The organism is Virgibacillus kimchii, assembly GCF_055379185.1.
Genome location: NZ_AP043951.1, coordinates 3,054,130 through 3,270,000, shown reverse-complemented (window position 1 = coordinate 3,270,000; position 215,871 = coordinate 3,054,130). Strand labels below are relative to the sequence as shown.

The following is a 215,871-nucleotide window of genomic DNA, read 5'->3' as shown; positions in this document are numbered from 1 at the left end:
CATCACTCACGCGGCGTTGCACCGTCAGACTTTCGTCCATTGCGGATGATTCCCTACTGCTGCCTCCCGTAGGAGTCTGGGCCGTGTCTCAGTCCCAGTGTGGCCGATCACCCTCTCAGGTCGGCTACGCATCGTCGCCTTGGTAAGCTTTTACCTCACCAACTAGCTAATGCGCCGCGGGCCCATCTGTGAGCGGCAGCCAAAGGCCGCCTTTCAACTTCCCTTCATGCAAAGAAAAGTATTATCCGGTATTAGCCCCGGTTTCCCGGGGTTATCCCAGTCTCTCAGGCAGGTTGCCCACGTGTTACTCACCCGTCCGCCGCTCGATCCACAAGCGTCACCCCCGAAGGGGATCTGCCTGCTTCACGCGCTCGACTTGCATGTATTAGGCACGCCGCCAGCGTTCGTCCTGAGCCAAGATCAAACTCTCCATAAAAGTTTGAATGTATTGGACACCAATCCACTACCTTCTCTTAGCTTCAAAAATTGATACAGGGTTAACTAGTCTTCCTCAGCCAGACTTTCGTCCGACCTCCAACTGCTTTCCTGACATCTGTTTACATACTGGTTGTTTTGTTCAGTTTTCAAAGAGCAAATTTTTGGATGCCACTTATTTCGTGACAATATTTAATTATATCACCTTGAGCGACTTACGTCAATATGTTTTTTTGGTTAACATTTACCTGCTCAAATTGGCGACTTTTTAAATATAACACGCCAGGAATTTAAAGTCAAATGTTTTTTGTTCTTTTCATTCCTCAAGTTGCTGAAATAAAAGCCAACGATCACTTATTGACTTGGCTTGTTAAGGCAACGATATTTAATTTACCATGTTTACATCTTAAAATCAAGTTCATTTTAATAAAAAATATTGGTGATTTTTTACTTTCCTTATATATAGTTGTTTTTTCTATTTTTTCAACGCATGTGGTTTCATAAGAGTAAATAAAAAACCAGCCGGCAATAACTATTGCAGCTGGCTTTTTATTGTTAACGGCTCCGCATTTGCGGGAATAAGAGTACATCACGAATAGATGGTGAATTTGTTAAAAGCATGACCAGACGGTCAATACCAATACCAAGTCCGCCGGTCGGCGGCATTCCGTATTCCAATGCTTCAAGGAAATCTTCATCCATCAGATGTGCTTCGTCGTTTCCTTCAGCACGCTCTTTCACCTGCGCTTCAAAGCGTTCACGCTGATCTATTGGGTCATTTAACTCACTGAATGCGTTGGCATGCTCTCGGCCTACAATAAACAATTCAAAACGATCTGTAAAACGTTCATCTTCTTTGTTCTTTTTCGCCAATGGAGAGATCTCTACAGGATGACCATATATAAAGGTCGGCTGGATAAGTGTATCTTCCACTTTCTGTTCGAAAAATTCATTGACAATATGACCAAATGTCATGGTATCCGTTACAGCTACATCATGCTCTTTAGCAAGACTGTGTGCTTCTTCGTCGCTCATCTGCTTCCAGAAGTCCACACCGGTTTCATTTTTAATGGCATCCACTATATGGAGCCTTGTCCATTTTGGCTCAAGATCAATCTCCTCGTCGTTATATTTAATCTTCGCAGTTCCATGAACCTCTTTGGCAATATGAGCAATAAGGTTTTCCGTTAATTCCATAATATCTTTGTAGTCTGCGTACGCTTCATATAACTCAATCATCGTAAATTCAGGGTTATGCCTTGTTGATACCCCTTCATTCCGAAATACACGTCCAATTTCATATACTTTTTCAAGACCGCCTACAATAAGACGTTTTAGATGTAGCTCTATGGCAATCCGCATATATAGCTGAATATCAAGCGCATTATGATGTGTTTCAAATGGACGGGCAGCAGCACCTCCCGGGATGCTGTGCATCATTGGGGTTTCTACCTCCAAAAATCCTTGTCCATCCAAATAACGGCGCATCGACTGCAAAATTTTGCTTCGTAATACGAACGTATCCTTGCTCTCCATGTTTGTAATTAAATCCAAATACCGCTGGCGGTAACGTTGCTCGATGTCCTTCAGACCATGGTATTTTTCCGGTAGTGGACGGAGTGCTTTTGTCAGCAGCTGGATATCTGTAGCTTTTACGGATAATTCCCCGACATTTGTTTTAAACATCACCCCGGTCACGCCGACTATATCACCCAGATCCATAGACTGAAATACTTCATATTCGGCTTCACCAACTGTATCCTTACGAACATAAAGCTGAATTTGTCCGCTCAGATCCTGGATATGAGCAAAGCCCGCCTTTCCTTTTCCGCGTTTTGTCATCATTCTGCCTGCAATGGTTACCTGCTCCTGTTTTTCTTCCAGTTCTTCTTTGGAAAATTGTTCATATGCCTCTTTTAATTCCTCCGACAAATGGGTCCGCTCAAATTTTCCGCCAAATGGGTCCATCCCCTGTTCGCGAAGTGCCTGCATTTTATCGCGCCGTACCTGCATATGTTCATTTAATTCTTCTGACACGTCTGATCACTCCAGTCGATTAATAAGTATCAAGAGCCTTTTAAATAAAAGACTTGCGTTGCTTATCCATTAGTAAGTATATAGGAAAATGGTTCTGTCTTCATGTTTCCGAATTAATTTTATTCAATGATGTTACTTTAACTCCATATATTATAGAGATTATTCCCCTCTCTCGTCAATGTTTGTTGAAGTACAGCTGTTTTATAACCGCGTTTCTTCTCTCCATGCCTTTTTACTTCTATATACAATGATTGGCTTAAAACTGTCTCCAGCCAACCGTTCCCATAATAAATTTAATTCACTATCCCGGCAGAAGACTACAATTCCAACATTCATATAAAAAATCCACCGGCAATGCTACCAGCAGATTTCTTCATAAAACATATTTTAGAGCTTTAGTATAAACATATAGGCTATTATTTACAAGGCTGCATCTAAAAAAAATTGGGCTCCGCAACGGGGCTTCATCTATGGGGAAGATTGCGGCCTCCATCCTCCACATTTTCTGCCATTGCACCATGAGAGTGATCCTCTATTAATAGTAATTCTTCCTTGGAAACAGTAAGCAAAAAAGCAATTTGATCCAGCAATTCATCCGGCGCCTCTTTTGTTCCACGTTCTACTGCTCCAATAAAAGATAGAGAAACATCCAGTTTTTTTGCAAAATTCGCTTGCGTATAGCCTTTTAACTTTCGAAATGCCTTTATTCTTCTTCCGATGCGTTTTGAGTCCATATCATTACATCCTTTATGTCAGATCTTGGAAGTTCACTTAATAATTCTTCAGCATTGCGTTCCTTATTGGGTATGATACAGGCCGGTGCAATTTCGTGTAGAGGAACGAGTACAAAAGCACGTTCGTGCATTCTTGGATGCGGGATAATCAACCTTTCCCCATTTATAATTTCATTATTATAAAGTAAAATGTCAAGGTCAATCGTGCGGGGACCAAACCGGATGGTCCGTTTTCTCCCGAGCTCTTTTTCGATATACTGACAGAATTCCAGCAGTTGCAGGGGGGAAAGTTCTGTTTTCAATTGAATAACCATATTTAAAAAACTAGCCTGGTCCGTATAGCCTACAGGGGCCGTCTCATAGATGGAAGATTGCTGTTGAATCGTTACATGGTCATTTTTCAAATAACGTAAAGCATCTTTTAAGTAGTTTTCTCTTGGTTCGATATTGGTTCCCAAAGCAATGTATGCAGTATTCATACGTCTTTCTCCCTATAGATTTCCACCGCAACAGATTGATAATTCCCTGGAATTGGGGGGTCCGGCTTAACTACCTTTACATTGCAGGCATTCAGCAGGGAAAAATGAGCAAAAAGTTTTTCCGCAATGGTTTCGGCCACAGCTTCTATAAGGTTCTTTGCCTCTCCCGTCACCACTTCTTCGATAATCTCATAGGCCTCGCCGTAGTGAATCGATGCTTCCATGTCATCCGTACTGCCCGCCTTTTTTAAGTCGGCATGCAGTTCAACATCTACGTAAAAACGCTGGCCGAGCTTGTTTTCTTCAGGCAATAACCCGTGATAGCCATAAAATTGTAAGTTATTCAGCAGAATTTTGTCCATTTGACACTCCTCTTTCTGCTCTCAGCATAGCATCCATCATTTTTGTCAGTTGCACTGTCATTTCCACATTGTGCACCCGAACGATATGAACACCTTTGGATACGCCGAGGCAGGTTGTTGCCCCCGTGCCTGTATCCCGGTCTTCGGGGGTGTCTATATCCAGCGTGCTGCCAATAAACCTTTTGCGGGAAGTACCAAGCAAGAGCGGAAGTTCATATGCACGAAAAGCTTCCAGATGATTCATCGCAATGAGATTATGTTCCTTTGTTTTCGCAAAACCAATCCCGGGATCCAATATGATATTTCCCCTGGGGACACCGGCGGAAAGTGCAATATCTATACTCTCCTGCAGATCATCCTTCATATCTTCTATTAAATCCTTGTAATCCATGTTTGTTCGATTATGCATTAGAATAATTGGCACATTAAAATCTGCCGCAACTTTGGCAATTTCCGGCTCGCGCTTGGCCCCCCAGACGTCATTAATAATTTCCGCACCTGCTTTCAGTGCCTGTTTTGCGGTTTCCGCTTTATATGTATCAATCGAAATGGGAATTTTCACTTCTTTTTTAACTGCTTCAATCATGGGGACTACCCGCCTGATTTCCTCCTCCCCGGAAACAGGGTCATGATCCGGCCTTGTGGACTCTCCTCCTATATCAATAATATCTGCACCTTGTTTTTCCAGTTTTTTCGCCTGTGCAACAGCTTTTTCGAGGGAATCATAACTCCCCCCGTCAGAGAAAGAATCCGGTGTAACATTTAAGATTCCCATAATATATGTACGGTCCGTTAAGTCATAAATTTTCTTCTTTGTTTTTAATTTCATTATTGGTAACCTTCCTCAACAACAATGCTGTCTTTAGCTTAACACAGCCTGTTCCAAAAGGGCAATTGCCAAAATATTTGCTGCAGAAAACATCACAAAATAAAGATCACCGGTGCGTCCTTGGGGGATGGCGCACCGGCTTTATGTTAAATTTCAGCCAAGTCACTCGTCTTTTATCGATGAACAGGGTTGAAAAATTATTAAAAATAGACTCCATACGACGCCACTGAGTACTTGACTGAAAAATAACCACGTACATCATACAACGGTGATTTGTCCTGCAATCAACCGCCCTTCCTACAAATCATCAAAGCCATTCAGATCACTTGTTTTCGTATATTGCCTTGATTTTTGCTCAAAAAAATCGGTTTTTGTTTCATCAAAGTTATCGGCATACGCCCGGATCCACTTCATCGGGTTTTCCGTATATGGAGGGTAAATTTCACTTAACCCCATCATCCTTAGCATTTTATTGGCGCGGTATTTGATATAGCCGGCCATTTCATCCAGATCGATTCCTGAGATCCCCTCGAGCACATATCCGGACCATTCGATTTCAAGTTCCACCGATTCCCTGAACTGGCTGTAAACCCAATCGGTAAAGCTTGCCGTGTTCAGTTCCGGGTTCTCATGTAATGCTGCCCGAAACAACTCCGATATAAAACGTCCGTGCTCCAGCTCATCCCGGTTGATATAGCTGATCATCGTGGAAGTTCCGACCATTTTATTCTGTCTGGCAAGATGGTAAAAAAACGCAAATCCAGAATAGAAAAACATGCCTTCCAGAAGTGAAGTATACACACAGGTTTTCAGGATGTTTTCCATCGTCGGTTCCTCAACAAAAACATTGTAATGGTCCATGATCGCTTTATTTCTTTTCAAAAGTACCGGATCCGTGCGTCCAAGCTGAAAGGATTCGTTTTGTTCATCTAGAGACACTACTGAAGACAGGACATAGGAATAGCTTTCATTATGAACAGCCTCCTGTTGGGCAATCACCGCCATAATCGACTGGACAGATGGATCGGACGAATAAAGCGAAAGCAGGAGCGCGGTCCTCGTTTGCGGTGCATCCAATGTGGATAAAAGACCGATGATTTTTAAATACGTATCCCGCTCTTCTTCCGATAATGCCGCAAACTGGCGCAAGTCATCGGACATATTGATTTCATCCGCCTGCCAGTAGTTGCCGATGAGCCGCTTATACATTTTATACCAGTGCGGGTAGGCGATATCATTCCAATTCAATATACCGCTTGATTTTCCGCCAAAAAGTGCAGTGGATTTATTCGGATTCATCGGTTCCAGTGTTTTTGCTTTTTCAAGTATGACTTTTGACATCGTGAAGCACTCCTTCCAGCCAGTTTTCCACTACGGGCTCCTGGGATCCCCGTGGTGACTGTTCAATTTTCAGGCCGTTCCATTTGCTTTCGTAAAAGGCAGCCAGCTTATCTACAGCACGGCAATAAAGATCATCCCCGCCAAACTGGGTATCACCGGTACCGAATACTGCCACATTTTCCGGTTTATAGCCTATTTCCAGGACAAATTCTTTTACTTCTTCTGGAGTGGCGCCCAATTCCCATGTAAATGTCCCGAGGAAAATAAGGTCATAGCGGGAAGCATCCACCGGAGGGTCAATCCCTATCCGGTGCATCTCAACGGCCATCCCATCCGTTTTCAGTCCTTTTTCAATCATTTCCGCTGTTTCCTTTGTATTTCCGCTGTACGATAAATAAGCAATTAAACTTCTCAACTTTCACACCACACACATTCTTCGACATCATTGGCTGTGGAACGGACATAATATGTTGTTTTCAGCCCTTCCCGCCATGCCTGCAGATGCAGGTTCAAAAGCACCGATGCTTTAATCGTGTTCGGCACGTATATATTAAATGAAATGCTTTGATCCACATGTTTCTGCCTGGCTGCATTCTGCCTTACGGACCAGCGCTGATCCAGAATATAGGCGGACCTGCGGTAAACACCATACGTGTGATGGTCCAGATCCGGTGCGGTTACGGCAATTTTAAAATCCTTTTTTTCTTCAAAGTAAAACGGTTTGAAGACCGGATCAATACTTGCAGTAGAACCTGCAATCATGGATGTGGATGAATTCGGTGCCACAGCCATCAGATATCCATTGCGGATACCGTGCTTTCCCACATTGCCTTTTAGTTCATTCCACTTGTCATCATGATAGCCCTTATTATTAAAATAACTTCCTGTCTGCCATTTACTGCCCGGAAATGCCGGATAAGATCCTTTCTCCCTGCTGAGCTCCATGCTTGCTTTAATGGTAAGATATGCAATTTTTTCATACAGTTCATCTGCATAGTCAACAGCTTCTTCCGACTCCCAGCTAATATTCTTCTTTGCCAGCAAATGATGCCACCCAAAGGTTCCAAGCCCGATCGCACGATATTTCCGGTTTGTCAGCTGCGTCTGCTTCAGCGGCAATGTATTAATATCAATTACATTATCCAGCATCCGGACCTGTATCCGGATCAGTCTTTCCAGCACATTTTCAGGTACCGCACGCCCAAGATTAATGGAACTGAGATTGCACACAACATAATCTCCCGGCTTGTATTTTTTCACAATCGTCCCGTCTGATTCCGTAAATTCCTCAAGAAATTCAGTCGGTGACTGGTTTTGAGTAATTTCCGTACATAAATTGGAACAATAAATCATCCCGTTATGCGGATTGTTATTTTGCCGGTTTACCTCATCCCGGTAAAACATAAAAGGTGTACCTGATTCAAGCTGCGACTTCATGATCCGCTTCATAATATCAATGGCCGGCACCACCCGTTTGGTCAGCTCATCAGAAGCCACGCACTTCAAATACCGGTCACGCCAGGACCCCGCCCCTTTATCTTCATCAAAAAAATCTTCCAGCGAATAGCCCATGACCTCGCGCACTTCATGAGGGTCAAATAAATACCAGTCCCCGCGCTTTTCCACTTGCTCCATAAAATAATCCGGCAGACAGACGCCTGTGAAAATATCGTGGGCCCGTCTTCGTTCATCTCCGTTATTAAGTTTTAAATCTAAAAATGCTTCAATGTCTCTGTGCCATATATCCAAGTAAACGGCGATCGCTCCTTTTCTCGTACCGAGCTGATCTACGCTGACTGCCGTATTGTTCAGCTGCTTAATCCACGGAACAACACCGCTGGACATGTTTTTATATCCTTTTATGGAGCTGCCGCGTCCGCGTATCTTTCCCATATATACACCAATTCCGCCGCCGTTTTTGGAAAGCTTGGCAATGTCCGTGTTACTGTCATATATGGACTGCAGGCTGTCGTCCACTGTATCGATAAAACAGCTGGACAGCTGTCCATGCGTTTTGCCGGCGTTTGTCAGCGTTGGTGTTGCCACAGTCATATATAAATTGCTCAATGCCCAGTAAGCTTCCGCCACAAACTCACGCCGCCGTGTGACGTCCTCATCCTGCATCAGGTGCATCGCAATAATCAGCCAGCGTTCCTGCGGGAGTTCATAGATATTTTTATCATGATCGGTCGCAAGATACCTCGTGGCAAGTGTATACAGGCCAAGATAGTTAAATAGCAGATCCCGCTCCGGTTCAATAATTGAGGCAAAATAATCCATTTCCTGCCGGGTGTATTTATTCAGCAGCTGATCGGTATAAATACCTTTATGAGTAAGTGTTTCAATTAATGGGTAAAGATCGCCATACCGCCTGCTGGAATTATAGTCCCTGTTTGCCGCAGCCTGTGTGTATAATGTGTGTAAATATAGGCGGCTTGCAACAAATGTCCATTCGGGACTCGCTTCATCAATATTTTCCAGTGCCCGTTTAATTAATTGATCGCTGTTATATGGTTTCCCTTGAAACTCTTCCAATAATTTATCCGTATCTACATTTAACCCCGCTGCAGCTTCATCAATTAATCGTTTCAGTTCGTCTTCCGCTGTTACAATCATGTTTCTTCCTCCCTCATCATAATGTCCTTCGTGAAAACAAAAAACCGCTCACCCCGGGGGTAAACGGCTGTAAAACGACAGAAAACCAGAAACACGTTCCATCGTTTCACTATCGCTTACCCCGAGGATACGAAACTCATCAAGCTATGGCAGGTCTCCTGACTCGTGCTTCACTCCTACTGGGGCCCTTCCCATACCGAGACCGTAAAGCCTGCAGGTATAGTGGTTTACCCGTTCGTCCACACTTACAGTTGCGGGGACAGTTCCGGATTTTCACCGGATTCCCTATTAAGACTAAGATGTCACCTTAGCTTGCGAACACTATATATAGTGTTTTATTCAATTTTCATTAATATATATTGTATTTACTAGACTATCATAGTAGATTTCTTTATGCAATTCATTTGATGGTAAAGTTTGGAGTTTGCAAAAGATTATCGCTTTTGGGGCAGACATTAAAGCTTTTGATACATCATTGGAGCGGTTTTCGGCCTTTCGATGGATCATGGAGGGAGGCTATCATACACGATTGCTATGCGTTTACCTCTTACATGTATCTGAGTAGCACTTTATCATATAAGACAGGAGCTGTTTTCAACACTCCATGTATCTGAGTAGCTTCCTATCATACAAGATCAGCGCTAGTTTCAACGTGCCATGCATCTGAGTAGCACTCTATCATACACGACCGGAGTTGTTTTCGACCTTCCATGTACTTGAAAAGCTTCAACTGAGAGCTTTAGACCGTTCTTTCCTTTTTCATCCATCAGCTATACGGCTGTTCCCTCCCGTTTTATATTTCTTCCAAAAATACAAGGAGCCCCGCTCTCCAGCTGCAACGCTTAAATCCGATTGGAGATATTAAACGTTTTAAAAATAATAAAAAGGTATACGAACGCAAAGAAGCATTCGTATACCATATTATATGCTGAATTATTTTAATGCTTAAATTTATTCTTCCTCAAACTGATAGAGCGGTGTAGATAAATATCTTTCTCCATTATCAGGAATGACCGCAAGCACTTTTTTTCCTTTTCCGAGCTCCTGGGCAACTCTTTGCGCTGCTGCCACCGCTGCTCCTGCGGAAATTCCGCCAAGGATACCGTTTGTTGTGGCTACTTTACGGGAAGCCTCAAATGCTTCTTCGTTTTTAATTTGAATAACGTCATCATACAGATCTGTATCCAGTACATCCGGTACAAACCCGGCTCCGATGCCCTGAATTTTATGCGGTCCCGGTGACCCTCCGGACAATACAGGGGAGTCTGTCGGTTCTACAGCATACAATTTCACATTATCGAAGTGCTCTTTAAGTACCTTACCTGCACCTGTAATGGTTCCCCCTGTGCCAATTCCGGAAATAAACGCGTCGATGCCTTCACTCATTTGTTTGACGATCTCCTGTCCCGTCGTACGGGAATGCACTTCAGGATTTGCTTCGTTACTGAATTGCTGTGGCATAAAATAACCATGCTCTGCCTTCAGCTCTTCTGCCTTTTTAATAGCACCTTTCATTGCCTCTGCACCCGGGGTTAAGACAAGTTCAGCACCATACGCACGCAATAAATTACGGCGCTCTTTACTCATCGTATCCGGCATAACCAGTACAGTTTTATACCCTTTTGCCGCAGCAACCATGGCAAGGCCAATCCCGGTATTTCCACTTGTTGGCTCAATAATGGTATCTCCCGGCTTTAATGCTCCTTCTTTTTCCGCCGCTTCCACCATGGCAAGGGCAATACGGTCTTTTACAGAACTTGCAGGGTTCATAAATTCCAGCTTCAAATAAATTTCCGCACTATCTTCATCCGTCATTCTGTTCAGCTTCACAATGGGTGTTTCCCCAATGAGGCCGGTAATATTATCAGCAACTCTCATTTAACTTCCTCCAATTCCTATCAGCTTTGTATGATTTAATATTACTGTATGCTTTTCACAGGAAAATGTCAATAAATTAACTCTCATTCTTATTCGTAAATCCATTCTATCTCCATATCATCCCATAAGGAATCTGCGGAAAGGGATTGTTCCAGTTCATGCAATCCAAGTTCATTTTCCACATAAGGCTTCATTTCTTCATACGAAAATTCAATGGATGGAAGGGAACGATGAAGATAAATGATGGCTATTCCCTGGCCGGCAGCGAAAGGGTCACTGTATGTGTTTTTTTCCATTTCATCAGCAACTTCTTCATAGCCATCCGGCATGAATTGACTTGATGTATAGATAAAGCCAAGATAGCCCCCTTCTGTATTTGTTTCCTCATCAATAGAGTATTCCTGTGCCAATAAATCAAAGGAGGCCCCCTGTTCCAGTTCATCGATTACTTTCCCGGCCGTGTCAAAATCCTCTACAATAATATGGGAAAGCTGTAAAGAAGCAGTAAAATCGTACTGATTTTGATACGTATTGTAATGCTGCTCTACCTCTTCTTCAGGTATATCAACATCTTCTGTCAGCAAAAATTCGAGTTGATACCGGTATTCAATATCATCCCGCCAGCTCTCTTTCTCCGCTTCAAGCTCCTTTTCCGGCATAATACCCTGCATGGCGGTAATCATGGATATTTCCCGCTCCACTATTTTATCATCCACTTCGATACCTTGTTCTGCAGCCAGCTGTCTGACGATTTCTCTATCAATCATTGATTTTAATTCTCGTTCCCCATGCTGTTCTCTAAGCTTTGCCATCCAATCCTGATAGGAAATCTCTTCTCCATTGACGGAAGCTATTGCCTCCTCTGCACTTTTCACCTGGTCCTCACCATCAAAAACCATTGCCTCATCTTCGCTGCTGTCCCAAAGAAACAATGTGGAAATATTTGTTATTACCAATACAATGATGATGCCAAGCAACAGTTTTTTGGACATCGTTTCATGCTCCCCCTGTAGTTTGTAGCCTTTTTAAGCTTTCTACTGTTGTTTCAGCAATGTCAGCTCTTCCTCGGTAAAGTGATATTTCTGATTACAAAAATGACAGGTTGCTTCAGCTCCATGATCTTCATCAATCATTTGCTGGATCTCTTCATTTCCCAGACCAACTATAGCCCTTTCCACCCGTTCCTTGGAACATTTACAACGGAATTCCACCGGCAGGGTTTCCAGCAACTTTACCTCTTCTTCCCCTAATAAAACTTCCAGGATCTGCTGCGGTGTCTTCCCCTCCTGTACGAGTGAGGAAATGGCAGGAAAAGACTGGATCTGTTCCTCCAATTGTTCAATCATGTCTTCCCCGGCTCCCGGCATTACCTGTATAATAAACCCTCCTGCTGCGAGGATGGAATGATCCGGGTTCACTAAAACACCTGCCGCTACTGCAGAAGGGATCTGCTCAGAGTTTGCAAAATAATACGTAAAGTCTTCACTGATTTCCCCGGAAATAATCGGAACTTCCCCAGTGAAAAAGTCCTTTAAACCAACATCCTTCGTCACGCTTAGCTTCCCCTCTGTTCCAACTGCACGGGCTACATCCAATTTGCCCTTATTATTTAAATCAAAATCCACATGCGGATTTTTCACATAACCGCGAATTTCTCCTTCTGCGTTCCCATCCGCGATAATGGCACCTACCGGCCCATTTCCTTCGACTTTTACAGTGATCGTATCCTCGCCCTTCAGCATGGCACCCATCATCGTTGTAATAGTCATCGTTCTTCCCAATGCGGCAGAAGCTGTTGCCCATGTATCATGTCTTTTTTGCGCTTCCTTCACGAGTTCGGTGGAAGAAATAGCATAGGCCCTTACCTTTCCGTCATAAGCAGTAGCTTTTACCAGATAATCCTTCAATGAGATCGCTCCTTTATGTTGTGTAAATCTATTATGTGGAATGTAATTACTTTTCACGCTGATTTTGGTGGTAGATGAGATGTAACCCTTTCAATGTTAAATCAGGATCCACATGCTGAATCATGGTCGATTCATCGGCAATTAATGGTGCTAACCCTCCCGTGGCGATCACCGTAGCTTCATTACTCACAGAATCCTGAATTCGTTTTACAATTCCGTCCACCTGTGCCACATATCCGTAAAAAACACCTGATGTCATTGCCTCTACCGTCGAGGAGCCAATCACCTGCTCAGGTGCCTGAATTTCGATTTTCGGCAACTTTGAAGCTTTACTGTATAAAGCCTCCATCGATATGCTGATCCCGGGTGAAATAACGCCTCCTACGTATTCTTTCTTCTCATTAATATAACAAAAGGTGGTGGCAGTACCAAAATCAATAATGATAAGTGGAACATCATATTCGTCAATCGCACCAATCGCATTTACAATGCGGTCTGCTCCAATTTCTTTTGGATTGGGATATTTCATCTTCAACGCCGAACGAACAGATGCCTGTCCAATAATCATTGGCTCCATATTAAAATAATCCCTGCTCATCTTTTCCAGGGAAAACATGATGGGAGGAACAACAGATGAGATTATTACCCCTGTTATATCCGATAATGATAAACCTTTATGTTCAAACAGCGATTTAATCAGTATACCAAATTCATCTTCTGTTTTATATCGGTCTGTTTTAATACGCCAGTCATGCTTTAATTCATTACTATCAAATACCCCTAAGACAGTATTCGTATTCCCCACATCCAGAACAAATAACATATAGTGTAACGCACCTTTCCACGCCGGTATAACTCGTTTTTTTGCAAAGTACTATAGTCACCGATCTCTGATCAGCTTTTATTTTTTTAATATACCACACTTTTATGGAGATGAGAAAGAATAGAAACGAGGTGATGACATTCTTTTGATCATAGTAAATGAAAAACACGACTTCCCTTTTATTATTGCCTGGTTTTACTTTTTCATCAAAGGTTGTTATTCAAAACGCAGGCTGTGACAATAAAAAAGTCAGCACCCCAGATGCAGGGTGCTGATCCATTGCCTTTTTTAACCACGTTTAATTCTTTTTGTTTTCGTCATCCTCGGAAGGCTTGTTATCCGTCATAATGGCATCTTCTTCAGATTTCTTTAAGTCCTCCGATACATCTTCAGAATCCGTTTTTTCTGTTCGTTTTTCTTCTTCTTTTTCTTTCGCCTCTTCATATGATTCAGGTTCTTCTTCATCCTTGGATTTAATGTTAACTTTTACATCTTCTGTTTCGTCAACTTCCGGTTCCGGCAAGACGCCATCTTCAAACAATCCTTTAATTTGTTTTGCATCCAAGGTTTCCACTTCAAGCAATGTCTTCGCAACAAGTTCAAGTTTATCTTTATTCTCGGTAAGAATTGTTTTCGCCCGGTCATAACAGTAATTAATGAAGTTTTGCATTTCCTGATCAATTTCATGGGCAATAGCATCACTGTAACTCTGTTCATTGCCGATATCCCGGCCAAGGAACACTTCTCCACCACCGCTTGTAAATTGCAGCGGACCAATCTTATCACTCATACCATATTCGGTAATCATTTTACGGGCAATACTGGTGGCACGCTGGAAGTCATTATGAGCGCCGGTACTTACTTCGCCGAAGATAATTTCTTCTGCAACACGGCCGCCCAACAGTCCGGTGATTTTATCAAATAGTTCCGGCTTGGTCATAAAGTAACGGTCTTCTCTTGGAAGCATGACAGCATAACCGCCTGCCTGCCCCCTCGGCACAATGGTTACTTTATGCACCATATCGGCGTCATCCAGCACCATACCGATAATGGTATGTCCACTTTCATGGTATGCGACAATATTTCGTTCTTTTTCGGATATAACCCTGCTTTTTTTCGCCGGACCGGCAATAACCCGGTCAATCGCTTCATCCACATCAATCATGGAAATGGCTTCACGATCAGATCTGGCAGCAACAAGTGCTGCTTCATTTAACAGGTTCTCCAGGTCAGCACCTGAGAATCCCGGAGTCCGCATGGCAATGATTTTCAGATCAACACTGTCATCAAGCGGTTTATTTCTTGCATGTACCTTCAATACTTCCTGACGTCCTTTTACATCCGGGCGATCTACCATAATTTGACGGTCAAAACGTCCGGGACGCAGGAGTGCAGGGTCAAGAATATCTGCACGGTTAGTTGCAGCGATAATGATGATACCTTCATTGGCACCAAATCCATCCATTTCCACAAGCAACTGGTTCAATGTCTGTTCACGTTCATCATGGCCACCGCCCAGACCGGCACCACGCTGTCTTCCCACCGCATCAATCTCATCAATGAAAATAATACACGGTGCATTCTTTTTCGCATTCTCAAACAAGTCTCTTACACGTGAAGCACCAACACCGACGAACATTTCCACGAAGTCAGAACCACTGATGGAGAAGAATGGTGTACCTGCTTCACCTGCAACGGCACGGGCAAGTAGCGTCTTACCAGTTCCCGGAGGTCCTACAAGCAATACCCCCTTAGGAATACGAGCACCAACTGCAGAGAATTTGCGCGGATCTTTCAGGAAGTCAACAACCTCAACAAGTTCCTGCTTCTCTTCGTCCGCACCTGCCACATCTTTGAAACGCACTTTCTTCTTATCTTCTGTATACATTTTAGCTTTACTTTTACCAAAGTTCATGACACGGCCACCGCCGCCTCCACCTTGGGCCTGGCTAAGAATGAACAGGAAGAATAAACCGATAATTAAAAACGGAATCATCGTAGTTAAAAAGGTAACCCATGCACTCGGCTGATCCTCTTCTTCTACAAATAGTACGCTTTGTTCATTTGCCTGTTCTGTCACTGCTGAAATAATATCTGTATTATCCGGAACCTGCGCTACAAAATATGTACCGTCATTCAGGTTACCGGTATAACGCATAATGCCATTTGCCGGCTGCATCGTCATTTCTTCGATGTTGCCCGCATTTAATTCATTCATAAATTCTTGCAGATTTAACTGTTCCTGTTGTTCATTCTGTCCATTAAATACTCCTATAACGCCAATAATGACAAAAAATATGAGTACCCAGAATAACACGTTCCGAAATATCCGGTTCATTACTTACCTCCTCCCAAGCTGGGGAAAAACTACATAATATCGTATCATATGAAAAAGTTAGAATACAACTATTTACACCTTAAAAAAAGGGCATGTTTTCCAGTAGTTGTTATAACTTAACTTAAGCTGAATAAATGGTAAAACCGGGCAACTTTTTGCAGCAGAGGAATAACTTTCTTATCTGCATACAGCAAAACATGAAAGCCATGATTAGCCCCGAGTTTATTCCCGGCAAAAGAACTTACTTTTCCTCGTCACTGTATATTTCCGGCTTAAGCACACCGATAAATGGAAGGTTACGGTATTTTTCCTGATAATCCAGTCCATAACCGACAACAAATTCATTTGGCACTTCAAATCCCACCACGTCAGCCTTAATAGCGGCTGATCTGCCTGAAGGCTTGTCCAATAAAGTGACAATTTTTATCGACTTCGCTTTCCGATATTTAAACAAATCAACGAGATAGCTTAACGTCAACCCGCTGTCAATAATATCCTCAATAATTAGGAGATCACGGCCCTCTACTTTTGTATCGAGGTCCTTTACTATTTTAACTTCCCCGGATGAACGGGTACTATCCCCATAGCTTGAGACATCCATAAAATCCATCTCGAGTGGAATCTCTGTATACCGGAGAATATCTGACATAAAAGGCATGGCACCTTTTAATACGCCAATAGCAAGCGGGAACTTCCCATCATATTCTTTTGTCAGCTGACGACCGAGCTCTTTGCATTTGTTTGCAATTTCCTCTTCTGATATTAATATTTCTTTAATATCATTTTGCATATTAAACCTCCTGAAAAGCTTGTTCATAATGTATTTTTAAATAAGGAGCTTCTCCTGTTTCGCCGGCTGGCTGTCCCTTTTTCAAGCCGATCAGCCATAAAATATTCCCATGGTCATCGGTGACAACCGGCCATACATCCCGTTCTCTGGCCGGGATTTTTGCATCGATAAAAATATCCTTCAGCTTTTTACTTCCGTTCAAGCCTTTCCATGTCATCTTATCCCCAGGTTTTCGGGTCCGAACATGGATCGGCAATGCAATCCGTTCCAGGGAACATATAAATGTATTTTCCATCATTTCCTCATTCTTCTCAATCATTTCAGTACGGATGCTTGTGCCATCCGGCAAGGAAATAACCCCGGGAATATCCAGAGTGAAGTGAAAAGACCTATCTTGAGGAAAGGAATTCGCGAAGTAAAATATAAGCTTGTCATACGATTTTTCCAACTTTAGCTGTGAAGGAAAATCAATGTGGATATTGCTTTTTCCACTGTGCAGCAGTGTAAAAAAATATTCCTCATGTATGTAGGACAAATCCTTGGGCAATTGTACATACAGATAGTTTAATATTAGATGATACGTTCTTCTTTGTAAAGCATATGGGTATGTATTAAATTCATTAACTGAAACAGAAGCTTTCTTCTCTGCAGCATCATAGTTTACGACATTCTTTTCCATTTCAGCTGCCTGTTTTTGTAAATAAATTTCATCTGTCTGCAGCGTGTTGCTCAAGTGCTGTACTGTAGTATGTATATTAGGATTTTTTTCTTTTATTAATGGAAGGATGTATTTTCTTATATAATTTCTTGTGTAAACCGGTTCTTCATTGGATGGGTCAAATCTTGGCGAAATGTTCTCCCTTTTGCAGTAAGCAAGAATCTCTTCCCTGCTGACAGCAAGAAGGGGACGAATGATAAAACCTTCCGCAAATTTTCTTTTTACCGGTATCCCTTTAAAAGCAGTCGAGTCAGCAGCACGCATCATTTCCATCAGCATCGTTTCCACCTGATCATCTCCATGATGGCCCAGTGCAAGATAATCCGCATGATGTGCTTTCATTTGCTCCAGGAAAAAGTCGTATCTCATTTCCCTGGCGGCGAGCTGGGTGCCCATCTGTTTCTCCTTTTTATATTCCGGTACGTTTAAGAACGTGCTCACACATGGAATTTCCCAGTCCTTACATTTTCCTTCCACATAAAGTACATCTTCCTCAGATTCATCCTGTCTCAAAGCGTGATTAATCGTAACAGCGATCACCCGCAGCTTCCACTCTTCTCTGAGGGATGCCATAAAATGAAGAAGTGCCATAGAATCAGGACCGCCGGAAACGCCAACCAGTACAGTACTGTTTTTCTCCAATAATTGATGTTTCTCCATAAATGCCAATAATTTATTTCTCATATGCTCGCCTTCCCACGCTTTATTATGATCAGCCCTTTTTTATTGTACCGTCACAGCAGAAGGGAAAACAAGTAGTAGCCAACAGCAATTGCGGTAATACCGGAAATCTCTATAAAGAAGTGTGACAAACTTTCCTTCCCCCGGTTTTTCCGCAGGCCGGAACGTTTTTGGGCTCGATAAAAGATGAGCATTAATTCTTTCTTCATTTCCGCACTTGAGCGATATTTGCCCTGCAATGCTTTTTGCAACGGGATCTTATAAGGCCTTAAAGGTTTGACCTCATGCAGTTTTTTAAGTAAGGTTTTCTCCGGTTCTGTTCCTTTATCAAACCGCTTCGGATAATAAATGTGCAAAAATATCATCACGAAGGCAAACAGATCGTAACTCGGCTCTGCTTTTCTAGAACCCATTTTCCAGTAGCCCCGATCATAAAATTCCGTATACTCTTTGATCGCCCGCCCGATTTGGGTCGTACCGCCGACATCTATCCATCGCACCCTTGGAGGTGCATGCAGAACGAGCAGATTTTCCGTTTTCAAATCACCAAAAACCCAGCCGGTGGAATGCAGCCGTTCCAGGTCATCTAAGAGCTGCAGCATGAAAACACCGAGCCACTCACTCCCGTTTCGGCTGATAAAAGAAGACAATGGCTCACCATGCAAATATTCCATGACATAGAAAGTGTAGGCAGTACCAAATGGGGAAACCCAATCATCCACGTCCAATAAAGAAGGTCCAAGACGATTCCCCTGGACCTTACCGAGTGACTTTAATACATTTACTTCCATTGTCATCGAGGTGCGGTTATCACTGATCTTCAGTGCTTTTTTCTTTCCGTTTGCCTCACATAAATAAACGCTGCCTATAGCTCCTTCCCCTAACTTTTTCTTAATCAGGTAGCTTTGTCCATGCCACTTACCGGTTAGCTTGACCCCCGGTCTTATTTCTGCATTATGCTTCTTCTTCCATGCCCCGTTCATTCTCATCCCTCAAATTCCTCATCAGGCTCTTCCTGCCAAATTGATAAATGGCTTCCCGAATGGCCGGACCTGTCGGTGTGATACCACCACTTGTCAGCCCCGGGAAAACGGTGGATACGTCATCCAGCTTCGGGGACCAGTCAAAGACTTTTTCCATATCCTTCTGCTTCCCGGGGAAACGGAAAATGGAAAAGCGATTTCTGCCAATCCGTGCATTTAAACTGATGGATAAATCAATTAATGCCTCTTTCACTGTAGGAAGCTTATCCGTCATACTGGCACTCGTATCAATTAACACAAGCACTTCCAAGTCACAGGTTTCCCCCATATCTTCAACAACTTCCATAATTTCGCCGCGCTTTTCCGGTTCCATTTCTTCCAGAGACTTGTCCGGCCCAAGGATCTGCTTCAGTTCCTTATTTACAAAACCCTGCAGCGTTTGTGTCATCGCCTGTTTCGTAACCATTTGAACGGTTTGGGAAAGAGATTTTTTATATACGAGCTGGCTTACACCTCCACCGGATAATGCGATATCTTCCACTTCCTGCAGCCCATCCGACTGTTCTGAAACATCGTCTTCCAATATGCCAATCACATTGACTGTAATTCCCTGTTCATATGCCAAAGCTGCTGTGGCAGAAGGATCTTCCCCTTTATTGGAACATCCATCTGTTATCAGCAGAATTTGCTTTAATGTGCCTTTCTTCAACCCAATCTGCCTCCTCCTGAGAATTTTATTAACAGCATCGCCGAAAATAAATCGATGTATACATGGAGGCCAGTTGGGCACTTTGGATTTTATGGTGTTTCGCTATGGAGGCGCTTTCTCTCGTAATGTCACTTTCACTTTTTTATCTAGATGACACACCATTGGGAGTGCAAGCTATGGTACTTCATCTTGCCTTGTGCATCAAATGACACACCATTGGGAGGACCTATGATGCTTCATTTTGCTCTTTGCCCCAAATGACACACCATTGGGGGGGTGCTATGATGCCTCATCTGGCTCTTTGCCTCAAATGACACACCATTGGGAGGCGCTATGGTAGCTCATCTTGCTCTTTGTTCCAAATGACACACCATGGAGGCGACCTATGGCACTTCATCTTGCTCTTTGCCCCAAATGACACACCATTGGGAGGACCTATGATGCTTCATCTTGCCCTTTGCTTCAAATGACATGAATCGGTTACACTTAGTTAGACAAAAACTTTAAGGTCATATAAACTGAATTCAATAATTAGTCGGAGGAGAATCAGTTTATGACCAAAAGACCAAGAAGGACATTTTCAAAGGAGTTTAAAGAACAAATCGTTCAGTTACATGCTTCAGGTAAACCAAGAGCCGAGATTATCAGAGAATACGAGCTGACGCCATCTGCCTTTGATAAATGGGTTCTCCAACATAACACAACTGGATCTTTTGAAGAAAAAGACAATCGTACTCCTGAACAAGAAGAATTAATCAAGTTACGTAAAGAGAACCAAAGGCTTGCCATGGAAAATGATATTTTAAAGCAAGCCGCGCTGATCATGGGACGAAAGTAGATGTGATTCGTAATAATCGACACAAATACTCGGTATCAGCAATGTGCGAAGTCCTGCAAATTCCTAGAAGCACGTACTATTATGAAGCGAAAGAACGTGACACAAAAGAAGAAGAAGAACTAACAAAATTAATTGTAGAAATCTTCCATAAAAACAGACGAGTCTATGGCCAACGGAAAATCAAAGAGAAACTACAAAAGAAAGGCTGGCAAGTCTCTCGCCGTCGGATCGGCAGAATTATGAAAGCTAAAGGACTTGTTTCTAAGTATACAGTTGCCCAATTCAAGCCCCAAAAATCAACCGTAAATGAATCTGACGTGGGAAATGTATTAAACCGTGAGTTTGATCAAAAGCAAGCTCTGAAAGTAGTTGTAAGTGATTTGACATACGTTCGCGTGCAACAAAAATGGCATTATATTTGTGTACTCGTTGATTTACATAACCGTGAAATCATTGGTCACAGTGCTGGTCCAAATAAAGATGCAAGGTTAGTTCAACGTGCTTTTTCGACAGTGCCTTACAACTTAACCAACCTTGAACTGTTTCATACGGATCGAGGCAGTGAGTTTAAGAATCAATTAATTGATGAGGCATTAGCTACATTTAATATCGACAGATCATTAAGCAGTAAAGGTACACCATATGACAACGCAGTAGCAGAGGCAACCTTTAAATCTATTAAAACAGAGTTCGTCAATGGAGCGGTTTTCTCAAGTCAAGAAGAGTTAGATCTTGAATTGTTTGATTACGTCAATTGGTTTAATAACATTCGCATGCACGAGTCACTAGACTATTTAACGCCAAGAGAGTACAAGCTACAGCATCCGTTAGAACAGACTGCTATCTAACACCAATGCGTCCACTTTACTTGGAGAGGCGGGCGTGATAGCCTTTTTGGCTAGCCAGCCGGGTTTTAAATTGGCTGGCTTCCTGGCAAGAAAATCATGCCCGCAGAGGCTCCAAGTCAAGTGAGAAACTGATACAACTATTTTCATTAAAGAGCATTTTATTTAACACCATAAAAAGTTTATATTCCTTAATAAATTTGTTTAGTTTAGTGTTGACATTCCAACACACCATTGGGAGGACCTATGATGCCTCATCTGGCTCTTTGCTCCAAATGACACACCATGGAGGCGACCTATGGTACTTCATTTTGCTCTTTGTTCCAAATGACACACCATTGGGAGGACCTATGATGCTTTATTTTGCTCTTTGCTTCAAATGACACACCATTGGGAGGACCTATGATGCTTCATTTTGCTCTTTGCCCCAAATGACACACCATGGAGGGGACCTATGGCACTTCATCTTGCTCTTTGTTCCAAATGACACACCATGGAGGGGACCTATGGCACTTCATCTTGCTCTTTGCCCCAAATAACACACCTTTGATAGGTGCTATGTTACCTCATTCTTTCACTGAGCTTACGTACCGGTGCTCCTCTGACTGCACTTTGAAATAATTTATTCCCCCAACGACTCTCCTCCACTCTACTGCGCCTCTTTCCGGTACATTGGCACCGCCGCCCATTCCGGGGTGTTTTTCTTTATTTTCGTGACCACCACGGTCATATCATCTTCAATTTCACCGGAGCGCGTCCGGATAACTTCCTCCAGCAGCAGGTCTGCTATTTCCTGCGGGTCATCCGTTTCCATCTCCCGGATCTTCCGTTTCAGCCAAATGTCGGTATTTTCCACATGCTTCGGTCCGTCAAAAATTCCGTCACTCATCATAATCAGTACATCCTCGTGCCTCAACTGCTCACTGACGATATCCACATCGAATTCCTGAATAATTCCCATTGGCAAATTACTGGCCTCAACGGGCAGCAGCTGGTTTCCCCGTTTAATAAAGCTTGGTGTCGAGCCGATCTTTAAAAACCTTACATAAGCATTATTTAAATCAATAACAGCAAGGTCCAGTGTGGCAAACATTTCATCTGTCGTCCGTAAGGCAAGAATGGAGTTAATTGATTTTATAGCGACCTTTTCCGGGATGCCTGTCTGCAGAATCTGCTGCAGGAGCCGTAAAGTTTCCACACTTTCCTCTTTGGCCCGTTTTCCATTGCCCATACCATCACTGATCGCCATGGCAAACTTGCCTGCACCGAGTTCAATTGTCGTATAGCTGTCTCCGGAAATTAACCCTCCACCTTTCGCAGCATTGGCAGCACCTGTCTCCACGATAAATTCCTTTGCTGATCCAAATGCCAAATAACTGAATCCGTTCGGGAATGGGGAAATTTCTTCATGCTTCACAACAACCATCTCCTGTAAAATATCCGTCAGCACGGGAGCAATAAGCTTTGCCCCTTCCCCATGATAGGAATAAACCGATATTGTCATTTCAATATCGACATTGCCTTTTTCCAAACTATAAATATCCAGCTTTTCCAAATCCAAGCCAAGATTTCTCAATGCATGCATAATTTCCATCTCCTGCTTTTCGTGATGCTGCCGCTCTTTTAAAATCTCTCTGGCAAAGTCATCCATGACCTCCGAAATTCCGTCCAGCTGTTCCGCAACCAGCCGTTTGCTCTCCACAACCTGCTTTTTCAGCTTGCGGTTGGCTTCAAATATCGTCATTTCCTCTTTCATTGCTTCCAATACTTTCTTCGGTTTTACACAGTAATTTTCGAACTCTCTGGCCGTTTTCCGGTTGATCTTTGTTCCGGCATTCATATCCGACTTCATTTCTTCCATTAATGTATACGTTTTATCAAATTCCTTTTGCCAGCATCTTTCCTTCATAAAGCAGCTTTGGCAGGTCCGCTCTGTCACCTGGCTCAAGAAATAATCCGTTTCTCTTCTCTCCTCCTGTTCATCAACGGCGTTTCCATTCTCCGCAGAAAAACTTTTGGACAGTGCCGCGAATACATCAGAAAATTGTTCAACTCGTTTTGCGGTAACATTTCTTACCTTCTGTAAATATTGATTCTGTTCATTTGTATATTCTTCTGTTCCCGGTATATAGCGGGAAAGCCTTTTAAACCAGCTGGCAGGTGTCATAATAAATAATGCGATGGCAATAAGTGATTCCAGCATGGCAGGAAACAGCGCATCAGCATTGCCGTATATCCCAATTAAAAACGTACCCGCCAATAAACCAATGGCAACCCCGGGCTTTTTTCCTTCTTTTAAAAGTCCGCCCAATAGACCTGAAAATGCCAAAAGGCTCATTTGATACAGATTGGCAACATTGGCCAAAGAGAGAATTAAGCCTGCGACAACACCGACGGTTGAACCAATGGCAGCCCCTCCGACAAATGCCAGTACCAATACAAAATAGCGTGAAAATACCTGTTCCACCGAGGCGCCATAAATGGACCAGCCGATCATCCCTGTTAAGATGGAGGCGATGAGAATAATCATGCAAACAATTTCTTCATTTTTTAATGAAGGTTTAAATCTTTTTGGTGCTATTAACGGAACGCTTTGCATAAAGATAAGTAAAAGCACTGTTCCGAGCACCCCTTCAACAATGAGGAGCATCCATTCATAGGAGGATAACTGGCCATATATGGAATATAAAAATATACGTGGAACGGCAGTGGATAGAAAGACAAATATGGGAATAAGAAGTTCCTGATTTTTCACTTGTTTAAATATACCTGCCATAAAAATAAATAAAAGCATGGCAATGAAAAGAAAAATACTATGTGTAATGGAAAAAGTCAGTGCTCCTGCCAGCACAGCAAGCATGGACACTGCTGCTTTTTCCCTGTGTAAAAACCATATGGTAGCCAAAAAAGCAACGGCAAATGGGGACACTTCCTCCAGAATGACCGCTCTGCCCAATAAAAATCCTACAGCGTAAAATAACCACCCTTTCTCCAGCAAAACCGCTTTCATTTTAGCTGTAAGCTTTGCTTGCAGCCTTCTTACATTGCTTGTCCCATCCTTTCTAAGTGTAGTTGGTTCTACCCTTGTAATCGAATTTAGCATACCTTTTACCCTCCTCTTGTGGGTAACATTTAACCATAGGTTGTATTTATTTTTTGTCAAAATGGGAGAGCTGATCCAATAAATCGTTCGACGGTATTCTTTTGGAATGGCATATTTCAACACGAACACGCGTATGGGAAAAAAGAGTATTCCCGCAGCCATCCTCTATGGCTTTTTTTCATTTACAGAGGATTTGCCGAATAACATGTTGTTCTGGCGAAACACGGTAAGCAAAGTGACATGAAAGTAATTTTTTTTAAAACCTCAACTAACAATGACCCCGTTCTTTATTCGCTGCCGGGGAATCTAATGATATATCTCCATACTAACCGGAACTGATGCACAAACCGGCATTCCCCTTGTATTTGTATACCTTTAATCAGAGGTATGCCAGGGAAACGCATTTCCAAAACCTGTTCCTTGTCAATTCGCCCTCCATCCTTTATAATATACTTCTGTTATCGAATTGTTCGTGCGCGAACTATTTATGTGTCAAGGAGAATAAATGATGGATCAAAGGGAAAAAATCAGTGAGATTCTTAGTTCCTTTCGAAAAGTAAATAAATATCTTTATAGACAAATGTGGCATCATGCCAATGAATTAGGTGTCACTGTCGTGCAGCTTAGGTTTCTTAAAATCATTTCAGACTGCCCGGATATCAGCCTCCTTGAGGTTACAGATAAAATGGAAATGAGCAAAAGTACTGCCAGCAGTGTAGTGGATCGTTTGGTGAAAGCAGGACTCGTAAAAAGGGAAAAATCGAAAACCGACAGAAGAGCTGTTGTACTTCGGCTTACAGCGCTGGGTGAAGAAAAAGAAAAGGAAGGCTATGCTTTATTTCATCAGCGGATGGAGCGGCTGCATGAATTAAGCGAGCAAGACGTGAGGAAACTGCTTCACCTTCATGACCAGATAGCTGAAAAGATTACAGTTGATGGAGATGACAATTTTGAAAGATAGAAGTGCAGTTATCGATACAACCAACATACCAAGAGTACCCATCATATTTGTCATGGTGTTGGGTGCTTTTGTTGCCATACTGAACCAGACATTATTAAATATAGCTTTGCCGGTAATGATTGTGGACTTGGAAATGTCCGCCAATGCTGCACAATCATTAACAACTATTTTTATGCTGGTTAATGGGATTTTAATTCCAATAACCGCTTTTTTAATGGAAAAGTTCACAACTCGGCAGCTGTTTTTGACAGCCATGTCCCTGTTTGCATTGGGGACGCTTATTTGCGGGGTATCTTTTTCTTTCCCTGTTCTTCTTACCGGCAGAATTGTACAAGCATCTGGCGCGGGAATTATGATGCCGCTCCTCATGAACGTTATCCTAAGTTTATTTCCGGTTGAAAAACGGGGTTCAGCAATGGGATGGATCGGGCTGGCAATGATGTTTGCTCCTGCCATTGGACCTACACTTTCAGGGATCATTGTCCAAAGTTTTTCCTGGCGTGTGCTATTTTTTATTGTATTGCCTATTGCAATAATAGATATTATTTTTGCCTATTTTCTCCTGCGCAATGTGACAAGACTATCCAATCCGAAAGTAGATTACCTATCTATTGTTCTATCAACGTTTGCTTTTGGGGGATTACTCTATGGATTCAGCAGTGCCGGAGAAATGGGCTGGAGCTCTCCATTGGTCTTTATTCCGCTGGGGATTGGCAGCATCGTAATGATTTTCTTTGTCAAACGCCAACTCCGACTGAAGACACCAATGCTGGAGTTTCGGGTGTTCAAGTACAACATGTTCACTTTGACGACAGTCATCAGTGTGGTAGTGACCATGTCCATGTTTGCAGCGATGATTTTAATTCCCATCTATTTGCAAAATGTCCGCGGTTTTTCCCCGCTGGAATCCGGTTTGCTGTTACTTCCCGGGGCTATATTGTCTGCGCTGATGTCTCCCATAACCGGAAGGCTGTTTGACCATATCGGTGCCCGGCCACTTGCCTTAGTCGGACTGGGGATCACTACTATAACCACCTATATGTTTGCCAATCTGACAGACGAGACAGGTTATTATTTTATGATGATTGCTTACAGCCTTAGAATGGTAGGCATATCAATGATTATGATGCCGATCATGACAGCCGGGCTGAACCAGCTGCCAAAACAGCTGTATTCACACGGCACTGCCATGGCCAACACGTTAAGACAAATGTCCGGATCCATCGGTACTGCCTTTTTAGTAACCATTATGAGTGCCCAGGCAGCGAAGTATACTGTGGAATTTATGCCGTCCGGCGGGAATGTTTCAAATGAGCATCTCGCCATCATTGAGAACCTGGCAACGATTGAAGGAATTAATGATGCCTTCTTGGTTTCCACCCTGCTTGCCCTATTGGCATTTATATTGTCATTCTTTATTAAGCGGGTTCGACCTCCGGAAAAAGAGGAAGAAGACATGGTAAAAGGGCACTATCCCCTCAGCCATTCCAAGTTAAAAGGACGCAAAAGTGCAACGAATCACTAAAAATTAAATTCGGCTTCCCATTGGAAGGTTAGGGTAGCCGAGTTTTTCCCATTGACACAAACGAAACTCTGTTGTATGATATTTTTTGTGCGAAAGGGTAACAGGTTCCCAATTGTTAATAACATAACTCATATGGCGGTGTAGCTCAGCTGGCGAGAGCGTACGGTTCATACCCGTAAGGTCGGGGGTTCGATCCCCTCCGCCGCTATTAACTAAAGAATTATTATTCCGGTTAGCGATGAACAAAACGGTGGGACAGCATTCAATACAATTCCACTTGATGCCGGAACCGGACGAAAGTAAAATTATAAAAAAAGCAGGTATCACCACATCGGTTGATACCTGCTTTTTTATATGAATAGAGCATTATCTATAGACAGCAAACTGCTATCCTCTTTTAGCACCTCGACCTCCACGCTTGGATTCCGTATGCTTTTTCAAAGAGGCTAAGCGTTCATCAGAATCTTTCAGGAAACGATTCATTTTCGCTTCAAATGATTCTGTACGCTCACGATGATCTCTTTGTCGCTTCGGTCTATCCTTTGCTTTTTTAATGGACAATCCGATTTTACCATCTTTCTCAACATTAATGACCTTCACTGTTACTTCATCGCCAACAGTCAGATGATCATTAATGTCTTTCACATAGTTGTCGGCAACTTCACTAATATGAACGAGGCCTGTCTTCCCTTCCTCCAGCTCGACAAACGCGCCGAAATTAGTGATACCTGTTACCTTTCCCTGCAGCTTGCTGCCTACTTCGATTGACATAAAAAAAATGCTCCTCCTTAAGTTTTAAATACATTTTCTATTATATTATAGCTAAGCAATCAAAAGTGTGTCAATATGACGACTCTTCTTCCGGAAGTTTAAATATTAATTCGCCTTCTTTGGAGAAAAAATAATTCGTTCTTGCAATCTCCAACACATATTCTTCATTATTCAGTAATTCAATTTCTTCCTTCATCGCTTCCTCTTCTTTTTGCAATACTTCCAGCTCTTCCTCAAGCTGTTCAAACTGTTCTTCCTTCTCCGTATGTAGTGCACGCTGATTCATATGGTAGGAAGCCATACTTCCGATGGTGATGGCTGCTATAATAGAAAATAAAACAAGCCTGCGAATCAGCCGCTGCTTTTTTCGCCTTTGTCTCTCTACGTGTGCATCATACTGTTTCATGTAATTGGAGTCCAGTCTTGTTACTGTTTTTTTTCTATCAGACACAGCTTCTACCTCCTCTTCCTTTTGATATATTCCCATATCTTATTACATATATTCTTCATTGTACTATAAAATCCTGCAATTTTGTTTAAAAATATTTTAAATCGTTTTGGAAGCAGTTGGTAGAAGCCCTGAAACACCCATCTAATCGGGGTAAAAATAACGCGAAAAAGAAATGAAAGTACTGAAATAATGACTTTATAAAGCCCTAATATAATAGAAATAATCAGCATGAGGAGCCAGCGGATCGGATGAATAATCAATACACGGATAAGCCGATCCATAAAGCGGTATATTGCTTTAATGACTAAAATAATTCTTTCCAGCAATTTTTTATACAACCTGGCAGCAAAAACCTGATAGATGGCAAAGCCGAGCAGACAGGCCAAGAAAATATATAACCTTAACTCTCCCCCATTCACCCGGAAGAGAACATAAAATAAAATAATTGTTTGCATCAGCCAAAAGCTTGTCTCCATTACATAGGGAAAAATCACTCTATGCTTCCAACTGGAGGAAAAACGGCGAAAGGTATCCAGTACCAGACCTAAGTAAAATCCGCCCGATGTCATGGCAATCATCGTAATAAACTGCGTACTCAACGTCATCTGAATAGCTTGCTAAAGAATCCTTTAGCTTTCTCCTGCTGATGTTCATCCACATAGGAAAGCTCATATATTTTTCCTTTAATGACTACATTTCCTTCCCCGACATCCAGGTTTTTCAGCTGCAGATTGTGTCCTCTGACAATTAAATAACCCATGACCGTTTCCAGCAGGAATTCTTCATTGTCAAAGCTGTCCACTTCCTTTACCCCACTGATCTCAAGATTTTTCCGATTGTTGATTTTTACATAATGATCTGTCTGTACACGATTTATACTTTCACGATTTTCATAGTAATTCATGGAAAAGCCCTCCTTATCATTATTACTTTATGAAAGGAGGGACAAGGTTAGAACTTTTTTCATGGGGAAAATGAAGATAAAAGCAGGAGGAAATTTTAACATATAAGAAATTTTCTCCAGGGTGCTCCTTGTACCTGCTGGTTACATCAATCAGGTTATGTCTAAAGCAGAACGAACACAAGCCAGAACATGGTCATGCCGCCAAGGATGAAAGTGGCAACGAAGAAGATGGCAAATTGTTTTTCATTAATCTTCTGCTGGTTTACATAATAAAGACTTAACCCCAGGGCGACCACAAAGAAAGAGACACATATAATAGCCATCATATTTACAAAGAAAATAAACCCACCGTCAAACAAACTATATAAATACCTGGATAATGGCTCGCCGGCTACTCCGCTTATTGCTGCCAAAACCACTAACAGCCAAAGTATTTTTAACTGCTTAGGCAAAGTCTGTTTCCCCCTCGTATAGTATATTTAGGCCCATAATTTTGAGCCTATAAGATTCTTACTTTTATAAAAATATAGTCAAATCTCTTGGATGTCCTGAGATATTTCTAGATAATGGTCTTAGGATCATTTGGGACAATTCTTTTCCCCCTTGTGGCTCGACCACATTAGAAAGACTGTTTCCCAGTGTACGTGCGGACCTTCCTACTCGCAGGCTGTGCACCCTGATTATCGAACCTGGATGGTAGTAGCTCTAGGGCGGCTTTCGAATCAGGGATAGTACTTATACACGAGGTTGTTGATCGACGTTCACACTAGGGATATCTCAGGGCGTCCAAGAAATAAGTACCAATGATTCTAAATCGAAAGGAGGAATTCCCCCCATGAAATTATTTGTTGGTCTAGATGTTAGTTCTTTTGATATTAAGGTTTGTTTTCTAAATGGTGAAGGAGAGAAACTTCGTTCCTTCACAGTATCCAATGATTTGCCTGGTGCCACTGTTTTACGTGATTCTATTTTAGAGAGTATACAAAGCCAAAAAAGCCATTTGATTAAAATTGGTCTTGAATCTACTTCAGTTTATAGCTTTCATCCATCCATGTTTTTACATAATGATGAAACGCTTAAGGCACTTGGTACAGAAGTATTCGTTATGAATCCCAAACAGATTGCGAACTTTAAAAAGAGTTACAGTGATATGGACAAAACGGATGAAATTGATGCGTTTGTCATTGCCGATTATTTACGCTTTGGGCGTTTGCCAATGTCTGTTGTTAAAGAGCAGCAGTATGTTGCGCTTCAACAACTTACTCGCTCTCGTTACCAACTCATCCGTCAAGTAACTAAAGAAAAACAACACTTTCTTCAGCACTTAAGTTTTAAATGCAACACCTTCACAGAGGAAGTGGAGTCTTCTGTCTTCGGCAATGCCATGATGGAGCTGTTTTATGAGAAATACAGCCTTGATGAACTGGCGCAAATGCCAATAGAAGATTTAGCAGCATTTCTTCAAGAGAAAGGCAGGAACCGCTTTGATGATCCAGAGTGTGTAGCTAAATCAATCCATAAAGCTGTTCGTTCTTCCTATCGCCTAGATAAGGTTGTAGAGGACTCTATAGACATCATTCTTGGCACTACTATTGAGGTCATAAGGACTCTTCAAAAGCAAGTAAAAGAGATTGATAAAGCGATCAAGCGAATTATGGCTGGATTACCTCAAACACTTCAAACGGTACCTGGTATAGGTCCAGTATTTACAGCAGGCATTATCGCTGAGATTGGGCAGATAGACCGTTTTGAAGGTGAAACAAAAATCGCAAAGTATGCGGGCCTTTATTGGCGTAAACACCAATCAGGGCGCTTTACGGCTGATGATACTTCGCTATCACGTAATGGTAATCAGTATCTCCGATATTACTTAGTTGAAGCCGCCAACCGGGTAAGAAGAGAGATTCCTGAATACCAAGTGTATTATGAAAAGAAGTATCGAGAAGTACCGAAACATCAACACAAAAGAGCCCTCGTTCTAACCGCAAGAAAATTAGTGCGTTTGGTGGATGCGCTACTACGTAATCACCAAATCTACACGCCGAAAAGGAGCGTGAATATATGAAGCTAAATTGCTTCTAATATCCTTTGTGTTATTTCCAGTAATTTACATTATTTTACTGGTCTAGTTTCTTGATGCCTTTTTTAAGCAAATTGAACCTTGACAATTAAATAATTTAACATTTTTCTCTTGACATACTACCGCAGGTCTTTAAATCAAAACTTACAGCTTATTCTAGCATAGAATAAGATAAAGTCCAGAAAAATACAAAAATAGCCTCTCTCCTTATCAAAATTGTTCATTTAATGGTTGCTTGGTTTAAAACAAAATAATCAAGGGAACATTTCAGCTGAACAACCGCGTTAAAAAAGGAGGGACATGTCAATATTATGACACCGGATCAGATTGGTTTCGCCTTATTATACTTAGGTCTTTTTTTATTCATCAGTAAATGGATTCGCCTCCGTGTGAAATGGCTGCAATCTTTATTTATCCCCTCATCGGTCATCGCAGGATTTTTGGCCTTGTTTCTCGGACCACAAGTTTTGGGGAACATATTAGGTCAATTTGTTGGTGAGAATACTGTTTGGTCAAATGGCCTGATACCGGCCGCGACGGTAGAAGTCTGGGCCGAGCTGCCCGGTTTGATGATTAACGTTGTGTTTGCCACTTTATTTTTAGGAGTAGCTATCCCCGGAATCAAGCGTTTATGGAATGTCGGCGGTCCGCAGTTTGCGTTTGGCTGGACGATCGGCTGGGGTCAATATGTTATTGGTATTGTGCTGGCTCTCTTGGTTTTGGGTCCATTATTTGGCATGCCGCCGGTGGCCGGGGCGTTAATAGAAATTGCTTTTGAAGGCGGGCACGGAACGGCTGCAGGACTGCAGGGCACCTTTGAGGAAATTGGCTTTCCGGAAGGTTATGACCTTTCCATCGGTCTGGCCACGATCGGGATTCTTACCGGTGTTATTACCGGTATTATTTTAATTAACTGGGCCGTCAGACGGGGGAAAACGAAAGTCATCCAGGATACAAAGGGATTCAGTTCGCTCCGCAGGCAAGGGATCGTTGAATTTGAAAACCGTGAGCCTGCTGCAAAAATGACAGTGCGGCCCGAATCCATTGAGCCACTTTCCTTCCATTTTGCGGTCGTTGGGATTGCCATTCTCATCGGGTTTGTCATCTTGGAAGCATTAATTTGGCTTGAAAGCGTGTTGACGGCCGATTCTGATTTTATGACATATATTCCGCTTTTCCCGCTGGCCATGATTGGCGGAATTATTTTGCAGTTATTTTTCAGCAAGGTCGATAGGCAAGAAATACTGGATCGGAATATGATGAATCGGATTCAAGGTTTGGCACTCGATATTTTAATCCTCAGTGCGATTGGAACTGTTTCCATTGATGTCATCGGTGATAACCTTGTGCCATTCTTATTATTGGCTGCCGTCGGGATTATTTGGAATATCATCGGCTTTCTCATTCTTGCTCCGCGTTTCATTCCAACTTACTGGTTTGAGCGCGGGATTGGGGATTTTGGACAATCCATGGGTGTCACAGCAACCGGTCTGTTACTTATGCGTGCTGCAGATCCGGATAATAAATCCCCTGCTTTTGAAGCATTTGGCTACAAACAATTGGCATATGAGCCATTCCTTGGGGGCGGGCTTGTAACTGCTTTGTCTGTCCCGCTTATTTTCCAGTTCGGTGCCATACCGTTCTTAATCTTCTCGGTTGTTATGTGTATCATTGGTTTGTTCACCGGTTTGTTTTACTTTGGAAGGAAGAAAAAATGAATGGAGCCGTCGGAACGGTTCCATTCATTTTTTATTTTTTATACCAGATTGGATTACCTTCCGGGGTCTGAATAAGGCGATATCTTTTATTTCCAAGTTACTCAGTTGACTGGCTTTTGGAACAAGTAAAGTTTCTCCCCGAGTTGGATTCTATTCTGCCTTTTCTTCTTTAAGTACGGTATATAGTGATTGCGCTTCATCTTTCTTTACATTTTCTCTCAGATCATTTACCTGAAGTGTAACAAGTTTTTGCCCGAATTTAATGACCAATTCATCCCCTTTGGACACGGTGGAGGAAGCCTTTGCTTTATTACCATTAATTGTTATTCTTCCCTGATCGGCGACTTCCTTTGCCATCGTCCGCCTTTTAATTAAACGGGAAATTTTTAAAAATTTATCCAGACGCATAATTTTTACTCCCTTCTCTTTGCCTGATTCCACAGGTCGTCCATTTCTTCCAGTGATGTTTGTTTTATATCCTTTTGCTGTTTTTTCAGCTGTGTTTCAATAAAGGAGAATCTTGAAACAAATTTTGTATTTGACCGGTTCAATGCGACTTCCGGGTTAATTTTATAATACCTTGCCAGGTTCGCAAGTACAAACAGGACATCGCCCAGCTCTTTTTCAATTTCTGCCGGATCATCGTTCTGAACAGCCTCCCCCACTTCCATCAGTTCTTCATCCAGCTTGTCCCACACACCGCTCACATCCTCCCATTCAAAGCCGACTTTTGCTGCTTTTTGCTGCAGTTTGTACGCTTTGGCAAGAGAAGGAAGATGCTTTGGAATGCCATCCAACACAGATGCTGCTGCTTCTTTTCCTTTTTCCTCTTTTTTTAATTCATCCCAGTTTTTATACACTTCCTCCACGGTTTCCACATCTGTCGTGCCAAAGACATGCGGGTGGCGATGAATCATTTTGTCTGTAAGCGACCGAATGACATCCTCCACCTGAAAATATCCCTCATCCTCGCCAATTTGACTGTGGAGCATGACTTGCAGAAGAACATCTCCCAGTTCCTCGATAATATGTTCATCATCCTCCTGATCGATGGCATCAATCAGCTCATACACCTCTTCTATTGCATATGGACGCAAGGATTCATGAGTTTGCTTCCGATCCCACGGACAACCATTCGGCCCTCTTAATACCGCGATAATTTCCCGAAGTCTTACAAAAGTATGATTCAAGAGGTAATCCGGCGCCGGAGGTACATACACACTCGTTAAATTGCTCATTTCCATCGTGCGGTCCAACTCTTCCAGTGGCACTTCTCTAATGATCTCTTCACGGCTTCCTGCAGCTTCCACAATGGTCAGCGTATAATCAGGCGGCAAATCCTCCAGGAGAGCGAGTTTCACTTCAGAAGCGATAAACCGGTCATACACCTGGCAAAAAATAAGATGCTGGCGGTAATTCAGTTGACTGCGGTCAAAAGCGGTTCCATCCACAAACTGAAATCCTTCTATCGGGTCTATTGTCAGTGCTGTAAACAGATCGTCCAAATAACTTTGTCCACCCGAGATTTCCACTTCAATATCTTTTTGTTCCAATAACAGCTGTACCGTCTTTTCGGCAAGCATCGGGTGACCCGGCACCGTATAAATAATGGATCCTTCCTTCGCTTTTTCAAGCAGGGAGCCTGTAATACCCTCGTATACCTGCTCAAATTGTGTTTCCATCTCATAAACATGATCAAAACCTTCAAAAGTAAGGCCCTCTTCTTGCAGAGACTGTATAACAGGGTGCTGTAAAGTCCTTGTGTAAATCGTTTTCCCCGATTGTTTCAGTTTTTTATATAATCCAAGCGGCAGTTGATCCAGATCCCCTGCCCCAAGACCGATAATTTCAATTTTTCCCATCATACTTTCCTCCTGGCGTATATTTTCAAAAACAATGAATGCATAGGCAGCATGCACAGCTCTTCTTCCCGAAAAGCCCGCCATCTTACCAAACAATAGATGTAAAGCATTCCGCCAATAACAGAAACAAATATACAGTAGAATAATAGATAAAGACGTGAGGCGGCAGCCTGTTCTGCAACAAAGAAGTCCATGGCCAGAACAAATAGCACCATGACTCCCCCGGCTTTCATAAAGGCCGGCCAATTTATTTTCCGGAAAAAGTGCAGCTCCGGCAGTTTCCGTTTTAACGTATACGTAACGAGTATACAAAGGACGAGCAGGCTCATTACCGTGGCAATAGCACTGCCGGTAATCCCCAACCATGGAACGAGGAGCCGATTGGCTGTCCATTTTATGAGGAAGGCAATGAGGATAAAACCTGCTGTCCTTTTCCTGTAATCCAGCCCCTGCAGAATGGCAGCCCCGGTCATCGCGAGAGAACTTAAAAATATGGACAACACGAGGATTTGTAAATCACTTGTTCCTTTGTCATTTTGAAATAATAATGTATTTGCTTCCGGAAACAGCAATATTAAACCGATGGTCGCACCTACCGCCAGATAAAAACTGAATAATAACGTTCCCTGTATGTACGAATAAAAGGGTTTTGGATTTTCCCTCCACTTTTGCTTTGAAACCGAGGGAAGCAGTGCCAGGGCAAAAGAGGAGCCTAACACCGTCCCGAGCTGAATCAACGGCTGCCCTCTGTCAAATACCCCTTTTGCTTCCATTGCCTCGAGCTTTGTCATCCCATAATCCATTAAACCCGGGATAAGTGTAAATGTATCTGCAAACTGAATAATAATTAAAACCATATGATTTAAAGATGCAACTATTCCCAGTGTAAACAAGGTTCGGATGTAATAATTCCACGGAATGGCAGACACCGTTTTCTGTTTTTCCAGTGTCCCTCCAGATAGACTTTTTAACAAAATTACAACTAAAATTAAAGTCGCCACAGTTGCTCCCAAAATAGATGCCACCACAGCAGCATGTCCGACAAAATAGATATTTGTCCCGGTCATCACGATATAAACCGCTGCAAAAATAATTAATGAAACACGAACTAATTGTTCTCCGATCTGGGAGTAGGCAGTTGGCTTCATCACTATATTCCCTTGAAAATACCCTCTTAATAAGGCAGTTAATGGCACCAGCAAAAACACAAACGCACCAAGCTGATAAATAGACTCTAAATTTTCATCCCCTATAAATACTGCCAGCGAGTCTGCATTCAATAGAAGAAAAACAAACATTGAGATACAGATACAGAACAAAATAATGAAAATGGGGAAATAAAATCTTTTGAAAGTCAGAGGTTTTTCTTCTGCTTTCATATCCATTGCCATTTTTGAAATGGCTGAAGGAAAACTGTAAAGCGCCAAGATAACTGCAATCGCCAATATAGGGTAGATCTGCTGGTAAATATAAAACCCGATATCACCTGTCAGGTTTTGAAGGGGAATCCGGTATCCCGCACTTAATACCTTACTGATCAGGCCTGCCAAAGTAAGGAGTAATGCACCTTTTACTATATTATTTGATTCATTTCCGGTCATATAAACTGTCCTTTTAAATTAGCTGTACATAAGTTTTTTGCATGAAGCATGTCCCCTTATTATAGCACAAGAGGAAGGAGTTTGAGGTATTGGCTCTTATCGGAATCTCTTGGTGGATCCATATTCAACTTCTAAGGGAGCGTAAGAAATTCTAACTACATGTTATTTTCTTCAGGACCAACGCCCAATTCTTCTACTACGACTGCACCTAAAGTTGTCTCAGCAAATAATGGTAGCTCTTTCAGTTCATTTAGTGAAATGGCATACCATTGGAGACGTCTATGGTACGTCTTCCACTCCATTTAACGAAATGGCATACCATTGGAAACGTCTATGGTACGTCTTCCACTCCGTTCAGGAAAATGGCATACCATTGGAGACGTCTATGGTACGTCTTCCACTCCATTCAGGAATATGGCATACCATAGGAAACATCTATGGTACGTCTTCCACTCCATTTAGTGAAATGACATACCATTGAAGACATCAATGATACGTCTTCCACTCCATTTAGGAATATGGCATACCATAGGAATCATCAATGGTACGTCTTCCACTCCATTTAGTGAAATGGCATACCATTGGAGACGTCTATGGTACGTCTTCCACTCCATTCAGGAATATGGCATACCATTGGAGACGTCTATGGTACGTCTTCCACTCCATTCAGGAATATGGCATACCATAGGAAACATCTATGGTACGTCTTCCACTCCATTCAGGAAAATGACATACCATAGGAATCATCTATGGTACGTCTTCCACTCCATTTAGTGAAATTGCATGCCATTGAAGACATCAATGGTACGTCTTTCACTCCATTTAGTGAAATGGCATACCATTGGAGACGTCTATGGTACGTCTTCCACTCCATTTATGAATATGGCATACCATAGGACATCAGTGCGCAAATAGTAAAAACGAGATACCATAGTAAGCTTCTCTCAAATAGGATGCATTCAGCTTGTGCTTATGTGCACAGTGGAAGCAGAGTCGGATACCAACCTGTTTAACATTACAGATATCATCGCAATATAAAAGTAGAGCAAAAACCAATAACTAAAGGTTTTTGCTCTACTGGAACACTAGAGATGCTGCGACAATGCAAAAATTACAGTGGTACTTCCCAACCAGTTATTCCATCTGTTTTGCCAAAAATCCTGCTGCCGTTTCCACTGCTTTTTGTTCCACCTCGCCAAGCTTTTCATTTTCTTTGGAGAAGACCATAACACATCCTATTGCATCACCATTGGCAATGATCGGGCTGATGCAGTATGAAGTCAGCTCCACTTTATTTCCCACGGTGATTTCCAATGTTTCCGATTCTTTTTCAAAGATCTGTGTTCTGTTTTCCATCGTTTTTGCCAGCTGTGATCCAATTGGCTTTTTTAAGTAATCCTTTTTCGATTCTCCGCTGATTGCAATAATTTCATCCCTGTCACAGATGGCAACGGGTGACTGGAGGGAATCAAACAAAGCCTCTGCATATTCCTGTGCAAAATGTCCCAATTCATTGATTGGAGAATATTTTTTTAAAATAACTTCTCCTTCTCTGTCCACAAATATTTCCAATGGATCTCCTTCGCGTATTCGTAATGTTCTTCTGATTTCTTTAGGAACAACTACTCTGCCTAAATCATCAATGCGGCGCACTATTCCTGTTGCTTTCATTCGTTAGCAGTTCCCCTTTCCTAAGATGAGTGTCTGGTAGTGATTTCATTTTTTCATTTCTTTTGACAACAAAGGCATTCCGCACAAAAGATTGCGTTCTGCCAAATTTCCTAAGAAAAATCACCAGCTGTGGTTTTAGTATGAATCATCTTGGAAGAACTATACATTATTGCCTGATTTTTAAGCGCCTCTGTCTACATTTGCCAATTCATCAATAAATTGTTCTGTAATTTCATATCGTTTCGGCTTTGTTTTAATGGAGGATTTAAAAACAACTTTTAACTTATTGTTTTGCGTACCGAGCTGTACATCCCGGCCAAAGTTATTTGCCAGTTCGAACAGTTTGGAGCCGTCCACCTGCTGACTTCGGTTTTCCTCAATGAACATTTCAATTTTATTGCTTTTTTCCGAAATAGTTTCCACACGTTCCCTCTTGGCAAACATTTTTAGTGAGCTTACCGTAAATAAATTGTCCACTTCCTCAGGATAATCTCCGAAGCGATCGATCAGTTCATCCTTTAAGTCTGTTATATCTTCAGGAGAGTCAATGGCCTGAAACTGTTTATAAATATCGATTTTTTGCTTTTCATCTTTAATATAGGTATCCGGAATATAGGCATCCAATTTAAGGTTAAGTTCCGGTTCAAATGGTGTGGTGTCCTCCATTCCTTTTCCTTTTTTCCTGGAATCAATGGCATCCTTCAGCATCTGCGAATACATGTCAAACCCAACGGCGTCGATAAAACCATGCTGCTGGGCACCAAGAATATTCCCTGTTCCGCGGATGGATAAATCACGCATGGCAATCTTAAAACCGGAACCGAGCTCGGTAAATTCCTTAATCGCCTGCAGTCGCTTTTCTGCTACCTCGGTCAGCACTTTATCCTTTTGATAGGTAAAATACGCGTAAGCGACCCGATTGGAACGTCCGACACGGCCCCTGAGCTGATAAAGCTGACTTAATCCCATTCGGTCCGCATCATTGACAATCAGGGTATTTACATTCGGAATGTCCACGCCCGTTTCAATAATCGTCGTACTGACGAGGACATCATATTCTCCTTCCAAAAAGGAAAATATGACGTTTTCCAGTTCGGTTTCATTCATTTGTCCGTGCGCCACAGCAATCCTGGCATCGACAAGCGAACCAAGATCCCGGGCAATTCTATCAATATTCTCCACCCGGTTGTACAGGAAAAACACCTGGCCGCCCCGTGCCATTTCACGCTCGATCGCCTCTCTGATAAACACCGGATTCTGTTCCATCACATAGGTTTGAATTGGAAAGCGGTTTTCCGGCGGCGTTTCAATGACAGAGAGGTCACGTACACCAAGCATGGACATATGCAGTGTTCTAGGAATAGGGGTTGCAGTAAGTGTCAATACATCCACATTTGTTTTCATCTGTTTTATTTTTTCTTTGTGCTTTACACCAAACCGCTGCTCTTCATCAACGACAAGTAAGCCTAAATCTTTATATTCTATATCCTTCGATAAGAGGCGATGAGTGCCGACTACGATGTCCATCGTTCCTTTTTTCAGCCCCTCTATCGTTTCTTTTTGCTGTTTTTTTGTGCGGAACCGGCTTAACATGCCGATATTGATGGCATGATCCTGAAAGCGTTCACGGATTGTTTCAAAATGCTGCTGTGCCAAAATCGTTGTCGGAACCAAAAAGGCAACCTGTTTTCCATCAGCGATCGCTTTAAATGCAGCTCTTATGGCAACTTCTGTCTTACCGTAACCAACATCTCCGCAAAGCAGCCGATCCATCGGCCGCGGTTTTTCCATATCCCTTTTAATTTCTTCAATACAGCGCAATTGATCTTCTGTTTCCTGATATGGAAAGGAAGCTTCGAATTCCCGCTGCATTTCCGTATCCTCCGAAAAGGCATACCCTTCCCTTGCTTCCCGCTCGGCGTACAATTTAATTAAATCATCTGCTATATCCTCCACAGAAGATTGTACCTTGCGTTTTACCTTCGTCCACTCTGTTCCGCCCAATTTATGCAGTTTTGGCTCTTTGCCCTCGGATGCAACAAACTTTTGCACCTGGTCGATTTGATCTATTGGGACATACAGTTTATCATCACCGGAATATTTAATCAGCATATAGTCTTTATGCAGATCATTGACTTCCAGTGTCTCTATGCCAATATATTTACCTACACCATGGCTGGAATGAACGACATAATCCCCAATTTTGAGCTCCTGATAGCTTTTAATCCGCTCTGCATTGGAGATTTTCTGCTGCTTTCTCGGACGTTTCGTTCGTTTTTTGAACAGTTCATTTTCAGTAATAAGCACAAGCTTATGCATAGGAAATTCCAGCCCACTTGAAATGTTTCCTACAGTAATCGTCGGTATTTTTACAGGTAATTCCAGATTTTCTGCTACAACAGCTTCAATTTCATAATCGGCAAAGATAGATTGGATTTTTTCTGCCCGCTTTGCATTTGGTGCAAGTACAATGACAGAAAAATCCCCCTTATCCCACCTGGTTATCTCATTTTTCAATAAATTCATTTGTCCGTGAAATTCCTGCATCGTTCTTGTGGATAAATTGATAATGTTTTCCGGCTGCGTATTGGGAATATGCCGCAGGAAAACAGACAAATAAATGCGCTGGGCATCAATGTTGTTCCACACCGTCTCCCAGTCAAAAGAGAACTTGCTGTTCCTCACCATTTGATTGGATTCCAGTAAACTGCTGTACCATTCTCCTTCTTCCACATCCAGATTGGCTGCTGTTTCCTGAATACGGCTCATTTCATCCAAAATCATTAAACCGTCAGAGGGCAGGTAATCTAACAAACTAGCAGGATTCTCATAAAGAAATCCGATATACTTATACATTTCCTGAAAGTGTTCCAGATTTTTCAAACGTTCGATATCATGTTCAATAATTTCAATTAGTTTTTCCTTGGCCTCGTCTGATTTCATTTTCTTTAACGTCTGTCCGAGCGCGTTTTCCAGACGCTCTCCCCCGGATAAGATATCTTCTTTTGTCAGCAGCAGTTCAGTTGCAGGTCCTACCATTACTTCATCTAATTTATCCAGGGAGCGCTGGTTTTCTGCATCAAAATAGCGTATAGAGTCAATCTCTTCATCAAAGAGCTCTATACGTAACGGATGTTTTTCTGTAATTGGATAAATATCAATAATACCGCCGCGCAAACTGAATTCCCCTGGTTTGGTAACCATCGGAGCCCGTTCATATCCCATATCTACCAAATCAGCCAAATAACCCTCTACATCTATTTCCTCGCCTAGTTTAAATTCAAGCTGATATTTGCTCCAATAATCAGGCGGAGGGAGCATTCTTTTTAATGCTGCAACAGGTGCAATCAGAATACCTGACTTCCGATCAACCCACTTGCTTAAGGACTCAATCCGCTGGCTTCTCAGTTCCGGACTGGCAAAGGCTATTTCCGAAGCAATGAGTTCATTGACAGGGTATAAATGAACGGATTCCTCGTCCATAAATTCAGTTAAATCGTCATATAAATGCTGTGCCTGTACCAGTTGGTGGGTAACAAGCAGGATCGGTCTGTCCGCAGATTGCTGGATTAAAGACACAAGCAGACCTCTGGCAGACCCGGAAAGTCCGGCAACCAGCTGTTCTTCCATGCCGTCGGTAACACCATTTATAATAGCCTGGATGTCTTCTTTTGATTGTAAATATTGATGAATACCTTTCAATTTTCTTTACCTCCGCTTGCCGCGCTCCGTAAAGCGCAAAATGCTTTGGTCTGTGCCAAAGCTTTCTTTGTTCCGATATTTTATTGAATAAAATAATCTAGTTCATGATAATGCGGATGCTGACTTAGTGACTCTTCACAGCTTTCACAAATAGCCTGAATAAGCATATCGCCATTCTCCGCATAGTGAATCATATCTTCCTTTTCCTCTTTGGTTAATTGCTGTAAACCAAGTACCGAGGAATCAATCATCTTTTCTTCCAATTTCCCGATTTCCTGCCCGCAATGCCTGCATGTATAAACGATGGACATGCTATTTAAACCTCCTCGGATCACACGAATTAGTTCTGTTAAAAGTGTGTCCGAAAAGGGATGATCTTATACTGAAACACATCCTGGGCAAAGGACTAATTGCTTTGGCAATGTGGTATAAAAACACCACAGTTTTACAGTCCACCATGGTGTAATTACAGCTGAATTCACTGTACTATTAAGATTAATTATATTTTCGCATTGCTGAAAACATGCAGAAAAAGATGAATGTTAACCGCTGCATCAACGGTTAAATTCATTCATCACTTCAGCAAATGGTTTTGTAATCCACGCTTCACACGCATCTGCTGCCTGATTAATACTGGAAGCAACGCTTTCCTGCTCTGCTTTTGGAAATTTGCCCAGTACATAATTAATGACCGGCATCTGATCAGCCGGTCTGCCCACGCCGATCCGAATTCGCTTGAATTCCTTTGTCCCCAGATGATCTATGGTCGAACGTATACCATTATGTCCGCCATGACCGCCTTTTTGGCGCAGCCTTATTTTTCCGGTAGGCAAATCCAGGTCATCATAAATAACAATCAGGTTATCCAAATCAATATCAAAATAATTCATCAATGGCCGGATGGCTTCTCCGGAAAGGTTCATATAAGTTTGTGGCTGCAATAATATTACTTTTTCTCCATCCAGCATTTCCATAGCATATTTTCCATTAAACTTCGATTGATTCAGCTTCCAATTATGGCGCTTTCGTAATTCCTCAATCACCATAAAACCGACATTATGTCTTGTTTCTTTGTATTTTCTGCCGGGATTACCCAGCCCTACGATACATTTCATATTTTTCTTCCTTTTTCAATAATGAAGGAATACACTGCCTTTTTCTTTGAATAAAAAGAAAAAGGCAGTGTATCGTTTGTCTTATTTGTCTTCTTCTGTTTCTTCCTCTGCACCAACCAATTCCGGCTCCTGATTTTCATCTGCCGACTCTTCAATATCGTCCACTGTATCCGGTGCTAAAATAGTGGCAATGGTTGTTTCCGGCTCGTCGAGCACTTCATAATTGTCTGCAGTTTCAAGATCAGCAACGGTAATACTGTCCCCAACTTTTAATTCGGAAATATTTACAGCGATCTCTTCAGGGATTTCACGTGGCTTAGCCCGTACCTGCAATACATACAATGGCTGCTGCAGGACACCGCCGTCACGCACACCTTCAGCTTCACCATCCAGTCTCAGGGAAACTTCCACATCCATCTCCTCAGACATATCAACAATATAAAAGTCTGCATGAATCAGTTCTTCTTTAATTGGGTCCATTTGATAATCATGCAACATAACGTCTACTGGTTTTTCACCTTCAATATTAAGGGAAATAATAGCATTTCTGCCCTCGTCACGAACGGTTTTCACTAGTTCAATGCTATCCAGGGAGATCGTTTTCGGTTCTTTATCTTTCCCGTAAAGTACTGCAGGCAAACGCCCTTTATTTCTTGCTTCTTTTGTTGCTGATTTCGTTAAATCTTCTCTTATTTCGGCTTTTAAATTTACTGCCATATTTATCATCCTCCAAAGATTATATCTTTATATAACATTTTAATTTAATATTTTTGAAAACCGTTTTTCACTAAATATACAATCAAAAAATATACACATCAATTTTTCCCGTTTTTGCCTGTTTATAAACGATACTAGTCAAACAGAATGCTGACGGATTGCAGTTCGTGTACGCGGACAATCGCTTCCCCAATCAACGGTGCTACAGATAATGGGGTAATCTTTTCGATTTTCTTGTCCTCCGCAAGCGGAATCGAATTGGTAATGACAAGTTCCTTTATTTTTGATTCATTAATTCGGTCAAGTGCGGGTCCGGAAAGAACAGGATGTGTACAGCAAGCATACACTTCTTTCGCCCCGTTTTCCACTAATGCATTTGCAGCGAGGGAGATTGTACCCGCTGTATCAATAATATCATCAATAAGAATAGCTGTTTTGCCTTCAATATTACCTACAATATTCATAACCTCCGCCACGTTTGGCTCCGGGCGGCGCTTATCAATAATACCGATGGGCGCACTCAGACGATCCGCCATTTTCCTTGCTCTGGTCACCCCGCCATGATCCGGGGAAACAACAATAACGTCATCCAGCGCTTTTGCTTCAAAATAATCGGACAGAATTGGCACACCCTGAAGGTGGTCAATAGGAACATTAAAGAATCCCTGGATTTGCGGAGCATGCAAATCAAGCGTAATTACTCTGCTCGCTCCTGCTGTCTCAAGCAGGTCCGCAACCAACTTGGCGGTAATCGGTTCACGTGATCGCGCTTTTCTATCTTGTCTGGCATAACCGTAGTATGGCATAACAATATTGATGGATCTCGCCGACGCCCGTTTTAACGCATCAATCATGATCAATAATTCCATAATATGCTCATTAACCGGAGAGCAAGTTGATTGAACCACATAAACATCACAGCCTCGAACACTTTCTTCGATGTTGATTTGGATTTCCCCGTCACTGAACCGCTTTACGCTGCACTCACCGAGGTTTGTACCAATATGTTTTGCAATGTCCTCTGCCAATTCCCGATTAGAATTTAATGTGAATACTTTTAATGATAAATCTTTATACGTGGATGCCATGAAAAGAACCCTCCGTTAATGTTTTTTTCTATTTTTTAGTTTTGTTACGTATCCTTCTTTATTAGATTGTCTTGCTCTTGCTACAGCCAGGGCGTCTTCCGGTACATTCTTCGTAATCGTAGATCCCGCGGCTATATAGGATCCCTCTCCTACGGTGACGGGTGCAATCAGGTTTGAATTGCATCCGATAAATGCATCATCTTCAATGGTGGTTACATGCTTTTTGGTTCCATCATAGTTTACTGTTATTGTACCACAACCGATGTTTACATTGCTTCCCACATCTGCGTCACCCATATAGCTTAAATGGGAAACTTTGCTTCCTTCTCCAAGCTTTGTTTTCTTTACTTCTACGAAATTTCCGACTTTAGCCTGATCGCTGATGAGGGATTCCGGGCGGATGTGTGCATAGGGACCGATATTTACCCTTTTTCCAATTTTACTGTCTTTGGCCACACTTTGCCTGATCGTAGATTCTTCCCCGACATGACAGTTGGTAATTTCGCTGTTCGGCCCGATCTCAGCATCTGCTTCAATGACGGAATCTCCCTTTATGATCGTCCCCGGATGAATAACGGCATCCGCTGCAATTTTTACACCTGGATGGATATACGTATGGTCGGGATCGATAATGCTGACACCATTTCTCAGATGTTTTTCATTGATTCTCCGCTTTAGCAACTTTTCGGCTTCAGCCAGTGCCACCCGGTCATTGATGCCTATTGTTTCATTAAAATCATGAGTTAAATAGGCACTTACTTTTTCTGATTGTCTGCGCATGATTCCGATCACATCAGGCAAATAATATTCTCCCTGTACATTGTCATTGGACACATCCTGCAGTGCCTCGAACAGCGCCTTATTATCAAAACAATATGTACCTGTATTAATTTCATCAATGGAGCGTTCCTCTTCACTGGCATCTTTATGTTCCACAATACGTTCAACTTCATTTTCCTTATTGCGTACAACCCTGCCATACCCTGTCGGATCAGGCGCTTTTGCCGTCAGCACAGTGGCCTTTGCATTTGTCTTTTCGTGATGGTCAAATAGCTGCTGATACGTTTCACCTGTTATTAGCGGTGTATCCCCGCATACGACAATGGTAGTACCTTCTTTATCTTTAAGCAGCTGCTCCGCCTGGAGTACAGCGTGACCCGTTCCCAGCTGTTCTTTCTGCACCACAAATTCACTTTCATTTCCAATACGTTCTTCCACTTTCTCAGCGCCAAAACCAACGATCGTCACCAACTTATCCAATTGAACCGTTTTCACCTGGTCAATAACGTGCTGTACCATTGGTCGATCCATGACCGGATGAAGCACTTTATACAACTTTGACTTCATTCTGGTCCCTTTTCCTGCTGCTAAAATGACAGCATATCGTTTTGCCATATGGAAACCTCCATTATTTCTTTTTACCCATTACTAATTTATCCTAAAAAGCTGCTTATTTCAAGGTGAAAGACCGGTGTTGAAACATGGGGGGAAGGTTCTTTTGCTGCGTTGAGGCTTTATTGCCAAATTGTAATGGCGAATTGTAATTTACTGTCAATATATCTCTGCAACTCCACTCCCGAAAAGCTACGTACAAACTTTTCTTAAGTGCAGGAACGCGCAGTGGAAAGCAGCGCTTGTTCAGTTTATACGAAAGAAACATTAAACAGCCCGGCTGCTACCAGCGGACTTTACAAGAAGATATTTTGTTATATCAGAGGGAAAAACACAACATGTTTTTTTCAGTTGGAGAGGGTGACGGCCATAAATCGGCCGCCACGGTAATAAAAAAAGAAGGCTAACCTGTTGCAGATTAGACCTCTAGTTGTGTACATTCATTTTTAAGAAGCGCCTGCTTCTTCGTATTCCATTTCTTCTCCAACCCGTCGAAATTCTCCCAGCACGGCTTCCTGTATTTTAGCACGTGTGCCGGAATTAATTGGGTGTGCAATATCCCTGAACTCTCCATCCGGAGTCCGTTTGGATGGCATTGCAACAAAAAGTCCGTTATTCCCGTCAATCACGCGTATATCATGGACCACAAATTCTTCATCTAACGTGATTGAAGCTATTGCACGCATTCTCCCATCTGTATTTACGCGGCGTAATCGAACGTCAGTTACTTCCATGATGTTTCACCACCCTTTCCCTTTTGCTTACTAAACTAGTTCAACAAAAGTTTTAAAAATCCTGCTACAAAATTAAAAAAAATAAAAATTTACTAATTTACAGCAGAAAAAGTGGTGAAAATCCAAAATTATTACCATTGCATAGAACTAATTTGTGTTTCAACTCAAAATATTTCCGGGCTGCACATAAATACTTTTTCCTTTACTGTCTACATTGGTAATCTTTACTAAGGAAGTGTATTCATCCACGACCCGCTCTTCCTCTTCATCATCTGCTTCAGCCAAAACACCAATTGCTTCTACATTTGCCTCGAACTCTCCAAGAAGATTTATCATTCCTGTGATCGTCCCGCCTGCTTTCATAAAATCATCAATAATACAGACATTGGCCCCTTCCTGTAAACTTCGCTTCGGCAATACCATTGTCTGGATTTTTCGGGAAGATCCGGAAACATAATTAATACTGACTGAAGATCCCTCTGTAACTTTTGGGTCTCTTCTCACTATAACGACAGGTACGTTCAGAAATTGTGCGGTTGCATAGGCAAGCGGAATGCCTTTCGTAGCAACCGTTACTACCACATCAATATCTTTTTCGGAAAAAGCAGAAGCAAAAACACGTCCAATTTCCCTTACCATTTTCGAGTCACCAAGCAAATCACTCATATATAAATAACCGCCGGGAAGAATACGTTCTACATCCTCCAATTTTTTACAAAGCTTTTCAATGAAAGATACATTTACCGCTTCTGCGTTTTCCGGAATAAATTTCACACCGCCTGCTGCACCTGTTGTTCTGTTCAAATATCCAAGGCCCTCGTTTTGAAAAACTTGATGAATAATATCCAGATCCTCACTGACCGAGGCTTTGGTCGTATCTAACCGGTCTACAAAATAAGGCAGCTGCGTATGCTTTCTTGGGTTCTCAAGAAAATAATTTGTCAGTATGACCAATCGATTGCTTCTTTTCATTTCTGCACCTCAAAACCGAATAATTTTATATCAATATACCATTAATATATGTTTTTTGGCAACAGTTACCCAATTAATCGGACATAATAAACTTCTTCACAAAATCCTTTCATACTGTTATAAATCCGCTGCGCTTTACTTTCATGCTTCACCAGGCCATATACTGTCGGGCCACTGCCGCTCATCAATACACCTTCCGCCCCGTATTGTGCCATTTTATTTTTAATTCGCTTTACTTCCGGATATACACTGCACGTCACTTCTTCCAGCGCATTACCAATGGAATGACATAGCTTGGGATAATTATTTTCATGCAATGCGTCAATTACTTTTTCCGTATCGGGATGAATCAGTTTTTCAAGTTGGATCTGTTCAAAAATCGTGCCCGAGGAAACACCGATGTCCGGCTTTGCCAATACGACCCAGCAGGATGGCGGCGCAGGCAGTTTATGAACGATTTCTCCTCGTCCTGTAGCTATACCTGTATGTCCATAAACACAAAAAGGTACATCAGATCCCAGCTGTGCCCCCAACTCTGCGAGTTCCTCCACCGGAATATGCAAAGACCATAACTTGTTTAAACCACGCAGTACTGCTGCTGCATCAGCGCTTCCCCCTCCAAGGCCCGCGGAAACCGGAATGCTCTTTTCAATCCGAATATGGATGCCTTTTGTAATGCCATAAACCTCCTTAAAGAGCCTGGCTGCTTTATAAGCCAAATTTCGCTCATCGTTCGGCACAAACCTGCTCTCCAGGGAAATATCAATTTTATTATCATCCAGCTCATGGATAGAGAGCCGGTCCGAAAGGTCTATCGTTGTCATTACCATTTCCACATTATGATAACCATCATCCCGTTTACTGATGACGTCCAGTGATAAATTTAATTTGGCAGGTGCTTTTTCAAATATAATCATTCTCTTCACCTTCTTTTATCCGGAAATGTGCGAGAGTCTAATACCAAAGATACACAAATTGTAACACAATTGAACTTCATGTGCTCAGCGAAACAGCAGACGATTCCCCTTTTGTACTGAGCAGAGTTCTCAATTTACAGAAGCAGAAGAAACATACAATGTATTAAAGGGGAAAAGGCAAACCCCTTAGGATTTGCCTTTTTGCCCTGCATTTTGTTCTGCCATTTCGATGGCGCGTTTAACCATGTTTCCGGCATCACGTGATTTTATGCCGCCCCAGCCTTCCTGCTGCACTGTGTCGTAAAATCCTAACTCCTTGGCGATTTCCTCTTTCAAATGGTCTGACATAACTCCTTTACGCCTAGCCATGAAAGAACTACCCCTTTCTGAATGGAATTCCTACGACATTTATAGTTTATGCAGCTGCTCCCGTTTCACACGAGTTATATGTATACAAAAAAGGTTTATTTTGCAAAATCGTATTGCTTCAGCATATTTTCCAGTTTTAATGCGAGACCAATATTTCCGACCACCTTCAGCTTCCCCGTCATAAAAGCTGTCGTACTGTTTAAATCCCCCTGCAGGAACTTCCTGAAATGTTTCTCTTTCATTTTAAGGGTACAATCCGCTTCAGCTTCTGCATCTTTATGCACGGAAGCTGTACCTTCCACTATGTTCAATTGATAAGTTCCTTCCTCTACATCCGTTAACTCAAATTGATATACAGCATTCACTTCCGCATAAGGTGCTTTATTTTCCTCCAATACCACTTCAATATCTGACCAGATTTGTTCCACACTTTTATTTTCCATTTCGCATCCCCCGATAAATGAATATTCAGTTATTTTTGTGAAGTTTAGCTCGATCAAAGTCTGCTTCATGTACTCTTTTCGGATATCTAAGCCCTACTACAAACAGAAACAGTAAACAATGGAGATGTTTACTGTTTAAAGATGGGTTGCTATTGTTCCTTGATCCGAAAAGCTTAACTCAACCGTTTCTGTCAGTATGTCTGCATAGCTGTAAGAAACCCGTTCAAAAGCATTCTCTTCCTGATCAAGTTCAACGATAAACACGGAAGGATAGGTTTCCGCCAGTACACCTGACCGCTCGATCGTTTTCCTTCTGCCGCCATTGGCTTTCAGCTTTAACCGCTGGCCAACGTGCCCTTCAAGTCCTTGCTTAATTTCGCTTAACGTCTTAGCCACTACACTCCACCTCACTTCTCTAAGTGTATCATACGCTTGTATTAAAGTCAAATAAAACAATATATTATAACAGGGTTGCATTTTTCATGTCAACCATTTATTTTGTCTATTTACCGTATTATTTGTAAATGTTAACAAATTATGTACTAAAATTAAAAAAATATAGGATTCGTAATAAAAAACTAAATTATTGGAGACAATCAGATAAGAAAGCAAGAAGCTTTCTTATCTATATGTTTAAATTGGAATCATCTTTTAAATATGGCATACCAGTACGAAGCAGACCTCTTGTTTCAACTCCACCCATGCCTTTATCACCGGTAAGTGTATTTCTGAGCGCATCCCTGACCCCAACCTTATCCATGAAAGAAGTATAGGCAATCTTTGCAGCAATATAAACAGGGTCCAGCGCATGTATATTAATTCTTAAGGGAGAACTGGCAAAATTTGCTCCGGCTCGTATAAGGTGTTCAAAGTGTGATTGGCATGCACCTGCAAAAATAATTAACTGATCAAGATCAGGATTTATTTTTCTTGCTTCCCTTACTGTTTCAGCAAAATACCGGGAATGTCTGTATGCCCGTAAATCACCCTTCTCCCCCTTGTTTTTGGAAAAAGCATCGTGTCCTGTAATTACTATAATATCCGGTTGTATTTTCGTAATTAATTCACCGATTTTTACAGGCATTTCTTTTTCATTGAGGTGTACGCCATGTACCTGAAGTCCTACACGCTTATAAAGTTCAATGCATTTTTTCAAGTACATTTGATCTCCATCGAGATGCAATACTTTTGCAGGCAACTGAAAATACTGTGCCTCATAATAATAGCCGTCGGTTGACTGATATTCCCTTTTTTCTTTCATTAATTGGTAATCCTGACGAAATAAACGGTAGGAAAACTCCTCCCGTTCCTTGCCTTTTTTCCTTCTTTTTTCAAGATCGCGGGACTTCACCAGAACAATATCATCAGTTGGCGCATCTGCTTCCAGCCGGATGTCCTCCCCAAACAATTGAACTATACCTTCTTTGATGGAGCCAATCCGAAAAAGCAAGTCATAGCCATATGAAATTCGTGTTACCAAATCACCTTTCGTAAACCGCATACATTCACCTCACCGCTTTCCAAATTGAAAGAAAGCATTTCTTGTATAGACTATGAGGATAAACGCCCGGCTGTGCGGGGAAAAGAATAACATTGTAAACATGTTGCGGAAACCGTTTCTGCTGTGCAGGCGAGAGGATAATCATAGGGGTTTTTATAGAAAATAGTCTTATGATCAACACAAAAAAACGGGTCCTTTACCATTTCAGGTAAAGGACCCGCTAAGCCGCAATCGGAAGAAAACTCCACAGCAACACTGTTTTTATTCTTCCAATAAATAAAATGTATTGGCCAATTGGGCGAATTCTTCAATACTCAATGATTCCCCTCTGCGCGTTCCATCGATTCCGCTTTTTTCGATTAGCCCGGCAATCTCTGCCTTTTCATATCTGTCTTTAAAATGACTGGATAAATTATTTCTGAGTGTTTTTCGCCGCTGTGCAAAGCTTGCCTGCACCAGCCTGAAGAAAAGATCCTCATCTTCCACATAAACCGGCGGGGTTTTTCTTCTTGTCAGCTTCAACACGCTGGAATCCACATTAGGTTCCGGCATAAACACGCTTTTCGGTACATTCATCACGATTTTTGCTTCCGTGTAATACTGAACCGCAATCGTCAAAGAGCCGTAGCTTTTACTGTTTGGCTGTGCCGCCATCCGCTCCGCCACTTCCTTTTGAATCATCACCGTAAAGCTGTCCACGGGCAGGTCTTCCCGAAGCAGCTTTATTAAAATGGGTGTAGTAATATAATAAGGCAGATTTGCCACCACATGCAGCGGCTGTCCTTCCTGAAAATAATCCTTTATTACTTTTCCGACATCCGCCTTTAATATATCCTGATGAATAATGGAAACATTGGTATACACCTTTAGTGTATCCTCCAATACAGGCAGCAAACGCCCGTCAATTTCAAAGGCAACTACTTTTTCCGCATGGATAGCCAGCTGTTCTGTCAGCGCACCGATTCCCGGCCCCACTTCGATTACACCTGAAGATCCATCAATTCCGGCTTGTCTGATTATATTTTTTAATATATTGGCATCAACCAGGAAGTTTTGCCCCAGGCTTTTCTTAAAGGAAAACCGGTATTTTTTTAATATTTCCTTTGTATAGCTTGGTGTTGCGATAAATTTATCAACTGTCATTGTTCTCCTCCTGCAAAACCTGTGTCATGGCTGCCTCAAACTGCTTCTTCGTAATCCGGAACATCGCTAAACGTTTTAAAAGCTGTTTCCCATTCGTGTGGCCAATCTGCAAATGCTTGCCGAGTATTTCCCTGCGTTTGGCTGCTCCCGGACCGCCGATTAGTCCATAAGATAATAAGTCCTCTTTTTGCAATTCACTTTCCATTCCTTCTTCCATTAATTCATACACCGATCCCAGGGCATCCCTTATATCCTCCGTTGTGGCATGTTCAATACCAAGGCTTTTGGTTGCCGAATGCCTGTCCATCGCCTTTTCCCTTGGCAAAAATGCATGTTTGCAGCCAGGAACCGCTTCATCAACAATATGCCGGATTCTTTCACCTGGATAGTCGGGATCCGTAAAAATAATTACACCACGCTTATCTTTCGCATGTTTTATTCTTTTTAGTATTTCCTTATTTACTGCGGAGCCATTTGTTTCTATCGTATCGGCATCCAGAGCCTGTTGAATTTTCGCTGTATCATCTTTTCCTTCGACAACAATGATTTCTTTGATTTTCAATGTACTTCCTCTTTCTGTACCGTTTTTATCCGATGACTTGCATATAACTTTTATAACAGATCCTAAATCATAAATAAATGCTCTTACCATTTTACCATGATAAGAGCATTTTCATTAATCAAGAACTTTTACTTTTACTGTTCTTCTTCCCCAGCTGTTTGCATCGGACCGGGTAGGAACATGCACATCTATTTTATTTCCAACAATGCTGCCGCCTGTATCTCCGGCAACCGCTTCACCATATCCTTCCACCCAAACCCTTGAGCCGAGTGGGATCACATTTGGATCTACTGCTACCACTTTCTTATTTGGGTTTGCATTCAGGTCTATTCCTGTAGAAGTGAACCCTGAGCACCCGTTGCAATTTGCGGTATAGGCAGTAGAGGACATCGTAAACTCTTTCGATGACGATGGTTCACTTGATACTGTACTGTTGGATGAATCCGAATTACTTGAAGATGATTCGTTACTTTCGGATTTCGGTTCTTCACTGGAAAGCGTAACCACATTTTGTTCCGGTTCCGGCTCCTTTGTACCTATGGCCACCACCTTGTTCCTGCTTTCCTTTACTACTTTTTCATCCACCAGCTGTTTATCCACTTCTTCTCCATTTTCAAATATAATTTCATATATCTTCTTTATTTTTCCTTCTTCACCCTGGGAGATTACCTTTTCCTCTCCCTTTAACAGGGAACTGTCATTTCGTTTTTCTGTGTCAAACGCCACTGTTTCGGTTACTTCTTCTTTATCTTTATCTATTCGTACAATTTCAATGTTCATACCCGCTGTAAGTACGGATCCTGTTGAAAAATTGATTTTGTCATTACTGTCCGGATCAAATGCAATATCTTCATTTTCCAGCAATTCCTCCACCGATCCACCTGTAGTCAAGACATTTTTCTCTTCTCCGCCATCGCTTATGGCAACCTCAAATGCCTCTGTTACTTCAATATGTAGTCCGTCCTTGATAAGATCGGTTGATTGATGGGATACATCATCCTGGTCTGCAAAGCTTAAATCTTTTTCATTAAAAAATGCTTCTACTGTATCTGCCGTTGTATAAAACAGGTTTTCTTCACCATTTAAGGTTACGATAATTTCTTTTGCAGTTTGGTAGTCAATTTCCATATTATTTTCGATGGCATCGTCCAGTTCATGAGACAGTTCATCATGCTGGCCAACAGTAATCCCTACCTCATCCAGCACCTCTGCCACCGTACTCTTATGCGTATCTATGGTGTGTTCTTTATCGTTATCGATAATAACTACTTCCGCTTTGGTTGCTTCAAATAATAGGAAACCTGAAAATACGACAAGTGCCAGAATTCCCGCACCCGACATTACCAGCTTCAATGCAGACGCCGGCATTAGCTTTGAAATGAATCGCATGCTATTGCCTCCTTTGAATTGCATATTAGATTATATTAACAGTTATATGCTAAGTCAAAGGAATTCCGTTTACGGTTGGTTTACAATTCCTTTACAACAGAACAGGCTTTTTACGTTTTTCCTTCTAAAAAATGCGGGACCCCTTGGCATTATTCGAATTACGCTTGTAACACTTTTGAAAAATAAAGCAGACTTGCCCTTGGGCAAGTCTAAGAAAAGAAGCTAATAACTTAATATTACATCCTGCTTTTTTCTATTTTTTTACAGATTATTGAAGGGTAATGATCAATTCATCATGTTATATGCCAAAGAATTGACGTGCATTTTTTGTCGTTATTTCGCTGATTTCCTCCAATGTCATTTCTCTTAATTCGGCAATCTTCTCTGCTACCAATGTTACGTAGGCAGGTTCATTCCGTTTACCGCGGTAAGGATGTGGTGCAAGAAATGGAGCGTCTGTTTCCACCAACAGCTTGTCCAGAGGCACTTCTTTAGCTACTTCCTTTGGCAATGTTGCATTTTTAAAGGTGACGGGACCGCCGAGGGAAATATAAAAATTCATATCCAGGCAGGCCTGTACATAATCCACAGAATCATTATAGCAATGCATAATGCCTCCTATTGTTTTGGCATCCTCTTCCTGCAATATTTCAATAATATCTTCTGTTGCATTCCTGTTATGAATAATGATTGGCATATTTACCTTTTTGGCGAGTCGGATTTGTTTGCGGAATACTTCTTTTTGCACATCCTTTGGCGATTTATCCCAGTGATAATCAAGCCCCATTTCCCCAATTGCCACTACCTTGGGATGAGCAGATAATTCCTCTATCCAATCCAGTTCTTTATCTGTCATGTCGATGGCATCAACCGGATGCCAGCCGACTGCTGCATAAATGGTTTCATATTGTTCAGCAATTTCGATGGCCAAAGGGATCGTTTCGGCATCAAAGCCTACCACGGTCATATATTTTACACCGGCCTCAAATGCGCGCTGGATGGTTTCATCCCGATCTTCAAAAAATTGTCTTGCGTTTAAATGGACATGTGTATCAAAAAGCATATGTATGGCTCCTTTGTTTAAAGCTTTCTTACCTTATATTCATCATCTATGTTTGCCGTCTTTCCTGTGTACTACGCTTATATAAGTCTTACTTCTATATTCATTATTAATTGATTTTATATTTTCAGCTACCAGTCATTTAGGTTAACCTTATTGAAAAAGGCCAAGCTCACAAGAGTTTGACCTTTTTCAAGTAAAAATTGCTTATTTAACGATGGAACCGTTTGGCAGATCTCCTGCCACGGATGCAAGAGCAAGGTTTCCATTCTCGTCCTCACCGGAGAGTACCATGCCTTCTGAAAGCTCCCCGCGCAATTTCACCGGTTTTAAGTTGGTTACACATATCACTTTCTGACCGATAAGTTCTTCCGGTTTATAGTATTCGGCAATGCCGGAAATGACCTGACGCTTGCCTGAACCAACATCAAGCTGGAGGCGCAGCAGTTTATCGGCGTTTTTCATTTTTTCCGCATGCAGCACTTCAGCTACCCGCAAGTCCAGCTTCATAAAGTCCTCAAAAGCAATTTCGGCTTTCTTGCTGTCGCTTTTCTTTTTCTTTGGTTCCTCGGCTGGCTTTTTCATCATATTTTTAATGGTTTCCACTTCTTTTTCCACGTCCAGACGCGGGAATAGCGGCTTCCCTTTTTGTACTTTGGTACCAGCTGGGATCTTTCCGTCATCATAAACACTGTCCCATTGCTGCAATGCTTCGTCTGTAATATTCAGCTGACGGAAAATTTCCGCCGGTGTATCTGTCAGAAATGGCTGCAGCATCACAGCTGCTTTCCGCAGCGATTCCGCCAGATGAGCCATTACATTGCCGAGACGTGCTTTGCTTTCCTCATCCTTGGCCAAGATCCATGGCTCTGTTTCATCGATAAATTTGTTCGTCCGGCTGATCATTTGCCATAAAGAAGATAAGGCAACAGAGAACTGCATGTTTTCCATTGCTTCTTCAACTTTGTCAATCGTTGCTTTTCCGAATGCTTCCAGTGATTCATCTGTTTCTGTTTCAGAAGCTTTATATGCTGGAATTTCCCCGTCAAAGTATTTATTGATCATGGCAACCGTACGATTTAATAAATTCCCCAGATCATTGGCGAGATCATAATTAGTGCGCTCAACAAACCCTTCCGGTGTGAACACACCATCCGAACCAAATGGCACTTCCCGGAGTAAGTAGTAGCGCAGTGCATCGAGACCATACCGGTCTGTCAGACTTACCGGATCAACAACATTTCCTTTGGACTTGGACATTTTTCCGTCTTTCATTAATATCCAGCCGTGGGCAAATACCTTTTTCGGCAGTGGCAGATCCAGGGCCATCAGCATAATTGGCCAGTAGATCGTATGGAAACGGACAATTTCCTTACTCATTAAATGAACATCCGCAGGCCAGAACTTTTGAAACTTCGCATCATCATCCGAACCATAGCCCAGTGCTGTAATATAATTTGTCAGCGCATCAATCCAGACATATATCACATGCTTCGGATTGCCCGGCACTTTAATCCCCCAATCGAAAGTAGTACGGGATACAGCCAGGTCTTCCAGCCCGGGTTTAATGAAGTTGTTCAGCATTTCGTTCTTTCTGCTTTCCGGCTGGATAAATTCGGGGTTGTCTTCGTAATATTGTACAAGCCGGTCCACATATTTACTCATTTTAAAGAAATAGGATTCCTCTTTTACCTGTTCGACAGGACCGCCACAGTCCGGGCAACGACCATCCTCCAGCTGGCGTTCGGTGAAAAAAGATTCACAGGATGTACAATACGAACCTTCATACTCATCCAGGTAAATATCCCCTTGCTTGACAAGCTGATCGAATATTTTTTCCACTACCTTTTTATGGCGCTCTTCCGTTGTACGGATAAAATCATCGTTGGATATCTTCAGCTTTTTCCACAACTTTTGAATATCGGCAACAATATCATCCACATAATCCTGTGGGGCCATCCCTTGTTCCTTTGCCTTCTTCTGGATTTTTTGGCCATGTTCATCCGTTCCTGTCAAATACATAACCTCATATCCACGCATCCGCTTATACCTGGCAATAGCATCTCCTGCTACCGTCGAATAAGCATGTCCAATATGCAAATTACCACTAGGGTAATAAATTGGCGTCGTAATATAAAAAGTCTTCTGTTCCGTCATCAATAAAACCTCCTGCCTATCTCAGCACGCCAAAAATGAAATATATTACTATTGTAGCTTTTCTCATTGAATTTGCCAAGAAGGGGACTGGGACTGCTGAAAAAGTGCCTGTGGTCAAGCCCCTTAAAAAAGGACATTAAAAAAGTCGACAATCAATATAGGTTTTCTTGACCCACCACCCTTGACTTTGTTTGTGTCCATGGTATTTTTTGACTGGCGGATGGGAGAAATAATCCCCTAAGGGGAAGACCATCCGCCTAACAAGCGTACCATGGACAATCACTTCTAAGTTCCGCTGGCGGGGCCCCGTCCCCTTCCAGCGATCACTAAGAAGTGGCACGACAGTCAAGGGCAAGCAGCTGCGCTGTGGTTACATGGACGGCAGTCAGGCACAATTTTTGTATTGTACATAATATGCTTTAGGAGAAATGAACCCAAGTCTCTTTTGGATTCGTTTCTCATTAAATCGTTTTACGAAGGATAATAAATTTTTCCTGTAAGTCTTTCGTGAACAGTTGGGATAGAAACAAAGAAATTCTGTTTTAAGCTGTGAGAAAAAACTTTCAATGACGGCATTATCCCAACAGTTTGCCTTCCTTGACATGCTGGGTATAAATTTAAGTTTGCTGCTCAATTGATGATACATAAGCGATCTGTAGACGCTGCCCCGATCGCTGTGTATGAGTACGCCTTCCAATGTCTTTAACCTTCTTTTTCTTTGTGCTGCTTCAATCGTATCCTTAATTAACTGCTGGTTTGGGCTCTCCGATATTTTAAAAGCGATAATCTCCCGGTTAAATAAGTCCATAACGGCTGAAATATAAACTTTTTGGTTTTCCACCCACAGCTCCGTCATATCCGTCACCCACTTTTGGACACACCAAGTACGCGGCATAACAGGACCACAGGATAATGATGAGCCTTCCTCAAATAAGTAACCGCATCATATTTTTTGGCTATTCGTTCTCCTTGAGAAAGGCCTGGAACTTTTTTAGGATTTCTATCTCTAATTCCTTTTCTTTTAGCTCTTTCTTTAGCTCTGTCACTTTTTGTCCTTCATTAACTTTCTTCCGTTGAGTAACAGAACGTTGATTGATTAATCCTTCTTTACCATTTAAAAGATAAGCTTTACGCCAATTATTAACCGTATCCCGATGTACACCAATCTCTTCGGCAACTTGTGCAACACTCCGACCATTTTCAAGAATATCCTGTACTACCTTCAATTTAAATTCAGCACTTTTGTGGGTCTTTCTTTGCTTTTCATCCATTTTATAACCCCCTTATAAAAGTCCGTAATGACGTATTTTCATTATACCCTATTGTCCATTATAAGGGGGTTGAGCACTGTCACTCCCCGAATTTTGTCGAATGATTTACGTATTAATTATTCACTTTTTTTCTTAATGTTATAGGTGCTAATGCTTTTTTTATTTACTGGATGCTTCAAAGCCGTGTAGGAGCAGGCTTATCTTTTTGACTAATTTTTAATTTTTTCTAAAAATTTTATTGACAATAAAAGGCACGGTTGGTATTCTATACACAAGAAGTTGTCGAAATATGACGATTATTATCAAATAGTAATAAAGACAGTATTCCATGCTAAGTAAATTTTCCTTAAAGCTTAGTAAAGAAATAACTGTTTAACAAAACCAAAGGGGGAAACGACATGAAATCTACAGGAATTGTTAGAAAAGTTGATGAGCTGGGGAGAGTGGTTATTCCAATTGAATTACGCCGAACGCTGGATATCCATGAGAAGGACTCCATGGAAATCTATGTGGATACCGATAAAATCATTCTGAAGAAATATAAGCCAAATATGACATGCCATCTTACAGGCGAAGTTTCCGAGGATAACCTTTTCCTGGCGAATGGAAAAATTGTACTCAGCCAGGAAGGTGCCAAGCAATTGGTGGAAGAAATCGAAACTCGTTTTAATAAATAGATAAATTGCCGCATTTTTAACAATGGCATACATACTGCTTAGCGGAACATTATCTATTATCAACATGCCGGAAGACCCGCTTGCCACAAAAGGGATTCTTGAAAGCTATTTTTGCTTTCAAGAATCCCTTTTTCTATGGGGGTCCAAGTTAAACAAAATGAATGAGTGTATAAATTGCCGGGGGCTTCTTTGCGGGGATTTTCATGCTAAGTCCGGAACAGCACTGTTGACATATCCACCCACTAATATAGAGAAAAATATATACCATTATAAACATTTTCGTATTTGAGTTATAGGATAATAAGAACTACTATTATAGCTGGAAGGCAAAATATTTGCACAAGTTAAACGAGCATTTTTTACTTGAAACTAAATAAGCTTTTGACGTGAAGTACGGCAAGCTTTTGTTTTTTAACAATCCAAGCATTGGGTTCACCAGTAAAATACATCCTGGAACAAAATAGGAGGACTAATGAAAATGACCAAACTGCATAATGAATCTGCGTTATTTACGAAGGAATTACTGGAAGAAATAAGAGAAAAGTTCGCTTTTGTTGATATGGATCCCCTCAAGCAGACAAAGAGACTGTATTTTGACAATGCCGGCGGATCTTTAAGATTAAAGCGTGCCATTGAAAAATTTACTCAGTTTGACTTGATTCCCGACCATCCACAGCGTGACCATGCAGCCGCAAAATACCTGGCGGAGGTGGAACAAAAAGGGATAGACGACACACGCACTATATTCAATGCGAAACAAGGCAGTATTGCAACTTACCTGACTGCTTCCCAGGCCATTTTTGAAATAACGGGAAAGATTGCTGAAAATGTGGAAGGAACCAATATTGTGACCACTGCATTGGAGCACCCATCTGCATATGACTCCGCAAAGTATTATGCAGAAAAGACAGGGAAGGAATTTCGCGTGGCTAAAACAAACCCTGTAACAGGGGGAGTGGATGTGGAAGAAATTATAAAACGCATAGACAATGAAACTTCCTTTTTAAGTGTGATATACGCATCCAATATCTCAGGTGCCATTTTGGATATCGAAACGATCGTAAAAGAAGCAAGAAAAATTAAACCGGATTTGTATATTATCGTAGATTCCGTACAGCATGCTCCACACGGAATCATTGATGTGGAAAAAACACCTGTGGATGTCATGAACTTTGCGCCATATAAATTTTTTGGCGTTAGGGGTTGCGGCATTGCCTATCTATCCGAAAGAGCTGCAAGCCTCCCGCATCACCGTCTATTTGGCAAGACTGATAGTGATTTACAGCTTGGCAGCCCGGTACCCGCCCACTTTGCATCGATCAGTGAGATTGTTGATCATGTGTGCTGGATCGGCAGCAAATTTTCAAGTGATCAGGACAAAAGAAGTTTATATGTCAAAGGAATGGAGCAGATCGCTTTATATGAACAATCACTTCTGGAAGTCATGCTCAATGGAACCGATAAAGTGAAAGGCTTAAGAAATATTCGCGGCGTCACCGTCCACCTTGACTATGAAGACTTGTCCAAAAGGGATTTCATTGTAGCAATTAGCATAGAACATTTGGATTTTCAGGAGGCTGTCAGACAATATGAAGCGGAAGATGTGATTGTCTATGAGCGTATGGCATCCAGTATTTACTCAAAAAGAATGCTGAACTCATTTGGAATGGAAGGGGCAGTAAGAATATCGCCTTTGCACTGCAATAGTGTGGAAGAGATAGAGTTATTCCTGGAGGTTACAGAAAACATTGCGGCAAGAAGTGCCAAGCGGATGCATTCTTCATGAGTACTGCCATCATCAGATAACAACCGATAAGGGTCATCTTAATGCCAAAAGGAACGTTCATTAATAAATGAAATGAGCGCTCCTTTTTTAAATCCCAATCAAAGTTATTCAAAAGATTACATATCAACAAGCCTCTTCCCATTCAAAAATTCAATAAAATCCTCCCCGGCTTTGGAAAGCGGCTCCGAATTTTTATAATACAACATGATTTTTTGATAGGCATGTTGATCATCTATTTTGTAAAAGAATAATTTATCTGTCCTTTCCAGATGGCGGGTAACCCCGGCACGTACAAAAGCAATGCCCTTTCCGTTGCGGGCAATATAATATGAGGTCAGCATTTGGTCAAGATCCATGGATACCTTGGGGGTAAAGCCTGCTGTTTTGCACATTTTTAAGCTTCTCTGGTACATATCATTTCCTTTTTTCAGTAATAGGAAATTTTCATTTTCAAATGCCTTGAGATTCACTTTTGGGTACTTTTCATGCACATAATGGCCGCTTGCCACATCATGGAACGTGAGACGGTACGCTTCTAAATGGTTATTCACCTCAAGAGATGCCGGAACCGCAAGTAAAATATGTTCCTCTGCCCAAACATAAGCATCGAAGGCTTTAGGAACGCCTTTTTTTTCAACATCTATCACTATATCGACAATTCCCGAACGCAAACATTTCATCAGATCATCTGCATTGGCTTCCAGAAGATTTACCATATGATCTGGGTACTCCTCCTTAAACTCCTGCACAATTGCCGGTAAAATATAAGTACAAAAGAAGGAAGCTCCCCCGACATTGATCGTTCCCGCCGTATTATCCCGCAAGCTATTAAAATAGGAACGCATTTCTTTCTCTATGCTCATGATGTTCTCTATCGATTCAATATAGTATTCTCCGGCGGTGGTTAATTGGATGGGATTACTGCTCCTGTCAAATATGGGAAGCCCAATCTCTTCTTCCACCTTTTTGATGGTTGCACTAAGTGCCGGCTGTGAAATATACAACGCTTCTGCCGCTTTGGAAAAGCTTTTATTTGTATATACTGCATACACATAATCCATATTTTTCAACATAAAGACACCTCTTCTTAAACTGACGTATTCATGATTTGAGAAAATTTGGTTGTCACCAAGCCTTTAGGTGATAGCCTTTTGGACTTATTCAAATTTTTTTGGTGGGGCGAGCATTTAGCGCAGCCCCAGCGTAAGAAAGTTTGATAATTTCTTACCTGCTTAAAAATTATTTATTTATGAGAACACTAATTACGATAAAAGCAGAAGTAACCGTGAACAGCCAAACAACTCAAGAAATAGCTTGGGAATAACAATTTCTCTATCTACAGCAGCACCTCATTTTATTTCCGCCTCTACTGTGATTCCCTTTCTTGTTGAGCAGATACTTCACTACTATCAGTATATATAAATATTTATATCGTTATATTTTTTTTCGTATTTGAGTTAAGGTGGGATAAGGACTACTATGATAACTATAAGGAAAAATAAAGCTTGATGCAAAGTGAAATAAATATAACAGAAAAGAGTGACTAATCATGGATACATTAGATAAAAAGTTTTTAAAGCTGGGTGCTGAATATGCGCCTGGTCAGGAAGTAAGACAGGGTACAGATGAGGTTAAACTGCAATATGAGAAAATCCCCGGGACACCGGTTGACTTTTCGCACGGTGATGTGGATGCTTTTGAACCGGTTCCTGGCTCCCTTGATGTTTTTAACGAAGGGGTCCGGCTTGGTGGTAAGCAGGCATATACCGAGTATCGCGGAAGTAAAGATATTCGCGAAAATGTAGTCGAAAAGCTGTCTCATTTCACAGGTGCAACAATTGACGCAGAGCGAAATTTTATCATTACCCCCGGGACACAGGGAGCACTTTTTCTTGCTATGGGGTCCACCGTTTCCAGGGGCGACAAGGTAGCCATCGTAGAGCCGGATTACTTTGCCAATCGAAAACTGGTCGAATTTTTTGATGGTGAAATCGTTCCTGTGCAGATGGACTATTATGCAACAGATACTTCCGCAGGCCTGGATTTAACACAATTGGAGGATGCATTTAAATCCGGGGTGAAACTCTTCTTGTTTTCCAACCCAAACAATCCGACAGGCGTTATTTACGCACAGGATGAAATCCGGGCAATTGCAGGACTTGCACAACAGTACGGGGCAAATGTTATCGTGGACCAATTGTACTCACGCCTGATCTTTGAGGGAAGAACCTACACGCATTTATCCGCGCAAAATATGGTAGACCCGGAAAATGTCATCACGATTATGGGACCATCAAAAACAGAATCACTCAGCGGCTACAGACTGGGTGTTGCATTCGGTTCAGCCAAAATTATCGATCGCATGGAAAAGCTGCAGGCTATCGTTTCCCTGCGCGCCGGCGGATATAGTCAAGCCGTCCTGAAAACCTGGTTTTCCGAGCCGGATGGATGGATGACGGAACGTATTGCCGCGCACCAGGCCATCCGTGATGACCTGGTTGCAAAATTACATGCTGCGGCAGGCTTTAAAGTAAGAGCTACAGAGGCGGGAAGCTATCTGTTTCCAAGCATTCCGGCGTTACGTGTTTCGATAAATGAATTTGTGAAACTGCTCCGTCTTCAGGCCGGTGTTACGGTAACACCTGGTACAGAATTTGGCCCACAATTTACTGACAGCTTCCGTATCAATTTTTCACAGGACCATAAAGCAGCAGCAGATGCCATAGACCGTGTCATTCAGGTCGTGGAGGAGAATCGTAAATGAGTCATTCAGGAGAAAAAAATAACCCTGTTCCACAAGGAAAATATGTCCCGGCCTCTCGGTTTGGGAACATAATCTATACGGCTGGAATGACGCCAAGAAAGAATGGCGTATTGCTGCAAAGCGAAAAAGTGAAAACAACGGAGCCGCTCTCAACCTATAAATCTGCAGTCATTCAGGCAGCAGCCAATGCACTGGCTGCTGCAGAAAATACACTTGCAGCAGGAGAAAGACTGGAGCAGATACTCCTGCTGAATGTTTACGTGAATGCAGAGGATACCTTTCAGGAACATACCAGCCTGGCAGATTATGCATCTGCTTATTTATTTGAGACACTGGGCGATGCAGGTATAGGAAGCCGCGCTGCGTTAGGTGTTGCATCTTTGCCCGGCAATGCGCCGGTGGAGATTCAATTGGTTGCTGGGGTTTATTCTTAAAAACAATAAAAATATTCTCTTTATAGATAACGAACCCATTTGCATAAAATAAGTTTAGTTTGGCAAAGACTAAAAGCAAGTATGGTTATGATGGTAGTCCCCTCTGCCTTACATCGTTTGGCAAACTGTGAACACTATGGCAGAGAAGGACTTTTTTATTACACACTTAAAGGTGCTTCCGTTTTTTGTTTTCCCTTACATAACATAGGCTAAATCAGGAGTTAAATTGATCTATTAAAAATGGATTGGATACCTGCTTCTAGTAGATAACCACAACTTAGATAAATTAAAAATGTTTATAATATTTCTCTGCATCTAACCATGGCCATTCCCAAAAGTTCGAACCATTAGAGACAATAAATCTGTCTACGAAAAGCTCAAAATTCATATTTGCTGGCCGTTTTTCTAAATGCCCAAAGTAAAGATGGTTTTTATTGTTTTCTTTACTATTTTTAATCATTAGATGTTCTTCGTGCACATACCCAACAGGAAAAAATTCGTTATTCATATTAAGGTTCTGGTGAACTTTTTGAACCTCTTCTAAAGAGTAAAGTAGTAACCCACCGCCAATGTTGGTGTCCCCAAGAAATAATTCAAATAACTTTGCACCATTATGCTCCAGTAAAAATGCTTCATAGTCAGCTGGAAGATACCAATTTTTGTTTGTCTTCACTTTCTGTATATAACTATAATCTGATGGTTGATTGAAATGAAAACCAACAGTTTGAATTTCCCCTTGGTGAAAGATCACTTTTAACTTATTATTATCCAGTTGAGTTTTCAATGCATGTAAAGTTTGTTTTAAAAACATTAAATACTACTCCTTTAAGTTTTAGTAGTGATCCCACCACCGTTCTACGACTTGTTGATGTAATTCTCTAGGTAAAGGATATAAATTATCAAAACTATTCGTTCCGCCATATTGTCTTTGTACGACATGGTGAATATCAATTGGTGCCCAGTCCCATTGAGGGTCACCATAGGTATCAATATAATCACGAATATAGTTAGCTCTTAAAGTGGGGTTCCACGGAACTCTTTCAGAGTTTGGAATCCTTTGTAAATCAGTTCTGTAAGGAGTTGGCATATATTCACCGCTATGTTCATTATAAATAATTGGATAAATCACGGCGCGGCTATTGGTCAAAAACGGTTCACTTTGGGATGTTCTAGTTATTGGATTAGAACCCAACCACCCAGCTACACTCGTAGTTGATGTCATCCAATATTGAGTTGAACTTACAGAATAACTCTCAGAATGTGATTGCCCAAGACGAATTTGAGGACCTGTCCATTCTACATGCATATCGAATACTTGTCTGTAAGATCCAAATTCTTGATTATTATTGTATAGACTTCTACCAACTATTATTAACTGGCGGTGTTCCAATAAGCTCTGTGATTGATGCTTCTAAGGTAATCCTTCTATTGTCGGCATCTGCTATTGTTTGAGTAGTAATCCCAACGTATCCTGTATTCTGTAGGTCTATATCAATTTCGGGTATATCTTCTTTATTAGCATTTTGACCCTCTAATATTGCTTCAGGATTAACCGATTCAGTGTTATTAATTACTTCTTTTTCATTTTGCTGAAATTCTTTTCTAGTTAATTCCTCTATTTTTTCAAGTTCTTCTGAAGAAACTGATTCAGTGTAACCATCTTCATTTACCTTAAGAAAAAATTTCTCAGTAATTTTTACTTCTTCTTCATCTAAAGAGGTTAGAACTTGGATGTTTGATTGTGCATGGATGTTTGGAACAAACATAAAAGACAACAATAAAACTAGAAAAATAATCGAAAACCTTTTCAATAACTTGTTCATTTTTCTCCCCCTTTTTAAATTAATTGGAAATCCAATAAAAACACATCTACCCCCCTTCCATTATAACCATTAAAATACATTTCTCTTAAAAATTAACATAAATATGAATCAAAAAATATAGTATATTTGTACTATTTCGTCGACATAACTAGTCATTTTTCGACACATAGAATGATGCTTTATAGAAGATTTATTGAAAAGATAATCTAAAAGTGATGTATCCTATCTCTCGATAATGACAAGAAAAAGGGGGTGATAAGAAAATGAATCAATACAAGTACTTTCATAAGTTGTAACAGTACATATCCGTTGACTAAAAACTACATTCAATATGTAAAAAGTAAATACGTTAAAAAAGACGGGACACTTGCAGCAGGAGAAAGACTGGAGCAGATACTCCTGCTGAATGTTTACGTGAATGCAGAAGATACCTTTCAGGAACATACCAGCCTGGCAGATTATGCATCTGCTTATTTATTTGAGACATTGGGCGATGCAGGTATAGGAAGCCGCGCTGCGTTAGGTGTTGCATCTTTGCCCGGCAATGCGCCGGTGGAGATTCAATTGGTTGCTGGGGTTTCTTTGTTATAGACATTGGCATGAGTGATTTACTTTACTCATGCTTTTTCATGCAGCAAATAAAGTAAGCTATTCAAACCTGTTTGCACTAAGGTTCAGCCCTCCTCAAGGAATTCATCCACCTCGTCTAATTCGTATGTTTGGTACTCCAAACCATCCTGACTGATAATAAAGAAGATGGGTAAATCCTTTTCGATATCGAAAGCTTCCACATAGTCATATGCCGGCACGCCATCCTGGTGCAAAATACTTCCGAAGCTGGTCACATGATCGTAATCCAGCAAATGCTCCAGATCAAATTCATCATAACCGCCCCATCCTTCTCCTCTCCGGTGCACGATACCCACATAATAACCGTCTCCATCAGAGGGGGCAAAGCGCTGTATCATTTCTTCGGGAGTTACATTGTCTATGACCAGCCGGTCTGTGTCTATCTGTATAACACCCTCAGCCTTGTCCATGTAGTCCTCTATATCATATGCTGCGTACACTTTATCCCCTTCATGTATTTCTTCCACGGCAACTGATTCCTCATCTGTATTGACAATATCCAATTCCCCGGTTCTTTCCACTTGCAGCGTATACTGCATATCGTCCACACCGTCTGCTCCTTCTATTTCCATCATATATTCGGCCCGGGCCTTTGAAATATCAAGGGTAATATGCGCCTCATCCGCTTCCAAAAAGTACGTTAGAATATATTCCTCCGAAAAAAACTCCCCTTCATTTTCACCAGCATCTGTGTTTTCGGCAGATTCTTCGTTTGGTGTGTCTTCCGTGCCGCAAGCAACCAAACCGATTATCAACACACTTGCTGTTAGCAGCAATATGTTCCATCTCCTATATTTCACATGTATGCCTCCTAAATGCGTGAAAATTTTTGCTTATATGATATTAGACGAAACAACATGTGAAAAGTTGCGGGGATGAAGCGCGCATTACCATGCCCATTATGGCAGAAAGGATATTTTTGTTTTATAGTTATTGTCTTCTCTATACTTCTTCACAACATAGGGCTATCGGAAACCTCCATGGAATATCCAAAATTAAAAATGCTTATAATATTTCTCTGCAACTAACCATGGCCATTCCCAAAAGTTCGAACCATTAGAGACAATAAATCTGTCTACGAAAAGCTCAAAATTCATATTTGCTGGCCGTTTTTCTAAATGTCCAAAGTAAAGATGGTTTTTATTGTTTTTTTTACTATTTTTAATCATGAGATGTTCTTCATGCACATACCCAACAGGAAAAAATTCGTTATTCATATGAAGGTTCTGGTGAACTTAAGGTTTAGTGACCTCTCAACCTTGTTGTGCGACTTGTTGATGTAATTCTCTAGGTTAAGGATATATTATCGAAACCATTCGTTTTACCATAATCATTATATAACAGGAAATTCAATCACCTTTTCCCACATGATATGCCTGATAAATCTCCCGCTTTGGCACATTTCGGTCCAATGCCGCCTGTTTAATCGCCGCTTTACTCGTATAATCCGCTTTATCCATATAGCCATTCACATGTTCCTCTATGGACAACTCCTGCCACCATTCAGAACGCTCGCCTATTTCCGATTCTGTACTTCCCTCCACTACAATACAAAATTCCCCCCTAAGCTCATTCTTTTCCGACCAGGTGATTAAATCATCCATTGTGCCCCGGACATACTCTTCAAATCGTTTTGTCAGTTCCCTGGCAAGAGCAGCGTGACGCATTCCAAATATATCTTTCATTCCATGCAACGTATCCTTCAACCTGTAGGGTGATTCATAAAACAAAAGCGTGGCCTGAAAATCTTTTAGTCTCGCCAGCTCCGACTGTTTTTCTTTTTTCTTTCTTGGCAAAAATCCATAAAAATAAAACTCGTTCGTGGGCAGACCGGAGCCGATTAACGCACATAAAGCTGCATTCGCACCAGGCAGCACTACCACAGGCAAATTCGCCTCCGCAGTTGCCTGTACGATTTCAAATCCCGGATCGGATATTCCGGGCATTCCGGCGTCACTCACTACAGCAATCGATTCTCCTCGTGACAATTTTTCCAAAAGAAGCTCTTCCCTGGCCAATTTATTATGTTCATGATAGCTGATTAAGGGAGTGGAAATATCAAAGTGATTCAATAACTTTTTCGTATTCCGGGTGTCCTCAGCTGCGATGACATCAACTGATTTTAATGTTTGCAGCGCTCTGTATGTAATATCCTCCAAGTTTCCAATAGGCGTGGGAACGACATAAAGTGTTCCCTTATCCGTATCTTCAAAGCTCTTTTGAATGTTCACTGCTACTCACTTCCTTCAGCATCTTGCGGATCAGCTGTATTTTTCCTTTTCTGCCCAATTGTTTAATCTCATATTCCTTTTTCATTGCAGCTTCCTTTGTCGGAAAACGTTCCACATACACCACTTGAAACGGCCCTCTTCCCCTCGTATATTTTGCGCCTTTTCCTTCTGTATGCATTTTAAGTCGATGCTCTAAATCATTCGTGTAGCCTGTGTAGAATGTATTATCTTTACATTTTAATATATAAACGATATGTTCATGCTCTGTCATAAATAATTTCCTCTGCTTCTTTTGTATAGTTTCCATCTTCCTCATAAATATATAAAGGCGGTAAAATTTTTAAATCCGGTTTTCCGTCCCGGACCCCCTCTATCAGCAGCATGTTTGCATCCCTTCCTTTTTTCGGGTATACAAACTGAATACGCTTTGGCTCCAATTTGTAGGAGCGGAACAATGCAATCAAATCCACCAGTCTTCCCGGACGGTGCACCATGGCTACCTTTCCCCCGGGCCGCACATGCAGTTTGCACGCTTTCACCACGTCTTCCAATGTACAGTAAACTTCGTGGCGGGCGATCGTTAAATATTCATTGTGATTATGCTCATTTTTGGAAGGGGTGCGAAAATATGGTGGATTGCAAGTTACTACGTCAAAATTGCTTTGTCCCAAAATCGGCTGCATTTCTTTTAAATCGCCGTGTATGACGCTTAATTGCTCTGTAAGCCTATTTAATGCAAAATTCCTTACTGCCATTTGATAAATGCGTTCCTGGATTTCCACCCCGGTTATTTTCGCATTGGTGCGTTTGGATAACAGCAGGGGTATCACCCCATTACCCGTGCATAGATCCAGAATGCTTCCCTTTTTAATTGGTACATAAGCAAAATGGGCAAGCAGCACAGCATCCAATGAAAAAGAAAATGCCATTGGACTCTGGATAATCTTCATACTTTCATCTGCCAGCAAATAATCCAATCTCTCATCATCATATAATGGTACCATGGTTGATCCTTTCTTTTGCAACACAGGGACGGTTCTCCTGATGCAACTGCAAAAGGAGAACCGCCCCTGTGTTTTACGATGTTTTATTAAAAAAATCCAGGCAGAAGATACAATCTTCCTGTCTTGGACTGCCGAATTCAAAGTTGCATATATGGAAGCCTTCTTCATATAATCTGGCTAAATTATCATAGCCTTCTTTCGGAGAACTATTGGTTCGTTTCTTTTTATCTGTGTTGTTGTCTTTCTCTTTTTCCTCTGCTTCTCCGAAATGGTCGCGTAAATGATGGTTTTCCATGGCCAGCCGGTGATTTTCTTCCAGGAGCTCACTTAGTTTTCCTTTCAGGTCGCCAAGCTGTTCATATAGTTCCCCTATTTGTTTCTCCATATCAGAGACTTGGTCGAATATTTTTCTCCGATTGTTATCCACGCCTACTCACTCCATTATTTTGCAGCTGCAACCATACCTTCATTAATGAGTTCATCCAACGTATACTCAATAACCTGTTCGTTTTCGCCGCCAATTTCTATTTGAATCAGCCGCTCCAACATGTTTAATCCAATCACTTTTCCTTTGCCGTATGGTGTCTTCAGGCTTTGCCCGATATCAGGAAGTTCGCGTTTGGCCTGTTCATACTCATCATTTTCATACTTCAGGCAGCACATTAACCTGCCGCATAAGCCGGATATTTTTGCCGGATTTAATGATAAGTTTTGATCCTTGGCCATTTTTATCGATACGGGCTCAAAATCACCCAAGAAAGTGGAACAGCATAGCATTCTGCCGCATGGGCCTATACCGCCGAGCATTTTTGCTTCATCCCGCACACCGATCTGTCTCAATTCAATACGGGTTTTAAACATGGAAGCCAAATCCTTAACCAAATTACGAAAGTCGACGCGTCCATCTGCCGTAAAGTAAAAGATAATTTTATTCCGGTCAAATGTGTATTCCACATCTACTAGATTCATATCCAGCTCGTGCTCTTTAATCTTCTTCGTACAAGCCTCAAAGGCTTTATCGGCCTGTTCCTGATTTTCCACGACGGTTATTTTATCCTTCTCTGTTGCCATGCGGATAATCTTTTTCAGCGGCAGCACCACATCCTCTTCATCCACCTTCTTATCGACAAGGACAACCTTTCCGAACTCAATCCCCCGAACTGTTTCCACAATAACATAACTGTCCAGTTCAACGGGGGCATCGCCCGGATCAAAGTAATATATTTTACCCGCTTTTTTAAAGCGGACGCCTGTAACTGTGATCAATCTTTTTTCACCTCTTTAGTTGAAGTGTAAGCTGTTCCATCACTAAGGTCGGATGGACATTTTGCTTCAATTTTCTTTTCGCCTGTAAAATAGCCTGTAAGATGGAAATAATATTTTCCTGTGAAAATGACAATGCAGCTCTTTGCAATAAATCACTATTTGCCTGAAAAAATACGAGCTGGTTTTCATTGCCGATATGATAATAAAGAACGTCCTTCCATGCCAAAACCATCATATCAAGACCTTGTTCCTGCTCCGGTCTTTCTTTAAAATGCGGCATCCAGGAGGAATGTATAAAAAGATATGCATCCTCAGGGTTATTTACAAGCGTTTCTACCAATTGTACCACTAATTTTGAGGCTGTGGCAAACTGGTCATCAGCCTTCCATGTAAGCGCATCCTTCATGCTGTTGGTCAGCGCACTCATCAATACGGCACTTTGCTCGGGGATTCCTTCTTCTATTAATTTATTTTGGAAATTTTTCGGATTGAGCGGTTGTAGATCAATTACCTGGCACCTGGAGCGAATGGTTGGTATGATGGCGCTGCTGTTTTCTGTCAGCATAATAGCTGTCGTTTGCCTGGATGGTTCCTCCAGAAACTTTAAAATCCGGTTGGCAGCATTTAATGTCAGTGTATCTGCAGCTTTAATAATGTAAACTTTTTTATTGGATTCCATGCCGGAGTATGTAAATTCCTTTTGCAGGTTTCTAATCTGTTCTATCTTAATCGACTGCCCGTCAGGCACCACCCAATGTACGTCCGGATGATTTCCGGAATCGACCCTTTTGCACATATTGCATGTATGGCAAGGTTCAATCCCCTCTTTATTCGTACAAAATAGTCCTTTTGCGATTAATGATGCAATGGCTTCCTTTCCTGTTCCAGGTTCTCCCTGGATCAGGTATGCATGAGAAATGCGGTCTCTTTTTATGCTGTTTGTAATAATTCTGCCTGCCAACGGCTGAATTTCCGCCACTTCCGACCATGTTTTCATTGCTGCTCTCCCCCATACTCCCTATCAATTACATATATATGTTAATCAGCAGACCTTTTATTTCTCCGATCAGGCCTAAAATGTCCACTGTCTTCTTTTCCTGGTTCATGACTTCTTCCGTTAATTCCATTAGTTTTTCATCTATTTGTTTCACTACCGTCAGGTGACGGGATTGTCCGTTGACTCCAAAGCTATGGGACTGCTCCAGGTCCATCCCTTCCTTGACTGCTTTTTGCAGAAAACGCTTGACCATTCGCTTGAATTTGGCCAGGTCACGGAAGGAACGGAAACGTGCCAGCTTATTTCCCTGCTGCGTAATATCCTTCATCAATTGCTGAAATTCCTGCTCCTTCACCTGATGCATCCGGGACTGAAATGTTTTATGAAATTCATTCGTATTGCCCGCAGACGGCCGGGAATACGCCGTATCCGATTGTGTTCTCAACTCATGACCAATTTTCATATCCCCAGCCCCTTCCTGTAACACGGGGACGGTTCTCCTGCTCCATAAACGTTATATGCAACAAGAAAACCGCCCCGCTATTTCAAAATTGGTAAAACGATTCGATTGGCAATATGAAGCAGGTTGCTCCGCCTACTTCGACTTTCACCGGTTTTGGAATATAGGAGTCTGCATTGCCGCCCATCGGGGAAATAGGTGCTACCATTTGCTCGCGATGGGAACAATTTTCCTTAATAATTTCCAATGCTTCATCGACATATTGATCCTCACAACCGATCATCAATGTCGTATTTCCTTCTTTTAAAAATCCGCCCGTTGTCGCAAGCTTGGTTGTTTTAAAGTTTTCATCACTCAACGCATCCGTCAGGCGGTTTGAATCTTTATCCTGAATAACCGCGATAATCAGCTTCAACCCGTCCACCTCCTCCTTATTTTAAATGCATGACAATCTCTTTTAAAGCATCCTTTTTCACTGATTCCATCGGCTGATCCGCATCAATACAGTACATACGATTCGGAAATCTTTGTAACAAAATATGATAAGCTTCGTAAACCTGTTCATGAAAATGGATCGTTTCCAAATCCAGACGGTTTCTTTCTCTATTCTTATTCGCCGCAATCCGTGCTAATCCTTTTTTTGGTTCAATATCAAAAAATAATGTTAAGTCAGGCATGCAGTCCTGGATGGCAAATTGATTGACCGAAAACACCTCATCCATACCAAGTCCTTGAGCGTACCCCTGATATGCCAGGCTGCTGTCGATGAATCGGTCACATAATACGATCTTTCCCGCTTGCAATGCAGGTAATACCTTCTCTGCCAAATGCTGGTGGCGGGCTGCAGCGAACAACAATGCCTCTGTTCTTTTTTGCATCTTAGTATTGGCAGGATCCAGGATGACATTTCTAATCTGCTCTGCAATCTCAATTCCGCCCGGCTCCCGGGTAGTCATGACGTCATAACCCTGTTCTTCCAGTGCTTTTCCTGCTGCATGCAGTACGGTTGTCTTCCCTGCACCTTCCCCGCCTTCAAATGTAATAAAATATCCCTTCACGTCATTTCTTCCCCTTTTTCACTGCCGAAATATCATCATGCCGCGCTTATTCCACTTCTGAATGGACACCTGCTCTTCTTTCAGTTTCCGGAGCATGTCCACATGTGCTTCCGTCACCTTTTCTCCTTTGAGAATAAGCGGTATGCCTGGTGGATAGGGAATGATGGCTTCTGCTGCTATATATCCAACGGCCTTATGAAAAGGCACCAATTCCTGTGGTATTTGATCCATTTCCCGATAGGATAACGCCAATTCCTGCATCGGATTCAAAAATAGATCTTCCCCTACTATTGTACCATGTTCGGGTCCTTTTTTTAATTGCCGGCTGACTGTTTTTACGGTTTTTTCTACCCTTTGCCTATGCGGAAAGGGAGCAAGCCCATGAATAAATAAAATCTGATTATGGGTAGTAAGCTCCGGATACATATTTTCCTCTTCAAAAAGTGCCGCTGTTTCTTTTGCGCTGACTCCCTCTTTCACTTGCAATGTCAGCTTTAACGGATCATCTGAAGGTACAAACTGCCAACAATCGGAAGCCTGCAGCACTTGTTTTAGCTGTGCAGCACTTTCCATGACTTCCTGTATTTGCTGTTTCTTCAATGACGCTAAAAAATACCTCGCTATATCCAAAGAAGCCATCAATGGATAGGAAGGACTGCTTGACTGCACCATCTGCAAATAATGACCCAGCTTCTCTTTGGAAAGGCGTGATGATTTTGCGACATGCAAAAAGGCCCCCATCGTCATGGCGGGTGCCATTTTATGAGCAGACTGCACCACGGCATCCGCACCAAGGGATAAAGCTGACGGAGGAAACGGCTCTCCCAGGGAAAAATGCACCCCGTGCGCTTCGTCCACAAGGACAGGAATATTGCGTACATGCGCTGCTTTGATCATTTCCTGAATAGCATAGGTTTTACCAAAATAATCCGGGTAGGTAAGCAGGACAGCTTTGGCATCCGGGTGCGTTTTTAGCGCTGATTCCAGTGTATGTATTTCCGGATTTGTATACCGGCCGACTGTCTCATCGTACATCGGAGAGATAAATACGGGATGCGCCCCAGCCAGTTCCAGTCCATTCATAATTGATTTATGGCAATTTCGCTGTACGATCACTTTATCACCACTGGAGCATGACGCAAGCAGCATCGCCAGGTTCCCGGCAGTACTTCCTCCTACAAGAAAGAAAGTATGATCTGCCCGAAAAAAATCAGCAGCCAGATCCTGTGCTTCTGCAATCGGCCCCGTCGGCGAATGCAGGTCATCCAGCTCCGGCAGTTCAGTCAGATCCAGCTGCAATATACGGTCGTAAAAATTTCTGTCAGGGAAAATTTCCCCGTTTTTATGTCCGGGTACATGAAAGGACATTGGATGTTGTTTTGTAAAATTGACTAATGTATCGTATAAAGGGGTTTGTTTCTGGTTCATGTGTATCGCTCCGTGTTTATTTTTCAACCTTTAATAAAAATGAAAATGACCGGTGTCATAGCTTAAAAATACTACAACACCGGAGTCAGGAAGTTTATGTTTATTATCATGTTTTCATCATAGAATTACAAATGAAAGCAGAATAGATATTAAAAATGTTCCGCTTCATTTTTCAATAGTCTCATGCGCTCATGGAAAATACCGCCATTATAGTCCTGATAATCTTCATGAACACGCTCAAAGTACCAATTGCCTTCCACCTCGAAAAACTCAATATAACCATTATAATTATTCCCGCCGGAATTATTGCCATAGTTATAATGGTGAGGTATGGCTCCATCCTTCTCATTATATAAAGCAGGATCCATACCAAACGTATTAAAAATTGGCTGGTATCCCTGATCCAACGGAAATCCTTCCTTCACCATGCCGTATGAATAGAAACTGAAATCGGAAAACCTTCTGTCGTAAAATCGCCATTCCGTATACACGTCCTCGTCAATTTTCTCTGTTTCCGTGCCGGATTCAATGTAACTGGTCATTCCTAATTCCTCATTTACATAAAGCTCTATATCTATGGAATCAATTCTCAACGCGCCTAAGTGTACAATGGCCTCTCCTTCTACTGGTCTAGCATAAGTTGGGTGCATTTCTGTCTCATCCAGCATCAGATATGGCATTTCTTCGGGTGCCAAGGAAGCAAGCATTTCCCATGATGTTTGCCAGGTTTCTTTATTGTCCAACGGCAAATCGGCAACATAAATCATTTGTCTATTGAAAAATTCTGCTATGAAGATTTCATAATATCGCCCTATATCTTCATTTTTAAATGCATAAACCTGCGCCTCCTCAATGTTAAATGGAAACAACATTTCATAACGATTGAATGACAAAGGTTCCTGCGTAATTTTTTCAATAATACTGGAGCTCGGCACAATGGTTTGATCCGTATGATTATAATTAGATAGCAGTTCCTCTGCGTAATCGATTAATGCTCCATCTGTCTGTTCCTTATTAAATAAAATAATTTGAATCTGCTCTGTTTCGTCTCCGCTGAGGTAAACATTCAAATGATCATCCTCTGTTGTTTCTTCCATAGACCAGTTTGTGGGTAAATCCAGGACAAAGGCATTATCGAAAGATTGAAGGTTTGGACTATATGAGTTTGCGTCAAATATTGGTCGTTCCAGCACTTCATTAATAAATTCTTCATCTTCACCAATATCATTTAAATGAATCGGCTGGCCGCTCTGTTCCATATTTTCTTCAACTTCTTCTACAGTTTCCTCTTCCACATCTGCAGCCGGTGGAGAGGGTGTTGAACTTGGATCATTGTTTGCAAACAAATCTGTATCTAATAATAATATAACCATGATTCCAATAACGGCGGCCGAACCTATACTTGCAAATAACTGTCTTTTAAATTTTGGATTAGCAGGTTTTGTCATTTTGCTCGACTCCAATCCTTGTTGAAAAGCCACTAAACTTTTTTCGTGCGCTACTTTAGGGGCTTTTATTAAATGTTTTTTTTCAAATATATTCTTTAAATCCTGATCTTCCTTGTTTTTCTTTTTCAAGCGTCATACACCTCCATTTTCATTTTTTGGTTTAACGCTGCCCTTGCCCTGTGCTGTATTGATTTGACCGCTAACACGGATTTTCCCATGATCTTAGAGGTTTCTTTAATTGAGAAACCTTCAAAAAACCGTAAATGCAAAACAGACTGATAATGCGACGGCAGTTCTTCTATATACTTGATTACCTCATTCATTTGGATATGATTTAACGCCGTATCTTCAGCTGAATCTACGTATTTGCCAATGAAATCAAATTTATCCATTTCCATTGACTGGGTATCCTTTTCCTTCTGTGACCCCCGGTAGTAATCAATGACGGTGTGACGTGCTATTTTGAAAACCCAGGTTTTAAATGACGATTTTCCTTTAAAGGTTTTTAAATTTCTGGCAGCCTTGAAGAATACATCCTGCAAAAGTTCTTCTGCATCATGGTAACTGCCCGTTTGCATATAAAGGTAATGAAAAATACGATCGGCATGCCGTTTATGTAAAGTGATTACTGCTTGATGATCTCCCTGTTGAATGCGGTATATGAGCTCATGGTCATTCATTTGTATCCCCCAATTCCCTTCTCCACCATTATAGACGGAATAATTTAGAAAAGGGTGCGGAATTTACGAAGTTTGTTGAAAAAATGGGTTAAAACCAATACTTTGAAGTGAAATTACAGTTATTAAGGTATACAAAAAAGCCTTTGCGGACGTACCGACAAAGACTTTTTTTCTAGGAATATAGTTTTGGTTGCGTTACATTTTTTAATTTATGCAGGTAGTATTTGTATTTCTCTTCCCTTGGTTCGGTATGAATCATATTATACTCACAATCCGTACAGATAAACATCGTGTACAGATGAATGCCTTTTTCCTTTTCTTCCTCACAAATACCACATCGCTGGTTTATTTTTTTCATGTCCCCACCTCCGTTAGAACCTAGTATCTCCGAATCTAACGTATTTTATGCAGGGAAACTAAAAAACTTTAATGCTATTTAACTAAGGAATAATAAATAAATGAATGGCTGCCAGGGAAGCTACGCCAAATAACCCGAGAAACCCGGAGATAATGACCGTGAACAGGTTGATTGGAATGTGTAAACCAATCGCACCACCGAAAACGTTCACGAAAAATAAAAATAATATGCCGATCCCAAGCTTGATTGTCGTATGCCCAATAAAGCGCATCGGTTTCACCGGGGCTCCCACAATTAATAATAAAATAATTAATGCCACCATGATTGTAATAACAACTGTAGAACTCACGATACACCCAACCTTTCTTGTCCCCTTTATAGTACTTATGCAATTTCGGGTAAAAAAAGAACAATAACGGCAGATTGAATTTATTTACTGAGGTGACAATAAAACACTCATTGAATATCCCAGTCATTGATAATTTAAGCACAATAACACTTAATAAAATTCTTGAGTAATCTTTTAACGAACTGGCGGTGATTCTTCGCTTTCGTTCACTCATCGGAGCGATCTTTCAACGAACAGACGGACATTCTTCTCATTCGTTCACTCATCGCCCGTTAAAGCAACGAATGCGACAAAGGTATCATCGGCAGTAATACTTCTTCAATCACAATCTCCCCAGGCTATTAACTTCCAATAAAAAATAGCGTGCCAATCAACAAAGAATTTGGCATGCTATTCTTTCTTTCTAGTAGTCTTTTGCACTGACATTACGATGCCGGGCTTCACGCAGCAAAAATAGATACTGTGCCCGCAGTAGTTTTGCCTGATGATATCCGGTAATTGTCGGTTCCATGCTTTGATCGATAATGGATTGAACCTGCTTCCATTCGGATTGCAGTGAATAAATAGTATCTAATAATTGCTTGTCTATATCTTTTTTCTTTATTTTTCTAGCCATGCATGTCACCCGATCCTACAAATCTCTTCTTCCTTCAAGTGCTTTGGATAACGTTACTTCATCGGCATATTCCAGATCCCCGCCAACCGGCAATCCATGGGCAATTCTGGTTGTACGGATTCCGGATGGTTTCACCAGACGGGATATATACATAGCCGTTGCTTCCCCTTCAATATTCGGATTGGTGGCAAGGATCAGTTCCTCCACTTCCTCGTCCTTCAGCCGATTGATCAGCGCGGGTACATTAATGTCTTCCGGGCCAATCCCGTCCATCGGTGAAATCGCCCCATGCAGCACATGATATTTTCCCTGGTAATCCTTCATTTTCTCCATGGCAATCACGTCTTTTGGATCCTGCACAACACAAATAATTGAGGAATCGCGTGAGTTGTCCTTGCATATCGGACATGGATCCTCATCTGTAATATTTCCACAGACAGAACAATGTGTTAATTCCCGCTTGGCATTTACCAATGCTTTTGCAAAATTTAACACATCGTCTTCTTTCATATTTAAAACAAAAAATGCCAGACGGACTGCTGTTTTTGGCCCGATCCCCGGCAATTTCGTAAAACTGTCAATAAGTTTGGATATTGGTTCTGGGTAATACATTACAATGTTCCTCCTAGAACGACAGTGCACCCCGCCAATCGGGCAGGCCGCATAAAAAACAATGGATAAAACAGGTTATTTCACCGGGAGTTGCCGGTGAAACCCCTGCTGGAAACAATTTAAATCACTAAATTACATCATACCCGGAGGCATATTCAGACCTTTCGTGAATTGTCCCATTGTCTCGTTTGTTTTATCGTCAATCTGTTTAATGACATCATTCGTAGCAGCAAGGACGAGATCCTGAAGCATTTCCACATCATCCGGATCTACAACCTCTTCTTTAATTTCCACGTCGGTAATTTCCTTTTTCCCATTGGCAGTTACTGTTACCATTCCACCGCCGGCAGACGCTTCAAACGTCATTTCATGCAGTTCATCCTGCGCCTTCATCATTTTCTTCTGCATCTTCTGCATTTGCTTCATCATATTATTCATATTTCCCATACCCTTCATGGAAAACAACTCCTTTTCATTATATATTTAATCTATGGTAAATTGCTGCTCATCATCCAGCAGCCTGAACATATAAATCAATTTGTTAATCATGGATTTCCAGTAAATCTTCTCCGACAAGTTCTCTTGCCTGTTCCACAATGGGATCAGACTTCTGTTCCTCTTCTTTGGTATCGCCTTTATCCTGATGATTAATATATTCATTACGGACTTCCTGCCAGGCTTTATCCGGTATCGGAATAATAGTCAGTGATTTACCCATCACATTGCCTAAAACCGTTTCCACCGTTTGCCTATGGTCAAGGAACAGTGAGCAATGAATTTCATATTTAAAAGCGACGACAACTGCTTCTTCTGATGCTGCTACAGGTTTACTATCCTGAATGGTCGCATGTGCAGGTGCATTTGTCGTTTTTAATTGAGATAAGAAGGTAGCCCACTGGCCCTGTATCTGTTTTCTTAAGTTTTTCTCAGCCTGTTGAACAACATTTCGGATTCTTTCATAAGGCACCTTAAAGCCGTTCTTTGATGATCTTGGCCGCGTCCTTTGCACTTCTCTTCGTGGCGCAGGCTGCGGGTTATCTGCTGATTGCTGTTTAAGACCGGCTATTTCCTTTTCCAGCTGATCCAATTTGGAAGTTAACTTCATCACAGCAGCGGAATCCTGGGTTTCAGCTGTTGGTTCCTGCTTTTCATAACGATTTGCAATAGTAATCAACGCAATTTCTATAAATACCTTTGGACTATTCGTCCATTTAATTTCCTGCTGGCATTGATTTAATTCCATAATCGCTTCCTGGATCCATTCGTTGGATACTTGTTCCGTGAGTGCCTTGAAATGTTCATCCACTCTGGCACGTTCCAGCAGTCCTCCCAGGCTCGGTGCACTTTTGAACAGCAGTAAGTCGCGCATGAAATAAATGAGATCATAGACGAAACGGGCGGGGTCTTTTCCGCCGGCGATTAATTCATCGAGCAGTGTTAATGCACTTTGTACATCTTTTTCATGCATTACTTTGACAATGTCTGTCAGGATCTGCTGGGAAACGCCTCCTGTTACAGCGAGGACATCTTCCAATTCCACTTTATCATTACTGTAGGAAATCGCCTGATCCAAGATACTCAGCGCATCCCGCATTCCGCCTTCCGCTGCCAGGGCGACAGTTTCCAACGCTTCCGTGGAAACAGAAATATTTTCCGAATCCAGGATTGTTTTCATTCGATCTACAATGGTCTGATTGGAAATCGGTTTGAAATCAAACCGTTGGCACCTGGAAAGAATCGTTAGCGGGATTTTATGCGGCTCTGTTGTGGCTAAAATAAACACCACATGCTTTGGCGGCTCCTCCAATGTTTTTAACAGTGCATTAAAGGCATTCACGGAGATCATATGCACTTCATCAATTATATACACTTTATATGGTACAGAGCTGGAGGCATATTTTACTTTATCGCGGATTTCCCGAATATCCTCTACGCTCGTATTTGATGCGGCATCAATTTCAATGACATCCGAAATAGAACCATCCTGAATTCCGTGGCAGGCTGCACATTCATTACATGGTTCTTTCGCCGGGGCTTGTTCACAATTAATCGTTTTGGCAAAAATCTTTGCAGCACTTGTTTTTCCCGTCCCCCTCGGACCGGAAAATACATAGGCATGAGAAAATTTCTCCTGAACAATTGCGTTTTGCAGCGTCCTTGTAATATGAGTTTGTCCAACTACATCCTGAAATTGTCGTGGTCGCCATACGCGGTATAACGCCTGGTAGCTCATAGTCATAATCCCCTCTTTTGTCTCCTTCTAATTATACTCTATTTGAGGGGTAATTGTGAACCTTGGAGATAAATTTATTAAGAAGTTATAGGGGGAGGCGCTGTACAAAGAGAAATCAGCACACTGCCGATTTCTCTTCTTTTTGCTTTTTGGTTTATCTAAGATGAAAAGGAGTCAGCGGAATTTACTATGAATGTTTTTTGCTTATTAAACCCAGGTTGTTTTAATTAAGTATTTATTCATAAGCTGATCCAATTGCTGACTGCATTTAATGGTTCGTTCATCCTGCAATCCATACTTCTCGCCGAGTTCAATCATCTCTTTTTTCTTTAATGCAATGTTATCCGGCACATGAAATTTACTCGGCACTTCTCGTACTACCCCTTGTTCCATACCTGTTATTTCCTTTCCATATATAGTTACCAAAAAAAACACAACCATGAGTAATTATGCCCATTATAAATAAAAAATCAAGGCATTCGACAATCAAAGTCAAAAGAATATAAAAGAAGACAAGATTTTCTAAGTAAATTGGAAGATATTGCAAATTGGCAGATAGACATTTTGACACTAGAAAAATATGTAAAAATCCCTTTACCAATTGGTAAAGGGATCTAAAGAATTATGTAAGCCGTGCACCCATTCTTGATGTGACAGCCCTATGCGTTACTTAACTTCATGGCTCGGTTCAGGTAACCCTGCGGCACACAGGAATGACCACTTACTGCTGCTTCCTTCCGGACCTGACAGGATTCATGGGTTCCTGTTGCGCAGGACCTGAACGTCAACACCATTCCATTAAGGCAGACCATAAAGCTGTCTCACCTCAAATGGGAATTCAGCCTCGCTATAGCGGCTTGCGAGTACAGGGCACCGCTACCTCCCCGCCTAGCACGGCACTCTTTATTATAACATTCTCAATGAAAAATGCAATAAGGGATTTTATGGGAGAAACTGTGGATCTGACCCATTCGATTCACGGAGGTTTACCCTCCGAATATCGAGAAATGTTCTGCTGGGTTTTTTCCGCCATGAACAATAACCTATTTGGGCTCCGTGAAGCTTTCTATTGGACATTTCATTGCAGAAAAATTAATTAGGTCAATGAGGAGCTCTCTATCTGACCTTGCATGCGCAAAAATACCTCATTAGGTCACTGAGAAGCTCTCTATCCGACCTTGCATGCGCAAAAAAACCTCATTAGGTCACTGAGAAGCTCTCTATCTGACCTTGCATGCGCAAAAATACCTTATTAGGTCACTGAGAAGCTCTCTATCCGACCTTGCATTGCATAAAATACCTCATTAGGTCACTGAGAAGCTCTCTATCTGACCTTGCATTGCATAAAATACCTCATTAGGTCACTGAGAAGCTCTCTATCTGACCTTGCATGCGCAAAAAAACCTCATTAGGTCAATGAGAAGCTCTCTATCCGACCTTGCATGCGCAAAAAAACTAATTAGGTCACTGAGGAGATCTCTATCCGACCTTGCATGCGCAAAAATACCTAATTAGGTCACTGAGAAGCTCTCTATCCGACCTTGCATTGCATAAAATACCTCATTAGGTTACTGAGAAGCTCTCTATCTGACCTTGCATTGCATAAAATACCTCATTAGGTCACTGAGAAGCTCTCTATCCGACCTTGCATTGCATAAAATACCTTATTAGGTCACTGAGAAGCTCTCTATCCGACCTTGCATGCGCAAAAAAACCTCATTAGGTCACTGAGAAGTTCTCTATCAGACCTTGCATTGCATAAAATACCTCATTAGGTCACTGAGGAGATCTCTATCCGACCTTGCATGCGCAAAAATACCTAATTAGGTCACTGAGGACCAATCTATCGGACTTTTCATGAGCAAATATTAACTTTTTGGCTCAGACAACCAATCTATCGGACTTTGCAAGCAGAAAATATTAAACGTGTGGTCTTCAAGGAACGTCCCAATAGACTTTCCAATCGTTTAAACCTTGTTTTTTAAAATTTTGAGCGGTTAGACAACGATGAAAAAGGACTTATCCGCATTATATTTTGTCTTTTTTCTTCTCCCGCAGTGCTTTAAAGAAATCTTTCAGCATCTGTCCGCATTCTTTTTCCAAAACGCCGGCAGTTACCTCCGCCTGATGGTTAAAACGCTCATCACTCAGCAGATTTACCAACGAATGAACACTTCCCGCTTTTGGATCGGAAGCACCATACACGACCCGCTTTATGCGGGACTGTAAAATAGCTCCGGCACACATGGGGCAAGGCTCCAGAGTAACGTAGAGCGTGCAGTCCTCCAGCCGCCAGCTTCCCACTTTTTCATTTGCTTTTTGAATGGCGATCAGCTCGGCATGGGATAGCGTGGTTTGGGAAGTTTCGCGTACATTATAGCCCGTGCCAATAATTTCATCCCCATGGACCACTACAGCTCCAATCGGCACTTCATCATATTTCAAAGCCTCTGCTGCCTGCTCCATCGCTAATAGCATATATTGTTTGTCTGTCATCGTTGTCACATCACTTTATGTATAATTTATTTTATATCCTCCCAGACGTTTTAAAAAGGCCAAAAAAGGAAAACGTGAATAATGACGTTTTTTCCACATAAACCGACCAAGGAGGTAACCATGGAAAATTCACTGGATAATACGGTTGTTCTATTCGTGGATGTTATTAACAATTTTGATTTTATAGGCGGAGAACGCCTGCAAAAGCACACGGAAGAAATCCTGCCAAACCTGATTAAACTGCGAAGGTTTGCCAAGGAAAACGATATACCTACCATATATATTAATGATCATTATGGCATGTGGCAAGCAGACTTTAGTAAAATCATCGATTACTGTAAAAATGAGCGGAGCGAAGAGATTATCGACGCACTTAAACCGGATCACCATGATTACTTTTTAATCAAACCACAGCATTCCGCTTTTTTTCAGACACCGCTTCAATCTCTTCTCATTGAGCTCGACCGAACCCACCTGATGATTGGGGGAATCGCCGGGGATATATGCATTTTGTTTACGGCTAAAGATGCCTACATGTATCAATATGACATGCACATTCCGCAAAATTGCATGGCATCAGAAGAAAAAGAGAATAATGAATACGCCCTGTATTTAATGAACTCGGTCATGAAGGCAAATATTCAGTCGTTTTAAAAAGACATATCCAGGACTCCCTTCTCATAAAATGTAAGCAGCAGTTCTTTATGAAGGAGGGATTTTTTTGCAAATTCATGTAGTACAGCAAGGGGAAACACTATTTCAAATTGCAAGTACATACGATATTTCCGAACAAGTAATAATTGATGCAAACGAGCTGGAGACACCGGATCAGCTGGTTGTCGGTCAAGCGATGGTAATCCCGATTACTGGTCAATATTATTTTGTCCAGCCGGGGGATAGCTTATATTCCATTGCCCAGCGGTTCGGCTTGTCTTATGAAGAACTCGCACGGGTTAATGCTATTTCTGTAAATAATATACTTCCCATTGGATTTCGTTTATATATTCCGCCTGAAGACAGGCCGGCCATTCAATCAAATGCCTACATTGAACCCATCGGGGAAACGGTGTCGGAAACGCTGATAAACGCAGCTGAAAAAGCAACTCCATACCTTACATTCCTTGCCATGTTCAGCTATCGGGTAAATCGGGATGGAACATTAACACCCCCGCCCTTAAACGGATTGGTGGAAATAGCTAACCAAAACGATGCGGCATTAATGCTCGTCGTCACCAACCTGGAAGAGGGAGCATTCAGTGCAGAACTCGGACACATCATTTTAACCGTCCAGGCCGTACAGAATACACTGCTTGATCAAATCGTAAACATTGCACAGGAAACGGGTTATAGAGATGTGCATTTTGATTTTGAATTTTTACCTGCTGAGGACAGGGAAGCTTATAATCAGTTTTTAAGAAATGCAAGAGACCGATTGTCTCAGGCAGGCCTCCTCCTGTCCACGGCAGTAGCTCCAAAAACAAGTGCCGAACAGACCGGTCAGTGGTATGAAGCCCATGATTATGCTGCCCACGGAGAAATTGCCGACTTTGTAGTACTGATGACGTATGAATGGGGCTACAGCTATGGTCCGCCAATGGCTGTTTCTCCTATTAATGAAGTAAGGCGGGTGGTGGAATACGCATTAACAGAGATGCCCGCGGAAAAAATTGTACTGGGGCAAAACTTATATGGTTATGATTGGACCCTGCCATTTGTGGAAGGTGGGCCGGCTGCCAGAGCAATCAGTCCACAGCAGGCGATAGCGATCGCCAGGGAAAATAATGCTGCAATTCAATTTGATGAAACAGCGCAGGCTCCTTTTTTCACCTATACAGATAACGAAGGAAATGAGCATGAGGTATGGTTTGAGGATGCACGATCCATTCAGGCAAAATTTGATTTAATTAAAGAATTGAATCTTAGGGGAATTGCTTACTGGAAGCTTGGGCTGGCATTCCCGCAAAATTGGCTGTTGCTTCAGGATAATTTTGAGATAACAAAACTGGAATGACAAATTCCCTCCTAAACCCTACAGAGCATAGTGATTAGAGTGTAACATAAGGGGAAAATATGCTATCTCAGGTTGTGCTTTAGTACCTCTTTTTAAAAATAATTAGATAGTGAGAGTATGTAATTTCTGCACGCACTTGACTGGTCCTTTTAATGAAAAAACGCTTGCTTGGACCATTTCCAAGCAAGCATTTATTCGACAGTTCACTACTCGTCTTCCAATTGGGTTTCAGTTTCCACAGGAACATTTGTAAATCTCCAAGGTTGCAATCGATCCATCTGGTTTTCAGATAGCTCATCTATCCTGTTTCCCGGAACAGTAAGGTCAACTGTCACACTCTCATCACTTACCGCCGGCCAAATAACAGTGGAAGTAAAATAACCATCTTCCCCGGGGGATCGCATGTGTCTTTCGGCAAGGGGAATAATGTATTCCATCTCCTCTTCTGCTCCTTCCAGCCATTTCTCTGCATAACTTCCTTCTAAAGGATCCAAATAATAATCCAATGGATAGTACCGTTGATTATTGTGTATCAATGTTGGTGCATACGCTGTATATTGACTGTAGCCAATTGCTTCATCTGCATACCATCCCCGAGCACCTATTGCATTCCCGAAACCAAAAGTCAGTGCCGTATAATCCCCTTCTGCCTCTTCTGAACTGCTCACTCTTATTCTTCCAACCAGCAAATGATCAATTTGGCGAATCGATTCAATCTCAATTTCTCCATCTTCTGTTTGTATGGAATCCGGATATACTGCTTCTTCACCTAAAGCTTCCGGTAATTCTGCCGCCGTTTCGATTTCCACTTCCACTTCTTCTGCTGGCGGGGTAAAATGTAGTTCCACCCTCCGATTTTGTGCTCTTCCTTCTTCTGAATCATTGTCTGCGATAGGCTCCCGGAAAGATTCTCCTCGTACAGAAACATCAAAAGCCTGCAAATCCATTAATTCGCCCAATTGCTTCCGTACAGATTCTGCTCTGTCTTCTGAAAGTGACTGATTATAATCTTCAGTTCCTTCCTTGTCTGTATGCCCTACGATTTCCAGCTCTCCGCCTTCAGCACCTGCAAGTTCTGCAGCTGCAGCTTCCAGTTCTTTATCTGCTTCATCCATTAAGTCAGAGGAATCGAATTCAAACAGGACATCAGTAGAGATCATTAAAGTAGCGTGTTCGATTTCGTCAATCCGACTGACAGACGTATCAACACCTTCCCGGTAACTTTCGATTGGAAACACCCGTGCCTGGATTCTCTCTAAATTTCCATCAAATACTTCCGGGCCACTTTTGTATATATTTAATTCACGTTCTATTATTTCTTCAATGGTTGGAATTACTTGACTGAAAACTTCTTCTCTTTCCTCATCTGATTCCTTATCCTCTAATACTTTCTCCATATCTTCAATCGTAAGCGTGCTAAGCTCTTCTCTATTTATGACGGGAATATCTTCCATGACTCCAAGCCTTCTGAACAACACATGCACGGATTCTGTTTCTGGTGCGGCAAATACACCAAAATACCGTGCAGGATCCCGACTGTCTCCAAATGTATACTGGCCCATGCGGTTTATTTCATCACCTACAAACGTATGCAAAGCTTGAACCTCATGATCATCTAATAATAAAACAGCAGGATGAGACACTGTCATCTCCTCTGTGTCAATCATTCGAATATCCAAGCCTTGTTGCGTAGCAATTCCTTCACCCGTCCCCAATCCATGATCAAATAAGCTCGTAAATGTTACTGTCAGATCACTATCTGTATTTAATATAACAGGCAGAATAGCTAAATCCCCATCACGTACGATCGGGCCAACTTTTCCATATACTTCATAACTTTCCCCTCTATTGGAGTGCCATAGTTCCTGTTGAATGGTTATGGATTTCTCCTCCAATATTTTCTCCTCATTATCCAATGTTTTCACATCGTCCGCTTCAGGCTCCTCATCGTATGTATTATCGGATGCCTCTGCTTCCTCCTGGTCTGCCTCTTCCGCCTGTACTTCTTCGTCCACTTCATTTTCATTGCAGGCGGTTAATAACGATATAGCTGCAAGTAGCAATGTAAGTATTCCTATAAGCCTTTTCTTCATCCTCACTCGTCTCCTTCATCGGAAGCAGAAAAATATATGACTTTACCAGATGATGAATAAGCTCCCATTTTTATTGAATAAGTAAGAAATTTATAATCATGATTTAAAATAATCTGTCATTATTGATATTCTTTTTTAGTATACCTCCCGACAAGGTATTTGTAAAAATCTTTTCTAACACAAAAAAGGTTGGGATAAAAGTATATACTCAAAAGGAAGCTGAACTTTAGTGAACACCAGCTGCTCCGGCACCATCCTTCGCTTTTTTTGTGGGCGGCTGGTGAGCCTGCTTGTGCGACAAGGGGTATAAACGACGTTGCCCGCAAAAGGCGTTTTTAGTCGGCCTTCATTAATGTTTCCCTGCGGGGTTACACCGACGCCTCACATTTCGCAAGCGTCTTCGTAGGTTGCCGGAGCTAATAGCTAAATCATTTGCTTCTTGAGTAAATAAAATTACTTTCGTTCCAACCTTATTGGACTTTCTTTATCATCATTTGATCTTTTGGCAAAAGACAATTACCCATAACTGAGAGGCTATTTATTAACCTATAACATTTAGGGCTTCCTTCTTAAAGGCAGGAAGATCATTCGGATCACGGCTTGTAACCAATTGATTCTGGCAAACGACCACTTCTTCATCCTTCACGTCGGCACCGGCATACTCCATGTCAACAAGGATCGATTTAAAGCCTGTAGCTGTTCTGCCTTCCAGTGCTTTTGCAGTAATTAACAGCTGAGGCCCATGACATAAGGTAACAACCGGCTTTTTCTCATCCATAAAATGCTTGGCAAACTCCACGAAACGGTCATCTGCACGCAGCATATCCGGAGAAAATCCTCCCGGGATGAATAAAGCATCGAAATCCTGTGGATCCACGTTGTCAATGCCTTCATCAATGTTTACTTCTGCTTCATTGTTTTTACCTGTTACTTTCGTGCCTTTTTCTTTTTCAATGGTAATCACTTCATGCCCGGCATCCTGAAATGCTTTGGCGGGATCTGTATATTCCACGTCTTCAAACATATCTGTAATAACGGTTGCTATTTTTTTACCCATTACATATCGGCTCCTTTCATTAACGTATTACATTAGTGTTTTTTCCTTTTTTGAAGTTTATAAAACATGAAAGGAGCATAACAGACTAATTTTTCCCGGTGTTGGTGAAAATTAAAATAGCATCCCGCAAAAATTTTGCCGCACCATTTGCAGCTTTGTCATAATAAGCTGCAAAACGCTCATCAGCAACATACATTTCCGCCAATCCTGCGTGGGCTTCTTTAGAATAGGTTTTCCAGGAATACTTGAGCCATTCCTTATGCTTGGCCGCAAGCTCCTGTGCCGCTTCGGAAGCCGGTTCACCTGTTTCTGTCAGCTGTGCCAGAGTTTCCAGAATATCTTTTTCGAGGACTTTCATCCTGTCAAACTCCGCTTCTGTCATGCCCCGCATTTTAGCAATGCTGGCATCAATTGCTGCATCTCCGTATTTCTCACGAATTTCTGTTCCATACTTTTGCTCATTATCTTCTATCAATTTTTCCTTAAACCCTTCAAATTTTTCTTTATCCTGCATGGGAACCCCTCCTTTTTTACTTGTAATAGTCTTTTCTACCGTTTCCATCAATCTATCCAGTTGAGCACGCTTCTGTGCCAGTTTTTCATAGTGCTGCTGTAATGCTTCTGTCTGGTCATATTCAGGGTCACTCATGATCTTCCTGATCTCATCCAAACTTACATCAAGTTCACGGAAATATAATATTTGCTGCAGCTGATCCACTTCTTTCTGTCCGTAGATCCGATAACCGGAAGAATTAATTCTTGCCGGCTTTAACAGATTAATTTGATCATAATAACGTAAGGTACGCCCACTGATACCCGAAAGCTGAGCCAATTTTTGGACGGTATATTCCATTTTGCACCTCCTTGTTATGATCATCATAAACCTTTACGCAGCGTAAAGGTCAAATGGGAAAAATAAAAAATCTGTTTACAAGCAACCAGTGGAAAAAGAACTTTCATTAGATGAAATGTTAGAACAAATAACGGATGAAAATAGGCATGATTATATTGATTTTGGAAGAAAAGGGGATGAATTACTTTAATGGATGCCCCAAAAAAAGGGGACTTGGTTTATATAGATTTTGACCCGCAAAGTGGATATGAACAGTCAGAACATAGACCGGGTATTATTTTGTCCCCCCAAAATTTTAATAAAGCAACCAATTTCGCTGTGATTTGTCCAATAACCGGCAAAACAAAAGGATATCCTTTTGAAGTAAAATTACCTGAAGGATTGCCGATTTACGGAGTTATTTTAACTGATCAACAGAAAAGTTTGGACTGGAGAGCAAGTGGATTAAAAATAATTGGTCAGGCACCGGAAGAAATTGTTCAAAAATGTGTTAGACAAATTCATAAATTTATATTTGAATAAATGAAGGCCCATGGTAGCGCCTTAATTAAGTGGGCGCTTTCTTATTCCTTTATTTTGTTCCTAATTGTTTCATATTTTCCCCATGTCCCAGCCTCCAATAAAAAATATCCCCTAGCTCCTTTATAACGTGAACTGCACTTAACTTTTTCCATTAAAAAATTGGCTTATCAAGTTTTGATAAACCAATTTCTTAAGAAATACTATTTTGATAATGCTATTTTTATATGTTCCAGATGATGCTCTTCATGCCATGCCAGCTTTGCCACCTTTGTTGCAACGGTTATTTTACCGTTAATCTCATGGATAAAACTGCGGTCTAATTGATCTTCCGTTAAGCTGTTTCCCAACGATACGATGCGCTCATTGATGCCTTCCAGCATTTTGATGGAACTTTCCACAGGCAGCTTTGTGTCCGGTTGAACAGCCCATTCGTCCTGGACAAAATTTGGTACTGTAGGATTATCATCTGTTAAAGCCATTTTCAACCGCTGAAACATATTCAACTGGGAGTCAGCGATATGATGGACGAGCTGACGGACGTTCCAGCTGCCCTCGCGGTAAGTTTTGCTTAATTCCTCATCACTTAATTCATCAACAGTTTCTCTTAACCGGGACGTATAGGTTTCGATTTGCTTTAACCATTCCTGAACATGATCAAGTGTTACCTTGTCAGGGACTTGCAGTTCACCTATCGGAAATTTTGTATCCATTTCCCACCCTCTTTTCTTTATTTATTCATCATATTTTGGTATTACCTTATAATATATCCAATTGGTTTCGTGCTTGTAAACCAATTGATATAGATTTACGTATTTTAAAATAAACCGAAAAAGTTAGTATTAATAAAAAAGATGAATACAACGCCAAAAAATAATAATTCACTCAGTGTAAACATATACGCTTTTCGATTTTCCGCATACTTCCATTCCATCGTAGCCCGGGCAACCTGGGAAAACACGATAAATATAATTAGTAAAAACCATGGTTCCAAAAACCAAACTGTATCATATGGTTCAACTGATATATTGTAAAAAAAACCAAACAACAGCAAAGTAAGAAACGTTATTCTAATCGTCCAATCCAATTTTCGATGTTTGTCATTTATATGGTTATAGGAAAATAACTTCTTATTTTCTACTTTAAGCCATTTGCTCATCAGAGCTTGAAAACCAGTCACCACAAGTAAAGTGATGCCTATCACCAAAATTAACTTCAGCCAGAATATTGGTTCAATAAAATACATTCCGTCTAAACCCCTCTCGTATAATTGGTACCTCCTTTCTATTGAAGGAATTAAATCAGCCTCGTGTCCATTTGAATTTGTACCCGGTCATTAATATAATCAAAAAAATCAGAATAAAATTTCACTAGAGCCAAGCTGCTGCCAGTATGAAAAAATTGTTGATGAATGTGAAATAAACAGTACCAATAAAAATCACACCATAACCAATGGTCCAAATAAAGTTAATCATGTATTCCTTCTCTTCCTTTATTCCATATGTATATTCCATATATGCGCGAATACCGCAATCGATAGTTAAAAAACCAAATAATACAGCATAAATTGCTTTTTGAGGTAGAAGAAAGGCAGCCATAGTAAGACCAATGATAAAAAGGATGAATAATGTAATTTCCATCCACTTATGCGCAGCATTAACCGGCCTATATAACCGAAATTCAAAATCAATATGATGTTTTCTGCGCATGAGAATATCAGCGATAAAAGTAACCACTAAACCCAACAAAATAAATCCCAGCAAATAATTGGTCATCAAACTACTCCTTCTAGCTATATTATAGAAAAATTTGATTATTCCTATAATACAGCTTAACACACTTTATCTTTAGTAAATTTCATAATTGCTTATTTTTACTAAGTATCCGAACATTAATTAATAGAAACACTTTATAATTTGTTAATACAGAACGCGAGCCTGTTGATTGGAGTGGAAGACGGCGACTCCAGCGGGAACAGCGATAGCCGAAGACCCCGCAGCGTAGCGAGGAGGCTGAGGCAGAGCCCGCGGCAAAGAAAACACGACGAAAACGAGTTTGAGTCGATGTTGCACTTGTGCCAGTGGTGAAAGCGTCCGTCTGGAGCGGAAATCAACTTTGTTCGGATTTCTATACTAACTTCTCTATTATGAAATTGATTCACTTACCAATTAAATGGAAAATGTTATTTAACGTAATTATTTTCTGGAACGGGGTAATCGATAGAAAAACATTTGTTAATATTGATATAAGCAATAGGTCAAGTTGAAGCAAATTCATCTCACTAAAAATTACACGAGGATCTTATTCATCCCTCTTGCTGTGACCTTTAACGGTTTAACAGTCTGCACAGCAAAACTCCCACCCTATGATTCTCCAGGTGGAAGTTTTACCATCCATACTATATTATTCTTCCAATGTGGAAGTGTCTCCTGTCGGAAGTCCAAGCTCCCACGACTTTAACAGACGCCGCATAATCTTACCACTCCGTGTTTTCGGAATGGAATCTTTTACTTCCATCTCCCTTGGTGCCGCGTGTGCACTGAGACCGGTTTTTACAAACTGCCTAATTTCTTCAAGCAATTCATCCGATTTTTCATAGCCATCATTCAATGTAATGAAAGCTTTCACGATTTCCCCGCGTTCCGGGTGCGGCTTTCCGATCACTCCTGCTTCAGCAACGGCGGCATGTTCAATCAGTTTACTTTCCACTTCAAACGGTCCGACCCGCTCCCCGGATGTGTTGATCACATCATCCAGGCGTCCCTGGAACCAGAAGTAGCCGTCTTCATCTTTATACGCGCTGTCTCCGGAGACATACCAGCCATTAATGAAATAGCTTTCATATTTACTCGGGTTATTCCATACCGCACGCATCATGGCCGGCCAGCCTTCTTTTATGGCAAGATTGCCCATCTGATTCGGTCCAAGTTCATTGCCTTCATGATCCACGATGGAAGCTTCCACCCCCGGAATCGGTTTTCCCATCGATCCGGAGCGTATTTCCATGGACGGAAAATTTACAACCAGATGCGCACCGGTTTCTGTCATCCACCATGTATCATGAATGCGAAGTCCGAACGCATCAAGTCCCCAAGTAATAACCTCCGGATTGAGAGGTTCTCCCACACTCAAAATATGACGGAGGGAGGAAAGGTTATGTTTTTTTACAGCCACCTCCCCTGCACTTAGCAGTTTTCGTAGTGCCGTTGGCGCTGTATACCAGACGGTCACATCATATTTATCCAGCGTTCCATACCAGTCATCCGGCGTAAAACGACCGCCGCGAACAACATTTGTTACACCATGCAGCCATGGGGCAAATATGCCGTAGCTGGTGCCGGTCACCCAGCCGGGATCTGCAGTACACCAGTAAACATCATCTTCTTTTAAGTCAAGCACCCATTCCCCTGTGGCATATTGCTGAATCATCGCGTTATGCACATGGTAAATGCCTTTAGGCTTCCCGGTGGAACCGGAAGTGTAATGAATCAGCATGCCATCCTCCAAATCCACCCATTCAATGGAAAAATCGGTGGAGGCTGCTTCCATTTCTTTATAAAAATCAATATACTTTTCTCCATTTTCATTATGATCTCCGACTAGTACTATCTTTTCCAGATCAGGCAGCTGATCCTGCGGGACCCGGTAAAGTAAATCAGGGGTCGTGATCAGCATTTTTGCTTCGCTGTCTTCCAAGCGATCACGCACTGCCTGCTCCATAAATGCTTCAAATAATGGTCCTGCAATGGCACCGGTTTTCATTATGCCAAAGAATGCAGCGTAAAACTCCGGACTTCTCGGCATGAATAAAAATACCCGGTCACCTTTTTGAATGTCGTATTTTTTGAGTACATTGGCAAACTGATTACTTTGGTCGCGAAGGTCACTGAATGTTACTTTTTCCTCCCTATCCGGGGATGAATACAATAAAGCGACTTTATCTTTCCTGGCTGGGTCCTCGGCATGCCTGTCCACTGCTTCATAAGCCATGTTCACTTTGCCGGTTTCATGCCAGGAAAAATGCTGATGCATATCTTCCCATGAAAAGTCTTCCCGCATTTTTTCATAGTCTTTGAGATTATGATTCCCTTCTCTTGCAGGTATTTTTTGTGTGTCCATCCAATCACCTCTTTTTAAAGTTTGAAATCGATTACAAAGATGCAAATCTTTCCCCGAAGCCTTCCCATGGTGTCTGTTAAGGAAAGAAAGGCGATTGATCTGCCATGATGTAATTAAATTATTCTTATAATTTGTGAATTAGTTCCATTTTAGAACATTTTATGACAATTTTAAAGAAAAAAGTTTGTTATTTTGAGTGAATTGGACTTTTGCTAAGAAAGTATTTATCTCTCTTGTTATCTTCCATATAGCCTGCCTTAAGTTGCAGACCCCCATACTGACTGATTTTAGCTCATACTAATAGGTACAGAGCAACATATAATGATAATTCAGTATTGGCACGAACTTTCACGGAATAGTTACGTTGGGAGCAGCATTCATTGTGAGTGCAATCATGATATGTACAAGAGAAGATAAAAGAGGTATTCATGATTTGATTGGCGGCACTTATGTGGTTGAAGTGAAAGAGACTGGGATTTAACTATATAAATGGAAATGAATAATAAAGCTTATTATTCAGTCTGCAAACGATGACCTCAGGGCGTTTACCGGTTTTTGAAATAAAGGGTTGAACAGCTTCAAATATCTCATTAATTGTTTTTTAGCACATATTAAAGATTACTGATTTTTTAACCAGTCCATGCGTCCAACAGGCACTTTGTGCACAAATGATTAATGAAACTCAATATAGGTTTCTTCCATGCTAAAACAAACCAAGTTACACTATGTCGTAATATGCTGGGATATCGTCTCAAGGCTTCCAAGCCGCGTAATTAATATGCAAATCATCCGATTGCACACGCCTTGCCTGATTTCGGTTATCATTCTTCACTTTGAAGTTTCTGTTCTAACCTCTCCAAAATCTTTTAAAGCAACTTACTATACATTCTTTTATCTATCATTTGTCTTAAATTTTCATAAACTACAAGATATTTTAATCTGAGACAATCGTTGTGGGACAATAGTCTCGATAGACTGTGAATGCATACCTGCCAATTAACCACCAAGTTTGGTGCGTTTACTTAATCAGAACCTATACTAAAACCTTATTACTGCGCGCCTGCTCCTAGATACAAGCAACCATAACCTTCTTTTGGTTATTGACATAAAACCATAATATCTCCTTTACAAACTAAATAAGACCAAAGAGAAGAATCCTCACTATAGAAATTCGTGATCCACTTTTTGAATCCCTCTCTTTATTAGACCATATTATACTAACAATTTGTTATCTATTTTTTTATCAAGTATTGTCTTTGCTAAATTCCTGTTAATTCAGTATAAATATAGAATTCTAGGAAGCACTTATACTACTTTTCCTCTTGTGCTCAATTTAGTCAAAAATCACGTCAAGGTTTGCTTCTTCTTCAATTTCTTCTTCAGCATTCCAGATACCAATTACTTTGTCTGCAACCCATTCGCCGACTTTTTCACCAGCTGCTTTAGCGGCTGCTCCAGCAAATGGTAAACCAACAACAGCACCGGCAACAGCTGGAATAGCTTCAGGATCATGGCCATTTTCCTTTTGCTCAGCGGTTATCTCCGTAACTTCCGGGGTTAAATCTTCACTGCTAGCTAACGCAGTTGATGCTCCAATGCTGCTCAAAGCAAGAGTTCCCACAATTGCAATAGACAATAATTTCTTTTTGTGTTTTGACATTTTCTTCCCTCCTTTCCTAATTAATCTACCTAAAAAGGTATATAATTTGGAATTTAAAGTCAATAGTTAATTATGACTAATTTCCATATATTATAATAGGTATTTTTTATTATTTTATTATTTATTCAAAATAATACTTTTATTTTGACTTTATTATGATATGATATTTAGAAATAATAATGTTAAGGGTTGTGATCAAAATGAAAAAAGGAACGAATATAACTTTAATATTTATTCTACTAACTTATACACTCTTTCATTTTTCCATGGTATTCTTACATGCAGCGCCTATTAACCCAGTTAAAACAAGTAATTTAAGTACAATAGAAAGGTATATATACCCCTTTTTTTCTCAGAATTGGCAGTTATTTGCCCCTGACCCTGTAAATGTAAATACTAATATTCTAGTTCAATACAAAACGCAAGACGGAGAAGTTTCAGATTGGCATAACATATCTAAGATGTTAATAAATGCAAATAGAAAAAATCCAATTAGTGCTTATAGTAAAGCTTCACGAATTCCAACAGGTATCTATCATGGTGTTTTTTCAGAAAATGAATTAATAAGTGAGTACTCAGATACTGTAGATAACACAGAATTTAAGGAAAACGTTGACACGGAAAAAATTGAAGATAGGAAAAAGAAGCAGGTGGATATATTATATCGATTTGTTTCTTCGTCGATTCCTTTAATTTCTGATGCAGAAATTAAAGAAGTAAATACTAGGATTGTAAATATTAATCCTGTACCATTTTCGGAAAGATTTAATAAGAACTATGAAGTAGAAAGCGAATATGTTGAATTTGGATGGAGAAGTTATACTCAAGTAACATCTTTCTGATACAGGGAGGAGGCATAAAATGTTTAATAAAATATACAATTGGACTTTGAGTCCTAAACATTTAATGGGGGCAAGTATTCTTAGAATTTTATTGGGATCAATAATTATGTATATATATATAGTTAATTACCCTTTAAGACGTTATTTATGGAGTAATGATGGCATAATAACTGATTCTTTGTATATAGAATTAAATCGAATACCTATTTCTATTTATGGATTATCCAAAAATATTGTTGCATTTGAAATTCTATACCATCTTGGTTTTATTTTTGCACTTTTGTTTACAATCGGTTTTGGGGGCAAAACCATCCAGATTTTATGTTACATTTTTATTTTTTCGTTAAATAATAGAAACGGTTTGATTACAGATGGAGGAGATAATTTAATGCATTTAGTTTTACTGTATATGATTTTTATGAACGTAAATACATATTTCTCAGTTAAACTAAATATATTTGGAGAGAAAAATTTTATTACAAAGTTTAAAAACAAACATAGGGATAAATTAGTGATTATACATAACTTTTCTGTTTTGTTCGTGATACTGCAGCTATGTTTTCTTTATTTTACTGCTGCTCTATATCAAGTGATGGGAGAGCAGTGGATCAATGGGACGGCAATTTATTATATTATGCAAGTTGAGGAATTCTCGACAGGTGTATTGCCCGACTTTCTTTTAAATAATAGCTTATTCTTAGTAGTTGCAGCTTATTTTTCATTTATTATTAAACTAGCTTTTCCGTTTAGTCTATTTAATCGATATACCAAATATATAGTGATTTTCGGGATAGTAGCATTTCATGCGGGAATTGCTGTACAAATGGGGCTGTTAACTTTCTCTGCTATCATGATTGCAATTGATTCACTTTTACTTAATGACAAAGAGTACAATTGGATATTCTCAAAAGCTAAGTTAGTGAAAGATAGGATTTTAAACTACATGAATGTAAAAAAGGTTAAGGAGAGATTTGAATGACCTACAATTCTATTACATTTGAATACTTTAATCGAAGTTCAGACGTCGTGGAGATTTGGCTCTCAGCTGCACCAGGGACAACAGAATTAGAGTTCATGGAAAACCAGCCAATTAACTTTTACAAGCATGATTTTTTAGGTACAATTTATTTTTTTAAAATCCCTAGTCATCAAAAATTTAAATATAGCTCAAAATATAAACCAATAAATAAGAAGGAAATTTCAGATAAAGAAAAAAAATACTTTTTAAGAAATACTGAATTAATACCTGTAAATGATAGTACCCGTGCACAAGCAAAGGATATTATTAAAAATTTACATTCTGAAAACACGAAAGAGCAAGCTTATACCATCTTTAACTTTGTAAGAAAAAACTTTGAGTATTCATCGAAATTAAAAGAAAGAGGTTTTGAATATACAATAGAAAGAAGGAAAGGCGATTGTGGTGAACTTTCTGCAGTTTTTGCTTCCTATTGCAGATCTCTTCAAATACCTTGCAGGATCATGGTAGGTGCCTTTAAGGGGAAATTTAATCATCATGTTTGGAATGAAGTATACATTCCTCAAGAAGGATGGATTCCAGTAGACGTATCTTTAGCTATGTACACGCCTTTTAGATATCCCCTAAGGAGTATGATGTCAGCAATAAAATGGGGAACATTAAAGAACAAAAAACGCTATTTCGGAAATATTGAACAAGGACGGGTGGTATTTTCCATTGATCCTGAGATATATCTTGAACCTGCTTACAAAGACTCAAAAGCATCTGTAGACGATATGACATTTAATATAGCTGGAAAAAAAATTTCTTGGGGATATGAATCATTAAAAGGACGCGCACCATATATGCAGCCCATATATCCTAAGTTAAATGATACATTCAGAAAAATAAAACATAAAGATGTCCTGGGGAAATTTGAAGTAAGTGCACCTCATCAAACTAGTTATAAAACAAAAATTAATGCACTCTACATAGGGCTTGTGTTAGCATTTTTATCCATGGTTATCTCTGCCTATGAAATTTCTATTCCAATTTGGTTTGACATACTTTTGGGTACAGTGACTTATCTTTCTCTTGGTATATTTAGTGTCCTAACAATTATAAGAAATGAATATAATTGGCTCGTATTAATTTTAGTCACGTTTTTTCTACTATCAGCTTTAGGTTTCTTTTATAACATTATCAAATCTTTAATCTAAATTAATTGGAGGGGATTAACATGAAAGTATTAATTTACGATGGTGAATGTAATATGTGTAGTAAATTCATACGTTTTATCGTACGCATTAATAAAAACCCAGAACTATTTATTACAGATTTTAATAGTAATTGGACCAAAGAAAACGTACAACTCAACCCAAACATAGACAGTATGATTTTTATAACAGAAAACAAGGAATATATATACTCTAATTCTATTTTACATCTGCTAGCAGGTACAAACAACCTATTCAAACCGTTACTAATATTAAAGTTAATCCCTAGAAAATTAAGAGATGCTTTATATAAAATTTTAGCAAAAAACAGAAGAAAAATACTAAAATCCCAATCTCAACATTGTCCTATCCCCTCAAAAAAAGCTAAAAAAATGTTTCTATATTAAGGTGATATTTAGATAATTGTCTGAAAGAGGGTGGGTATAAATGATATACTAATCGCACTAGAAGCCTTGGACAAAATTTTTTTAATAAAACACCCGAGGTTTCCTGGATTTTAAGCATACCCACCTCTCCATATTAAACCATTACCGTAGCACCCGATTGGATAGTTCTCTGCCTGTCAATTCCTTAGAAAAAAGATGCCGCAATATCTTCTTTTCATTCCTTAATGTAACACGGAATCTATTTATAACTGTCTCCTACCCTTTATCTGATATTGGGAAGTAGGTTAAAATATTTATAAATCCTCTTTAATATCCATCTGATGAATATAACCCCCTCCAAACCACATCCAAATAATGTGCCGCATCTGTATCTCCCTCTGTATTAATGATCAGCACGCTTGCTTTTTCATCTAATTGAAGTGCTTCCGCGGCTTCCGGTCCTGCAAATTTTTGCAGGTAAAATAACAGGCCTAATGGAATGGCGCCTGATTCACCTGAGATTATTCTCTCATCGGACCCCAGCGGGTTTCCCAAAACACGCTGTTACTGATTGTATATAATGCCTTTATATTGATTGCGTCTTCTGTCCAAGTTTTGACTAGATTATTGACCACAGAATATAAAAAGAAGGGGAAGAAGGATAATATTTCCTTCTTCCCCTTCGTGTAAACTAGCACATTATCTCAGGTCCCTAATTTCAAATTAATACAGTGGAATATCTGAAGTAATGTGCTATTTTTCCCACTTTATTCCAGCTTTGGCAATAAATAATCACTTTATTTCTCTTCTGTTTTTTTATGAAAAAAGGATGCCTCTTAAAGGACATCCTCTTCTTTCAATAAATTTATGGACACTACTCTTACTTTATAAGCCTCAAACTCCCGAAGATTAAAAGCAACATCTTCAGTAAACTCCACAAACCACGAATTGTATTCAGTATAATCTTTTCCTATATTAACTTTCACATAATGATTCTGTATCTTTATTTCTATAGGCAATCCTTCGTACGCTACGTACTCCTCTTGATCAATCCATATTTTCCAGAAACCCATATGAAAAATCATAATACCTTCAACCATCATAAAGCCCTTTCCTCAGCTGCCAGACGGACGATTTCCTCATCAATTTGTTCTTTCTTCTGTTGTGCCCCGTACAAAAGGCAGTTCATTGTTAATGTATTGATGACACGCGGCCAGCCTTGTGATCGCAAAGCGATTGCTTCCAGGGCGGTGGAACTGAAAATCGGCATTCTGGATCCTGCCAGTTCTAAATGGTGCTCTATATACGCATACACATCCTCTTTACTTAATGGTTGAATTTGATACTTCATAATGATTCGTTGAGCCAATGGCCGGTGATGATTCAAATTCAGTCGTGTTTTTAAATGTGGTAGTCCGGCCAATATGAGAATAAATGGATTCGATGAATCCATCTGAAAATTAAAAAGTATTGCCAAATCCTGTAAAAAAGCATCTTTTGCCATATGCATCTCATCCAGTATAAAAACAGGGGTAACTTTACGTTCCTGCGCCATTTGTTCAATTCCTGATTGAATCTGGCGAAACAAATCTACTTTACGAAACTTTGGTTCTTCCCCCAAACCATAAGCGAGTCCCCGGTAAAAATCCATTACACCTCCGGTAGACAATGGAAAATAGACCACATGATATAACGCCGGATTAAGTGACTCCTTAAATGAACGCAGTGTAAATGTTTTCCCGGCACCCGGATCACCAATAATTAAACCAATGCCTTTGGACTTTTGTAAATATGACAACCCGTTTAACGCTTCTTGATAAATAGTGGATTCAAAAGCGTCGGCATGTTTCACATCCTTGAGAAATGGGGTTTTTGCCAGTGAATAAAAGGATTTATACATGAGCCGTTTCCTCCCCTTCATCTTCATCTGTTGTATCCGTGACAGCGAACGGAGATGGTAATGGCCCTCGTTTGACGTGCGCGTTATCTCCCATGGAAACCGGAATAGCTTCAGCCACTTGCTTTCCATCCTCAAATACATAAACTGCTTGATCATCAAGTCGAAGTTCAATCTTTTGCCCAATATATGCAGCGGGAACCTCATATAATTGCTTTTCTAACGTAATCGTTCCATCCAATTTCACTTTTCTCTCTGCTTTTTTTAAAAAAATTGTTTCTAATATGGATAGATCATCTAAAAATGTGATATGATCTAACTGTGAATGAAATATTTGATGGGGTGATTCTCCATCAAGTGAGGCGTGTGGCTTTCGGTGGTAATCCTCCTCCAGCCACCGCCCAAATCTTTTATTTAATTCTTCCAGAGAATGAGCCGGATCACTTTTTAATAACGGATAAAACCGTGTTTGTATTGTTTTGAATAGTCTTTCTATTTTCCCTTTGCTTTTTGGATCGTATGGTTGCGTATGCACCAGTGTGATCCCCAACTCCGCACAGGCATACTGCAGCGTTTCTGATCTATAAATCTTTCCGTTGTCCGCATAAATCATGGTTGGCTTTCCACGTCGCACTAGCGCTTCTTTTGTCACTTCTCTTAATCCATCAAACTTCTCGGAAGAGAAAAATTCGGCATATGGCACGATCCTGGAACAATCATCGATATAGGCGATTAGAAAGGTTTTCTTCATCTTCCCATCGATGGGTATATATGGTCCATGTGACAGGTCTGCCTGCCATAGCACATTGACTTTGTCATAGGCAAAACGCTTCCGTTCTTTTTCCGGGTGAAAGCTCATGTGATTCCTTCCGGCCAGGTTATGTTTTTTGAGTAATCGGTTAATGGTCGAATAGGATACCTCATGTTTATGAACCTCTCCGCGGTTAATCAGCTGTTCGTAAAACACACTGACCGGCATGTGAAAAAATTCTTCTTTTCTTATTTTGAGAATGTGATCCTTATCATCGGGAGAGAGTCGGCGAGAATTCCCGCGATCTGCCCGTCTTTTGGGCTTTAATGCTTCAAACCCATTTCTCCGATAATGAAGAAGCCATTCCTGCATCGTCTTAGCCGCAATTTTTCGTTCCCCGTAGTAAGGAACCTGGTGAACTTTCCCCTCCAATTCCTGAAAATATTCCTTTGGCTCCCTTTGCCCATTGAAAAGCGGGGCAATCAGGCCATAGCGAAATAAAGCAATTTCTTCCCGTGTTTTTTCATTCATGAATTTTTCCTCCTTTGAATAGAAGGACAACCGGTTATCCATTGCTTTTATTCTACCTTTTCCGACAAGAGATTCATAGGCAATATTTATGTGGGACTGATTTTATTTTTTTCAGGCGATAAATATGGTAAAATTAATTTGCCCATAAAATATGATGACAAATGACCCCAGGACCTTCGAAAGAAGGTGGATTCGCCTAAATCCAGGATCATTTTCACGTATTTTTGGGCTTCTTTTTTTATGTCCCGGGAAAACCCTAATTGATGCCCCTCGTCCACAAAAAAACTATGTATCCAAGGTAGCCTTTCTTTAAAACGCTTGAAGTGCTGGGCAAACTGCTGGCGACAACCATCCAATTTCTCCCCATCAATGATACGGTGTATATTATGAATGACCGTATCCAAGGTATGTTGAAAATACGGAATAAGAAACTCAGGAAGAATAGAAATGTTTACCTTACAAGCCAAACATCTCATTCGACATATCGGTATACACTGATCTGCCTCCCTATCAATTCCATAACGAAAATAATATCCGTTACGGTGCAGGTTGCCCTCAGCAATACAATTACAGCCGGGACACCTTTCATACCTTGGGAAATCATTATCTTTCCCCTCTAAAGCATAACCTTTAAGACTTTTTCCAAAATAATGTGGTATCATCATAAAAAACTCCCCCTTATAATATGCAAAAAATTTAGCACATTACTTCAGGGAAGTAAATAATTAATCTGGAGGAATTTGAATAGAATGCCCCTATTTCGGAGGGAATAAAGTGACGTTTTACACCCTTCGTTCAGTTAGCCAATTTTAGATGTTTATATGATATACATTACCTATGCGAAGGTCGAATCGAACATCTTCCTCCATGATAATATACCAATCCAACCCCAACTCGAGCCTAGAAGGGATTTTATACTGGCCAACAATAAGTTCAAATGATTCACCGCAAAAGAGTGTATAATGATAACCGTTTAATTCAACTACCCAGGCGTCTCTATTGTATTCATAGGTCATCATTCCTTCTGTCATGACAGTTCACCTTCTATCACCAGTTTTACCATATGATCATCGATGAGTTTTTGTTTATTTTGGGCACCGTAAATGAGACAATGCGTACAAATCTTATTGATCAGCCTTGGTGTACCATTCGAAAACTGAAAAACTTCATGAATCGCTGCATCTGTGAAAATGTCGCTTTGTGCACCGACTTCGGTTAAATGTTTTTGTATATATCCACCTACCTGCGCACGATCATAGTGCGGGAGCTTACATTGCAGGTCGATTCGTTGCCGAATAGCTGCAAATGATTGGAGCCGAAGCCGGTCCCAAAGTTCACTTTGTCCGACAAGAATCAAAGCCATTGGACTTTCAGCGTCCATTTTAAAATTAAGCAGAAAGCGAACTTCCTCCAGCATTTCCCGGTCCAGTAGATGTGCTTCATCTACAATAACCACAGGTAATAAACCATGAATTCCACGCATCATTTCAATCTGATTGTGTAACTGCCGTTTAGCATCTCCACGATAAAACTTGGCTTCGCACCCCAACTGTTCCAGTAACCCTTTATAGAAATGCCGGGGTGTTAATTTAGAATCGGCCAGATATAAAACCTTAAACAAACCGGAATCCAGTTCATCCGTAAATTTCCTGAGCGTCGTTGTTTTCCCGGTGCCAGCATCTCCTGTCACCACCGCAAATAATTGTGATTCAGCTGCATATTCCAATCTCCCAATGGTTTCATCCAGCATATCCGGATAATATAATGCCGATGTGAGAATATCGCGGTTAAAAGGAGTGTGCGTAAAACCGTAAAAATGGTTAAACATGTGAAGCACCCTCTTTCTTAACCCTGCGATAGGAAACCGCTGTCTTCTGAACGTCTTTACGGGAAGCATACTGTTCCGTCGCTGCGTCCAACAGTCTGGAGTGCTCTGTGGACTGTTGTCCAAGATGATCCGGCATCGTTGGCCGTTTCCCGGCATGTTCACCAATCACCAATTCACGAGCTGTCCAAGGTGCATGTCCTTCGTACTCAATGGTCACTTCCGTAATATCCGAAGGATCATAAACCACATCGACCCTGCAGCCAATAAACGATAATCCAGCCTCGTATTTCTTACCCATAAAACTAATACATCCTGATTTATCCACTTTACGCGTCTCACAGTGTAAAAATGCTTGCGCCAATTCTTCTGTACTGACAAACCGTAAGGCTTTGTCATCACTGCGGAAAGCTGCTTCCGGACTTTGGTTTTCCCCCAAAGCACTATGCGGCTTGTACTGGTAGCATTCACTCAACCACACACGGAGTCGCTCATTTAGATGATCCAGTGTTGTGGGCTTCTCCAGTGAAACCTCATCCAGGAAACTACCCACTATCCGATTAAACCTTTCTACCTTCCCGGTAGCCTCTGGCGAGTACGGCTTAGCGTATAATAACCGGATGCCTAACTTTGAGCAGGTTCGTTTCATCCATTTTGTCCTGTATTGTTTTCCGTTATCAAAATAAACAGATTCGGGAACACCGTATAATTGAATAGATTCACGAAAACCCTGTTCCACAATACGTTGATCCATGGTGGGATAAAACCCGGCATGCATCACAAATCGAGAAGCATCATCCAGGAACACCACCAAATAAACTTGTCTTTTCTCTCCACCTGGACCAATAGGAAGGTACGGTCCATACTTAATATCAGAATGCCATAATTGATTGCGAGTTTTCCGTTGGAAACGCCTGGCAGCCACACCAGGATCACTGTACATTCGCATATGCCGAGCACTATACCCCTTTTCAGCAAGCTTTTCCTGCAAGGTACTCCGCTTCAATTGACCGGGCTCAGCTCGTTTTTCCCATTCCAGGATTTGAATAATTTGGGCAATACTGCGTGATGGTACTTCCCGACGCAATAAGATAGCCTGTTTCAATAAATGATCGGGAATAGCTTCCCTGATTTGCGTACCTTTTCCTTTTGGTTTTAAACCTTCAAACCCTGCCTGTCGATATTGTGCTAAGTATCTTCGAATAGTTCGTTCAGAAAGTCCACTTGCTTCACAAATTTGCCGTCTGATTTGTCTGGCCTTGGCGGCATCCAATCCATCCGCCAACAATGGAGACAGTAATTGTACCCGTTCAGCAGCAATCTCCTGTGCTTTCTTTTGATTTCTCATGTCAATGAGCCTCCTTTTAAGCTATTAAACATGAGTCTATCTCAAGAGTATCCGGACAGGAATGCAGAACGGGTCTGTATCCATAAATGAACATTAACAATAGGACGGACAACTTTCGCCAGCCATCCATCTAATGTTCTTCCGTCACGTCCGATTTTTTGGAGCACGGTCCTTGGGGCACCGGACGTGCTCCCCACAGGTAAGTCCAATTGAAACCGCTTTATAATAGAAATCATGCAGCCCACAGCATATGGTCCCCAGATCTGAAACCATTCACGCCAGCGACCCAATGTCGATTCATCAGCCGGAACATCTATCAAATTATCATCCACAACCTGTTCAATGCTTTCTACTCCATAACGTTTGTAAGGGATTAAAACATCAGGTAATTCATGATGTACTTTATGACAACGTTTACAATAAAGCCGGCGTATAATAAGTTTCTCTTTATCTCCTGAATTTCTATACCATACCCTCCGCCGGCTTCCAGCCACTACCAAAGGGCTTTCGCAAATAGGACAGTGATTGATTTCCGCACTCCTAACAAAAAACACCTGCTTCGTCCTTCTTCTCAATTAACGTATAGTCTGATATACTAATCATATGTTAGGTTTTAGTGGACGTCTCCAGTGAAATTGTTTCCGCAATTTCACGTTAATGGGGGCGTCCTTTTCCTTTCCTGGATTTTTTTCTGGTCATATTATCAGTCTACTTCTGGTCAGACATAACCGTCAACTTCCGGCCTGTTTAACATAGCTAAAACAACACGCATTCCCAGAGCTGCAAGCCGGTCTGTGCATGAAAAGGAAGAATAAGCGTATTGATTTAAAACCCGAAAAGGTAAGCGTCAAATAAAACACACATAGAATCAGAAAGTCATCCATGCGATAATCTTCTTAGAAATGAATTCAGGAGGTTATGCGATGACTCTAAAAGACAAGAGAATAGAATGGGAAGCGCGGTATGATGCTTGGAAAGATAGCGGGCAAAGTGTAGCCGAATGGTGTCGGGATCATGAAATCAAAGCCCACCAGATGTATTATTGGATCCAGCGATTCGAGAACCAGGAAAATCTTTCTGAACAGGAACCAACACAATGGCTCGCCGTCCAGGTGGAAGAGGAAAATATTTCTTCCAAAGGAGAAGGACCTATCTTTATCCACTTTGATGCTCTTTCTGTCGAAGTGCGACCAGGAGCCAATGTTGGATTACTATCCGATATCATCCATGTCCTGCGAAATCAATGTTGACAAACTTACAATTTGAGCGTGTCTACCTGGCCCGCGGAAGCACAGATCTTCGTAAGTCTATTGACGGTCTGGCGGTGATTGTTCAAGAATGCTTTGACCTCGATCCCTTTTCTCCTTGTTTGTTCGTGTTCTGTAATCGGAAACGTGACAAGTTAAAAATCCTGCAGTGGGAGCACAATGGGTTTTGGCTGCATTATCGCAGGTTGGAAAAGGGAACATTCCATTGGCCATCAGAAAAGGACACAGCACCTATGAATATCAGTCCTCGTCAGCTTCGCTGGCTGCTGGATGGTTTGCCAATTGAACAAAGGCAGGCACACCGTGAGGTGAAAGCGCGTACCATTATTTAAAAGATTGAAATATAGGAATACGGGAATTCGACTAGGCAAGTCGAATTCTTTATCGTATACTTATTTTATGGAAAAAACAGCGCATACATCAACCCAGTCAATTGAATATTATAAAGCGCAAAATGAAAAGCTTGAGATGGAAAAAGAAGCGTTGGAGGCAAAATTAAAATGGTACGAAGAACAATTTCGTTTGAGCCAACAACGCAGATTTGGATCTTCCAGTGAGAAGACCGATTCAGGTCAGCTCTCTCTTTTCAATGAGGCCGAAGATACTACTGACACGACGGTGGAAGAACCAACTGTCGAAACGATTACATATAAACGCAAGAAACAGCGTGGTCAGCGTGAACAAAAGCTGGAAAACCTGCCTACGGAAACGATCGAATATCGTTTATCCGATGAGGAACAGGTCTGTTCGTGCTGTGGAGGAAATCTTCACGATATGAGCACGGAAGTGCGTAAAGAATTAAAAATCATTCCTGCGCAAGTAAAAGTCGTTGAACACGTGCGCCACGTATATAGCTGCCGGCATTGCGAACGCCATGAAATTGAAACACCTATTGTGACAGCGAAGATGCCGGAGCCAGTATTTCCTGGGAGCCTCGCCTCTCCATCCGCCATGGCTTACACCATGACACAAAAATATGTAGAGGGCATGCCACTTTACCGGCAAGAGAAACACCTGGAACGCTTCGGTGTATCCATTCCACGGCAGACACTGGCCAATTGGATGGTATACGGTGCCATCACATGGCTGGAGCTCATTTATAACAAAATGCACGCCCAACTATTGGAATTGGATACGATGCACGCGGATGAGACGACACTGCAAGTTTTATCCGAGCCGGAACGGCCGGCAACATCCACCTCCTACATGTGGCTATATCGCTCAGGGCATACTGATGTACCCATCGTTCTTTACGATTATCAGCAAACACGGGCGGCCAAACATCCACGCCGATTTCTGAAAGGCTTCCAGGGCTACCTGCATGTAGACGGTTATCCCGGCTACAATGGGCTTCCTGACGTTGTCCTTGTTGGGTGTTGGGCGCACGCACGGCGCAAATTCACAGAAGCACTCAAGGCTCTTCCTGAATCCGCAGCCACTACGGCTGTGAAGGCAAACGAAGGCTTGGACTTCTGTAATAAGCTTTTTGATATTGAACGAGATTTAAAGGACAAAAGTCCGCAAGAACGCTATGAAAAGCGTTTGGAACGCAGCCAGCCAGTGCTGGAGGCTTTTTTGGCATGGTTGAAAGAGCAAACACCACGCGTACTGCCAAAAAGTGCGCTTGGTCAAGCCATCAAATATTGTCGTAACCAATGGGAACGTTTAGAGGCATTTTTGGAGGATGGCCGATTGGAGATTGATAACAATCGAGCTGAACGGTCCATCAAGCCTTTTGTGATCGGAAGGAAAAATTGGCTTTTTAGCAATACCGCAAAAGGAGCAAAATCCAGTGCGATCATTTATAGTGTTGTGGAGACGGCCAAGGAAAATGGACTGAATCCATTTAACTACCTCAGCTACCTGTTTGAGGAACTTCCCAATATAGATACGACAGATGAAGTGCAGTTGACTCGACTTCTGCCGTGGTCCGCTTCACTCCCTGATGAATGCCGCGTTCCTAATAAATCTAAATAAATTATAACAGTAGTCCACATCTGAAAAATAGGTGTGGACTATTTTACGCTTACCCGAAAAGCTCGAACATTTGGTTCCCCACAATTCAAACCTGCCATGATGGAATTCATGTGTCCTGTAACGGGAACGATCTCGCCGGTTCCTTTTGAAAATGAACGAAAATAAGTGTCTGCCGCTTCCGGTTCAACTACAATTATTTTCGGTGCTTGTTCACGGTAATAATTTTGAAAATAAGCTGTAATCCCGGCAGCAAATGAACCTACACCAGCCTGCAGAAAGATATGAGTAGGGGGCTGTGCATCTCCCACTTCCAATTCTTCAATGATTTCTTTTGCGATAGCAGCATATCCCTGCATAATCCATAGCGGGATTTTGTCATAGCCTTTCCACGCGGTATCCTGCACCATGACCCAGCCCTTTTCCTCAGCCAACTCAGCACACATACGCACCGTATCATTGTAATTCATATCGGTAATTTCCCCATATGCTCCTTCCTGCTGAACGGCTTCCAGGCGGGCCCGGCTGGAACCTTTGGGCAAATATATCACGGATTTTTGTCCGAGCTCTCTCGCTGCCCAGGCAATGCCGCGTCCATGGTTTCCGTCTGTGGCAGAAATAAAAGTAATTTCTCCCAATTTTTCTTTTGTTTCAGGAGAGCGCAATTCATCAAAGGACAGCGAATCGATATCCCTTTCAAGCTTTTCAGCCAAATATTTGCCTACAGCATAAATGCCGCCCATGACCTTAAAAGCATTTAGGCCGAACCGTTTTGATTCATCTTTCACTTTGATATCCTGTACATTTAAATACTCGGATAAATGCTCAAGGTTTATCAAAGGTGTTTTAGTATATTTACTGTGTGATTTTTGAAATCTCAACACTTTGTCTATGTAATTGCTGTTAAAAAACGTCAATTCCTTTTCATTAAATACGCCGGAGTAATTGCTGTTTAATGTCCATTTCATATCTTGATCCTGTCCCTTTGTCATCCGTTGTCACCACTCCTATTATATTATTTATGGCTGCTTGTCTAACTCATGTATAACATATTTTTATACGAAGATGTATATAAGACGATTCGTTGCAATCAATAATTACAAGTAATTGAAACTAAAAAGGGTACACAAAAAAATGTATACATTATCTGCTATGCTAATTTTAGTTCCAAAAAATAAGAAAAGGGGAAATTAGGAATGAAGAAATTATTTATATTTATGTTGGCAGCCATGACAGTAATCGTGCTTGCAGCATGTGGGGATGAGGCTGATGAGTCTTCAGAGGATGCCACGGAAACGGAAGCTGTCGCAGAAGAGACTGCAAATGAAGAAGAGACAGAAGAAACGGCATCTGAGGAAGAGGATCACGGTGACAGCTCAGAAGGAGAAACAACTGAGAATGAGCTTGGAGCTTTTACCATGGTAAATCAAACCATGGATGTAGATGAAACGCATGAGAGCGGGCCAATGGAACTTACCATACATTCCATTCAATCCGGAAATCTTGTCGTAAGCGATGAATTTAAAGATATGTTTGATGGCAAAGATGAATTGACCATGATTAATGTTGAATTGAGAGCAGAGAATACTTCTGAGGATAATGTTTCCTGGTATCCGGATCAGGCAGTGATGACCACAAATGCCGGTGATCAGGTCGATGCTGATCTTTTCTTTTCCGATTCTGTGGGCGGCGAATTTTTCGGTCCTACAAATCAGGAAGGCAGTGTCCTGTTTATGCTGGACACACCGGCTGAAGAAATTGAATCTGTCAAACTGATCATTAGTGGACCGCATAATGAAGATTTTGAAACAATCGGGGATGATCTGGAGATAGAATTGTCATTCTAATTTAGGGAGGTAGGCTTTTATAAGCACGCGATTTGTATAACTATTTTTGGGAAGAAAAAGTACCAGGGAGAATGAGCCCTGGTACTAATTTTTTTATAAGCGCCCCCGGCAGGAATCGAACCTGCGCACACGGCTTAGGAGGCCATTGCTCTATCCCCTGAGCTACGGGGGCAATATAAACTCAGCAATATATATTATATTAGAAAATCAGGCTTTTTGACAAGACTTTACGTAAATAAAGTACTTTCTAAAATCCTTGCATATATCAATTTGGAAAGTCTCTGTATTGAAATGGATGCCTTCCAAACTAAAACATTGCTACCGTTAAACCGGGGAAGGCAGGCTCTCTTCTTCTAATCATTTTTACTTTCACCAAGCTCCATCGAACGGTTTTTCGCACTTGTTACACAATCCCGGATGATTTGCTGAAAATTATTTTTATCCAGCGCGCTGATTCCCGCTTCCGTAGTTCCGGCAGGGCTCATAATCTTTCTGCGTAAATCTGCTGCAGGCTCTTCTGATTGTTTTAACATTTCCCCGGCTCCGATAATTGTTTGGGTTATTAACAGCCTGGCTGTCTCTTTACTTAAGCCTGAATCTACTGCTGCATCTTCCATTGCTTCCACCATGTAATAAAAATAGGCGGGACCGCTGCCGCTGATTCCTGTAACGATATGCATATCCTGTTCATCGACAATTGCCGTGGCACCTATACCTGTGAACAACGCTTCAGCTTCATGGAGGTGATGTTCAGAAGCATAAGTTCCCGCTGATAAGGCAGTGGCAGAAAACCCGATTGAGGCGGAAGTATTAGGCATGGCTCTGATCACCGGATTATCTTTTCCAATTAATGCTGTTATTTCATCAGTGGAAATACCCGCGATAACGGATATGATTATTTGCTCAGGCCTTATATACGGTTTAACCGAAAGTATCGCTTCCTTCAGGTCATACGGCTTGGTGGAAAGGACGACAATATCCGCAGCGGTAACTTCTGCTTCTTTGTTTTGCATGATTCGAATCTGGTATTTTTCCTCCAGCCTTTTCAGTCTTTCCCGGTTATTTTTATTGGCTACAGCTATTTGATCGCTGCTTAGCAGATCTTTATAAATAATTCCGGAAATGATTGCTTCTGCCATGGATCCGGCTCCAATGAATGCCACTTTTTTATCCACTTTTCATCCTCCTCTTTACTTATTTGCAAATAAAAAAACCCACTCCACTCCTTCATAGAAGGACGAAATGGGTTTTCCGCGGTACCACCTAATTTGGCATAACAATGCCCGACTTATATTGATAACACAGCAATGCTGCGGTTAGCTTTTTGACTAACAACTCCCAGGTAGGTTTCATACCCGTTGGGCCGGTGGAATCTTTCAGCCGGTGAATTCCACTCTCTTTCGGTCAACTGCAGTACTACTGGCCTGCTCATCGTTTTCGTTTTAATTTACTTGATTGTATGTAAATATATGCTTTATTTCAAATTATGTCAAGACATTTTTATGACATAGTGAAAAAACCGCTACAAATGTAACGGTTTTTTATCTCCAGATTTTATGCGCTATTTGAATAAATGGAGGAGGTAGAGGGATTCGAACCCCCGCGCGGTTTGACCCGCCTCTCGGTTTTCAAGACCGACCCCTTCAGCCAGACTTGGGTATACCTCCCTGACGACAAGATATAATATACCATGCTCAATTTTGCATGTCAAGAAGGAAACATGGCAGGTTTTGATCCATTGGGGAAGTAATGTCATTCAATGCGAAAATAGTGCCTGTCTTATGACTGTGGCTGTTACTTTAGTAGCATTCGTAGCCAGTAATGACATGACAAATACAGTTGGAGAAGATAAGCCACCGGAAAAAGGGGGGGCATAGAAATTGACAAAATGGAAAGCAGCCAAAGTGCTAACCTGACAGTTAGAAGAATAGAGGTTTCAATTCAGTACCCCACTGACTATAAATACATTTACTTATACGTTTATGAAATATTGCGGAATCTCCTGCGTATTAGGAGCCATTTAGTCGACATCAAAACAGTCCTTCTTTTCCAGAAACCCGGGACGGATCTCATGGCTTTTATCTTTCTATAAATTCAACAGGAAACCTTGGTAAATCTGTGTAGAACTTTCTATATTTGCTTACTTGATCTGAATCTTCAATTTGGAAATCTGCATCACTGATCATTGCTGAATACGTACTGGAATCTTCATCGCTTTCTTCAAGTGTGAATTCTACTTCTAAAGTCTCGTTCTCATTTTCGTACTGAATCAAAAGATTCATCTTTCAACTCATATACCCCTTCTTCGCCACCAATAGAAATAGTGGTTACATTTCCATCTGAAAATTCTAATGTCATTACAGGGTAAAAGCTATTTTCATCATGTATTGACCTCGAACTGACATAAAAAGTTTTCCCCGATAATTCGTCGATATTGTTACAAGCTGATAATAAAAATACAGACATTAGTGAAAGGAAAACAAGTCGTTTAATAATTGAAACCTCCTTGTTTTATAAAGCTTATACACCCTTTGTTTAGATTGTATATTCATATCATACCATAAATTATATTTTATATGAATAATCTGAAAAAAGTGTTATTAAAAATATACCATTTCCTCAATGTACGATATACACCTAGCTCTTGATCCCATTAAGCGGTCTTCTAATTTTATAAAGGTTTGTTCATAAATCACCGGTGTGGTATCCACACCGATATTCAAGCCTTCCCAACTAACCCTAGATTGTAATAGCTTGGGTGGCTTGTCATTTGCTGTTACATTCTACAAACCAAGAACCTAACACAAATTCACGGGAAAAACACGCTTAACCGATATCACGCTACTTTATATTCTTGCTTCATTACTTCCATTCGCCTAAAAACGACTTCAAAAGTCAAAACCATTAGCATTTACATTTATTATATTCCGGACTCTAACCCTAGCCTATCTTTAATATCACTTTCATAATCAATTTTAAGTGTATATTGATTATCTATATTATGTTTTTCTAGTTTACTGTGTATTGCTTGATGAAATTTACTTTTGTCTTCTGTATCAGCAATCTTAAAGTACAACACTGAGTCAGTAGTATTAACGGAATAGGCATTAACCTCATGGTTTTCCCATGTCTGTTCAAGTATATGAGATAAGCGCTCTTCTTTTCCTTCGATAGCAGCATCAGAACCAAATCCAGAAAATAACGACACAAAAACAATCAAGGAAACAAAAGAAATGACAACATATGCTTTTTTCACTTAATAACCCTCCCACTACTTAATTTAAAAATACTCTTTAAATAACTTTAAATAAAAGGTTCACAAAAAAAGTATACTCATTTCAATTTTCACCAATTCCTTACTTTCTCTTCCAGTAAACATTCTCCCTCTTATGCTTAATACCATCAACCCTTACATGAGATTTTTCTTCATAAACTTCAAATACTAACATTACTTGATATAAACCAAGCCTTACCCAATAACCTTTTAAAGTTCCACCAGAAATTTGTTTGGCAGTCAAAGTAGGCATATAGGATAATCGTTTATAAGCATCTAAATATATCCGTTCCTTAATTTCCGGAGGATAGGCAAGTATGTTACTTAGTTCATCAAGAGCAGTTTGTGACCAATAAACATTATAAATCTTGTTCACTTTCAAACTCCCTAATCTTGTTCTGCAGATATTTTAATCCCTGTTCTTGATCATAAATACGACCATTTTCACGATCTTCCTTACTTTTCTTTATTTGGCGGACGAGATCTTTATCCTTAGATAAAAGGTCTAAATTCATTTGCTCAATGGCATCTCTTTCCCGTTTTATGTTTAAATATTCTATAAAATCATATACCTCAGCTGTATCTTCTTCGTGTATAAAATCAATTAACCTTTTTAGTTCTTCACGGTTAACCCTCATTTAAAACACCACCTTGTTATTTTCTCCCCATTATACCACCTAATTTAATTATTTTCAGGACCTTATAAACGTTTCTCTTCTTACAAATTTATGTGAAAAGAAAGCCCATGAAGGACGTACCCCTCTTTAGAGATGGACGAATTTCCACTCAGACAAGGGGTAGCTTTTGCTGCCTTAGATGTCTGAAAATACGATATTTTGAATACAAATACAAGTAAAAGTCTTTAATTCATTCTCGTTCATTGAAAATTGAATATCGTATGAGGTTGGGCGACTCAACTCATGTTGTTCATAAAACGATATGTGTCGTAAAACAAAAGACGTTAAAATATATCGAACGAAAAAAGCTGTAAGTATGGTCGTAGTACCGTAGCCCTATCTGCTATACGCACAGGATAGGGAGGGGTAATGAGATACCCCAATCTTGAGGACTGTTCAAAACAGAAATGGATTGTGAACGCTTAGTCACTCAAGAATCCCACCCGTTAAATCTTAAGGTTTAGGGCTTGCGACTTTAGTCGTAGGACTCTCAAAGCACGATATGATTATAAAGAAATTGTGTTTATCATAGAAATTAATGTATCTATATTGTTATTTAATCACTTCCACACCACCCATATACGGCTGCAATGCTTCGGGTACTTTCACGGAGCCGTCTTCCTGCTGGTAATTCTCCAAAATAGCAGCAACAGTACGGCCGATGGCAAGTCCGGAACCGTTTAATGTATGCACATATTCCGGTTTTCCATTTGCTTCTCTCCGAAAACGGATGCCTGCCCGCCTTGCCTGGAAATCCTCAAAGTTGGAGCAGGAAGAAATCTCCCTGTACGTGTTTTGTGCCGGGATCCATACCTCAATATCGTATTTTTTTGCAGCAGTAAAGCCCAGATCCCCAGTACACATCCGCATGACACGATACGGCAGATTCAATAGCTGCAATACTTTTTCCGCATCGTTTGTCAGTGTTTCCAGCACCTCATAGGATTCTTCCGGTTTTACAAAATGCACGAGCTCCACTTTGTTGAACTGGTGCTGACGGATTAACCCGCGGGTATCCCTTCCCGCAGAACCTGCTTCAGAGCGGAAATTAGCGCTGTAGGCCACATATTTTTTCGGTAGATCCATTAAAATTTCATCCCGGTGATAATTGGTGACAGGAACTTCGGAAGTTGGAATAAGAAAATAATCCATATCCTCAATGAGAAATGCATCCTCTTCAAATTTCGGCAGCTGTCCTGTTCCCGTCATGCTTTGTCTGTTTACCATTTGCGGCGGAAGCATTTCTGTGTAACCATGCTGATCGGCATGCAAATCCATCATGAAATTAATTAAGGCACGTTCCAGTCTTGCTCCCAGGCCTTTATAAAATACAAAGCGGCTTCCGGTTACTTTACCTGCACGATCAAAATCCACAATATCCAGATTGGTGGCCACATCCCAATGAGGCTGTGCTTCAAATGGGAATTCCGGTTCTTCTCCCCATTTTCTTTCCACCACATTGTCCTCTTCATCTTCCCCGATTGGCACACTTTCATGAGGAATATTCGGGATGGAAAGCAGCATATAGTTCAGGCTTTCCTCTACTTCTTTTAATTCTTTGTCCAAAGCAGAGATTTTATCCCCAACAGCACGCATTTTCTGAATTGCTGGCTCTGCATCTTTTTTCTCTTTTTTCAGTACAGAAATTTGCTTGGATGCTTCATTTCTTTTTGCTTTCAGTTCTTCTGTTTCAGAAATTAAATTTCTCCGCTTTTCATCGTATTCCTCGAATTTGTTCAGTTCTGATAAATCCTCTCCTCGATGGGAAAGCTTTTCTTTCACTTCCTGCAAATTATTTCTTAGGTATTTCATGTCCAGCATGGCTTTTCCTCCTTATATGATTTTATTGCATTAAAAAACTCCCATCCCTAATATAGGGACGAGAGTTGTATTTCCCGCGTTGCCACCCTTGTTGAAGAAAAATATCTTCCGGCTCATGATTGTTAACGGCACCAGACCGGGTTTATTTACAGATGAAGGAATGCCTTCACTTTTCATAAACCAGTTCAAGGATGGATTCACAATACACTCACATCGATTTTCACCAGCCATCGACTCTCTTAGGAAAGTGGTACTGCTACTGCTTCCTGTCATAACTTTGCTGTTAATTTAAAATATATCATATCTGATTTAAAAGCTTAATGCAAGTGTTATTCGGATCTGATTTGTTTACCCTGACACATTACATCCGGAAAATTTGCTCCAGATCTAATTCCAATCCACTTAAAACATGAGCGGAAACGGAGTCATTTTTTGTAAAGACTCCTTGAAATTGATAATGACCGTCAATTAAAACATGTTTTTCCACAGCATCATTAACTGGATCTACAAGCCAGTACTCTTTTACACCAGCTTTTTCATAAAGCTGATATTTCTTCCAGCGGTCCAATTTCACAGAGGAAGGAGAAATAACTTCAATGATCAAATCCGGTGACCCATTACAGCCTTTATCATCCAGTTTTTCTTTATCGCACACCATTGACAAATCGGGCTGTACGACATTATCTATTTCATCAACCTGTTTGTTTTCCGTTAGCAACCTTACATCAAATGGTGCAAAATATACTTCACATTCTTTATCTCGCAGGAAATCCGTAAAGGCTGCAGATAATTCTCTGAGAACATGTTGATGTTTGCGTGAAGGAGCAGGTGACATATTGAAAATTTCCCCGTCTATTAACTCCACTCTTTCTCCTTCATCCCATGTGAGATAATCAGCGTACGAGTATTTTCTTTCTTCTTCGCTTGGAATGGCCATCAAATCATCCCTTCAACTTATACTTAACATCATTTTACCATAACCAAAAATACATTACATATTTCTGTGTATCCCTTCTGTCTAAATACCGGATTTTGATGTAGCCAATATTTAATTAATGTTGTATTGCCAGTATATGAAATTATATTTCCATTACCCTATTGAATAAACAAAGCGTGGTTGACCCAGAATATGCTCCGGTTACAAGAATATGGTATGAGACTCACCAATACCATATGAAGAGCGTTCGATGTTTATAAGAACTACAAGATATTTAGAATGTTTTGAGGGGTATATATATACTGACACAAATACAGGGCTGGGACACTATGTATATTCAGGGTTTTTATTCGCTTGTGACGGACACATGCCGATTCCACCAGCTAAAGATGAGGAGTATAAGGAATGAAATTTTTAACTAAATTATTAGCGTTCATATTCCTGCTATTTGGCTCTATTGTACTTGTTAATCAAGGAGCTAGTGCAAACCAGATTGATAGTAATGGTGTTGAATTGCAAAGCACTAATTCTATAGTAGAATATGCTCATATAGATCATCCCGTGCGCGACTGGGAAAGAGGGTTAGTAACATTCCCAGATCAAATATGGCGTACGGTAGGAAATTATGGTGGGTATTTGTACTTACAAAGTTTTGAAGAACTACCAGGTGCAATTCTTAAAACGAATTACAGAGGTACATTGTATTTACACGCTGTGCCGCCACGTGAACTTGATCCAGAAGAAGAACAGTAAGAAGAGGTAGATTTGCATTATAGTTATATGAAGAGTTTTCGAACTTGATTAGTAGCAGTATTGCTTTTTAATTCACTTCCATTGGTAAATATCCTAACTCTATATAGAGGGGTATTCTGCTAACGGTGACATAGGTTAAATTTCATCATTAAAAAAGTGGTGCTCGCCAAAACACTACTGGTATCACTTTTTGTTCAACTTTTTTTTCTACAAATGTAACATAAGGTCTTGATAAATCTAAGACTAATCCTTTATATTTGCTTACTTGATCTGAATCTTCAATTTGGAAATCTGAATGACTGATCTCTGTTAAATTCTCGTTAAGCTCTTTATTACCTTCTTAAAATGTGAATTCTATTTCTAAAGACTCATTCTCATTTTCAAACTGAACCACCAGTTTGTCATCTTTCAGCTCATATATCCCTTCTTCACCATCAAGAGAATTAGTGATTATTTTTCCATCTAAAAATTCTAATGTCATTATAGAGTGATGATTAGCAGGATCGTTAGGGTTTGATCTTTCGCTAACATCGAAAGTTTTCCCCGATAATTCGTCGATATTGCTACAAGTTGATAATAAAAGTACAGTTAATGCTGACAGAAAAACAAATCATTTAATTATAATTGATAACCTTCATTGCTTATAAAGTTTATATAGCTTCATTTATAATGTATATTCATAATAAACCATAAATTACTTTTCATCTAAATAATATGAAATAATTAGGTGTTATTGAATATAAAGCATTTCTTCAATATATATGAATTCTAACCTTGGGCATGGGGTAATGTTTATATTTGAGCTCGGTATTGCTTTTAGCAAGTGCTTTTCCAACTGCCGGGTACCAGTTATATAGACTGTTTGCATTTTCGCCGAAACGATTATATACTTTCTCAGTCAAATCGCTCACACTGAGCAGGCGGGAGAGAAGCCCTTCCTGACCTGGCGTGTTTTCCAGATCTTTGACCGTTTGATCTACATCGAAGCCGTCTGTTCGTGCAAGAAATCCGGGGCGGATCGCACGACGTGTAACTGGCGCCTGGAATTGTTTAACCATATCGGCGAGCATGTTCTTGGTCGGGTAGTAGGCACCTTCGTTAAGACGTGCCGGTGTTTTATTTGACTTATTAGTTTTCGATAAAGATGTATTTTTCATTATAGAACGCTCCTTTTGATTTTCGCTTTTGTTCGATTTATCGGTGCGGTATGCCGCACGGTATTTACTTTGTATGACTTATGACATGTTGTACACCATACGTATATAATAATAACAAATGTTTGCTGCATATCATACGTACAGAGGGGCGCACCGTATGTCTAACGCTCTTTCATACGGTGTGTATTTAATAAAAAAAATAAATCTTTACAAAACGTCAATTATTTAATATTGACGTTCTTTTACTTTAAAAAGATTTTAATGTTTAAAGTGAAAAAAAACAAAAAGGTACTCCAGCAAAATAGTTGAAGAAAGTCTGTTGTTAAGTTTAGAAAAAGGGTGTAGTTTTTCATTACTTTTTGGGGGATATAGACAGCAAAAAAACTTGTTATTCTATTAATAAGCAATACCCTTGAGTGGTCGCAGCCTGGGTAACCGTCCACGATAATATTGATCTTGTTATTAATAAAAAGGGGTGTTGTGGTCAGATTGGTCTGATATCGATATCCGCACCAAAACAAAAAACAGAAAAAAGGAGAATGTAAAAAATGGCTTACAATATTCACATCAATACCTATGGTCAAAATATCCCAGTTTGGGATAGGGACGCACCTTCTGGCCAAAGGACGCAAGTAGGTACTTTATTGCAAAATGAATTGTTTAACCGATTGTATGCTCAAGGTGAGCGCGATGTTCATGCTTACAGGATTCATTTTTATTCCCCAACAGGACCAAGATTTGGAACCATTTATACCAATCCAGAGGCGGGTGGCACTTCAGCAGCATATACAACACATACTGCTGATTCTATAACAGACATCGGACAAACATTCAGAGTAAGGCGTAGGTGTCGAATCTTCAGAGGAACAAGTCGTGTTGAGTATATTTACTCTGGTGATAGAGTTGTGATCCCTTCGAATAACAATTCCCAAGGTGGAGAATCACACCCTTATAGGTTGTATATTACAGGGTATATTAAAAATGGAGTTTATCATTCTGCAATTGAACATGGTGCAAGTAATTTATGGTGTGATACAGACTATGAAATAGGTTATTCTATGGGTCACCAGGTTACAACATATTCAACAAGATGGTAGGAATAAAGCCGGAGGGGACCCTTCGGCTTTATTAATACTTGAATTTGTAATTATTAAATAATAATATGTATGTAAGCTGTTTTTTTTAGGAGGGGTTTTATGAAATCAAAGAAAAGTATAAAGTGGCTGTTTATAACTGGATTAACGATGGCTTTTGTTTTTATAACAGTGATGCTATTAGGCGCTTTTGTTAATTTGAATGGGGAAAAAACAGCTATGGGCGATCCAGCTATGGTTGAGCAAAAAAATTATATTAAAAAGGGCAAACCAATGAAAGAAAATAATAATGATCCTGATATAAAAAAGACACTCAAAAAAGATACAGAAATGGGGATAGTCGTTCCTGAATATAGTTCATTTGAAGAATATGTTTCAAATATGGTAAAGAATTTTAACGGTGAAACCGAAATGAAAGACATATATACAACGGAGAATTTCAAATATCATTTGGTTGTGACCTCAACTAATTATTTAAAATACTATAATGATGCTGGGGAAGTACCAAACGAATTACAGCAGTTAGTAGATGATGGGATAAAAGTTACTGATGGATTTGAAAATGCTGAAGATCCAGACCAATATTACAATGAACTTAAAAAAATACATAGCCAATTAGAAAAAAACATAAAGTAAAGTCTTTCATGGTAACCTTTCTAATTTAGATATTAACCCCCGTTTCGATCAAGAAAAAAACGCAGTAGACGTTACGATAGAGGAGACCAAAAAAATTATAAAAGGTGAAAAACTGGATTTTTGAATCATAGTAAATCTGAGCGAGTGATTGAATTTACAAGGAGATGTGATCCCGTGCGAAAGTTAACATCATTTGTATTATTATTAGCTGTGACCGTTATTTTGGTATTCGTAGTGAGTAATGATACGACAAATGCAGATAGAGAAAGTGAGCCAGTGCCCAAAGAGGATATAGAAACCAACAGGATGGATAATGATGAAAGGCCCGATTTGGCTGCAAGAGGAAAAGATGGTCCTATTCGATATCCAACTAACGATAATTTACGATTGGCTCATACAGAAATAGCAGTTATAACGTATAATGCCTCTTTTAATAACGGTGGTAAACCTATAAATCAAGATCTTTTCCAAGATCATTTGTATGGAGTAAAGGGACTATTAACTGCAATCCAATATGATGGTGAAAAAAAGGATGAGTTGCAAAAAGCCATTGATTTGACAAATCAGGCTATTGAACAAAATGCAGGGAAAGGCGATCCGATTTTAGATGACATCCACCAAATTGTACATGATTTATTAGAGTATTTTGATGGGGAAGCTAAGGACATAGAAGTTGATGAAACAGGTGTCCCAATAAATGAGGAAGATAAAACACCAGGAATTGATTATTCAAAGAAATAATATAAGCATAGCTTGGGGTATCGACATATAAATAAGTCTTTACAAAACGTCAATCTTAATAGGTTGGCGTTTTTTTTGACTAAAAGGTATAAGGGTGGAGTTTTTCATTACTTTTTGAGGGATAAAAGCAGTCAAAAAACTTGTTATTGTAGTAATAAGCCAACCCCTTTAGTGGTCGCAACCTGGGTAACCGTCCATATCAAAAAGGTGGTTTTGGTTAGATTGATCTAGTATCGATACGAGTATCAAAAAAAGGAGGATGTTATATGGCTCACTTTTCGCAGGAGCAAAATTATAATTGGGGTATTGTCGATAAATACATTGCCGTAAATGGTAGTACTGATTACAGTTCCTACAATCCGGGTGCATCAATAATACAGTTTTCTATGAGTCCAGGCTATGATTGGGGCGGTAGGCCATTCAATTACACGCTCACTTTGGAGCGCCAGGTAGGAGGTAGTTGGGTAGCCGAAGAGCTTATTAGTGGTTCTTTCACCAGAAGCACAACCAGATCTTTCACTTTGCATGGGAAACCGTCAGGAGTATATCGAATTAAAGGGTATTTTGGTTATGATACCCACCCAAGCGCCGAGAGACAAAATATCACAGGAACCTTCATGGTTAGAAGGTCAGCTTAAAAGATTAAAGCAACCCTCTTTTTTAACTTTGGGAGGGTTGCTTTCTTATTATATGTTCGGTTTTTTTGGTTGCTTTTTCTGGCATTGGTGAGTCTGGTAGGGAGGTGGATTAAATGGCAACAGAAGACATTCCGACTTGGATCAGCATAGTAGGTAATTTTGGATTCCCTATTGCTATAACTGTGTATCTGTTTGCCCGATTTGAACGTAAGCTAGATGGTTTGGAAAAAGTGATATTAGAATTATCTGCAGTTATCAAAAGACTTAAAAATAAAGGAGATTGATTTTCTAATTCTGTTAGAGTTATCTCAATTAAAATATGTATTATTGGATGGTTGCCACCAGAATACTTTATGTATACTTTTTCGTTACTTTTGCGCAGATAAGCTCCCGTATTATATAAACTGAGAGTTTAAAAAGGGTTCAAACAATAACACGAGGGAGGAAGTAATGTGGATGAGATGGTATTAGCAGTTCAGGAGTGGGTAAATGAAAACTATGGGGATCATCCCGGGTCAAACAGAATTCCAGAAAATGGACGGACAGGTTGGAGTACAGTATATGCTTTAACTCGAGCGTTGCAAATTGAATTAGGAATAACAGATACAGCGAATAATTTTGGGCCAGGTACTGAAGCTGCATACAGAGAATTTGGAGAAATGTCCTTAGGTAACGTACCTGATACAACCCAAGGAAGAAATATTGTTCAAATTCTCCAAGGGGCGTGTTGGTGTAAAGGGTATAATCCAGGGGGGTTTAATGGAGATTTTGGTCCAGCAACTGAACAAGCAGTTATAGGATTACAACAAGATGCTGGATTACCACAACAAGATGGAGTAGTTTACGTTCACGTATTTAAAGCATTCTTAACTATGGATGCATACGTACTACCCCCTTGAGGAGATGCCCAGGTAAGAGAAATTCAGCGAACATTAAATAATAACTATTATCAATATTCAGGAGTGCAGCCTTGTGATGGTCATTACCAAAGACAAACAAATCAAGCGCTAGTTTATGCTTTACAAACTGAAATTGGCATCCCTGCCGGTGAACAAACAGGTACAGTTGGACCAACGACTAGAGAATCGCTTCCAACCTTGGGGGTTGGGAATGCAGGGAGTTTTGTTGAATTGTTTCAATATGCTCTGTATTTTAATGGTTATAGTGTTGGCATATTTGATGGGATTTATGGTAATGGAACGATGCAAACAGTAATGGAATTTCAAGAATTTACCGCCCTAGATGTTGACGGGATAGCGGGAAAACAGACTTGGCTTTCAGCACTTATTAGTACAGGTGATCCAGATCGCAGGGGTACAGCTAGTGATGGAATAACAGAAGTGACACCAGCAAGAGCACAAACACTTGTAGATGAGGGATATGTTATTATAGGTCGCTATCTGACAAACGTTCCAGGTGGACTAAATAAACGATTGCAGCCTGATGAGTTACAAACCATTTTTAATGCGGGGTTGTCTGTGTATCCGATTTTCCAAGAAAGCCATGCCAATGCAAGTAACTTTTCATACAATCAAGGTTATGAAGATTATCAAAATGCTTTCCAAGCAGCAGCCTCATATGGATTTCCGGAGGGTACAACTATATATTTCGCTGTAGATTTTGATGTATTAGGCCATGAAATTACTAATGCCATTATACCTCATTTTTCGGGTTTAAACGCAGCTAAAAATGATATGGGAAATCAGTATAATATCGGTATTTATGGTCCCCGAAATGCATGTATACAGGTGTCTGAAAGAGGATACGCAGATTATAGTTTTGTTAGTGGGCTATCGACTGGTTTTAGTGGAAATTTAGGGTTCCCGTTACCTGATAATTGGTCCTTTGATCAGATTTCTACAATCACTATAGGTACTGGTGCTGGAGCAATTAATATTGATAACAATATTAACTCAGGAAGAGATAGCGGGGTTTCATTTATTGATGATAGTGTGGAAGACCCTGGAGAATTGCCAGTAGACCCTAACACGTTATCCTATGCTCAATTTCAACTTATTTCATCAGGAGCGTCTAGTTTTGCCAATGAGGAAGGGAATTTAGACGTTGATACTATAAATTATCTTACTAGCAGTTATTATAGAAAATATGCTTATACAGGAATTAACTGGACAGCATTAGCAGGACCTTTCCCACAAGATTTTGCAGATTATGTAGAGGATATGCATGAGGGTGCTTTGAGACAGTTTATTGACTTAACTGATCCAATAGAAGACCATGTGATTGGTGTTGAACATTTATTTGCTGTTATTAATGGTCAATACGGAATCTTTGGTGATGAAGTTACTATTAATGACATAACAGGATGGGCCGGTGATTTGATTACAGTAGCAGATAATGTAGTTTCATATAGGGATGAATACGAAGGGAACTTAATAGATCGGACTTATGCAGCAGCCTATGATTTAATCGGCATGGTTGAAGGGCAACCTTTTGGCGACCTGCTTTTTGACTTGGACGATCTTTTAGCGGATGTTGATGCGTATAATATTACCTACGAAGCAAAAAGATTAAATGTAACACTTGCAGAAGTATACCCGGATTATTATACTCAAAGGCAAAATAATACTCGATTTAATGATTTCTTTAATCTAAGATTTAATGGCGAACAAGCATTCTTATTAAGAGATGCTATAAGTGTAATGACAGATACTTCAGGAGACTATGCATTGATAAGGGAAGAACTCATTGGGTCATTAAATCTTAGTGAAGAAGAATTAGCAGCTATCGCACAAGCATTTTATAGTAAAATCATCTTTTATGTGGATCAAGGTAAATAAAAAAGACGAAGAAGGCGTAGACATTTACGTTTACGCCTTTCTAAGAATTCAAGGATTTCTTCCAACAGTAAAAGCAATATTAAATAATCGTCATCTGTTAGTATGGCTCCTTAAATTATTCAAAGTTTATCTTAACTTCTTCATCTTCTCCATGTCTTCCTTTTAGGGTTACGATTGCTTCATAATCATTTTTCCAACTTATAGATACATTAGAAGAATTAAGAAGTTCCCCGCCATTTCTAACCTCAAAGTATTTGCTATCTCTTCCATATTTAATTCTTACTGAAGATGGCCCCTTTAATAATGCTTCTCCTGTTTCAAATATTTCAATCGTATTTATATTTCCTGGTGAATCACTTGTCACAATGCTCCGTTGTGCAAAATTAGTTTCATAATTAAACCAAAATATTGGACCAAATATCAGTAAGCCTATTACAGCTATAAAAATAATTATAATAATGGAACATCCCAATGCGTTTCTTCCTTTAGTCCGTTCTAATTCTTTTTCCAGGTCCTCTTCAAAACTCATTTGTACACTCCTAACTCCTATCTAAAATTTATTACTAGACTCTTGTGAAAAAAAAGCGAATAAAGATGGTGGTTATTCTTTAATAGTTTTATATATATAATTATAGCGAAAAATATGAGTAAGAAACACATACAAACAGCTAAGAATATATTAAAAAAATTCAAAGACGCTTAACATACTTGTAGAACCGCTTTTCATAACGTTCTTTTGTTGCTCGATTATCTTGATTAGTGATGGCAAACGTTGAAGTTACCCCTCCTTTTCCATCTTATAATATTTACAATTTTACCAAAAAATGTGGAATATATGGATAATTTTATGCTATAAAAAACAAATATCTTAAAATAACAGAACAAGTGTTCTTGTGTTTATGTTAAAATTAACAATATATAGATATACAAAGACCTGCGGTAGTATGTCAAGAGAAAAATGTTAAATTATTTAATTGTCAAGGTTCAATTTGCTTAAAAAAGGCATCAAGAAACTAGACCAGTAAAATAATGTAAATTACTGGAAATAACACAAAGGATATTAGAAGCAATTTAGCTTCATATATTCACGCTCCTTTTCGGCGTGTAGATTTGGTGATTACGTAGTAGCGCATCCACCAAACGCACTAATTTTCTTGCGGTTAGAACGAGGGCTCTTTTGTGTTGATGTTTCGGTACTTCTCGATACTTCTTTTCATAATACACTTGGTATTCAGGAATCTCTCTTCTTACCCGGTTGGCGGCTTCAACTAAGTAATATCGGAGATACTGATTACCATTACGTGATAGCGAAGTATCATCAGCCGTAAAGCGCCCTGATTGGTGTTTACGCCAATAAAGGCCCGCATACTTTGCGATTTTTGTTTCACCTTCAAAACGGTCTATCTGCCCAATCTCAGCGATAATGCCTGCTGTAAATACTGGACCTATACCAGGTACCGTTTGAAGTGTTTGAGGTAATCCAGCCATAATTCGCTTGATCGCTTTATCAATCTCTTTTACTTGCTTTTGAAGAGTCCTTATGACCTCAATAGTAGTGCCAAGAATGATGTCTATAGAGTCCTCTACAACCTTATCTAGGCGATAGGAAGAACGAACAGCTTTATGGATTGATTTAGCTACACACTCTGGATCATCAAAGCGGTTCCTGCCTTTCTCTTGAAGAAATGCTGCTAAATCTTCTATTGGCATTTGCGCCAGTTCATCAAGGCTGTATTTCTCATAAAACAGCTCCATCATGGCATTGCCGAAGACAGAAGACTCCACTTCCTCTGTGAAGGTGTTGCATTTAAAACTTAAGTGCTGAAGAAAGTGTTGTTTTTCTTTAGTTACTTGACGGATGAGTTGGTAACGAGAGCGAGTAAGTTGTTGAAGCGCAACATACTGCTGCTCTTTAACAACAGACATTGGCAAACGCCCAAAGCGTAAATAATCGGCAATGACAAACGCATCAATTTCATCCGTTTTGTCCATATCACTGTAACTCTTTTTAAAGTTCGCAATCTGTTTGGGATTCATAACGAATACTTCTGTACCAAGTGCCTTAAGCGTTTCATCATTATGTAAAAACATGGATGGATGAAAGCTATAAACTGAAGTAGATTCAAGACCAATTTTAATCAAATGGCTTTTTTGGCTTTGTATACTCTCTAAAATAGAATCACGTAAAACAGTGGCACCAGGCAAATCATTGGATACTGTGAAGGAACGAAGTTTCTCTCCTTCACCATTTAGAAAACAAACCTTAATATCAAAAGAACTAACATCTAGACCAACAAATAATTTCATGGGGGGAATTCCTCCTTTCGATTTAGAATCATTGGTACTTATTTCTTGGACGCCCTGAGATATCCCTAGTGTGAACGTCGATCAACAACCTCGTGTATAAGTACTATCCCTGATTCGAAAGCCGCCCTAGAGCTACTACCATCCAGGTTCGATAATCAGGGTGCACAGCCTGCGAGTAGGAAGGTCCGCACGTACACTGGGAAACAGTCTTTCTAATGTGGTCGAGCCACAAGGGGGAAAAGAATTGTCCCAAATGATCCTAAGACCATTATCTAGAAATATCTCAGGACATCCAAGAGATTTGACTATATTTTTATAAAAGTAAGAATCTTATAGGCTCAAAATTATGGGCCTAAATATACTATACGAGGGGGATTATAATTGTTAAAAAAAGAATTGAAAGAAAGAAATGAAAAGTACAAGCTATTAGAAATACATTTAAGAAATTACAAACAGTATAAAACTGCATTAAACATCCTTCAGGAACAATTAGATTATCTGATTCCAGGATTTCATGCGAGTTATCAGATCGATAGAATCAACAAGACGCATTTCCAGTTGAATACGGATAGTGAGCTCTCACAACCCATTGATCGTTCATCCTCGTTAAAAGCATTGTTTATTTATGAAGAACTTATTCAAAAGAAAATGGTTCTCGATTCTATCGATAAATCATTAGATCAATTAAATCAAACGGAAAAAGAGTATGTTAATTTGCGGTACTTTCAAGAAAAATCTGTAGTGGCCACATCCATGAAATTAGGTTATAGTGAAAAATATATTTTTCAATTAAGAAAAAAAGTGTTAGACAAGCTCTTGATCCCATTAAGTGGTCTGCTAATTTTATAAAGGTTTACAAAGAAATCACCGGTGTGGTATCCACACCGGTGTTTAAGCCTTCCCAACTAACCTGAGGTTGTAATCGCTTGGGTGGCCTGTCATTCGTATTACGTTCTACAAACCAAGAACCTAACACAAATTAACTGGAAAAACACACTTAACCGATATCACGCTACTTTATATTCTTGCTTCATTGCTTCCATTCGCCTAGAAACGACTTCAAAGTCAAAACCGTTAGCATTTACATTTATTATATTCCGAACTCTAATCCTAGTCTATCTTTAGTATCACTTCATGATCAATTTTAAGTGTGTACTGATATATATTATGCTTTTCAGTTTATTGTGTGGAATTTATTTTTATCTTCTTTATCTGCGAACTTATAGTACAACACTATAGGGAAATTTTCTGGCAGCAAAGGCATGTTATTTAATCATGTCCACGCCGCCCATATACGGCTGCAAAGCTTCTGGAACCTTGACAGATCCATCTTCCTGCTGATAATTCTCCAAAATAGCAGCAACAGTACGGCCGATGGCAAGTCCGGAACCGTTTAATGTATGCACATATTCCGGTTTTCCATTTGCTTCTCTCCGAAAACGGATGCCTGCCCGCCTTGCCTGGAAATCCTCAAAGTTGGAGCAGGAAGAAATCTCCCTGTACGTGTTTTGTGCCGGGATCCATACCTCAATATCGTATTTTTTTGCAGCAGTAAAGCCCAGATCCCCAGTACACATCCGCATGACACGATACGGCAGATTCAATAGCTGCAATACTTTTTCCGCATCGTTTGTCAGTGTTTCCAGCACCTCATAGGATTCTTCCGGTTTTACAAAATGCACGAGCTCCACTTTGTTGAACTGGTGCTGACGGATTAACCCGCGGGTATCCCTTCCCGCAGAACCTGCTTCAGAGCGGAAATTAGCGCTGTAGGCCACATATTTTTTCGGTAGATCCATTAAAATTTCATCCCGGTGATAGTTGGTGACAGGCACCTCTGAAGTCGGAATCAGGAAGTAATCCATATCCTCAATGAGAAATGCATCCTCTTCAAATTTCGGCAGCTGTCCTGTTCCCGTCATGCTTTGCCTGTTCACCATTTGCGGCGGAAGCATTTCTGTGTAACCATGCTGATCGGCATGCAAATCCATCATGAAATTAATTAAGGCACGTTCCAGTCTTGCTCCAAGGCCTTTATAAAATACAAACCGGCTCCCGGTTACTTTACCTGCCCGTTCAAAATCCACAATATCCAGGTTAGTGGCCACATCCCAATGAGGCTGTGCTTCAAATGAGAATTCAGTAGCTTCTCCCCATTCTCTTTCCACCACATTATCAGCTTCATCTTCCCCGACTGGCACACTTTCATGTGGGATATTTGGGATGGAAAGCAGCATATAATCCAGTTTATCTTCTACTTCCTTTAATTCCTTGTCCAGGGCGGAAATTTTATCTCCGACTGCACGCATTTCCTGGATAGCTGGCTCTGCATCCTTTTTTTCTTTTTTCAGTACGGAAATCTGCTTGGAAGCCTCATTACGTTTTGCCTTCAGTGTTTCTGTTTCAGAAATGAGGTTTCTCCGCTTTTCATCATACTCCTCGAACTTATTCAGTTCGGATAAATCCTCTCCTCGTTTGGAAAGTTTCTCCTTTACCTCTTCCAGATTATTTCTCATGTATTTCGTGTCCAGCATGATTTTGTTCCTCCTTCTATGAATTTATTGCATTAAAAAACTCCCATCCCTAATATAGGGACGAGAGTTGTATTTCCCGCGTTGCCACCCTTGTTGAAGAAAAATATCTTCCGGCTCATGATTGTTAACGGCACCAGACCGGGTTTATTTACAGATGAAGGAATGCCTTCACTTTTCATAAACCAGTTCAAGGATGGATTCACAATACACTCACATCGATTTTCACCAGCCATCGACTCTCTTAGGAAAGTGGTACTGCTACTATTTCCTATCATCACTTTGGTATTAATTTAGTATATATCATATCCAATTTAAAAGGGAAATGCAAGCAATTTTTAGGTTAGCGGATCACTATATTCACTCCATGAAATAAAAAGAACGAAAGAAAATCCATATTTTTTCGGTTATGATAAACGAGGAAGATTTTTGAATATACAATACTGATGAATCCTTAATGGAGGATAAGATTTATTCCTTAAAGTGCCTCCCTGTTATCTAATATCACGGAGAAAGTCAGATGGTGTATAGACCGTTACGTATTTCTTAATTTCATCTGTATGGAAGTCTTTATCTCCAGTTATCAAAATATCAGGTTCAGCAATTACAATTGAAACAAGAATAGGAATATCCTTTTGATCACGTATATAAGGAATTAAATATGGCCTATGATCAGAAGGAGTATATGTTAATTCAAATTCAAAACTATTTAAAAAGTGATCCCATAAGTTTACTTTACTTGGAAATTTATTGTTGATCACGCTTGAAACTTCAGTAATGGAATAACTGCAAATAACTAATCGATGATTTTCAACTGCATATTCAAGTAATTGACTTGATATGGTTTTTTGGGAAAGAATAGCGGAGATTAGAACATTGGAATCGACAAATATTCTTAAGCGGTCATTTTGTACGCTCATTCCACATTTCCTCTCTGACCTTTTCCAGTTCTAATTGTAAATCCTGTTCTGTAATGCCCTGTTTATCGGCCTCTTGACCAATGTCTTTTTGTAATTCACGTAAAGCTAAAATACTGGCCTTTGTAATAACGATCTTTCCATTATCCTCAATAAAAGCTACACGATCACCTTCATCCAGCTTCAATTTCTCTCTAATCGATTTCGGTACTGTTACTTGACCCTTAGAACTAATTCTTGATACTTCCACAATGAACCACCTCTTTACATTCTTTACTTCTTTACTTTTATTATATCACAAAAAGATCTTTTAGATAATATTATTGGTAGATAGGTTAGCGGATCATATTATTCCCCTAATATTTGCTGCAGATTCATATCTAATCCATTTAATACATGAACTGATACTTCGTCATTTTTAGTAAAAACACCTTGAAATTGATAATGGCCATCCATCAAAACATGTTTTTCCACAGCTTCATTTACAGGATCTACAAGCCAGTACTCTTTTACACCAGCTTTTTCATAAAGCTGATATTTCTGCCAGCGATCAAGCTTTACAGATGAAGGGGATATAACTTCAATGATCATGTCCGGCGACCCATTACAGCCTTTATCATCTAATTTTTCTTTATCACACACAATGGACAAATCCGGCTGTACCACATTATTTATTTCGTCATCATGTTTGTTTTCACTTAATAAACGGACATCAAAAGGGGCAAAATATAGCTCACACTTTTTATCCCGCAGGAAAATATCAAAGGCTGTAGACAATTTCCTGAGAACCTGTTGATGTTTGCGTGAGGGAGCCGGCGACATATTGAAAATTTCCCCGTCTATTAACTCCACTCTTTCTCCCTCACCCCATGTAAGATAATCGGCATATACATATTTTCTTTCTTCTTCACTTGGAATGGTCATCAAATCATTCCCTTCTACATATGCTTACCGTTATTTTATCATATCCATAAATACATTACATGCTTTCCTGAAATACGCTGTTTAAATCCGGTGTGTTATATTTAAGTTTTATTCATGTATTAAATAAAAAACTCTCACCCCTTATCTATTCAGGGATGAGAGTTATATTTATACTTCTGCCGTAACAGGAGAATTGTCCCGCTGTTTCACCATAGAGATAAAATAGTCAATGATTCTGTTGTCATCTGTGAGTTCAGGGTGAAAGGCGGTGCACAGATAATGATCCTGCTTTACTGCAACAATTTTGTCCTCCCATGTTGCGAGAACCTCCACTCCCGGCCCCACTTCTGTAATATATGGTGCCCGGATAAACACAGCTTTAAAATCATCTCCTGCATACTGAATATGAAGGGATGCTTCAAAACTGGCCACCTGCCGTCCAAAAGCATTACGGGCAACTTTCATATCCACTAATCCAAGATGGGCTTCTTCCTGCCCTTCTATTTCACTTGCCATTAAAATTAACCCGGCACATGTGCCAAAAACCGGATTACCTTGCTTGCCAAATTCCCGGATGGCTTCAAAGAATCCATAGCTGTCAATTAAGCGGCGCATCGTTGTACTTTCCCCGCCCGGGAGAATTAAACCGTCAATATCTGCAAGCTGTTCTTTATGCTTGATTTCCATTGCTTTAGCTCCACAAGCTTCTATGGCGCGCATTTGCTCACGCACCGCTCCCTGCAGTGCCAATACCCCAATTGTTGTCATGGTCCATTCCTTCTTTCCTATGGTTGCAGCAAATTATTACGATGGGACGAGCATTTAGCGCAGTCCCAAATTATTACGATGGGACGAGCATTCAGCGCAGTCCCAGGAGAACCGTCTCGCTGTTTACCTCTTATTCACTGCGGTCCTGCATGCGGTCTCCAGCTTCGAGTGTGCTCATTTCCAGACCTTTCATTGCTGTGCCAAGACCTTTGGATAATTCGGCAATTAATTTATAATCCTGGTAATGGGTAGTTGCTTCTACAATTGCTTTTGCAAATTTTTCCGGATTATCTGATTTGAAGATACCTGATCCGACAAAGACACCATCTGCGCCCAATTCCATCATCAGCGCTGCATCACTTGGTGTCGCAATACCGCCGGCTGCAAAATTCACAACTGGCAGGCGCCCTTCTTCCCGAATGGCCAGCAGCAGTTCAAATGGTGCACCAATTTCCTTGGCATAGGTCATTACTTCATCTCTAGACATGCCGGTCACTTTACGGATTTCCGATTGTACCTGGCGCATATGCCGTACTGCCTCTACAATATTCCCGGTTCCCGGCTCCCCTTTTGTCCTGAGCATGGAAGCACCTTCCCCGATACGGCGGGCTGCTTCTCCCAGGTTACGGCAGCCGCAGACAAACGGTACCGTAAAGTCGGATTTATTCATATGATAAACATCATCAGCCGGTGTTAATACTTCACTTTCGTCTATATAATCAGCACCCATCGCTTCCAATACACGGGCTTCCACAATATGCCCGATGCGTGCTTTTGCCATGACCGGAATGGAAACGGCATTTAACACTTCCTCCGTTACCGTTGGATCAGCCATACGTGCTACTCCGCCGGCTGCACGGATATCAGAAGGTACTCTTTCCAATGCCATGACAGCTACTGCCCCTGCTGCTTCTGCAATTTTTGCCTGTTCCGCATTGACCACGTCCATAATAACGCCGCCTTTTTGCATTTCCGCCATGCCTCTTTTTACGCGTTCAGTCCCTGTGTTATTTGTCATTTTTATCCCCCTGTGTTTGTAAGCCTTAATGGCTTTTAAGATTAATTATTGGTAATTGAGCTTACATTTTCAATTTCTTGTACTGCATAACCAAAACAAATTGCTGTCATTCATGAGCTTGTTAGTAACAGGAGAACTGTCCCTGTGTTTTTAGCTGAATAACCCAGTGACCCAACCGGTTACTGTGCTGAAGAGATCGCTGAAAAATCCGCCGATGGCTCCAAGTGTAAGCATGAACCAGTTGGATTTTTCTACGGATTCATCTGCAATCAGAGGTACCGTGTTTGTTGTTTCACCGGTAATGTATCCATAGTCATTCTCGCCTTCATAAACAAGTTTGGCTTCTCCGATCACATCTCCCGCTTCGATGGGAGCGACAAGTTCGCCATCTTCATTCAGGTTCTCTTCCTCAATATGATATTGTATGCTGTATAATTCAGCTTCTTCTTCCTGAACAGGAAGGCTGATTGCTTCACTGATGGACACTTGCACCTGATCTTCTTTTCCTTTTGCTACAGAAATGGCTGATTCACCTTCAACCTGATACCCTGCAGGAAAAAGCTCCTGTTTGGAAAAGTTATTAAAGCCGTAATCAAGCAATTTCGCTGTTTCTTCAAATCGCTCTGCTTCACTGCCTGTTTTCATTACTACGGTAATATAACGTTCACCATTTCTTTCCGCAGTTCCTGTAAAGCTGTATCCTGCCAAATCAGTATAACCGGTTTTCAAGCCATCTACGCCTTCATAGTAAAACGGCTCCAGATAACTGGCATCGTGTTCCAGCATGTAGTTCCAGTTACGTATTTCCTGACCGTCAAATTCTGTCTCAGGAACACTGGAAATATCCAGCGATTCAGGATAATCTTTAATGAGATGGTAGGCGAGCAATGCAGAAGATTCTGCAGATAAAAGATTTGTATCGTTCGGTTCTGTCCCTTCCGGATAATTATCGCCAAGTGATTCATTATTCAGACCGGATGAATTTACAAATTTGAATTCAGGAAGACCCATTTCTTCTCCCTTTTCATTCATTAACTTTACAAAATCACCTTCTGAACCGGCAATAAGCTCAGCAAGGGCAATTGAAGTAGCATTATCAGAGTTAATGGCCATTGCATCATATAATTCTTTGACTGTATAATCCTGGTTTTGTCTCAGACCAACACCTGAAAAGGAAATATTTGCCGAAATGCCGTATGGATAATCACTAATTTGCGTAGTTGTCTCCCAAGAAATATCGCCATTTTCAATGGCTTCCCACACCAGATACTCTGTCATCATTTTTGTCATGCTTGCAGGCGGTAGTGCCTGATCAGCATTTTTTGCATAAACAATCTTCCCCGTGTCAAATTCCACCACAATGGCTGATTCAGCATTAATATCCAGTTCCTGAGCTGCAGCCGAAAAAGGATGTACAAGTACAAATACCATTACTACCAATCCGGTTAATAATAATGATAGATGTTTCATTTTGTTCTGTTTCACCTTTCTTTACCTCCAAAATATAGTTTAGCGTTATATAAAACCTGGCTTACCGCCAAGCCCAAGTGGTGGTGGAAGCCCCATGATCACCCAGGCTTATAAGGTTTGTTATTAAGTATGAAAATAGAACCATTTCCAATCTGCAGGGATAAAAAGTGGAAGTGATAAATAAATGCATAATGTGTATTATTATTCATCACATAAAAATCTACTATCACACCTAAATTATTTTACCATAGAAAACAATAAAATTATAGACAGGGTTTGCCCCTATCTATAATTTTTTTGCAGAGGGATCTTATTTATGTCCGTTGATCCGTGAAATTATATTGAATTTTTGAAGTCATTCACTTGCAAAATTTACATTTGTCTTTAAATGTTAAGACCATGTATCATCAATTCACCACTTTTTGGATCACAGCCAGCTGCTGTTTATGATAGGGTGTAATTTGGCGACTCTTTTGTAATTTGTACATCATGTGGATGGCTTTCGCGCAAGCCCGCATTGGTGATTCGGATAAAACGTGCATCCTCGCGCAGTTCCGTAATCGTACGTGTACCGCAATATCCCATGCCGGAACGCAAACCGCCTACAAGCTGATGAATCGTATCTGCCAAAGGACCTTTGTAGGCAACTCTGCCTTCAATCCCTTCAGGCACCAGTTTTTTTGTCTCGGAGGATTCCTGGAAATACCGATCCTTTGATCCTGCTTTCATCGCGCCTACGGATCCCATGCCCCGATATACTTTATACTGCCTTCCCTGGAATATTTCTGTTTCCCCGGGACTTTCCGATACACCGGCAAACATACTGCCGACCATAACTGCATGAGCACCTGCAGCAAGTGCTTTAACGATATCCCCGGAATATTTAATCCCTCCGTCAGCAATGACCGGTACACCATATTCTGAAGCTGCAACCGCACAGTCATGCACCGCGGTAATCTGCGGTACACCTACACCTGCAACAACACGGGTAGTACAAATGGAACCAGGTCCTATGCCGACCTTGATGACAGATGCACCTGCTTCGATCAATTCCCTCGTTGCTTCTGCAGTAGCCACATTACCCGCGATTATATTAAGATCCGGGTAGTGTTCCCGTACTGCTTTTACCTGCTCAATTACACCTTGGGAATGTCCGTGTGCCGTATCGATAACAATCACATCGACACCGGCGTTTACCAATTTTTCAATCCGCTTCATGGCATCACCGGTAACCCCGACAGCCGCTCCCACCAGCAATCTGCCTTGGGAGTCCTTAGCGGCATTCGGAAATTCAATAACTTTTTCTATATCTTTAATAGTGATTAACCCTTTTAGCATATTATCGTCATCCACAAGTGGAAGCTTTTCAATTTTATGGTGCTGCAACAGTTTTTCAGCTTCATCCAAGGTAGTGCCAACCGGAGCTGTAACCAGATTTTCGCTTGTCATCACATCAGAAATACTGATGGAATAATCCTGAATAAAACGCAAATCCCTGTTTGTCAAAATACCTACAAGCTTTTGTTCTTCAATGGTGTTGACAATGGGAACTCCTGAAATACGGAATTTTCCCATCAGATGTTCAGCATCATATACCTGATGTTCAGGCGTGAGGAAAAATGGATTGGTAATTACGCCGCTTTCCGAGCGTTTCACACGATCGACCTGTTCTGCCTGCTCTTCAATTGACATATTTTTATGAATAACACCAAAACCGCCCTGTCTTGCCATTGCTATGGCCATTTGTGCTTCCGTTACCGTATCCATCCCTGCACTGATGAAGGGAGAATTGAGTTTTATATCTTCCGTCAGCTGGGTCTTCACTTCCACATCTTTTGGCAATACTTCCGATTTGGCCGGCATTAACAAAACGTCATCAAATGTTAATCCTTCTTTTGCAAACTTATCCTCACGCATTTTTTCTCCTCCTTGTAATTTTGCATGTATGACAATAAACGCCTTTGTTTACACTAAAGTAAGTAATTCTATTTTTATATACCTTACTCCAACCAATATTCTTTTTCAACCACCTTTTTACGGAAATAAAGAAATAAATAGATTCGAAAAATAGAAATAATAGTGAGAGGAATAATATGCAGGAAAAATATATGTTTTTTACTCATTTACAATCCGAGGAAACATCCCGCGAATATTTGTATCATTGCTACCAGCAGTTGGAAGATGTTGATGCGGAGAAAAAGAGCTATGAAAATTGCCGCGGGTTCATGTATTATCTTGACCATGGCTTGCGCATGTATGAACAAGGGATAGAAACCTCTCCCATCATGCAGCCTATGTTGTATTTTTACGGCATGATTCACCTCATTAAAGCATGCCTATTAACCGTACGTCCAGAATACCCGGAATCCACCAGTCAGCTGGCACACGGAGTCACAGCCAGAAAACGGAAGAAAAAGAATTACTCCTTTATGAAGGATGAAGTAAAAATTCAGCATAACGGGTTATTTCCCTATATGGCTACACATCTTCTGGCCAGTAAACATATCCCTTTTGAGAAAATCAGCATGCAAGACCTTCTGGGACTCATTCCGGAAATGCTCCCCTTATTTCACTTTCAAAACAGGGAAAGAATGATTCCTGTCGGGAAATTGAATTCACCACTGCTTGCATTTCCGATTTCCTTATTGGATAGCTATCATCTGACTGAGAAAGCTTTTATTAACAAATTAAAAAAATATGTACCAAATCACTAGCGTTGCAGGAAAATAATATTAAAAAATCAAGTAAAATATTTTATTTGAAAGTTGGTAATATTAGATCTTTTCACTTTAAAATCCATTAAAAAAACCTTATAATTAGGGTATGGTAGTCCTGTCCAAATCCCTAACTATAAGGAGAAACCATGGACAATAATACCATAAAAACTGTATTCAAGGAATACATTCATCCATTAGATTCAAAGGTAATACAAAAAATGATTGATCATGCCGAAGTTGACAAATACGTCAAAAAGCTTGATGTACTTACGTTTACGAATGCTTTTATCTATGCCCAGTTAAAAAACTTAGATAGTCTGAAGCGGATAAGTGATACGATTAAACGAAAGAAAACGGTGCAAAGACTTGTTGGTATAGAGAGCATTAGTAAATCACAACTCTCTCGAAAAAATGGAGATATTCCACCCGAGATTTTTCAGGCGATCCTGCATCATTTAATTCAAAAGCTGCACCAAATACTTGGCCCAACAATGACAGACAAATCACTTGGAAAGCTTCATCTGATTGATTCATCGACCATTTCCATGTGTCTCAGCCAATATGAATGGGCAGATTTTCGGGAGACAAAAGCGGGAGTGAAGATGCATACTTCCATCGTCTTTTGTGATGATATCTCTTATCCAAATGATATGATACTTACCCCTGCAAGACCTGCTGATGAAACTCAGTTGGATTCATTAATTGTGCCGGATAAAGGGGTCCTTCATGTCTTCGATCGAGGTTATTTCAACTTTGCTAAGTTTGATTATTATTGTGAAAAAGGTATCCGGTTTGCCACAAGAATTAAATCGAATACTGTTGTAAATGTCATCGAGGAATTGCCGGTAGATGAGGATTCTTCAATCTCCAGGCATGCGATCGTGAAGATTGGAAACATGAAGAATCCGCTGCAGTTAATAGAAACTGTAGACAGCGAAGGGAACCAGATCCGAATTGTGTGTAACGATGCAACCGTCGGTGCACAGGAAATCAGTGATATTTACCGGCATCGCTGGCAAATTGAATTGTTTTTCAAATGGATAAAGCAACATCTGGTTATCAAAAAACTGTATGGAAAGAGTGAAAACGCTGTATACAATCAAATACTAATAGCTATGATTACTTTCTGCCTAACCCTGTTAATGAAAAACAAGTTGGGCTATGAAGGAACTTTAGTCGAAATGTTGCGTTGGACCCGTGATTTCTGGTCACAATCCATGACATTTTTTATTTCCGAATTATTCAGGAAACCAGAACGATCATCCAATGGACGACGAAGGCTGGACCACGAAAAGGTTTTTAATGAAACCTTGGCACAATACGAATCAGAGGAGGTTTTGCACTTAGATGATCTAAGCTACGATCCAGTTAACTAATAAATATATAAAATTCTAAAAATGGATGAAGGGCTACCTTTAAAGCATATTAACTTTTTTTCTCGAATAAAACTAGGTATTTATCAGAAAATTGAACTAAATAACTGAAGCTACCAGATTTATTGATTGACATTGTTTTTACTTTTTAATGCAACGCTAGTGGTACCAAATATAAAATACACTGATTCTGATCGGGAAAAGATCCGGATGGAAATGGCATATCCTGTAAAAGAAAAAGAGACACCTTTTTATATTCATGCTGCAAATCAAACTCTTTATTTTCCGGCAGACAGAAAATGGTGCTTACCTGTTTCTGAAATCATGGTTCACTATTTATTATTATATAATTTAAGCATGCTTTCCCGGTATGAAACAGAATGGTGGGGGGATCTTTTTACTGTAAAGACAGAAGCAGATTACCCCTTTATTCTCGGTTTTCTGCAATGTACGCAGAAAAAAATGCCTGAATTGCTGGAAAATGAATTATTAGAAAAACTCGCATTCGCTCGCCTTTAAGTGAATGCGTCAGTTTTTCTTATCCTTATGATCTCAGTTAAAATTTTTTCTTTCATAACGTAAAAGAAGAAGCTTGATGACGATTCATTCCCGTTCATCCAACAATTTCTTCAATGAAGACAGATGTCTGTTGCTGCAACGGGATAATTTGCTCATCAGGCAACCGGACAATTGGGTGCAGAGGATCGTCCTGGTCCATAAAAATATGCACAAATGTGTTTGCCACTTCGCTCCAGTTTTACCAACCCTCCTGTTACTTAATAAACCAGCAATGCCAATCTGCAGCCATTCTCCTTTTTTAAATCCCATCTTCTTTCCTACATAAGTGGAGAAGACACTAACAGCAATACTATGATGGAAAAAGTAATCTTCTCTTTTGCTGTATTGATGGAGTACATGCAATTGCTTCTCCATATCATTCATTCGTACCAGGAAAGGAAGCACCTGTTTTCGTAAAGCAGGCATGTTAATCTTCATGCTTTTTTGCCATTTCTGTCGTAAAGAAAAAATCTTATTTTGTATATATAAGAGGCTGGGAAATAACTAATTTTATCAGAGAAAACCCAATCAAACCACTTACCCAGCTCCGGGAATATACGGAGACTCCTTGAAAATGCTATGCATTTTCTCACGAAGATGTAATGCTGCCGAAGCGTTACTTGTCCAGCAGGATAAAAGGCATCGATGAGACACCACAGGGCGCCACGCGCCCGGGTGAAAGCGAAGTATACTCCCGGAGCGGCATTTGATCCTCTATCACTATGATTTGTTCGGATTTTCTTCGATAGTTTAAAGTTAAGTCCCAGCCTCTTTCCCATGGAAACAAATACAATCTCCTCGGACGAGGCGAATACGCTCGTCTGAAGACTATCTTATTCTTCGGTTTCCTCATCACTTTCTGGCTCTTCTTCCAGTTCCTCTTCTTCCTCTTCCATATCCACCTTGGCAACGGTGGCGACTTCCTCCTCATCCTGGAGGCGAATTAAGCGCACACCCATTGTGTTGCGTCCAGTTACAGATATATCCTTGACCGGAATGCGGATCAATACCCCTGCAATTGTAATCAGCATAAGGTCTTCATCCCCATCCACTGCTTTTACGGCAACAACATGGCCTGTTTTTTCCGTCAGATTACAGGTGTAAATACCCTTGCCGCCGCGATTCGTAATCCGGTATTCCGTTTCATTCGTTTGTTTTCCGTATCCTTTGCTCGTTACATGAAGGATATTTGCATCCTTTTGCAATATCTCCATGGAAACCACTTCATCATCCTCCCGGAGTGATATACCTTTTACCCCGGCTGCCGTTCTTCCCATGGATCTAATCTGATCTTCCGGAAAACGGATAAGATATCCATTTTTCGTAGCAATCATCATATGCTGGTTACCGTCTGTCAAGCGTACGGAAATAAGTTCGTCATTCTCCCTTAACCCGACAGCTATGAGTCCGCCTTTTCGAATATTGGCATACTGGGAAAGGCTCGTCCGCTTGGAAATCCCATGCTTCGTGGTAAAAAATAAAAAGGCATCTTCCTTATACTCATTCACAGAAATAACAGCATTCACCCATTCGCCTTTTTCCACCCGGAGAAGATTAATAATGGGAATTCCTTTTGCCGTCCGGTTAAACTCGGGAATTTCATAACCTTTTGCTTTATAAACCTTCCCTTTATTCGTAAAGAACAAAATAGTATCATGCGTGGAAGTGGAAACCAAATGCTCAACAAAATCATCTTCATTTGTCCCCATTCCCTGAATGCCGCGGCCGCCGCGTTTTTGTGTCCGGTACGTAGAAGATGGCAATCGTTTAATATATCCTTTATGCGTCAATGTAATAACAATACTTTCTTCGGGAATCAGATCTTCATCTTCAAAGAAGTTAGCACCGCCCATCAGGATCTCCGTACGGCGTTCATCATTATACTTTTCTTTAATTTCGGTCAGTTCTTCACGAATAATTTCCAGCACTTTTTCCTCATCGGCTAAAATCGCTTTTAATTCATCAATTAATTTCATTAATTCATTGTACTCATTTTCAATTTTTTCCCGTTCCAGGCCGGTAAGCCGCTGCAGTCGCATATCAAGAATTGCCTGAGCCTGTTTTTCCGTCAGGTCAAAATTATTCATTAGCCCATCACGTGCAACTTCCGCTGTTTTGGAATTGCGTATTAAAGAAATTACTTCATCAAGATTATCAAGAGCAACCCTTAACCCTTCCAGAATATGTGCTCTTGCCTCTGCTTTACGCAATTCAAATGCCGTCCGTCGTTTAATAATGACGATCTGATGATCAAGATAATGCTCCAGACATTGCTTTATCGTCAGCACTTTAGGCTGTCCATCCACAAGTGCCAGCATATTTACACCAAACGTAGTCTGGAGTGCAGTGTACTTGTATAAATTATTTAAAACTACATTCGGATTGACATCCCGGCGCAGTTCAATCACGACCCGCATTCCGTTTCGATCGGATTCATCCCGCAGATCCGTAATACCGTCAACCCGTTTATCGCGCACGAGTTCGGCAATTTTTTCAATCAGTTTCGCTTTATTTACCTGGAAAGGCAGTTCTGTGGCGATAATGGTTGCTTTTCCATTCGCCTTTTCTTCAATATTTACTTTTGCCCGAATCGTTATGGAGCCTTTTCCTGTTTCATAGGCTTTTCGAATGCCGCTCCTGCCTAGTATTTGCGCTCCGGTTGGAAAGTCGGGTCCATGAATATATTCCTCCATCAATTCATCGATGGTAATGTCCGGGTTTTGACTGACAGCCAATACAGCATCAATGGTTTCTCCGAGATTATGCGGCGGGATATTGGTCGCCATTCCTACGGCAATCCCTGCAGCACCGTTAACGAGTAGATTCGGAAAACGAGCAGGAAAAACTACCGGCTCATGTTCAGTACCATCGTAGTTTTCCGCATAATCAATCGTGTCTTTATTAATATCCCGTAATAACTCCATGGAAATTTTCGACATTCTTGCCTCTGTATACCGCATCGCTGCTGCTGAATCCCCGTCCACGGATCCAAAGTTCCCGTGACCATCGACAAGCATATTCCGAAAACTGAAATCCTGTGCCATTCTTACCATGGCTTCATAAACTGCCGAATCTCCGTGGGGGTGATACTTACCGATCACTTCACCGACGATACGTGCAGATTTTTTATATGCTTTATCTGCATGCATACCGAGATCATTCATTGCATATAATATTCTGCGGTGGACAGGCTTTAATCCATCCCGCACATCCGGCAGTGCGCGGGATACAATTACACTCATGGCATAATCCAAAAATGATGTACGCATTTCTTTACTAATATTAATTTCCTGAACATTTGGCCGTTGTTCCTCTGCCATTTCACTACCTCCTATAAGAAAACGCTCATTGCGTTTCCCACTGATCAGTGGCTAGAAGCAGGATAGGGGAAACCGGCAAATAAGACGATTTCTTATCCAGACTTCCACTCTGACCAAGAATTAAGTCTTGTCTTTCAAACACCTGTAAAAGTAAAGAGTTTAGCAGCGGGAGTTAGATTGATTTTGGTCTCCTGCTCCCAACATCTATATATCGAGATTTTTTACATACTGGGCATTTTCCTCAATAAAGTTTCTCCGCGGTTCCACTTTATCGCCCATCAACATATCAAAGATCTGATCCGCATCTATGGCGTCTTTTAATTCCACTTGGAGCAATGTACGGTTTTCCGGGTCCATTGTTGTTTCCCAGAGTTGTTCCGCATTCATTTCCCCCAAACCTTTATAACGCTGCAGGCCGGGTTTCGGTGATTTTGGAATCTCTTCCAGTATCCGCTCCATTTCCCTTTCATCGTATGCATAATAAGCAGCTTTTCCCTGCTGGATCTTATACAGTGGCGGCTGAGCAATATAAATATAGCCGTACTCAATCAAAGGACGCATATAGCGGTAAAAGAAGGTTAATAATAAAGTGCGGATATGGGCTCCGTCCACATCTGCATCTGTCATAATAACTACTTTATGGTAACGTGCTTTGGTGATATCAAAATCTTCGCCAATACCCGTTCCTAAAGCCGTAATCATGGAACGCACTTCATTATTGGATAGAATTCTGTCCAAACGGGCTTTTTCCACGTTAAGAATTTTACCCCTGAGAGGCAGGATGGCCTGAAAGTGCCGGTCCCGTCCCTGTTTGGCTGAACCGCCGGCAGAGTCACCCTCCACAATATAAAGCTCACTGATTTCTGCATCCCTGGAGGAGCAGTCCGCCAGCTTTCCCGGCAGGTTGGATACTTCCAATGCACTTTTTCTGCGGGTCAATTCCCTCGCTTTTTTGGCTGCAGCCCGGGCCCTGGAAGCCATTAATCCTTTTTCAACGACAATCTTGGCAACAGACGGATTCTCAAATAAAAATTTGGAAAACATTTCGCTGAACACATGATCCGTTACTGTGCGTACTTCACTGTTTCCAAGTTTGGTTTTCGTCTGTCCTTCAAATTGGGGGTTTGGGTGTTTAATGGATACAATTGCTGTTAACCCTTCCCGCACGTCTTCTCCGGATAAGTTGGGATCGGACTCCTTAAATAAATTATTTTTTCTTGCATAGTCATTAATAACTCTCGTCAAACCGGTCTTAAAACCAAATTCATGGGTCCCGCCTTCGTACGTATGAATGTTATTGGCAAAAGAGTATAGATTGCTTGCAAACCCGTCATTGTATTGAATCGCCACTTCGACGGCAATTCCCTGGTCTATGCCTTCCGCATAAAAAGGCTCGTGGAGGACTTCCCTTGTGCGGTTAATAAACTCCACATAGGAGCTGATGCCGCCTTCATAGTGATAGCTGATTTGTTCACCGTCTGAGCGCTTATCCTCAATTGTGATCGTCAGGCCTTTGTTTAAAAATGCCAATTCACGCAAACGCTGGGATAAAATATCAAAGCTGTATTCATTGGATTCGGTGAAAATCTCCGTATCCGGGATAAAATGTGTAACCGTGCCGGTAATATCCGTCTCTCCGATGACTTCGATCTCTCCCTGCGGCACCCCTTTATTAAATTCCAGATAATGAATTTTTTCATCACGGTGGACATATACTTCCAATTTTGATGAAAGGGCATTAACGACAGAAGCACCTACACCATGCAAACCGCCGGAAACTTTATAACCGCCGCCGCCGAATTTACCCCCGGCGTGCAACACGGTCATAATTACCTCAAGGGCTGGCCTGCCTGTTTTTTTCTGAATGTCAACGGGGATCCCGCGACCATTGTCTCTGACAGTTATACTGTTGTCTTTTTCAATAATGACATCAATTTGGTCACAGTAGCCTGCCAGTGCTTCATCGATACTATTGTCCACAATTTCCCAGACTAAGTGATGCAGTCCTTTTTCACCGGTGGAACCGATATACATCCCCGGCCGCTTGCGAACTGCTTCCAGTCCTTCCAGCACTTGAATCTGTTCTGCACCATATGCCTGATTTTTTGCAACATTATCTTCCATTGACATAATTTCACTTCCATTTCTATCTGAATAAAAACTGTAATTTTGTTTTTATATAAAAAGATGAACATTCCCCTTCCACATCGCGCCTATTCCCGGTATAAAACCGAATTACGAAGAAGATCGGGGAGGGATGGAATATTTTTCTCTAGTATAAAAACTGCAAATCAATTTATTATAGTTCTTCCGAAAAATCATCGAGCTTGTCAATCGTGGAGATCATGCTGGCTCGTTTTTTCAGTGTGGTGATCGACAATGTACTGTAATAAATATTATCCTTTGTGACCATGATTGACTTGGCATCTGTTTCCGGTCCGACAATCTTTCCTTCTTTTTCCGACCCTTCCATAAAGTTTTCCATAATGGTGGAAGATGAAATTAAATTATAATCCAAAATAGCGATGACATCCGAGGATCTTATCGCATTATCGTTCCCAATGTGTATGAACATCATATTACCTCCAGCATTATGTATCTATGTTCCCATCTTTGACATGATAGAGTTCCGCTTTCTTCAATGTTTCATGGTTAATTCCCTCCACACTTGTCGTTGAGACAAATGTCTGAACTTTTCCCTGGATGGTGCTTAAAAGATGGGATTGCCTGTAATCATCCAATTCACTTAATACATCATCCAGAAGTAAAACAGGATATTCACCGACTTCGTTATAAATCAGTTCGATTTCAGCGAGCTTCACGGATAGAGCAGTGGTCCGCTGCTGACCCTGGGACCCGTAAACCTGAACATTTTTTCCGTTAACATAAAACAATAAATCATCTCGATGCGGACCAATTAACGTGGTGCCGCGTTCGATTTCTTTTTCCTGCACTTCATGGAATTTATTTAAATAAATAGATGCTATTTTTTCTTTATCATCGTTTTCTGATACGTCCATCGTTGGAGCATAGGCGATTTCCAATTTCTCCAGCTCCCGGCTGATTCCGTAATGAATGGGACTTGCCCACTTCCGCAATAACTCAAGAAATACAAATCGTCTTTCCAAAAGAGTTGCCGCATGGGATATAAGCTGATCGGTCAAAACTTGCAGCATACTTCTATCCCCATGAATATTCCGCTGCAGCTGTTTTAATAAAGCATTTCGCTGTTTTAATATTTTTTGATACTGTCCCAAATGATAAACATAGGTTGGCTGGATCTGTCCCAGCTCCATATCCATGAATCGCCTTCGTATTTGCGGTGCTCCTTTAACAATGGTCAAATCCTCCGGAGCAAACATTACTACATTCAAGGCACCGATATAATCACTTAGCCGATGCTGTTCCAAATGATTATGCTTCGCTTTTTTTCCTTTTGTCGAAATAATAATTTCCAGCGGGAAGTTTTGGTTCCGTTTTGTAATCCTGCCTTCTATTTTAGCATATTCTTTTTCCCAGTGAATCAGTTCTTTTTCTCTTGATGTCCGGTGGGACTTAGTGAATGCAAGCAGATAGATAGCCTCCATCAGGTTTGTCTTTCCCTGGGCATTTTCCCCGATAATGACATTGATCTTATCATCAAAAGAAATATCGAGTTTCTCATAATTCCGGTAATTTTTTAAGGAAAGCTGTTCGATATGCATATCTAATCCTCTTTTGTAACCAGATAGGAACCGATGCCTTCTATCTCCACCAAGTCATCGGGATACAGCTTTCTTCCCCGCCTATGTTCCTGTTCTCCGTTTACGATGACACCTTCCTGCTGGAGAAAGAGCTTTACCATTCCACCGGATTCCAGAATGTTGATGACTTTAATAAATTGGCCCAGTGTAATATATTCCGTATTTATGTTTACTTCTTCATGCATTTCATCACCGATTCTATTGTTTATTTATTAGTATATTACCGATAGAAGTCTTATAAACCTATTTTACTAAAGTTTTTGGTTTAATGAAAGGTTTACCCCTTTTTTTAGTCAATATGGCTTATTTCGCCTTTAAATTACTTTTAAAAGATAGGGAAAGTTGAAAGGAGTGGAGAGAATAACATTCTGATTCGTTATAATATACAGAATGTTAAATTTAATAATAATGTAAAGAATTTACGTATTGTAAGAAAAAGACTGGGACATAACTTTAAAGTCTCAAAGAAAACGAAATAATCAATGGATAGAGTGTCACCTGCCGCTCCGGGAATATACTTCGCTTTCACCACGGGCACAAGTGCGACATCTAATCAAACTCCCGTTGGTCGTTTTCTTAGTGTCTTCTTTGCCGCAGGCGGCTGATGAGCCTCCTCGGGCGCGTGGCGCCCTGCGGGGTCTCATCGATGCCTTTTCTCCTGCTGGAGTCTCCGTATATTCCCGGAGCTGAATAAGTGGGTTGTTTCGATTTCTCTCCGAAAAAAAGTTATGTCCCAGCCGCCAATTTAACAATAAGAATTGATTTTTCATTGGAAGGGAGATTTTTCTATTTCTGCCAAAGGATTCTTACTAATATGTCCGTATCGGCAGGATCAACTGCAGAATGCTTTCCCCATTTACCGGTCGGATGATAAATGGCCGCATGGCGCCGGTGAATTCTATTTTCACTTCGTCAAAACCAATCGCCTTTAACGCATCCATCATATATTTTGAACTGAAGGAGATTTTCAGATCCTCTCCCTCCATCGACTGAATGCCGATTTCTTCCGTCACCGTACCGACTTCCGGAGAATTACTCGTTATCTCTGCATGTTGATTGTCTTTTGTTATTAGTCTTACTACGTTATTATGGTCATCCTTGGCAAGCAGGGAAGCACGATCAATCGTATGCAACAGATCTTTCGTTTTTATTTGCAGTGCAGTTTTGCTTTCTTCAGGAATGAGCCGTGACGTCTCCGGGTATTTTCCATCCAGCAGCCGGGATAGGAAGTATAAATTTTTCGTACGGAAGAGAATTTGATTGTTTGTTACACTGATCTCTATTTTTTCTTCGTTATCCGAAAGTATTTTATTCAATTCATTCAGGCTTTTTCCGGGGATAACCAAACTTGTAATTTCTGTCTCGGAATCGGATATTGGAATTTCCTGCATAGCGAGCCGGTGACTGTCCGTTGCGGAGAACGTCAGCTTATTATCCAGCAGTTTCATTTGCACACCAGTCAGTATGGGACGGCTTTCCATCGTGGCCACCGCAAATACAGTCTGTTTAATTAATGCTTTTAATGTACTTGTGGATATTTCAAAACTGTCTTCCGTCTGCAGTTCGGGAAGCAATGGATATTCATCCGGATCCTGTCCATTTAGATGGAATCTGGATTTTCCTGAACGTATCCCCACTTTTAATTGTTCAGCCATTTCTATCTCTACTGTTTCTTCCGGTAATTTACGGATAATGTCGGGAAAATATTTTGCGTGCAGCACAATACTTCCTTCTTCGATAACTTCTGCAATGACTTTATCGTCTTCTTCAGCAGGAATAAAGTATTTTATGGTAATGTCAGAATCACTTCCAATTAAAGTAATTCCTTGTTTCGTTGCTTCCAGTTTTACCCCTGTAAGAATGGGTACCACAGTTCTGGATGAGACAGCTTTCATAACATCCTGCAAGCCAGATATTAATTTCTGTCGATTAATAATAAATTTCATTTAAGTTTTCCTCCTCAAAATGGAAGTTCTATATATTATTTTATTTAATAAAGAATACAGTAATAATAATAAGTGCTGTGGTTACTGTGGATAAATGATGTTTGGTTGCTGTACGCAAGTTATTCACATGTGGACAACCTGTATATGCTTTTATTTTTTTATTAACATCTTTTCACAGTTTATATTTAGATTGATTTCAGCTGTTCTTTCAACTCTTCTATTTCTTTGGTTAGTTCAGTGTCTTTTTCCATTAATTTGCTTACTTTGTCATGGGCATGGATTACTGTCGTATGATCCCGTCCGCCAAATTCTTCCCCTATCTTTGGCAGGGAGGAATCGGTTAATTCCCTGGATAAGTACATGGCAATTTGTCTTGGGAAGGCAATAGCTTTCGTTCGTTTTTTTGCAAGCATTTCTTCCAGCTTTACACTATACTTTTCTCCAACTGTCTCCTGAATCCGCTGAATGGTAATAACACGCGGTTTGCTGCTTGGAATAATATCCTTTAGCGCATCTGCTGCAAGGGAAGCATCAATATCCTGATTTACAAGTGATGAGTAGGCCACAACGCGAATTAAGGCACCCTCCAGTTCCCTAATATTGGTATCTATTTGATTGGCAATATAAAGCATGACTTCATTTGGTATATCCAGTCCTTCTGCTTTTGCTTTTTTAGTCAGAATGGCAATTCTTGTTTCCAGATCCGGAGGGGTAATATCTGTTATTAGCCCCCATTCAAACCGGGAACGCAGCCTGTCTTCCAGTGTTGGAATTTCCTTCGGCGGTCTGTCACTGGAAATAATAATTTGTTTGCTTTCCTCATGCAACGTATTGAAGGTATGGAAAAACTCCTCCTGGGTGGATTCCTTACCTGCAATAAATTGAATATCATCGATTAATAAAACATCTACATTACGGTATTTGTTGCGAAAAGCAGTTGTTTGGTTATCCATGATGGCGTTAATAAACTCATTCGTAAATTTTTCTGATGATAAATAGACAACCTTGGCATCAGGATCATGCTCCTGAACGTAGTGACCTATCGCCTGCATCAGATGGGTTTTACCAAGTCCTACACCGCCATAAATAAAAAGTGGATTATACGCTTTGGCCGGTGCCTCAGCTACAGCAAGAGATGCAGCATGGGCAAATCGGTTACCTGCACCGATTACGAAAGAATCAAATGTGTATTTATCATTCAGCATCGTTTTATGTGTTTCATTGCCTCTGTTTGCTTTCGGATCCGGTTTTTGCATTTCTTCATTATTTTCCTCGTCTATACTGCTGTCCGGTACGATGAATTTCGTATGTAGTTCGGTGCCGGTAATGTCGAGTAATATTTCAGAAATAAATTGTGTGTACTGGTTTTCCAGCCAGTCTCTGGCAAACTCGTTCGGTGCGGATATAATGAGTGTGTCCCCGTCCAGTCCTTCTGCTTTCGTATACTGCAACCATGTTTCAAAGCTTGGTTTGCTTATTTTTTCTTCGATTTTTTCCAATGTTGCTACCCATAAATCATTTATATTTTCCAATCGGTTCTTCACTCCTTTCGGTGAGCTATAATTAAATAAAGGGGATTAAAAGTATAACTTTCCCCAATGACAGAAAAAGCCTCTCTCTATCTCATAAAGATGAAAAAGGCATGCTGTAAAATTGTACTAAATTTATCGTATTTACCTCTTATTACAATATTTTATTTGAATAGAAGCAGTATAATTATTTCCTGCTGAAAGATAATTAGAGTTGTGGATAGATGAAATGGACCATCAAAGACTTATACTTACTTATAAACTTTTTCCACAAACTTGTTTATAACATTATACTATGGTATGTGTATAAATATCCACAGTATATCCACAAACTGTAGATAACTTTATTTCGAAGGTGGATGGTCAACAGAGTTAAACACAATTATAATATCAGAAAAAAGCTGTTGCTGCAACGTTTTTTCGACACTTATCCACAATTTCAACAGGTTGTATACAAAATTCGTTAAGAGCACTATATTTTGTGATTTTCCTGTCGATAATTGTTGTGGATGAAAAAAATGTGGAAAATTATTGCGAACAAGGTATGTGGATAAACCTTTTTGTGCTGCACCAACTAAATATAATAATAAACTGGGGGAAATGAAATTAAATTTCAAAACCGGGCAACTTGATTTTGTTTTGTTGTATAACAGGGGTGTTTTCTGGAAGAAATGAAGATGCCCGATCAGTTTGTTTTCAGGAGGACGGGGGCAGATTGAAATATAGATGGAGTGGATGAATAATAAGCATGAATTTTTTATTATATGTAGGAAAGTTTGACAGCTGGATTTATTTGCATGATTCCATTCATTAAATCAATGTTGACAGATGCTATCTTCATTACGTATAATTACAAAGACTGTCTTATGGATGATTGTTAATTTTGGATTTTACATCCTTTTCAGGAGGTGCAGAATAAATGAAAAGAACATTTCAACCGAATAACCGTAAACGTAAAAAAGTGCATGGCTTCCGGGCTAGAATGAGTACGAAAAATGGACGTAAAGTACTTGCCCGTCGTCGCCGTAAAGGAAGAAAAGTATTATCTGCATAGGCCACTGACATTTCAGTGGTCTTTTTCCACTTTAGGAAAATATAATGTTAGCTGAGAAGTGGATTCAACTCAGCTATCTTTTTTAAGTCCTGTGTAGATGAATACTGTCACTAAAATACGATTAAATGAGAGTTTTTCTTATGGATGGATCCCAGCTGCATTTTGCAAGCTGATATAATAAATAGAAACAAATGGACAGGCTTGAAGTAGAATTTGCTAAGGTGATATGGAATGAAAAAGGAATTCAGAATTAAAAAAAACGAGGAATTTCAACAGGTTTTTAAACGGGGGAAGTCTTTTGCAAATCGGCAGCTTGTCATCTATTACGTGAAAAAGCCTGGGCAGCTTCATTTTAGAGTTGGATTGTCTGTGGGGAAAAAAATAGGCAATGCAGTAACGAGAAACCGGATAAAGCGCTACCTTCGCACTGCTTTTCAACAACTGGAAGATGAAATTAAACAAGAGTACGATTACGTGATCATTGCCAGACAGCCGGCAAAAAATATGAATTTTACAGAGATAAAAAAAAGCCTGGGTCATTTAATACATAAAGAACAGTTATTTAAAAAATAGTTGTTGTTTAGTATAGAATATTATAGTCATATAAGCTAAAATAGCAGATAGAAGCATGACATTATCTTTTCTATTATATATTATATTTTATATTTTACTGCTGGTCTTCATTAGGGTTGATAGTAATTATATGGAGATAAAGTTAGGTATTTACACCGGATTTTCATCCGTTTTGATCTAATGGCTTGTAATACAGGCTTTGTAATACAGTTAGGAGGAAAGATTTTGCGTAAAAAGTATTTATTGCTTGCGGGATTATTGTTTGCCGTAGCAATCCTTGCCGGTTGTACAGAAATTGACCAGCCGATTACATCTGAAAGTGAAGGGATTTGGAATAGTTATTTCGTTTATCCTTTGTCATGGCTGATTACGTTTTTTGCCGAATCATTTAATGAAAACTACGGCCTGTCAATTATTATTGTGACGATAATTATCCGTTTGGTGCTTTTGCCATTGAACATAAAACAATTGAAAAGCTCGCAGGCAATGCAGGAAATCCAGCCGGAGCTAAAGGAATTACAGCAAAAATACAGTTCAAAAGATGCCAATACCCAGCAGAAATTACAGCAGGAAACAATGGCACTATTCCAAAAACATGGTGTAAACCCACTTGCGGGTTGTTTGCCGATCTTTGTGCAAATGCCGATCTTAATTGCCATGTTTCATGCTATTACGCGTACAACTGAAATCAGTACACATAATTTTCTATGGTTTGAACTTGGGTCTGTAGATCCTATTTTACCAATTATTACTGGTGTTACCACCTGGCTGCAGCAAAAATTGATGATGGCAGGATCTGCAGCGGCGCAAAATCCGCAAATGATGGTCATGCTTTGGGTAATGCCGATTATGATAGGTGTGTTTGCCTTTTTCTTCCCGGCAGCACTGGCTTTATATTGGGTAATTGGTAACTTCTTTATGATTGCTCAAACATTAGTAATCCGCAGACCAATGATGGCGAATTCTGCGAAAACTGGAGGCGTCAAAAAGTGAGAGAAATAACTGCTAGTGGACAAACAGTTGAAGAAGCGGTCCAATCAGCTTTAGAGCAGTTAAACACGTCAAGGGACCGAGTGGAAATTGAAGTCATCGATGAAGGTAAAAAAGGGTTGCTTGGTGTCTTTGGTTCCAAGCGGGCTTATGTAAAAGTAAAAATTAAAAAAAATCCAATTGAAGAAGCAGAAAAATTTATTCATGAAGTGACAAAAAATATGAATGTCGATGTGGACATAGCTACCACGGTAGAAGGAAATCACGTCACCTTCGAGATGAGTGCGGAAAATATTGCATTGCTAATCGGTAAGCGCGGCCAGACTTTAAATGCCTTTCAATATCTGGTACATCTCGCTTTAAATAAAGATACTGATGAGTATTATTCTGTTACCCTGGATGCAGAGGGCTACAGGGGCAGAAGAAGAGAAACTTTAGAATCCCTTGCTGGGAAAATGGCTGATAAAGCGGTCAGACTGAATAAAAAGGTGGCCTTGGAACCCATGCCTGCTTTTGAACGTAAAATTATTCACAGCGCACTGCAGGGAAATGAAAACATTACAACGCATTCCGATGGCACGGAGCCGCATCGCCATATTGTCATAAAACCAAATTAGAAATTAACTCTTTACGAGGCTGGGACATAACTAATTTTATTGGAGAAAAAACCAAACAAACCACTTGCCCAGCTCCGGGAATATACGGAGACTCCTTGAAAATGCTATGCATTTTCTGCGTGCGATGTAATGCTGCCGAAGCGTTACTTGTCCAGCAGGATAAAAGGCATCGATGAGACCCCGCAGGGCAACATTAATGAAGGCCGACTAAAAACGCCCTTTGCGGGCAACGTCGGCATACCCCTTGTCGGGGCAAGGAGGCTCATCAGCCGCCTGCGGCAAAGAAGACACTAAGAAAACGACCAACGGGAGTTTGATTAATGCTTTTCGGTGGGACGAGCATTTAGCGCAGTCCCAGATGTCGCACTTGTGCCCGTGGTGAAAGCGAAGCGTATTCCCGGAGCGGCCGGTGATACTCTATCACCATGATTTGTTCGAATTTTCTTCTAGACGTTAAAGTTATGTCCCAGCCTCGTTTTATTTTTGGTTTAGCAGGGAATTCAATATTAATAAGCCTCTATAGGAAGGAGATATGAATCATGCAAAACAGGGAACAAACTGATCATGAGGAAAAAGCAAATGCAGGAAAAGCATATCATCCGGAACATCAGGAGAAGGAAGAAGAAAAATCCATGACGCGCGAGCAAGTGGAGAATACGTATAAAGATGGAACGATTGACAGATCAGGAAAAAACGCCGAAAAGTAATTAACATGTTGATATCTTCATAAAAAACCGTCTTCCCTTTATTCACATGGGGACAGACGGTTTTTTTGCTGTTTGTTTCTGTGGACAACTTTATTTTTCCCGGCATTTATGATATTCTATTTTGTTAGTGACTATAAAATGAATCAGTTACTGATTGATATATAAATTTGACTCCTAACAGGAGGATTATGTGAAGAAGAGGAGGTGCAGCAGATGGAAACAGATACAATTACAGCAATATCCACACCGATCGGTGAAGGAGCCATTTCGATTGTAAGGTTGAGCGGCCCTGAGGCCATCCCGATGGCCGCGGGAATTTTTCAAGGGAAAAACATTACAGAAGCTGATTCCCATACGATGCATTATGGAAAAATTATAGATCCGGCAACCAACGAGGTTGCTGAGGAAGTAATGGTTTCCATTATGCGCGCACCTAAAACATTTACCCGTGAGGATATTGTTGAAATCAATTGTCACGGTGGACTTGTCTCTGTGAATCGGGTACTTGAGATTGCTTTAAGTCAGGGAGCAAGACTCGCTGAGCCTGGAGAATTTACGAAACGCGCCTTTTTAAATGGACGTATTGATTTATCTCAGGCAGAGGCTGTCATGGATCTGATTCGTGCAAAGACGGATAAGGCGATGTCTGTTGCACTGAAACAGATGGACGGTCGCTTGTCCGGTCTGATTCAGCGGCTGCGTCAGGATTTATTGGAGACCGTTGCCCATGTGGAAGTAAACATCGATTACCCGGAGTATGATGACGTGGAAGAGATGTCCCATGATATGATGCAAAAGAAGACAAAGGAAGTGCATCAGGAAATTGAGGAATTGCTGCAGGTGGCAAAGCAGGGGAAAATTTTAAGAGAAGGGCTTGCCACAGCAATTATCGGCCGGCCAAATGTAGGAAAATCCTCCCTCATGAATGCGCTCGTCCAGGAGAATAAAGCAATTGTCACAGAGATTCCCGGAACGACGAGAGATATTATTGAAGAGTATGTCAATGTTAGAGGGGTGCCGTTAAGACTTGTGGATACTGCCGGCATCAGGGAGACAGAAGATATTGTTGAAAAAATCGGAGTGGAACGATCCAGGCAGGTGCTGAAGGAATCAGATCTTATCTTGTTTGTTCTGAATTATAATGAGGGGCTTTCAGCGGAAGACAAAAAGCTTTTCGAAGCAATTGAAGGTCTGGAATATATCGTCATCATAAATAAAACAGATCTAGAGCAAAAGTTATCCTTGGATGAGGTAAAGGAGTTTGCCGGGGAAAATCCTGTCATTTCTACTTCCCTCATTGAAGATGAGGGAATTGATGACCTGGAAGCAGCCATTGCCAAAACATTTTTTTCCGGGGAGATAGATAGTGGAGACTTAACGTATGTGTCCAATGTAAGGCATATACAATTATTAAAACAGGCCAAGCAGGCACTCGAGGATGCAATGGAAGCAATTGATCTTGATATGCCGCTTGATATCGTACAAATAGATGTAACAAGAACATGGGAGTTTTTAGGTGAGATTATTGGTGATACAGCCAGTGACAGTCTGATTGATCAGCTGTTCTCCCAGTTCTGTTTAGGAAAATAAGAAACGATAATAAAGAAAAAAGAAAGGGTGAAAAAGATGACTTATAATGCAGGCCATTATGATGTTATTGTAGTCGGTGCCGGCCATGCAGGGATGGAAGCAGGCGTTGCGGCTGCCCGTATGGGTGCAAAAACACTTATGCTTACACTGAACCTGGATATGATTGCGTTTATGCCATGCAACCCTTCCATAGGTGGTCCGGCGAAGGGAATTGTTGTAAGAGAAGTGGACGCACTTGGCGGTGTGATGGGTAAACTGATCGATAAATCTTTTATCCAAATGCGCATGCTCAACACGAGAAAAGGTCCCGCCGTGCAGGCTTTAAGAGCACAGGCTGATAAAAATGTTTATATGCAGGAAGCGAAAAAACTGCTGGAAAGTGAAGAAAACCTTACGTTACACCAGGGGATGGTGGATTCCCTGATTGTGGAAGATGGCGTATGTAAAGGTGTTGTTACAGAAACGAAGGCTGTTTACACATCAGAATCTGTCATTATTACAACCGGTACGTTTATGCGCGGAAAAGTATTAATCGGGGATGTGGAATATGAAAGCGGACCGAATAACCAGCGTCCAACATTGAAGCTTTCCCACCATCTGGAGGAGCTCGGATTTAAGTTGACCCGCTTCAAAACAGGCACGCCGCCACGGGTGATCAGCCATTCCATTGATTATTCCAAAACGGAAATCCAGCCTGGAGATGAGAATCCCAAGTATTTTTCCTATGAAACAAAAGAACGTGTTGTGGATCAGCTCCCATGCTGGTTAACGTACACGAATGAATTTACGCACCAGGTGATTAATGATAATCTCGGCATGTCTGCCATGTATTCCGGTGTACAGCGGGGAACAGGGGCAAGGTACTGTCCATCCATCGAGGATAAAATTGTCCGTTTTAACGATAAACCACGGCATCAGATTTTCCTCGAGCCGGAAGGAAGAGATACAGACGAGGTGTATGTACAAGGATTATCAACTTCACTGCCGGAATATGTACAGCATGAAATGATTAAGACTGTACCAGGTCTGGAAAATGCACAAATTATGCGGGCCGGCTATGCCATCGAATATGATGTGGTTGTACCTTCCCAGCTTTGGCCGACAATGGAAACAAAAAATATAGAGAACCTCTTTACCGCCGGTCAGATCAATGGAACTTCCGGTTATGAAGAAGCAGCCGGCCAGGGAATTATGGCAGGAATGAATGCTGCAGCCAAATTATTTGGGAAAGAGCTCATTATTCTGGATCGTTCTCAGGCATATATTGGTGTCATGATTGATGATTTGGTGACGAAAGGAACAAATGAACCATATCGTCTGTTAACATCCCGTGCCGAATACCGTTTGCTGCTGCGTCATGATAATGCTGATCTCAGACTGACGGAAATTGGTTATAATGCAGGTACTGTTTCAGAGGAGCGTTATGCCAAATATGTGGAGAAAAATCGTTTGGTGGAGCAGGAAAAGAAACGATTAAATAAATTGGTTATCAAGCCTTCCGGGGATGTAAATGATTTTCTGGAAGGAACGGGTGCTCAAGCTTTGAAGGAAGCAGTGAAAGCATACGATTTGCTGAAGCGGCCGGAGATTTCCTACGAGAAGATTGAAAAGATCCTGCAGCCGGATGCTGATCTGCCGGAGGAAGTTAAAGAGCAGGTTGGTATTCAAATTAAGTATGAAGGGTATATTAAGAAGGCAAAAGATCAAGTGGATCGTATGTTGAAAATGGAAGATAAAAAAGTACCGGAAGACATTGATTACGATGCCATAAGCGGTATAGCGACAGAAGCAAAGGAAAAATTGAAAAAAATCCGTCCGCTGTCTGTTGGCCAGGCATCAAGAATTTCCGGCGTAAACCCTGCAGATGTTTCTATATTATTGGTTTATATTGAACAGGGAGATATCGCAAGGTTGGCAAACTAATATTCAATCGGACGAGTTAATTGCATAATTGCTTATTTTTACTAAGTATCCGAACAAAAAACCTCTTATAATTTGTTAATACGGAAATCAACTTTGTTCGGATTTCAATACTAATTTCTCTATTATGAAATTGATTCGCGCAGGCAGGAAATAAAATATTTTCTGCCTGCTTCCATGAATAAACAGGGAAGGTTACTACACTGGAAAACTTCCCGTTTACATAAGGAGACTCGTAAATGAACGCAAATACATTTGCTTTACATTTAAAAGAACAGGGGATTCATTTATCCGAAAAACAGCTCGAACAATTTCAAATTTATTTCAACACATTGGTGGAATGGAATGAAAAAATAAATCTAACCGCACTAACATCAGAGGCAGATGTGTACGAAAAGCATTTCTTTGACTCCATTTCAGCAGCTTTTTATTATGATTTTGCGGATTCTGTCGATATATGCGATGTAGGTGCCGGCGCAGGTTTTCCAAGTATTCCGCTGAAAATCTGTTTTCCGCATATTAAGGTGACCATTGTTGATTCTCTAAAGAAGCGGATTCATTTTTTGAATCAGCTGGCCACACAGTTGGATTTGAAGGATGTGGCATTTTACCATGACCGGGCTGAAAACTTCGGTAAAAATGAGTCTTTCAGAGAAAGTTTTGACGTAGTGTCAGCAAGAGCAGTAGCGCGAATGTCTGTTCTCTCGGAACTCTGTTTACCTTTAGTGAAAAAGAATGGAATCTTTCTGGCTATGAAAGGATCCCAAGTCTCGGAAGAACTGGAAGAGGCTGCAACTGCTATAGAGATTTTAGGTGGAAAGATAAGAGATACACATACATTTACCTTGCCGGAAGAAAAAAGTGAACGGTCTGTAGTTATTGTCGATAAAAGAAGAAAAACCCCAAAAAAATATCCAAGAAAAGCGGGAACGCCGAATAAAGACCCAATTGTGTAAGTATACTATGTAGCTTGAAGGCAAGATGAAGATAAGCGGACTTTCACCACTGAATTATGGTGGAAGCCTTGTTTACTAATGTTCAATTACAGTTATTTGTGGTAGAATAGTAGAAGTAGATTTATTATTTGCTTACATACATATCCCATTATGTGGACTTTTCGCCTAAACTATTGGTGAAAGTCTTCGTTTTGTTTCATATCCCTTGTATAAAGCAAAATGTTCCACGTGAAACATTTTTGTTTTATATTGTAAAAAGGTGGTGTTAATTGATGGTCAAACCCTTTAACCGGATCTTTGGTTTGGGTGAAAAAGATGCCGAAACGGAATCGGAATTGGATGGTTACCATCCCGATGAGGTGGTGCAAATACCGGTTGATGCTATTGAACCAAATCGCTTCCAACCCCGTTCCATATTTAGTGAAGAAAAGATTCAGGAACTGGCACAAACAATTCATACTCACGGCATGATTCAACCCATTGTCGTTCGGAGAATAAATACAGAGGAAGAAAAATATGAATTAATTGCCGGGGAACGAAGATGGAGAGCGGTCAAAAAGCTGGAGTGGGAGTTTGTTTCTGCAATTATAAAAGAAATGAACGACAAGGAAATAGCCTCTGTAGCTTTAATTGAAAACCTGCAACGGGAAGAGTTGACAGTAATCGAGGAAGCAAATGCTTACGCGAAATTGCTGGAAATGCATGGTTTAACACAGGAAGCTTTGGCACAAAGATTGGGGAAGAATCAATCCACGATCGCCAATAAGCTTCGTTTATTAAAGTTATCAGAAGAAATACAGGAAGCACTGCTCAATAAACAAATTACCGAGCGTCATGCAAGAGCATTGATTAAATTGGATGATCCGAAGCAGCAAGTAAAACTGTTGCACGAAATTCTCGAATCCGATCTCAACGTAAAACAAACAGAGGAACGCATTAGTAAACTGAATGCCCCAAAAGATCAGCAAAAGAAAAAACGGGCACAGTTGAAGGGCGTCAATAAAGATGTTCGTATTGCCATGAACACAATTAGGCAATCGTTGGCAATGGTAAATGATACAGGGATGAATGTGGAATCAGATGAGAAAGAGTTGGATGATTACTATCAAATTACGATAAAAATACCGAAACAGAAATAATTTATTTATAATTATTATGTAATGGAAGTTTTTATATTATATATACTGTTTTATTCCTGCAAAAGAAAAGATAACAAACATGATCCTGAATCTTTCTCGGGTTGATGGTTCTATATCGGTACCAGCTTTAAGCAAAATGGCTTTTAATATTGTTTAGTAAATGAAATACCCATCAGTAAGGTGGGTATTTTTAGCTCATAAATATGAAAATGTCTATTAAAAATACTTAACAAATGCTAAATATCTATTCTTTTTGTTTAAAAGAATGGTAAAATAATAGTTATATCGTTTAGGAAGGTGTCAATTTAACATGGGTAAAATAATTTCAATAGCAAATCAAAAAGGTGGAGTAGGAAAAACGACTTCTTCCGTGAACCTTAGTGCTAGCCTTGCACATTTAGGGAATAAAGTTTTAATGGTTGATATAGACCCGCAAGGAAACGCAACAAGTGGGGCAGGTATTAATAAAGCAGATGTGAAACACTGTATTTATAATGTACTTATAGAAGAAATGACAGCAGAACATGTAGTTGTTCCAACTGCTATAGCTAATATGGATATTATTCCAGCGACTATTCAGCTTGCCGGTGCAGAAATAGAGCTAGTACCAACTATATCCAGGGAAGTGCGTTTAAAAAAATCACTGGAAGAGCTGAAAAGTACCTATGATTACATTATTATTGATTGTCCTCCTTCATTAGGCCTCCTTACATTAAACGCACTTACTACGTCAGATACGGTAATGATTCCCGTTCAATGTGAGTACTATGCTTTGGAGGGGCTCAGTCAGCTGCTGAATACGATTCGTCTCGTTCAAAAACATTTGAACAAGAAATTGATGATTGAAGGTGTATTGCTTACAATGCTCGACGCACGAACCAATTTGGGTATTCAGGTTATTGAAGAAGTGAAGAAGTATTTTCAAGACAAAGTGTACAAGGCAATCATACCAAGGAATGTCCGGTTGGGAGAAGCACCAAGCCATGGACAACCGATCATTATGTATGACTCTAAATCAAAAGGTGCACAAGTATATCTTGAATTAGCGAAGGAAGTGATGGCCAATGGCGAGAGGGTTGGGTAAAGGGATAAATGCTTTTTTTCCGGAAATAGAAGAGCATGACGATCATATGATTAAGGAAGTTCCCATTTCAGAATGCAGGCCGAATCCTTATCAACCGAGAAAAACGTTCCATGCGGATGCAATTGAGGAATTAAAGGAATCGATTCTGGAATATGGTGTCATTCAACCGATTATAGTTCGCAAAAGCATTAAAGGATACGAAATTGTTGTTGGGGAGCGCCGTTACCGTGCTGCCAAGGAAGCAGGGTTGGAAACTATTCCTGCAGTTGAAAAAGAACTTACAGATGCAAATATGATGGAACTGGCCTTGCTTGAAAACCTGCAACGTGAGGATTTAACACCAATTGAAGAAGCTCATGCCTACCAAAATTTAATGAAGGAACTGGAGATTACGCAGGAAGAGCTCTCCAAAAGGCTTGGAAAAAGCCGTTCCCATATTGCCAATATAGTCCGTTTATTATCTTTGCCGGAACAAGTGATAGCCTATATTAATAATGGAGAATTGTCCATGGGGCATGGAAGAGCATTAATTGGCGTTAAAGATAAAAATCAAATTTTACCTGTTGTAAATAAAATACGAAAAGAAAAGTTAAATGTGAGACAGGTAGAACAATTAATTGTGAAGTTGAATGAAGGGAAAAATAAAAAGAAAAAGGAAAAGCCGAAAAAGGATATTTTCTTGCAGGAGCAGGAATCTGTCTTGCGGGACCGGCTTGGTACAGCTGTAAATATTCAACGTGGAAAGCGCAAAGGGAAAATTGAAATTGAGTTTTATAATGACAGTGATCTCGAACGGATTATTGATGTATTGGAAAAGTAATAGACAAAAGAGCTAACGCTGGAGTCGTTAGCTCTTTTCAAATAAAATAAGAAATTAGTAAGAGGGGGAGGGGAGATCATGATCTACTTTGATCAGGCTGCATCATCTTTTCCAAAGCCGCCGGAAGTAACGGAAGCTATGTATAAAACTATAAAGGAAACAGGGGCCAATCCGGGTAGAGGATCTCACCGGTTGGCAAGGGAAGCAGCAAAAGTCATTCATCAGGCAAGGGAGAAAGCGGCCACGCTATTTGGGTGTACGGATCCAAAGAAAGCTGTTTTCTTTCAGAATGCAACAATGGCTCTTAACCAGGCAATTAAAGGTTTAAATTGGCATGCAGGAGATCATATTATTACGACAACGTTTGAACATAATTCAATACACAGGCCATTGGTTTATTTGGAAAAATATTACGGCGTACATGTTACATATATTGATTGGCATGAGGATGAGAATCAAGTCACGGACCAAGTTAAGAGAGCAATAAATGATAGGACAAGATTGCTTGCGATTACCCATGCTTCTAACGTTACAGGTGCAGTATTTCCTCTTGGTGATTTGATGAATACAGTAAAAGAGCAGGATATCATTACATTGGTTGATGCCTCTCAAACCGCGGGGCATATAGACATCCATATGAAAGATCAGTTAATAGATATGCTGGTTTTTCCGGGACACAAAGGTTTGCTTGGACCACAGGGAACAGGTATGTTGCTTATGGAAGGGGAGGTACCTTTGACTCCCATACATCATGGTGGAACAGGGAGTTTTTCGCAACTTGCTGATCAACCGGAGCGATGGCCGGAATTCATGGAAAGCGGCACACTAAATACACCTGGAATTTCCGGGCTGTTAGCTGCGCTGAAAGTATTTGAAGCTGGGAAGGATGAAAATGTTCCACGTGAAACATTATTGGTAAATAAACTGCTGAAGGGTCTGAACGCCATTCCGAATGTACAGGTGTATGGACCGGGCCCCAGTTCAGATAGACTTCCCATAGCAGCATTTAATATAGATCAAATTGATTCACAGGAAGTAGCTACAATACTCGATTCCCACTATGATATTGCGGTCAGGGCAGGGTTACATTGCAGCCCACTGACGCATGAAATACTGAATACTGAAAATCAAGGAGTTATAAGAGCAAGCTTAAATTATTATAATACGAATGAAGAAGTGGATATATTTTTGCGGGCAATAGAGGAAATTGCTGCTGCATATCAGGAATTTTAAACGTTGGAGATGGATAAATGGCTTTATATGGAACGTTAATCAATGGAATATTAATTATTGCAGGCAGTATATTGGGCCTGTTTTTTACAAAAATACCGGAAAAATATAAAGAAACCGTCATGCACGGTATCGGCCTTGTGGTTACATTAATCGGACTGCAAATGGCTTTTTCAACCGAAGTTATTGTCATCGTTTTGCTGAGTCTATTGTCAGGAGCCATAATTGGAGAGTTTTTAAAGATTGAGGAAGGATTAAATCAATTTGGCACGTGGATTGGCAGGAAGTTTGCCAATGACAAGGATGACGTAAGTGTTTCCCAGGGATTTGTAACAGCTTCCTTAATCTTTGTTGTTGGTGCCATGTCGATCATTGGTGCATTGGATGGCGGGCTGAGAGGAGACCATGAAGTACTTGTCACAAAAGGCTTTATTGACGGGTTTGTTGCACTGGTATTGACGACAACACTGGGGTTTGGAGTCATTTTATCTGTTTTTCCGGTTGTTCTTTATCAGGGAACCATTGCACTATTGGCAACTCAAATAGATCGGTGGGTACCGGCAGATATATTACAAGGAATGATTGTTGAAATTACAGCAGTAGGCGGCTTGTTAATTGCTGCAATTGGGTTAAACCTGTTGAAAATTGTCAACATCCGTATCGGAAATTTATTACCGGCTATTTTTATGGTTCTGCCAATTTACTATATATATTATTTAATATGAAAGGACAGCTTAGCGTGGGACTAAGCTGTTTTTAAATGGAGCTTTTATTCTGATCCTGCACTACAATGGCAGGAGTGGTGATATGGTAGGTCAATGTCTGATCGATTTTATTAAGAATATCAGCTGCTCTTTTTGCCATATCCACCACGACGGATAATCTTGTATTTTGAAGGACGGAGTGCTCCATAAATCCACTGACATTTACTACTCCCGTCATATGAATATCCCCAATTTCCGGCAAGGATTTATTAAGCGCGGCCCCAGGCTTAATGCTTCCCATTCCCGCAATTATGTGACCGACAGAAGAAGACTTTCCAAGGCAGGCATCCACTGCAATAATATAGGGTTGCCGATATGTATGCTTTATATAGTGGATATGATCTTCCATATTTGTAGCATGGACAGGTTCCTGTAAAGTGCCATGAACATGAATATGCTTTGGTTTTAATTCGGAAAGGAAATAGCCTGTCAATGGACCGAATGCATCTCCTGTGGAACGATCAGTGCCAATACAAACAATTACATATTCACGCGGTGTCTCCGGAAGCCATGAAATTAATGCATTACTCATCATTTCTGTAATATTGTTGTTTGTATGAAGCATACGCATTTGATCTTTTTTCGCAGCTAAATGCCTTTTAAAATTCATAGCTTATCCTCCAAAATCATATTGTTATAGTATACGGATTTTTAAAGGAATCTATACATGGATATTTTAGATATTGGGGGAAATACAATGCTGCAAGCTGGATTGAAATGGCTATTTTTAATTATTGGAACGACAATAGGGGCGGGATATGCTTCCGGAAGGGAATTATGGCAATTTTTTGGCCATGAAAGTGGACTGGCTATTTTGTTATTCAGTACTTTCTTTTCTTTATCCTGTATTATTATTATGCAAGTAAGCTATCAAAAAAAGACAAAACATTATTTGCCCGTATTACAGGAAATAGTAGGTGTGAAACTGACAAAAGTATATGATGTCATGATTTTCTTATATTTGTATACGACAACTGTTGTTATGATCGCTGGCAGTGGTGCAACAGGACAGGCGTTTAACTTTTCTTACTGGTGGGGAATTGGTATTATTGTAATTGCCCTGATCTTCCTGTTTATCAAAGGAATTAATGGGTTATTGTCTATTAATCAGCTTATCCTTCCGTTATTAATTATCGGTTTGTTGTCTGTGTTATTGTTGTTTACATTTGACCAGAAGCTTTCATTATTTTCGCATTGGCATGAACAGCGGAATTGGATGGCAGCATTTCCTTTCACTGCATTAAATATACTCCCCTTAATTGCGGTACTTGGAGCCATTGGCAATAAAGTCGAAACCAGGGGAGAAATTTTCATTGCATCCATAGGCAGCGGGGGTATTCTTGGGATTGTATCCTATATATATAACAACAGCCTCATTCAAATTGCAGATGAGCTGCTTCTGTATGAAATTCCGTTATTTGCCATACTTAAAAACTACCCATTTGAAATGGTTATTTTCATGACGATTCTGCTGTGGCTTGCGATATTTTCAACAGCGGCAGCAGGTATACTTGGACTGGTTACAAGAATGAAGGAGTATTTTCAGGGACCACTGTGGCTCATTGTAATTATTACCCTGGTTACCATGATTCCATTATCTTTATTTGGATTTTCCACACTGGTGAATTATCTTTATCCTATTTATGGTATTTTAAATCTATATGTATTAACAAGACTGCTGCTATTTCCTTTATGGTATAAGGGGAAAAGTGCTTCTTGAGTTAGGACTGGAGGCGAGCGAATGGAAGAAGTGAATGAAGAAATGGTTAATTTTTGGGAGTATATAACAGGACCGGAATTATGGGCTGCCATATCCACCGGGTTAATCCGTATTTTAATCATTGTGATTTTGGCTTTTATCGTTGTACGGGTAGCCAGAAATTTAATCTATCGGATATTTAGAAATAGACAAAGAGGTCCGATACGGATTTCGGAACGCAGAGAAAATACGTTGAAAAAATTAGCCAGTAATGTCATAGCCTATGTTGTATATTTTATTGCTGCGATCATGATCCTGGATAATGTGTTAGGATTTCAGGTTGGTGCGCTGCTTGCGGGTGCCGGTGTTGCCGGACTTGCGATTGGCTTTGGGGCCCAAAACCTCGTCCGGGACGTAATCACAGGGTTTTTCATTATATTTGAGGATCAATTCTCTGTTGGTGACTATATTGCTGTTGCCGGAATTGAAGGCACAGTGGAAGAAATCGGATTGCGGACGACAAAAGTATTAAGCTGGACCGGAGAGATGAATGTTGTACCAAATGGAGATATTACCCAGGTAACGAATTATTCCGTGCATAATGGACTTGCCCTGGTAGATATCAATATACCGTATGAGAGCAGTGTCTATGAAGCAGAAAAAATAATAGAGCAAGTAGCGGAAACACTGCCGGAAAAATATGACTTTATTATAGGTACGCCGGAAATTATTGGAGTGCAGGATCTGGATGTTTCCCATTTTGTTATTCGTGTGATTGCTGACACAAAACCTGGATTCCAATGGGCTGGTGAGCGTAATATCCGAAAAGAAATGCAGGATCAATTATATCAGTCAGGTATTGAAATTCCGGCACCGCGTGTGGTTATGTATTCAAAAGAAGAAGAAGAAAAATTACAGGCGAAAAACCGTGATCGGCAACAGTAATATTTGGTATAATGATAGAAAAAAGGAGTACTGACGATGGCGGAAAAGGAATTTGGGTTGAATGATGTTGTGCAAATGAAAAAACCGCATCCATGTGGGGAAAATCGCTGGAAAATCATCCGCATGGGAATGGATATCCGAATAAAGTGTCTCGGCTGTGATCATAGTGTCATGCTGCCGAGACGGGAGTTTACAAAGAAAATGAAAAAAGTGCTGGAAAAAGCAGAAGAATAGTGTGGTCGTTGTTATACGCTAATGGAAACAAATAAACTTACTGAAAATGAGGCTGGGACATAACTAATTGTATTGGAGAAAAAACCAAACAAACCACTTGCCCAGCTCCGGGGATATACGGAGACTCCTTGAAAATGCTATGCATTTTCTCACGAAGATGTAATGCTGCCGAAGCGTTACTTGTCCAGCAGGATAAAAGGCATCGATGAGACCCCACAGGGCAACATTAATGAAGGTCGACTAAAAACACCCTTTGCGGGCAACGTCGGCATACCCCTTGTCGGGGCAAGGAGGCTCATCAGCCGCCTGCGGCAAAGAAGACACTGAGAAAACGACCAACGAGAGTTTGATCGGATGTAGCACTCGTGCCCGTGGTGAAAGCGAAGTATATTCCCGGAGCGGCCGGTGATACTCTATCACCATGATTTGTTCGGATTTTCTTCTAGACGTTAAAGTTATGTCCCAGCCTTATTTTAAATTTATACAGCGGGGAAGTAGTTTGGCGAAAACTGAAGTAATTTTTGGATAATAAAATGATTAAAATAATATTGTGATGTTCATCACAATATATGAAAATAAATTTTATAAAAAAGATAGAAATATGGACGGAAGTGCCAATAAAATGGTAAAATGAAGCTATATAGAGAGAAGAAATACAAATTAAATAGGGTAAAACGCAAAAATGGGCATAGAAATATGCCTGTTTTTGTTTTTTACAAACTTGTCAAGTGAACAGGCTATATCTATAATGAGGTAGACGCGTTCATATGAATGGAATCCTTAAGGAGTTGAAATTTGCATGGCTTTGACAGCAGGAATTGTCGGACTTCCAAATGTAGGGAAATCAACATTATTCAATGCTATTACACAGGCAGGAGCAGAGGCGGCGAATTATCCGTTTGCCACGATTGATCCGAATGTGGGAATTGTGGAAGTACCTGACAATCGCTTAAATACATTAACACAATTAGTAAAACCGAAAAAAACAGTACCGACTGCCTTTGAATTTACAGATATTGCAGGTATTGTAAAAGGTGCAAGCAAGGGGGAAGGACTGGGAAATCAATTTTTATCGCATATTCGGCAGGTAGACGCCATCTGTCAGGTGGTCCGCTGTTTTCAGGATGAAAATATTACTCATGTTTCCGGTAAGATTGATCCAATTGATGATATTGAAATCATTAATCTGGAACTGATTCTGGCAGATTTGGAGACTGTGAACAAACGTTATCAGCGGGTGGAAAAACTGGCGAGACAAAAGGATAAAGAAGCTTTGGCGGAATTCCAAGTTCTTTCGGCATTGAAAGAAGGACTGGAAGCGGAAAAACCGGTTCGTGCTCTGGAATTCAACGAGGAGCAGGAAAAAGTCGTCAAAGGACTTCATTTATTAACAAGCAAACCCATGCTATACGTGGCGAATGTCAGTGAAGATGAAGTCGCAAAACCGGATGACAATGCATTCGTGCAAAAGGTAAAAGACTATGCAGCAAAAGAAGATGCAGAAGTGATTATTATTTGTGCAAAGATTGAAGAAGAAATTGCAGAGCTGGATCAGGATGAAAAAGAAATGTATCTGGAGGAATTGGGAATTGCTGAATCCGGTCTGGATAAATTGATTAAAGCTTCCTACAGCCTGCTTGGACTGGCTACTTATTTTACAGCCGGTGAACAGGAAGTGCGGGCATGGACATTCCAGAAAGGCACAAAAGCACCACAGGCAGCAGGCATTATCCATACAGATTTTGAAAGAGGCTTCATCCGTGCAGAAACTGTTTCCTATGATGACCTGGTGGATGCAGGGTCCATGGCTCAGGCAAGGGAAAATGGAAAAGTGCGTCTCGAAGGTAAAGAGTATATCGTCCAGGATGGCGATGTCATTCATTTCCGTTTTAATGTGTAAAAGCAAGTATAACGAAAATAGGATCTCTCGAAGACTTGTTATTTGAAAAATATTTTGGTATAATCAACTATCGTGAGTAATGAATTATCGATTACTCCTTGCTCCTATGAAATATAGGGGCCGCCAAGACCAAAAGGAGGTGTACCGGATGAGAAAATACGAAATTATGTATATCATCCGCCCGGACATTGAAGAAGAAGCGCAGACAAGCTTAATTGAGCGTTTCAACAACATTTTGACTGATAACGGGGCGGAGATTGAAAAAGTTGATGAAAAAGGCAAAAAACGCCTGGCATATGAAATCAACGACTACCGTGATGGATATTATGTTGTCATCAACTTCAAGAGCGATGAAACAGCAATCAATGAATTTGATCGCTTGGCCAAGTTCTCTGATGATATCATTCGTCATATGGCAATTCGAGAAGATGATCAATAATAAGGAGTGGTTCTGATGTTAAATCGTGTCGTACTTGTCGGCAGGTTAACGCGGGATCCTGATTTACGTTATACAGCAAATGGCGTGGCAGTAGCCAACTTTACAGTGGCATGTGACCGCCCTTTTACCAATCAGCAGGGAGAACGTGAAACAGATTTCGTCAATTGTGTCAGCTGGCGCAGACAGGCTGAAAATCTTGCCAACTATATGAAAAAAGGCAGTTTGATTGGTGTGGATGGCCGCGTTCAGACCCGAAGATATGAAAATCAGGAAGGTAAAATGGTATACGTCACAGAAATTCTCGCAGAAAACATTCAGTTTTTAGAGTCCAGAGGTACTTCCCAAAATCGGGGAGGCGAGCCTTCAGGATTCCAGCCGAATAGAAACCAGAACCAATTTCAACCAAATCAAAATCAAAACCAAAGTCAGAACCAGAATCAGGAAGATCCTTTCTCATCGAGCGGAGATCCGATCGATATATCTGATGATGACTTGCCATTTTAAAATAACCAATGAAATCTTAAATAGGAGGGATACACATGGCAGCTCGTCGCGGACGTGCAAAGCGTCGTAAAGTGTGTTACTTCACAGCGAACGGAATTACACACATTGATTATAAAGATGTAGATTTGCTCAGACGTTTCGTTTCCGAACGTGGAAAAATACTTCCACGTCGTGTAACAGGAACTTCTGCAAAATACCAGCGTAAATTGACAAAAGCAATTAAACGTGCTCGTCAAATGGCATTATTGCCATATGTAGCCGAGTAATGTTAAAACCTCCAATTACGGATAAAATCCGGATTTGGAGGTTTCTTCATATTATAACGGACTTACTTATATTGAAAAAATGCCTATAAAGCAAATTAAAAAGTCAATGTTAGATAAGTAAACTCTTTTATTATGTAGTAGTTACGGAGGGCAGTATTTGAAAGTAAAAAAATATACTCATTGGGCTTTCCTGTGCTAATTATCGTTTTCTCCATTAAGATTATTAAATCATAGCCGAAAATGCGACATTAGTTGAAATACGCTTCATACTTCTGATTGCTGAAGCAGCCTTCCTTTTTCCAAATGCAAAATACGATCTCCGAGTTTATCAGCTTCTTTCTTTTGATGTGTAACCATGATTACGGGGATATTCCATGCTTTGTGCAATCGCATTAATTCGTCCTGGCACTCCGCCCGTGTCTTTTCATCCAGAGCTGAAAAAGGCTCGTCCAGGAGTAAGCTTTCCGGCTTTGTGGCAAGCGCCCGTACTAAGGCAACCCGTTGCTTTTCCCCGCCGGAAATTTGATGCGGGAAACTGTCAAGCAGGTGGTGAATACCCACTACATCCACTAACTGTTGAACAAGATCCTCTTCCTTCATGCCATACTTTATATTTTTTTCCACTGTCATATGCGGAAAAAGAGCATAATCCTGAAACAAATATCCAATCCGCCGTTTTTGGATAGGGAGCGGTTTTTTCTTTGTTTCATAGAGAATACGATCATGCAGCTGAATTAAACCTCGGTCAGGTTGACTAAGTCCTGCAATTCCATTTAAGATAGTCGTTTTTCCAGCACCGGACGGACCAAATAAAACAACAATTTCATTGCGGACCTGAAATGAGACTTCCAATGTATAGTTTTTTAATTTTTTTGTCATTTCCACAGTGAGCATTGAGAAAAATCTCCTTTACTTTTCCGAAGTAAAACGCAAAATATTTCGGCCGCTCCACCAATTCAGCCATAAAATAGCAGCAAACCCAATCACAATGATGCTGATTGTCCAAAACATGGCTGCTTCTCTATTCCCGGATTCCACAGCAAAATAGATTGCCAGCGGAATCGTTTCTGTTTCGTTCGGTATGTAGCCGGCTACCATCAATGTCGCCCCGAATTCCCCAAGAGCCCTGGCAAACGTCAGTACGAGTCCGGCAAGTAAACCCGGCCACGCCAGGGGGAAGGAAATGGTCCAGAATACCCGCCATTTGGAGGCACCCATTGTCAAAGCCGCATTTTCAAGGGAACGGTCATATTTTTGAAAGGAGGCAGCTGCACTCTGATACATAAGCGGAAAAGCAACAACAATGGCTGCCAGCACAGCTCCCACCCATGTGAAAACGATTTGAAAATCAAACAAATGAAGTAAAAGACTGCCGATTGGCCCGTTTCTGCCAAATAAGTATAATAGGCCAAAGCCAACAACTGTAGGAGGCAAAACAAGCGGCAGCATAATCAAAGCTTCCAGTGACCGCTTTCCCGGAAAAAGATTTCGGGCAACGATTCTTGCTGATAAAACGCCCAGTATAAAAACGATTACTGTTGCGATCCCGGCAATTTGCAATGATAAAAGTAAAGGTGTAAAGTCCATTCCAGCCTACTTCCTTTATATTGGAGTACTATGGATGAAACCCATGTGTGTGAAAGATTTCTTTTGCTGTTTCACTCGTTAAAAACGCAATAAAATCTTCTGCTTCAATCCTGCTCGTGCTGTTAGTCATGACTGCTGCCGGGTAAGATATGGCCCCATGCATGGAATTATCGATGTTCAATAAAATTTCCGTTTCTTCCGACTTTACTGCTTCTGTGTAATAAACAAAACCGATATCTGTATTACCGGATTCCACATAAGTTACTGCCTGCCGGACATCTTTTGCAAAAATAAACTGTTCGGAAACATCCTCCCATACGTTGACGGCCATCAGTGCTTCCCTTGCATAATTTCCTGCCGGCACGCTGTCGGGATTACCAATGGCAATATTATTAATATCCAACATAGGCAGGTCTGCAAGAGAATCAATCTTCATCGTGTTGTCTTTTTCTCCAATCACCACCAGCCGGTTTTCCGCAAAATCAGTTCTCGTTTCAGACAGAATTAATTCCTGGTCTCCGAGCAAATCCATTTGTATCTGGTCAGCGGAAAGGAATACATCTACAGGTGCACCTTGCTGAATTTGCTGGGACAAGGTCCCGGAACCGCCAAAATTCAACGTAACATGAATATAAGGGTTTGCTTCTTCAAAAGCATCCACAATATCATGCATGACATCAGAAAGGCTTGTCGCAGCAGAAATAAATAATTCCTTTTCCTCTGTGGAAGGGCGAAAAAGTTCATCCTCTGATGAATTGCTGCACCCTGCAAAGGCAAGAATGCCAATCATGAACATAAGTAATATTTTCATTGAAAAACTCCTTCATCGTTGAAAGGTTGCAGGATTTTTATTTCCGGCGCCGTTTCTTTCGTTTGGGGTAAACAGAAATAATAGCGAGCAGCATAATAAATGTAAAAAGAATATATATGAGTAAAAAAACATTGCTGAGTGGGATGAACAACGCAAGCCCCGTATAGACCAAAGCGGGAATTGTCGTCGTATATGCGCTCATTTTCCAAAGAATCGAGAACCTTAGTTTTCTCTCCATCAGTTTGGCAATTCCCACGGCAATGTAAGCCATCAGGGAGAGAAATAGAAAGACAATTCCAGTTAATGGCAAATAAAAGAATATAAAAAAGTAAATAAGGAAAAACAGGAAGTTCATTTCTGACATCAGGTTGTCTGTTCCTGTCCATTGCGAAATAAAAGAAGGAACAGATACCAGAATGAGGAGAATGAACATGTAAATGACCGTAACATCCATGCCGATACGATTTAATTTAAATATTGCATTCCTATTTGGAAGTTTGATACTATGTATAAATGCTTGTAAGAAAATCATTATGACAGCCCTTTATGTTGTATTAGGCAGGGAACAGGCCCTGCAGGTTGAACCCCAAAATGAGGGTATGGTGAAAATAAGTCTTATCCTTATTATAAGGCAAATAGAAAAGAAATTCCTGTAGTGGGCTTATATAAAAAGTGACAGTTTCATGGAAAACGGTAAAGCCGAGGTTGTGAAAGGGGAAACAGTTTATTTTCACGTTGAAGGAAAACAGGTTTAATATGACTAACTATCAAAACATCCGTCAAATTATTCCCCGGGAAATATCTTATTCCACGTATTTCGACAAGTATTCCAAGTTAAAACATGTTATCATAATATAACAGTATGATTACACATGCATACATACTAAGAGGTGTCATATGAATCAATCAAAGAGAGTAACAGATGGGGCTCTATTAATGGCAATATTTATCTTATTGATGCTGATCACAGTTTTTGTTCCGTTTATTTCGTTGTTCAGTCTTTTTTTATTGCCGGTGCCCATTGTTTTATTTGCATCAAGATATGACTGGAAATCCGCAGCTTTAATGGTTGTTGCAACAATTATTTTATCCATGCTGCTGGCAACCCTTGCTTCTCTTCCCATAGCTGTTATGATGGCGCTGGGGGGAGTATTGATTGGGAATGCCATATATATAAATGCTTCTGCATATGATACATGGGCCAGGGGCACCTTGGGATTTGTCGCCGGTTTGTTATTTGCTTTTGTTTTCGCCCAGCTGATCTTCCAGGTTAATTTACTGGAACAACTGGAACAAACAATGAATGAGTCCCTGGAAATGACCGGCAATATGATGGGTCAGTTTGGTGTTCAGGAACAAATGGAGGAAACACAGGCAATGATGCAGGATATGATCGGTGTGATGATCGATTTATTCCCTGTGTTCCTGGCTGGAACGGCTGTGCTTTTGGCATTGATTAGTCAATGGGTCAGTTATAAAATCATAAACAGAGTGGAAAGGAAGGACTACCGTTTTCCACCATTTCGTCAGCTGCGTTTTCCTATATCCCTCATTTGGGTATATTTCGTGGCGTTTATATTATCATTTTTAGTTGCAGAACCAGGAAGCACTTTGTATATTGCAGTACAAAACATGTTTGTGCTGGTTGGATTGCTCCTGGCTGTCCAGGGTTTTTCCTTTATTTTCTTTTATGCGCATCATAAAAATATGTCAAAAGCACTGCCGGTGATCAGTATAATTTTAACAGTGCTTTTTCCAATGATATTCCTTTATTTGATACGAATTATAGGTATAATTGACTTAGGCTTTGGTTTAAGAGACAGGCTTGCTGATAAAAAAGACTAACCCGGAATGAAAGTGAAGGAAAAGAAAGGCTAAAGCGACAGATGTACTGGGTTGAATTTCAGCAATATCGAAGCCGGGTATGTCAACTTACCCGTTGTGAGGAGTTGAAGACGATGACGGAATTACAAAAAAAACTAAGATTCAGCAGCCATATATGGGTTATTTATCTGTTATCCATTATTTTGCTTGCCGTTATCTGGTATTTTCAATGGGTATTGGGCATCATCATGACTGCTTTACTTGTCGTATCTTTTTACTATAGTATCCGTACGGAAAAAACATTGCAAAATGAGGCACAGGAGTATATTACCACGCTTTCCCACCGGATTAAGAAAGTCGGTGAGGAAGCACTGTTGGAAATGCCGTTTGGTATTATTCTCTATAATGAAGACTACAAGATTGAATGGACCAATCCGTATATGAATAAGTTCAGCGAGGATGAAAGTCTTGTAGGCAGTTCGCTGAATAATCTATCAGAGAAGATTATTCCATTGATTAAGGAAAATAAAGAGGAATTCTGGTTTAGCATGGATGATTATGAATTTTTGACAACGGTTAGAAAAGATGAGCGCCTATTGTATATATTTGACCGGACGGCGCAGTCGGAATTACAGGAATTATACCGTAATGACCGGACAGTGTTAGCTATTATATTTCTGGATAATTATGAAGAGATCACCCAGAATATGGATGATACACATAAAAGCCAGTTGAACTCCCAGGTAACAGCCAAATTAAATGAGTGGTCAAAAGAATATGGCCTCTACTTAAAACGGACTTCCCAAGAACGCTTTTTAGCGGTAGGTACGCAAGAAATATTACAGGAATTGGAAAAAAACAAATTTGATATATTGAATGAAGTTCGCGGGCTCGATTTGGAGCAGGGAAACCCGGTTACATTAAGCATTGGAGTTGGTTCCGGAGAAGAGGAATTGCCTGCGCTTGGTGAACTGGCACAGTCCAGCCTTGATCTGGCCTTGGGCCGAGGCGGGGACCAGGTTGCCATCAAAGACGTACAGGGAAAAGTTCGTTTTTACGGCGGAAAAACAAATCCGATGGAAAAAAGAACCCGGGTCCGTGCCAGAGTTATATCCCATGCGCTGAGAGACTTGGTCCGGGCGAGTGATAATGTAATAATTATGGGTCATAAATCACCGGACATGGATTCCATTGGCGCGGCCATCGGTATTTTAAATATTGCCCAGTCCAATGAGGTGGATGGCTATATTGTTTTCGATGAGGATGATGTCGATACAGGTGTTTACCGGCTGGTGGAAGCAATTAAAGAAGATGAGGAGTTATGGCAGCATTTTATACCTCCGGATGAAGCTGAGGAGATTACAGAGAGCAGAAGCCTTGTTGTCATAGTGGATACCCACAAGCCTTCCATGGTAGCAGAGGAACGGATTTTGAAGAAGTCTGACCATAAAGTGGTGATTGACCACCATAGAAGATCAGAGGAATTCGTGGAGAATCCGACTCTTGTTTATATGGAGCCGTATGCTTCTTCCACTGCTGAGCTTGTCACTGAGCTTTTGGAGTATCAACCGAAGACGAAAAAGCTGCGGATGCTGGAAGCAACAGCGCTGCTTTCGGGAATTATCGTTGATACAAAGAGCTTTACGTTGCGTACAGGGTCCCGGACTTTTGATGCTGCTTCCTATCTTCGCTCCAAGGGGGCGGATACAGTGCTGGTTCAGCGGTTTATGAAGGAAGACCTTGATATTTATGTAAAACGAAGTAAACTGATTGAAAGAACAGAAATTTTTCGTGATAACATTGCTATATCCGCAGCAGAGAGTGGCATTACCTATGGACCGGTGGTTATTGCCCAGGCGGCGGACACGCTGCTGACGATGAGCGGCGTGAGTGCTTCTTTCGTCATTTCCGAGCGGGAAGATGGCAGGATTGGGATAAGCGCCCGGTCATTGGGTGAAATCAACGTACAAATTATTATGGAGAAAATGAATGGCGGCGGGCATTTAACGAATGCTGCCACTCAAATAGAAGATACAACCATTTCAGATGCGGAGAATTTGTTAAAAGATATCTTAACGGATTATTTTGAAGGGAGAGAGGAAGCGTGAAAGTAATCTTTCTTAAAGATGTGAAGGGAAAAGGGAAAAAAGGTGATGTGAAAAATGTGTCGGACGGTTATGCGCGGAATTATTTATTGAAAAATAATCTTGCTCAGGAGGCAACACCAGGCAATTTGAAGGCTTTAGAGGCAAAGAAAAAGAAAAATGAACAGCAGGAGCAGGAAGAAAAAGAAGAAGCAATGAACCTGAAAGACACGCTGGCTGATCTAACGGTGGAGCTGAAGGCAAAATCCGGAGACAGCGGACGATTGTTTGGTTCAATTACGAGCAAGCAGATTGCGGAGGCGCTGGAGAAACAGCATGGCTATAAAATTGATAAACGAAAATTGGAATTGGATCAGCCTATCCGTGCACTGGGATATACTACAGTGCCGGTAAAACTGCATCCGGAAGTTTCCGGTTCAGTTAAAGTACATGTGGCAGAGAAAAAATAAAAATGGAAAAAAGAAATTTTATAAAAGGACGGACTCACTGGAAGGTGGGTCTTCTTTACCTTTTATTTAGCAGGAGGAGACAAGCATGAGTGAGGCATGGAGTGACCGTATACCGCCCCATAATATTGAAGCAGAGCAGTCGGTGATCGGCGCGATCTTTCTCGATCCGGAGTCTTTTTCTACTGCCTCGGAAATTCTGATGCCGGAAGATTTCTTCCGTGCAGGACATCAGCGTATTTTTCATGCGATGGTGGAGCTTGCCGATAAGGGAGAACCCATTGACCTTGTCACGGTAACTTCCTTTTTGCACAACCGTAAAGAACTGGAGGAAGCCGGCGGGGTTTCCTACTTGTCAGATGTGGCGGGAAGTGTGCCGACAGCAGCCAATATTGGGTATTACAGTAAGATAGTAGAAGAAAAAGCGATGCTGCGCCGGTTAATCCGGACAGCAACGGACATTGTTACTTCCGGTTTTGAGCGGGAAGATGAAGTGGAAGAGGTTTTAAATGAAGCGGAAAAAAGCATTCTTGAGGTTTCTTCCAGGCAAAATGCCGGTGCGTTTAAATCGATTAAAGATGTGTTAATTGAAGTATATGATGATATTGAACAGCTGCACCTTCAAAGTGAAGATATAACGGGCATTGCCAGCGGGTTTCGAGACCTGGACAGGTTAACTTCCGGGTTTCAGCCGAATGACCTTATTATTGTTGCTGCTCGTCCGTCTGTCGGTAAAACGGCATTCGCGCTGAATGTGGCACAGAATGTTGCAGTTAATTCGGATGAAAATGTAGCCATATTCAGTCTGGAGATGGGAGCAGAGCAACTTGTTTCCCGGATGCTTTGTGCTGAAGGCAATATTGATTCGCAACGCCTGCGGAGTGGGCAGCTCCAGGCGGATGACTGGAGTAAACTGACAATGGCAATGGGAAGTTTGTCCAATGCGGGCATCTACATTGATGATTCTCCTGGAATCCGTGTCGCGGAAATCCGCTCCAAATGCCGCCGGCTGAAACAGGAACATGGGCTTGGCATGATTTTAATAGATTACTTGCAGCTCATTCAGGGAAGCGCGAATTCAAAGGAGAACAGGCAGCAGGAAGTTTCCGAGATTTCCCGTTCCTTAAAAGCTTTGGCGCGTGAATTAAATGTGCCTTTAATCGCCTTATCCCAGCTTTCCCGTGGGGTGGAGTCCCGTCAGGATAAGCGGCCGATGATGTCGGATTTAAGAGAATCCGGAAGTATTGAGCAGGATGCGGATATTGTCGGGTTCTTATACCGGGATGATTATTATGATACGGAATCGGAAAAGCAGAACATTATCGAAATCATTATTTCCAAGCAGCGTAACGGCCCGGTCGGGTCTGTGGAGCTGGCGTTTGTGAAAGAATATAATAAGTTTGTGGACTTGGATCACAGGTATCAGGAAAGTGATGTACCGCCTGTGCCGGTATAGAGATTTGGTGAAACTGCGGATTGGGGAGACATTTTCCCTGGTTCGTGGTTTTTGGTTTAAAACGCTGATAAAGTCTATGATTGTGTAAAAAAGGCCACCTTTTATGCCTCATGTTAATATGTTTTTGACTAAAAAAACAAACATGAAGGGAATGAAAGAATAACTGCGTCACTCGTTGACTGATAAGGCTGATGAGTGAAGGAACGGAAGGATCTCCGCGTCATTCATAGACTGATAGGCTTGATGAGTGAAGGAACGTAAGGATTTCCGCGTCACTCGTTGACTGATAGGGCTGATGAGTGAAGGAACGTAAGGATTTCCGCGTCATTTGTTAACTGATAGGCTTGATGAGTGAAGGAACAGAAGGATTTCCGCGTCACTCGTTGACTGATAAGGTTGATGAGTGAAGGAACGTAAGGATTTCCGCGTCACTCGTAGACTGATAAGGCTGATGAGTGAAGGAACGTAAGGATTTCTGCGTCATTTGTTGACTGATAAGGTTGATGAGTGAAGGAACGTAAGGATTTCCGCGTCACTCGTTGACTGATAAGGTTGATGAGTGAAGGAACAGAAGGATTTCCGCGTCATTCATAGACTGATAGGCTTGATGAGTGAAGGAACGTAAGGATTTCCGCGTCACTCGTTGACTGATAGGGCTGATGAGTGAAGGAACGTAAGGATTTCCGCGTCATTCATAGACTGATAAGGCTGATGAGTGAAGGGACGGAAGGATTTCTGTGTCATTCGTAGACTGATAGGCTTGATGAGTAGACGAACGGAAGGATCTCCGCGTCATTTGTTGACTGATAAGGTTGATGAGTGAAGGAACGTAAGGATTTCCGCGTCATTCATAGACTGATAAGGCTGATGAGTGAAGGGACGGAAGGATTTCTGTGTCATTCGTAGACTGATAGGCTTGATGAGTAGACGAACGGAAGGATCTCCGCGTCATTTGTTGACTGATAAGGTTGATGAGTGAAGGAACGTAAGGATTTCCGCGTCACTCGTAGACTGATAGTTTGACCAAGCGAGTGCAAAACCTGGTTAGAAACTTTATAGAGGAATAAGTATTTTACAGAGTAATATGGCGGCGAAATAATTAGCATGTCACCTTCTCCGACAACGAAGCATCAGGATGTAATAGACGAATTATCAGCAGAGTTTAAAATGTTTTTGCGTGGAAAAGAATGTATGTCTTATTCTGCTCCGATGGATGTTTGCCTGTTTGCAGATAAAGAAACAGCCGAGGAAGACATTGAGAATTGGGTACAACCTGATTTAAGTGTTGTTTGTGATCCTGATAAAATTACAGAAAAGAAAATAACTGGGGCTCCGGATTTTATCATAGAAATACTTTTTCCCTCCACAGCGAGTAATGACCGCTGGATAAAATATAACAGCTATGAAAAAGCAGGAGTCAAGGAATATTGGATCGTGGACCCGGTAAACAGGACTATAGAGGTTTATAAACTGGAAAATGGTGTTTATAAACAGACAGGCGTTTTTGACAGAGACGATGTCATATCACCTGGCCGTTTTCCGGAATTGAAAATAGATCTAAAGAATATTTTTAAAGAGTGATGTTTACAAATATAACTCGGATTTTTGGAAATATATTATTTCCGGAATTGGATTAATAGGTATCGGAAGAGTGATGTTTCGATATTCTTTGTAGTGATGGGCAAAAACTGCGGATCAGGGAGTGTTTCCTGGTTCGCAGTTTTTTGTGAAGGTGTCCTTTGATTAATGATTAACCTTAGAAATGAAAGGATGTATCTTTTAATTTTAAATAATAATCCATATACTTGGTAAACTAAAAATAGGTGAGGCAATCGCACTGTTAAATAAAAGAGTTTCTTGATTTTAACCGAACGATGAAAGAGTATAAGTGAATAATGTTCGTATTTTACATTGACTATCTGATACAATATTGGTAAACTTACTCTTGTGATGAATAAAAAGTGAATCAGTGGAGGTGCGCTATGTCCTCAGTAGTAGTGGTTGGAACACAGTGGGGCGATGAAGGGAAAGGAAAAATTACCGACTTTTTATCGCAAAATGCCGAGGTTGTTGCCCGTTATCAGGGGGGAAACAACGCAGGACATACAATTAAGTTTGATGAAGCGACGTATAAATTGCATTTAATTCCATCCGGAATCTTTTTTGAAGATAAAATTTGTGTGCTTGGTAATGGGATGGTTATTGACCCGAAAGCATTCGTGGAGGAAATTGCCTACTTGCATGAACGCAACATTTCTACAGATAACCTGCGAATCAGTAACCGTGCGCATGTGATTTTGCCTTATCACTTAAAGCTGGATATCTTGCAGGAAGAAGAAAAAGGCATTAATAAAATAGGTACGACGAAAAAGGGCATTGGGCCTGCCTATATGGATAAGGCTGCCCGAAGCGGAATCCGGATTGCGGATTTGATGGACAAAGAGGATTTTCGCACGAAGCTGGAGCAGAATTTAAAAGAGAAAAACCGTCTTTTTGAAAAAGTATATGAATGTGATCCAATACAAGTGGAAGATATTTTAGAAGAGTATTATGAATACGGCCAGCAAATGAAGGAATATGTCTGTGATACATCCGTTGTGCTGAATGATGCGATTGATGAAGGCCGCCGCGTGTTGTTCGAAGGGGCGCAAGGTGTGATGCTGGATATCGACCAGGGAACATATCCATTTGTCACCTCTTCCAACCCGATTGCCGGTGGGGTAACGATCGGATCCGGTGTCGGTCCGTCAAAAATCAATCATGTCGTCGGTGTTTCCAAGGCATATACCACCCGGGTGGGTGATGGTCCGTTCCCGACAGAACTGCATGATGAGATTGGGGATCAGATCCGGGAAGTCGGCAGAGAATACGGAACAACAACCGGAAGACCGCGCCGTGTCGGCTGGTTTGACAGTGTCGTTGTTCGACATGCCCGCCGAGTCAGCGGCATTACCGATTTATCTCTGAATTCCCTGGATGTGTTGACCGGAATTGAAACGTTGAAAATTTGCGTGGCTTATCGCTATAAAGGGGAAATTATCAATGAATTCCCTGCGAGTTTAAAAGCGCTGGCTGAATGTGAGCCGGTGTATGAGGAGATGCCGGGCTGGACCGAGGATATTACCGGTGTTAAAAGTCTGCACGAGCTGCCTGAAAATGCCCGTCATTATCTGGAGCGGATTTCCCAGTTAACCGAAATCCCGTTATCCATTTTTTCCGTTGGGCCGGATCGATCGCAGACAAATGTAGTACGAAGTGTATATGGACCATAAGCAAATAGAAGTCATCTCGTTGCGAGGTGGCTTCTATTTGCATTTGAGCCGGGAGCTGAAATAGGGATTTTTAAGCAGCGGCTTTCTCGTATATACTTTCGACAGCAATAATATATAGATCAGAAGCATCACCCGCTCCATAATCCAAGTTGAGGTGTCAGTCTCCTCTAACCCATTCATTATTGGGTTGATAAGCCGTTAATTTTAAATCCCAGACCATCCTTTTGAAATGTAAAAATATATGTATCAGCTAAATCCTGATCCTGCTGTTCTCCATAAACGGTTAACTTAAATTGATGATACCTGCGCGTCACCTCTTTGATTTCTACTTGTTCCAATGGCCCGAGTGTCGGGTAGATTCCTGTTGCAGCATAAGCATAGGCTAAACCTTCGACTACGGCTTCTTCAGCCAGTTCCGCACGTTCCTCGATACTAAGATCCTTATCGGAAAGTTGCTGATAGATTTCAATTTTTTCCAGTCCTGCCTGTTTCAAATAACTTTCCGTATAAAAATACGGGGTAAAAAATTCATGTGTGAAGAAAAGAATGAGTAATATACTCATCATCACTTCAACAGGAAATCTCAGATAAAATGATGCCATCCATGTATTCAACTTCCTCACTATCCATATGATACCCACCATAACCAGAACATAAATGATCAGCTGAATGACATAATGAATGTACAGAAAATCCAGACGATGCGCTTGATTGAAAAATATATAGATTAAAAAAACAGTTACTAAAGTTAAAAAGGTGCTCTTAACCGATTCCCGCAAAGAATCCCCCTCTCTCCTTTGAACTCATAGAATCGCACTATTCTGACTTGTTTGCCTTAATGTTTAAGTATTAAATAAATTCATAATTAACACATTCATTGTAACATGAAAATACCTCTTCCCGAAAAGTACCTCTCGATTTTTATGGACTATTTACTATACTATGCACGTCGGTGACTGATACTTGTGTCCCTGCCTCGAATATATGATAAAATTCAGATAATAGATTGCTTAGTTTTTTCGATTTACAGGGGGAATGAAACGATGGAAGATAAAATCGCTGCAATCATTATAATTGGATTTATGATTTTGCTGTTTATGATACTGGCCATTGTTTTAATCAATGGGAAAGGTACTTCTTTAATAGCAGGATATAATACTATGCCGCAAGAAAAAAAGAATAAGTATGATTCCGAGGCGCTCTCCAAGTTTATGGGGAAAATCATGTTTGCCTCGTCTTTCAGTATGTTGTTTTGGATATTTAGTATAGCTTATGAAATGGACTGGTTATTCATCGTCGGTCTTGTCTTATTTATTGGCTTCACTGTATTTGCAGTCATCTACGTTAATACAGGAAACAGATTTAAAAAACAAAACGATTCCTAAACCAATTAGGATGAAAACAATATCAATAAACAAAATGGCACGCCCTGACACCTGTACTGCTTAGCTCGTATGAGCGGTTTTTTTATAATTGCGGTTTCATCCTTGCTTAAAAGTTAACCGTCAAGTAAAGACATTTTCTTTAAAGTACGATAAAATAGAACAAAGCATGTTCTATAGGAAATTTGCAGTCTATTGCTTCACAGGTTTAAACTGGATACAATGAATGATAACTAAATATACGCATACATGATATATGCATTTCGTAATTCAAGAAAAGGATGTGGCAGAAATGGCGCAGAAGATCTTAGTCGTTGATGATGAACAGCCAATTGCAGATATACTGAAATTCAACCTGGAAAAGGAAGGGTATGAAGTCGTCGTAGCCAATGATGGAGATACGGCAATTGAAATGGCGGCGGAAGAGAAACCGGAGCTTGTTCTGCTGGATATTATGCTGCCGGGGAAAGATGGCAATGAAGTGTGCCGGGAAATCCGTAAAACACAGACGATGCCAATTATTATGCTGACAGCGAAGGATTCAGAGATTGATAAAGTACTTGGACTGGAGCTTGGGGCGGATGATTATGTAACCAAGCCGTTCAGTAATCGTGAATTAATTGCCAGGGTAAAAGCAAATCTGCGCAGACAGCAGGTGGACCCGGAAGATATAGTGAAAACAACAAAGGATATTAAAATCGGTTCATTGGTTATCCATCCGGATGCTTATGTTGCTTCCCGGAATGGAGAACAAATTGAACTGACACATCGTGAATTCGAACTGCTCCATTATTTGGCAAGGCATATGGGACAGGTTATGACAAGAGAGCATTTGCTGGAAACCGTGTGGGGTTATGATTATTTCGGGGACGTTCGTACCGTGGATGTGACGGTCAGACGCTTAAGGGAAAAAATTGAGGAAAACCCGAGCAACCCAACATGGATTGTTACCCGTCGAGGGGTAGGCTATTATTTACGTAATCCTGATCAGGAGTAGGTTTGATGAAGAAAGTGGGCTTTTTTCGCTCGATACAATTGAAGTTTATTATTATTTTTATTCTTTTGTTACTGGTTGCCTTCCAGGTAATCAGCTCATTTTTTACCAATGAACTGGAAAGAGAGCTGATTGATAATTTCCAAGGGTCCGTCAATGACCGTGTGGAGCTTATCAGCTATAATCTGGAACAGGCTTTTGACAGAGATCGTGATGAGGAAGATGAAGATGAACCAAGTTTCTCTCAGGAAGTGCAAAGCATTATTTCGGATGTAGGTTCCAATATCGGCTCCAATATTGTCACGAATATACAGGTCATCAATAACCAGAGCCAAATTATCGCCACCAATGACTTTACAGCCATGGATGATATCGGAAAAAAAACAACAAGGGATATGATCCAGCAGGCATTGTTTTTTGATTCCCATCAGCAAAGCACCGAGTATGATCGCGAGACGGGAAATCCAGTATATGTCATTGCGCAGCCACTCTTTAATGAAGAGGAAAACGTGGTTGGTGTCGTATATGTGGAAGCTTCCCAGGAGGGTGTACACGAGCAGCTGCAAAATATTAACGAGATCTTTCTTAACGGTGCAGTCCTCGCTCTCACGGTAGCCGCTTTTATTGGTATTCTTGTGGCCAGAACGATTACAAAACCGATCAGTGAGATGCAAAGACAGGCACAAACAATGGCTAGAGGAGATTTCACCCAGAAAGTAAATGTATATGGAAAAGATGAAATCGGCCAGCTGGCAGAAACGTTTAATGACTTGAACAGTAGGTTGAAGCATTCCTATGCAACGATTGAGGAAGAACGGAGAAAACTGAGCTCGGTATTATCCAATATGTCGGATGGAGTAATCTCGACGGATAACAGTGGCGCTGTTACTTTGGTAAATGAAGCTGCCGGCAGGCTGCTTGGCCGGAACCCGGAAAGTATTATTGGCGAATTTTTGCTGGATGTACTGCAGCTGGAAGAAAAAATTGTGGATATATCCGAACTGCAGGAAAGTGGCTCCATCCTTATCGATTTAAGTGATGACTCCCAGCAATTTGTACTCCGGTCCGAATTTTCCACTGTGCTGGATGATCAGGATGAAGTTACCGGATTTATTACCGTCCTCAATGATGTAACCGAGCAGGAAAAAATAGAAGCTGAACGCAGGGAATTTGTATCTAATGTTTCCCATGAGCTCCGTACCCCGTTAACCACGATGAAAAGTTATATAGAAGCTTTGTCGGAAGGGGCATGGGAGGATAAGGAGATCGCACCGAAGTTTTTGAAAGTAGCACAAAATGAGACCGATCGAATGATCCGAATGGTAAATGATTTGCTGCAGCTTTCGAAAATGGATGCAAAGGAATTGCCGATGCAGAAAGAACGAACTGAATTTATAAGTTATTTCCATAAGGTAATTGATCGGTTTGATATGAATGTGCCTGCACATATTCAGCTGAAACGGGAACTGCCGAAAAAAGGAAATTATTATGTGTGGCTGGATACCGACAAAATGACACAGGTGCTGGATAATGTTATTTCCAATGCCATTAAATATTCGCCTGAAGGGGGCACTATTCGCCTCAAAGTCCAGCAGCAAAGGCATCATATTTTAATCAGTATTCAAGATGAGGGGCTCGGTGTTCCTTATGATAAGCTGGAGAAAATATTCGATCGATTTTACAGAGCAGATAAAGCAAGAACCAGAAAACTTGGTGGTACCGGGCTCGGCCTGGCTATTTCCAAGGAGCTGGTCGAGGCACATCATGGGAAGATATGGGCTACGAGCAAGGAAGGCAAAGGGACTACGGTTCATCTTACACTGCCGCTGATGAATCAGAAGCGGAGGGGTGCATGATGAAATTTGAAACAGTAAAATCATTAATTCTCATTGTATTAATCGGGACTAGCCTCCTTTTGACATTTGGCCTTTGGACCTACCAGCCCGATCATACGCAGCTGGATAGCGGGGAACTTGTAAGTGAAGTAAATATTGGTGGGACGGAAGAAAGGCGCAGCACGTTGATTCAGCCCACTAATATCATATTTCATTATTTTGATCAGCATCTTGGATTTGAAAATCCATCAACCCGGCATGCAGTATTTGAAGAGTTGCAGACCTGGGAGATGGGTAATTTTGAAGTCAGCGAAACAGAAACGGAAATGCAGAGACCCCAGGAGGATTATGAAGTAGAACTGCAATTTCCTGAGGATATTCCAATGGAAATAGCTCCGCTTATTTTTTCGATGGAGGAAGATAGAGAGGAAATGCCAAGCTGGTCATTTAACCGGATGTTTATTACCTTTGATCAGGATTCGCTTTCCTTAATAACGACATTTATGTCCATAGATGGGCGGAGACAGGCAAATACAGTAATTACAAACAGTGAATATTATAATGAGTTATGGTCGGAAATGATGGCTCAGCAGCAATTAACTAACTACATGATGATAGATGAAGGAAACAGACCTGTCTATTTTCCGAGTGAACCTATAGAAATGACGCAGCACTCCTTATCCGTGACACATGTTCAACCTGATATGCTTGTCAGTGCCCTATTTACAAGCCCTTCTGTGGTGAGCAGGTCCGTATCGCCAAACAGGAATATGGGCGGATCCTATTATACGGACGGGGTTCGTGAGCTAAGCGTTGATCGTGAAGGAAATACCATGGAATTTTTCCATCCGGCGACAGCGGATTACCCAAGAATGGGCATGGGAGAACTAATGAGAACGAGCATAAGCAATATTAATGATCATATGGGATGGACAGGAGAGTACAACCTGCTGGAAATGGATAGTGCCTTGAATAAAATCAGCTATCAAATGTATTATGATGCTTATCCGGTATTTAATAATTATGGTATGACCGATATTGTTCAGGAATGGCGGGACCAAAGTCTGCACCGGTATGAGCGGCCGCTTTTCCGCCTGAATAATTCACTTGGCAGTGAGGAAACAGAAATCATGTCAGGGGAAAGCTTATATCAAAAATTGCTTGATTCAAGTTATAATATGGAGAATATATCTGATATTCGGGTTGGCTATGAATTAATTTACCATGATGTGGATTTAAATGATTACGTTACTTTAAAGCCAAGCTGGTTTATAGAATATAATAATGCCTGGCAGGAGATTCAATTTGAAACAGAAGATTCTCCCATTCAAGGAGGGAATTAGGAGTGCAATGGAATCAGATTAAAACCTTATTTATCCTAAGCTTCCTCGTACTGAATGTTTACTTGGTGATTCAATATATAGACAAGCAGGAAAGAGCAGACCTGGGCGTGCTGAGTGATCAGGAGGCTTCCCTGGAAGATCAGCTGGAGTCGGAAAATATTACATTGGGTGATATAGAGGTGGATATTACCGAGGATACGTATATCTCGGTTGCCCAGCATGAGTTTACAGATGATGAGAAAACGGAACTTGCAGATTTGGATAATCAGGAGCCGGTTATTTTTGACAATAGCTATATTGTGTCCGGGCTGGAAGATCCTGTGTCCATTCCGGTATCGGCTCCACGTGAAGATATATATAGTTTGGTCACAAATGATATTCTTTTTGCGGAAAACTACAGTTTCGGCACCTGGAATGAGGAAATGAATGTGCTGTTGTTTTTCCAAAATACCAGAGAGAGGCCTATTTATTATAATGCTTATGGCCTGCTGATGATTTTTTTGAATGAGAACAATGAAATGATTTATTATACACAGTCCATGCTCGCTGAACCGGAGCAGCAGGATGATTTAAAATCATTAACACAGCCGATCCAGGCTATTGAAACATTATACAATCGGAATCAATTACATTCCGATGATACGGTGTCCCGAGTAGAACTTGGCTATCATACGCGAATTCCGCTTGCAAACGGGGAACAGGTTTTTGCCCCTACGTATAAAATTTCGGTAAATGAGGATCGCAGTTATTTTGTGAATGCCATTGAGGGACAAACCTTTCCTAGTGAAGACGATGAATTTATCAGGGAAATGATTGGTATGACTATTACGAACATCGAACAGCTTGATGATGACCATGTGTGGAGAGATGACATGCTTCATCATTTGAATGGTTTATTGGATAATGAAACTAATCGGAGTGACAGAGAATGACATTACGTTTTAGTGTACTGGCCTCAGGCAGTACGGGAAATGCATTTTATATAGAATCAAATCGGACCAGGTTATTGGTGGACGCGGGTCTGAGCGGCAAACAACTGGATCGTCTATTTCATGAGATCAGCGTGGACCCCGCTGCCCTCTCGGGTATTCTTGTGACGCATGAGCATAGTGATCATATTAAAGGGCTTGGTATCTTTGCCCGTAAATATAATCTGCCAATCTATGCAAATGAGAAAACCTGGAAGGCAATGGAAAATTCCATCGGAAAACTGACGACAGACCAGAAATTCCTATTTGGCATGGAAGAAGTGAAAACCTTTCATGATATGGATGTTGTCTCATTTGGTGTTTCCCATGATGCGGCAGAACCAATGTTTTACACTTTTCACCATGAAGGAAAGAAAGTTGCTTTGGTTACTGACCTTGGCTATGTTTCCGAGCGGATTAAAAAGACGGTCGAAGGAGCGGATGCCTATGTTTTCGAAGCAAATCATGATGTGGAAATGCTGCGGATGGGCAGGTATCCTTGGAATGTAAAGCGGCGGATCTTAGGTGATTCCGGGCATGTCTCCAATGACGATTGTGGCCTGGCATTGGCAGATGTCATTGATCATAATACGAAACGCGTATATTTGGCGCATTTAAGTCAGGATAATAATATGAAGGAGTTGGCCCATATGTCGGTCGACAGTATTTTGAAAGAAAGAGGAATTAATCTCGACCTAAAGGATACAGATCCGGCCAAAGCTACTCCTTTGTATGAAGTAAGCTGATTTGACCCGGTTTATTTCTCCGTTTAATAAGGAATAACTAAAGAGAATAGGGTAGAATAGTATATAAGTGGAATAGATTTTGCCCTAATGATGGGAAAATGTCCGCTGAACTCATATTTATAGCGGTCAAAGTTGTAAATGGGACTTAGCAATAGATCCTGTATTTTTACGGTTGCTTTATGCATTATGGATGGAGAAATAAAATAGGGGGTAGCGTGTATGGGTTACTATGATCAAAATTACCCGCCGAATCCGCATCGGAGAAAAAAGAAAAGCTGGCTGGTCCCCGGACTGCTCGGTATTATTATCGGTATTCTTCTGGTTACATTGATTGTTCCGGCATTTTTGGAATCCGGAAATTTTACGCAGGATGAGACGGAACAAGTACAAGAGGGATCAACGGAGCAAGCCGCTGAACAGGAAGGCAATATTAATACTTCCGTCAAAGTGGATGTCTCCACCCAAATAACAGAAATTGTGGATGAGGTTTCCCCGGCTGTTGTTGGTGTTATAAATATACAGCAGCGCATGGATTTCTGGCAGCAGGGTGAGGGAACACAGGCCGGTGAAGGCTCCGGCGTCATTTATAAGACAGATGGGGATACCGCATATGTGGTCACCAACCATCATGTTATAGAAGGTGCCGATGAAGTAGAAGTTGTGTTATATGACGAAACACATATTGAAGCAGAACTGGTTGGAGGCGATCTGTTTTCCGACCTTGCTGTTTTAACGATTGATGCAGGTTATGTGGAGCATGTGATTGATATCGGCTCCAGTGCGGAAATTAAAGTGGGAGAGCCGGCCATTGCCATCGGTAATCCGCTCGGTCTTATGTTTTCCGGTTCAGTGACACAAGGTATTATCAGCGGAACGGAGCGAACAATTCCCCAGGACTTTAACCAGGATGGACGTGCCGACTGGCAGGCAGAAGTGATCCAGACAGACGCCGCCATTAATCCTGGCAACAGTGGCGGGGCCCTGATTAATATGTATGGACAGCTGATTGGTATTAATTCCATGAAAATTAATCAGGCGGCAGTAGAAGGAATTGGTTTTGCCATCCCTGTGGATAGTGCGATTCCGATTATGGAAGAACTGGAAGCAACAGGAGAAGTCACACGGCCATATCTTGGCGTGGAAATTTATTCATTGGATGAAGTGCCGCATTCTGAGTGGAGAGAAACACTGGATCTGCCGGAGGAGGTAGATGGCGGCGTGTATATTTGGAGTGTGGAGCGGTTGTCCCCGGCTGATCAGGCTGGTCTGGAGCGACTGGATGTCATTACGGAGCTGGACGGAGAACCTGTGGAAAATATGATTGATCTAAGGAAAATTCTATATCAGGAAAAAGAAATTGGCGAAGAAGTAAGCATTACCTATTACAGGGAGGGCGAACAACAGCAAACGACATTGGTACTGGGAAGCCAATGATAACAGTGGTTGATTAGCAGAAGGCATATGTAAGAAGTCAGCGGTCGGATCGATTATCTTCCTGACTTCTTCTTCTACGCTGATCGCTGTGCAGCAAGACTTAGTTTACTCCCTATTGCTCACTAAGTAGTGGGCACGACGTTACTATTACCTTTAGGTTTCAAGTATAAGAAAAACTCACATTCGTTGATCCTTGAATGAATGTGAGTTTTTCTTATATTGTAGGAGCTGAATTTGCCTGAAGAGGAAGTTTGTCCACAGAAACAGGTAAGTTACACACAAAACGTGGATAAGTTTGCTTGTCTTATTCAATATATGGTGGAGAAATTATGTTCTGTAACAATATATCTGCGAACATTTGTGTATATGTGCATAAAAATGTGGATAAGTAGGGTGTTTTTAGACTTATTAGCGGGTTATCCACGTTGTATTCCATCGTTATTCACAATTCCTGTGTGTAATACTTAATTCTTTGCTGGATTATAGCGCCCCCGGTACTGCCAAATAAGCAATAATAAAATTAGCATGACGATATCAAGACGTGCTTCAAAAGCAAATTTGAGTATCCCTTCATTTAGCAGAATCGGTATTTTTGTAATGTAAAGCGCGCCAAACATAATTAAAATCAAGGGAGGCACAGCCAGCTTTAAATACATACGACCGGCAATTAACATTCCACAAGCAAACTCAGCCAGCGCCACTAAAAATAAAGTGGTTTCAGGAAAGGGAAGCCCGAGCTGGAAGAACATACCTCTAAAACTTTCATCTAAAAATTTTAAGATACCGGATGCAATAAAAACATAACCTACTGCGTAACAAATCCATGCCTCCATGTATAAGTTCATTTTCCATTTCATTTATTTCCACCTCCTGACTTCAGGATTTGTTCAGAACTGCGTAAATCGGCCTTGATATTATTTGTATGCAAGAAATAAGACAACCTTGACAAGCATTTTAAAGAAACAATTTACTGGAAGGAAAGATAAATTATAATCAAATGATATATTGCCAAGCCGGGAAATTACGTCTATAATTTGTTTGAGCTTTATAAAGGGGCCGTTTAACATCCTTTGGATCCTTAAAAGAGAAGTTAATTTAAGAAAAGGAAGTGCAACTGGTGATAAGACGATTCTTTTCCTATTACAAGCCGCATCGCCGCTTGTTTATTATTGATTTTACCGCAGCAGTTATTGTGGCTATTTTAGAGCTTTTCTTTCCAGTAGCTGTACAGTGGTTCATCGATGAGTTATTACCGGGGGATAATTGGGGTCTGATCGTAACGGTTAGTATTCTTTTATTGCTCGTTTATATAGTAAGTACACTTTTGCAATATGTTGTTACCTATTTGGGACATAAGCTTGGGGTCAATATTGAAACAGACATGCGTCAGGACCTCTTTTTTCATGTTCAAAAGCAATCATTCCGGTTTTTTGATAATACGAAAACAGGTCATATTATGAGTAGGATCACCAATGATCTATTTGATATCGGAGAGCTCGCTCACCACGGACCTGAGGATTTCTTTATCGCTGCCATGACCTTTGTTGGTGCATTTATGATTATGTTTACGATTAATCTGGAGCTGGCATTAATTATTTTATTTTCTGTTCCGCTACTTATCTTTCTGATTGCCTACAGTAATATTAGGATGAATAAAGCGTGGAAAAAGATGTATGAAGATATTGCTGCGGTAAATGCCCGTGTTGAAGATGCTGTTTCCGGTGTGCGTGTTGTGCAATCTTTTACGAATGAAAAATTTGAAATGGACCGTTTCACCAAAGATAACTACAGCTTCCGGAAAGCAAAAGTCGGCGCCTATAAGGTGATGGCGATAGTAAATTCAAGTATTTATATGACGATGCGTCTCATTACATTAATTGTACTTGTGGTTGGTACCTGGTTTACTTTTAATGACAGGATGCAAATGGGCGAACTTGTCTTTTTCGTATTGATGGTAAATGTGTTGACGAATCCGATTCAAAAAATCAGTGCATTACTGGAACTGTATCCGAAAGGAATGGCCGGTTTTAAGCGGTTCACTGAATTATTGGACGTGCATCCGGATGTGCAGGATCTGCCGGATGCAAAACCGGTGAAAATGCTGAAAGGAAATATAGATTTTCATGATGTCACCTTTGTGTACGAAAAAACACAAAAACCAGTATTGGACAATTTAAGCTTTCAAATTCAAGCCGGGGAGACCGTTGCCTTTGTCGGTCCGTCAGGTGCAGGGAAAACGACCATTTCTTCGCTGATTCCACGATTTTATGATGTGGATGAAGGCTCCATTACCATTGATGGTATCGATGTTCGTGATATGACGAAGGAATCTCTTCGAAATCAGATTGGAATTGTACAGCAGGATGTGTTTTTATTTACCGGGACGCTGAGGGAAAATATTGCGTATGGAAAGCTTGATGCGACCGAGGAGGAAATCAGATATGCGGCGCGCCAGGCACATATGGAAGAATTTATTAACGAGCTTCCCGATGGGTATGAGACCCAGGTTGGGGAACGCGGGTTGAAGCTTTCCGGCGGACAGAAGCAGCGGATTGCCATCGCAAGAATGTTTTTAAAAAATCCGCCAATCCTTATTTTGGATGAGGCAACCTCAGCGCTCGATACCGAAACAGAGAAAATTATTCAAAAAGCGCTGACAGAGCTGTCGAAAGATCGGACAACCTTGGTCATCGCCCACCGGTTAACGACAATTAAAAATGCAGATCGGATTATGGTCGTGACAAAGGAAGGAATTGATGAAGAAGGCACGCATGAGGAATTGCTCGCGCGAGATGGAATATTTGCTAATTTGCATCGGGTACAGAAAAGCTAGGTTGGTAATTGGATGAGAAGAATAGAGAAAATGGTGAGGCAGTCTGCAAACAAATTGTGGATGCCTCTTTTTTTATGCTTACTTTAAAAGTAAGACTTGTATTTAGTGAGATTTGTTTTCATAGAATGCATTGAAACTCAGCGTTCATAATAAATTTAGAAAGTGCATGAAGGAAAGACTCACCTATTTCCGCTTGACATTAAAGTAACTTTAAGGTTTATGCTTATACATAGTAAAGGTGGGATAGAATGAAAAGTTTGATGCCAATCCATGTATTTTCAACGAAGACCGGTATTCCTAAAAGTACACTCCGCTTTTATGAATCGAAAAATCTTCTGAAGACAGTCCGAAATGAAGGGACCAATTATCGTATGTATTCAGAAGATCAAGTTCCCCTTGCCAAGCTGATTGCCAGTCTTCGTACAGCAAATATACCTATTCGTGACATTCAGCTTTATTTAGAAGTTGATGAAAATAGGCAGGAGCAGATGAAGCAGGAATGGATTTATAAGATAAAAGAAAAGCAGAAGCAGCTGGAAATCAGCCGACGCTATTTGGAGAGTGATCAGGGAGAAGAGACGTTTTATATGTTAGAAAAGTCACCCGAACAAGTAATTTGGTTTGAGGCAGAATCTCCTTCAGGTCAGTTTAAGGAAGCATTTATTTTAAGGCGCGAGCAACTTGAGCAGTGTAATATTTCTATTAATAATACGTATTTAAGATATTTGTCCGGAAATAGAAAGTCAGTAAAGGCAGAAATTGGTTTTGGTATATCAGATAAAGCGGATGTTGCACATATTCCAGAAGCTTTTACAGAAAAAATGATAGGAAGTTTATGTATTTGTCTTACTTTTAAAGATAACTTTTCAAAAATTGAAACCGGCTATCGCAAATTAATTCGATATTGTATGGCGCATAACTGGACACCGGTTGGTTCTATTCTTGAATGGTATCGTGGGGATCAGATGGATTCAGCAGATATTATTGTACCGGTAACACAAAAAGGAGGAGAATAATGAATCAAAGAAGAAAGCTGCAGGTGGAAGTGGTTCAATTGAAAGGCGATGCTTATGAAATAGGTGTAAAACAGAGCGCCTCACTGAAGCTGATTTCAAAATTCAAACGGCAAAGCGAATTACAGACACTTGCAGGTATGAATGAAGCAAGTCAACGTCTGAGGGAGGTTTCACCAAGCCTGTTAAAGGAATTAATAGGGCTGGCAGAAGGAACGGGCATCGATGTCAATACGGCAATTCAATGGTGGGGTGGATATGATACTGTTATGCCCGCCATGGGTTGCACAACATTCGCTAATGATTCCTTCTACGTGCGAAATTATGATTTTAGTGACAATTTATATGACGCAAGGCTCGTTCTTATGAAGCCAAATAAAGGATATGCAAGCATTGGTTTCAGCCAGCAGATTACCGGAAGGCTAGACGGCATGAATGAAACAGGGCTTGTAGTCGGATTGCATTTGGTAAATGAAAGGGTTTATCAAAAGGGTTTCTTGGCTACTACGATTTGCCGTTTTATTCTAGACCAATGTGCTACAACGGAAGAAGCAATAGAACTCATTAAACATGTACCTCATCAGTATTGCTTTAACTTCTCTATTATAGATCATAATGGGAATAGTGCTATTGTGGAAGCATCACCTGAAGAGCAGATTGTTCTATACAACTCACAGCTGATTTGTACAAATCACTTTAAATCTGACAGGTTAAGTAATAAAAACAGAGCTTCTATTAATATTTCCTTGGACCGTCAAAAGTATTTACAAGGATTATTAGAAAAAGAAAACTTAACCCAAATATCTGCTTATCAAATCTTTAATAATGAGGATTCGCCTTTGTTCTTTAATAATTACAAAGAATACTTTGGTACATTGCATACTGTTGTGTACTGTCCGGAAAATCTTAGTGTGATAATAGGTATTGGCGGAAATTGTGATCCTTATGAACTCTCATTTGGTGAATGGCTTGCAAATGGGTCTTCGATGCCTAATCTTCTTGAAGGAACGATTGCAGGGTGAAACTGTAATGCAACCCGCTTCACAGCATGTGGCAATGCTAATATTCGTAAAATATCGCCGAAGCCCACAGCTCCGGCGATGTATTGTTGCAATAAAAGACCGTCCCTGTGTTGCAATCATGACGCTCTTTTTGAAGTGTTTATATTTTCGATGTCAGGCTTTTCTTTCGTTACGTAGTGTAATGCCCAGCCTGTGAACAGGAAGCCACTGATGAAATTCCCGATGGTAACCGGAATTTGATTCCACAGCCACCAGTCGGCAAAGCTGATATCTGCACCTACCATCATCCCGGCCGGAATGACAAACATATTAACGATGGCGTGCTCAAAGCCCTGGCCAAAGAAGATGAACACCGGCAGCCACATGGCGGCAATTTTTCCAACGGTAGCTTTGGAGGTAAATGCCATCACCGCCCCCATTGTCACCATCCAGTTACAGAGCAATGCTTTTACTAATACGACAACCATACCTTCTGTGCCTAAATATTTGTATTCCAACGTTTTTCCTTCTGCAACAGCAATAATTTTTTGAATGAGTACATGATCTGTCGTATTACCGAATGACGTAATGTAGATAACAAATAGAGCGGCATAAAAGATGCTTCCGATTAAATTGCCGAAAAACGCCCAGGAAAAGTTCCGCAGCATGAGCGGTACTGTAATTTTATTGCGCATTTTGGCAATGGGTAACATGGCAAATGACCCTGTGACCAGCTCCAGATTTAATAACAGGATCATTACAAATCCAACCGGAAAAATGACTGCCCCGACAATATCCAGTCCGGTTTGCGTGGAAGCGGTAAATGCCAGCGTAGTGGCGTATCCGAGAAAAGCGCCAGATAGGATTGCTTTAATTAAAATGTGGCTGACAGGCAGTTGTGCCTTGTTCGTTCCTGCTTCGGCAATAGAATTGACAACCTCTTTCGGTTTAACATAATCCAAGAGTTCTCCCCACTTTCTCCCTTTTATTCTGATTTTGCTTTAGTTTAGAGTATTTTCGGGTAATAACCAATGAGAGGAATCACAGGAATGAATTATTTTTGACAAAATAACTACAATTTTGTGAATAACACCGTAAACAATGTGGCAATAGAATTATTTAATCTGGAGCAAAGATAAGAGGGTTTACTTTAGTATCCAACAGTGTAAAATAGGAGAAGTTAATCATCATTTCCTGTACGTTTAGTTGTGTGCAGGTGCTGCAGACGTTACACTGAGACTAGCAAAAGTAGTGAAGGAGGCAGGATCTCATGGAACGTTTATCGGAGGAAGAGATTCTTAAAGAACTGGAAAAACTCCCCGAATGGAAGCGGTTGGACGAAAAATGGGTAGAACGCAAATACCGGTTTAAAAACTATTTGAATGGCGTGCGGTTTGTTGAACGGGCAGCAGAATATGCTGAGAGCAGGAAACATCACCCCTTCATTTCCATCGACTATAAAATGGTGAAGCTGAAAATGTCCTCATGGCAGGCAAAGGGATTGACGGATCTTGATTTTCAAATGGCAAAGCACTTTGATGAGCTTTATGAGAAGGCGGATAAATAATCCGGCCTGTGGCAACTTTTTAAAGAGAAAAGAGAAGCTATCCTTTGCGAAATATAATTATCCACATGTGGGTAATTGTCCTAAAGAGAACAGAAAACCTGTGGCTATTGGCATATAAGCAATTGGATAAATACGGTAGAAAAAAGGTAGAACGGACTGTTCTGCCTTTTATTTTTGCCTTTTTAATCTATGAGACAGGATAAATGTATCATTTTTAATAGAATTTCCTTTCAATATACTCTGCTGAACGAAAAGACTCAGAGCATGCATTCCCTCTATACTGCTGTTTTGGACCTTTTTAAAATTCTCTCTTCAACCTATTTACCCATTAAGTAGCAAAAGAAAAATTAGATCTTTCCTATCAATTTGATTTTTTAGAATATTATTCAACATAAATCGACACAGATAGGATTTGTTCTTCGTTATAATTCCAATTACAACATTTGATAGTGCGCAGGTTTAGATGAAAAGAAAAAAGGAGGTAAAAAGTAAGCGTTTTCATTTATTTTGTTGTATTTGAAAGGGGGAAAATTGGGTTTTCATTACTTCGGATACACCGGCTTTTAAATGTGCTGGTGAACTAAAAGACAAAAAGGAGGAAGTAAGTTGAACATAAAGAAAAAACTGGGCTTGAGTGTAGCTTCAGCTGTGTTGGGAATTTCTCTGATCGGAGGAGGAACCTTTGCTTATTTCAGTGATGAGGCAGTGACGGATAACAGCTTTGCTGCCGGTACACTGGATTTGTCTGCAAACCCGATGGCGATTATTAACCTTAATAATTTAAAGCCGGGAGATTCAATGGTGAGAGAATTTTCTCTGACCAATGACGGCAGTCTTAATATTGAAAATGTCTTCTTGGAGACGGACTATACAGTGCTGGATGCAGACGATAACAACACGGAGGACTTCGGAAAACATATTCGTGTAAATTTCCTGTGGAATTGGGATCAGGAAAGCGAGCCAATCTTTCAAACAACTCTTTATGACCTGAGGGAAATGGACCCGGATGTGGTGAAACGGGATATCTGGGATCCGTTATGGGAAGAAAAAGGCGGGCTGGAAACAGAAGAGACACATGATTTCTGGGTCCAATTTGAATTCGTTGATAATGATGAAGACCAAAACATGTTTCAGGGGGATGGACTTGAATTGGAATGGACTTTCCATGCCACCCAGGAAGAAGGGGAAGACTTATAGTTTAGTAGTTTCATAAATTCATAAGGAGGATGAATCGGATGAACCTTCAAAAAAAAGTGCTCTTCTCAGGCTTTGCAGTTGTCGTATCACTGGGAATATTTACGTCCCCTGTTCTGGCGGATGATACGAGTATACAAATAAATGATATGTATAATACACCATCTTACATCATTGAAAATTGGCAAGCGCCGGGTCAATTAACGAAAGAACAAATCGTGAAGGCTTATTTTGAGGCAAACAGCGGGGAGTTTCAATTAAGCCATGACCAAAACACCAGTTTTGAGATCAAGAGTCAATCTATGGATGAGGATACAGGACAATCCCACTTTCGTGTAGATCAGGAATATAAAGGAATTCCGGTGTATGGTGCAGATCAAACCATTACATTGGACGAGAACAATCACGTAGTTTCCTACTTTGGCCAAGTGATTCCCGATTTGGATAAAGAAAAAATCTCTATAGAAGCAACCGTTTCCGAGGAAAAGGCAATAGCGATTTTTAAAGATCAGCTGGAGAATAGGATTGGAGAAATACAGAAATTTGATGGAGACATCGAAATAGAGCCTTATATTTACGAATACAAAGATGATTTCTATTTCACTTATCTTGTCACCGGTTCAACAACATACCCGGAAGTCGGCTACTGGCATTACTTCATTGATGCCTCAAATGGAAAAGTCGTGGATCATTTTAATGCCACGAATAATGTAACTGCTTTCGGAACAGGTGTATTTGGAGAAAGAAGAATGTTTGAAGCACAGGAGTATGACGGCATGTACAGGTTATTTGATGAAACACGCGGTGATGGTGTGGTGACGTATGATGCTGACACCGGGGAAAACCTGGATGTGCTGAGCATTAATAAAATGTTTACGGATGGAGCGGCAGTGGATGCCCACCGCAATGCTCAGGTAACCTATGACTACTTTATGGATACCTTTGGCCGGGATTCCGTGGATGACAATGGACAAATTTTAATTTCTGCCGTGCATGTTGGGAACAACTGGAATAATGCTTCCTGGAATGGCCGGCAAATGTCTTATGGAGATGGGGATGGCGAGCGCTTTCACCCGTTGTCGGCAGGACTGGATGTAGCTGCTCATGAAATGAGTCATGGTGTAATTCAGCACACAGCAAATCTGATTTACCGTGATGAGTCAGGTGCGTTAAATGAGTCCTTTGCAGACATCTTTGGAGCCATGGTTGACAGGGATAACTGGTTGATTGGAGAAGACATCATGGCGGACGGCACGATGGCCCTCCGGTCTCTGGAAGACCCGGCAGCCCTAATAGAAAGAAGGACACAGGCACCTTATCCGGATCACTGGGATTTAAGGTATACCGGAAACCTTGATAATGGTGGTGTGCATATTAACAGCAGTATAAACAACAAAGCTGCCTATCTGGTGGCAGAAGGCGGAGAACACTATGGTGTTGAAGTGGAAGGTATCGGCAGGGAAGCAACAGAACAGATTTTTTACCGATCCCTTGATGTTTATTTAACAGCAAGCTCTGATTTCAGCATGATGAGACAGGCTGCGATTCAAGCAGCAACTGACTTATTTGGAAGCACTTCCGATGAGGTGGCAGCAGTGGAAGCTGCTTATGACGCGGTAGGTGTTGAATAAAATAGCAGTTTACTCCCTGATTTATTTTCCGGTGCCGGTGATGTTTTTATCTCTACTGGCACTGGAACCAGCAGGGAGCAGAAAGAAAGGAGCTGGAATTCATCCTGAAACAGATGATACTGCTTGCAACACTTCTGTTTGCGGTTATTCTCTTCACTGGAGCTGCCGGCATACTTGGAGCCTCAAAAGAGCTTTTGCAGGATGAACCCGCAGCAGTAAATATGCTTCAGCAGCCATTGGATGACATGGATCCATTGCTTGAGGAAGCGATAGAGGAACATGTGATGCCGGGTGCAGTAGTACTTGTGGCTAAAGATGGCAGGGTGGTAAAGCATGATGCATATGGGTATGCTGCCCGGTATACGGATAGAGAGTTTACGGAAATGGATGAACCGGTGGAAATGAGTGAAGATACTATTTTAGACATGGCGTCGATTTCCAAACTGTTTACCGCCACGGCAGTCATGCAGTTGTGGGATCAGGGAGCATTTGAACTGGATGATCCGGTGGCGGAGTATATTCCTGCATTTGCTGCCAATGGAAAAGAGGAGGTTACGATTCGCCAGCTGCTCACACATACATCAGGGTTTAGACCAGGAACAACACAGCCACTCTACCAAATTGATGGCGATAGAGAAGACAGACTTGATTTTGTATTAAATGAAACATTGCTGAACCCTCCCGGTGAACAATATCTCTATAGTGATGTGGATTTTATTACGCTGGGTATCCTTATTGAACAGCTTAGCGGATTGCAGCAGGATGAATTTACAGAAGAGTTCATAACCGGACCGTTGAATATGACAGATACAATGTATAATCCGCCTGCTGAGCTGCAAGGAAGAATAGCTGCAACAGAAGACCTGCCCTGGGTGGATCGAGGACTTGTTTGGGGGGAGGTTCATGACTCAACTTCCTGGGCGCTAGATGGCGTAGCAGGCCATGCAGGCGTGTTCAGTACAGCAGCGGACCTGGCGGTATTTGCCCAGATGATGCTGCAGAACGGAACATATGATGGCGAGGAAATCCTATCGGAAGAAGCAGTGGAACTGATCAGCACAAACTGGAATGATGAAATACCAGGGGCACGTTCTTCCGGGCTGGGCTGGGAGCTGAATCAGTCCTGGTACATGGATCGCCTGGCGGAAAGCAATACATTGGGGCATACCGGATACACCGGAACATCAATCGTGGTGAGCCCAAATAATAATACGGTTGCCATACTGCTGACTAACCGTGTCCATCCGACAGCAGAAACGGTGTCCACGAACCCGGTCCGTCAACTGGTAGCGGAAAAAACGGGGGCAGCAATCAGTGCGTGGAGTGCAGAGGCCATGAAAGATTATGTGGAAGTACTGGAATCCCGGGGATCATTTGCCGAGGAGAATGCCGCACATGCATTGAAGCTTCATTTATCCGCCGTATACCAATATGAGTTGCAGCAGGATTCGCAAAAAGTCATCAGGCATATGGAAAGTTTGCAGTCATTGCTTGATTATCAGCTGGATGAGGAGCTGATCACAGAAGAAGCCTATAATGATTTATTTATGGATGCTGCGTATCTTATAGATTCGTGGCAGTAAGGAAAGGGTTAAGAAACGGATTGAAAGCGTTTCGTACATCTTTTAATGGATGAATGCTTTCTATTACACGAAACGGTACCTACGCATCACTCTATGCGGAGTGAATTTAATAGGAAAGGAGTTAAAAAGAATGTTTAATCGAAAGACACCGGTTTTATTGCTTCTAATAACGGTGTTGCTGTTTACAGGTGCTGCCAGCATTTTTGCGGGCGCAAATGGGTTATTGCATACGGACCCCGCTGAAACCAGTATGCTTCAAGAGCCACTGGATGATATGGATCCATTACTGGAGGAAGCAATGGATGAGCATGTCATGCCGGGAGCGGTAGTGCTGGTGGCCAAGGATGGAAAAGTCGTAAAGCATGATGCTTACGGGTATGCAGCCCGATATACAGATAGTGATTTCAATGAAATGGATGATCCGGTGGAAATGAGTGAAGATACCATTTTTGATCTGGCTTCGATTTCCAAATTGTTTACCGCTACGGCAGTCATGCAGTTATGGGATCAGGGAGCATTCGAACTGGATGATCCGGTGGCGGAGTATATTCCTGAATTTGCCGCAAATGGAAAAGAGGAGGTCACCATCCGTCAGCTGCTCACCCATACATCCGGGTTCAGACCGAGTACAACGGAGCCCCTCCATGAAATTGAAGGGGATAGAGACGACAAGTTGGCCTTTGTGTTAAATGAAACATTACAAAATCCTCCCGGTGAGCAATATCTATACAGCGATGTGGATTTTATGACGCTTGGTGTTCTCATCGAGCGAATCAGTAATATGCGGCAGGATGAATTTACCGAGCAATTTATTACACAACCGTTGAATATGACGGACACAATGTATAATCCACCGGCTGAGCTGCAAAACCGAATTGCTGCTACGGAAGAACAGCCATGGGTGGACCGTGAACTTGTCTGGGGTGAGGTGCATGATGAAAAAGCCTGGACACTTGATGGGGTAGCAGGCCATGCAGGATTGTTCAGTACAGCAGCGGACCTGGCCGTATTCGGTCAGATGATGCTCCAGAGTGGAACATATGAAGGTGCAGAGATTTTATCGGAAGAAGCGGTAGAGCTGATCAGTACGAACTGGAATGAAGAAATACCAGGAGCACGATCTTCCGGGCTTGGCTGGGAGCTGAATCAGTCCTGGTATATGGACCGCCTGGCAGAAAGCAATACTTTGGGCCATACAGGGTATACCGGAACTTCTATTGTGGTGAGCCCAAATAACAATACGGTCGCACTGCTGCTGACAAACAGAGTGCATCCAACCCGGGAAACGGTTTCCACGAATCCGGTCCGCCAATTGGTAGCTGAAAAAACAGGAGCGGCAATCAGTGCATGGAGTGCTGATAAGATGAAAGATTACGTGGAAGTGCTTGAAGCACGGGAGGCATTTGCTGAGGAAAGTGCCGCAAATGCAGTAAAACTGCATTTGACAGCGGTTCATCAATATGAATTGCAACATGATGAAGAAAAAGTAATCAGACATATGGAAAGTCTGCAAACGATACTTGATTATCAGATGGACCGGGGTCTGATCACAGCGGATGCCTATGAAGATTTGATGATGGATGCGGCTTATCTGATTAATTCCTGGCAGTAGGATTAGTTTGTAAGGTTTATGACACGCGATAATCGTAAGTCTCGCGGATATCTCGACTTGTGCCACAATACTGGCATTAGTTAACGCACCCCGACCTGCGGTAACGACCTATGCTTAACGATTTCTAAGCAGCAGGAATTACTATCAAAATGCAATATAGACATCTGAGATGGGCACACAAACGCCTTAAGGAGGTGATGCGTGCTTTTTTTCTGCAAGTTTCACTTGAAGGTGGTGAGGTGTGAATTTCACAATACATCCAGAGCACTTAAGACATTTACTCTATGAAACTATAAAACCAGTGAAGGAGGATTCTATGAAAAAACAAATGTGGCAAAAAGTGTTGACGGTTTTCATGATTTTATTGCTTGTTACGACCATGAGTCCAGTGGCTGGACAGGCTTTGGCAGAAGAAGATCCGTCAGATGCACCGACAACCGGTTTTGAGGATCGGGACGGGGAAAGTTGGACAACCCATGATGAAGAACTGGCATTCCTGGAAGAAGTGGCAGCATTGTCTGACCGGGTTACGTACACGGAACTTGGCAGAACGGTGGAGGATAGACCCTTACACTTGGTTAGGGTGGGATATCCGGAGCCACCATCAGATGAAGAAATTGCAGAAGGAAGAAACATGCTCACCATTGGTACACAGCACGGGAATGAGCCTGCACCAAGGGAAATGACTCTACAGACATTGCGTAATCTGGCTTTTACCGAGGATCCGGAATTGTTGGACCAAATGAGTGAAACGACTTTCCTGTTTATCCCAACTGCCAATCCGGATGGCCGGGAAGCTGATACACGGCAAAATGCAGACAATATTGATATTAACCGTCAGCATTTAAGTCTGGATACACTGGAGTCTCAGTATATTGGAGCTGTGTTGGATTACTTTAACCCGGACATCGCAATCGATGCACACGAAAGGCCGCGTGCAACGGGGAATCCTGACATGGAAATGCTGTGGCCGCGCAACCTGAACGTGGATGAAGACGTTCGTGGCTTAAGTCAGGAAATGGTGGAAGACTACCTTTTCCCTGATGTGGAAGATGCCGGATTCAGTACTGGACTATATGGAAGCCCCGGCGGTGCCGGCGGCGGAGAGGAAACCATTCTTCGCAACATGCTTGGCCTTCGTAATGGCATCGGTCTTTTAACAGAATCAGCAGGAAGTCAAGACCCGACATATCGAGTTGATGCGCAACTTGCAACGATAGAAGCTGTAATTGATTTTTACCGCGAGCGTTTTGATGATGTAGTGGATGCGGTGGAAAATGCACCTGACCTTCAGGCAGACAGAGGGGCAGCGGCCTCAGAGCCTTTCTACCTTGATGGTGCTGATAACTGGGATCCAACAAACGTACTTGAGAATAAACCAAGTGGTTATTTACTGACAAATGAGCAGGCAAATGAAATGGAGACACATCTTGATCTGTTTTCACTGGAATCAGAAAATGTTGCAAATCAAGGTATCTTCGTCGGTATGGATCAACCGCATATGGCGGTAGTACCATATTTGTTTGACGCACGTGCCACGAACACCGAAGTCGAAGGAATCGCTCTGTATGATTCCGAGGACGTTGGCACAGCAGCGAATATGATGAATTTGGTGGAGAACCTGGCAGCGGATGAAGAGCTGAATGATTCCCGCCCACTGCTCATGCACCTTACTGCTGTTGATCAATTTGAGCAACAGGGAGAGAATGCAAAAGTAATTAGGCATTTGGAGAGTTTCCATCTGATATTAGAGCACCAGTTTGATAACGAGCAGATGTCTGAATATGCTTATGAAAATCTTTCCGCTTATACCGATTTCATTATTAATAAGTGGGAGTGGAGCTTTGATTCCAATAGAGCCATGCAGCATATCAGTTATTTAAGTGAAACGATTGGTCCGCGGGTTGCCGGCAGCGAAGCGGAAGTGGAAGCCGCAGACTATATCAGCAATGAATTTGCAAGCCTTGGCTACGATGTTGACGTACAGGAGTTTGAAATTCGCGGAGGAGACATTTCCCAAAATGTGATTGCAACCATGTCGCCGGAAGACGTGGAAGATCCTGAAATTGTGTATGTCGGTGGTCATTATGACAGTGTGCCAGGTTCGCCCGGGGCAAATGATAATGCTTCAGGTACATCCACCGTGCTGGAACTGGCAAGAATTTTCCAGGATGTTGACACCGATAAAGAATTGCGCTTTATTGCCTTTGGCGCTGAAGAAATCGGGCTGGTAGGATCCTATTATTATGTTGACCAATTATCAGATGACGAGATTGATAGAAGTCTAGCTTACTATAATCTCGATATGGTTGGGACAATTTGGGAGCCTGCATCCCAGCTTTATATTAACCCGGTAGACGGAGATCCTGAAAACCTGGTATGGCAAACTTCAGAAGCTGCAGCTGAAAGAATTGGCCTTGACGAAGATACGATTTTCCTTAATCCATTTGGAAGGTCAGATCATGTGCCATTCCATAATGCAGGAATTGACGCTGCTCTGTTCATCTGGATGGAGCCGGGTACAGCAGGTTTAGAGCCTTGGTATCATACGCCGCAGGATACGTTTGACAAAATCAGTCCGGAAAAAGTACAAATCGTAGGAGATTTAATTAATTCAGCTGTATCCGAGCTTCTGAGCGAGCCGGCCAGCACGAATTCCATTTTGGAGGATGCATCCTAAGGTGGAATGTCATTAACTATCATTTTCTGCAAGTAAAAATGAAAAATGGATATTCCCTGGCAGAAGGCTTGGAACTATCCATTACAAAATCGGGGAGGAATTAACGTGAATATTAAAAAACAATTAAGTATGGGAATTATGTCAGCGGCTTTGGGGATTTCACTCATCGGCGGAGGAACTTTTGCCTATTTCAGTGACACGGTAACAACGGAAAATACGTTTGCTGCGGGTACATTGGATCTTTCAGCAGAGCCGACGACCATTATTGATGTAGAAAATATGAAACCGGGTGATTCCATGACACGCACGTTTGAACTGCAAAATAACGGATCACTCGATATTGATCGGGTTTATCTCGATACCGAATATACCGTGGATGACGCGGAAGGAAATAATACCGAAGACTTTGGCGAGCACATCGAAGTGGAGTTTTTATACAACGTGGATAAGCTTGATGAAGTGGTTTTCAGCACGACGCTTGCTGAATTACGGGATATGACACCGGAAGCAGTTGGAGAACACGCATTGGATCCAATTCTTGGTGAAGGTTTGCCGGTTGATGACTATGACGATCTGGTAGTGAAATTTAACTTTGTGGACAATGGCGAAGATCAAAACCAGTTCCAGGGAGATGCACTGAATCTCGAATGGACATTTACTGCAACACAAACAGATGGTGAAGAGCTGTAAGCATAAGAGGCTTGAGGAATCAGGCGGTCTTGAGCCGTCTGATTCCATTTAAGCTCCAGGAAAAAGTACACACATTTATCTTAACATAAGGCAAAAGAGAGGGATAGCTCAGCTGTCAATGTAAAAGACTGCTGCATGGCACAGGCAGGGCTGCATGAAATACTTGTCCCGCCGTCCCTATCTCCAACTAGTATAGAAGTTTCATAATTTAGGAGGGGTCACAGTTTGAAAAAATATATAAGCGTTTTTCTGTTTACTGTCTTGGTTTTTATGGTATTTTCCACGGCAGTTTCTGCAGATTCTCCAGGTCTGCCTGCATTTCCCGATCCGGTAGATCCTAAATCATGGGTGCTGCCGGAAGATATGACATGGGATGATTATAATCCTGTGCCGGGGATAGACTGGGCGACTACGGATCTGGAACCGGAAGAAGAACTTAAAGGAGCCTTAATAATAGTCGATTTTCCTGATCAGGATTTTATCCTGACCGAACCTAAAGGGTCTGATCCGGTGGGTAATCCACAAATCGATCCGGTTCCCCGCGAAGATCTTGGGGAGTGGTGGCATGACTACTTAAATGTGCCAAGTGAGTTAAATAACTATCAAACAATTGATAGCTTTTGGAAAGAAAATTCTTACGGTAAATGGGGCGTAACCCTTGATTCTTATGGTCCCTACCGCCTGGATAAATACGAATTTCAATACGGGCTTGAAAGTCGTATGAACCCTGGTTTTCTGCCTGATGAATATGAAAGAGGAAACTTATTTGAAGATGGCATAGCAATAGCAGAGGAAGATATAATCGCATCCGGAGTAGAGTATGACTTCGCTTTCATCGTTCATGCTGGCTATGACGAATCAACCGTATGGCAAGAACTCGGAGAAATGATGTTCGAAACCCCCGAGGACATAACTGATGAGTTTGGACCACCAGATTTACCAGGGTTTGAAGACATGCCTAACTGGGCTTCAACTCGTTATGTACCATGGACTTCCTGGCTTGCAGCCAAGAGTATTTGGTCTGCTGCATCCAGTGCAGAAATAAACGGACAAAACATTCGCGTTTCCATTCAAGGTGAAAGTGATGGTATGGCTACATTTGCTCATGAATTTGGCCATCTCCGGGGACTTGGGGATAACTATAATAACGCGGCGCTTGACCCCAGAACTTATTCAGGTTATTGGGAAACGATGAGTCGTGGGGCATTCAATGGTCCCGGTGGAACGCACACCCGTTGGATGATTCCGGCTACGCTGGGTTCTTCCTTACCGGCACCACATATGCTTAGAAATAAGATGAAACAAGATTTCCTGGCCGATGATGAAGTCCTGCAGTTGGACCGTGATGAGTTAAAAGATACTGGTCCCGTGTTTGCGGATATTACTGCACGCCAAGCTCCGATTGGCAGTGAATTCGGTCGTACGGGACTCCATGGTATCAACATCAGCATGGACGACTTAACACCTGAGGATTACCTTGAGGGTGACTGGCGTAACGATATGTTAAGCGGTGGGTACGATAACTACACCATTGAGGTGGTAGATCGCATCGGTGCTGATTCCTTCGCGACCGAATCCGGTGTACTGATTGCCAAAACAAAAGATGCGGAAAGGGCACCATTCATTTGGGTAGTTGATTCACATCCGGAAGATATTAATGAGGTGGATTTTACAAGACCTGATGGTACAGAAGCTATGGTAACAAAAGGTGATCCTCGACAACTTGCCGACGCTCTATTCAATGCAGGAAATGGAGAAACTTTGGTAAGCGGGGACTTTGATAGTGTTAGCGGAGAAAATATTGTCAGTGAATACAAAGATCCATACAATCGTCTTCAATTCTATATTTTAGATAAATACAGAGACGATGATGGCGTCCTTAAGTATCGGACAGCAGTTCGCCATTTAGATGAAGATGGGGTCTTTGAACGAGGCCTTGAAGCTGAAAGTGGGGAAGTTGAAAGAGCCGAAGCCGGACGTGTCAGCGTGCATAATTACGCTGTGACAAACACCGGCGAAGAAACAGATTTAATTCGTGTCCAAGCAGAATCTGACTGGGAGACCATGGTTGAGCATAATGTCATTGAAGTACCGGCAGGTGAAACAGTGAATGTACCTGTATATGTGGAGATCCCAGAAGAAGCGACGGCACCTGTAGGTCTGACATTTACGGCAACGTCAGAAACAGATCCGGAGCAAACAACAACGATTGACGATGCTGCTTTTAATGACATTAGTGCATCAAGAATGAAAGCGTTTGTAGAACTTTTGGATGAACAGGGTGCATTTGAAAGTGATAGCGCTGTACGTGCATTAACTACACACCTGACAGCGGTTGAGCAATATGAAGAACAGCAGGAAATTGATAAAGTGATCAGACATATGGAAAGCTTTAAGCTACTGCTGACCCATCAGGTGGACAATGATCAAATAATTGCTGCTGCAGAAGAGGCATTGCAGACTTACAGTGACTTTTTAATAGAAGAATGGGAAGGTTACTTTAATGCAAATAATGCCATGGATCACCTTGAGTATTTAAGCGTGGAACTTGGTGAGCGGGTAGCAGGGACTGAAGAGGAACAAATTGCTGCTGACTATATTCAGGAGGAGTTTGAAAGTCTCGGTTATGAAGCTTCACAGCAGGAGTTTGAAATCAGAGGCGGAGATATTTCGCAAAATGTGATTGCCACCTTGACACCGGAGGGTGTGGAAGATCCGGAAATCATTCATGTGACAGCCCATTATGATAGTGTACCGGGCTCCCCTGGTGCCAATGATAATGGTTCCGGTACTTCGGGCCTCCTGGAAATGGCACGGGTGTTAAAGGATATTGATACCAATAAGGAGATCCGCTTTGTGGCCTTTGGAGCAGAAGAAATTGGGCTGGTAGGTTCCTACTATTATGTGGACCAACTTTCCGAGGATGAGGTTGACCGAAGTGCTGCCAATTTTAATATGGATATGATCGGTACGAACTGGGAGCCGGCGACAACACTATATGTAAACGTGGTTGATGGTGCACCGAATACCGTATGGCAATATGCCGAAGCTGCTCAGGAGAAGGTGGACTTGGATGTCCTATTCCTTTTCCAGCGCGGAGCATCAGATCATGTGCCATTTTACAATGAAGGTATAGATGCAGCTAACTTTATTTGGAGAGAACCGGGTACGCACTCACTTGAGCCGTGGTACCATACTCCGGAAGATACGATTGATAAGGTCAGCCCGGAAAAAATCCAGATGGTTGGCGATATCGTTCAAACTGCTATAACTGATTTAGCTACAGAAGAGTAAAGATATTTATGAAAGCCCCTGCAGTGTGCGGCTAACTGCATGCTGCGGGGCTGATATACATAGATAACATCCAGTTATCATCTCATTTTAAAAAAGGAGCGATGATCATGAAACAAAAGACAATGGCACTTGTATTTTCATCCACTTTATTGTTCCTCGGAGCATGTAATACATCTCAGGCAGAATCGGAGATCATAGCGGAAACGAATGCTGGTACAATTACGAAGGAGGAATTTTACCAGGAGCTGAAGGACCGTTACGGAGAAACGGTGCTGGAAGAAATGATTACGTATGAGGTATTAAGTGAAAGTTATTCGGTTGACGAAGAGGAGATAGATCAGGAAATAGAGCTTGCTAAAGAGCAACTGGGAGATCAGTTCGACATGTATTTGGAGCACCAGGGCATTAAAGATGAAGCAGCCATGCGGCAAATCATTCATATGAGTCTATTACAGGAAGCAGTAGCTGCGGAAGATATAGAAATTACTGATGAAGAGTTGAGAGAAGCCTATGATCGTCAAATCTATGAAATTGATGCCCAGCATATACTAGTGGAAGAGGAACAAACGGCATGGGAAGTGAAAGAGAAGATTGAAGAAGGCGAAGCATTTGATGAATTGGCAAGAGATTATTCAACCGACTTATCCAATGCAGATGATGGCGGATGGCTTGGCTATTTTTCAGCCGGTTCAATGGTCCCCGAATTTGAAGATGCTGCATTTGCGATGGAGCCGGGCGATATCAGCGACCCTGTGGAAACGTCGTATGGCTATCATATTATTAAAGTAAATGACAAAAGGGAAAAAGAGGAGGACATCGGTGAATTTGAAGACATGAAGGACGAACTGAGAAGGGATCGAATCCATCAGGAAATGGACATTGAAGCTGCCCAGGCCAAGGTGGAACAGCTTATTCTTGAAGCCGACCCTGTGATTGAAGAGGAAGATCTTAAAGATCTGTTTGTACAAGAGGAAGAAGATGAAGGAGATGTAACTGAAGCGGAGGGAAATTAAAATAAAGCATGCCGGAATGGGAGCTCCGGCATGCTCTTTGTTATGTATATCAAAAGAACAATAGTCCGATGGCGATGGGAAAGAAACTGTAGATTAATATTATCGCACAAAAGCCCATAATATCCCGGACTTTTAACCCGGCTATCGCCAAAAGTGGAAGTGCCCAGAATGGCTGAATCATATTGGTCCACGCATCGCCCCAGGCAACAGCCATGGTTGTTTTTGCAGCATCCACACCAATTTCCAGAGAAGCCGGAATCATAATCGGTCCCTGGACGGCCCATTGACCACCGCCCGAGGGGACAAAGAAGTTTACAATACCTGCGCTGATAAACGTAAACAGCGGAAATGTGAATTCGGTGGATATGTTAATAAAGAACTGGGACATTTGCTGAGAAAGTCCTGACTCCACCATCATCCCCATGATACCTGCATAAAAAGGGAACTGAATGACAATGCCGCCCACATTTTTTACAGCCTCCGTTACGCTGGCAAGAAAACGCTTTGGTGTCTGGTGTAACACAATACCTGCAAATAAGAAAATGAAAATAACAATATTTAAATTTAGATCAAAACCATGCTGTACAAAATGGTATACAATATACACCAGTCCCATGGCACCGATTAAAAGGGATATGAATTTGCTGTTTTCCATCCGGGCAGCAAATGTTTTTTCCGGTTCCCTTTCTTCTTCCTGTTCTGCTTTATGCGCCTCCTCTTCTGCTTTTTCCCATGATGCGGAATCCGTCTGGCTCAGCGGCCCTCTGCTTTTCATCAAGTACCAATTCAGCAAGGGAAGAGTTACGAGAATAAAAATAACAATAAATAAGTTAAAACTGCTGAATATCGTCTCCACGACTGGTATGGTCCCTATCGTCTCTTCCAGAAAATGCCCTTCAGTAGCGATAAGGAGTGGCGCAGAAGCGGATAATCCCCCGTGCCAAAGCAGAAAGCCGCTATAGGCACTGGCTACAAGCAGCCGGTAGTCGAGAGACGGGACTCTCCTGGCCACATAAATAGCAAGAAGTGCACCAACAACAAGTCCAAAACCATAGTTGATAAAAGATGCCACTGCAGCTACAAACGTAACTAGCAAAATAGCCTGTCCGGGCGTGTTTGCCAGCTCACTCAGCTTCGTCAGCAATTTTCTAACTGCCGGTGTATGTGCCAGTATATAACCGGTGGCAACAATTAAGGACATCTGCATGGCAAAAGCAAGTAAGTCCCAGAAGCCCTCTCCCCAATGGCTTATCATTTGAATGGGAGAACTGTCCGTAAAGAACATGCCCATTAAATACACAATGAATGTGAGTATAACAGCAAATAAGAAGGCATCAGGCAAATAACGCTGAACAAAACGGTCGAAAAAATGTGTAAGGGTTTTCATTTTTGCTGTCTCCTTTCCTTTTTTTGCGCTTGTCCGTTATTCATATGAATATATGAAGGTGGAGCATAGATCATGACAATAATTTGCGCGATGTGGGAAGCGGACAGCGGAAGGTGGGCGTCATTTTAAGTGAATCTGTATAGTGTGAATGTAAAACCGGGCCAACTTATAAAAAAATAGTGTTATAGTATAAAAGAGGTTCAATAAAATAACAGAGAAGAAGGTAGTGCCATGTTAAACGTAAAACCACTGAGTGAGCGTGACTATGAGCTGATAAAGGAAGCGGAAGAAGTAATAGAAACCAATTACAAATATGGAAAGCATCATATTGGTGCTGCGGTAAGAACAGCTTCAGGAAAAGTGTTCTCAGCGGTACATATGGAAGCCAATGTAGGAAGAATTACTGTTTGCGGGGAAGCAATGAGCCTCGGCAAGGCGATCTCGGAAGGGGAGCATAAATTTGATACGATAGTCGCGGTAGCCCATCCGCACCCGCATGAAAACATAAAAACATGTTGGGTCGTAGCACCCTGTGGTATGTGTCGGGAGCTGATCAGTGATTATGGGAAAGAAACGGATGTGATCCTTTCTTATCAGGGTGAACTGGTAAAATGTAATGTGTTGGAACTGCTGCCTGAAAAATATAATAGTTAGTGGAATCTAAAACAAGGGAGATATGATATGAAAGTCAAGACATTTGCAGCCATGACTGAAAACGGACTCGACAAAAAGGTGAATGCTCTTCTGGAGCAGGATATAGAAATAATAGAGGTTAAATTTTCCATGTCTTTATTTGGCTATGGGGCAATGGTTATTTACAAAGAGCGCAGATAACTTGCAAAGAAGAAAAAGGCTTCACGCTGGCCTTCTTCAAGAGTGAAGTATGGGAGACCCAGACCCGGCAAGGGATAAAAGAGTTGGTGCAATGCCAGCAGAGATGCATCATATGGACGCAACGGTTAAAAGGATATAGTGAAAAGCCCATATTTTAATATTACAGTGGCATGCTTCTGAAGCAGTATGAAAAAATAGATACAGCAAAATTTAGAGCACCTGAAGAAATTTTCTCCAGGTGCTCCCCTTCCAGTAATTACTGCCATTCCGCAAGCAAATAATCCTTATCTGCCGTCAAAACCTGATAGGCTTCTCCTGACATATTTTCCTTATGCACCTCCAGCAGGTGTGCAAAGTTTGTTAAATGTCTAACCGCTTTTTCCGTGTCTCCCCTGCTTTCAAATCGATCTACTGCTGTCAGATGTGCGTTAAGGGAACGGAAAACACCAGGGTTGGAAAATGCTTCCCCTTCTTCATAATAGTGTACAATGTCCAGCATGTCAGCTGCATTTTCAGGAAGACTGCCTCCCTGATAGCCTAACGCTGCATCCAGGGCTTTTTTTCCTCCAACGATTGGCAGGCTGATGTTGCTATCCCCGAGAGATACATCAAAGGTAGCCCTATTTTGATCCGGCACTGTCCATCTGTTGGCACTTCCGGCAATGACGATGCCAATGCGATGTCCCTCTTTAAAAACATAGTCCTCAGGAAGTGTCTCCCAAGTAAAGCTGTACTTTTCTCCAGGCACTAGTGGTACTTGATATTCCAGGGATTCTCTATTTTGTGCGTCAAGCCAGCCGTGGGTGACAATTTCATAGTCAGCTTCATGGGTTACAATCTCTGTGTCCCTGTAGCAGCCATCGTCCACATCATCTCCTTCACCCCAGCAGGAAACGGTATCCAGCGTGCGAATTCCTTCTTCCCGGCTGCGATGGTTGATTCGCTCGTCACTACCATAATCCACAATCATGGCAGTAAGGTTCGTGTCTTCTTCGTCAATGGCAGCATGAATATCAAGTTCAGGAACGCCGCTCAGACGCACATCTTCCTCTAATTCCGGTGATAAAAAGATAAGTCGATTGTCTTTATCCGTAAATTCATCTTCCACCATTTCTGCGTCCGTCTGTCTCGGGTCATCGCTAAATGATTGTGTGAAGCTATCCAATACAGGACTGGTCGCCAAGGTTCCTGGCAGTTCATCAGATGGGGCCAGTCGTACATTTACATCTTCTGTATTTTCATCAGGCCAGGCACTGTATGTTTCCCACTCGTCTTTGCCGCGTTCAATATCCACCATCGGCTCGTCCATAATGCCGTTATCAATATCGAGCAGCCAGTAATCGAACCAGCGGTGCAACGTATCCACCCACTCGGCCCGACGGAAATCAAATGGTTCGACATGACCGGTTTGCGAGATCCATAGCTTTCTCGGTACATCATTTTCCGCCAGCTCGTTCCACCAGTTGGAAAAGTGATTTGCTTTTACGTTATAGTCGTTGATGCCGTGGATGACAAATACACTTGCTTCCACTTGATCTGCATCCTTTACATAATCACGTTCTTCCCAGAATTCGTTGTAATTGCCTGTAGCATCATCTGCAGCAATACGCATGTCTTCACGGACCGGGGCGCATTGTTCCACATTTCCGCTCGCTGTGACTCTTTGTGCTAAACCGGATGGGCCGTTATAGTAAAACGGAATCCCGCCATAACGGTAGTAATCATACCAGCTGCTAATGGCACCAATTGGCACAATGGTTTCCAAGCCTTCGACACCCTCAGCGGCTGCAGCATTGGCAAGCGTCCCGTCATAGGATTTTCCTACCATTCCTACTTTTCCGGTGGACCAGTCTGCCTGAATTTCATTCCCATCGGCATCCCAAGCCATGCCCTCACCATTGAGCCAGTCAATGACCACTTTCACGCCTTCCGTTTCTTCCCAGCCGCCAGTTGTCGGACAGCCGTCAGAGTTGTATGTACCCGTCATGTCCGGCAAAACAACCGCATATCCTCTCGGCACGAAATAGTTATCATAGTACAGCGGGAAAAAATCATTGATCCCATCTCCGTCCGGATCCTTAATCTCCGACTCATTTCCGCGTCCCATGCTTTCATAGTAAGGGCTGGCATCCATGATGACAGGCACTTCAACCCCCTCTTCCGTTTCCTGCGGCCGCATAATATCGGCGGCAATTAAATCCATTTCGCCGTCACGGTCGCTGTCCATTTCGGATGCAATATAGATCGTTTCTTTGATTGCATCCTCATAAGAATAAATCGGCGCAGTTACTCCATCTTCCAACTCATGACTTTCAAGCGTGGAGCCCTGCTCCAAATCTGATGCCCCGGCTGCATGAGGAGCCAGAATAGTAAAAACCATAATGAAAGCCAACAGTATGCTTATAAATTTGCTATGATTCTTTACGAACATAAATTCTTCCTCCTATTCTATTAATCTATCCAAATAAAATGGTAGCACGCTAAAGCGAGAGGCAACAGTGTGATAAGTACCTATTTTCAGAATACTAATACTGATTTATAGATAGGTTGAACTATGTCTAAAATCATACGGAGCTCAGGGACGTGCATGTAAATGAGTTTTGTTTATGAGAAATAAACCAAAATTTGTTATAATAATAGTAGAGGATCATAGAAAGGAGGGAGATAAAATGACCAATAAAAACGATTACAGAATGAAAATTAAAAAGGAAAAAGAAATGCGGACAAAAGGAATATCAAGAATGATTGACGAAGGTGGATTGGGAGCTGAAAAGTATTATGAAATTATTAAAAGCTATCCACCACGCAACACGGAGAAATACGAAAAACAAGAAGCAAGATAAATAGCACCTCTTACAAGATAACTTCAGAAATAGAACTACAGAACAACTTTACCAATAATTAAAATTAAAGTTCCCACTATAATAGTTTCCTAAAAATAGAAGAAGGCGCAAGCTTTATGAATATACTTGCGCCTGTAAATATGTTCTCCTGCAGGTCTCTTGGTAATGGATATAAATTATTGCCTTTTCACCTATTTGCCACTCTTGTAAATGCTTGAAAATTAAATTACAAAGAAGAAATACTGTCCTCGCCTGCCTGGCAGCAATTCAATATATGAGAAGGAAGGACCATGCACCCTTTTACGATGAAAAGCAAGGGAAAGAACGGAAGAAGTATTGCGCTGGGTGTCCATAATTTCCGGGTTTAGTGCCGGAATTAAAGTGGAA

The 215,871-nt window shown here is 41.0% G+C and carries 209 protein-coding genes, 3 tRNA genes, 1 rRNA gene, 1 other RNA gene, 1 pseudogene, 1 riboswitch and 2 other annotated features (2 of these 218 cut by a window edge); of the genes and pseudogenes, 83 read left to right on the top strand and 132 right to left on the bottom strand.

All coding sequences use genetic code 11. The annotated features are described in order from the left end of the window. The 19 genes from ACZ42C_RS15675 to ACZ42C_RS15585 all read right to left on the bottom strand — a co-directional run. Nucleotides 1-436: ribosomal RNA gene (locus ACZ42C_RS15675) — 16S ribosomal RNA — on the bottom strand; it reaches 1,130 nt to the left of the window's first position. A gap of 554 nt (nucleotides 437-990) precedes the next feature. After that, complete coding sequence (lysS, locus tag ACZ42C_RS15670; protein ID WP_461183477.1) at nucleotides 991-2,472, bottom strand: lysine--tRNA ligase; 1,482 nt, start codon at nucleotides 2,470-2,472, stop codon at nucleotides 991-993. A 201-nt stretch (nucleotides 2,473-2,673) separates the two neighbouring features. Beyond that, nucleotides 2,674-2,808 carry a hypothetical protein gene (locus tag ACZ42C_RS15665; protein WP_464891289.1) on the bottom strand — a complete coding sequence of 45 codons (135 nt, stop codon included), beginning with the start codon at nucleotides 2,806-2,808 and terminating at the stop codon, nucleotides 2,674-2,676. A gap of 128 nt (nucleotides 2,809-2,936) precedes the next feature. Further along, complete coding sequence (locus ACZ42C_RS15660; protein ID WP_461183476.1) at nucleotides 2,937-3,206, bottom strand: helix-turn-helix domain-containing protein; 270 nt, start codon at nucleotides 3,204-3,206, stop codon at nucleotides 2,937-2,939. Next, nucleotides 3,176-3,685 (bottom strand): 2-amino-4-hydroxy-6-hydroxymethyldihydropteridine diphosphokinase, encoded by a 510-nt coding sequence (gene folK / locus ACZ42C_RS15655; RefSeq protein ID WP_461183475.1) that lies wholly within the window; start codon nucleotides 3,683-3,685, stop codon nucleotides 3,176-3,178. The genes ACZ42C_RS15660 and folK overlap by 31 nt, the downstream gene beginning before the upstream one ends. Next, nucleotides 3,682-4,047 carry a dihydroneopterin aldolase gene (gene folB / locus ACZ42C_RS15650; RefSeq protein WP_461183474.1) on the bottom strand — a complete coding sequence of 122 codons (366 nt, stop codon included), beginning with the start codon at nucleotides 4,045-4,047 and terminating at the stop codon, nucleotides 3,682-3,684. Before folB ends, folK begins: the two co-directional genes overlap by 4 nt. After that, nucleotides 4,025-4,876: a dihydropteroate synthase gene (gene folP / locus ACZ42C_RS15645; protein ID WP_461183473.1), complete on the bottom strand. Its 852-nt coding sequence runs from the start codon at nucleotides 4,874-4,876 to the stop codon at nucleotides 4,025-4,027. Before folP ends, folB begins: the two co-directional genes overlap by 23 nt. A 297-nt stretch (nucleotides 4,877-5,173) precedes the next feature. Further along, the gene (locus ACZ42C_RS15640) at nucleotides 5,174-6,217 is read right to left on the bottom strand and encodes a ribonucleotide-diphosphate reductase subunit beta (RefSeq protein WP_461183472.1); all 1,044 of its coding nucleotides are present in this window, start codon (nucleotides 6,215-6,217) and stop codon (nucleotides 5,174-5,176) included. Further along, nucleotides 6,198-6,632, bottom strand: a complete 435-nt coding sequence (locus ACZ42C_RS15635) for a flavodoxin (RefSeq protein ID WP_461183471.1) — start codon at nucleotides 6,630-6,632, stop codon at nucleotides 6,198-6,200. The genes ACZ42C_RS15640 and ACZ42C_RS15635 overlap by 20 nt, the downstream gene beginning before the upstream one ends. Beyond that, on the bottom strand, nucleotides 6,629-8,833 hold the full coding sequence (locus ACZ42C_RS15630; protein WP_461183470.1) for a ribonucleoside-diphosphate reductase subunit alpha: 2,205 nt from the start codon (nucleotides 8,831-8,833) through the stop codon (nucleotides 6,629-6,631). Before ACZ42C_RS15630 ends, ACZ42C_RS15635 begins: the two co-directional genes overlap by 4 nt. Before the next feature lie 131 nt (nucleotides 8,834-8,964). Continuing rightward, a riboswitch (cobalamin riboswitch) is annotated at nucleotides 8,965-9,158 on the bottom strand. 626 nt (nucleotides 9,159-9,784) lie between these two features. Then, nucleotides 9,785-10,711: a cysteine synthase A gene (cysK, locus tag ACZ42C_RS15625; protein ID WP_461183469.1), complete on the bottom strand. Its 927-nt coding sequence runs from the start codon at nucleotides 10,709-10,711 to the stop codon at nucleotides 9,785-9,787. Nucleotides 10,712-10,800: 89 nt separating this feature from the next. After that, nucleotides 10,801-11,703, bottom strand: coding sequence for a peptidylprolyl isomerase (locus tag ACZ42C_RS15620; protein WP_461183468.1), 903 nt, complete (start codon nucleotides 11,701-11,703; stop codon nucleotides 10,801-10,803). 42 nt (nucleotides 11,704-11,745) lie between these two features. Further along, complete coding sequence (hslO, locus tag ACZ42C_RS15615; protein WP_461183467.1) at nucleotides 11,746-12,618, bottom strand: Hsp33 family molecular chaperone HslO; 873 nt, start codon at nucleotides 12,616-12,618, stop codon at nucleotides 11,746-11,748. A gap of 46 nt (nucleotides 12,619-12,664) precedes the next feature. Beyond that, the gene (locus ACZ42C_RS15610) at nucleotides 12,665-13,441 is read right to left on the bottom strand and encodes a type III pantothenate kinase (RefSeq protein ID WP_461183466.1); all 777 of its coding nucleotides are present in this window, start codon (nucleotides 13,439-13,441) and stop codon (nucleotides 12,665-12,667) included. A gap of 298 nt (nucleotides 13,442-13,739) precedes the next feature. After that, entirely contained in the window at nucleotides 13,740-15,779 is a 2,040-nt protein-coding gene (gene ftsH / locus ACZ42C_RS15605; protein ID WP_461183465.1) for an ATP-dependent zinc metalloprotease FtsH, read from the bottom strand. A 241-nt stretch (nucleotides 15,780-16,020) separates the two neighbouring features. Next, complete coding sequence (hpt, locus tag ACZ42C_RS15600) at nucleotides 16,021-16,569, bottom strand: hypoxanthine phosphoribosyltransferase (protein ID WP_461183464.1); 549 nt, start codon at nucleotides 16,567-16,569, stop codon at nucleotides 16,021-16,023. Nucleotide 16,570: 1 nt separating this feature from the next. Then, the gene (tilS, locus tag ACZ42C_RS15595) at nucleotides 16,571-17,971 is read right to left on the bottom strand and encodes a tRNA lysidine(34) synthetase TilS (RefSeq protein WP_461183463.1); all 1,401 of its coding nucleotides are present in this window, start codon (nucleotides 17,969-17,971) and stop codon (nucleotides 16,571-16,573) included. A gap of 50 nt (nucleotides 17,972-18,021) precedes the next feature. Continuing rightward, nucleotides 18,022-18,951 (bottom strand): protein kinase domain-containing protein, encoded by a 930-nt coding sequence (locus ACZ42C_RS15590; RefSeq protein WP_461183462.1) that lies wholly within the window; start codon nucleotides 18,949-18,951, stop codon nucleotides 18,022-18,024. After that, nucleotides 18,923-19,666: a vWA domain-containing protein gene (locus ACZ42C_RS15585; RefSeq protein ID WP_461183478.1), complete on the bottom strand. Its 744-nt coding sequence runs from the start codon at nucleotides 19,664-19,666 to the stop codon at nucleotides 18,923-18,925. Before ACZ42C_RS15585 ends, ACZ42C_RS15590 begins: the two co-directional genes overlap by 29 nt. Before the next feature lie 547 nt (nucleotides 19,667-20,213). Here ACZ42C_RS15585 and ACZ42C_RS15580 point away from each other — a divergent pair. Then, nucleotides 20,214-21,346, top strand: a protein-coding gene (locus ACZ42C_RS15580) for an IS3 family transposase (RefSeq protein ID WP_461183819.1) whose coding sequence is annotated in 2 segments (ribosomal slippage) — nucleotides 20,214-20,463 and nucleotides 20,463-21,346 — 1,134 coding nt in all. Because the reading frame shifts where the segments join, the coding sequence is not laid out codon by codon here. 646 nt (nucleotides 21,347-21,992) lie between these two features. Here the strand turns inward: ACZ42C_RS15580 and spoIIE are convergent. Next, a complete protein-coding gene (spoIIE, locus tag ACZ42C_RS15575; RefSeq protein WP_461183734.1) occupies nucleotides 21,993-24,446 on the bottom strand; it encodes a stage II sporulation protein E in 2,454 nt (817 codons plus the stop codon). 505 nt (nucleotides 24,447-24,951) lie between these two features. Between spoIIE and ACZ42C_RS15570 the strand changes: the two genes are divergently transcribed. The 3 genes from ACZ42C_RS15570 to ACZ42C_RS15560 all read left to right on the top strand — a co-directional run bounded on the left by ACZ42C_RS15570 (nucleotide 24,952) and on the right by ACZ42C_RS15560 (nucleotide 27,140). Beyond that, on the top strand, nucleotides 24,952-25,407 hold the full coding sequence (locus ACZ42C_RS15570) for a MarR family winged helix-turn-helix transcriptional regulator (protein ID WP_464891288.1): 456 nt from the start codon (nucleotides 24,952-24,954) through the stop codon (nucleotides 25,405-25,407). Beyond that, nucleotides 25,388-26,932: a DHA2 family efflux MFS transporter permease subunit gene (locus ACZ42C_RS15565; RefSeq protein WP_461183735.1), complete on the top strand. Its 1,545-nt coding sequence runs from the start codon at nucleotides 25,388-25,390 to the stop codon at nucleotides 26,930-26,932. Before ACZ42C_RS15570 ends, ACZ42C_RS15565 begins: the two co-directional genes overlap by 20 nt. Before the next feature lie 134 nt (nucleotides 26,933-27,066). Continuing rightward, nucleotides 27,067-27,140: transfer RNA gene (locus ACZ42C_RS15560), tRNA-Met, on the top strand. 179 nt (nucleotides 27,141-27,319) lie between these two features. Here the strand turns inward: ACZ42C_RS15560 and ACZ42C_RS15555 are convergent. The 5 genes from ACZ42C_RS15555 to ACZ42C_RS15535 all read right to left on the bottom strand — a co-directional run bounded on the left by ACZ42C_RS15555 (nucleotide 27,320) and on the right by ACZ42C_RS15535 (nucleotide 29,510). Further along, nucleotides 27,320-27,703 carry a S1 domain-containing RNA-binding protein gene (locus tag ACZ42C_RS15555; RefSeq protein ID WP_164215585.1) on the bottom strand — a complete coding sequence of 128 codons (384 nt, stop codon included), beginning with the start codon at nucleotides 27,701-27,703 and terminating at the stop codon, nucleotides 27,320-27,322. Between the two features lie 70 nt (nucleotides 27,704-27,773). Continuing rightward, nucleotides 27,774-28,154: a septum formation initiator family protein gene (locus ACZ42C_RS15550; RefSeq protein ID WP_461183732.1), complete on the bottom strand. Its 381-nt coding sequence runs from the start codon at nucleotides 28,152-28,154 to the stop codon at nucleotides 27,774-27,776. A gap of 5 nt (nucleotides 28,155-28,159) precedes the next feature. Further along, complete coding sequence (gene yabQ / locus ACZ42C_RS15545) at nucleotides 28,160-28,759, bottom strand: spore cortex biosynthesis protein YabQ (protein WP_461183731.1); 600 nt, start codon at nucleotides 28,757-28,759, stop codon at nucleotides 28,160-28,162. Further along, nucleotides 28,756-29,058 carry a sporulation protein YabP gene (yabP, locus tag ACZ42C_RS15540; RefSeq protein ID WP_461183730.1) on the bottom strand — a complete coding sequence of 101 codons (303 nt, stop codon included), beginning with the start codon at nucleotides 29,056-29,058 and terminating at the stop codon, nucleotides 28,756-28,758. The genes yabQ and yabP overlap by 4 nt, the downstream gene beginning before the upstream one ends. A 161-nt stretch (nucleotides 29,059-29,219) precedes the next feature. After that, nucleotides 29,220-29,510, bottom strand: coding sequence for a hypothetical protein (locus ACZ42C_RS15535; protein WP_461183729.1), 291 nt, complete (start codon nucleotides 29,508-29,510; stop codon nucleotides 29,220-29,222). Nucleotides 29,511-29,893: 383 nt separating this feature from the next. Here ACZ42C_RS15535 and ACZ42C_RS15530 point away from each other — a divergent pair, with 383 nt between their 5' ends. Together ACZ42C_RS15530 and ACZ42C_RS15525 are read left to right on the top strand one after the other, a co-directional pair. Continuing rightward, entirely contained in the window at nucleotides 29,894-31,123 is a 1,230-nt protein-coding gene (locus tag ACZ42C_RS15530) for an IS110 family RNA-guided transposase (RefSeq protein ID WP_464891275.1), read from the top strand. A 326-nt stretch (nucleotides 31,124-31,449) separates the two neighbouring features. Next, on the top strand, nucleotides 31,450-32,856 hold the full coding sequence (locus ACZ42C_RS15525; protein ID WP_461183303.1) for a sodium/glutamate symporter: 1,407 nt from the start codon (nucleotides 31,450-31,452) through the stop codon (nucleotides 32,854-32,856). Between the two features lie 150 nt (nucleotides 32,857-33,006). Here the strand turns inward: ACZ42C_RS15525 and ACZ42C_RS15520 are convergent, their stop codons facing one another. The 25 genes from ACZ42C_RS15520 to ACZ42C_RS15400 all read right to left on the bottom strand — a co-directional run bounded on the left by ACZ42C_RS15520 (nucleotide 33,007) and on the right by ACZ42C_RS15400 (nucleotide 58,522). Next, a complete protein-coding gene (locus tag ACZ42C_RS15520) occupies nucleotides 33,007-33,264 on the bottom strand; it encodes an RNA-binding S4 domain-containing protein (RefSeq protein ID WP_461183304.1) in 258 nt (85 codons plus the stop codon). Nucleotides 33,265-33,269: 5 nt separating this feature from the next. Next, the gene (gene yabN / locus ACZ42C_RS15515) at nucleotides 33,270-34,718 is read right to left on the bottom strand and encodes a bifunctional methyltransferase/pyrophosphohydrolase YabN (RefSeq protein WP_461183305.1); all 1,449 of its coding nucleotides are present in this window, start codon (nucleotides 34,716-34,718) and stop codon (nucleotides 33,270-33,272) included. After that, a complete protein-coding gene (locus tag ACZ42C_RS15510) occupies nucleotides 34,718-36,319 on the bottom strand; it encodes a putative polysaccharide biosynthesis protein (protein WP_461183306.1) in 1,602 nt (533 codons plus the stop codon). The genes yabN and ACZ42C_RS15510 overlap by 1 nt, the downstream gene beginning before the upstream one ends. Before the next feature lie 155 nt (nucleotides 36,320-36,474). After that, nucleotides 36,475-36,621 (bottom strand): hypothetical protein, encoded by a 147-nt coding sequence (locus ACZ42C_RS15505; protein WP_461183307.1) that lies wholly within the window; start codon nucleotides 36,619-36,621, stop codon nucleotides 36,475-36,477. Nucleotides 36,622-37,453: 832 nt separating this feature from the next. Next, nucleotides 37,454-37,990 (bottom strand): stage V sporulation protein T, encoded by a 537-nt coding sequence (gene spoVT, locus ACZ42C_RS15500; protein ID WP_461183308.1) that lies wholly within the window; start codon nucleotides 37,988-37,990, stop codon nucleotides 37,454-37,456. Between the two features lie 180 nt (nucleotides 37,991-38,170). Next, nucleotides 38,171-41,692, bottom strand: coding sequence for a transcription-repair coupling factor (gene mfd / locus ACZ42C_RS15495; RefSeq protein ID WP_461183309.1), 3,522 nt, complete (start codon nucleotides 41,690-41,692; stop codon nucleotides 38,171-38,173). Between the two features lie 80 nt (nucleotides 41,693-41,772). Next, on the bottom strand, nucleotides 41,773-42,003 hold the full coding sequence (locus tag ACZ42C_RS15490) for an anti-sigma-F factor Fin (protein ID WP_461183310.1): 231 nt from the start codon (nucleotides 42,001-42,003) through the stop codon (nucleotides 41,773-41,775). Between the two features lie 243 nt (nucleotides 42,004-42,246). Then, complete coding sequence (gene pth, locus ACZ42C_RS15485; protein WP_461183311.1) at nucleotides 42,247-42,807, bottom strand: aminoacyl-tRNA hydrolase; 561 nt, start codon at nucleotides 42,805-42,807, stop codon at nucleotides 42,247-42,249. Nucleotides 42,808-42,888: 81 nt separating this feature from the next. Beyond that, nucleotides 42,889-43,524, bottom strand: coding sequence for a 50S ribosomal protein L25/general stress protein Ctc (locus ACZ42C_RS15480; protein ID WP_461183312.1), 636 nt, complete (start codon nucleotides 43,522-43,524; stop codon nucleotides 42,889-42,891). A gap of 134 nt (nucleotides 43,525-43,658) precedes the next feature. After that, nucleotides 43,659-44,612, bottom strand: a complete 954-nt coding sequence (locus ACZ42C_RS15475; protein ID WP_461183313.1) for a ribose-phosphate diphosphokinase — start codon at nucleotides 44,610-44,612, stop codon at nucleotides 43,659-43,661. Nucleotides 44,613-44,627: 15 nt separating this feature from the next. Next, nucleotides 44,628-46,007, bottom strand: a complete 1,380-nt coding sequence (gene glmU, locus ACZ42C_RS15470) for a bifunctional UDP-N-acetylglucosamine diphosphorylase/glucosamine-1-phosphate N-acetyltransferase GlmU (RefSeq protein WP_461183314.1) — start codon at nucleotides 46,005-46,007, stop codon at nucleotides 44,628-44,630. 443 nt (nucleotides 46,008-46,450) lie between these two features. Next, nucleotides 46,451-46,738, bottom strand: coding sequence for a septation regulator SpoVG (gene spoVG, locus ACZ42C_RS15465; protein WP_164215601.1), 288 nt, complete (start codon nucleotides 46,736-46,738; stop codon nucleotides 46,451-46,453). A 159-nt stretch (nucleotides 46,739-46,897) separates the two neighbouring features. After that, nucleotides 46,898-47,710, bottom strand: coding sequence for a pur operon repressor (gene purR / locus ACZ42C_RS15460; protein WP_461183315.1), 813 nt, complete (start codon nucleotides 47,708-47,710; stop codon nucleotides 46,898-46,900). A gap of 65 nt (nucleotides 47,711-47,775) precedes the next feature. Continuing rightward, on the bottom strand, nucleotides 47,776-48,627 hold the full coding sequence (gene ispE / locus ACZ42C_RS15455) for a 4-(cytidine 5'-diphospho)-2-C-methyl-D-erythritol kinase (RefSeq protein WP_461183316.1): 852 nt from the start codon (nucleotides 48,625-48,627) through the stop codon (nucleotides 47,776-47,778). A gap of 186 nt (nucleotides 48,628-48,813) precedes the next feature. Then, nucleotides 48,814-48,996 carry a small, acid-soluble spore protein, alpha/beta type gene (locus tag ACZ42C_RS15450; RefSeq protein ID WP_461183317.1) on the bottom strand — a complete coding sequence of 61 codons (183 nt, stop codon included), beginning with the start codon at nucleotides 48,994-48,996 and terminating at the stop codon, nucleotides 48,814-48,816. Nucleotides 48,997-49,091: 95 nt separating this feature from the next. Continuing rightward, nucleotides 49,092-49,439 (bottom strand): SCP2 sterol-binding domain-containing protein, encoded by a 348-nt coding sequence (locus ACZ42C_RS15445; RefSeq protein WP_461183318.1) that lies wholly within the window; start codon nucleotides 49,437-49,439, stop codon nucleotides 49,092-49,094. Nucleotides 49,440-49,574: 135 nt separating this feature from the next. Further along, nucleotides 49,575-49,835, bottom strand: a complete 261-nt coding sequence (veg, locus tag ACZ42C_RS15440) for a biofilm formation stimulator Veg (protein ID WP_461183319.1) — start codon at nucleotides 49,833-49,835, stop codon at nucleotides 49,575-49,577. A gap of 229 nt (nucleotides 49,836-50,064) precedes the next feature. Further along, a complete protein-coding gene (gene yabG, locus ACZ42C_RS15435) occupies nucleotides 50,065-50,940 on the bottom strand; it encodes a sporulation peptidase YabG (protein ID WP_461183320.1) in 876 nt (291 codons plus the stop codon). Between the two features lie 261 nt (nucleotides 50,941-51,201). Next, complete coding sequence (rsmA, locus tag ACZ42C_RS15430; RefSeq protein ID WP_461183321.1) at nucleotides 51,202-52,083, bottom strand: 16S rRNA (adenine(1518)-N(6)/adenine(1519)-N(6))-dimethyltransferase RsmA; 882 nt, start codon at nucleotides 52,081-52,083, stop codon at nucleotides 51,202-51,204. Next, the gene (gene rnmV / locus ACZ42C_RS15425) at nucleotides 52,073-52,645 is read right to left on the bottom strand and encodes a ribonuclease M5 (protein ID WP_461183322.1); all 573 of its coding nucleotides are present in this window, start codon (nucleotides 52,643-52,645) and stop codon (nucleotides 52,073-52,075) included. Before rnmV ends, rsmA begins: the two co-directional genes overlap by 11 nt. 114 nt (nucleotides 52,646-52,759) lie before the next feature. Continuing rightward, nucleotides 52,760-54,034 carry a ubiquitin-like domain-containing protein gene (locus ACZ42C_RS15420; RefSeq protein WP_461183323.1) on the bottom strand — a complete coding sequence of 425 codons (1,275 nt, stop codon included), beginning with the start codon at nucleotides 54,032-54,034 and terminating at the stop codon, nucleotides 52,760-52,762. Nucleotides 54,035-54,332: 298 nt separating this feature from the next. Then, complete coding sequence (locus ACZ42C_RS15415; RefSeq protein WP_461183324.1) at nucleotides 54,333-55,097, bottom strand: TatD family hydrolase; 765 nt, start codon at nucleotides 55,095-55,097, stop codon at nucleotides 54,333-54,335. A gap of 204 nt (nucleotides 55,098-55,301) precedes the next feature. Further along, nucleotides 55,302-57,251, bottom strand: a complete 1,950-nt coding sequence (gene metG / locus ACZ42C_RS15410) for a methionine--tRNA ligase (RefSeq protein WP_461183325.1) — start codon at nucleotides 57,249-57,251, stop codon at nucleotides 55,302-55,304. A 385-nt stretch (nucleotides 57,252-57,636) separates the two neighbouring features. Next, nucleotides 57,637-58,146, bottom strand: coding sequence for an IS3 family transposase (locus ACZ42C_RS15405; RefSeq protein WP_464891287.1), 510 nt, complete (start codon nucleotides 58,144-58,146; stop codon nucleotides 57,637-57,639). A 61-nt stretch (nucleotides 58,147-58,207) separates the two neighbouring features. Next, nucleotides 58,208-58,522, bottom strand: a complete 315-nt coding sequence (locus ACZ42C_RS15400) for a transposase (RefSeq protein ID WP_461182413.1) — start codon at nucleotides 58,520-58,522, stop codon at nucleotides 58,208-58,210. 398 nt (nucleotides 58,523-58,920) lie between these two features. On the opposite strand from ACZ42C_RS15400, the gene ACZ42C_RS15395 reads away from it, so the two are divergent. Together ACZ42C_RS15395 and ACZ42C_RS15390 are read left to right on the top strand one after the other, a co-directional pair. After that, a complete protein-coding gene (locus ACZ42C_RS15395; RefSeq protein WP_461182796.1) occupies nucleotides 58,921-59,199 on the top strand; it encodes an AbrB/MazE/SpoVT family DNA-binding domain-containing protein in 279 nt (92 codons plus the stop codon). A 478-nt stretch (nucleotides 59,200-59,677) separates the two neighbouring features. Continuing rightward, nucleotides 59,678-60,985: an aminotransferase class V-fold PLP-dependent enzyme gene (locus tag ACZ42C_RS15390; protein ID WP_461182797.1), complete on the top strand. Its 1,308-nt coding sequence runs from the start codon at nucleotides 59,678-59,680 to the stop codon at nucleotides 60,983-60,985. Between the two features lie 116 nt (nucleotides 60,986-61,101). Here ACZ42C_RS15390 and ACZ42C_RS15385 read toward each other — a convergent pair whose 3' ends face one another. Next, complete coding sequence (locus tag ACZ42C_RS15385) at nucleotides 61,102-62,058, bottom strand: LysR family transcriptional regulator (RefSeq protein WP_461182798.1); 957 nt, start codon at nucleotides 62,056-62,058, stop codon at nucleotides 61,102-61,104. Nucleotides 62,059-62,534: 476 nt separating this feature from the next. Here ACZ42C_RS15385 and ACZ42C_RS15380 point away from each other — a divergent pair, with 476 nt between their 5' ends. Together ACZ42C_RS15380 and ACZ42C_RS15375 are read left to right on the top strand one after the other, a co-directional pair. Next, nucleotides 62,535-63,749 (top strand): pyridoxal phosphate-dependent aminotransferase, encoded by a 1,215-nt coding sequence (locus tag ACZ42C_RS15380; protein WP_461182799.1) that lies wholly within the window; start codon nucleotides 62,535-62,537, stop codon nucleotides 63,747-63,749. Next, nucleotides 63,746-64,183 (top strand): RidA family protein, encoded by a 438-nt coding sequence (locus ACZ42C_RS15375; protein ID WP_461182800.1) that lies wholly within the window; start codon nucleotides 63,746-63,748, stop codon nucleotides 64,181-64,183. Before ACZ42C_RS15380 ends, ACZ42C_RS15375 begins: the two co-directional genes overlap by 4 nt. 286 nt (nucleotides 64,184-64,469) lie before the next feature. Here ACZ42C_RS15375 and ACZ42C_RS15370 read toward each other — a convergent pair whose 3' ends face one another. Genes ACZ42C_RS15370 through ACZ42C_RS15360 form a run of 3 tightly spaced genes read right to left on the bottom strand, consistent with a single transcriptional unit; the run spans nucleotide 64,470 to nucleotide 66,006 of the window. Next, a complete protein-coding gene (locus ACZ42C_RS15370) occupies nucleotides 64,470-64,994 on the bottom strand; it encodes an SMI1/KNR4 family protein (protein WP_461182801.1) in 525 nt (174 codons plus the stop codon). A 21-nt stretch (nucleotides 64,995-65,015) separates the two neighbouring features. Next, nucleotides 65,016-65,489, bottom strand: a complete 474-nt coding sequence (locus ACZ42C_RS15365; RefSeq protein WP_464891286.1) for an HNH endonuclease signature motif containing protein — start codon at nucleotides 65,487-65,489, stop codon at nucleotides 65,016-65,018. 52 nt (nucleotides 65,490-65,541) lie between these two features. Further along, nucleotides 65,542-66,006, bottom strand: coding sequence for a hypothetical protein (locus ACZ42C_RS15360; RefSeq protein ID WP_461182803.1), 465 nt, complete (start codon nucleotides 66,004-66,006; stop codon nucleotides 65,542-65,544). A gap of 309 nt (nucleotides 66,007-66,315) precedes the next feature. Between ACZ42C_RS15360 and ACZ42C_RS15355 the strand changes: the two genes are divergently transcribed. Beyond that, nucleotides 66,316-66,597 (top strand): RidA family protein, encoded by a 282-nt coding sequence (locus ACZ42C_RS15355; RefSeq protein ID WP_461182804.1) that lies wholly within the window; start codon nucleotides 66,316-66,318, stop codon nucleotides 66,595-66,597. 83 nt (nucleotides 66,598-66,680) lie between these two features. Here the strand turns inward: ACZ42C_RS15355 and ACZ42C_RS15350 are convergent, their stop codons facing one another. The 22 genes from ACZ42C_RS15350 to tadA all read right to left on the bottom strand — a co-directional run bounded on the left by ACZ42C_RS15350 (nucleotide 66,681) and on the right by tadA (nucleotide 83,872). Beyond that, a complete protein-coding gene (locus ACZ42C_RS15350) occupies nucleotides 66,681-67,436 on the bottom strand; it encodes a hypothetical protein (RefSeq protein WP_461182805.1) in 756 nt (251 codons plus the stop codon). A 549-nt stretch (nucleotides 67,437-67,985) separates the two neighbouring features. Next, nucleotides 67,986-68,867: a 16S rRNA (cytidine(1402)-2'-O)-methyltransferase gene (gene rsmI, locus ACZ42C_RS15345; protein ID WP_461182806.1), complete on the bottom strand. Its 882-nt coding sequence runs from the start codon at nucleotides 68,865-68,867 to the stop codon at nucleotides 67,986-67,988. After that, the gene (locus ACZ42C_RS15340) at nucleotides 68,845-69,138 is read right to left on the bottom strand and encodes a GIY-YIG nuclease family protein (RefSeq protein WP_461182807.1); all 294 of its coding nucleotides are present in this window, start codon (nucleotides 69,136-69,138) and stop codon (nucleotides 68,845-68,847) included. Before ACZ42C_RS15340 ends, rsmI begins: the two co-directional genes overlap by 23 nt. After that, nucleotides 69,125-69,871, bottom strand: a complete 747-nt coding sequence (locus ACZ42C_RS15335; RefSeq protein ID WP_461182840.1) for a tRNA1(Val) (adenine(37)-N6)-methyltransferase — start codon at nucleotides 69,869-69,871, stop codon at nucleotides 69,125-69,127. The genes ACZ42C_RS15340 and ACZ42C_RS15335 overlap by 14 nt, the downstream gene beginning before the upstream one ends. A 73-nt stretch (nucleotides 69,872-69,944) precedes the next feature. Further along, nucleotides 69,945-70,256: a DNA replication initiation control protein YabA gene (gene yabA, locus ACZ42C_RS15330; protein ID WP_461182841.1), complete on the bottom strand. Its 312-nt coding sequence runs from the start codon at nucleotides 70,254-70,256 to the stop codon at nucleotides 69,945-69,947. Nucleotides 70,257-70,312: 56 nt separating this feature from the next. Further along, nucleotides 70,313-71,137, bottom strand: coding sequence for a PSP1 domain-containing protein (locus ACZ42C_RS15325; RefSeq protein WP_461182808.1), 825 nt, complete (start codon nucleotides 71,135-71,137; stop codon nucleotides 70,313-70,315). Between the two features lie 7 nt (nucleotides 71,138-71,144). After that, a complete protein-coding gene (holB, locus tag ACZ42C_RS15320; protein ID WP_461182809.1) occupies nucleotides 71,145-72,134 on the bottom strand; it encodes a DNA polymerase III subunit delta' in 990 nt (329 codons plus the stop codon). 28 nt (nucleotides 72,135-72,162) lie between these two features. Next, the gene (locus ACZ42C_RS15315; protein WP_461182810.1) at nucleotides 72,163-72,597 is read right to left on the bottom strand and encodes a YaaR family protein; all 435 of its coding nucleotides are present in this window, start codon (nucleotides 72,595-72,597) and stop codon (nucleotides 72,163-72,165) included. Nucleotides 72,598-72,679: 82 nt separating this feature from the next. Further along, nucleotides 72,680-73,009: a cyclic-di-AMP receptor gene (locus ACZ42C_RS15310; protein WP_461182811.1), complete on the bottom strand. Its 330-nt coding sequence runs from the start codon at nucleotides 73,007-73,009 to the stop codon at nucleotides 72,680-72,682. A gap of 16 nt (nucleotides 73,010-73,025) precedes the next feature. Beyond that, on the bottom strand, nucleotides 73,026-73,652 hold the full coding sequence (gene tmk / locus ACZ42C_RS15305; protein WP_461182812.1) for a dTMP kinase: 627 nt from the start codon (nucleotides 73,650-73,652) through the stop codon (nucleotides 73,026-73,028). An 18-nt stretch (nucleotides 73,653-73,670) separates the two neighbouring features. Continuing rightward, nucleotides 73,671-75,080 (bottom strand): aminotransferase class I/II-fold pyridoxal phosphate-dependent enzyme, encoded by a 1,410-nt coding sequence (locus ACZ42C_RS15300; RefSeq protein ID WP_461182813.1) that lies wholly within the window; start codon nucleotides 75,078-75,080, stop codon nucleotides 73,671-73,673. A 149-nt stretch (nucleotides 75,081-75,229) separates the two neighbouring features. Continuing rightward, a complete protein-coding gene (locus ACZ42C_RS15295; protein ID WP_461182814.1) occupies nucleotides 75,230-76,657 on the bottom strand; it encodes a hypothetical protein in 1,428 nt (475 codons plus the stop codon). Then, nucleotides 76,654-77,208: an RNA polymerase sigma factor gene (locus tag ACZ42C_RS15290; protein ID WP_461182815.1), complete on the bottom strand. Its 555-nt coding sequence runs from the start codon at nucleotides 77,206-77,208 to the stop codon at nucleotides 76,654-76,656. Before ACZ42C_RS15290 ends, ACZ42C_RS15295 begins: the two co-directional genes overlap by 4 nt. Before the next feature lie 172 nt (nucleotides 77,209-77,380). Then, nucleotides 77,381-77,566: a sigma factor G inhibitor Gin gene (locus tag ACZ42C_RS15285; protein WP_461182816.1), complete on the bottom strand. Its 186-nt coding sequence runs from the start codon at nucleotides 77,564-77,566 to the stop codon at nucleotides 77,381-77,383. Nucleotides 77,567-77,648: 82 nt separating this feature from the next. Further along, nucleotides 77,649-77,915 carry a pro-sigmaK processing inhibitor BofA family protein gene (locus ACZ42C_RS15280; protein ID WP_461182817.1) on the bottom strand — a complete coding sequence of 89 codons (267 nt, stop codon included), beginning with the start codon at nucleotides 77,913-77,915 and terminating at the stop codon, nucleotides 77,649-77,651. Between the two features lie 403 nt (nucleotides 77,916-78,318). Further along, nucleotides 78,319-78,531, bottom strand: a complete 213-nt coding sequence (locus ACZ42C_RS15275; RefSeq protein WP_461182818.1) for a YaaL family protein — start codon at nucleotides 78,529-78,531, stop codon at nucleotides 78,319-78,321. A gap of 15 nt (nucleotides 78,532-78,546) precedes the next feature. Then, the gene (recR, locus tag ACZ42C_RS15270; RefSeq protein ID WP_461182819.1) at nucleotides 78,547-79,143 is read right to left on the bottom strand and encodes a recombination mediator RecR; all 597 of its coding nucleotides are present in this window, start codon (nucleotides 79,141-79,143) and stop codon (nucleotides 78,547-78,549) included. A gap of 132 nt (nucleotides 79,144-79,275) precedes the next feature. After that, nucleotides 79,276-79,599 carry a YbaB/EbfC family nucleoid-associated protein gene (locus ACZ42C_RS15265; RefSeq protein ID WP_461182820.1) on the bottom strand — a complete coding sequence of 108 codons (324 nt, stop codon included), beginning with the start codon at nucleotides 79,597-79,599 and terminating at the stop codon, nucleotides 79,276-79,278. A gap of 85 nt (nucleotides 79,600-79,684) precedes the next feature. Next, nucleotides 79,685-81,376, bottom strand: coding sequence for a DNA polymerase III subunit gamma/tau (dnaX, locus tag ACZ42C_RS15260; RefSeq protein ID WP_461182821.1), 1,692 nt, complete (start codon nucleotides 81,374-81,376; stop codon nucleotides 79,685-79,687). 207 nt (nucleotides 81,377-81,583) lie between these two features. Next, nucleotides 81,584-81,769 carry an aspartyl-phosphate phosphatase Spo0E family protein gene (locus ACZ42C_RS15255; protein WP_461182822.1) on the bottom strand — a complete coding sequence of 62 codons (186 nt, stop codon included), beginning with the start codon at nucleotides 81,767-81,769 and terminating at the stop codon, nucleotides 81,584-81,586. Between the two features lie 238 nt (nucleotides 81,770-82,007). After that, nucleotides 82,008-82,273: signal recognition particle sRNA large type (ffs, locus tag ACZ42C_RS15250), an RNA gene on the bottom strand. Nucleotides 82,274-83,404: 1,131 nt separating this feature from the next. After that, complete coding sequence (gene tadA / locus ACZ42C_RS15245; protein WP_461182823.1) at nucleotides 83,405-83,872, bottom strand: tRNA adenosine(34) deaminase TadA; 468 nt, start codon at nucleotides 83,870-83,872, stop codon at nucleotides 83,405-83,407. Between the two features lie 120 nt (nucleotides 83,873-83,992). On the opposite strand from tadA, the gene ACZ42C_RS15240 reads away from it, so the two are divergent. Next, nucleotides 83,993-84,526: a cysteine hydrolase family protein gene (locus ACZ42C_RS15240; RefSeq protein WP_461182824.1), complete on the top strand. Its 534-nt coding sequence runs from the start codon at nucleotides 83,993-83,995 to the stop codon at nucleotides 84,524-84,526. A 67-nt stretch (nucleotides 84,527-84,593) separates the two neighbouring features. Continuing rightward, complete coding sequence (locus ACZ42C_RS15235; RefSeq protein ID WP_461182825.1) at nucleotides 84,594-85,883, top strand: glycoside hydrolase family 18 protein; 1,290 nt, start codon at nucleotides 84,594-84,596, stop codon at nucleotides 85,881-85,883. A gap of 206 nt (nucleotides 85,884-86,089) precedes the next feature. Here the strand turns inward: ACZ42C_RS15235 and ACZ42C_RS15230 are convergent, their stop codons facing one another. The 3 genes from ACZ42C_RS15230 to ACZ42C_RS15220 form a co-directional block, all read right to left on the bottom strand. Continuing rightward, nucleotides 86,090-87,976: an OmpA family protein gene (locus ACZ42C_RS15230; RefSeq protein WP_461182826.1), complete on the bottom strand. Its 1,887-nt coding sequence runs from the start codon at nucleotides 87,974-87,976 to the stop codon at nucleotides 86,090-86,092. Nucleotides 87,977-88,517: 541 nt separating this feature from the next. Next, nucleotides 88,518-89,033 carry a type 1 glutamine amidotransferase domain-containing protein gene (locus ACZ42C_RS15225; RefSeq protein WP_461182827.1) on the bottom strand — a complete coding sequence of 172 codons (516 nt, stop codon included), beginning with the start codon at nucleotides 89,031-89,033 and terminating at the stop codon, nucleotides 88,518-88,520. Between the two features lie 85 nt (nucleotides 89,034-89,118). Then, complete coding sequence (locus ACZ42C_RS15220; RefSeq protein WP_461182828.1) at nucleotides 89,119-89,886, bottom strand: MerR family transcriptional regulator; 768 nt, start codon at nucleotides 89,884-89,886, stop codon at nucleotides 89,119-89,121. Nucleotides 89,887-90,075: 189 nt separating this feature from the next. Here ACZ42C_RS15220 and ACZ42C_RS15215 point away from each other — a divergent pair, with 189 nt between their 5' ends. Then, nucleotides 90,076-90,408: a type II toxin-antitoxin system PemK/MazF family toxin gene (locus tag ACZ42C_RS15215; protein ID WP_461182829.1), complete on the top strand. Its 333-nt coding sequence runs from the start codon at nucleotides 90,076-90,078 to the stop codon at nucleotides 90,406-90,408. A 200-nt stretch (nucleotides 90,409-90,608) separates the two neighbouring features. Here the strand turns inward: ACZ42C_RS15215 and ACZ42C_RS15210 are convergent, their stop codons facing one another. The 5 genes from ACZ42C_RS15210 to ACZ42C_RS15190 form a co-directional block, all read right to left on the bottom strand. Next, on the bottom strand, nucleotides 90,609-91,118 hold the full coding sequence (locus tag ACZ42C_RS15210; RefSeq protein WP_461182830.1) for a YfiT family bacillithiol transferase: 510 nt from the start codon (nucleotides 91,116-91,118) through the stop codon (nucleotides 90,609-90,611). A 104-nt stretch (nucleotides 91,119-91,222) separates the two neighbouring features. Beyond that, nucleotides 91,223-91,651, bottom strand: a complete 429-nt coding sequence (locus tag ACZ42C_RS15205) for a DUF4181 domain-containing protein (RefSeq protein WP_461182831.1) — start codon at nucleotides 91,649-91,651, stop codon at nucleotides 91,223-91,225. A 124-nt stretch (nucleotides 91,652-91,775) separates the two neighbouring features. Next, the gene (locus ACZ42C_RS15200; RefSeq protein ID WP_461182832.1) at nucleotides 91,776-92,180 is read right to left on the bottom strand and encodes a DUF4181 domain-containing protein; all 405 of its coding nucleotides are present in this window, start codon (nucleotides 92,178-92,180) and stop codon (nucleotides 91,776-91,778) included. Between the two features lie 628 nt (nucleotides 92,181-92,808). After that, the gene (acsA, locus tag ACZ42C_RS15195) at nucleotides 92,809-94,524 is read right to left on the bottom strand and encodes an acetate--CoA ligase (protein WP_461182833.1); all 1,716 of its coding nucleotides are present in this window, start codon (nucleotides 94,522-94,524) and stop codon (nucleotides 92,809-92,811) included. 1,333 nt (nucleotides 94,525-95,857) lie between these two features. Continuing rightward, a complete protein-coding gene (locus ACZ42C_RS15190) occupies nucleotides 95,858-96,184 on the bottom strand; it encodes a hypothetical protein (protein WP_461182834.1) in 327 nt (108 codons plus the stop codon). A 200-nt stretch (nucleotides 96,185-96,384) separates the two neighbouring features. Between ACZ42C_RS15190 and ACZ42C_RS15185 the strand changes: the two genes are divergently transcribed. The 4 genes from ACZ42C_RS15185 to ACZ42C_RS15170 are packed head-to-tail and all read left to right on the top strand — an operon-like array spanning nucleotide 96,385 to nucleotide 99,608. After that, nucleotides 96,385-97,026: a DUF5819 family protein gene (locus ACZ42C_RS15185; protein ID WP_461182835.1), complete on the top strand. Its 642-nt coding sequence runs from the start codon at nucleotides 96,385-96,387 to the stop codon at nucleotides 97,024-97,026. Nucleotides 97,027-97,045: 19 nt separating this feature from the next. Beyond that, nucleotides 97,046-98,005 (top strand): HTTM domain-containing protein, encoded by a 960-nt coding sequence (locus tag ACZ42C_RS15180; protein WP_461182836.1) that lies wholly within the window; start codon nucleotides 97,046-97,048, stop codon nucleotides 98,003-98,005. Beyond that, nucleotides 98,002-99,204, top strand: coding sequence for a transglutaminase domain-containing protein (locus ACZ42C_RS15175; protein WP_461182837.1), 1,203 nt, complete (start codon nucleotides 98,002-98,004; stop codon nucleotides 99,202-99,204). Before ACZ42C_RS15180 ends, ACZ42C_RS15175 begins: the two co-directional genes overlap by 4 nt. A 20-nt stretch (nucleotides 99,205-99,224) precedes the next feature. Then, nucleotides 99,225-99,608 carry a thiol-disulfide oxidoreductase DCC family protein gene (locus tag ACZ42C_RS15170; protein WP_461182838.1) on the top strand — a complete coding sequence of 128 codons (384 nt, stop codon included), beginning with the start codon at nucleotides 99,225-99,227 and terminating at the stop codon, nucleotides 99,606-99,608. Nucleotides 99,609-99,914: 306 nt separating this feature from the next. Here the strand turns inward: ACZ42C_RS15170 and ACZ42C_RS15165 are convergent, their stop codons facing one another. The 9 genes from ACZ42C_RS15165 to ACZ42C_RS15125 form a co-directional block, all read right to left on the bottom strand. After that, nucleotides 99,915-100,142 (bottom strand): hypothetical protein, encoded by a 228-nt coding sequence (locus ACZ42C_RS15165; protein WP_461182839.1) that lies wholly within the window; start codon nucleotides 100,140-100,142, stop codon nucleotides 99,915-99,917. Between the two features lie 281 nt (nucleotides 100,143-100,423). Then, nucleotides 100,424-100,690 (bottom strand): hypothetical protein, encoded by a 267-nt coding sequence (locus ACZ42C_RS15160; RefSeq protein WP_461183787.1) that lies wholly within the window; start codon nucleotides 100,688-100,690, stop codon nucleotides 100,424-100,426. Further along, on the bottom strand, nucleotides 100,687-101,487 hold the full coding sequence (locus tag ACZ42C_RS15155) for an ExeA family protein (RefSeq protein WP_461183788.1): 801 nt from the start codon (nucleotides 101,485-101,487) through the stop codon (nucleotides 100,687-100,689). Before ACZ42C_RS15155 ends, ACZ42C_RS15160 begins: the two co-directional genes overlap by 4 nt. Continuing rightward, the gene (locus ACZ42C_RS15150; RefSeq protein WP_461183789.1) at nucleotides 101,480-102,766 is read right to left on the bottom strand and encodes a DDE-type integrase/transposase/recombinase; all 1,287 of its coding nucleotides are present in this window, start codon (nucleotides 102,764-102,766) and stop codon (nucleotides 101,480-101,482) included. The genes ACZ42C_RS15155 and ACZ42C_RS15150 overlap by 8 nt, the downstream gene beginning before the upstream one ends. Before the next feature lie 86 nt (nucleotides 102,767-102,852). Further along, nucleotides 102,853-103,431, bottom strand: a complete 579-nt coding sequence (locus ACZ42C_RS15145) for a hypothetical protein (RefSeq protein WP_464891285.1) — start codon at nucleotides 103,429-103,431, stop codon at nucleotides 102,853-102,855. Nucleotides 103,432-103,575: 144 nt separating this feature from the next. Beyond that, nucleotides 103,576-103,797, bottom strand: a complete 222-nt coding sequence (locus ACZ42C_RS15140) for a DUF5348 domain-containing protein (protein WP_461181899.1) — start codon at nucleotides 103,795-103,797, stop codon at nucleotides 103,576-103,578. Beyond that, complete coding sequence (locus tag ACZ42C_RS15135; RefSeq protein WP_461181900.1) at nucleotides 103,794-104,594, bottom strand: ExeA family protein; 801 nt, start codon at nucleotides 104,592-104,594, stop codon at nucleotides 103,794-103,796. Before ACZ42C_RS15135 ends, ACZ42C_RS15140 begins: the two co-directional genes overlap by 4 nt. Further along, the gene (locus ACZ42C_RS15130) at nucleotides 104,587-105,939 is read right to left on the bottom strand and encodes a DDE-type integrase/transposase/recombinase (protein ID WP_464891255.1); all 1,353 of its coding nucleotides are present in this window, start codon (nucleotides 105,937-105,939) and stop codon (nucleotides 104,587-104,589) included. Before ACZ42C_RS15130 ends, ACZ42C_RS15135 begins: the two co-directional genes overlap by 8 nt. 41 nt (nucleotides 105,940-105,980) lie before the next feature. Then, a complete protein-coding gene (locus ACZ42C_RS15125; protein WP_461181744.1) occupies nucleotides 105,981-106,493 on the bottom strand; it encodes a DUF6431 domain-containing protein in 513 nt (170 codons plus the stop codon). 369 nt (nucleotides 106,494-106,862) lie between these two features. Between ACZ42C_RS15125 and tnpA the strand changes: the two genes are divergently transcribed. The 3 genes from tnpA (at nucleotide 106,863) to tnpC (ending at nucleotide 109,184) form a co-directional block, all read left to right on the top strand. Further along, nucleotides 106,863-107,189: an IS66 family insertion sequence element accessory protein TnpA gene (gene tnpA / locus ACZ42C_RS15120; RefSeq protein WP_461183807.1), complete on the top strand. Its 327-nt coding sequence runs from the start codon at nucleotides 106,863-106,865 to the stop codon at nucleotides 107,187-107,189. Then, nucleotides 107,183-107,539 carry an IS66 family insertion sequence element accessory protein TnpB gene (gene tnpB, locus ACZ42C_RS15115; RefSeq protein ID WP_461183806.1) on the top strand — a complete coding sequence of 119 codons (357 nt, stop codon included), beginning with the start codon at nucleotides 107,183-107,185 and terminating at the stop codon, nucleotides 107,537-107,539. Before tnpA ends, tnpB begins: the two co-directional genes overlap by 7 nt. 136 nt (nucleotides 107,540-107,675) lie before the next feature. Continuing rightward, nucleotides 107,676-109,184, top strand: a complete 1,509-nt coding sequence (tnpC, locus tag ACZ42C_RS15110) for an IS66 family transposase (RefSeq protein WP_461183808.1) — start codon at nucleotides 107,676-107,678, stop codon at nucleotides 109,182-109,184. Between the two features lie 38 nt (nucleotides 109,185-109,222). Here the strand turns inward: tnpC and ACZ42C_RS15105 are convergent, their stop codons facing one another. Next, a complete protein-coding gene (locus ACZ42C_RS15105; protein ID WP_461183759.1) occupies nucleotides 109,223-110,173 on the bottom strand; it encodes a diaminopropionate ammonia-lyase in 951 nt (316 codons plus the stop codon). A 204-nt stretch (nucleotides 110,174-110,377) separates the two neighbouring features. Here ACZ42C_RS15105 and ACZ42C_RS15100 point away from each other — a divergent pair, with 204 nt between their 5' ends. Beyond that, complete coding sequence (locus ACZ42C_RS15100; protein WP_461183758.1) at nucleotides 110,378-111,028, top strand: hypothetical protein; 651 nt, start codon at nucleotides 110,378-110,380, stop codon at nucleotides 111,026-111,028. A gap of 100 nt (nucleotides 111,029-111,128) precedes the next feature. Here the strand turns inward: ACZ42C_RS15100 and ACZ42C_RS15095 are convergent. From ACZ42C_RS15095 to ACZ42C_RS15055, 9 genes are all read right to left on the bottom strand, one after another. Further along, nucleotides 111,129-111,200, bottom strand: a tRNA-Arg gene (locus ACZ42C_RS15095). A 181-nt stretch (nucleotides 111,201-111,381) separates the two neighbouring features. Then, nucleotides 111,382-112,203 carry a pyrroline-5-carboxylate reductase gene (gene proC / locus ACZ42C_RS15090; RefSeq protein ID WP_461183757.1) on the bottom strand — a complete coding sequence of 274 codons (822 nt, stop codon included), beginning with the start codon at nucleotides 112,201-112,203 and terminating at the stop codon, nucleotides 111,382-111,384. A 399-nt stretch (nucleotides 112,204-112,602) separates the two neighbouring features. Continuing rightward, nucleotides 112,603-112,695 (bottom strand) — tRNA-Ser (locus ACZ42C_RS15085). Nucleotides 112,696-113,106: 411 nt separating this feature from the next. After that, on the bottom strand, nucleotides 113,107-113,310 hold the full coding sequence (locus ACZ42C_RS15080) for a hypothetical protein (RefSeq protein ID WP_461183756.1): 204 nt from the start codon (nucleotides 113,308-113,310) through the stop codon (nucleotides 113,107-113,109). Nucleotides 113,311-113,948: 638 nt separating this feature from the next. After that, the gene (locus ACZ42C_RS15075; RefSeq protein WP_461183755.1) at nucleotides 113,949-114,284 is read right to left on the bottom strand and encodes a hypothetical protein; all 336 of its coding nucleotides are present in this window, start codon (nucleotides 114,282-114,284) and stop codon (nucleotides 113,949-113,951) included. Nucleotides 114,285-114,384: 100 nt separating this feature from the next. Next, nucleotides 114,385-114,678: a type II toxin-antitoxin system RelE family toxin gene (locus ACZ42C_RS15070; RefSeq protein WP_461183754.1), complete on the bottom strand. Its 294-nt coding sequence runs from the start codon at nucleotides 114,676-114,678 to the stop codon at nucleotides 114,385-114,387. Next, nucleotides 114,662-114,940, bottom strand: coding sequence for a hypothetical protein (locus ACZ42C_RS15065; RefSeq protein ID WP_461183753.1), 279 nt, complete (start codon nucleotides 114,938-114,940; stop codon nucleotides 114,662-114,664). Before ACZ42C_RS15065 ends, ACZ42C_RS15070 begins: the two co-directional genes overlap by 17 nt. A 591-nt stretch (nucleotides 114,941-115,531) precedes the next feature. Continuing rightward, nucleotides 115,532-116,800, bottom strand: coding sequence for a serine--tRNA ligase (serS, locus tag ACZ42C_RS15060; RefSeq protein ID WP_464891284.1), 1,269 nt, complete (start codon nucleotides 116,798-116,800; stop codon nucleotides 115,532-115,534). A gap of 51 nt (nucleotides 116,801-116,851) precedes the next feature. Continuing rightward, nucleotides 116,852-117,082 (bottom strand) — a binding site (T-box leader). A 79-nt stretch (nucleotides 117,083-117,161) separates the two neighbouring features. Continuing rightward, complete coding sequence (locus ACZ42C_RS15055; protein WP_461183683.1) at nucleotides 117,162-117,737, bottom strand: Uma2 family endonuclease; 576 nt, start codon at nucleotides 117,735-117,737, stop codon at nucleotides 117,162-117,164. A gap of 405 nt (nucleotides 117,738-118,142) precedes the next feature. On the opposite strand from ACZ42C_RS15055, the gene ACZ42C_RS15050 reads away from it, so the two are divergent. Next, on the top strand, nucleotides 118,143-118,490 hold the full coding sequence (locus tag ACZ42C_RS15050; protein ID WP_461183682.1) for a hypothetical protein: 348 nt from the start codon (nucleotides 118,143-118,145) through the stop codon (nucleotides 118,488-118,490). 752 nt (nucleotides 118,491-119,242) lie between these two features. On the opposite strand, the gene ACZ42C_RS15045 is transcribed toward ACZ42C_RS15050, so the two are convergent. Next, entirely contained in the window at nucleotides 119,243-119,647 is a 405-nt protein-coding gene (locus tag ACZ42C_RS15045; protein WP_461183681.1) for a hypothetical protein, read from the bottom strand. Between the two features lie 548 nt (nucleotides 119,648-120,195). Between ACZ42C_RS15045 and ACZ42C_RS15040 the strand changes: the two genes are divergently transcribed. The 7 genes from ACZ42C_RS15040 (at nucleotide 120,196) to ACZ42C_RS15010 (ending at nucleotide 125,554) form a co-directional block, all read left to right on the top strand. Further along, nucleotides 120,196-120,744, top strand: a complete 549-nt coding sequence (locus ACZ42C_RS15040; RefSeq protein WP_461183680.1) for a hypothetical protein — start codon at nucleotides 120,196-120,198, stop codon at nucleotides 120,742-120,744. A gap of 99 nt (nucleotides 120,745-120,843) precedes the next feature. Next, nucleotides 120,844-121,377, top strand: a complete 534-nt coding sequence (locus ACZ42C_RS15035; protein WP_461183679.1) for a hypothetical protein — start codon at nucleotides 120,844-120,846, stop codon at nucleotides 121,375-121,377. 174 nt (nucleotides 121,378-121,551) lie between these two features. Next, the gene (locus tag ACZ42C_RS15030) at nucleotides 121,552-122,118 is read left to right on the top strand and encodes a hypothetical protein (protein WP_461183678.1); all 567 of its coding nucleotides are present in this window, start codon (nucleotides 121,552-121,554) and stop codon (nucleotides 122,116-122,118) included. A 266-nt stretch (nucleotides 122,119-122,384) separates the two neighbouring features. Next, on the top strand, nucleotides 122,385-122,756 hold the full coding sequence (locus tag ACZ42C_RS15025) for a hypothetical protein (protein ID WP_461183677.1): 372 nt from the start codon (nucleotides 122,385-122,387) through the stop codon (nucleotides 122,754-122,756). Nucleotides 122,757-122,869: 113 nt separating this feature from the next. Further along, entirely contained in the window at nucleotides 122,870-123,040 is a 171-nt protein-coding gene (locus ACZ42C_RS15020; protein WP_461183676.1) for a YvrJ family protein, read from the top strand. Nucleotides 123,041-123,217: 177 nt separating this feature from the next. After that, a complete protein-coding gene (locus ACZ42C_RS15015; protein WP_461183685.1) occupies nucleotides 123,218-123,655 on the top strand; it encodes a peptidoglycan-binding domain-containing protein in 438 nt (145 codons plus the stop codon). A gap of 63 nt (nucleotides 123,656-123,718) precedes the next feature. Continuing rightward, complete coding sequence (locus ACZ42C_RS15010; RefSeq protein WP_461183675.1) at nucleotides 123,719-125,554, top strand: glycoside hydrolase domain-containing protein; 1,836 nt, start codon at nucleotides 123,719-123,721, stop codon at nucleotides 125,552-125,554. Nucleotides 125,555-125,669: 115 nt separating this feature from the next. Here ACZ42C_RS15010 and ACZ42C_RS15005 read toward each other — a convergent pair whose 3' ends face one another. Continuing rightward, nucleotides 125,670-126,083 (bottom strand): hypothetical protein, encoded by a 414-nt coding sequence (locus ACZ42C_RS15005; RefSeq protein WP_461183674.1) that lies wholly within the window; start codon nucleotides 126,081-126,083, stop codon nucleotides 125,670-125,672. Between the two features lie 548 nt (nucleotides 126,084-126,631). After that, the gene (locus ACZ42C_RS15000; RefSeq protein ID WP_464891275.1) at nucleotides 126,632-127,861 is read right to left on the bottom strand and encodes an IS110 family RNA-guided transposase; all 1,230 of its coding nucleotides are present in this window, start codon (nucleotides 127,859-127,861) and stop codon (nucleotides 126,632-126,634) included. Nucleotides 127,862-128,242: 381 nt separating this feature from the next. On the opposite strand from ACZ42C_RS15000, the gene ACZ42C_RS14995 reads away from it, so the two are divergent. Then, complete coding sequence (locus ACZ42C_RS14995; protein ID WP_461183828.1) at nucleotides 128,243-128,710, top strand: sigma-70 family RNA polymerase sigma factor; 468 nt, start codon at nucleotides 128,243-128,245, stop codon at nucleotides 128,708-128,710. Between the two features lie 416 nt (nucleotides 128,711-129,126). On the opposite strand, the gene serS (ACZ42C_RS14990) is transcribed toward ACZ42C_RS14995, so the two are convergent. From serS (ACZ42C_RS14990) to guaB, 8 genes are all read right to left on the bottom strand, one after another. Further along, nucleotides 129,127-130,395 (bottom strand): serine--tRNA ligase, encoded by a 1,269-nt coding sequence (gene serS / locus ACZ42C_RS14990; protein WP_464891283.1) that lies wholly within the window; start codon nucleotides 130,393-130,395, stop codon nucleotides 129,127-129,129. Between the two features lie 53 nt (nucleotides 130,396-130,448). Then, nucleotides 130,449-130,679, bottom strand: a binding site (T-box leader). A 207-nt stretch (nucleotides 130,680-130,886) separates the two neighbouring features. Further along, complete coding sequence (locus ACZ42C_RS14985) at nucleotides 130,887-131,312, bottom strand: putative toxin-antitoxin system toxin component, PIN family (protein ID WP_461183721.1); 426 nt, start codon at nucleotides 131,310-131,312, stop codon at nucleotides 130,887-130,889. Continuing rightward, the gene (locus tag ACZ42C_RS14980) at nucleotides 131,296-131,559 is read right to left on the bottom strand and encodes an AbrB/MazE/SpoVT family DNA-binding domain-containing protein (RefSeq protein WP_461183722.1); all 264 of its coding nucleotides are present in this window, start codon (nucleotides 131,557-131,559) and stop codon (nucleotides 131,296-131,298) included. The genes ACZ42C_RS14985 and ACZ42C_RS14980 overlap by 17 nt, the downstream gene beginning before the upstream one ends. Before the next feature lie 98 nt (nucleotides 131,560-131,657). Next, on the bottom strand, nucleotides 131,658-132,233 hold the full coding sequence (locus ACZ42C_RS14975) for a Uma2 family endonuclease (protein ID WP_461183723.1): 576 nt from the start codon (nucleotides 132,231-132,233) through the stop codon (nucleotides 131,658-131,660). A gap of 168 nt (nucleotides 132,234-132,401) precedes the next feature. Beyond that, nucleotides 132,402-133,001, bottom strand: a complete 600-nt coding sequence (gene pdxT / locus ACZ42C_RS14970; protein WP_461183724.1) for a pyridoxal 5'-phosphate synthase glutaminase subunit PdxT — start codon at nucleotides 132,999-133,001, stop codon at nucleotides 132,402-132,404. 130 nt (nucleotides 133,002-133,131) lie between these two features. Beyond that, on the bottom strand, nucleotides 133,132-134,019 hold the full coding sequence (gene pdxS, locus ACZ42C_RS14965) for a pyridoxal 5'-phosphate synthase lyase subunit PdxS (protein ID WP_461183725.1): 888 nt from the start codon (nucleotides 134,017-134,019) through the stop codon (nucleotides 133,132-133,134). Nucleotides 134,020-134,169: 150 nt separating this feature from the next. After that, nucleotides 134,170-135,504 (bottom strand): serine hydrolase, encoded by a 1,335-nt coding sequence (locus tag ACZ42C_RS14960; protein ID WP_461183726.1) that lies wholly within the window; start codon nucleotides 135,502-135,504, stop codon nucleotides 134,170-134,172. A gap of 429 nt (nucleotides 135,505-135,933) precedes the next feature. Next, on the bottom strand, nucleotides 135,934-137,406 hold the full coding sequence (gene guaB / locus ACZ42C_RS14955; protein ID WP_461183727.1) for an IMP dehydrogenase: 1,473 nt from the start codon (nucleotides 137,404-137,406) through the stop codon (nucleotides 135,934-135,936). 176 nt (nucleotides 137,407-137,582) lie between these two features. Here guaB and ACZ42C_RS14950 point away from each other — a divergent pair, with 176 nt between their 5' ends. The 3 genes from ACZ42C_RS14950 to ACZ42C_RS14940 all read left to right on the top strand — a co-directional run bounded on the left by ACZ42C_RS14950 (nucleotide 137,583) and on the right by ACZ42C_RS14940 (nucleotide 140,098). Then, on the top strand, nucleotides 137,583-138,203 hold the full coding sequence (locus ACZ42C_RS14950) for a YaaC family protein (RefSeq protein WP_461183728.1): 621 nt from the start codon (nucleotides 137,583-137,585) through the stop codon (nucleotides 138,201-138,203). Nucleotides 138,204-138,352: 149 nt separating this feature from the next. Further along, nucleotides 138,353-139,582: an IS4 family transposase gene (locus tag ACZ42C_RS14945; protein ID WP_461183821.1), complete on the top strand. Its 1,230-nt coding sequence runs from the start codon at nucleotides 138,353-138,355 to the stop codon at nucleotides 139,580-139,582. A gap of 159 nt (nucleotides 139,583-139,741) precedes the next feature. Continuing rightward, nucleotides 139,742-140,098 carry a YaaC family protein gene (locus ACZ42C_RS14940; protein ID WP_461181963.1) on the top strand — a complete coding sequence of 119 codons (357 nt, stop codon included), beginning with the start codon at nucleotides 139,742-139,744 and terminating at the stop codon, nucleotides 140,096-140,098. 84 nt (nucleotides 140,099-140,182) lie between these two features. Here ACZ42C_RS14940 and ACZ42C_RS14935 read toward each other — a convergent pair whose 3' ends face one another. The 8 genes from ACZ42C_RS14935 to dnaA all read right to left on the bottom strand — a co-directional run bounded on the left by ACZ42C_RS14935 (nucleotide 140,183) and on the right by dnaA (nucleotide 150,678). After that, nucleotides 140,183-140,575 (bottom strand): hypothetical protein, encoded by a 393-nt coding sequence (locus ACZ42C_RS14935; protein ID WP_461181907.1) that lies wholly within the window; start codon nucleotides 140,573-140,575, stop codon nucleotides 140,183-140,185. Between the two features lie 395 nt (nucleotides 140,576-140,970). Next, on the bottom strand, nucleotides 140,971-143,457 hold the full coding sequence (gyrA, locus tag ACZ42C_RS14930; protein WP_461181909.1) for a DNA gyrase subunit A: 2,487 nt from the start codon (nucleotides 143,455-143,457) through the stop codon (nucleotides 140,971-140,973). Nucleotides 143,458-143,661: 204 nt separating this feature from the next. Continuing rightward, on the bottom strand, nucleotides 143,662-145,587 hold the full coding sequence (gene gyrB / locus ACZ42C_RS14925; protein ID WP_461181910.1) for a DNA topoisomerase (ATP-hydrolyzing) subunit B: 1,926 nt from the start codon (nucleotides 145,585-145,587) through the stop codon (nucleotides 143,662-143,664). 169 nt (nucleotides 145,588-145,756) lie between these two features. Continuing rightward, nucleotides 145,757-146,032 (bottom strand): extracellular matrix regulator RemB, encoded by a 276-nt coding sequence (gene remB / locus ACZ42C_RS14920; protein ID WP_461181911.1) that lies wholly within the window; start codon nucleotides 146,030-146,032, stop codon nucleotides 145,757-145,759. 16 nt (nucleotides 146,033-146,048) lie between these two features. Next, nucleotides 146,049-147,161 (bottom strand): DNA replication/repair protein RecF, encoded by a 1,113-nt coding sequence (recF, locus tag ACZ42C_RS14915; RefSeq protein WP_461181912.1) that lies wholly within the window; start codon nucleotides 147,159-147,161, stop codon nucleotides 146,049-146,051. A gap of 2 nt (nucleotides 147,162-147,163) precedes the next feature. Further along, nucleotides 147,164-147,385 carry a S4 domain-containing protein YaaA gene (gene yaaA, locus ACZ42C_RS14910; protein WP_461181913.1) on the bottom strand — a complete coding sequence of 74 codons (222 nt, stop codon included), beginning with the start codon at nucleotides 147,383-147,385 and terminating at the stop codon, nucleotides 147,164-147,166. A 624-nt stretch (nucleotides 147,386-148,009) separates the two neighbouring features. Beyond that, the gene (gene dnaN / locus ACZ42C_RS14905) at nucleotides 148,010-149,146 is read right to left on the bottom strand and encodes a DNA polymerase III subunit beta (protein WP_461181914.1); all 1,137 of its coding nucleotides are present in this window, start codon (nucleotides 149,144-149,146) and stop codon (nucleotides 148,010-148,012) included. A gap of 185 nt (nucleotides 149,147-149,331) precedes the next feature. Further along, complete coding sequence (gene dnaA, locus ACZ42C_RS14900) at nucleotides 149,332-150,678, bottom strand: chromosomal replication initiator protein DnaA (protein WP_461181915.1); 1,347 nt, start codon at nucleotides 150,676-150,678, stop codon at nucleotides 149,332-149,334. A 916-nt stretch (nucleotides 150,679-151,594) separates the two neighbouring features. Here dnaA and rpmH point away from each other — a divergent pair. The 13 genes from rpmH (at nucleotide 151,595) to ACZ42C_RS14835 (ending at nucleotide 164,080) form a co-directional block, all read left to right on the top strand. Beyond that, a complete protein-coding gene (rpmH, locus tag ACZ42C_RS14895; protein WP_010094630.1) occupies nucleotides 151,595-151,729 on the top strand; it encodes a 50S ribosomal protein L34 in 135 nt (44 codons plus the stop codon). Between the two features lie 231 nt (nucleotides 151,730-151,960). Then, on the top strand, nucleotides 151,961-152,302 hold the full coding sequence (gene rnpA / locus ACZ42C_RS14890) for a ribonuclease P protein component (RefSeq protein WP_461181916.1): 342 nt from the start codon (nucleotides 151,961-151,963) through the stop codon (nucleotides 152,300-152,302). Nucleotides 152,303-152,527: 225 nt separating this feature from the next. Further along, nucleotides 152,528-153,295, top strand: coding sequence for a YidC family membrane integrase SpoIIIJ (gene spoIIIJ / locus ACZ42C_RS14885; protein ID WP_461181917.1), 768 nt, complete (start codon nucleotides 152,528-152,530; stop codon nucleotides 153,293-153,295). Further along, a complete protein-coding gene (gene jag / locus ACZ42C_RS14880; protein WP_461181918.1) occupies nucleotides 153,292-153,909 on the top strand; it encodes an RNA-binding cell elongation regulator Jag/EloR in 618 nt (205 codons plus the stop codon). Before spoIIIJ ends, jag begins: the two co-directional genes overlap by 4 nt. 539 nt (nucleotides 153,910-154,448) lie before the next feature. Then, on the top strand, nucleotides 154,449-154,616 hold the full coding sequence (locus tag ACZ42C_RS14875) for a DUF4025 domain-containing protein (RefSeq protein ID WP_461181919.1): 168 nt from the start codon (nucleotides 154,449-154,451) through the stop codon (nucleotides 154,614-154,616). 213 nt (nucleotides 154,617-154,829) lie between these two features. Next, nucleotides 154,830-156,206, top strand: coding sequence for a tRNA uridine-5-carboxymethylaminomethyl(34) synthesis GTPase MnmE (gene mnmE / locus ACZ42C_RS14870; RefSeq protein ID WP_461181920.1), 1,377 nt, complete (start codon nucleotides 154,830-154,832; stop codon nucleotides 156,204-156,206). A 36-nt stretch (nucleotides 156,207-156,242) separates the two neighbouring features. Beyond that, nucleotides 156,243-158,129: a tRNA uridine-5-carboxymethylaminomethyl(34) synthesis enzyme MnmG gene (gene mnmG, locus ACZ42C_RS14865; protein ID WP_461181921.1), complete on the top strand. Its 1,887-nt coding sequence runs from the start codon at nucleotides 156,243-156,245 to the stop codon at nucleotides 158,127-158,129. 236 nt (nucleotides 158,130-158,365) lie between these two features. Next, nucleotides 158,366-159,082: a 16S rRNA (guanine(527)-N(7))-methyltransferase RsmG gene (gene rsmG, locus ACZ42C_RS14860; RefSeq protein WP_461181922.1), complete on the top strand. Its 717-nt coding sequence runs from the start codon at nucleotides 158,366-158,368 to the stop codon at nucleotides 159,080-159,082. 272 nt (nucleotides 159,083-159,354) lie between these two features. Beyond that, complete coding sequence (gene noc, locus ACZ42C_RS14855; protein ID WP_461181923.1) at nucleotides 159,355-160,221, top strand: nucleoid occlusion protein; 867 nt, start codon at nucleotides 159,355-159,357, stop codon at nucleotides 160,219-160,221. 310 nt (nucleotides 160,222-160,531) lie between these two features. After that, nucleotides 160,532-161,305 carry a ParA family protein gene (locus ACZ42C_RS14850; RefSeq protein WP_461181924.1) on the top strand — a complete coding sequence of 258 codons (774 nt, stop codon included), beginning with the start codon at nucleotides 160,532-160,534 and terminating at the stop codon, nucleotides 161,303-161,305. Beyond that, nucleotides 161,286-162,125: a ParB/RepB/Spo0J family partition protein gene (locus tag ACZ42C_RS14845; protein WP_461181925.1), complete on the top strand. Its 840-nt coding sequence runs from the start codon at nucleotides 161,286-161,288 to the stop codon at nucleotides 162,123-162,125. The genes ACZ42C_RS14850 and ACZ42C_RS14845 overlap by 20 nt, the downstream gene beginning before the upstream one ends. 78 nt (nucleotides 162,126-162,203) lie before the next feature. Next, on the top strand, nucleotides 162,204-163,358 hold the full coding sequence (locus ACZ42C_RS14840) for an aminotransferase class V-fold PLP-dependent enzyme (protein ID WP_461181926.1): 1,155 nt from the start codon (nucleotides 162,204-162,206) through the stop codon (nucleotides 163,356-163,358). A gap of 17 nt (nucleotides 163,359-163,375) precedes the next feature. Beyond that, on the top strand, nucleotides 163,376-164,080 hold the full coding sequence (locus ACZ42C_RS14835; protein ID WP_461181927.1) for a DUF554 domain-containing protein: 705 nt from the start codon (nucleotides 163,376-163,378) through the stop codon (nucleotides 164,078-164,080). Between the two features lie 31 nt (nucleotides 164,081-164,111). Here the strand turns inward: ACZ42C_RS14835 and yyaC are convergent, their stop codons facing one another. Further along, complete coding sequence (gene yyaC, locus ACZ42C_RS14830) at nucleotides 164,112-164,729, bottom strand: spore protease YyaC (protein ID WP_461181928.1); 618 nt, start codon at nucleotides 164,727-164,729, stop codon at nucleotides 164,112-164,114. Between the two features lie 87 nt (nucleotides 164,730-164,816). On the opposite strand from yyaC, the gene ACZ42C_RS14825 reads away from it, so the two are divergent. The 7 genes from ACZ42C_RS14825 to rpsR all read left to right on the top strand — a co-directional run bounded on the left by ACZ42C_RS14825 (nucleotide 164,817) and on the right by rpsR (nucleotide 170,106). Further along, entirely contained in the window at nucleotides 164,817-165,839 is a 1,023-nt protein-coding gene (locus ACZ42C_RS14825; protein WP_461181964.1) for a YkvI family membrane protein, read from the top strand. Nucleotides 165,840-165,860: 21 nt separating this feature from the next. After that, on the top strand, nucleotides 165,861-166,763 hold the full coding sequence (locus ACZ42C_RS14820; RefSeq protein ID WP_461181929.1) for a mechanosensitive ion channel family protein: 903 nt from the start codon (nucleotides 165,861-165,863) through the stop codon (nucleotides 166,761-166,763). Between the two features lie 36 nt (nucleotides 166,764-166,799). Beyond that, complete coding sequence (locus ACZ42C_RS14815) at nucleotides 166,800-166,997, top strand: DUF951 domain-containing protein (protein WP_461181930.1); 198 nt, start codon at nucleotides 166,800-166,802, stop codon at nucleotides 166,995-166,997. 799 nt (nucleotides 166,998-167,796) lie between these two features. Then, nucleotides 167,797-168,897, top strand: coding sequence for a redox-regulated ATPase YchF (gene ychF, locus ACZ42C_RS14810; protein WP_461181931.1), 1,101 nt, complete (start codon nucleotides 167,797-167,799; stop codon nucleotides 168,895-168,897). A 148-nt stretch (nucleotides 168,898-169,045) separates the two neighbouring features. Beyond that, nucleotides 169,046-169,336 carry a 30S ribosomal protein S6 gene (gene rpsF / locus ACZ42C_RS14805; protein ID WP_461181932.1) on the top strand — a complete coding sequence of 97 codons (291 nt, stop codon included), beginning with the start codon at nucleotides 169,046-169,048 and terminating at the stop codon, nucleotides 169,334-169,336. A gap of 15 nt (nucleotides 169,337-169,351) precedes the next feature. Further along, nucleotides 169,352-169,840: a single-stranded DNA-binding protein gene (gene ssb, locus ACZ42C_RS14800; RefSeq protein ID WP_461181933.1), complete on the top strand. Its 489-nt coding sequence runs from the start codon at nucleotides 169,352-169,354 to the stop codon at nucleotides 169,838-169,840. A 35-nt stretch (nucleotides 169,841-169,875) separates the two neighbouring features. After that, the gene (gene rpsR, locus ACZ42C_RS14795) at nucleotides 169,876-170,106 is read left to right on the top strand and encodes a 30S ribosomal protein S18 (protein ID WP_461181934.1); all 231 of its coding nucleotides are present in this window, start codon (nucleotides 169,876-169,878) and stop codon (nucleotides 170,104-170,106) included. A gap of 264 nt (nucleotides 170,107-170,370) precedes the next feature. Here the strand turns inward: rpsR and ACZ42C_RS14790 are convergent, their stop codons facing one another. The 4 genes from ACZ42C_RS14790 to ACZ42C_RS14775 are packed head-to-tail and all read right to left on the bottom strand — an operon-like array spanning nucleotide 170,371 to nucleotide 173,036. Then, the gene (locus ACZ42C_RS14790) at nucleotides 170,371-171,000 is read right to left on the bottom strand and encodes an ATP-binding cassette domain-containing protein (RefSeq protein ID WP_461181935.1); all 630 of its coding nucleotides are present in this window, start codon (nucleotides 170,998-171,000) and stop codon (nucleotides 170,371-170,373) included. A gap of 15 nt (nucleotides 171,001-171,015) precedes the next feature. Next, the gene (modB, locus tag ACZ42C_RS14785) at nucleotides 171,016-171,693 is read right to left on the bottom strand and encodes a molybdate ABC transporter permease subunit (protein WP_461181936.1); all 678 of its coding nucleotides are present in this window, start codon (nucleotides 171,691-171,693) and stop codon (nucleotides 171,016-171,018) included. A gap of 28 nt (nucleotides 171,694-171,721) precedes the next feature. Next, nucleotides 171,722-172,504, bottom strand: a complete 783-nt coding sequence (modA, locus tag ACZ42C_RS14780; protein WP_461181937.1) for a molybdate ABC transporter substrate-binding protein — start codon at nucleotides 172,502-172,504, stop codon at nucleotides 171,722-171,724. A gap of 37 nt (nucleotides 172,505-172,541) precedes the next feature. Next, a complete protein-coding gene (locus ACZ42C_RS14775; protein WP_461181938.1) occupies nucleotides 172,542-173,036 on the bottom strand; it encodes a DUF1189 family protein in 495 nt (164 codons plus the stop codon). A 365-nt stretch (nucleotides 173,037-173,401) separates the two neighbouring features. On the opposite strand from ACZ42C_RS14775, the gene ACZ42C_RS14770 reads away from it, so the two are divergent. The 6 genes from ACZ42C_RS14770 to ACZ42C_RS14745 all read left to right on the top strand — a co-directional run bounded on the left by ACZ42C_RS14770 (nucleotide 173,402) and on the right by ACZ42C_RS14745 (nucleotide 181,607). Next, a complete protein-coding gene (locus ACZ42C_RS14770; protein ID WP_461181939.1) occupies nucleotides 173,402-174,349 on the top strand; it encodes a YybS family protein in 948 nt (315 codons plus the stop codon). A gap of 113 nt (nucleotides 174,350-174,462) precedes the next feature. Beyond that, a complete protein-coding gene (locus tag ACZ42C_RS14765) occupies nucleotides 174,463-176,436 on the top strand; it encodes a DHH family phosphoesterase (RefSeq protein WP_461181940.1) in 1,974 nt (657 codons plus the stop codon). Then, nucleotides 176,433-176,882: a 50S ribosomal protein L9 gene (rplI, locus tag ACZ42C_RS14760; RefSeq protein WP_461181941.1), complete on the top strand. Its 450-nt coding sequence runs from the start codon at nucleotides 176,433-176,435 to the stop codon at nucleotides 176,880-176,882. The genes ACZ42C_RS14765 and rplI overlap by 4 nt, the downstream gene beginning before the upstream one ends. Nucleotides 176,883-176,967: 85 nt before the next feature. Then, the gene (gene dnaB / locus ACZ42C_RS14755; RefSeq protein ID WP_461181942.1) at nucleotides 176,968-178,335 is read left to right on the top strand and encodes a replicative DNA helicase; all 1,368 of its coding nucleotides are present in this window, start codon (nucleotides 176,968-176,970) and stop codon (nucleotides 178,333-178,335) included. 1,095 nt (nucleotides 178,336-179,430) lie between these two features. Then, a complete protein-coding gene (locus ACZ42C_RS14750; protein ID WP_464891368.1) occupies nucleotides 179,431-179,916 on the top strand; it encodes a Uma2 family endonuclease in 486 nt (161 codons plus the stop codon). Nucleotides 179,917-180,317: 401 nt separating this feature from the next. After that, nucleotides 180,318-181,607 carry an adenylosuccinate synthase gene (locus tag ACZ42C_RS14745; protein ID WP_461181943.1) on the top strand — a complete coding sequence of 430 codons (1,290 nt, stop codon included), beginning with the start codon at nucleotides 180,318-180,320 and terminating at the stop codon, nucleotides 181,605-181,607. A 179-nt stretch (nucleotides 181,608-181,786) separates the two neighbouring features. Here the strand turns inward: ACZ42C_RS14745 and ACZ42C_RS14740 are convergent, their stop codons facing one another. Continuing rightward, the gene (locus tag ACZ42C_RS14740) at nucleotides 181,787-182,386 is read right to left on the bottom strand and encodes a hypothetical protein (protein ID WP_461181944.1); all 600 of its coding nucleotides are present in this window, start codon (nucleotides 182,384-182,386) and stop codon (nucleotides 181,787-181,789) included. Nucleotides 182,387-182,650: 264 nt separating this feature from the next. Between ACZ42C_RS14740 and ACZ42C_RS14735 the strand changes: the two genes are divergently transcribed. The 7 genes from ACZ42C_RS14735 to ACZ42C_RS14705 all read left to right on the top strand — a co-directional run bounded on the left by ACZ42C_RS14735 (nucleotide 182,651) and on the right by ACZ42C_RS14705 (nucleotide 190,309). Further along, nucleotides 182,651-182,992, top strand: coding sequence for a DUF3784 domain-containing protein (locus ACZ42C_RS14735; protein ID WP_461181945.1), 342 nt, complete (start codon nucleotides 182,651-182,653; stop codon nucleotides 182,990-182,992). A 289-nt stretch (nucleotides 182,993-183,281) separates the two neighbouring features. Continuing rightward, on the top strand, nucleotides 183,282-183,986 hold the full coding sequence (gene yycF / locus ACZ42C_RS14730; RefSeq protein WP_461181946.1) for a response regulator YycF: 705 nt from the start codon (nucleotides 183,282-183,284) through the stop codon (nucleotides 183,984-183,986). Nucleotides 183,987-183,991: 5 nt separating this feature from the next. Further along, nucleotides 183,992-185,839, top strand: a complete 1,848-nt coding sequence (gene walK, locus ACZ42C_RS14725) for a cell wall metabolism sensor histidine kinase WalK (RefSeq protein WP_461181947.1) — start codon at nucleotides 183,992-183,994, stop codon at nucleotides 185,837-185,839. Further along, entirely contained in the window at nucleotides 185,836-187,161 is a 1,326-nt protein-coding gene (locus tag ACZ42C_RS14720; protein WP_464891282.1) for a YycH family regulatory protein, read from the top strand. Before walK ends, ACZ42C_RS14720 begins: the two co-directional genes overlap by 4 nt. A 2-nt stretch (nucleotides 187,162-187,163) precedes the next feature. Next, a complete protein-coding gene (locus ACZ42C_RS14715; RefSeq protein WP_461181949.1) occupies nucleotides 187,164-188,093 on the top strand; it encodes a two-component system regulatory protein YycI in 930 nt (309 codons plus the stop codon). After that, nucleotides 188,090-188,875, top strand: a complete 786-nt coding sequence (locus ACZ42C_RS14710; protein ID WP_461181950.1) for an MBL fold metallo-hydrolase — start codon at nucleotides 188,090-188,092, stop codon at nucleotides 188,873-188,875. The genes ACZ42C_RS14715 and ACZ42C_RS14710 overlap by 4 nt, the downstream gene beginning before the upstream one ends. 219 nt (nucleotides 188,876-189,094) lie before the next feature. Continuing rightward, entirely contained in the window at nucleotides 189,095-190,309 is a 1,215-nt protein-coding gene (locus tag ACZ42C_RS14705) for a S1C family serine protease (RefSeq protein WP_461181951.1), read from the top strand. Nucleotides 190,310-190,773: 464 nt separating this feature from the next. Here the strand turns inward: ACZ42C_RS14705 and ACZ42C_RS14700 are convergent, their stop codons facing one another. After that, the gene (locus ACZ42C_RS14700) at nucleotides 190,774-191,166 is read right to left on the bottom strand and encodes a DoxX family protein (protein ID WP_461181952.1); all 393 of its coding nucleotides are present in this window, start codon (nucleotides 191,164-191,166) and stop codon (nucleotides 190,774-190,776) included. Between the two features lie 260 nt (nucleotides 191,167-191,426). Between ACZ42C_RS14700 and ACZ42C_RS14695 the strand changes: the two genes are divergently transcribed. The 3 genes from ACZ42C_RS14695 to ACZ42C_RS14685 all read left to right on the top strand — a co-directional run bounded on the left by ACZ42C_RS14695 (nucleotide 191,427) and on the right by ACZ42C_RS14685 (nucleotide 195,177). After that, the gene (locus tag ACZ42C_RS14695; RefSeq protein ID WP_461181953.1) at nucleotides 191,427-193,142 is read left to right on the top strand and encodes an ABC transporter ATP-binding protein; all 1,716 of its coding nucleotides are present in this window, start codon (nucleotides 191,427-191,429) and stop codon (nucleotides 193,140-193,142) included. A 248-nt stretch (nucleotides 193,143-193,390) separates the two neighbouring features. Further along, nucleotides 193,391-194,158, top strand: coding sequence for a helix-turn-helix domain-containing protein (locus tag ACZ42C_RS14690; protein WP_461181954.1), 768 nt, complete (start codon nucleotides 193,391-193,393; stop codon nucleotides 194,156-194,158). Beyond that, entirely contained in the window at nucleotides 194,158-195,177 is a 1,020-nt protein-coding gene (locus ACZ42C_RS14685) for a C45 family autoproteolytic acyltransferase/hydolase (protein WP_461181955.1), read from the top strand. The genes ACZ42C_RS14690 and ACZ42C_RS14685 overlap by 1 nt, the downstream gene beginning before the upstream one ends. Nucleotides 195,178-195,293: 116 nt before the next feature. Here the strand turns inward: ACZ42C_RS14685 and ACZ42C_RS14680 are convergent, their stop codons facing one another. Next, nucleotides 195,294-196,118 carry a formate/nitrite transporter family protein gene (locus ACZ42C_RS14680; protein ID WP_461181956.1) on the bottom strand — a complete coding sequence of 275 codons (825 nt, stop codon included), beginning with the start codon at nucleotides 196,116-196,118 and terminating at the stop codon, nucleotides 195,294-195,296. Nucleotides 196,119-196,426: 308 nt separating this feature from the next. Between ACZ42C_RS14680 and ACZ42C_RS14675 the strand changes: the two genes are divergently transcribed. The 9 genes from ACZ42C_RS14675 (at nucleotide 196,427) to ACZ42C_RS14635 (ending at nucleotide 210,420) form a co-directional block, all read left to right on the top strand. Continuing rightward, nucleotides 196,427-196,723, top strand: coding sequence for a 4a-hydroxytetrahydrobiopterin dehydratase (locus ACZ42C_RS14675; RefSeq protein ID WP_461181957.1), 297 nt, complete (start codon nucleotides 196,427-196,429; stop codon nucleotides 196,721-196,723). A 606-nt stretch (nucleotides 196,724-197,329) separates the two neighbouring features. After that, nucleotides 197,330-197,920 carry a TasA family protein gene (locus ACZ42C_RS14670; RefSeq protein ID WP_461181958.1) on the top strand — a complete coding sequence of 197 codons (591 nt, stop codon included), beginning with the start codon at nucleotides 197,330-197,332 and terminating at the stop codon, nucleotides 197,918-197,920. A 38-nt stretch (nucleotides 197,921-197,958) separates the two neighbouring features. Beyond that, nucleotides 197,959-199,548 (top strand): M4 family metallopeptidase, encoded by a 1,590-nt coding sequence (locus ACZ42C_RS14665; RefSeq protein WP_461181959.1) that lies wholly within the window; start codon nucleotides 197,959-197,961, stop codon nucleotides 199,546-199,548. A gap of 113 nt (nucleotides 199,549-199,661) precedes the next feature. Then, on the top strand, nucleotides 199,662-201,131 hold the full coding sequence (locus ACZ42C_RS14660) for a serine hydrolase domain-containing protein (protein ID WP_461181960.1): 1,470 nt from the start codon (nucleotides 199,662-199,664) through the stop codon (nucleotides 201,129-201,131). A gap of 130 nt (nucleotides 201,132-201,261) precedes the next feature. Next, a complete protein-coding gene (locus ACZ42C_RS14655; protein WP_461181961.1) occupies nucleotides 201,262-202,743 on the top strand; it encodes a serine hydrolase domain-containing protein in 1,482 nt (493 codons plus the stop codon). Between the two features lie 316 nt (nucleotides 202,744-203,059). After that, nucleotides 203,060-205,423, top strand: a complete 2,364-nt coding sequence (locus tag ACZ42C_RS14650; protein WP_461181962.1) for a M28 family peptidase — start codon at nucleotides 203,060-203,062, stop codon at nucleotides 205,421-205,423. A 105-nt stretch (nucleotides 205,424-205,528) separates the two neighbouring features. Continuing rightward, nucleotides 205,529-206,113: a TasA family protein gene (locus ACZ42C_RS14645; protein ID WP_464891281.1), complete on the top strand. Its 585-nt coding sequence runs from the start codon at nucleotides 205,529-205,531 to the stop codon at nucleotides 206,111-206,113. Between the two features lie 225 nt (nucleotides 206,114-206,338). Then, nucleotides 206,339-209,407 carry a M28 family peptidase gene (locus ACZ42C_RS14640; RefSeq protein WP_461182671.1) on the top strand — a complete coding sequence of 1,023 codons (3,069 nt, stop codon included), beginning with the start codon at nucleotides 206,339-206,341 and terminating at the stop codon, nucleotides 209,405-209,407. Between the two features lie 107 nt (nucleotides 209,408-209,514). Continuing rightward, nucleotides 209,515-210,420 (top strand): peptidylprolyl isomerase, encoded by a 906-nt coding sequence (locus ACZ42C_RS14635; protein ID WP_461182670.1) that lies wholly within the window; start codon nucleotides 209,515-209,517, stop codon nucleotides 210,418-210,420. Between the two features lie 49 nt (nucleotides 210,421-210,469). Here ACZ42C_RS14635 and ACZ42C_RS14630 read toward each other — a convergent pair whose 3' ends face one another. After that, nucleotides 210,470-211,807, bottom strand: a complete 1,338-nt coding sequence (locus ACZ42C_RS14630; RefSeq protein ID WP_461182669.1) for a short-chain fatty acid transporter — start codon at nucleotides 211,805-211,807, stop codon at nucleotides 210,470-210,472. Nucleotides 211,808-212,038: 231 nt separating this feature from the next. On the opposite strand from ACZ42C_RS14630, the gene ACZ42C_RS14625 reads away from it, so the two are divergent. After that, entirely contained in the window at nucleotides 212,039-212,461 is a 423-nt protein-coding gene (locus ACZ42C_RS14625) for a cytidine deaminase (protein ID WP_461182668.1), read from the top strand. A 27-nt stretch (nucleotides 212,462-212,488) separates the two neighbouring features. Next, nucleotides 212,489-212,641, top strand: a complete 153-nt coding sequence (locus ACZ42C_RS14620; protein WP_461182667.1) for a hypothetical protein — start codon at nucleotides 212,489-212,491, stop codon at nucleotides 212,639-212,641. A 256-nt stretch (nucleotides 212,642-212,897) separates the two neighbouring features. Here the strand turns inward: ACZ42C_RS14620 and ACZ42C_RS14615 are convergent, their stop codons facing one another. Then, nucleotides 212,898-215,072, bottom strand: coding sequence for a Xaa-Pro dipeptidyl-peptidase (locus ACZ42C_RS14615; RefSeq protein WP_461182666.1), 2,175 nt, complete (start codon nucleotides 215,070-215,072; stop codon nucleotides 212,898-212,900). Nucleotides 215,073-215,310: 238 nt separating this feature from the next. Between ACZ42C_RS14615 and ACZ42C_RS14610 the strand changes: the two genes are divergently transcribed. Both ACZ42C_RS14610 and ACZ42C_RS14605 read left to right on the top strand, forming a co-directional pair. Then, on the top strand, nucleotides 215,311-215,484 hold the full coding sequence (locus tag ACZ42C_RS14610) for a hypothetical protein (RefSeq protein WP_461182665.1): 174 nt from the start codon (nucleotides 215,311-215,313) through the stop codon (nucleotides 215,482-215,484). A 315-nt stretch (nucleotides 215,485-215,799) separates the two neighbouring features. Next, a pseudogene (locus tag ACZ42C_RS14605) lies at nucleotides 215,800-215,871 on the top strand (iron chaperone); its annotated part runs 247 nt beyond the window's last position; the annotation flags it as partial.

Excerpts from the sequence above, each read along its gene's own strand:
- ACZ42C_RS15185 (WP_461182835.1), top strand. The coding sequence starts at position 96,385 with ATGAAAAAAGGAACGAATATAACTTTAATATTTATTCTACTAACTTAT.
- ACZ42C_RS14840 (WP_461181926.1), top strand. The coding sequence starts at position 162,204 with ATGATCTACTTTGATCAGGCTGCATCATCTTTTCCAAAGCCGCCGGAA.
- ACZ42C_RS14615 (WP_461182666.1), bottom strand. The coding sequence starts at position 215,072 with ATGTTCGTAAAGAATCATAGCAAATTTATAAGCATACTGTTGGCTTTC.
- holB (WP_461182809.1), bottom strand. The coding sequence starts at position 72,134 with ATGAAAACATGGTCGGAAGTGGCGGAAATTCAGCCGTTGGCAGGCAGA.
- ACZ42C_RS15255 (WP_461182822.1), bottom strand. The coding sequence starts at position 81,769 with ATGGAACAAGGGGTAGTACGAGAAGTGCCGAGTAAATTTCATGTGCCG.
- pth (WP_461183311.1), bottom strand. The coding sequence starts at position 42,807 with ATGAAATGTATCGTAGGGCTGGGTAATCCCGGCAGAAAATACAAAGAA.
- yycF (WP_461181946.1), top strand. The coding sequence starts at position 183,282 with ATGGCGCAGAAGATCTTAGTCGTTGATGATGAACAGCCAATTGCAGAT.
- ACZ42C_RS14630 (WP_461182669.1), bottom strand. The coding sequence starts at position 211,807 with ATGAAAACCCTTACACATTTTTTCGACCGTTTTGTTCAGCGTTATTTG.
- remB (WP_461181911.1), bottom strand. The coding sequence starts at position 146,032 with ATGTTCATACACATTGGGAACGATAATGCGATAAGATCCTCGGATGTC.
- cysK (WP_461183469.1), bottom strand. The coding sequence starts at position 10,711 with ATGAGAGTTGCTGATAATATTACCGGCCTCATTGGGGAAACACCCATT.
- ACZ42C_RS15620 (WP_461183468.1), bottom strand. The coding sequence starts at position 11,703 with ATGTCCAAAAAACTGTTGCTTGGCATCATCATTGTATTGGTAATAACA.
- ACZ42C_RS14875 (WP_461181919.1), top strand. The coding sequence starts at position 154,449 with ATGCAAAACAGGGAACAAACTGATCATGAGGAAAAAGCAAATGCAGGA.
- ACZ42C_RS15230 (WP_461182826.1), bottom strand. The coding sequence starts at position 87,976 with ATGAAGAAAAGGCTTATAGGAATACTTACATTGCTACTTGCAGCTATA.
- ychF (WP_461181931.1), top strand. The coding sequence starts at position 167,797 with ATGGCTTTGACAGCAGGAATTGTCGGACTTCCAAATGTAGGGAAATCA.
- ACZ42C_RS15105 (WP_461183759.1), bottom strand. The coding sequence starts at position 110,173 with ATGACAAAGGGACAGGATCAAGATATGAAATGGACATTAAACAGCAAT.
- ssb (WP_461181933.1), top strand. The coding sequence starts at position 169,352 with ATGTTAAATCGTGTCGTACTTGTCGGCAGGTTAACGCGGGATCCTGAT.
- ACZ42C_RS15555 (WP_164215585.1), bottom strand. The coding sequence starts at position 27,703 with ATGTCAATCGAAGTAGGCAGCAAGCTGCAGGGAAAGGTAACAGGTATC.
- modA (WP_461181937.1), bottom strand. The coding sequence starts at position 172,504 with ATGAAAATATTACTTATGTTCATGATTGGCATTCTTGCCTTTGCAGGG.
- ACZ42C_RS15300 (WP_461182813.1), bottom strand. The coding sequence starts at position 75,080 with ATGAACCAGAAACAAACCCCTTTATACGATACATTAGTCAATTTTACA.
- ACZ42C_RS15000 (WP_464891275.1), bottom strand. The coding sequence starts at position 127,861 with ATGAAATTATTTGTTGGTCTAGATGTTAGTTCTTTTGATATTAAGGTT.
- ACZ42C_RS14685 (WP_461181955.1), top strand. The coding sequence starts at position 194,158 with ATGAATCAAAGAAGAAAGCTGCAGGTGGAAGTGGTTCAATTGAAAGGC.
- ACZ42C_RS15445 (WP_461183318.1), bottom strand. The coding sequence starts at position 49,439 with ATGGAAAATAAAAGTGTGGAACAAATCTGGTCAGATATTGAAGTGGTA.
- ACZ42C_RS15050 (WP_461183682.1), top strand. The coding sequence starts at position 118,143 with ATGAAATTTTTAACTAAATTATTAGCGTTCATATTCCTGCTATTTGGC.
- tadA (WP_461182823.1), bottom strand. The coding sequence starts at position 83,872 with ATGACAGACAAACAATATATGCTATTAGCGATGGAGCAGGCAGCAGAG.
- ACZ42C_RS15150 (WP_461183789.1), bottom strand. The coding sequence starts at position 102,766 with ATGAATGAAAAAACACGGGAAGAAATTGCTTTATTTCGCTATGGCCTG.
- yabG (WP_461183320.1), bottom strand. The coding sequence starts at position 50,940 with ATGCGGTTTACGAAAGGTGATTTGGTAACACGAATTTCATATGGCTAT.
- ACZ42C_RS14835 (WP_461181927.1), top strand. The coding sequence starts at position 163,376 with ATGGCTTTATATGGAACGTTAATCAATGGAATATTAATTATTGCAGGC.
- ACZ42C_RS15015 (WP_461183685.1), top strand. The coding sequence starts at position 123,218 with ATGGTATTAGCAGTTCAGGAGTGGGTAAATGAAAACTATGGGGATCAT.
- ACZ42C_RS15660 (WP_461183476.1), bottom strand. The coding sequence starts at position 3,206 with ATGGACTCAAAACGCATCGGAAGAAGAATAAAGGCATTTCGAAAGTTA.
- ACZ42C_RS14945 (WP_461183821.1), top strand. The coding sequence starts at position 138,353 with ATGGACAATAATACCATAAAAACTGTATTCAAGGAATACATTCATCCA.
- gyrB (WP_461181910.1), bottom strand. The coding sequence starts at position 145,587 with ATGTCAATGGAAGATAATGTTGCAAAAAATCAGGCATATGGTGCAGAA.
- ACZ42C_RS15100 (WP_461183758.1), top strand. The coding sequence starts at position 110,378 with ATGAAGAAATTATTTATATTTATGTTGGCAGCCATGACAGTAATCGTG.
- mnmE (WP_461181920.1), top strand. The coding sequence starts at position 154,830 with ATGGAAACAGATACAATTACAGCAATATCCACACCGATCGGTGAAGGA.
- serS (WP_464891284.1), bottom strand. The coding sequence starts at position 116,800 with ATGCTGGACATGAAATACCTAAGAAATAATTTGCAGGAAGTGAAAGAA.
- ACZ42C_RS15180 (WP_461182836.1), top strand. The coding sequence starts at position 97,046 with ATGTTTAATAAAATATACAATTGGACTTTGAGTCCTAAACATTTAATG.
- ACZ42C_RS15610 (WP_461183466.1), bottom strand. The coding sequence starts at position 13,441 with ATGTTATTTGTTCTGGATGTGGGGAATACGAATACTGTCTTAGGGGTA.
- dnaB (WP_461181942.1), top strand. The coding sequence starts at position 176,968 with ATGAGTGAGGCATGGAGTGACCGTATACCGCCCCATAATATTGAAGCA.
- metG (WP_461183325.1), bottom strand. The coding sequence starts at position 57,251 with ATGACGGAACAGAAGACTTTTTATATTACGACGCCAATTTATTACCCT.
- ACZ42C_RS15370 (WP_461182801.1), bottom strand. The coding sequence starts at position 64,994 with ATGTTTTTAAAACAAACTTTACATGCATTGAAAACTCAACTGGATAAT.
- ACZ42C_RS14845 (WP_461181925.1), top strand. The coding sequence starts at position 161,286 with ATGGCGAGAGGGTTGGGTAAAGGGATAAATGCTTTTTTTCCGGAAATA.
- dnaX (WP_461182821.1), bottom strand. The coding sequence starts at position 81,376 with ATGAGCTACCAGGCGTTATACCGCGTATGGCGACCACGACAATTTCAG.
- ACZ42C_RS15375 (WP_461182800.1), top strand. The coding sequence starts at position 63,746 with ATGAGTCATTCAGGAGAAAAAAATAACCCTGTTCCACAAGGAAAATAT.
- ispE (WP_461183316.1), bottom strand. The coding sequence starts at position 48,627 with ATGATTATATTTGAAAAAGCACCTGCCAAATTAAATTTATCACTGGAC.
- ACZ42C_RS15080 (WP_461183756.1), bottom strand. The coding sequence starts at position 113,310 with ATGAATCTTTTGATTCAGTACGAAAATGAGAACGAGACTTTAGAAGTA.
- spoIIE (WP_461183734.1), bottom strand. The coding sequence starts at position 24,446 with ATGCTAAATTCGATTACAAGGGTAGAACCAACTACACTTAGAAAGGAT.
- ACZ42C_RS15065 (WP_461183753.1), bottom strand. The coding sequence starts at position 114,940 with ATGAGGGTTAACCGTGAAGAACTAAAAAGGTTAATTGATTTTATACAC.
- gyrA (WP_461181909.1), bottom strand. The coding sequence starts at position 143,457 with ATGGCAGAGGAACAACGGCCAAATGTTCAGGAAATTAATATTAGTAAA.
- hpt (WP_461183464.1), bottom strand. The coding sequence starts at position 16,569 with ATGCAAAATGATATTAAAGAAATATTAATATCAGAAGAGGAAATTGCA.
- modB (WP_461181936.1), bottom strand. The coding sequence starts at position 171,693 with ATGGACTTTACACCTTTACTTTTATCATTGCAAATTGCCGGGATCGCA.
- ACZ42C_RS15155 (WP_461183788.1), bottom strand. The coding sequence starts at position 101,487 with ATGTATAAATCCTTTTATTCACTGGCAAAAACCCCATTTCTCAAGGAT.
- spoVG (WP_164215601.1), bottom strand. The coding sequence starts at position 46,738 with ATGGAAGTAACTGACGTTCGATTACGCCGCGTAAATACAGATGGGAGA.
- ACZ42C_RS15315 (WP_461182810.1), bottom strand. The coding sequence starts at position 72,597 with ATGAAAATTGGTCATGAGTTGAGAACACAATCGGATACGGCGTATTCC.
- ACZ42C_RS15590 (WP_461183462.1), bottom strand. The coding sequence starts at position 18,951 with ATGAACGGGGCATGGAAGAAGAAGCATAATGCAGAAATAAGACCGGGG.
- ACZ42C_RS15380 (WP_461182799.1), top strand. The coding sequence starts at position 62,535 with ATGGATACATTAGATAAAAAGTTTTTAAAGCTGGGTGCTGAATATGCG.
- ACZ42C_RS15205 (WP_461182831.1), bottom strand. The coding sequence starts at position 91,651 with ATGTATTTTATTGAACCAATATTCTGGCTGAAGTTAATTTTGGTGATA.
- ACZ42C_RS14705 (WP_461181951.1), top strand. The coding sequence starts at position 189,095 with ATGGGTTACTATGATCAAAATTACCCGCCGAATCCGCATCGGAGAAAA.
- ACZ42C_RS15565 (WP_461183735.1), top strand. The coding sequence starts at position 25,388 with ATGACAATTTTGAAAGATAGAAGTGCAGTTATCGATACAACCAACATA.
- ACZ42C_RS15360 (WP_461182803.1), bottom strand. The coding sequence starts at position 66,006 with ATGAACAAGTTATTGAAAAGGTTTTCGATTATTTTTCTAGTTTTATTG.
- ACZ42C_RS15045 (WP_461183681.1), bottom strand. The coding sequence starts at position 119,647 with ATGAAAAATACATCTTTATCGAAAACTAATAAGTCAAATAAAACACCG.
- ACZ42C_RS14665 (WP_461181959.1), top strand. The coding sequence starts at position 197,959 with ATGAACCTTCAAAAAAAAGTGCTCTTCTCAGGCTTTGCAGTTGTCGTA.
- yabN (WP_461183305.1), bottom strand. The coding sequence starts at position 34,718 with ATGGGAAAAATTGAAATTATCGGTCTTGGGGCAGGGGATCTGGATCAA.
- ACZ42C_RS14660 (WP_461181960.1), top strand. The coding sequence starts at position 199,662 with ATGATACTGCTTGCAACACTTCTGTTTGCGGTTATTCTCTTCACTGGA.
- ACZ42C_RS15145 (WP_464891285.1), bottom strand. The coding sequence starts at position 103,431 with ATGATGATACCACATTATTTTGGAAAAAGTCTTAAAGGTTATGCTTTA.
- ACZ42C_RS14610 (WP_461182665.1), top strand. The coding sequence starts at position 215,311 with ATGACCAATAAAAACGATTACAGAATGAAAATTAAAAAGGAAAAAGAA.
- tnpB (WP_461183806.1), top strand. The coding sequence starts at position 107,183 with ATGTTGACAAACTTACAATTTGAGCGTGTCTACCTGGCCCGCGGAAGC.
- ACZ42C_RS15225 (WP_461182827.1), bottom strand. The coding sequence starts at position 89,033 with ATGGGTAAAAAAATAGCAACCGTTATTACAGATATGTTTGAAGACGTG.
- ACZ42C_RS15505 (WP_461183307.1), bottom strand. The coding sequence starts at position 36,621 with ATGGAGTGGAAGACGTACCATAGACGTCTCCAATGGTATGCCATTTCA.
- spoVT (WP_461183308.1), bottom strand. The coding sequence starts at position 37,990 with ATGAAAGCAACAGGAATAGTGCGCCGCATTGATGATTTAGGCAGAGTA.
- ACZ42C_RS15385 (WP_461182798.1), bottom strand. The coding sequence starts at position 62,058 with ATGTTGAAAAATATGGATTATGTGTATGCAGTATATACAAATAAAAGC.
- folB (WP_461183474.1), bottom strand. The coding sequence starts at position 4,047 with ATGGACAAAATTCTGCTGAATAACTTACAATTTTATGGCTATCACGGG.
- ftsH (WP_461183465.1), bottom strand. The coding sequence starts at position 15,779 with ATGAACCGGATATTTCGGAACGTGTTATTCTGGGTACTCATATTTTTT.
- ACZ42C_RS14820 (WP_461181929.1), top strand. The coding sequence starts at position 165,861 with ATGGAAGAAGTGAATGAAGAAATGGTTAATTTTTGGGAGTATATAACA.
- mnmG (WP_461181921.1), top strand. The coding sequence starts at position 156,243 with ATGACTTATAATGCAGGCCATTATGATGTTATTGTAGTCGGTGCCGGC.
- ACZ42C_RS15405 (WP_464891287.1), bottom strand. The coding sequence starts at position 58,146 with ATGCCGCGTACTTGGTGTGTCCAAAAGTGGGTGACGGATATGACGGAG.
- rsmG (WP_461181922.1), top strand. The coding sequence starts at position 158,366 with ATGAACGCAAATACATTTGCTTTACATTTAAAAGAACAGGGGATTCAT.
- ACZ42C_RS15025 (WP_461183677.1), top strand. The coding sequence starts at position 122,385 with ATGGCTCACTTTTCGCAGGAGCAAAATTATAATTGGGGTATTGTCGAT.
- dnaN (WP_461181914.1), bottom strand. The coding sequence starts at position 149,146 with ATGAAATTTATTATTAATCGACAGAAATTAATATCTGGCTTGCAGGAT.
- folK (WP_461183475.1), bottom strand. The coding sequence starts at position 3,685 with ATGAATACTGCATACATTGCTTTGGGAACCAATATCGAACCAAGAGAA.
- ACZ42C_RS14790 (WP_461181935.1), bottom strand. The coding sequence starts at position 171,000 with ATGCTCACTGTGGAAATGACAAAAAAATTAAAAAACTATACATTGGAA.
- ACZ42C_RS15005 (WP_461183674.1), bottom strand. The coding sequence starts at position 126,083 with ATGAGTTTTGAAGAGGACCTGGAAAAAGAATTAGAACGGACTAAAGGA.
- ACZ42C_RS15450 (WP_461183317.1), bottom strand. The coding sequence starts at position 48,996 with ATGGCTAGGCGTAAAGGAGTTATGTCAGACCATTTGAAAGAGGAAATC.
- ACZ42C_RS14745 (WP_461181943.1), top strand. The coding sequence starts at position 180,318 with ATGTCCTCAGTAGTAGTGGTTGGAACACAGTGGGGCGATGAAGGGAAA.
- ACZ42C_RS15395 (WP_461182796.1), top strand. The coding sequence starts at position 58,921 with ATGAAATCTACAGGAATTGTTAGAAAAGTTGATGAGCTGGGGAGAGTG.
- ACZ42C_RS15170 (WP_461182838.1), top strand. The coding sequence starts at position 99,225 with ATGAAAGTATTAATTTACGATGGTGAATGTAATATGTGTAGTAAATTC.
- ACZ42C_RS15475 (WP_461183313.1), bottom strand. The coding sequence starts at position 44,612 with ATGGCATCCACGTATAAAGATTTATCATTAAAAGTATTCACATTAAAT.
- ACZ42C_RS15275 (WP_461182818.1), bottom strand. The coding sequence starts at position 78,531 with ATGGCTAGAAAAATAAAGAAAAAAGATATAGACAAGCAATTATTAGAT.
- ACZ42C_RS15570 (WP_464891288.1), top strand. The coding sequence starts at position 24,952 with ATGATGGATCAAAGGGAAAAAATCAGTGAGATTCTTAGTTCCTTTCGA.
- tnpA (WP_461183807.1), top strand. The coding sequence starts at position 106,863 with ATGACTCTAAAAGACAAGAGAATAGAATGGGAAGCGCGGTATGATGCT.
- ACZ42C_RS14850 (WP_461181924.1), top strand. The coding sequence starts at position 160,532 with ATGGGTAAAATAATTTCAATAGCAAATCAAAAAGGTGGAGTAGGAAAA.
- ACZ42C_RS15130 (WP_464891255.1), bottom strand. The coding sequence starts at position 105,939 with ATGAGAAATCAAAAGAAAGCACAGGAGATTGCTGCTGAACGGGTACAA.
- ACZ42C_RS15200 (WP_461182832.1), bottom strand. The coding sequence starts at position 92,180 with ATGACCAATTATTTGCTGGGATTTATTTTGTTGGGTTTAGTGGTTACT.
- ACZ42C_RS15415 (WP_461183324.1), bottom strand. The coding sequence starts at position 55,097 with ATGCTTTTTGATACACATGTCCATTTAAACGCAAGACAATTTTTTGAA.
- rpmH (WP_010094630.1), top strand. The coding sequence starts at position 151,595 with ATGAAAAGAACATTTCAACCGAATAACCGTAAACGTAAAAAAGTGCAT.
- ACZ42C_RS14975 (WP_461183723.1), bottom strand. The coding sequence starts at position 132,233 with ATGACCATTCCAAGTGAAGAAGAAAGAAAATATGTATATGCCGATTAT.
- ACZ42C_RS14825 (WP_461181964.1), top strand. The coding sequence starts at position 164,817 with ATGCTGCAAGCTGGATTGAAATGGCTATTTTTAATTATTGGAACGACA.
- ACZ42C_RS15190 (WP_461182834.1), bottom strand. The coding sequence starts at position 96,184 with ATGTCAAAACACAAAAAGAAATTATTGTCTATTGCAATTGTGGGAACT.
- ACZ42C_RS15055 (WP_461183683.1), bottom strand. The coding sequence starts at position 117,737 with ATGGCCATTCCAAGCGAAGAAGAAAGAAAATACTCGTACGCTGATTAT.
- ACZ42C_RS15240 (WP_461182824.1), top strand. The coding sequence starts at position 83,993 with ATGGAAAATTCACTGGATAATACGGTTGTTCTATTCGTGGATGTTATT.
- ACZ42C_RS15220 (WP_461182828.1), bottom strand. The coding sequence starts at position 89,886 with ATGGAATATACCGTCCAAAAATTGGCTCAGCTTTCGGGTATCAGTGGG.
- rpsR (WP_461181934.1), top strand. The coding sequence starts at position 169,876 with ATGGCAGCTCGTCGCGGACGTGCAAAGCGTCGTAAAGTGTGTTACTTC.
- ACZ42C_RS15215 (WP_461182829.1), top strand. The coding sequence starts at position 90,076 with ATGGATGCCCCAAAAAAAGGGGACTTGGTTTATATAGATTTTGACCCG.
- ACZ42C_RS14655 (WP_461181961.1), top strand. The coding sequence starts at position 201,262 with ATGTTTAATCGAAAGACACCGGTTTTATTGCTTCTAATAACGGTGTTG.
- ACZ42C_RS15665 (WP_464891289.1), bottom strand. The coding sequence starts at position 2,808 with ATGAATGTTGGAATTGTAGTCTTCTGCCGGGATAGTGAATTAAATTTA.
- purR (WP_461183315.1), bottom strand. The coding sequence starts at position 47,710 with ATGAAAAGAAGCAATCGATTGGTCATACTGACAAATTATTTTCTTGAG.
- recR (WP_461182819.1), bottom strand. The coding sequence starts at position 79,143 with ATGTATTACCCAGAACCAATATCCAAACTTATTGACAGTTTTACGAAA.
- ACZ42C_RS14650 (WP_461181962.1), top strand. The coding sequence starts at position 203,060 with ATGAAAAAACAAATGTGGCAAAAAGTGTTGACGGTTTTCATGATTTTA.
- ACZ42C_RS14700 (WP_461181952.1), bottom strand. The coding sequence starts at position 191,166 with ATGAAATGGAAAATGAACTTATACATGGAGGCATGGATTTGTTACGCA.
- ACZ42C_RS14635 (WP_461182670.1), top strand. The coding sequence starts at position 209,515 with ATGAAACAAAAGACAATGGCACTTGTATTTTCATCCACTTTATTGTTC.
- ACZ42C_RS14735 (WP_461181945.1), top strand. The coding sequence starts at position 182,651 with ATGGAAGATAAAATCGCTGCAATCATTATAATTGGATTTATGATTTTG.
- ACZ42C_RS15525 (WP_461183303.1), top strand. The coding sequence starts at position 31,450 with ATGACACCGGATCAGATTGGTTTCGCCTTATTATACTTAGGTCTTTTT.
- ACZ42C_RS15630 (WP_461183470.1), bottom strand. The coding sequence starts at position 8,833 with ATGATTGTAACAGCGGAAGACGAACTGAAACGATTAATTGATGAAGCT.
- ACZ42C_RS14985 (WP_461183721.1), bottom strand. The coding sequence starts at position 131,312 with ATGAGCGTACAAAATGACCGCTTAAGAATATTTGTCGATTCCAATGTT.
- ACZ42C_RS15135 (WP_461181900.1), bottom strand. The coding sequence starts at position 104,594 with ATGTTTAACCATTTTTACGGTTTTACGCACACTCCTTTTAACCGCGAT.
- tilS (WP_461183463.1), bottom strand. The coding sequence starts at position 17,971 with ATGAGAAATAAATTATTGGCATTTATGGAGAAACATCAATTATTGGAG.
- tnpC (WP_461183808.1), top strand. The coding sequence starts at position 107,676 with ATGGAAAAAGAAGCGTTGGAGGCAAAATTAAAATGGTACGAAGAACAA.
- ACZ42C_RS14720 (WP_464891282.1), top strand. The coding sequence starts at position 185,836 with ATGATGAAATTTGAAACAGTAAAATCATTAATTCTCATTGTATTAATC.
- ACZ42C_RS14710 (WP_461181950.1), top strand. The coding sequence starts at position 188,090 with ATGACATTACGTTTTAGTGTACTGGCCTCAGGCAGTACGGGAAATGCA.
- ACZ42C_RS14765 (WP_461181940.1), top strand. The coding sequence starts at position 174,463 with ATGACGGAATTACAAAAAAAACTAAGATTCAGCAGCCATATATGGGTT.
- rsmA (WP_461183321.1), bottom strand. The coding sequence starts at position 52,083 with ATGACAGTTGATAAATTTATCGCAACACCAAGCTATACAAAGGAAATA.
- ACZ42C_RS15640 (WP_461183472.1), bottom strand. The coding sequence starts at position 6,217 with ATGTCAAAAGTCATACTTGAAAAAGCAAAAACACTGGAACCGATGAAT.
- ACZ42C_RS15175 (WP_461182837.1), top strand. The coding sequence starts at position 98,002 with ATGACCTACAATTCTATTACATTTGAATACTTTAATCGAAGTTCAGAC.
- serS (WP_464891283.1), bottom strand. The coding sequence starts at position 130,395 with ATGCTGGACACGAAATACATGAGAAATAATCTGGAAGAGGTAAAGGAG.
- walK (WP_461181947.1), top strand. The coding sequence starts at position 183,992 with ATGAAGAAAGTGGGCTTTTTTCGCTCGATACAATTGAAGTTTATTATT.
- ACZ42C_RS15035 (WP_461183679.1), top strand. The coding sequence starts at position 120,844 with ATGAAATCAAAGAAAAGTATAAAGTGGCTGTTTATAACTGGATTAACG.
- ACZ42C_RS15285 (WP_461182816.1), bottom strand. The coding sequence starts at position 77,566 with ATGAAAAAAATAAACCAGCGATGTGGTATTTGTGAGGAAGAAAAGGAA.
- ACZ42C_RS14620 (WP_461182667.1), top strand. The coding sequence starts at position 212,489 with ATGAAAGTCAAGACATTTGCAGCCATGACTGAAAACGGACTCGACAAA.
- ACZ42C_RS15530 (WP_464891275.1), top strand. The coding sequence starts at position 29,894 with ATGAAATTATTTGTTGGTCTAGATGTTAGTTCTTTTGATATTAAGGTT.
- rnpA (WP_461181916.1), top strand. The coding sequence starts at position 151,961 with ATGAAAAAGGAATTCAGAATTAAAAAAAACGAGGAATTTCAACAGGTT.
- ACZ42C_RS15335 (WP_461182840.1), bottom strand. The coding sequence starts at position 69,871 with ATGGTACCATTATATGATGATGAGAGATTGGATTATTTGCTGGCAGAT.
- ACZ42C_RS15210 (WP_461182830.1), bottom strand. The coding sequence starts at position 91,118 with ATGGATACAAAATTTCCGATAGGTGAACTGCAAGTCCCTGACAAGGTA.
- ACZ42C_RS14950 (WP_461183728.1), top strand. The coding sequence starts at position 137,583 with ATGCAGGAAAAATATATGTTTTTTACTCATTTACAATCCGAGGAAACA.
- pdxT (WP_461183724.1), bottom strand. The coding sequence starts at position 133,001 with ATGACAACAATTGGGGTATTGGCACTGCAGGGAGCGGTGCGTGAGCAA.
- ACZ42C_RS14770 (WP_461181939.1), top strand. The coding sequence starts at position 173,402 with ATGAATCAATCAAAGAGAGTAACAGATGGGGCTCTATTAATGGCAATA.
- ACZ42C_RS15160 (WP_461183787.1), bottom strand. The coding sequence starts at position 100,690 with ATGATGGTTGAAGGTATTATGATTTTTCATATGGGTTTCTGGAAAATA.
- ACZ42C_RS15140 (WP_461181899.1), bottom strand. The coding sequence starts at position 103,797 with ATGACAGAAGGAATGATGACCTATGAATACAATAGAGACGCCTGGGTA.
- glmU (WP_461183314.1), bottom strand. The coding sequence starts at position 46,007 with ATGGCAAAACGATATGCTGTCATTTTAGCAGCAGGAAAAGGGACCAGA.
- noc (WP_461181923.1), top strand. The coding sequence starts at position 159,355 with ATGGTCAAACCCTTTAACCGGATCTTTGGTTTGGGTGAAAAAGATGCC.
- recF (WP_461181912.1), bottom strand. The coding sequence starts at position 147,161 with ATGCATATCGAACAGCTTTCCTTAAAAAATTACCGGAATTATGAGAAA.
- ACZ42C_RS15040 (WP_461183680.1), top strand. The coding sequence starts at position 120,196 with ATGGCTTACAATATTCACATCAATACCTATGGTCAAAATATCCCAGTT.
- ACZ42C_RS15340 (WP_461182807.1), bottom strand. The coding sequence starts at position 69,138 with ATGACAGAGCATGAACATATCGTTTATATATTAAAATGTAAAGATAAT.
- ACZ42C_RS14775 (WP_461181938.1), bottom strand. The coding sequence starts at position 173,036 with ATGATTTTCTTACAAGCATTTATACATAGTATCAAACTTCCAAATAGG.
- yyaC (WP_461181928.1), bottom strand. The coding sequence starts at position 164,729 with ATGAATTTTAAAAGGCATTTAGCTGCGAAAAAAGATCAAATGCGTATG.
- rpsF (WP_461181932.1), top strand. The coding sequence starts at position 169,046 with ATGAGAAAATACGAAATTATGTATATCATCCGCCCGGACATTGAAGAA.
- ACZ42C_RS14690 (WP_461181954.1), top strand. The coding sequence starts at position 193,391 with ATGAAAAGTTTGATGCCAATCCATGTATTTTCAACGAAGACCGGTATT.
- folP (WP_461183473.1), bottom strand. The coding sequence starts at position 4,876 with ATGAAATTAAAAACAAAGAAGAAAATTTATGACTTAACGGACCGTACA.
- guaB (WP_461183727.1), bottom strand. The coding sequence starts at position 137,406 with ATGCGTGAGGATAAGTTTGCAAAAGAAGGATTAACATTTGATGACGTT.
- ACZ42C_RS14625 (WP_461182668.1), top strand. The coding sequence starts at position 212,039 with ATGTTAAACGTAAAACCACTGAGTGAGCGTGACTATGAGCTGATAAAG.
- acsA (WP_461182833.1), bottom strand. The coding sequence starts at position 94,524 with ATGGACACACAAAAAATACCTGCAAGAGAAGGGAATCATAATCTCAAA.
- ACZ42C_RS14815 (WP_461181930.1), top strand. The coding sequence starts at position 166,800 with ATGGCGGAAAAGGAATTTGGGTTGAATGATGTTGTGCAAATGAAAAAA.
- ACZ42C_RS15390 (WP_461182797.1), top strand. The coding sequence starts at position 59,678 with ATGACCAAACTGCATAATGAATCTGCGTTATTTACGAAGGAATTACTG.
- pdxS (WP_461183725.1), bottom strand. The coding sequence starts at position 134,019 with ATGACAAATAACACAGGGACTGAACGCGTAAAAAGAGGCATGGCGGAA.
- ACZ42C_RS15020 (WP_461183676.1), top strand. The coding sequence starts at position 122,870 with ATGGCAACAGAAGACATTCCGACTTGGATCAGCATAGTAGGTAATTTT.
- ACZ42C_RS15520 (WP_461183304.1), bottom strand. The coding sequence starts at position 33,264 with ATGCGTCTGGATAAATTTTTAAAAATTTCCCGTTTAATTAAAAGGCGG.
- ACZ42C_RS15290 (WP_461182815.1), bottom strand. The coding sequence starts at position 77,208 with ATGAATGACCATGAGCTCATATACCGCATTCAACAGGGAGATCATCAA.
- ACZ42C_RS15420 (WP_461183323.1), bottom strand. The coding sequence starts at position 54,034 with ATGCGATTCATTTCAAAGCTAATGCCGGCGTCTGCATTGAAGCTGGTA.
- yabA (WP_461182841.1), bottom strand. The coding sequence starts at position 70,256 with ATGGAGAAACAAATAGGGGAACTATATGAACAGCTTGGCGACCTGAAA.
- ACZ42C_RS15265 (WP_461182820.1), bottom strand. The coding sequence starts at position 79,599 with ATGAAGGGTATGGGAAATATGAATAATATGATGAAGCAAATGCAGAAG.
- ACZ42C_RS15480 (WP_461183312.1), bottom strand. The coding sequence starts at position 43,524 with ATGGCAGTAAATTTAAAAGCCGAAATAAGAGAAGATTTAACGAAATCA.
- ACZ42C_RS14935 (WP_461181907.1), bottom strand. The coding sequence starts at position 140,575 with ATGAAGATTAACATGCCTGCTTTACGAAAACAGGTGCTTCCTTTCCTG.
- yabP (WP_461183730.1), bottom strand. The coding sequence starts at position 29,058 with ATGAATTACTATGAAAATCGTGAAAGTATAAATCGTGTACAGACAGAT.
- ACZ42C_RS14675 (WP_461181957.1), top strand. The coding sequence starts at position 196,427 with ATGGAACGTTTATCGGAGGAAGAGATTCTTAAAGAACTGGAAAAACTC.
- ACZ42C_RS15400 (WP_461182413.1), bottom strand. The coding sequence starts at position 58,522 with ATGGATGAAAAGCAAAGAAAGACCCACAAAAGTGCTGAATTTAAATTG.
- ACZ42C_RS15490 (WP_461183310.1), bottom strand. The coding sequence starts at position 42,003 with ATGTCCATCGTTTATACATGCAGGCATTGCGGGCAGGAAATCGGGAAA.
- yaaA (WP_461181913.1), bottom strand. The coding sequence starts at position 147,385 with ATGCATGAAGAAGTAAACATAAATACGGAATATATTACACTGGGCCAA.
- ACZ42C_RS15365 (WP_464891286.1), bottom strand. The coding sequence starts at position 65,489 with ATGCATGTAGAATGGACAGGTCCTCAAATTCGTCTTGGGCAATCACAT.
- ACZ42C_RS15510 (WP_461183306.1), bottom strand. The coding sequence starts at position 36,319 with ATGACCGGAAATGAATCAAATAATATAGTAAAAGGTGCATTACTCCTT.
- yabQ (WP_461183731.1), bottom strand. The coding sequence starts at position 28,759 with ATGACGTTGAGTACGCAGTTTATTACGATGATTGCCATGACATCGGGC.